Source organism: Bradyrhizobium sediminis (assembly GCF_018736085.1).
GTDB lineage: Bacteria > Pseudomonadota > Alphaproteobacteria > Rhizobiales > Xanthobacteraceae > Bradyrhizobium > Bradyrhizobium sediminis.
The window spans coordinates 5,174,557-5,400,779 of sequence record NZ_CP076134.1; the positions used below are offsets into that span (position 1 = coordinate 5,174,557).

The window sequence follows — 226,223 nt, forward strand, 5'->3', positions numbered from 1 at the left end:
CGCGGCTTCAATTGTTCGAGGCGCTCGGCGTGGCGGTCGAACATGGCGAGATAAATCGCGGTCTTGTAGCCGAACGTCACCGGCAGCGCCTGCTGCAGATGGGTGCGGCCCGCCATCGGCGTATCGCGGTAGCGCTTCGACAGGTCGGCGAGGATGCCGCGTAGTGCCGCGATATCCGCTTCGATGATCTTCAGCGCCTCGCGCAGTTGCAGCACCACGGCGGTGTCCATGATGTCCTGCGTGGTAGCACCCCAATGCACGTAGCGGCCGGCCTCGCCGCATTGTTTTGTCATTTGGTGGACCAGCGGCAAAATGGGGTAGCCGACGATATCGGTTTCCTTCCGCAAGGCATCGAAATCGAACGCCGCAACGTCGGTACGCTTTGCAATCTCCTCCGCCGCCTCGGCCGGGATCACGCCGCAGCGCGCTTCAGCTCTGGCGAGCGCAATCTCGACCTCGGCATAGCGGGAGATCAGGCTGAAGTCCGAAAACACCTCGCGCATGGCAGGGGTGCCGAAGGCGTCGCGGAACAGGATGGAATCGAGAACGGTGGTGGAAGTCGGGAAGGCGGGCATTTGTATCCTCGTCAAATCGCGGGTCAGCGGGCGACGCCGTGGCCCGGCGCTGCGCACAGGCGCGGATCGCGGACTCGATTGGCACCTGTTTCCTTCCGGCCGCGCTCAAGATCCCGTCCGCTCGAGCGCCGCGACCAGCTGGGCGAGGTCGGCTTCGGTGACATGAAGATGAGGCGCAAAGCGGATCGATTGCCCGCGCCGGCTCACGAAGACGTCCCGTTCGCGCAAGCTCGCGGCAAAGTCACCATCATCCCTGCCCGGCAGCGTCGCGCCGAACATGTGCGGCGCGCGCCGCATTGCCGGCAGCACGCCAAAACCTCGCGCTTCCAGCTCCGGCGCGATCCGGTCGGCAATTGCCCCGAGGCTCTCGGCGACCCGCGCAATGCCCCAGGCCCGCAGTTGTTCGAGCGCGGCGATCGCCGCGGGCAGGATTGTAGCGGTGCAGGTCTCGCCGACATCGAACCGCCGGGCTCCGGGACGATAGACATCGCTGTAATTCACGAGGTTCGCAAAATCCTCGGCGCCGGTGCGCGCCAGCCAGGTCTCTTCCAGCGGCCTGGCGTCGCGCCAGCGCGGCGCGACATACATCAAGCCGAAGCCGTAGGGGCACAGCAGCCATTTGTAACCTGCCGCCACCATGAAATCCGGATCGACCGTCGCGAGATCCAGCGGCAGGGCACCGAGCGACTGGGTGACGTCGAGCACCAGAACCGCGCCGATCCGCCGACAGGCGGCGCTGATTTGCGTGAGGTCGAGCAACGCACCGTTGGTCCAGTGACAGTGAGCCAGCGCGACGACACGGATGCCCGGGCGAATCTCCTCGAGGATCGCGGCCGTCCAATCCCCGTCCGCAGGCGTTGCCACCGTCGTCAGGACCGCGCCGGCCTGCGCGGCCGCCCGGCGCCACGGCAGGACATTGGAGGGAAACTCGTCGGCCATCACCAGGATGCGGTCTCCCGGTTCGAGAGTCGGTTCGATGGCGCGTGCGGCAGCGCTCAATCCGTAACTGGCCGCGGGAATGACCGCCCATGCGTCGGAATCAGCGCCGAAAAGATCCGCTGCAAGACTGCGGATACTTTCCGCTTCGGCAAAGAAATCGGATGGCTGACGTTCCCAGGGGCGGCTTTTTGCGCCGGCGGCTTCGAGCAGGCGAGCACGCGAGGCATTCAGCTGCGGGGCGTTGGAGGCGGTGTTGAAATAGGCCACACCCTCGGGAATGTCGAAGAGTGTCCGTTGCGAACCTAAAGGATACATGCGGCTATCTCATCGCGGCTGAAGATCAATCGGATAGCTTCGATCCCGGCAAGCGCGCCGAGGCGGATGCGGTATAGCATCCACGCCGACCATCGCGAACAGCGATTGGAATCATATCTCCGTAGCCCGTTCCCCGGGGTCGGTCAGCCCCTGGAGCGCCGACGAGGACGCTGTCGTTTGGGCGGTTGTTCGAGCGCCCGAAGGCGGGCAACGAGGCGCCGCCCCCGGCTGCGCATGGCGGGGCTGCCGGTACGCGCGAGGGTGCCGAGCAACGGGAGGACTTTCCCGCGCAAGACGGGGTCGCGCGCCGCGAAGTCGGCGAGCGCCTGCATGGCAAATGTCTTCACGATCTTGCTGTCGTCATTCAGGTACACGAACATCCGCTTGATCGCGCGGCGCGTCTCCGCCGGCTCGAGCGTCAGCCGCGGCAGCATCTGGGCCAGATGCCAACGCAACTCCTGCTCGGCCGTTATTGCGGCGAGCACGAGCAGCATGGCCTTGTGTGGCTGAAGCCACTCCGGATGCCGTCGCGTCACTTTCTCCGCTGCATCCGCACAGCGCATCCGGACCAGGACATCGGCGTGGCTGAGCCCGCCGATTACCGTCGCAAGCAGCGACGGCCTTGCCAGAACGTCGCGCACGACGCGGTCCGACTGCCCGATCGACCTGCGATCTCCACCGGCGAGATGGCGAAGCAGATCGCGCATGGCCTACCCTGCCGGCTCGCACGGACCTGCGGGGGCGGAGGTCGGAAAAGCGGGCATCGATTTCCTCGTCAGATCGCGGGTGAGCGGATGATGCTCTGGTTCTTCAAGTGTAGCGCAGCGCCTGCGATTCGTCCGCCGTCCGGCAGGGGGCCTTCCGGCCAGGCTTGTCTTTCTTGTCTCTCTCCTGGACCTTCGGCCTCCAGGACTAGGGCCTGCCGCTCTTCTCGGCGGCTCGGCGCAGGGCTTCGGCCAGCGCGCCGCCGGACGGCTCCTGCGGCTTGCGCGGCGCGGACGACGTCATCGACTTCCTGGAATTGTCGCGCGGCATGCCCTGCGAGGAGCGCTCGCTCTTGCCGCCGGTCTCGTCATCGAGCCGCAGCGTCAGCGCGATGCGCTTGCGGGCGACCTCGACCTCCAGCACCTTGACCTTGACGATGTCGCCCGATTTCACCACCTCGCGCGGATCCTTGATAAAGGTCTTCGACATCGCCGAGATGTGCACCAGTCCGTCCTGATGCACGCCGATATCGACGAAGGCGCCGAACGCCGCCACGTTGGTGACCGTGCCTTCGAGGATCATGCCGCGCTTGAGATCCTTCAAGGTCTCGACGCCCTCCTTGAACACCGCGGCCTTGAAGGCCGGGCGCGGGTCGCGGCCGGGCTTTTCCAATTCGCGCAGGATGTCGGTCACCGTCGGCAGACCGAAGGTGTCGTCGACGAAAGCCTGCGGCTTGACCTGGCGCAGGATCTCCGCGTTGCCGATCACCGCCTTGATGTCGCTCTTGGTCGCGGCAAGAATCTTGCGCACCACCGGATAGGCTTCCGGATGCACGCCGGAGGCGTCGAGCGGATCGTCGCCACCCTGGATGCGCAGGAAGCCGGCGCATTGTTCGAACGCCTTGGGCCCGAGCCGCGGCACCTCCTTCAGCGCCTTGCGCGATTTGAACGGGCCATTGGCGTCGCGATGCTGCACGATGCTCTGCGCCAGTCCGGAGCCGATGCCGGACACCCGCGCCAACAGCGGCGCCGAGGCGGTGTTGGCGTCGACGCCGACGGCGTTGACGCAGTCTTCCACCACCGCATCGAGCGAGCGCGCCAGCTTGCTCTCGCCGAGGTCATGCTGATACTGCCCGACCCCGATCGCCTTGGGATCGATCTTGACCAGCTCGGCCAATGGATCCTGCAGCCGCCGCGCGATCGAGACCGCGCCGCGCAGGGTGACGTCGAGCTCGGGCAATTCCTCGGAGGCAAAGGCCGAGGCCGAATAGACCGAAGCACCGGCTTCCGAGACCACGATCTTCGACATCTTCAGGTCCGGCAGCAGCTTGACCAGATCCATGGCGAGCTTGTCGGTTTCGCGCGACGCGGTGCCGTTGCCGATCGCGATCAGATCGACGCGATGCGCGACCGCGAGCTTGCCCAATGTCGCCAGCGCCTCGTCCCAGCGCCGCGCCGGTTCATGCGGATAGATGGTGGAGGTGGCCACCACCTTGCCGGTGGCATCGACGACCGCGACCTTGACGCCGGAACGGAAGCCGGGATCGAGGCCCATGGTGACCCGCGCGCCGGCCGGCGCCGCCAGCAGGAGGTCGCGCAAATTGGACGCGAACACGCGCACCGCTTCGGTTTCGGCCGCGTTCCACAGCCGCATCCGCAGATCGATATTGAGATGGACCTGGATCTTGGTGCGCCAGGCCCAGCGCACCGTCTCCGTCAGCCACTTGTCGCCGGGGCGGCCCTGGTCGGAAATCGCAAACCGCTGCATGATCTTCAGCTCATAGGAACTGACCGCGGCCGGCGCAGCCGAAACCGGCTCGGGCAGCATCTGCAGATCCAGAATCTCCTCCTTTTCGCCGCGGAACATCGCGAGGATGCGGTGCGACGGCAGCCTGGTGAGCGGCTCGCTGAAATCGAAATAGTCCTTGAACTTCTCGCCCTCGGTCTTCTTGCCGCTGCGAACAGTGGAGGTCATCAGGCCATTCGACCACATCTGTTCGCGCAGCGCGCCGAGCAGGTCGGCATCTTCGGCAAAGCGTTCGACCAGGATGGCGCGGGCGCCGTCGAGCGCGGCGGCGGCATCGGCCACCTGCTTGTCGGCATCGATGAAGGGTACGGCCGCGGCTTGCGGATCGTTCCCCGGCTGTGTCAGCAGCAGATCGGCGAGCGGCTCGAGCCCGGCCTCCCTGGCGATCTCGGCCTTGGTGCGGCGCTTCGGCTTGAATGGCAGATAGATGTCTTCCAGGCGGCCCTTGCTGTCGGCGGCGAGGATCGCGGCCTCCAGCGCGGCGTCGAGCTTGCCCTGTTCGCGGACCGAATTGAGGATCGCGGTACGGCGCTCTTCGAGCTCACGCAGATAGTTCAGGCGTTCTTCCAGCGTGCGCAATTGCGCGTCGTCGAGCGCGCCGGTGATTTCCTTGCGGTAACGCGCCACGAACGGGACCGTGGCGCCGCCGTCGAGCAGCGCCACCGTCGCCTCGACCTGTTGTTCGCGAACGCCGAGTTCTTCCGCAATCTGCCGGTAGATGTTTGCCACGCGCAATCTTTCTCAAAGCCGTCGCGGCCGGTGAATCATCCGCCGCGGGAGGACGCTTATGAACCATCGCCGATCGCTTCTTCAACCCGCCGCACGAAACAAATAGATCTGTGGATGGACGATGTTGATATCCGGGCGATGCAGTCTCCTTGCGAGATGGTGGCATGAATCATGAGACCAGATAAAGGTGGATCGGCGGCGCTCGACTGTGTAAACGGACGCTCCCTCCTGGAGCCCCCATGTCGATCTGCGGACTTGATTTCGGAACCTCGAACACGACGCTCGGCACCATCGTCGGCGATGCGCCGGTTCTGACGGCGCTGGAGGCCGGCCACACCACGATCCCGAGCGCGATTTTCTATCAAGCCGACGGCGGGGTGCTGATCGGACGCAAGGCGATCGAGACCTATGTCGAGGGCGCGCCCGGCCGGCTGATGCGCAGCCTCAAATCGGTGCTCGGCACCGCGCTGATCGAGGAGACCACGCGGCTGGGGCGCGAGCGGACCAGCTTTCGCGACGTGATCGCCTATTACCTCGGCGCGGTCAAACGGCGTGCCGAACAGGCCACCGGCCGCGAGCTGCGCGACGTGGTGCACGGCCGGCCGGTGCACTTCGTCGACAATGCCGACGACGCCGACCGCAAGGCGGAGCAGACCCTGCGGGAGATCGCGCGCGAAATCGGCTTCGGCGAGGTCACATTCCAGTTCGAGCCGATTGCAGCGGCGCTGGACTATGAGCGCCAGATCGGGAGCGAGGAAATCGCCCTGATCGCCGATATCGGCGGCGGCACTTCGGATTTCTCGATCGTGCGGCTGGGGCCGCAGCGCCACGGCAGAAGCGACCGCGCCTCCGACATTCTTGCCAATGACGGCGTGCGCATCGGCGGCACCGATTTCGATCGCCAACTCAGTCTCGGCGTCATCATGCCGCTGTTCGGCTTCGGCAGCGCCATGAAGCGGCCCGGCCTCGATGTGCCCTCGAGTTATTTCCACGACCTCGCCACCTGGTCGAACATCAACCGCATGTACGAGCCGCGGGTGCTCGCGGGCATCCGCCAGGTCCGGCAGGAGGCAAGCGAGCCCGATCTGCTCGATCGGCTGGTGCGGGTGGTCGACGAACAGCGCGGCCATACGCTGGCGATGGAGGTCGAGGAAGCCAAGATTGCGCTGTCCGACAGCCGCCGGGCCAACATCCCGCTGGAATGGGTCGCGCCGGGCCTCGGCGCCGCCATCGGCCGCCCCGACCTCGTCAGCCATACCAGGCAACTGGCCGGGCGCATCGCGGCGCGTATCAAGATCTGCCTGACGCAGGCGCAATTGTCCGCAGGCGATATCGACGCGGTGTTCCTGACCGGTGGCTCGGTGCGGCTCGCGCATGTGCGCAAGGCGATCACCAAGGCGCTGCCGTCGGCCCGGATCGTCGAAGGCGACACGTTTGGTGCGGTCGGCAAGGGCCTCACCCTCGAGGCGCTCCGGCGTTATGGGCCGGGGCATTGAGACCGGCCCGGCATGCCGCCGGACGGCTATTTGCAATGCCCTCCCGGCAATTGCATAGTTGATCCAACGAAATGTCGTGATGGCAGTTGGGGAAAGAGAAAAATGGCGGACGCCGATCTGGATGTCGTAATCCGGCAGCTTGCGAAGCAACAATATAAAGGCTTGATGGCCGCCGCAAAAAAGCGGCGCGATCGCTACATCGGCCTTGCCGCCAAGGCGAAGAATGGCGAGGCCAGGGCCCGCTTCAAGCAGATCGCGAAAGATACCATGTTGCAGGCCACTGCTGCGGCGCGAAGGCTGCAGATTTCAGCCGATAACGCCGCGGACAGCTACGCACGATCGATGCGAAACGCGGCGGAGGCCGCACCGCAGCTCAAGAAGGTGGTCAAAAAGGCGGCCAAGAAGGCGGTGAAGAAGGCGGCCAAAAAGACCAAGGCCTGAGCAGATGACCTCAAGGTAGCTGATGGATCTCAAACAACTGCGCACCTTCCGGGCGGTGGCGGAGCTCGGAAGCCTGAGCAAGGCGGCGGACCGGCTGCGGGCCGCCCAGCCCGCGCTCAGCCGGCACATCAAGCTGCTCGAGCACGAGCTTCGGGTTGAGCTTTTCATCCGCAACGGACGCGGCATGCTCTTGACCAGCGCCGGCCAGATCCTGCTCGACCGCACCACCGGGCTGGTGCGGCAGATCGAACAGGTTCGCGACGACATCCAATCGGCGAGCGGTAAGCCGTCCGGACGGGTGATCCTCGGCCTGGTGCCGACGGTAAGCGCCGTGTTGTCGGGGCGCCTGGCGCGCCGGATCATCACGGATCTTCCCGATATTTCGCTGCGCATCGTGGAAAGCTATGGCGGCCATCTGGTCGAATGGTTGCACCGGGGCGAGATGGATCTCGCCATCACCTACGGTCCCGCCGACGACCTGCATCTTTCCGTCCACTCGATCGGACACGAGGACCTCGCCGTCGTCGGTCCGCCGGGCTCGGGCCTGGCCAGGAAAAAGCAGGTCGAGCTGGAGTGGCTGGTCAAGCAGAGGCTGATCCTTCCCAGCGTTTCGCATGGCCTGCGGGCGCTGCTCGAGAAAGCCGTGGCCCGCAAGAAATTGACGCTCAACGCCATGATCGAGGCCGATTCATACCGCGCCCAGATCGCCCTCATGGAAGAGGGGCTGGGCTACACGCTGTTGCCGGCATCCGCGATCCGCGCCGAGCTGGCGGCCAAGCGGCTGGAAATGGCGGCCCTCGTAAATCCGCCGGTCAGTCGCGAAATCATTCTGGCATCGCCGATCGCGCGCCCCTCATCCATCGCCACCAGCACGATCTCGTCGCTGATCGTTGCCGAGATCGAACAGCTTGCCAAAGAAGGCCTTTGGAAAATCCGGATGGCGGGCTGAAGCGCCGCTTCAGAGTCCTGCAAGACTGATCGGTGTTGCTTCTCAATTGTAGAGCGCTTCGTCTCCGAGAACGGATTGCCGGAAGCGTGCCGTCAGGATGACGCCATCGGCCGGCGGCAACACGAAGACCAGCGCCTCGGGATTGATCTTGACCTGCGCGAACACCGGTCCCTTGCCCTGATAGGCGAGATCGCGGATCTCCGTCACCTGTTCCATGGTCCTGACGACGCGCGATGTCCGGATACCCGCGGCAAGCGCCATGGCGGCGAGGTCGACGCCTGAGGCGGTATGGGTCCTCTGCATGCCGGTCTCGCCGAACCGCTCATTGTCGAGCACGGCGATCGTCAGGTTCGGCGGTCTCTCGACGGCGATGGTGGCGAGCGAGCCGAGGTTCATCAGCATCTCGCCGTCGCCGGTGACGACCAGCACCTTCCGCTTCGGCTGCGCCAGCGCAAGGCCCAGTCCCATCATCGAGGCCGCGCCCATGGCGCCCCACAGCGGGAAATTGTTGGGGTTGTCGCCGGCGGCCGAGACGTCCCAGTTCGGCGCGCCGAGTCCGGCGATGACGAGCAGGTCGCCGCGGTCACGCAGCAGTTCGCCCACGACGTCGCGGCGATGAAGCAGAGCATTCGGGTTGGTCATTTGCGCGCCAGCTCCTTGAAGTTCTTGGCCCCTAACACCCGCTGCCCGATCAGGACCGCGGCTGGCCGCCAGGTGTTGAAGGCCAGATTCGCAGCCCCCCAGACCGTCTGCGCGACGAGATGCGGCTCGTCCGCGCGCGTGACGATGACGCCCATGGCCTCGAGCGCCGCGTGCGTTCCCTGCCCCATCGGGATCTGCCACGGGTTGAACTCACCCCAGTCGCCGCGCATCGTCACCAGCATCAGCAGCGGCATGTGGCAGATCGCTGGCAGCGACAGCATGTTGATGCAGTTGCCGACACCGCTCGACTGCATCAGGAGTACGCCGCGCTGTCCGCCGAGCCAGGCGCCGGCGAGCATGGCCACGCCTTCCTCTTCCGTCGTCAAGGTGACGACGCGTGTCTCCGGATCGGCCTCGAAGGCGCGGATGAGACGGCTGTGGCCGGCATCCGGCACCATCCCGACCTGCTTGACATCAGCTTCCTTGAGGATGCGGTAGACGTCGTCCGGCCACGTCGGCGGCGGTGACGCCTGGTTCGGTCTGGCGGCCAAATCTGCCATCGAGCGGCGCTCCTCACTTCGTTCTTCGGGTTTGATTTCCGCCCAGATTAGACGGCGTTGGCGGAGCTGCAAAAGCTCAATGTGGTTATGGCTTCTATCGCAAAATTGAAACTCCCGGCGTGTTGAGAGTCAAATCACAGAGAATCCATGAGTGCCGTCGCGCCGAAGCTGTTCGACGAGGCCGTATTCCCAATCGAGGTAGGCCTGCATCGCGCCGGCATCGACATCGGTGCCCTCATAGGGTCGGCGGTAGCGGTGCGCCGGGTCGGGCTTCGGCAAGACCTGCGGCGGCCCCATTTCCAGCGCGCGATCATAGCCGCCTTCGAGCACGTAGACTTCCCAGCCCATCTGCGCGAGCCAGGACGCGGTCATGTCGGCGCGCACGCCCCTGTCGTCGGTGAGAAGAATGCGCGCGCCGCGCACCGGCGCGGCCATGTCGATCTCCTGCACCAGTTGCCCGCCGGGATAGTGGCGACAACCTGCGATGTGGCCGGCGGCATACTCTTCGGCGTCGCGGACGTCGAAGCGATAGAGCGTGCGATGACTTTGAGCCTGCAGCGCCATCGCTTCGTCCGGGCCGACATGCTTCACGCCGGCGCGATAGGCGACTTCGCGGGCCCTGGCCTGCGCGCCCTCGGACGGGCCGATGCCGCCGCGCCGGTCCGCGCCGTGCTCGAGCTCTTGCTTCGCCAGCGTCCAGCCGATCGTGCCGTTGCGCAGCGCCACCACCCTGTTGGCGACGCCGGCGTTGATCAGCGACTGGGCGCCGATGATCGACCGGGTGCGGCCGGCGCAATTGACGATGATGATGGTCTCGGGATCCGGCGCGATACCGCCCGCACGCAGCACCAGTTCGGCGCCAGGCACGCTGACGGAGCCAGGGATGTTCATGGTGGCATATTCGTCGAACCGCCGGACGTCGAGAATGGCGACATTGGCCTTGTCCGCAATCAGGGCGGCGACTTCCTCCGCCGGCAGCGAGGGCGTGTGCCGGCGGGACTCGACGAGTTCGCCGAACGCCTTGGCGTAGGAATTGACGTCCTGAAACAGTTCATAGCCCGCCGTCCGCCAGGCATCGAGCCCGCCTTCGAGTTGGCGAACGTCGGTGTATCCCAGATCCTTGAAGCGATCCGCGGCCTGCGCAACGAGGCCCTCGCCGGCGTCGTAAAGAACGATCGGCACATCATGGCGCGGCAATCTCGTCCCAGCCTCGAGCGCGATCCGGCCGGCCGCCATGTTGGCGGCAAACAGCGGATGGCCTGACGCAAAGACGGCCTCGTGGCGCAGATCGAGCAGCGCGATTTCATCGCGCGAGAGCAGCATGCAGCGGACTTGCGAGGGGGTGATGGCGGGTATGGTCATGGATGGCGGGCCTGGATGGGAATGACGGCTAGCCTTGCACTGTTGCGCCGGCCTGTTCAACTCCGGGCCGTTGCGCGCGCCCGCGCCAACGCCCGCTCAACTTAGCCATCGCTGATGGACAGAGGCATATGTCCGCATTCCCGCGGCGCATTTCGCCCGGGTTTTGCCGGGAACTTGCCACCCTCTCCAACCAGCGGGCGCGTGGAATGCAAGAAGCACGTACAGCCCTGCCGCGTCAGTGCATGTGTGCCGCACCTCACACAGAGCGGAGGCACTCCTCCGATTGGCTGACGTGCAGCCGGTGCTCCATCCCATAGCTTGCAAGCGGGCTGACATCGGGACGGCGATCCGCGCACGAGATGCGCGGAGATCTTCCATCCCTCCAAAACGAGGATTTTCAAAATGGCCAAAGCGATCCGTGCTTTTGAGCAGACCGATTTTGATAGCGAAATGGCGATCGGCATCCCCGCCGGACCGATCTTCATCACGGGAACGTGGGGCAATGACACCCTCTACGGCAGTGGCTGGGACGACGTGATCGATGGCCTTGGCGGCAATGACACGATCTATGGCTTCGGCGGCAACGACACGATTATCAGCGGCAGCGTCTATGGCGGCAGCTATCTGGACGGAGGCGACGGCAATGACTCCCTTCTGGCGTACGAAGGCAATGACGCGCTGGTTGGCGGCGCAGGCGACGACTACCTCTTTGCCGGCAACGGCTCCAACGTCCTGGATGGCGGGGCCGGCGCCGATATGCTTGTCGGCGGCCTCGACGCCGACATCATGTTTGGCGGCGACGGCGATGACGTTCTCTTCGGCAACGGCGGCGGTGACATTCTGATTGGCGGTGCCGGCAACGACTGGCTGAGTGCCGGGGCCGGCCCAGCCGTGCTGTTCGGCGGCGATGGATTCGATACCGTCAGCTATGGTTCCTCGTGGGCCGCCGTCTCCGTGAACCTGCTCGACATGCGATTGAACACCGGCGACGCCGCCGGCCAGATCTACATCGGCATCGAAGAATTTTCGCTATCGAACTTCGACGATACGTTCATCGGCTCGAATCTGGCGGATATCGCCAATGGCGCCTTTGGCAACGACACGCTGTACGGCAACGATGGCGCCGATATCCTGGACGGCGGCGCCGGCAACGACTGGCTTGATGGCGGGGACGGCGATGACGTCCTTCACGGCGGCGCAGCGTTTCCTTACGTTCCCCCCGGCGACGATGTTCTGTTCGGCGGCAACGGCGCCGACATACTCGATGGCGGCGATGGAACCGACATTCTCGACGGCGGCACCGGTGCCGACATTCTCAACGGCGGGACCGGCGCCGACATTCTGTCGGGAGGCGACGGTTTCGACATCGCGGCCTACTTCGACGCTACCGCCGGCGTCAGCATCGATCTCGCTCGCTCGTCGCTGACCTGGACGGGCGAAGCACAGGGCGACATCCTTTCGTCGATCGAGGAGGTCGATCTCACGGAGTTCGCGGATATCTTCAGGGGTAATGCGAATGACAATTTCGTTTTTGGCGGATCCGGAGATGATCAGATCAGCGGTCTTGCCGGCAACGACACGCTCAATGGCGGATACGGCAATGACAGCCTGTTCGGCGGCGACGGCAACGATGTCGTCTATGGCGACAGCGGCTGGCGGCATGGCGGCAACGACTATCTGCAAGGCAATGCGGGCGATGACATTCTGTTCGGCGGCGCCGGCAACGATCGTATGGTGGGCGGCACCGGCAATGATATCCTGATTGGCGGCGGTGGCAGCGATTACCTTGTCGGCAACGAGGGCGCCGATATCTTTCGGTTCGCCTCGGTCACGGAATCCCAGCACCGGCTGTCGTGGGATCCCCAGCAGGCAGATCAGATCGTCGATTTCACGCAAGGGCAAGACAGGATCGATCTGTCTCTGATCGATGCAAATGCCTCGCTGGAGGGCGACCAGTCCTTCACTTTCCTCGCCGACCCCGCCCACTATACCGGTGACTGGTCGGGCCTGGTCTGGCAAACGACGGACAGTCGGACCGGCATTGCCACGCTCAACGTCTCGATCGATGCGGACCCCGGCGCCGACATGCAGATCTACATGTCACACCCTTACACGTTCACCGCCAACGACTTCATCCTTTGAGCAATCGAAGGACCGTCGGCAAAGCGGTCCAATCATTTCGGGATACGGCGCGGTCGCGCCGTATCCCGAACCGTCGGGCAAATCATCGACGCGGCCGCAAGACGCTTGGCGCATCGCGACCGCAAATCAGCCAGCGGATTTCCTGCCACGCGTAACGCAGGATGCCCTGGCCGGCGAATGGCTCGGCAAGACGACCTGGGGCAAGTGTTTCTGCGCGATACGCACCCCGATGCATTCGCGACGACGGCCGGGCGCGCCGTTCTGCATCGGTTCCGGACAGATTCCGTCTTCCGCCGGTGGACGGGGCCTGATGTCGGCTCTAATACTCGGCTCTCCGCCGGATACCGTCTGTCGCACCCGCCGTGGAGACTGAGTTTGCAATTGCACAAGGCCATCGACATCAGATGAAGATCATGCAGGCGTTCCGATTTGAAGCGGCGCACTGGCTGCCGAAAGTACCGGTTGAGCACCGCTGCCACCGGATGCACGGTCATTCGTACCGCGTCGAAGTCATACTCGAGGGGCAGGTCGACGAAACCACCGGCTTTGTGGTGGACTTCTTCGACATCGAGGCTGCGTTCGCGCCGTTGTTGAAACGGCTCGACCACCACTGCCTGAACGAAATCGGGGGGCTGGAGAATCCGACCGCGGAAAATATCGCCGCCTGGATCTGGCGCCATATCAAGCCCTCGCTCGCCAGCCTTTCTGCCGTGCGCGTTTTCGAGACTCCGGATTGCTGGGCCGAATACGATGGATGAAGATCTCTCTCCCCGGGAGAGGGAGCATCATCCTGCGCGCGATGAGCGCATTTATTTTCCCATCGGGTGAAACAGCGGTTCGGACATTACGCGCCGGATGAGGTCCGCTTGGCGCTGCTCGCCTGTCTTGAGAAACAGGCTACGCAGGTGCGTTTTCACCGTCGTAATCCGGATCGACCTGCGCGCGGCATAGTCGGAAAGTCGCTCTCCCTCTACGAGCGCCATCAACAGCCGAGTTTCGGCCGGGGTCAAGCCGAACGCCCGCGCCACGCAACTTTGGTCTAGCGAGGCGGGTGCAACCGAAAACAGCAGCAGAACGAGGCGGGGGTCGCCGCCAACAGCGGACGCTATGCTCACTCCCGCTGGGCAAACGGTAACCGGTAGGGGGCCGCGGCCGCCTGGGCGCGGCAGAGAGACGGTTTCAGCCAACCCTGCGGCGCTCGCCGAGCGGATTGCCCGATGGAGGACGCGGGTTGCATCCGTTGAGCCCGCGCCGACATGTCCGCGGGAAAGCGCAAGTACGCCCTTGCGAAGTTGAGCCTCGGCGACCGCGTTGGCGAAGCGAAGACGACCTTGCCCATTGACGACGAGCACGGCCATTGCGGCACGTTCGAGTGCTTCGATAGACGCGGCGGACTCCAGGCGCGCAGCCCTCATCCGCTCCTGGATTGCCAGGCTGCGCGCGATGTGCGGCGACAGCTGCTGAACGACGTACAGGCTCGTCTCGTCGTACGGCCCAGCCCGCAGTTCGCGCGCTGCCACCAGAGATACGAACTCGTCGCCATGGCGGTAGGGCGAAGCGTAAAGCACAGCGCCACATCCCATGGGGTGAACGAAGTCATTGACGAACTCAGACCACGCCGGGTCCGGTCCCGCAAGCTCGACATCGGTCAGCACGACCCCCGGACGTGAGCGAGCGAGCCGTTGAATGCCGAGATCCAGGCGCCAATAATGGTTCGTATAGTCTGCCATGGCCGCAGGGTCGCCGGTCACCGCATAGATGCCGATTGGCTGCTCGGCGTGCCTGCAAATCGCGACCTGGCCGCGCAGCACCTGCGCCAGATCGAGGGCCAACGCCTGCCACGCCTCGGGCGCCAACGCGGCATCGTAGATCTTTTCCGTCAACGACGCGATGACACCATCCGTCAGACGCACCGGGAATTGCCTCTATGAGGAAAGAAGCCAGCCGGATGCAGGAAAAGCGAGCAGCGAAGAGATGTCGGACAGGAACGGCGCATGGGTCGACTAATAAGAAACTGATCATAGGCAAGCAAGCATATCCTGAGATCGGCCGCTGAGAAGCGGGCGGCAGGTAAGCCGCACGTCAAGGGCTGTGTCTGTCTCGCAACAGCCAGAAGGAGCGCGATTCCCCGTGCCGTGAGCGCATAGCTGCTGCCGTCAGGTCCAACCGGAGCCCCCGAGTCGCGGCATCAGTGTCGACCTTGAAACACGGCACGAGGCTCGAATGCATCAGGGCACCCGCTCACTTCTTCTATCGGTCAGCATGCTTGCGCTGTCGGCGAGCCTCGCTCAAGCAGCAGCTGGGGCGAAGTGCCGACCGACGGCGAGGCGATCAGCATCTCCGGCCACACCGGCCGCAGCGTGAAGTCCTGATGCGACTGGCGCTCCCTGCGAGCTCCGGAATCCGAGGGATTGCGTTGCTCGCTCCCACCAGTGTCGTGAATGTCCATCTGCGGTCGGGACGCCGGCTCGGTCAATTTGCTCATCCTCGCGCGCCTACTCCATTTGGACGAGGCGACTCCTCGGGGCGACCGCTATAGGGAGCCGCGGTTGCGGGCAGCGGAAGCCAGCCGACCCGGAGCCGAAGCATGGAGGTTTCACTGGATGCGGAAATTGGGCGTTATCATCTGTCTGAGTTTGGTCGTGGCTCCGTGCTTGACGGCGGAAGCGCGAGACGTCGTGGGCGCGTCATCACTGGCAGGCCCTCCCGACGCCACCCGCCAGATCTTCACCACGCCAGGCCTCTGGGAAATCACCGCCACCGTGGACGGCCAGGCGGTGCCTGGGACGAGCCGGGCTTGTATCGACCTCGAGCTACAGAAGAAGCACGACATCTTCGCGCAGGTTGCGCCTGCGAACGCCGGGTGTGATAAGCCGCGCCGCACCCCGGTAGCTGGCGGATTCAACTACCAGGCGGTCTGCAAGATGGAGGGCGCGACATCGACGGTGGCCGGCGAGTTGCGCGGAGACGCGCGCCACGTCGTGATTCGAGCAAAGGTGAACGTCGCCGTCGCAGGAGCGTCAACTCCGCCCGTGAGCTACGTTCTGGAAAGCCGGTGGGTGGGGGAATGCCCCAGCGGCATGAAGCCGGGCGACGTCGATGAAGATGGCCAGCGCCGAAACATGCTGCAAGACTGAGAGGTCAGCAATGCGAGTCTTTCTCTCTGCGGGCGCAGTGCTCGCGATTCTCGGAATTGCCGGCGTGCCTGGAGTGAACGCTCAATCACTCCCCGCGCCGGTCGAGGCACTGAGCGGCAGCCAGAAGGCCGCGCAACGCTCCGTGCAGCCCGGCACGGAATCGGCCAAAGTCGACCTGCTGAGCTACGTTCCGGCGCCGATTAATGGCTGGAAGTCAGACGGGCTGTTCGATGACATGGACACATTTGACCGCTCGCGCCTGGTCATGCAGGAATACTCTCGTCAGAGGGGCGAGGACGGCGGCGTGAGCGTCGCTCTGAACCTGCTTGACGGCGCGGCCAAGTTGCTCAGCAACGCTAAGCGCAGGCTAGGGCCCGATCAGGAGGTCGCTGGACGCGTGACCTCGGAGGTCGATATCGGCGGCTTCAAGGGTTACCTGACCTTCGAGGAAAAGAATCGGACCGGCCGGCTTGAGATCATGTTGGGTCGCTGCGGAGCCATCCTGGAGGGCCATGATGTGTCCTCGGCAGAGCTGGTTGCGTTCGCCCGCAACCTCGACGTGGCGCGGATATCCAAAATCTGAGCCCTTCACGACAGGGCTTCCGCGGTCTGGGCTCTGGGGTTTTATCCGGCCCGGTAGTCCTCGTCGGCGGGCTCGTTGAGCTGATCGCCGTGCATCGCCATTTGCACGGCATCGCCAGCATCTCCGCCTTTCATGCATACCGAGTGCCCCCTGTGTCTGCCAAAGTCTCCACCGCTGCTATTGGTAGTCGTTGGTAGTCGTGATCTCTTCGATGCTTGGCGCGAAATAGTCGTTCGTGCGATAGCGAACTCGCCGCTGGATGAAACTTTGGGGGCAGGTCACTGTTCGATGCCCGCCGGCATTTCGAAATAAATCGGCTCACCTGCTTTCGGGCGGTGGCTCTGATCTGCCTGCGCAAAGATCAGAATCGGCGCTTGGTTCCTCCAGTCAGAGGGGATCGCCGGCGCTTATCGGGCAAATGTTGGGCGCGAAGCCCCGTTCGTCGAAATTATTACTTGCAACTATTTGATTTTATTGGCGCGCCCGAAGAGATTCGAACTCCTGACCCCTAGATTCGTAGTCTAGTGCTCTATCCAGCTGAGCTACGGGCGCGTTTTTCGCGGGGCATGTTGGGCTTGGGAGCCCGACTGCATCCGATAGACGGTTCGGAAGGTCGCGAAAGAGCGCTTTAGCTACCCGCTCCGGCCCGAATTGGCAAGGTCCGGAACGCGGGATCTGGCGGCCAATCCAGGACGGTAACTCCTCGTCATTCCGGGGCGCGCGGAGCGCGAACCCGGAATCTCGCCCGATTATCTCTGGATTCCGGGTTCATCGCTGCGCGATGCCCCGGAATGACGGACGCTGGGCTCTACGCCCTTGCCCGCTCGGCGCGGACGCTCTGCAGTTCCACCGGCCGGTCTGGGATCGTGATCCGGAAGGTGGCGCCAATGGTGCCTTCCACCAGATGGATCTCGCCGCCATGGGCCCGGACCAGTTCGGCGGCAATGGCGAGGCCGAGCCCGCTGCCGCCGGGTCGCCCAGAGGTCTGGAACGCCTCGAACAGGTGTTCGCGGGCCTTTGGCGGGACGCCGGGGCCGGTGTCGGAAACTTCCATGATGGCAACCGAACCCTCGCGGCGGCCGGTGATGCGAATCTGCATGGCCGCGGCGTCGCTTTTCGGGCGGCTTTCGAGCGCCTGCGCGGCGTTGCGCACGAGGTTGAGCAGCACCCGGAACAGCTGGTCGGGGTCGGCGTCGACCGAGAGTCCGCGCTCGATCGCGCTGATCCAGCCGATCGACGCCTCGGTGGCGAGCCCTGCGGATTCCCGCACCTCGGCCACCACAGGCTCGATCAGCGTCATGCGGCGGTCGGGCGAGGCCTCCTGGGCGCGGCCATAGGACAAGGTCGACTGGCAGAACGCGATGGCGCGCTCCAGCGAGCGCATCAGTTTCGGCGCAAAGCGCTGCACCCGGGGATCGGGCACGCTGGCGAGCTGGTCCGACAACAGCTGCGAGGACGCCAGAAGATTGCGCAGATCGTGGTTGATCTTGGATACCGCGAGGCCAAGCGCGGCGAGCCGGCTCTTCTGATGCAGCATCGACACCAGATCGCGCTGCATGTCGGACAATTCGCGCTCGGCGACGCCGATCTCGTCGCCGCGCTGGCTGGGCACGATGATGTGGGCCGAACTCTCGGGATTTTCATGGAATCCGACCAGGCTCGCGGTCAGCCGCCGCATCGGCCGCACGAACAGGTAATGCAAGGCAAGGTAGACGAGGCCTGCGGTCAATCCCGCGATCAGCAGCGATACCACCAGCACGTTGCCGGAAAAGCGGTACATCGCCTGGCGCAGCGGCGCTTCGTCGATCACCACCTCGATGAACTGGGCGCCGCCCGGCGCCGGCCCGACCACGCGGATCGTTTGATTGCCGGTTTCCAGCATGATCTCGAACGCATCGACGATGGCCGACCACACCGTGATCTCGCGCATGTCGACGTCGTGGTCGATCGCGGGCGGCAAATCGGCGCTGGCGAGCAGCCGGCGCTGCTGCCCCATCTTGATAGCGACCGCGCGGGCGCCGATGCTTTTCAGGATTTGCCGCGACAGTGACTCCGGAACCATGCCCAACGGGGCGGCATCCAGCACCAGCGCGGCGGTATTGGCCGCGGCGAGCCGGTCGTTCAGCCGGTTCATCCTGAAATTGGCGATCGCCGGCACGTAGATCATGAGCCCTGCGATCATCACCAGCGGAATGGTCAGCAGCAGCAGCTTGCCGGACAGACCAAGCCGGCGCGACGGCCCGGGCCGCGGCGTTTCGGTGGCTGGCTGTGGGTCGGTCACTGACACGAATCTGCCTCGATAGCGCGGATTCGAGGATGCGTTTGGCCCTCGTACCGGTCAAATTACGGATCGCTAATGTCCGCCTGTTCCGGATCTAATGGGCAGGCGGGCGGGTCGCCATCCTCACCCTCAAAAACACCACGAAAATCGATATATTCGCGCCAATTGCGCCGTTTCGAAGGGCTTCAATTGCGGCATCCCGCAACATTGACGAAAACAGGACGCTCCCGTATAAGCCGCGCCAACTGTCCGCGATGACCCGGTCCGACCGGGGCGGCTCGTTTTTGGGCCGGAAACGGCCCGTTCGGGGCCGAACAGCATCACCGGACTTACCTCATTAATCAGGCAAATTGCCCGGTCAGCGGAGAACGACCCGTGAAGCGGACTTATCAACCCAGCAAACTGGTGCGCAAGCGCCGTCACGGCTTCCGCGCCCGTCTGGCGACCGCCGGCGGCCGCAAGGTCCTCGCCGCGCGCCGCGCCCGGGGCCGCAAGCGTCTGAGCGCCTGAGCCCGGGCTTCCCGGAGATTCCATCATGGATCGGCTAAGGCAGCGGGCGGACTTCCTCGCCGTTGCCAATGGCGCGCGGGCCAACAGCGCTGCCTTCGTGCTGCAGGGCCGCCGCCGCGACGATGACGGTCCGATCCGGATCGGCTTTACGGTCACCAAAAAGAACGGCACCGCCACCGAGCGCAATCGCATCCGGCGCAGGCTTCGCGAGTTGGTGAAGCGGCTGGACGTCATATCCATGCGACCGCACAGTGATTATGTGCTAGTCGGCCGTCGGGCCGCGCTTACCTGCGACTTTGCGACCATGCTCGACGATCTCCGCTCGGCGCTGCATCGCCTCGAGCGGCAGCCATCCAGGACGGCAAGCCGCCATCCGAATTGAATGACGAGACCTTGAACGATGACCGATAATCGCAACACCATCCTCGCCGTCATTCTGTCCGGCCTCGTGCTGATCGGCTGGCAATATTTCTACAATGTCCCGCAGATGGAGAAGCAGCGCGCGCAGCAGGCCCAGAGCGAACTGGCCAAGCCCGCGCCGCAGGCCGGCACTCCGGCCACCCCCTCGACCACGCCGCAGGCCGGCACGCCGTCAGCCAATGCGCCCGCGCCGAGCCAGCCGGCATCGGCGCCGCTGGTGGTCACCCGCGAGGTCGCCATCAACGCCAACCCGCGCATCAAGATCGAGACCCCGCGGGTCTCCGGCAGCATTTCCCTGAAGGGCGCGCGAATCGACGATCTGGCGCTGGTGCAGTTCCGCAACACCGTCGATCCCAAATCGCCCGCGATCGTGCTGTTCTCGCCTTCCGGCACGGCGACGCCCTATTACGCGGAATTCGGCTGGGTCGCCGCCGCCGGCTCGACGGTGCGGATACCCGACCAGAACACGTTATGGCAGCAGGAAGGCTCGGGCAGCCTTGCGCCGAACAGCCCGGTGACGCTGAAATACGACAATGGCGACGGCCTCACCTTCCGCCGCACCATTTCGATCGACGAGCGCTACCTCTTCACCATCAAGGACGACGTCACCAATATCGGCAATGCGCCGGTCACACTCTATCCGTTCGCGCTGATCTCGCGGCACGGCACCCCGCATGTCGAGGGCTATTACATCCTGCATGAAGGCCTGATCGGCTATCTCGGCGAGCAGGGCCTGCAGGAATACGGCTACAAGAAAATCGACGACGACAAGGTGAAGACCTTCAACGTCACCAACGGCTGGCTCGGCATCACCGACAAGTACTGGGCCTCGGCGCTGCTCCCGGACACCACAGCGAAGCTGCAGGCGCGGTTCTCGTCCAACCTGGTCGGCGCCACGCGCACCTATCAGACCGACTATCTGCAGGATCCGCAGACCATCGCGATCGGCGGCACCGGCTCTTCCAATGCGCGGCTGTTCGCCGGCGCCAAGGAAGCCAGCGTCGTCGGCATCAATTTTCCGTTCGCCGGCCTCGGCGGCTACAACAAGCAGCTTGCGCTGAACCACTTCGATCTCCTGATCGACTGGGGCTGGTTCTATTTCATCACCAAGCCGATGTTCCTGGCGCTGGACTTCTTCTTCCACCTGGTCGGCAATTTCGGCGTCTCCATCCTGCTGGTGACCGTGCTGGTGAAGCTGCTGTTCTTCCCGCTGGCCAACAAGTCCTACGCGTCGATGGCGAAGATGAAGTCGGTGCAGCCGCAGCTGGCCGCGCTGAAGGAGCGCTTTCCCGACGACAAGGTGAAGCAGCAGCAGGAGATGATGGAGATCTACAAGAAGGAGAAGATCAACCCGGTCGCCGGTTGTCTTCCCGTCCTATTGCAGATTCCGGTGTTCTTCTCGCTCTACAAGGTGCTGTTCGTCACCATCGAAATGCGCCACGCGCCGTTCTACGGCTGGATCAAGGACCTGTCGGCACCCGATCCAACCACGATCTTCAACCTGTTCGGACTTCTTCCGTTCGATCCGATGACGCTCGGACCGGCGATTGGCCCGTATCTGATGCTCGGCGTCTGGCCGATCATCATGGGGCTCACGATGTGGTTCCAGATGAAGCTCAATCCGACGCCGCCGGATCCGACCCAGAAGATGATCTTCGACTGGATGCCGCTGATCTTCACCTTCATGCTCGCCTCGTTCCCGGCCGGCCTCGTGATCTACTGGGCGTGGAACAACCTGCTTTCGGTGCTGCAGCAGAGCTACATCATGCGCCGCAACGGCGTGAAGGTGGAATTGTTCGACAACCTCAAGGCCACGTTCGCCAAGAAGGCCGTCGAGAAGACGTGACAACGACCCTCATCCCGAGGAGTGTGCTCTGGCGCGCGTCTCGAGGGATGGGCCACGGGCCTCATGGTTCGAGACGGCGCTGAAAAAGCGCCTCCTCACCATGAAGGGCACAGAAAGCCTGCGCATGACCGCCGAACCCGATGCTGACCTGATCGAGCAGGGCAGAAAACTGTTCGCCGGCGACTGGCAGTTCATCTGGGCCTCGCCCTCGATCGAAACGCTGCCGCCGATGGCGGGCGTGGAGGTCGCGTTCGCCGGCCGTTCCAATGTCGGCAAATCCAGCCTGATCAACGCGCTGACCGGCCGCAACGCGCTGGCGCGGACCTCGCATACGCCGGGCCGCACCCAGGAACTGATCTTCTTCGAAGCCCCAGACAAAATGGGCTTCCGGCTGGTCGACATGCCCGGCTACGGCTACGCCTCCGCGCCAAAGGCGAAAGTCGCGTCATGGACCGCGTTGATCCACAAATTCCTGCAGGGCCGCGCCAGCCTGGCGCGGGTCTATGTGCTGATCGATGCCCGGCACGGCCTCAAGGAGGTCGATCTCGACGTGCTGAAGACGCTCGATAAATCCGCCGTCAGCTATCAGGTCGTGCTCACCAAGGCCGATCAGGTGAAGCCGGCCGAACTGGAGCAGCGCGTCGTCGACATCAAGGCGGCGCTGGCCAAACATCCAGCCGCCTTTCCGGACATCCTGGTCACCTCCTCGCGCACCGGTGCCGGCATGCCGGAATTGCGCGCCGCCATGGTGCGACTGCTCGCCGAGCGGAGTTGACGATGGAAGCGCGGCTGTCCCGCATCCTGATCGTGCTGGCCGGCGTCATGGGCGCCGACGGCGTGATCCTGGCGGCGGCCTCCGCGCATCAGGCCGATGCCGCGCGGCTGGCGTCGGCGTCATCGATGCTGCTGTTTCACGCCCTGGCCGTGCTCGGCACCGCGGCGCTGGCCGAGCGCGGCATCATTCATGCCCGGATCGGAATCCTGGCCGCATGGGGCTTTGTCCTCGCCACTGCCCTGTTCGCCGGCGACCTGACGCTGCGGCAATATGCCGGCCACGGGCTGTTCCCCTTTGCCGCCCCGACCGGCGGCACGCTTTTGATCGCGAGCTGGCTGGCGCTGGCCGTGGCCGCCGCATGGCCGCGGCGGAATTGACGCCGTTCTTCCTTCTCCCCCTGTGGGAGAAGGTGGCGCGCTTTGGAGCGCATTTGCGCTCTTGAGCGCGTCGGATGAGGGGTCCGCATCCGCGGAGAGAACCCCTCACCCGCCTTCGCTTCGCGAAGCCACCCTCTCCCACAAGGGGAGAGGGTGAAAACCTCCACTTTGCGCCTCGTCGACCAATCAGATAGAAACCGCCCCACCCCAGAGACCAAGAGACCCGCTTCATGACCGACGCGCCGCAAATCAGTCCACTCGATCAGGCCCGCATCCTGTCCGAGGCGCTGCCGCACATGCAGCAGTATGACGAGGAAACCATCGTCATCAAATATGGCGGCCATGCCATGGGGGCGGAAGAAACCGCCAAGGCGTTCGCCCGCGACATCGTTCTTCTGGAACAGACCGCGATCAATCCTGTCGTTGTGCATGGCGGCGGGCCGCAGATCGCGACCATGCTGAAGCGGCTCGGCATCCAGTCCGAATTCGCCGCCGGCCTGCGCATCACCGACGCCGCCACCATCGAGATCGTCGAGATGGTGCTGGCCGGTTCGATCAACAAGCAGCTGGTCGGCTACATCAACGAGGCCGGCGGCAAGGCGGTCGGCCTGTGCGGCAAGGACGGCAACATGGTGATGGCGTCGAAGGCGACGCGCTCGATGGTCGATCCGGATTCGAACATCGAGAAGGTGGTCGATCTCGGCTTCGTCGGCGAACCCGAGAAGGTCGATCTCACGCTGTTGAACCAGCTGATCGGCCATGAACTGATCCCGGTGCTGGCACCGCTGGCGACATCGCAAAGCGGGCAGACCTTCAACGTCAACGCCGACACCTTTGCCGGCGCGGTTGCCGGCGCGCTCAAGGCCAAGCGGCTGCTGCTCCTGACCGACGTTCCCGGCGTGCTCGACAAGTCGAAGAAGCTGATTCCCGAACTGTCGGTGAAGGAGGCGCGCAAGCTGATCGCCGACGGCACCATTTCCGGCGGCATGATTCCCAAGGTCGAGACCTGCATCTACGCGCTCGAGCAGGGCGTGCAGGGCGTCGTCATCATCGACGGCAAGACGCCGCACGCCGTGCTGCTCGAACTGTTCACCAACCAGGGCACCGGCACGCTGATCCACAAGTGAAGAACCGAGCGGCCAAGCGAATGAAAGCCGTCATGGCCGGATTTATTCCGGCCATCCACGTCTTGCTTTCTGGCCGCAAGGAAGACGTGGATACCCGGGACATCTGCGCGAAGACGCGCTTCGCGCTTTGGCCCGGGCATGACGACCTTAGGGCCACGCGGACCTCTTCGTCGGTCCTGCGTTCTGTGCTGAGCTCGTTGCCCGCGGCAGTGATCTCCTACCTCTTCTCAGCCGTACCCGCCTACGCCGACCTGAAACTCTGCAACCGCATGAGCTATGTGGTCGAGGCCGCCATCGGCATCGACGACAAGGCCGCCACCGCGACCCGCGGCTGGTTCCGCATCGATCCGGCGGCGTGCCGCATCGTCGCACAGGGCACGCTGACCGCCGACCGCATCCTGCTCAATGCCCGCGCGCTCGGCGTTTACGGCTCCTCGCCGGTGCCGCAGAGCGGCAACGACACGCTGTGCATCGCACCCGACAATTTCGTCATTGCAGCGGCGCGCCAGTGCCGCCACGGACAGACGCCGGCGCCGTTTACCCAGATCCATCCGACGCAGACCGACGACGGCAATCTGGTCGCCTATCTCGCCGAAGACAGCGAATATGACGACGAGCAGGCGAGGCTCGCCGGCATCCAGCGGCTCCTGGTGATCGCGGGCTACGATGCGGCGCCGATCGACGGCGTCGACGGCCCGAAGACGCAAGCAGCGCTGGCGGCGTTCCTGAAGAACCGCGGGCTGACGGCCGATGTCGTGCAATCGCCGAAATTCTTTGCGACCATGATCGAGGCGGTGCAGTCGCCGTCTTCCACCGGGCTGACCTGGTGCAACGACACCCCGCACAAGATCATGGCTGCGGTCGGCACCGACGACGGCAAGACCTTGACCAGCCGCGGCTGGTACCGCATCGACCCCGGCAAGTGCCTGCATCCCGACGTGACGGGCCAGCCGAAGCAGGTCTTCAGTTTCGCCGAGGCCGTCGACGGCGAGAACCGCGCGCTCAGGATCAAGGACCGGCCGCTGAACTGGGGCGGCGCCACCCAGCTTTGCACGCGCGAGAGCAAGTTCGAGATCAGCGATCAAAGCGAGTGCGGCAACCGCGGGCTCACCGTGACCGGCTTTGCCGCCGTCGACATGAGCGGCGGCGGCAAGACCCTGCGCTTTGCGATGCCGAAATAAGTTGTCCAGTATATTTTCTCGTCGTCCCCGCGAACGCGGGGACCCATAGCCACCGGCCCCAATTGGAATCGCAAATGCCAGCAACAATCGCGCGTAACTCGCACCGCCCTCACGATAACCGGCACGGCGTATGGGTCCCGGCGTTCGCCGGGACGACAAGGTGAGAGAGCGATGAGAACGCCCCGCCCCTTCACCCATATCGACACCTGGGTGTTCGATCTCGACAACACGCTGTATCCGCATCACGTCAATCTGTGGCAGCAGGTCGATGCGCGGATCGGCGAGTTCGTCAGCGCCTGGCTGAAGATATCCGCCGAAGAAGCCCGCGTGGTCCAGAAGGATTATTACCGCCGCTACGGCACCACCATGCGCGGCATGATGACCGAACACGGCGTGCACGCCGACGACTACCTCGCCTATGTGCATCGAATAGACCATTCGCCGCTGGAGCCAAATCCGGCGATGGGCGCTGCGATCGCCAGACTCCCCGGGCGCAAGCTGATCCTGACCAACGGCTCGACCGACCATGCCGATGCGGTGCTGCAGCGGCTCGGCATCGGTGAACATTTCGAGGCGGTGTTCGACATCATCGCCGCCGAGCTGGAGCCGAAGCCGGCGCCGCAGACCTATCGGAAATTCCTCAGGGATCACGGGGTCACCCCCGAAACCTCGGCGATGTTCGAGGATCTGGCGCGCAACCTCGCGGTGCCGCACCAGCTCGGCATGACCACGGTGCTGGTGGTGCCCGACGGCAGCCAGGACGTGGTGCGCGAGGACTGGGAACTCGAAGGCCGCGATGCCGCCCATGTCGATCACGTCACGGATGATCTGACGGGGTTCTTGGAGAAGGTGGGCGCGACGCGGTAAGCCATCACTCTATCGACTCGTCGTCCCGGCGAACGCCGGGACCCATAATCCCGGTCATCTGTTTTTGAAAGAAGCCGTTTGAACATTGTGCCTAACAATACCGCCGCGGAGTATGGGTCCCGGCGTTCGCCGGGACGACAGCAGGGCGAGTCTTGACTCTCCGCCGACAAATCCCGACAAAAGCCCTCCCAAATCGCCGCCCTGATTGCCCCGCGCGCTCCCCAAGGAAATCTCGATGTCTCTCGCCTCCCTCGAATCCACCGTCAACTCCGCCTTCGAAGCCCGCGACGGCGTTTCGACGTCGACCAAGGGCGAAGTCCGCGAGGCCGTGGACCATGCGCTCGAACTGCTCGACAAGGGCGAGGCGCGCGTCGCCGAGCGCGAGGCCAGCGGCAAGTGGAAGGTCAATCAGTGGCTGAAAAAGGCGGTGCTGCTGTCGTTCCGCCTCAACGATATGAGCGCGATTCCCGGCGGCCCCGGCAAGGCGTCGTGGTGGGACAAGGTGCCGTCGAAATTCGAGGGCTGGGGCGAGAACCGGTTTCGCGACGCCGGCTTTCGCGCGGTGCCGGGCGCCATCGTGCGCCGTTCGGCCTTCATCGCCCGCAACGTGGTGCTGATGCCGTCCTTCGTCAATCTCGGCGCCTATGTCGATGAATCGACCATGATCGACACCTGGTCCACGGTCGGCTCTTGCGCCCAGATCGGCAAGCGCGTGCATATTTCCGGCGGCGTCGGCATCGGCGGCGTGCTGGAGCCGCTGCAGGCCGAGCCCGTGATCGTCGAGGACGACTGCTTCATCGGCGCGCGCTCGGAGGTCGCCGAAGGCGTGATCGTGCGCAGGGGCGCGGTGCTGGCGATGGGCGTGTTCCTCGGCGCCTCCACCAAGATCGTCGATCGCGACACCGGCGAGACCTTCATCGGCGAGGTGCCGGAATATGCCGTGGTGGTGCCCGGCACCCTGCCGGCCCGGCCGCTGAAGAACGGCCAGCCCGGCCCCTCCACCGCCTGCGCCGTGATCGTCAAGCGCGTCGATGAGCGCACCCGCGCCAAGACCAGCATCAATGAGCTGCTGCGGGACTAGGGCATGACCGATGCTCTCTCCATCGCCCGCGACCTCGTCCGCTGCCCCTCGGTAACCCCCGCCGATGCCGGCGCGCTCGGCGTTCTCGAAAACATCCTGAAAGCCGCCGGCTTTACGGTGCATCGCGTCACCTTCGGCGAGCCCGGCACCGCCGATATCGACAATCTCTATGCCCGGATCGGCGACTCCGCGCCGCACATCACCTTCGCCGGGCATACCGACGTGGTGCCGCCGGGCGACGAGAGCGCCTGGAGCCATGGCGCGTTCTCGGGCGAGGTCAAGGACGGCCTGCTATACGGCCGCGGCGCGGTCGACATGAAGGGCGGCATCGCCTGCAGCGTCGCGGCGGTGCTGCAATATCTCGCCGACAATGGCGGCAAGCCGCAAAAAAATGGCGGTGGTTCGATCTCGTTTTTGATCACCGGCGACGAGGAAGACATTTCCGTCAACGGCACCATCAAGCTCTTGCAATGGGTGGCGGCGCGCGGCGAGAAATTCGACCATTGCGTGCTCGGCGAACCCTCCAACGTCGAGGTGCTGGGGGACTGCATCAAGATCGGCCGCCGCGGCTCATTGCATGGCATGCTTTACGTCGATGGCATCCAGGGCCACGTCGCCTATCCGCATCGCGCGTCCAACCCGGTGCCGGATATTTCGCGATTGATCGTGGCGCTGAGCGACGAGCCGCTCGATCACGGCAGCGCGCAATTCCAGGCCTCGAACCTCGAATTCACCTCCGTCGACGTCGGCAACAAGGCCGGCAACGTGATCCCCGGCCAGGCACGGGCGAAGTTCAACATCCGCTTCAACGATCTCCACACCCAGGAAACGCTGCGGCAGCTGGTCGAGGAGCGCCTGACCAAGGCCTGCGGCAACCGCATCCGCGCCCGGATCGTTTGGGAGCCCTCCAATTCCAACGTGTTCGTGACCAAGCCCGGCCCCTTCACCGATCTCGCGGTCGCCGCGATCGAGGAAGTCACCGGCCGCAAGCCGGAATTGAGCACGAGCGGCGGCACCTCGGACGCGCGCTTCATCGCCAGCTATTGCCCGGTCATCGAGTTCGGCCTGGTCGGCCAGACCATGCACCAGATCGACGAGCGCACGCCGGTGTCCGACCTGGAGAAGCTGACGAAGATTTATCGCGGCGTGCTGGATAGGTATTTCGGGTGAGCTGTTCTTGCTCCATCGTCATGGCAGGGCTTGTCCCGGCCATCCACGTTCTCGGCAGCAACAAGCAAGAAAGACGTGGATGGCCGGGACAAGCCCGGCCATGACGGTCAGGCTCTTCTAATACTCCACCCGCACCAGATAGAGCCCATCGGGCGGCGCGACCGGGCCGCAGGCGGCGCGGCTGCGGGCGTCGAGCGCCTTCTGCAGATCGTCGGCATTCCAGCGGCCCTCGCCGACCCAGACCAGCGATCCCACCATCGAGCGCACCTGGCTGTGCAGGAACGAGCGCGCCGAGGTGACGATGTTGACGGCGTCGCCGTCCCTGATGACGTCGAGCTGGTCGAGCGTTTTCTCCGGCGACCTGGCCTGGCATTCGGTGTCGCGAAACGTGGTGAAGTCGAACTTGCCGACCAGCCGCTGCGCGGCCTCATGCATCGCGTCCGCATCGAGCGGCCGCGGCAGCCGCCAGACCTTGCCGATGTCGAGCGCGAGATTGGCGCGGCGATTCGAAATCCGGTAGAGGTAATGGCGCTTCTTCGCCGAGAACCGCGCCTCGAACGTGTCGGGCACGACCTCCGCACTGAGCACGCCGATCGGATGCGGCCGCAAATGCGCATTCAGCCCGTCGCGAAAACGGCCCGGCACGAAGTGTTTCGCGATGTCGCAATGCGCGACCTGTCCCAGCGCATGCACCCCGGCATCGGTGCGTCCGGCGCCGTGCACGCGGACCTGCTCGCCACAGATCGCTTTCACCGCGTCTTCCAGCGCGCCCTGCACGGAAGCGCCGTTTTCCTGCAGCTGCCAGCCGCAGAACGGGCTGCCGTCATATTCGATGATGAGTTTGTAGCGGGGCATCAGGCAAGCCGCATCGGCGGCTTCAGCGGGGTGCCGCGCAGGAAGACGTCCGCCTTCATCGGCGCCTTGCCGGCGCGCTGCAATTCGAGAATCCGGATTGCGCCATCCCGGCAAGCTATCGCGAGGCGATCGTCGAGCAGATCGCCCGGCTCGCCGGAACCATCAGCCGGTTCGCAACGCAGGATCTTCACGCGCACCTGCTCGCCGTCGAGCGCCATCTCGCACCACGCGCCGGGAAACGGCGACAGCCCATGAATGTGCCGCAGCACTTCGCGTGCCGGCCTGTTCCAGTCGATCCGCGCCTCGGCCTTTTCGACCTTGGCGGCGTAGGTGACGCCGTCGGCGCTTTGCTTTGTGAGCTGCAGCTTGCCGCGTTCCAGCGCGCCCATCGCGCGCACCATCAAATCAGCGCCGAGCTGCGCCAGCGCGTCGTGCAGGTCGGCCGCCGTCATCGCATCCGTGATCGCCAGCCGCTCGGCCATCGCGACATCGCCGGTATCGAGGCCGACATCCATCTTCATCACCATCACGCCAGTCTCGGCATCGCCGGCCATGATGGCGCGGTTGATCGGCGCCGCGCCGCGCCAGCGCGGCAGCAGCGAGGCATGCAGGTTGAAGCAGCCAAGCGGTGGGGCGTCGAGAATGGCCTGCGGCAGGATCATGCCATAGGCGACGACCACGGCCGCGTCGGCGTTGTGCGCGCGAAATTCCTCCAGCGCCTCCGGTGTCTTCAAGGTCGCAGGCGTCAACACGGGAATGCCGAGCCGCCGCGCTTCCTGCTCGACCGGGGTCGGCTGCAGCTTCATGCCGCGCCCGGCAGGCTTTGCCGCGCGGGTGTAGACGGCCGCGATCTCGTGGCCATGGGCCACCAGTTCCAGCAGCGTCGGCACCGCGAAATCGGGCGTGCCCATGAAGATCAAGCGGAGAGGCATGCGAGGCGTCCAAACGCAGAAAGGTGTTTTGATTCGTCATGCCCGGCCGCCGGGCATCTACGCCCTTTTTCCGAGACCAAGACGTGGATGGCCGGGTCACGCCCGGCCATGACGAGGATAAATTGAATGCTACTCCGCCGCCCTCTTCGCGGCCTTGGTAAACTTCTTGAGCACGCGGTCGCGTTTCAGCTTCGACAGATAGTCCACGAACAGCACGCCGTTGAGATGATCGATCTCGTGCTGGATGCAGGTGGCGAACAGGCCCTCGGCGTCTTCCTCATGCACCTTGCCGTCGAGATCGGTGAAGCGGATGCGCACCTGCGCCGGCCGCTCGACCTCCTCGTAATATTCAGGGATCGACAGGCAGCCTTCCTCGTAGACCGACATCTCTTCCGACGACGACAGTATCTCCGGATTGATGAATACGCGCGGCAGCGGCTTGGTCTCGCCCTCCTCGCTCTTCTTGGCGAGGTCCATGGTGATCAGCCGCAGCGGCTGGGCGACCTGGATCGCCGCGAGCCCGATGCCGGGCGCGTCATACATGGTCTCGAACATGTCGTCGGCGAGCTTGCGGATTTCCGTCGTCACCTTCTCGACGGGCCTGGAGACGAGCCGCAACTGCTTGTCCGGCAGGATGATGATTTCTCTGAGTGCCATGATTTCTCTAAGTGCCCTGGCGGGCGATTTAAGCTGCTGATTTGCCGGGGTCAATGCGCCGGCAGAACCGGTTTACCGGCGGTTAACCACGAATATTAGCCAAATATTAGCCACGAAAATTAACCCGGAATTCACCATAAATGTTCCCTCTTCGTTCGCGTTCAAGGGCGAATCGGCTACAAGTTCTGCCATGAACGAGATTCTTTTGATCATTGGCGACGTCCCGGTCCGCACCGGCGACGCGCTGATCGGGTTCGGCGCGCTGGCGCTGCTGCTGCTCCTCACCATCGCCATCGTGATCGCGCGGTCGGGCAGGCGCGGCGCGGAACTGGCGATGGCGCAGGCCATCCGCGCCGACGAGCTGGAAGAGCGCTTGAGTGAAATGATGCGCGCCCAGAGCGAGGCCACCGGCCGCGTCGACGCCATGGGCCAGGCGCTGGCCGGCCGCCAGGCCGAGATGGCGCGCGCGGTCAGCGAACGGCTCGATTCGGTCACCCATCGCGTCGGCCAATCGATGGAACAGACCACGCGCAACACCATGGACTCCCTGCGTGTGCTGCATGAGCGGCTCGGCATCATCGACAATGCGCATAAAAATCTCACCGACCTGACCTCGCAGGTGACGACGCTGCGCGACGTGCTCGCCAACAAGCAGTCGCGCGGCGCGTTCGGCCAGGCGCGGATGGAAGCCATCGTCCAAGACGGCATGCCGAAGGGTGCTTACGAATTCCAGTACACGCTGTCCTCCGGCAAGCGGCCGGATTGCGTGGTGTTCCTGCCGGATCAGCGGCCGCTCTGCATCGACGCCAAGTTCCCGCTGGAAGCGATGACCGCGCTGCACGACGCGCGCAGCGACGAGGAACGGAAATTCGCCACGCAGAGATTGCGCGCCGACGTGATGAAGCATGTCAGCGACATCGCCGAGAAATACCTGATCGCGGGCGAGACCCAGGATACCGCGCTGATGTTCGTGCCGTCGGAATCGGTTTATGCCGAAATCCACGACGGTTTCGACGACGTGATTCAGAAGGCCTATCGCGCCCGCGTCGTGCTGGTGTCGCCGTCGCTGTTGATGCTGGCGATCCAGGTGATGCAGCAGATCCTCAAAGACGCGCGGATGCGCGATGCCGCCGACCAGATCCGCACCGAGGTACTCAACCTCGGCGACGATCTCAATCGCCTCCGCGACCGCGTGCTGAAGCTGCAAAAGCATTTCGGCGACGTCAACGAGGACGTCCGCCAGATCCTGATCTCCGCCGACAAGATCGAAAAGCGCGCAGGCCGGATCGAGGAACTCGATTTCAGCAAGACCGAAGCGCCCATCGAGCCCGCAGGCATCGTCAAGCCGGGCGCGCCCGAGCTGTTTCCCTTAGCCCGCAAGCTGCAGGCGGGGGAATAACACCAACTGTCATTACCCGGCTCTTCCTTCCCTTCTCCCCTTGTGGGAGAAGGTGGTCCTCGCGAAGCGAGGACCGGATGAGGGGTCTCCATCCGCGGAGACAGACCCCTCACCCGCCCGCGATGCTTTGCCATAGCCGATGCAAAGCATCGGCGTCTTGTCTAAGAACGGCGGTCGAAGACCGCCTATGCCCCCTCTCCCACAAGGGGAGAGGGGAAGAAGCGCGAATCTGCTAGCACTGCGGCATGACATCCACACCCGAAGCTGCCAAACCGCCATCCGCCCCCGCCGCGCCCCGCGCCTCCTGGCGCGAAGGGTGGGAGGTCTATCTACAGCGGCGGGTCTTGATCGTGCTGCTGCTCGGCTTTTCCTCCGGCCTGCCGCTGGCGCTGTCGGGATCGACGCTGCTGGTGTGGATGCGCGAGGCCGGCGTCGATCTCGGCACCATCGGGCTGTTCGCGCTGGTCGGCACGCCCTACACGCTGAAGTTCTTGTGGGCGCCGCTGGTCGACGCGCTGCATGTGCCGGTCTTCACCCGCGCCTTCGGACGTCGCCGCGGCTGGCTGGTGTTCTCGCAGGTGCTGCTGATCGGCGCGATCTTGCTGCTGGCGCTGACCGATCCGGCGCGCTCGCCGCTGTTCGTGGCGCTCGGCGCGCTGCTGGTCGCCACAATGTCGTCGACCCAGGACATCGTGGTCGATGCGTTCCGCGTCGAAAGCCTGCCCGAGAGCGAACAGGCCGCCGGCATGGCTTCCTACGTCGCGGCTTATCGCATCGGCATGCTGGTCTCGACCGCAGGCGTGCTGTTCCTGGTGAGCGCGTTCGAATCAACCGGCATCGGCCGCTCTTCGGCGTGGATGTGGGGCTATGTCGTCATGGCAGCGATGGTGCTGATCGGCACCGTCACAGCCCTTGCCGCCACCGAGCCCGGGCAATCGGCGCGCGCGGAGGCCGCGACCCGCGGCGAGGCCGCGTTGTCGCGCGTCATGCATGCGGCCGCCGGGGCGTTCTCCGAATTTCTGGTCCGCAAATATGCCTGGGCGGCGCTGGCCTTCGTGGTGCTGTTCAAATTTACCGACGCCTTTTCCGGCACCATGACCGCGCCGTTCGTGATCGACCTCGGCTTCACCCGCAACGACTACGCCGCCATCGTCAAGGGCGTTGGGCTGGCCGCGACCCTGATCGGCGGCTTTGCCGGCGGCTATGTGGCGCGGCGCTATCCGCTGGCCGCCAGCCTGTGGATCGGCGGCGTGCTGCAGGCGGTCGCCAACCTGTCGTTCTCCTGGCTCGCCTATGTCGGCGTCAATCAATGGGCGCTGGCGTTCGCGATCTCGGCGGAGAATTTCACCAGCGCGATCGGCACCGTGATCTTCGTCGCCTACCTGTCGGCGCTGTGCAAGAACCCGCTGCACACCGCGACGCAGTATGCGCTGCTCACTGCGCTGGCCGCGGTGGGCCGCACCTATCTGTCGTCAGGCGCGGGCTATGTGGCGAAGGCGACCGGCTGGCCGCTGTTCTTTGCGATCTGCGTCGTGGTCGCGGTGCCGAGCCTGATCCTGCTGGCCTGGCTGCAGCGGCGCGGGCATTTCGATGAGCTGGGTCCGGTGAAGGTCTAAGCGGCGAGTTGGCAACGCGGCGTCAGCATCCTCAGTTGTCGTCCCCGCGAAGGCGACCCAGTATTCCAGAGCAGCTGCGATAGAACCGAGAGAGCACGGCGTACTGGGTCGCCCGGTCAAGCCGGGCGATGACAGCGGTATTTGTGGGCGATGACTTTGTGCGGATGGCCCTGTCTCAATGCTTCGTCACCACGCTCCACTTCGTCACCACGGCTTCGCTCATCTGCCCGGCGTCCTGCGCGCAGGCGACTTCGTCGACCTTGATCGAGATTTCCTTGCCGATGAAGCCCTTCAGCTGCGCGGCCTGGGCATCGCTGGAGGTGACCAGCTGGAAGGTCTCCGGGCCGGTCTCGAGGTTGCAAAGCCCGTTCGGCGGCGGCAGCCGGCGCGGCTCGCTGGTGAGCTGGTAGGTGGCGACGCGCTTACCCTTCTTGGCCCCGCGGACCTTCATGGCATTGAGCTCTCCCGACAGCACGTCGCCGGCCTTGATCGGCTTGCCCGGCTTCGGCACCGGTTGCGCCTGCTGTGCCCAGCCGGATGGAGCGGCGAGAGCCACCATCATTGCCGCAAAAGCCAGGCGTCCGGCGAATCGTCGTTTCGTCATGTCGATCAGTTCCGTCTCTTGATTGCTAGAACAACGTACGCTGCCGCATGGCTGCGGACAGCGTGCCTTCGTCGAGGTAATCGAGTTCGCCACCCACCGGCACGCCGTGGGCCAACCTCGTCACCTTGACGTTCGCCTCCTGCAGGAGGTCGGTGATGTAATGCGCGGTGGTCTGGCCGTCCACTGTCGCATTCAATGCCAGAATGATTTCCGTCACCCGCGGGTCGTGGGCGCGCGCCACCAGCGCGTCGATGGTGAGGTCCTGCGGGCCGACGCCGTCCAGCGGCGACAGCGTCGCGCCCAGCACGTGATAGAAACCATTAGTGGCATGCGCGCGTTCCAGCGCCCAGAGATCGGCGACGTCGGCGACCACGACGATGATCGAGGGATCGCGCCGCGGATCGGTGCACACCGTGCAGGGATTTTGCGTATCGATATTGCCGCAGGTCTTGCAGACCTGGATCTTTTCGATCGCCACCTGCAGCGCGCCCGCAAGCGGCGTCATCAGCGCCTCGCGCTTCTTTATCAGATGCAGCGCCGCGCGCCGCGCCGAACGCGGGCCGAGCCCCGGCAGCCGCGCCAGCAGCTGGATCAGGCGTTCGATTTCGGGACCGGCAACCGCGGAAGACATGCTGGCTAGCCGAGACCCAATCCGGGCGGCAGCCCGAGCCCGCCGGTCAGCGCCTGCATCTTCTCCTGCATCGCGGCTTCCGCCTTGCGCTGCGCGTCGTTGTGTGCGGTCACCAGCAGGTCTTCGAGGATTTCGCGCTCGTCCGCCTTCATCAGCGAGGGATCGATCTTGACCGCCTTCACCTGCATCTTCGCGGTCATGCGCACGGTTACCAGCCCGCCGCCGGAAATGCCCTCGACCTCGACATTGCCGAGTTCTTCCTGCATCGCCTGCATCTTCGATTGCAGCTGGGCTGCCTGTTTCATCATGCCGAGGAAATCAGCCATGAATGCTTCCTTTTGAGATTCCAGAACCGCGATTTCAATCGTATCAGAATCCAGGCTCTATTCTCTTGTTTCGACGCGTTTCCTGACGTGAACCGGTATCCGCTTCGCTCGAAAACGCTCTAGAAATCGTCGCTGTCGGGACGCTCGGCGGGATCGTCTCCGCTAGCATCGGATTCCGGCGGCTCGGGGGCAAGCCTGCGCACCTCAACCACCTTGGCGCCGGGAAATCGCGCCAGCACCTCCTGTACCCTGGGATCGGCTTCCGCGGCGCGCTCGCGCTGGCTTTTTTGCAATTCGTTCTGCGAACGCAGCGTCGGCTGTCCAGCCTCGTTGGACACGATCACGGTCCAGCGCCGCCCGGTCCATTGCTCCAGCTTGCGCGAGAGATCGTTGATCAGGGTCCGCGCCGCGCTACGCTCCAGCGCCAGTTCGAGCCGGCCGTCCTCGATACGGACCAGGCGGACATCGGCTTCCAGCGCGGCCTTTGTCAAGAGATCGCGTTTCTCGCCGGCCAGCGCCACCAGTTCGGGAAAGCTTGCGATCTTGAGCGCTGCGGGTGCGGACTGCGTCTCCGCCATCGGCGCCATCATCTGCGGGCGCGCCGAAGGTTCGGCGCTGGCGCGCGGCGCGGCAGACGCGCGCGGGGCCGAAGGCTGCATCGAAGACATCGCCGGCGCGGGCGTCGTCCGCGCCGGCGCAGCGCTTGCTGCGGCAACCGGCGAGGCGCCGCCGTTCTGTTCGATCATCCGGATCGCCTCGTCCGGCGTCGGCAAATCCGCGACATAGGCGATGCGCACCAGCACCATTTCCGCGGCCGCCGCCGGCCGGGTCGCGGCCTGCACCTCGGTGATGCCCTTGAGCAGCATCTGCCACATCCGCGACAGCACCCGCATCGACAGCTTGGACGCGAAATCGCGGGCGCGCACGCGCTCGGTCTCGCCGAAGGCGACGTTGTCGGCGGTCGCCGGCACGATCTTGACGCGGGTGACGAAGTTGACGAATTCGGCGAGATCGGACAGCACCACGATCGGATCGGCGCCGGTGTCGTATTGCTCGCGGAATTCCCTGAAAGCGCTGGCGATGTCGCCGCGCGCCAGCTGTTCGAACAGATCGATCACCCGGGTGCGGTCGGCGAGGCCGAGCATCTGTCGCACCGCATCGGCGCGCACCGGGCCCGCCGCATGCGCTATCGCCTGGTCGAACAGCGACAGCGAATCGCGCACCGAGCCTTCCGCCGCGCGCGCCAGGATGCCGAGCGCCTCCGGCTCGACCTCGACGTTCTCCTTCGCCGCGATATTGGCAAGATGCCCCATCAGCACGTCGGCATCGACCCGGCGCATGTCGAACCGCTGGCAGCGCGACAGCACCGTGACCGGCACTTTGCGGATTTCGGTGGTGGCGAACACGAATTTGGCGTGCTCGGGCGGCTCTTCCAGCGTCTTCAGGAAGGCGTTGAAGGCCGCGGTCGACAGCATGTGGACTTCGTCGATGATGTAGACCTTGTAGCGGGCGCTGGCCGGCGCATAGCGCACGCTGTCGTTGATCTGGCGCACGTCGTCGACGCCGGTATGGGACGCGGCGTCCATTTCCAGCACGTCCATGTGCCGGCTTTCCATGATCGCCTGGCAATGCACGCCCAGAACGGGCATGTGGATGGTCGGCCCCTTCACCGAACCGTCCGGCAGCTCGTAATTCAGCGCGCGGGCGAGAATCCGCGCCGTGGTGGTTTTGCCGACGCCGCGCACGCCGGTCAGGATCCAGGCCTGCGGGATCCGCCCGGTTTCGAATGCGTTGGAAACGGTACGGACCACGGCATCCTGGCCGATCAGGTCGTCGAAGCTGGACGGGCGGTATTTCCGCGCCAGCACGCGGTAATGCTTGCCGGCCTCCGGCGGGCCGCCGAGATCGAAGCCGCCCTGATGGGCGCTTTCGGCATCGTTGGGGGGCGTTACGGGGATGCCAGCGTCGGTCATCGATCGATCCGCAATTGATTGTCTCTCGAAGCCGGCTTGCGGAAAGGGAGCCAAATCAAGCGCAGCACGGGATAGCCCATCTTGCGCGATTCGCTCGAAAAAACAGGTAGGAGACTGACGAGCGACCCGATCCGGACCTCGTTAGGGCTGCTTCCTTCCGGACCTGACCCGGTTGGCGAGTGGCTCGTCCACCGCCAATCTCCCGGCCCTTATTTGGGGCCAAAAGCCCCGGAAAGCAAGCGGGGACGGGAGGGGTTTGCGGGACTTGCTCAAAAAGGCGGAAAGGCATTAGTTGCCGTCATGGCCGGGCTTGTCCCGGCCATCCACGTCTTTCTTTGCTGCCAAACAAGACGTGGATGCCCGGCACAAGGCCGGGCATGACGAGGGAACATGTATGCCTTCTGACGCCCCCGCCTGGTCGCTGCATTCACAGCTTAAAAAGGACACCATCGACATCGGCGACCTGCCGCTGTGCCGGGTGCTCGTGATCAAGGACGCCCATTACCCCTGGCTGCTGCTGGTGCCGCGCCGGCCCGACGCCGTCGAGATCATCGACCTCAGCGAGATCGAGCAGGCGCAGTTGATGACCGAGATCAACCGCGTCGCCCGGGCCCTGAAGGAAGTCACCAAGTGCGACAAGCTGAATATCGCGGCGCTGGGCAATCTGGTGCCGCAACTGCACGTCCATATCATCGCGCGGCGCTCCAGCGACGCCGCCTGGCCGCGTCCGGTCTGGGGGGTGATGCCGCCGCTGGCGCACGACGCCGAAGAAGTCCAGAATTTCATCAGCGCGCTGCGCCGCAAGATTTGGCTTGGTTGAACCCATGACAGCATTCGACAAGTTTCCACTGGGGCGGCCCGCCTTCGTCACCAATATTCTGGATCGCGCCGCGCATCTGCGCTCCAACGACGAGAAACTGCTCGCGCTGGAAGGGCATCGCGACGCCCGCGCCTATGTGGTGCATCGCGATTCGCTGGTGGTGAAGCAGGAAGCCGGCGGTCCCCGCGCGCTCTTGACCCTCGACGAGGCGCTGAAATTCGGCGCCAATCCGGGCACGATCTTCCTGGGCCTGCGCGACGGTGCACCGGTGTTCGGCATGGGCATCTCGGCCGCATCGGTCGAGAAGCTCCTGACCCGCGACGACGTCGCCGTCACCGAGTTGCGCGGCATGGCGATGCAGGGCGTGATCCCGCCCGAGCAGCTCTCGGCGATCGCGATGGCGAAATCGATGGTGAGCTGGCATCAGCGCCACGGCTATTGCGCCAATTGCGGAACCCGCACCGCGATGAAGGAAGGCGGCTGGAAGCGCGACTGCCCGAATTGCAAGGCCGAGCATTTTCCGCGCACCGATCCCGTCGTGATCATGCTGGTGACATCAGGCGACAAATGCCTGATGGGCCGGCAGAAGCAGTTTCCGCCGGGCATGTGGTCGTGCCTTGCGGGTTTCGTCGAGGCCGCCGAGACCATCGAGGACGCGGTCCGGCGCGAAATTTTCGAGGAATCCGGGATCCACTGCACCGACGTGAACTACTACATGACGCAGCCTTGGCCCTATCCGTCATCCCTGATGATCGGATGCACCGCGCGCGCCACCAGCGAGGACATCATCGTCGATCACGCCGAACTGGAGGATGCCCGCTGGTTCGACCGCGCCGAGGCCACGCTGATGATCAAGCGGCAGCATCCCGACGGCCTCGCCGGACCGCATCCGTTCGCGATTGCCCATCATTTGCTCGGACGCTGGCTGCATGAGGGCCCGGACGCGCGCGCATAGCGGGGAACGCCCTATGGCTCGATCGATTAACTCCGGACCAGGGTTCCGGGACAACGCGGAACCGGCATGACGGATTCCCGCATGAACTTTCAAGCCGCCGCGCCGAAGATCCCGCCGCGCATTCTCTGCATCGGCATGCCGGTGCGCGACCTGACGTTCCGCGTCAGCGGCGTTCCCGCGCGCGGCTCCAAGGAGAACGCCAGCCATTTCGACGAAATCTGCGGCGGCAACGCGCTCAACGCCGCGATCGGAATCGTCCGGCTCGGCGGCCGCGCCTCGATCTGCGGCCCGACGGGCGACGTCCGAGAAACATCGAGCCGTTTTATCTTCGAAAAACTCGCCCACGAAGGCATCGAGACCAGGCACATCGTGCACATGCCGGGACTGGTGACGCCGATCTCGTCCGTCATGGTCGATCCGAGCGGCGAGCGCACCATCGTCACCTTCCGCGATCCGGAGTTGTGGAAGGTCCGCCTGCCCGGCACCGAAACGCTGCTGGAAGATTGTGCCGCCATCCTCACCGAGAGCCGCTGCGCGGAATTCTGCACCGATCTGTGCGCCGAGGCGCGCCGCCGCGGCATCCCCGTGATTGTGGACGTCGACCGCGCGATGTCGCTGCGGGAAGGCCTGCTCACCGCTTCTTCCCATTTGGTATTCTCGAGCGAGCCGCTGCAGGAGACCGCCGATGTCACCGATGACGGCCAGGCGCTGAAAAAGATTGCGAAGCTGACGCCGTCGTTCTTGGCGGGGACGCGCGGGCCGAAAGGCACGATCTGGCTCGACGAGCAGGGCCATCTGCAGGAGACGCCGGCTTTCCCGGTGCACACCGTGGATACGCTCGGCGCCGGCGACGTGTTCCATGGCGCGTTCGCGCTCGCGATTACCGAACAGCAGGAATTGCGGCAGGCGCTCCGCTTCGCTTCGGCCGCGGCGGCCCTGAAATGCACCCGCTTCGGTGGCGCCTTTGCCGCCCCGCAACGCGCTGAAGTGGAACAGCTTTTGGGCCAGGGCCAGACCGCCAATCCGGCTCAGGACGGCCAATGACGGGCTTGTCTTAGAAGATTTTTCTCTATATGAGGGATACAAACCTCAAATATGGAAAAAAGTTCTTCCCATGACCGATCTCGCCACCCAGGTTCTCGAGCCCAACCGCCGCCTCGACGCCATCGACCGCAAGATTCTGACCGTGCTGCAGGAGGACGCCTCGCTCTCGGTCGCCGAGATCGGCGACCGCGTCGGCCTGTCCTCGACGCCGTGCTGGAAGCGGATCCAGCGGCTCGAGGCCGACGGGGTGATCCTGCGCCGGGTCGCATTGGTCGACCAGAACAAGATCGGGCTCGGCATTACCGTGTTCGTCTCGGTCGAGAGCGCCGATCATTCCGAGGCCTGGCTCAGGACCTTTGCCAGCGCCGTCAGCGCGATGCCGGAGGTGATGGAGTTCTACCGGATGGCCGGCGACGTCGACTACATGCTGCGCGTCGTGGTCGCGAACATGCAGAGCTATGACGTGTTCTACAAGAAACTGATCGGCGCGGTGCCGCTGAAGAACGTGACGTCGCGCTTTGCGATGGAAAAGATCAAGTCGGTCACCGCATACCCGGTGCCGGCAGCGTAACCGCGGATCCTGGCACGCGACGTCTTTTCGATTTCCATCACAAGCGCTCTGGCGCGCGCCTGAATCGTTCCTCGCGGACAATAACAACCGCTGCTCGCCAATGACGGCCCGGATGCGGGCATCTCCCCCGTAGTTCTACAGCCGGGTCTTCACCCGAAGTTAGCTTTGTCGCTGTATTCGATCCCAATGGGCCGGGTCCAGAACATCACGTCGTCTCGCTGGCCGGCCTGGCTCGGCGCCGCAGCTTTATTGCTGGCGAGCGTGACCGCGGTCGCGACGCTCTCATTCCAGGTTCGTCCCGGCACTGAGGTTGTGGCCGTGGCCTTTCCGCCGTGGTGGACCGCCCAGCAAATCTTCGCCGCCACCGCCTCGGCTGACGCCGCGGTCGTCAGAACGACCGCCGTTGCGACCCTGCTCGTGGTCAGACCCAACGATCATGAAGGCCTGAGCCGCCTGCGTCAGGCCGGCGCCTGGCTGACGATCGATCCCCAGGCCGTTGCCGCCTGCTTCAACACGACAGACAAGGAAATCTGAGCATGGACATCCGCAGCAAGGATCTCGACACTTTGCGCGAAACCGCCAGCAAGGCGCTGATCGCGCTGCTCTGGCTGCATGTTCCGATCGCCATGGCCATCGGCATGGCGCGCGGCGCCAGCTGGCTGATCCCAACCCTCCTGATGGTGGCGTTTGCGGCGGCGGCGACCTTGTCGTGGCGCGCAGCCGGCAACGGCGTTTCCACCAGTCTGGTGGTGGCCGTCGCCCTGATGGGCGGGGTTTCGATCTTCACGTTCCAGCTGTCCGGACATCCCTGGCAGATCGACATCCACATGTACTTCTTTGCGGCGCTGGCCTGCCTCGTCGCCTATTGCGACATCCGGCCGATCCTTGCCGGAACCGTCGCCGTCGCCCTGCATCACCTGGTGCTGAATTTCATCATTCCGGCGGCGATCTTCCCGGGCGGAGCCGATTTCGGACGCGTGGTGGTTCACGCCGGCATCCTCATCGTCGAAGCCGCCGTGCTGGTCTGGGTCGCTCATCAGCTCGCGACCCTGTTCATGACGACGGCGCAGAAGACGGCCGAAGCCGAAGCGGCGACCGTCGCCGAGGCCCGCGCCAATGCGCAGCGCGGCGAGGCCGAGCAGCGCTCCCGGCTGGAACGCGACACGGCGATGCGCGGGCTCGCTACCGAGTTCGAGAGCAAGATCGGCCATATCGTCGAAGCCGTCGCCGTGGCCGCCCGCGAAATGCAGGGCATGTCCTCGTCGATGAGCAATAGCAGCGGGGAAGCCGCGCGGCAGACGGCCGCGGCCGCCGCCGCGTCTTCCCAGGCTTCGCTCAATGTCGGAACCGTGGCCTCGGCGACGGAGGAGCTGACCGCCTCGATCAGCGAAATCGCGCAACAGGCGACGCGCTCCGCCACCGTCACCGGAAAGGCGGCCGAAGAGGCCCGCCGCACCAACGCCGTCGTCGAGGGCCTCGCAACAGGGACCCAGAAGATCGGCGAAGTCGTGACCCTGATCCAGAGCATCGCCAGCCAGACCAATCTGCTGGCGCTGAATGCCACGATCGAAGCGGCCCGCGCCGGCGAGCACGGCCGCGGATTTGCGGTGGTGGCCAGCGAAGTCAAGGCGCTGGCCAATCAGACCGCGAAGGCGACGGAAGAAATTTCGACGCAGATCCAGAGCATTCAGGCCGCGACCGGCGACGCCGTCAGTGCGATCCAGGCGATCGGCGGCACCATCGCCGAAATCAACGAAATCTCCAACGCCATCGCTGCCGCCGTCGAACAACAGGGATCGGCGACACGCGAGATCTCCGGCAACGTACAGCAGGCGGCGGACGGCACCCGCGAGGTCAATGATAACATCGTCGGTGTGGCCGAGGCCTCGGACCAGCTCGGCACCTCGGCCTCGAAGCTCCTGGACGCCGCCACCGGACTGTCATCGCAATCCGACCGGCTGAAATTCGAGGTCGGCAGCTTCCTGGACTCGGTGCGCGCGGCGTAGGCAGGAAAGCTCCCTCGCCCCGCTCTTGCGGGGGCGAGACGAGCGAAGCTCGCTCTTAGAGGGTTGGGGTGAGGGGCCGCTTCCGCATATTCGGACGACGGGGTGCGCGCGGTGAGTCCCCCTCACCCGGATCGCTCCGGACGATGCTTCGCATCGCCGAGGCGATCCGACCTCTCCCCGCAAGCGGGGCGAGGTAAAGGAAGGTCAAATCGTCTGATTGTATTCGCCGACCTCGGGATGGGTGCGCAGCACCACATTCATCGCCTCGAACAAATCGTGCATGCGCTGCTCGGAAACCGGGCTCTCGACCACCACCACCAGTTCCGGCTTGTTGGATGACGCCCGCACCAGGCCCCAGCTGCCGTCCTCGACGGTGACGCGCACGCCGTTGACAGTGACGAGATCGCGGATCTTCTGCCCCGCCACCTTCGCGCCCTGCTTCTGCATCGCCTCGAAATGCTTCACCACGGCGTCGACCACGCCGTATTTGGTCTCGTCGGCGCAATGCGGCGACATCGTCGGCGACGACCAGGTCTTCGGCAGCGCGTCCTTCAGATCCGCCATCGACTTGCCGGGCGCGCGATCGAGCATCTCGCAGACCGCGATCGCCGAGAGCAGGCCGTCGTCATAACCGCGGCCGAACGGCTTGTTGAAGAAGAAGTGGCCGGATTTCTCGAAGCCCGCCAGCGCGCCGAGTTCGTTGGTGCGGCGCTTCATGTAGGAGTGGCCGGTCTTCCAGTAGGTGGTGTTGGCCCCTTGCGCCTGCAGCACCGGGTCGGTCACGAACAGCCCGGTCGATTTCACGTCGACCACGAATTGCGCGTTGTTGTGGATCGCCGACATGTCGCGGGCCAGCATCACGCCGACCTTGTCGGCGAATATCTCTTCGCCGGTATTGTCGACCACGCCGCAGCGGTCGCCGTCGCCGTCGAAGCCGAGGCCGACATCGGCCTTGTGCTCAAGCACCGCGTCGCGGATGGCGTGCAGCATTTCCATGTCTTCGGGGTTGGGATTGTATTTCGGAAAGGTGTGATCGAGCTCGGTGTCGAGCGGCACCACCTCGCAGCCGATCGCCTGCATCACCTGCGGCGCGAACGCGCCTGCGGTGCCGTTGCCGCAGGCGACCACGACTTTCAGCTTGCGCTTCAGCTTCGGGTGCTTGGTCAGATCGGCGATGTAGCGCGCCGGGAAATTCTCGTGAAACTGATAGGAGCCGCCGGCCTTGTTCCTGAAGTCGGCGTTGAGCACGATCTCCTTCAGCCGGGTCATCTCGTCCGGCCCGAAGGTCAGCGGCCGGTTGGCGCCCATCTTGACCCCGGTCCAGCCATTGTCGTTATGCGACGCCGTCACCATCGCGACGCAGGGCACGTCGAGTTCGAACTGCGCGAAATACGCCATCGGCGTCATGCACAGGCCGATGTCGTGAACCCTGCAGCCCGCGGCCTGCAGCCCCGAAATCAGCGCGTATTTGATCGAGGCCGAATAGCCGCGGAAATCATGCCCGGTGACGACCTCCTGCTTGACGCCGAGCTCCGCGATCAGCGCCCCCAGCCCCATGCCCAGCGCCTGGATGCCCATCAGGTTGATTTCCTTGCCGAACAGCCAGCGCGCGTCATATTCGCGAAAGCCGGTCGCCTTCACCATCGGCTCGGATTCATAGGCATAGGTATTCGGAACCAGCGCGGATTTCGGCTTCGGAAACATTCAGGCCTCGTGGTGAAATGCAGAAGGAACGCACCGCAGCCATAGCGAATGCGCGGGCGCGGCGAAAGGCGGGATAATGGCTTGTGGCGATTAATTGCGGCGGATTGGCAGCGAAGCCTGCCTATTGCTCAAGCACCAGCCTGCCGTTCGCGTACTCAAACCGCTTCAGCTTCGACAGGAACGACAGGCCGAGCAGGTTCTCCGACAGCGCCTCATCGGGCAGCACCATGGCGTCGACGTCGCGCACCACGAGGCCGCCGAGTTCGACCATGGCCAGCCGCGTGCGCGCCGCCTTGATGGTGCCGTTGGCGGTGGAGACGGTGGCGTTGTAGTCGCTGCGCTGCGGGCGGAAACCGAACCGCGCCGCGGACTTCTCGTTCAGCGCCACGACAGACGCGCCGGTGTCGACCATGAAGCCGATGCGCTGGCCGTCGATCCGGCCCTCGGTCTGGAAATGGCCGCGGGCGTCGCGCGGAATGCTGAGGCTGCGGCCACCCGTCTGCGCCGGCATTTCGACCGCGGCGGCTTTCCGGGATGCATTGCTGGCGAGCGCGGGAGAGGCCGTCATCTTGTCGGCCATCTGCGCCATGATGGTGCCGAGGCCGACCATGAACGCGGCAATAATCATAATGTTACGCATCACGCCACACTCGCTGAGAAGACCCGTGATTTCACCACATCCGCCGCACACCTGCGACCGAAGGCGGCGGCGGAGGCTGCCATTTTGGCGAAAAGGATGAGCGAAGTGTTAACGGGGGGCAAAGCGGTCATGCCTGGACTTGATCCGGCATCCATCTCCTTCGCAAAAAGCGCTTCATGAGATGAAGGATTGCCGGGTCAAGCCCGGCAATGACAACCTGAGTCAAGTCCCCCGCGGCTTGACCCGCCGCGTCGGTACAGCGCTGGCGGGATCTTCGGGCCAGGGATGCCGCGGATAGCGCCCGCGCAGGTCGGAACGCACCGCGGCATAGCTGCCGCGCCAGAAACCCGGTAGGTCGCGCGTCACCTGCACCGGCCGGTGCGCCGGCGACAGCAATTCAAGCACCAGCGGCACCGCGCCCTTCGCAATCGACGGATGGGTGTTGAGCCCGAACAATTCCTGCAAGCGGACCGCAATCGTCGGCCCCTGCTCGGCCTCGTAGTCGATCGCAAGCTGGGTGCCGGTCGGCGCTTCGAAATGCGTCGGCGCTTCCCTCTCCAGTCGCGCGCGCAATTCCCAGGGCAACAGGCTCATCAGCGCATCGGACAGCTCGCCGGCCGAAAGATCCTTCAGCGCCGCCTTGTCGTAGAGAACAGGCGCCAGCCATGTTTCGCGCTGCGCGGCCAGCGCATCGTCGGACAAATCGGGCCAGGAATGCTGTGACGTGTCGCCTTCGGCCTTGCGCAGGAACATCACGCGGTCGCGCCATTGTTTCAGTGCTTTCGACCATGGCAGTTTGTCGATACCGGCGGCGATCAGCCCGTCGGCCAGCACAGGCGCGGTATCGGCCGACGGCTGCAGCGCCAATGGGGCCTCCGACAGCGTGATCGCATGCAGCGTCTTCTTGCGCCGCGCCCGCAACGCCATCGCGCCGCGATCGAAGGAAACCTCGTCCGCGGTCTCGATCTGGTCGGCAAAGCGCAGCTCGATCTCGGCCTGCGCGATCGGCGCGGCCAAGAGGATGCGGCCCTGCGCCGCGGTGCCGGTCAATTCCGCGACCGCGATATAGGGTGCACGCGCCAGCGCGGAGGTCTGGTCCACGGCGGCGCCGCGGCCATTGGCCAGCACAAAACTGCCATTGCCGCGGTTCTTCGCGACCCGGTCGGGAAAGGCAAAGGCGAGCATCACGCCGGTTGAAGGCGAAGTATCCTCGCTGGGCCGCCCCTCCGTGGCCGCCACCTGTGACGCCCAGCGCCGGGCGAGGCTGCGTGCGCTGGAAGCGCGTTGCGAGCGGTCGCGGCGGAACTGGTCGAGCCTGAAATCGAGATCGACGCTATCGCCGCCGAGGCCGCGCTCGGTCAGGATGGCCGCGATGTCGGCGGCTTCCTCGCCGGCGCCCAGCCGATGCGAATCCACGATCATGCGCGCCAGCCGCGGCGGCAGCGCCAGCGCGCGCAGGCTCTTTCCTTCCGCCGTGATCCGGCCGTCGGCGTCGAGCGCGCCGAGTTCATGCAGCAGGCTCTTCGCTTCCTTCAGCGCCGGCACAGGCGGCGGGTCGAGAAACGCCAGCGTCGCGGGGTCGCTGACGCCCCATTGCGCGAGGTCGAGCACCAGCGACGACAGATCGGCAGAAAGGATTTCGGGCTGGGTGTAAGCGGCGAGCGAGGCGGTCTGCGGCTCGTCCCACAGCCGGTAGCAGACGCCGGGCTCGGTGCGCCCGGCGCGGCCGCGGCGCTGATCGACTGCGGCGCGCGAGGCGCGCACGGTTTCCAGACGCGTCAGGCCGATATCGGGCTCGTAGCGCGGCACCCGCGCCACGCCGGAATCGACCACGATGCGCACGCCCTCGATCGTCAGCGAGGTCTCCGCGATCGAGGTCGCCAGCACCACCTTGCGATGGCCTTTTGGAGCAGGCGCAATGGCGCGGTCCTGCACGCCGGCATCGAGCGCGCCGAACAGCGGCACGATTTCGGTCGAAGCGTCGTGGACGCGTTCGCCGAGGAAATTCTGGGTACGGCGGATTTCGGCGGCACCAGGCAGGAACGCCAGCACCGAGCCGGGATCGGCGCGCAGCGCCATCGCGATCGCGTCCGCCATCTGCCGCTCCAGCGGCGCATCGGCCTTGCGGCCGAGATAGCGGGTCTCGACCGGATAGGCACGGCCCTCGCTGGCGATAACGGGCGCGTCGCCGAGCAGCTTTGCCACCCGCGCGCCGTCGAGCGTCGCCGACATCACCAGAATCCGCAGATCCTCGCGCAGACCCGTTTGCGCGTCGCGCGCCAGCGCGAGGCCCAGATCGGCATCGAGCGAGCGCTCGTGAAATTCGTCGAACAGCACGGCGGCGACGCCAGACAGTTCCGGATCGTCGAGAATCTGCCGCGAGAAGATGCCCTCGGTCACGACCTCGATCCGGGTGGCGCGCGACACTTTCGAGCCGAAGCGGACGCGGTAGCCGACGGTGTCGCCGACGCGCTCGCCGAGCGTCTTCGCCATGCGCTCGGCGCTGGCACGGGCCGCGATCCGCCGCGGCTCCAGCACGATGATTTTCCTGTCGGCTATCCACGGCTCATCGAGCAGCGCCAGCGGCACCCGCGTGGTCTTGCCGGCTCCGGGAGGAGCCACCAGCACCGCGGCGTTGTTGCCCGCGAGCGTGCGGGACAGCTGGTCCAGCACGGCGTCGATCGGGAGGGGCGTGTCGAAACTGCGGGACAAGGTCTCACCAACTCGTCATGCCCGGCCTTGTGCCGGGCATCCACGTCTTCCTTGCGCGAGAAGACAAGACGTGGATGGCCGTGACAAGCACGGCCATGACGGAAGTCGTCATTGTGCGCGAGCGCAAAGAGATCTCACCCCCGCGGCTCGTTCGAGCGCCCGACGCTTTCATAAACGAAGCCGAGCGCCGCCATTTCCTCGGGGCGATAGATGTTGCGGAGATCGACCACCACCGGCTGCGCCAGCTCGCTTTTCAGCCGCTCCAGATCGAGCGTGCGGTACTGCACCCACTCGGTCACCACCACCATGGCGTCGGCGCCGCGCACGCAGGCGTAGGGATCGGCGCAATATTCGATGTCGGGCAGTTCGCGGCGCGCCTGCGCCATGCCGACCGGGTCGTGCGCGCGCACCTTGGCGCCGAGATCGAGCAAACCGGTCACCAGCGGGATCGAGGGCGCCTCGCGCATGTCGTCGGTGTCGGGCTTGAAGGTGAGGCCGAGCACGGCCACCGTCTTGCCGCGCAGGCTGCCGCCGGCCGCACTCGCGACCTTGCGCGCCATCGCGCGCTTGCGGTTGTCGTTGACCCCGAGCACCGCCTCGACGATCCGCAGCTGCACGTCATGATCGAGTGCGATCTTGACCAGCGCGCGGGTGTCCTTGGGAAAGCACGAGCCGCCGAAGCCGGGACCGGCATGCAGGAATTTCGAGCCGATGCGGTTGTCGAGCCCGATGCCGCGCGCGACTTCCTGCACATCGGCGCCGACCTTTTCGGCGAGATCGGCGATCTCGTTGATGAAGGTGATCTTGGTGGCGAGGAAGGCGTTGGCGGCGTATTTGATCAGTTCCGCGGTGCGCCGCGCCGTGAACATCAGCGGCGCCTGGTTGAGCGACAGCGGCCGGTAGATGTCGCCGAGCACCTTGCGCGCGCGGGCGTCCGAGGTGCCGACCACGATGCGGTCGGGAAACTTGAAGTCGCGGATCGCCGCGCCCTCGCGCAGGAACTCCGGATTGGACGCCACCACGACATCGGCGGACGGATTGGATTCGTGGATCAGCCGCTCGACCTCGTCACCGGTGCCGACCGGCACGGTCGATTTGGTGACGACCACGGTGAAACCATCCAGCGCCGCGGCGATCTCGCGCGCGGCGGTATAGACGTAGCTCAGGTCGGCATGGCCGTCGCCGCGCCGCGACGGCGTGCCGACGGCGATGAACACCGCATCGGCCTCGGCGACCGGTGCTGCCAGATCGGTGGCGAAATCCAGCCGCCCGGCCTTGACGTTGGACGCCACCAGCATATCGAGCCCCGGCTCGAAAATCGGGATTTCGCCGCGGCGCAGGCTGGCGATCTTGTCGGCATCCTTGTCCACGCAGGTGACGTGATGGCCGAAATCGGCAAAACAGGCGCCGGAAACCAGCCCCACATAGCCCGTGCCGATCATGGCAATACGCATCTCAAAACCCGTCGATAATGGTTAATTCAAAGCCCGATTTCGATGCGGTCTTTAAAGCATTTCCGGCCCGAGGGGAAACGGGAAGGTTCCGGAAAACCGGCATATCCTTTGAATGAATAAAGGAGAACGAAACCGATTCCGCCGATGATGCGGCGAAAAGGGACACCCATGACCACAAACGGCACATCCGCAGGCGCAACGCGTCCCATCCAGTCAATGCCCGGCCGCATCGACTGGGTCGACTACGCCAAGGGCATCTGCATCGTCATGGTGGTCATGATGCATTCGGTGCTGGGCGTCGAGGCGGCGGCCGGCCAGACCGGCTTCATGCACATCCTGGTCGCCTTCGCCAAGCCGTTCCGGATGCCGGATTTTTTCCTGATCTCGGGCCTGTTCCTGTCGGTCGTGATCGACCGCGACTGGCGCACCTATCTCGACCGCAAGGTGGTGCACTTCGCCTATTTCTACGTGCTGTGGGTGACGATCCAGTTCGGCTTCAAGGCACCCTCCTTCGCCGCCGAGGCGGGCTGGGCCCATGTCGGCTACCTGTATCTGGAATCCTTCGTCGAACCGTTCGGGACGCTGTGGTTCATCTATTTGCTGCCGGTGTTCTTCGTCGTCACCAAGGCGAGCCGCAAACTGCCGCCGGCGCTGATCTGGGGCGTGGCGGCGCTGCTGGAGATGGCGCACATCTCGACCGGCTGGACCGTGATCGACGAGTTCTGCGCACGCTTCGTCTATTTCTATTCCGGCTACCTGTTGGCTGGCCTGGTGTTCGCATGGTCGGACCGCGCGCGGGCGCGTCCTGCATGGGCGCTCGCGGGCCTCGCGCTCTGGGCGCTGGTCAACGGCAGCCTGGTCGAATTGGGCTTCAGCGAATGGCCGCTGGTCTCGCTGGCGCTGGGGCTTGCGGGCGCTCTCGCCATCGTCACCGCGGGCACGCTGCTGGCGCGCGCGCACTGGCTGAATTTCCTGCGCTATTGCGGCGAACATTCCATCGTCATCTATCTGGCGTTCTTCCTGCCGATGGCGGCGACGCGGACGCTGCTGCTGAAGACCGGTTTGATCCACGATATCGGGATGATCTCGCTGATCGTTACCGTGGTCGGCATCGCCGGCGCGCTGGCGATCTGGCGGATCGCGCTTCTTGCCGGCGCCAACTTCCTGTTCGAGCGCCCGGCCACGTTCTGGATCGCGCCGAAAAAGGTGGGGCCAGCATTGCAGGCGGCGGAGTAGTTTGGATTCGTCATTGCCGGGCTTGACCCGGCAATCCATTCGCTTTCACGAGACTCTTTCGAAGATTGATGGATGCCCGGATCAAGTCCGGGCATGACAAGAGAATATGTGGCGCTGGCCCGCGCTCACGCCCCCTCGATCTTCACGCCGTCCTTCATCTGCGTCAGCTTCGCGCGAAACGCCTCGGCGTCGCCGAAATCGGCAAAGCCCTGGTAATATGGATGCGGGCCGAGCACCCGGCGGGCATGCTTGATCGGGCACCAGTAGATTTCGGTGCGCGCCGCCACCTCGCGCATGAAGGCGAATGCGCCGTTGACGTAGGAGCAATAGGCGCAATTGATTTTTTCGATGGCGTTGAGATAGGCGAGGTGGTGGCGGTCGAACACCAGATAATCGCGGCGGCGCACCTTTGGGATTTTGTAAACCGGAAAGCAGATCACCTGAAAGGCCATGACGCAGAGATCTACCAATACGATCGGGAAAACCAGCAAATAGATCACCGGCGCGCTCAGGATCATCAGCGGATTGGCGTCGAGCAGATAGCGCGTCACCCGTGTCTTGAGCTCGCGGTGGATCCGCAGCACCTCCCGCTCGAACACGATCCGGCGGTTTTCGAGGTGGAAACGCAGCTCCTCCCGCCGTTTCGCCAGTTCGATCTCGATATCAGCCTGAACCTGGCGCAGCTTCTCCATGAGTTCGTCGAGTTGTGTGGCCATATCCGTTCCTTCGGTCCAACTGTCTCCGCAGGGGGACACGGAACGACGCCCAATGCAACTGCCGCCGGAGACGGCGGCCGGCACAAAAATCGCGGCACAACCGCCGCCAAAGGCTGTCAATTCGCGCAAAAATCCCTAAGTTTCGGCCATGCCGAAAACATCCCCCAAAGCCGCCATCAAACCCGCTGCCGTCAAGGCGCCCGCCAAGGGCGACCATGTCTTTCTGGTCGACGGCTCCTCCTATATTTTCCGTGCCTATCACGCGCTGCCGCCGCTGAACCGCAAATCCGACGGCCTGCAGGTCAATGCCGTGCTCGGCTTCTGCAACATGCTGTGGAAGCTGTTGCGCGACATGCCGCCGGACAACCGGCCGACGCATCTCGCCATCGTGTTCGACAAGTCGGAAATCACCTTCCGCAACAAGCTCTATCCCGACTACAAGGCGCACCGGCCGCCGGCGCCGGACGATCTGATCCCGCAATTCGCGCTGATCCGCGAGGCGGTGCGCGCCTTCGACCTGCCCTGCCTCGAACAGGGCGGCTTCGAGGCCGACGATCTGATCGCGACCTATGCGCGCGAGGCCGGCGAGCGCGGCGCCACCACGACCATCGTTTCCTCCGACAAGGACCTGATGCAGCTCGTCACCGACAAGGTGACCATGTACGACACCATGAAGGACCGCCGCATCGGCATTCCCGAAGTGATCGAGAAATTCGGTGTGCCGCCGGAGAAGGTGGTCGAGGTCCAGGCGCTGATTGGAGATTCCACGGATAACGTTCCAGGCGTTCCCGGCGTGGGGCCAAAAGCTGCAGGCACCTTGATAAGTGTATTGGGCTCTCTTGATCGAATTCTTTCTGCGGAGAAGAATCCTGAGATAATCGAGAATGAATTGAAGACTAAGTTGGCCGAGCTTGATGAGCAGATTGCAAGTATCGCTGGCAAGCCAATAAAGCCAGGCTCAGCGGCAGAAGTCGGAAAAGTCCTCTCAGAGAAATTTGGAGAGAAAGATCTAGCCAAGGATAAGAAGGGAAACCCTACGGCGGATACTGAGACAATTGGACGACTCGCAGATTCAGGAAACAAATTCTGCAAGTTAATTTTGGAAGCCCGCGATTTGTCGCGCGTGATCGGCGGCACTGTCTCAAAAATAATTGCAAATAAGGATCTGGCGGAGACCTCGCGGCAGCTGGTGCTGCTCGACGACAAGGTCAAGCTCGACGTGCCGCTCGCCGACCTCGCGGTGCACGAGCCCGACGCGCGCAAGCTGATCGCGTTCCTGAAGGCGATGGAGTTTTCCACCCTCACCCGCCGCGTCGCCGAATATTCACAGATCGATCCGTCGGACGTGGAAGCCGACGCGAAGAACGCCAGCGGCGCCAGCGGCAAGTCGGCCGGCTCTTCGCCGCCTCCCCCGCGCGCGGCGGAAGGCGATCTTTTCGGCGATCAAGCCCCGCCTGCTTCCGCCAACGGCAAGGGCCGCGCCTCCGCCGTCGGAAAAGAGGGCAAGCCGGATAGATCGAACGTCATCCTGACGCCCCATGCGCTCGCCGCCGCCCGCGCCGAAGCCGCGCGCAAAACGCCGGTCGATCGCAACAAGTACCAGACCATCCGCAGTCTCGATCAGCTCAATGCCTGGATCGCGCGGGTGCATGACGTCGGCTATTTCGCCATCGAGGCCAAGGCGAACTCGATCGACCCGATGCAGGCGGAGATGTCGGGCATTGCGCTGGCGCTGGCGCCGAACGACGCCTGCTATGTCCCGCTTGCCCACAAGGCCTCGGGCGACGGCGACGGTCTGTTCGCCGCCGGCCTTGCGCCCGACCAGATCGAGGCGGCCGACGCGCTGGAGTCGCTGCGGCCGCTGCTGGAATCCCAGGGCATCCTGAAGATCGGCTTCAACATCAAGTTCAACGCGGTGATGTTCGCGCAACACGGCATCACCCTGCAGAATCACGACGACGCGCAACTGATGTCCTATGCGCTTGATGCCGGGCGCAATTCGCATGCGCTCGATGCGCTGTCCGAACGCTGGCTCGGCCACGCCATCATCAGCCACGGCGAACTCACGGGCAGCGGCAAGGGCAAGCTCGCCTTCGATCAGGTCGCGATCGACAGGGCAACCGCTTATTCGGCCGAGGATGCCGACGTGATCTTACGGCTATGGCAGGTACTGAAGCCGCGCCTGGTCGCCGAGCGCATGGCCACCGTCTACGAGACGCTGGAACGGCCGCTGATCTCGGTGCTGGCGCGGATGGAGCGGCGCGGCATCTCGATCGACCGCCAGGTACTCTCGAGGCTGTCGGCCGATTTCGCCCAGACCGCGGCGCGGGTCGAGGCCGAAATCCAGGAAATCGCCGGCGAGCCGGTCAATGTCGGCAGCCCCAAACAGATCGGCGACATCCTGTTCGGCAAGATGGGCCTTCCCGGCGGCACCAAGACCAAGACCGGGGCGTGGTCGACGACGGCGCAGGTGCTCGACGATCTCGCCGAGCAGGGCCACGATTTGCCGAAGAAGATTCTCGAGTGGCGGCAGGTCTCGAAACTGAAATCGACCTATACCGACGCGCTGCCGACTTACGTGCACCCGCAGACCCATCGCGTCCACACCACTTACGCGCTGGCGGCGACCACGACGGGGCGGCTGTCGTCGAACGAGCCGAACCTGCAGAACATTCCGGTGCGTACCGAGGACGGCCGCAAGATCCGCCGCGCCTTCATTGCTTCCCCCGGCCACAAGCTGGTGTCTGCGGATTATTCGCAGATCGAGCTGCGGCTGCTCGCCGAGATCGCCGATATCCCGGTGCTGAAACAGGCATTCAAGGACGGGCTCGACATTCACGCCATGACCGCCTCGGAAATGTTCGGCGTGCCGATCAAGGACATGCCGGGCGAGGTGCGCCGCCGGGCCAAGGCGATCAATTTCGGCATCATCTACGGCATCTCGGCGTTCGGGCTCGCCAACCAGCTCGGCATCGCCCGCGAGGAAGCCTCCGCCTACATCAAGAAATATTTCGAGCGCTTTCCGGGCATCCGCGCCTACATGGACGCGACGCGGGATTTCTGCCGCAGCCACGGCTATGTCGAAACGCTGTTCGGCCGGAAGTGCCATTACCCCGACATCAAGGCTTCCAACGCCTCGATCCGCTCGTTCAACGAACGCGCCGCGATCAACGCGCGGCTGCAGGGCACCGCCGCCGACATCATCCGCCGCGCCATGACGCGGATGGAGGATGCGCTGGCCGAGAAGAAGCTCTCGGCGCAGATGCTGCTGCAGGTCCACGACGAGTTGATCTTCGAGGTGCCCGACAACGAGGTCGCCGCGACCTTGCCGGTGGTGCAGCACGTCATGCAGGACGCGCCATTCCCCGCGGTGGTGCTGTCGGTGCCGCTGCATGTCGATGCGCGGGCGGCGAACAATTGGGACGAGGCGCATTGAGCGTTTTCACCGCGCCGAAAGCCCCAACCAGCCCGCAACCCCACCATGCACCACCGATGAAAATCATTGCGATTTCCGGCAGCCTTCGCGCTGTCTCCTTGAACACCGCGGTACTTCACGCCGCCGGCCGCCTCGCTCCTGCCGGCGTGGAAATTGAGGTTTATGAAGGAATCGGGCAGCTTCCCTTCTTCAATCCCGACCTCGATGGCGAACGCCTGCCCCGGCAGATCGCCGATTTTCGCAACATTATCGGAACAGCCGACGGACTCCTGATCTCCAGCCCCGAATACGCCCGTGGCGTTGCCGGGGTGACAAAGAATGCGCTCGATTGGCTGGTGGGCAGCTTTGAATTTCCGAACAAGCCGGTGGCGCTGATCAATACTTCGCCGCGAGCGACCCACGCGCTGGCAGCTCTGACGATCACGCTCGAGACGATGTCGGCGCGACTCGTCAAGGATGCGTCGATTACGCTGCCGTTGCTCGGCACGGTGAACGACGCGGATAGCATCGCGACGAATCCCAGGTTTGCCGACCCGCTGCGGAGCGCGATCGAGATCTATGTTCGTGCGCTCAGGGCCATCGCGGAAGAAGAATTGCACTCGGAGCAATTTACGAAATGACATCGCGACATCGCGCGCGGTAGAAACCGCGCGAATTCACTTCGCGAGTCCCCCATGCCCGATCCCGCCTCCCTGCTCGGCTTTGCCCTGGTTGCGCTGACCATGGTGCTGACGCCGGGGCCGAACATGATCTACCTGATCTCGCGTTCGATCACGCAGGGGCCGATGGCCGGCATCATTTCGCTCGGCGGCGTCGCACTCGGTTTCGTGTTCTACATGCTGTGCGCAGCGCTCGGCATCACCGCGCTATTGTTCGCGGTGCCGTTCGCCTATGACGCGCTGCGGCTCGCCGGCGCGGCCTATCTCATGTGGCTGGCGTGGCAGGCGCTGAAGCCGAACGGGCGCTCGCCGTTCCAGGTACGCGAACTCGCGGTCGATCCCCCGCGCAAACTATTCGCGATGGGCCTGTTCACCAACCTGCTCAATCCCAAGGCCGCGATGCTCTATCTGGCGCTGCTGCCGCAGTTCATCGATCCGGCTCACGGCAGCGTGCTGACGCAGTCGCTGGCGCTCGGCTTCACCCAGATCGCGATCAGCGTCAGCGTCAACGCGCTGATCGCACTGGCCGCTGGCTCGATCGCGCTGTTCCTCGGCACCAGGCCGAGCTGGCTTCTGGTGCAGCGCTGGCTGATGGGCACCGTGCTCGCCGGGCTGGCGGTCCAGATGGCGCTGGAGACGAAGCGGGCGTGAGCGCGCTCGTCATGCGCGGGCTTGACCCGCGCATCCATCGTCTGCGGCAGCAGACATGAAATTTGGTCGAAGAGGATGGATTGCCGGGTCAAGCCCGGCAATGACACTGAATAAACCTCAATCCAGCTTCGCCTCCATGCCGCGCTTGACCGCCGGCCGCGCCATCAGGGCGTTGTACCAGCGCTCGACATTCGGAAAATCCTTCAGCTCCACCTTGTGGCGCGGGTGGCGCCAAGCCCAGCCGAGAATGGCGAAGTCGGCGACCGACAAGGGTCCGGCGACGAATTCGTTGGTTGCCAGGCGGCGGTCCAGCACGCCGTAAAGCCTTCGCGTCTCCGCCATGAAGCGCTTCAGGCCATAGGCGCGGTCCGTCTCGTTCTCCAGCGCGATGAAGTGATGCACCTGGCCCGGCATCGGCCCGAAGCCGCCCATCTGCCACATCAGCCATTCATAGACGGGGATGCGGTCGATCAGGGGGACGGGCAGGAACTTGCCGGTCTTCTCGCCGAGATAGAGCAGGATGGCGCCGGATTCGAACACGCTGACCCGCTTGCCGCCGGGGCCGTCGGGATCGACGATCGCGGGAATCTTGTTGTTGGGACTGATGGCGAGGAATTCCGGCGCCATCTGCTCGCCCTTGCTGATGTTCACCGGGAACACCTTGTATGGCAGGCCCATCTCCTCCAGCGCGACCGAGATCTTGCGGCCGTTCGGCGTGTTCCAGGTGTAGAGTTCGATGGTCATTTTCGTCGTTTCCCCCGCCAAGCGGGGTATTCAGTAGCCCGGAACCTGCTGGGGTTACAACCGCTGCTGCCGCCGGTGCCGATAGGGAAACTATGCGTTGTTGACGGAACGAGATCGGCGCTGGAATGTGCCCGCGGTCGCCGATAGATTGCGCCCGCCCTCAGCCCCGAGAACAACGCCTTGTCCAAATCAGCCTCCCGCGCCCGCCTCGCCGAGATCATCCGCAAGCGCTCGTTCGGGCGCGGCGAAATCACGCTGGCCTCGGGCCGCAAGAGCGATTTCTATTTCAACCTGAAGCCGACCATGCTCGATCCCGAAGGCGCGACGCTGCTGGCGGAACTGACCTTTGAGGCGCTGAAGGACGATAACCTGGATTATGTCGGTGGCCTCGAAATGGGCGCGGTGCCGCTCGCCGGCGCGATCGCGCAACTGTCCTGGATCAAGGGCCATCCGATCGCGGCGTTCTTCGTGCGCAAGAAGCCGAAGGAGCACGGCGCCCGGCTCGCGGTCGAGGGATTGGCAAAAGGCGAGAGCCTGCAAGGCAAGCGTATCGTCATCGTCGAGGACGTCACCACCACAGGCGGCTCGGCGTTGAAGGCGGTGGAAGCGGTGCGCGACGCCGGCGGCGAGATCGCGCTGGTCTTCACCATGGTCGACCGCGAGGAAGGCGCCAGCGAAACCTTCGCGCAAGCCGGCCTGAACTTCCGCTCGCTCTACAAGGCCAGTGAATTTTTGAAGGGGTGACAACCCCAATTGTTTTTCTTCTTACCTCTCCCGCTTGCGGGGGAGGTCGACGCGCTCGCAGAGCGCGGCGGGTGGGGGCTCTCACCGTTCACACCGCATTCTCGTCGGGCACCCCCACCCCAGCCCTCCCCCGCAAGCGGGAGAGGGAGCACATGCATTTCTTTTCGGCAATCTCTTGCCCGGTCACCGCTCGTTTACCATCCCGCACTAATGTGAATCCGTGCCGAGGCGCGTATCGCTGCGGCCGGTCTTGTTGCGTCGGGTGGAGTCTGCGTTGCGTAAAGAGTTGAGTGTTCAGCGCATGCGGCGCCGCATGATGCTTGTTGCCGCCGCCGCGCTCGCAGGCTCGCTTGCCCTGGCGCCGCGCGTCGCGTCCGCCGAAGGCCTGTTCGATTTCTTTTTCGGCGGCGCCCAGAGGCCACAGCGCCAGGCCCCGCCGCAAGCCAATTTCTTTGCCGATCCGTTCGGCCAGAACCAGCAGCCCGCGCCGGCGCCACGTGTGGCGTCAGGCTCCGGGCCCGCCTTTTGCGTGCGCAGCTGCGACGGCAAGTATTTTCCGCTGATGCGCGGCAATACCTCGCCGGTCCAGATGTGCCAGGCGTTCTGCCCGGCAAGTCCGACCAAAGTCTTCTTCGGCAGCAGCATTGACGGCGCATCCTCGGCGACCGGCGAGCGCTATGCCGACAGCGAAAACGCCTTCGCCTATCGCAAGGCGCTGCGCGCCGACTGCACCTGCAACGGCCGCAATCCTGCAGGGTTGGCCCCGGTCGATCTCACGCTCGACAATTCGCTGCGGTCGGGCGACGTGATCGCCACCACCAGCGGGCTGGTGGCCTATTCCGGGGTACGGCTCGGCGCCGACCAGACCGCTGAATTCATACCGGTTGCTTCCTATCCCGGCCTCACCGCCGACGTCCGCGCCCGGCTCGGCGAGATCAAGGTGGCGCCGGTGACGGCGGAAATGATCGCCACATCAGCGCCGGAAGCGAGCCGCGACGTCGCGCTGCCCGCGACCTCGGTGCCGAAGACGGTTTCGACCAGAGACAAACGCGCGGAAGCGAATTAGACGCACCGCAGGCTGACACCGTCATTGCGAGCGCAAGCGAAGCAATCCATTCGCGAGACCAAGACTGGATTGCTTCGTCGCGGAGCCTGTCATCGGGCGCGCATTCGCGCGACCCGTTGGCTCCTCGCAATGACGGAAAGAGCGCCGACGACCTTACCGCCCGACGATGACGCCGATCACGTTCGGCGCCGACAGATATTTCTCCTCGATCTCGGCGCGCGCCGCGGCGCGGTTTTCCGGCGTCAACAGGCCGCGCTTTTCGGCCAGGATCATCCAGCAATAGCCCCACCAGTCCGTCAGCATGCCCTCGTCGTCGACAAGGTCGTAGCCCTGTTCGGCCGCAAAGATCCGTGCATGGGCCTCGTCGAGCGAATCGAGGAAGACGTGATCCTGGTCGGAGAACAGATCGTCGCTGAAATCGTCCGTGGTGTAGCCCCATACCGACATGCAGACGGCGTTGAACTCGCGGTCGATCGCGTCGTCATCGACGATCCTGCGGCGGGAAGCCTTATGCAGCCGCGACAGCGAACGGGCGAAGTCGGCGATGCGGGTGAGCGCGAATTGATCGAAGGCGATGGTGGACATGTAGTCCTCGCAAGCTTGGACAGACCATAGATATTGTGTCGGCACAGCGCCGAATCACTATGATATATCAAAGACTTGCTAAAGTGTTCTTAATTTGTTCCAATAAATATTGCGGTCGTCCCGGCGCAGGCCGGGACGACAAGAGAAAGGTGTGATTGCCGCTCAGCCCTCACATCGCCGACAGCAGCCTATCCCCGCAATAATTGGCGTAGAATTTTCCGCCGCACTGCCGCTTGATCGCGGCGCAGCGGGTGGCGGGGGAAGCATTTTTCGCGACGCTGAAGGAGCAGCTCAGGCCGTCGGCGCTTTTACCGGCCTTGCCGGCGGCGAAGGCAGCACTCGTCGCGCCGACGCAGAATACCAGCAACGCCGCGGCGGCGATTTCGATCGTCAGTCTCATGGCGCGGCTCTCCCCTAAGCTATCGCGATATCTCGTCCTTCCAAGCCGATGATAGCACCAAAGCCTGCTGGCGCGGAGGCGGTCAAATCGGCCCGGTCCTTGCATAAAATCATGCCGCGCAGTGCACAACAATGCCTCCGGCGGTTTCGACGCCTGCGCAAGGCGCGTATCATTTTGCCGGGACTCGCAGAAGGATTTGAGATTTGCCAGGTCAATCTCTCCCAGGAAATTTTCCGGCACCGGGCCAGCCCGTCGACGAACTCGCGCTGGCCGAGATCAAGAGCGCGATCCTCGTCAAGCTCACGCTGGCGGTAGGCAAGGACGCCGGCATCGCGACCACGCGCGACTGGTACAAGGCGGCGGCGCTGGCGCTGCGCGACCGCATCGTGCACCGCTGGCTGATCACGGACAAGCAGAGCTACGACGAAGGCCGCAAGCGGGTCTACTATCTCAGCCTGGAATTCCTGATCGGGCGGCTGTTCACCGACGCCCTGAACAATATGGGCCTGCTGCCGGTGTTCGAGACGGCGCTCGGCGATCTCGGCGTCGGACTGTCCGATTTGCGCAAATGCGAGCCGGATGCGGCGCTCGGCAATGGCGGTCTCGGACGGCTGGCGGCGTGCTTCATGGAGAGCATGGCGACGCTGGCGATCCCCGCCATCGGCTACGGCATCCGCTACGATTTCGGCCTGTTCCGCCAGATCATCGCCAACGGCTGGCAGCAGGAATATCCCGACGAATGGCTCTCTTTCGGCAATCCCTGGGAATTCCAGCGGCCAGAGGTGGTCTATCACGTGCATTTCGGCGGCGGCGTCGAACATGTCGAAGTCAAGGGCCGCGACCGCGCCATCTGGCATCCGGCGGAAACCGTCAAAGCCGTCGCCTACGATACTCCGATCGTCGGCTGGCGCGGCCAGCACGTCAACGCGCTGCGGCTGTGGTCGGCGCGCTCGGCCGATCCGCTCAATCTCGACGTCTTCAACACCGGCGACTATCTCGGCGCCAGCGCCGAGGAGGCGCGCGCCGAAGCGATCTGCAAATTCCTCTATCCGAATGACGAGAGCCCGGCGGGCCGCGAGCTGCGGCTGCGCCAGGAATATTTCTTCGTCTCCGCCTCGCTGCAGGACCTGGTCAAGCGCCATCTTTCGTCCGACGGGCAGTTGCGCGGGCTGGCGACGAAGGCCGCGGTGCAGCTCAACGACACCCATCCGAGCCTCGCCGTCGCCGAGCTGATGCGGATCCTGGTCGACCTGCACAATTTCCGCTGGGACGAGGCATGGAAGATCACGGTGGCAACGCTGTCCTACACCAACCACACGCTGCTGCCGGAGGCGCTGGAGACCTGGCCGGTCGAACTGTTCGAGCGGATGCTGCCACGCCATCTGGAAATCATCTACCGCATCAACGTCACCCATCTGGCGCTCGCCGACGAGCGCTGCCCCGGCGACGACGATTTCAAGGCCTCGGTGTCCCTGATCGACGAGAAGTCCGGCCGCAGGGTTAGGATGGGGCAACTGGCGTTCGTCGGATCGCATCGCATCAACGGCGTCTCGGCGATGCATTCGGACCTGATGAAGGAGACCGTGTTCCACGATCTCAATCATCTCTATCAGGGGCGCATCACCAACAAGACCAACGGCATCACCTTCCGCCGCTGGCTGATGCTGGCCAATCCGAAGCTGACCGAACTGTTGCGCGAGGCCTGCGGCGAGGCCGTGCTCGACGATCCCTCCCGGCTCGGACTGTTGGAGGCCCGCGCCAGCGACAACGCGTTCCAGCAGCAGTTCCGCGCCGTCAAGCATCACAACAAGGCCGCGCTGGCGCGGCTGATCGGCGAACGCCTCAATGTCAAGATCGACCCGTCGGCGCTGTTCGATATCCAGATCAAGCGCATCCACGAATACAAGCGGCAGTTGCTCAACATCCTCGAGGCCGTGGCGTTCTATCACGCAATCAAGGACGACCCGCAGCGCGACTGGGTGCCTCGGGTGAAGATTTTCGCCGGCAAGGCGGCGGCGAGCTATCGCTACGCCAAGCTGATCATCAAGCTGATCAACGACGTCGCCGAAATCGTCAACAACGACCCTGCGATCGGCGAAAAGCTCAAGATCGTGTTCCTCGCCGACTACAATGTCAGCCTCGCCAAGGTGATCATTCCCGCCGCCGACCTCTCCGAGCAGATTTCGACCGCAGGCATGGAAGCCTCCGGCACCGGCAACATGAAGCTCGCGCTGAACGGCGCGCTGACCATCGGAACGCTGGACGGCGCCAACATCGAAATCCGTGATCACGTAGGAGCGGAAAACATCGCGATCTTCGGCATGGAGGCGATGGACGTGGTGGTGCGGCGCAAGCAGGGGCTGGATGCGACCGACGCCATCCGGCGCTCGCCGCAGCTTTCGCGCGCCATCAACGCGATCGGGTGCGGCAAATTCTCGCCCAGCGACCCCGACCGGTTCGAATCGATCGCGCACGCGCTGCGCCATCACGACCACTACATGGTCAGCGCAGATTTCGACTCCTATTACGAATGTCAGCGCAGCATCGACGCGCGCTGGCAGGTGGCGCCGGCATGGACGCGGGCTTCCATCCTCAACGTGGCACGAATGCCGTGGTTCTCGTCCGACCGCACCATCCGCGAATATGCCGAGGAGATCTGGAACGTGCCGGTGCGCGGTGCCCCGCCGCGGACCCTGCAGGAACCGGGCGCGCAGCGCGGGGCCGGCTAGGATCATCGGAAAACCATTACCTTGCGCGTCATTGAATTGACGCGCGATTGGCCCGATAATGGTCCTGAAAATAATACTGTCATTGCGAGCGAAGCGAAGCAATCCACAGCCAAAACAAGAAAGAAGCTGGATTGCTTCGCTTCGCTCGCAATGACGGGTAAAGCAGAAACTGCACTCCTGGGACTCCAATGCTCACCAAGACCCCGCACCTTTTCGACGAGGCCACGCGCGTGACTGCCGGCGACAGCCGCTGGCAGGGGCAGACCAGCGAGAACTACTGGGCCTTTGTCGGCCCGTTCGGCGGCGCCACCGCCGCCACCATCCTGCGGGCGCTGATGGAGCATCCGGAGCGGGCCGGCACACCGCTCGCCATGACCGTGAATTATTGCGCGCCGATCGAACAAGGCGACTTCGATCTCGACATTCGCCTGGTCAAGGCCAACCGCTCGTCGCAGCACTGGTGCGTCGAGCTGACGCAAGGCGGCGGCGAGGTGGCGACGCTGGCCACCGCGGTGTTCGCCGAACGCCGTCCGTCATGGACGCACCAGCCCGCGCCATTTCCGCACGGCAAGTCGTTCGAACAGCTCCGGCCCTTTCCCAAGATGGCGGCGACCTGGGCCAATCAGTATGATTTTCGCTTCATGGAGGGCAATCCGGATTTCAGCGGGACGGCGCCGCCGGCCGAGCCTGCGAGCGCCTATTCCAAACTATGGATCGGCGACCGCGTGCCCCGGAAGATCGACATGCTGTCGCTGATGTCGATGTCGGACGCGTTCTTCGGCCGGGTCTTTCATGCCACGCGCGCCATGGTGCCGTTCGGCACGGTGTCGCTGACGACCTATTTTCACGCCGACGCGGACGATCTCGCGGCCGAGGATACCACCCGCGTGCTCGCGGTCGCCGACGCCAAGATCTTCCACAAGAGCTATGGCGATCAGAACGGCGAATTGTGGTCGCCGAACGGACGCCTGCTGGCGACCACGACCCAGATCGCGTATTTCAAGGCCTAGAATGTCCGAACCCAACAAGCCGCGCATTGCCCTGCTCGGCGTTCCCATCGAGATCGGCGCGTCGCGGCGCGGCACCCTGATGGGACCTGATGCGCTGCGGACGGCCGGCATCGGCCGGGTGCTCGATCAGCTGGGATTTGCCGTCGAGGATCACGGTGACCTCAAGATGGCAGCGGTCGCACCCTGCGACGGCCCGGCACCGGCCAACGCCAAGTTCTATGACGACATCAAGACCTGGATTCGCGCGCTCAGCGAGCGCGCCTTCCTGCTCGCGCGTTCCGGCGCGGTTCCGATCTTCATGGGCGGCGATCACAGCCTGTCGATGGGATCGGTGAACGGCGTCGCGCGTTACTGGCAGGAATTGAACCGGCCGCTGTTCGTGCTGTGGCTCGACGCCCATGCCGACTACAACACGCCCGACACGACCGAGACCGGCAACATGCACGGCATGTCGGCGGCATTCCTGTGCGGCGAGCCCGGCCTCGATCGCCTGCTCGGCGACCAGCCGCGGGTCTCGATCGGTCGCGACCGGCTCGATCTGTTCGGAATCCGCTCGATCGATCCGCTGGAGAAGAAGCTCGTCGGCGAGCGTCCCATCGCGGTCGCCGACATGCGCGCGATCGACGAGTTCGGCGTCGGGGTCCTGATCCGGCGGGTGATCGAAAAGGTGAAGGCGCATGACGGCGTCCTGCATGTGTCTTTCGACGTCGACTTTCTGGATCCGGCGGTCGCGCCGGGCGTCGGCACCACGGTGCCGGGCGGCGCCACCTATCGCGAGGCGCATCTGGTCATGGAGCTGCTGCACGATTGCGGATTGGTGCGCTCGGTCGACATCGTCGAACTCAATCCGTTTCTCGACGAGCGCGGCCGCACCGCACGCGTCGCGGTCGAACTGGTCGGCAGCCTGTTCGGCATGCAGATCACCGACCGCCGGACGCCGAGCAATGCGGTGCTGCCGGATAATAGCTGAGGGACTGGTACCGAATAAAAAAGGGCGGCCTCGCGGCCGCCCTTTTGATTCACGGAAACGATCCTCCGAAACTCACTCCGCCGCGAGCTTGAGGTCGGGTGCGGCGGCGCGGACGTCGGCGTCGACCTGGGCTTCGAACTTGGCGAAATTCTTCTGGAACATGCCGACCAGCGCGCGCGCCGTCTTGTCGAACTCGGCCTTGTCCTTCCAGGTGTTGACGGGATCGAGGATCTCGCTCGGCACCCCCGGCAACGCGGTCGGCACCGCAAAGCCGAAAAACTTGTCGGTGCGGAATTCGACATTGCGCAAGCTACCGTCGAGGGCCGCGGTCAACAGCGCGCGGGTCACCTTGATCGGCATCCGGGAGCCGGTACCGAACTTGCCGCCGGTCCAGCCGGTGTTGACCAGCCAGCAATCGACATTGTGCCTGGCGATCAGCTCGCGCAGCATGTTGCCGTAGACCGAAGGATCGAGCGGAAGGAACGGCGAGCCGAAGCAGGTGGAGAATTCCGGCTGCGGCTCATTGCCGAGGCCGCGCTCTGTGCCGGCGACCTTGGCGGTATAGCCGGACAGGAAGTGATACATCGCCTGCGCCGGCGACAGTTTGGCGATCGGCGGCAGGATGCCGAACGCGTCCGCCGCCAGCATCACCACGTTCTTCGGGTGGCCGGCGCGGCCGGTGCGCGAGGCGTTGGGGATGAAGTCGAGCGGGTAGGCCGAGCGGGTATTCTCGGTCTTCGAACCGTCGTCGAAATCCGGCACCCGCGTGTCTTCGTCGAGCACCACGTTCTCGAGCACGGCACCGAAGCGCTTGCTCGCGGCGTGGATCTCGGGCTCGGCTTCCTTCGACAGCTTGATGCATTTGGCGTAGCAGCCGCCCTCGAAGTTGAAGACGCCCTCGCTGCCCCAGCCGTGCTCGTCATCGCCGATCAGCGTGCGCTTCGGATCGGCCGACAGCGTGGTCTTTCCTGTTCCGGAGAGACCGAAGAAGATCGCGCTGTCGCCCTTGGGCCCGACATTGGCCGAGCAGTGCATCGGCATCACGCCCTTGGCGGGCAGATAATAGTTCAGCGTGGTGAACACGCTCTTCTTCATCTCGCCGGCATAATGCGACCCGCCGATCAGGACGATCTTGCGGGCGAAGTCGATCGCGACCACGTTCTCCGAACGCACGCCGTGACGCTTCGGATCGGCGCGGAAGCTCGGCATGTCGATCATGGTCAGCTCGGGCATGAAATGCCTGACTACCGCGGCCTCGGGCCGGATCAACAGCGTGCGGATGAACAGCGAATGCCAGGCGAGTTCGGTGAACACTCTGGTCTTGATCTGGAAGTTCGGATCGGCGCCGCCGTAAAGGTCCTGCGCAAACAGCGTCTTGCCTTCGGCGTGCTTGAGGAAGTCCTGATACAGCGCCTCGAACTGCTCCGATGTGATCGACTGGTTGCCGCCCCACCACATGTTCTCGGTCGAGGCGTCGCGCACCGTGAACTTGTCCTTCGGGCTGCGGCCGGTGAAGTCGCCGGTATCGGCGCACAGCGCGCCGTCGGCGGACAGCACCGCCTCGCCCGCTGACAGCGAGTACTGGTAGAGCTGTGGCGCACCGAGATTCCAGTGCACCTGCCTGAGATTTCTTAAGCCGAATTTGTCGGCGCCGAAGGCACCGTTACGTATTCCCGTCTCTTGCACTGGAAGAATCCTCCTGGAACCCGCGTATCTCCTGCGCGAATGTCGCCAAACGCGCCGCTGTCGCGGTGACCTTCTATATAGCCTTCCGGCTATGTCCGGCGACCTAATACTCATGAACGCCAAGCTTGCCAAGCCGATGCCGCGATATTTGGTTTATTCGAAGGCGGCTCGTCGAGGCCGCGCATTGCCCGCCGCAACGCGAGCCAAATCGGCCGATATTCAAAGGTTTGGACGCACGGTAGCGCGACCATTCTCCGCGATCGTCACCGTATTGCGACGCACAATCCACATTTGTTAATCGCGGCGCCTTCGCCGATCATGATGATGCGTTCTCCCTTCGCTTCATTTGCGTTGAGGCGAGTTCTCGTCAGGCCTTCGCCCGCGCCTCGCCTGCCAGCCTGACCAGCATTTTTCGCAACTCGCCCGGCCCGGTCACCCGCTCCGGAAAATCCAGCCGCAGGGTTTTCGAGCCGGCCTGCAGGTCGAGCCCGCCGGGATCACAGCCGGTGCAGAGCCAATCGAGGGCCTCCGCGCCGAGCAGCCGGGTCGCGTACAGCTTAGTCGCGTCGCGGTGATCTGCGTTCATGTGGTCGATGGCGTTTTGCTCGGCCTCCACGAGCGCGCCGGCGTCGGAGATATCGGTCAGAAACTGATCAGGCCGGAGGTCGACGATCCGCCCGAAACCCGCCACCAGATGCATGCCCGAGGGCCGGATCCGGAAGAAGGAGAAATCCTTGAAATCGACAAAGCCTTCGGCGGACGGATGGACGCTGAGGTAACGGCGGCGCAGGACCGCCCCTTGTTCCGCCCCGGCCTCCTCGGCCCGGCCCAACAGCATGATCCGGACCCCCTCCAGCGGATCGCCCTCGGCCCGCTCGTCCAGCATCAGCGAAACCCTGTCATCGCCGAGAATGTTCCTTGTATGCAGCGCCAGCCGGGAAATCAGCAGGATCGGGGAACCGTCGGGGGCGCTGGCGACGTTGACCAGCGAGCAATACGGGTCGCCGCTGCCGGTCATCAGGGTCGCCAGCGCCCCCTGCCGGCTGCGGCGCAATAGCGACCGGGCCAGCCGGCCGGCATCGAAATCAGTGGTGGGCTGCATTGCTCAGTTCCCCATATCTCATTGCAAAAAGGGCCTTTTCCCGGCAGAAAGGGTATCTATATAGGTTTGGGGCCCTTCGATAGCTCGGGCGTTTTGCGGAATTCGGTCACACTTCAGCCCAGCTTGCATTGCTCGTTGACCGCGTTCGAAGCCCAAATATGCGGCGCATCACTGGATTGCTGCCGTTTCAGCCACACGTGTTTCTGAAAGCAGGCTCATGCCCACAATCGCCCTGGTCGACGACGACCGCAACATTCTCACATCCGTCTCGATCGCGCTCGAAGCCGAGGGCTATCGCATCATGACCTACACGGATGGCGCCTCCGCGCTCGACGGCTTCCGCACCTCACCGCCCGACCTTGCGATCCTCGACATCAAGATGCCGCGCATGGACGGCATGGAGACGCTGCGGCGGCTGCGGCAGAAGTCCGACCTGCCGGTGATTTTCCTCACCTCCAAGGATGAGGAAATCGACGAATTGTTCGGCCTCAAAATGGGCGCCGACGATTTCATCCGCAAGCCGTTCTCGCAGCGCCTCCTGGTCGAGCGCGTCAAGGCCGTGCTGCGCCGCGCCGCGCCGAAGGATCCGACCGCCGCTCCGAAGGAGACCGACGCCAAGGCGCTGGACCGCGGCCTGCTCCGGATGGATCCGGAGCGCCACACCTGCACCTGGAAGAACGAGCCGGTGACCTTGACGGTGACGGAGTTTCTGATCCTGCAGGCGCTGGCGACGCGACCTGGCGTCGTGAAGAGCCGCAACGCCCTGATGGACGCCGCCTACGACGATCAGGTCTATGTCGACGATCGCACCATCGACAGCCACATCAAGCGGCTGCGCAAGAAGTTCAAGGTGGTGGACGACGATTTCGAGATGATCGAAACCCTGTATGGCGTCGGCTACCGCTTCAAGGAAACCTGATTTGAGGGCGTTCGACGGGCGTTTTGTTGACTGACGCCCCCGCGCATCTCGGGTAGGATGCGGTGAGGCGACGCACATCCCGACGACGGAACCCGAAACAACCGGCAGTTTTGGCCATTGCTCGATCGAACGCAGCCTGATCCAAGCCTGAATGCCGAGGGTGCCTTGCCGTCACTCGCCCTGGGCGACGCTGCCGTCGACACCCCGCCGCCGCACAGCGGGCAACGGGTGCTCGGCTTTTTGCGCCGCGCCGGTCAGTTTTTCTTCGCGCTGTCCTTCTCCAGCCTCACCCGCCGCATCGTCTCCCTGAACATCGCCGGCCTCGTCGCGCTGGTGGCGAGCATTCTTTACCTCTCGCAGTTCCGCGCCGGCCTGATCGACGCGAAGGCGCAGAGCCTTCTGGTGCAGGCCGAGATCATCGCCGGTGCGATCGCAGCTTCCGCCACCGTCGAGACCAACACCATCACCATCGATCCCGACCGGCTGCTCGACCTGAAGCCGGGCGAGACCTACGGCGTTCCGGACGAATATTCCGGGCTGGATTTCCCGATCAATCCGGAGCGCGTCGCTCCCGTGCTGCGGCGGCTGATTTCGCCGACCAAGACCCGCGCCCGCATCTATGGCGGCGACGGTGGACTGATCCTCGACAGCCGCAGCCTCTACGGCCGCGGCGACGTGATGCGCTTCGAGCTGCCGCCGCCGTCGTCCGACAAGCCGGGCATGGCCGAGCGCTCGATGATCGCGATCCGCACCTGGCTCAACCGCGGCGACCTGCCGCTCTATCGCGAGCTCGGGCCGGAGAACGGCAAGGGCTATCAGGAAGTCGTACAGGCGCTCGACGGCCTGAAGAGCAGCATGGTGCGCATCAACGACCGCGGCGAGGTGATCGTTTCGGTCGCGGTCCCGGTGCAGCGGTTTCGCGCAGTGCACGGCGCCTTGATGCTGTCGACGCAAGGCGACGACATCGACCAGATGGTGACCGCCGAGCGGCTCGCGATCCTGAAAATCGGCGGCGTCGCCGCCGCCGTGATGATCATGCTGTCGCTGCTGCTGGCGAGCACCATCGCAGGGCCCGTACGCCGGCTCGCCGACAGCGCCGAGCGCGTCCGCCGCCGCATCCGCACCCGCGTCGAGATTCCGGATTTCACCCGCCGCCGCGACGAGATCGGGCATCTCTCCGGCGCGCTGCGCGACATGACGGACGCGCTCTATAACCGCATCGAGGCGATCGAGATGTTCGCCGCCGACGTCGCCCACGAATTGAAGAACCCGCTGACCTCGCTGCGCTCGGCCGTCGAAACGCTGCCCTTGGCGCGCAACGAGAACAGCCGCTCGCGGCTGCTGGCCGTCATCGAGCACGACGTCAAGCGGCTCGACCGCCTGATCTCCGACATCTCGGACGCCAGCCGGCTCGATGCCGAACTGCAGCGCCAGGACATGACCTCGGTCGATCTGCGCCGCCTGCTGACCGCGCTCACCACGGTCTCCAATGAAACAAGGCGCGGCAACAACGTCGCCGTCGAGGTTCGCTTCGAGGGCCGCGGGCCCAACGACACCTTCTCGGTGCCGGGTCATGATTCGCGGCTCGGACAGGTAATCTCCAACCTGCTCTCCAACGCGCAGTCGTTTTCCGAAGCCGGCGGCAAGGTGCGGATCGTCTGTCGCCGCGTGAAGAACGAAATCGAAATCGTGGTCGACGACGACGGGCCGGGGATCGGCGAGGATGCGCTGGAGCGGATCTTCGAGCGCTTCTACACCGACCGGCCGCATCAGGGCTTTGGGCAGAATTCCGGCCTCGGCCTGTCGATCTCCAAGCAGATCATCGAGGCCCATGGCGGGCGCATCTGGGCCGAGAATCGCCCCGGCGCCGCCGGACCCGATGGCGAGCCGACGGTAGCCGGCGCGCGCTTCGTGGTCAGGCTGCCCGCGCCATGACGGCGGCGGCGACAGCGAGCGTGCATGCATCCGCCGTGCTGGTGGGCAAGCGCGCGGTGCTGATTCGGGGGGCCTCGGGCGCCGGCAAATCCCGCCTGGCGTTCGATCTGATCCTTGCCGGGCGCTCGGGACAGATACCGCCGGCCGTGCTGGTCGGCGACGATCGCGTCCATCTCGAGGCGCGTGACGGGGAACTCGTGGTCCACCCGGCGGCCGAACTGGCCGGCCTGATCGAGATTCGCGGGCTCGGGATCCGCGCTTGCGACTTCGCGGCCGAGGCCATCGTCGGCCTGGTGGTCGATCTCGCGGCGCCCGATGCGGACCGCCTGCCGCAGCCGGAAGCGCTGTGGACACGGATCCATGGTATTGAAATACCTAGAATTCCCGTGGGAATTGGTTACGCGGCGGCGCCACTCGTCATCGCTGCACTGACCATGACCGCGAATTCACCTTCATCCCGACCTTCGGCTGATTGCCCGAAGGGAATTGGTAACCATATCAGCCCCACTATCGCGACCGAATAGACCGGCCCCGGCTTCCCTCCCTACCGCTGATTTCCGGGAGAATCGCAAAGATCCCCTCTTGCGCGGGGGCTCTGGATGGTCAAAGTGGCGCGTTCGTGCGGTGCACCAAAAAGCACCCGCGAGGAGTTTCCGATGATTGGTCTAGTACTTGTGACCCATGGGCGCCTTGCCGACGAGTTCAAGGCGGCGCTCGAACATGTCATGGGTCCGCAAAAACAAATCGAAGCCGTCACGATCGGTGCCGAGGACGATTCCGATTTATGTCGAAGTGACATTATCGAGGCGGTCAACCGCGTCGACAGTGGCGACGGCGTTGCTATCCTCACCGACATGTTCGGCGGCACGCCCTCCAACCTCGCGATCTCCTGCATGAGCCGTCCCAAGGTGGAAGTGCTCGCAGGCATCAATCTCCCCATGCTGGTCAAGCTTGCCAAGGTTCGCGAGGAGCGTTCGCTGCCCGACGCCATCGCCATGGCCCAGGAAGCCGGCCGCAAATACGTGACCATCGCCAGCCGGGTTCTCGCCGGCAAATGAGCGAGGATGGCGCGGCACCCCCGAACGATGCCGGGCCGGGTGTCCCGCCGGGCGCGGTGTCGCGGGAACTTCCCATCATCAACAAGCGCGGCCTGCACGCGCGCGCTTCGGCAAAATTCGTCCAGATGGTCGAGCGCTTCAACGCCGAGGTCTGGGTGACCAAGGGCGGCGAAACCGTCGGCGGAACCTCGATCATGGGACTGATGATGCTGTCGGCGGGACCGGGCACATCCATCCTCGTCTCCGCCATCGGCCCCGAGGCGCAGGCCGCCCTCGAGGCGATCACCGAACTGGTCGGCAGCAAGTTCAACGAAGAAGGCGTTTGAGCCCGACGCGTTGTCATTCCGGGATGGTCCGAAGGACCAGACCCGGAATCTCGAGATTCCGGGTTCGATGCTGCGCATCGCCCCGGAATGACAATGAGGTAGGTTTCCTACCTCGCCGGCGGCACGATGAAGACCTTCCAGGTGATCGCCGGTCCCGGCCGTCCCTTGAAGAAGCGCTGCGTGGTGATGGTCAGTTGCTCGGCGTCCTTGCCATTGGCCTTCATCCACGCTTCGCAGATCGGCAGCCGGCCATCGGTGGTATCGCAGACGCCGATGAAGCCGAGCCGTTTGGCTTCATCGAGCGACGTCAGCCCCGACGACCAGACTTCGCCGGGCGTGAACGGCGCCGGATGATCCGGGCTGTAGAACGCCAGCGGCTCGCTCATTTCCGTGGTGCCCGCGACCACCGCCCAGCGTGAATGAAACCGCGCGCGCCAGGCTAACGTCAGTTCGCGGGCGAGTTCGGAGCGCGCGCCGTAGGTCGCCGCCCCGTTCGGATTGATCGCCATCTCCTTTGCCGCGATCCAGGGCGAGGCGGCGAGCACCGCGAGCGTGATCGCCAGCCAGATCGCGGCCAAATGAACCAGCGCCATCTTCTGCATGCGCAGCGCAGGGATCGCGGCCAGCGCCAGCGGCGTCAGGAAGAACAGCGAAATTCCCCAATCGGTCTTCATATAGACCGTGAAGAAAAGGCCGCCGAGCGGCGGCCCGACCGCGACGATCGCCTGGATGATCCAGATATTGCGCGCCTGCGGCAAGTCCACAGCCGTGTTGGCACCGCGCGACCAGTTGCGCGCGAACCATGCCGACGGCCGTCGCGTCAGCGTCGCCCAGGACAGCGGTCGCCAGGCGAGGGCCAGCGCCGCCAGCGCCACCGGAATGGCGAGCAGCGCGAGATTGTGGCCGATGTAACCCAACACGAGCTGGATGCTTTGCGCGCGGTTCGACAGCCCATAGACATCGCCGGCATAGGTCAGCGGCACGAAATCGACTTCGCGCAGCCACCAGAGATGCGGCAGCATCGCCACCGCCAGGATGGCGATCGCGACCCACGGCGCCGGCGAGCGCAGGAACAACAAGCGGTCGGGATGCAGCAGTGCGGCGAGCCCGATGGCGCCGATCATGGTCAGCACCCAGTATTTGGTCATCAGCGCCAGCGCGCCGGCGAGGCCCAGCCACAGACCCGATTTCACGCTGCGTTTTTCAAACGCATTCAGATAGGCCAGCACCACCAGCGGCAGGGTGACGAGCTGCAGCAGGTCCGCATTGTACTTGAAGCCCTTGAAATTGAAGATCGGATAAAGCGCGAGCATCACCACGACGAAGAAGGCGCGGCGGCGATCCACCACGCGCAAGGCGATCAGCCACGAGATCACGAGCCCGCAGCCGAGCGTCGTCATCGCCAGCGCATAGGTCGCCCAGTCGGCGACCGGGAAGACCTTGAACCAGAGACCGGCGACCCAGCCGGACAGCGGCGGATGCTTGCCGTAGCCGAACTGGAACTTCTGGCCCCAGGCGAAGGCTTCGGCGACGTCCATATGGACGTCCTGCGCCGCCTTGAGATTGATCAGGATGAGGGTCCAGAGCACGGCATGGGCGGCGGCAAAGCCGATCACCAGCCAGAGCCCGGCCCTGGGATCGCAGGCATTCGCCGCGAGCCAGGCCGCCAATCGCCTGAGGCCCGGCCTGCGGCGCGCGCGCGAAGCCGCGGGCAAAAATGATGCAGTCGACATGACCCTTTGCGTAGCGCGTTTTCGCCCTCAGTGGAATCAGCTTAGCGTGAAGAAGCCTGCAAAAACAGCGCAATATGGTTGCCGCTGGGGGGCGCGAATGCTATCCCGCGCCCATGACAACCGTCCCCATTTCCAACATCCGCAACTTCGCCATCGTCGCCCATATCGACCATGGCAAATCGACGCTCGCCGACCGCCTGATCCAGATGACCGGGGGCCTGACGGATCGCGAAATGGCGGGCAAGGAACAAGTGCTCGATTCCATGGATATCGAGCGCGAGCGCGGCATCACCATCAAGGCGCAGACCGTCCGGCTCAACTATCATGCCAAGGACGGCAAGGATTACATCTTCAATCTGATGGACACGCCGGGCCATGTCGACTTCGCCTACGAAGTCTCGCGCTCGCTGGCGGCCTGTGAGGGATCGCTGCTGGTGGTCGATGCCAGCCAGGGCGTCGAGGCGCAGACGCTCGCCAACGTCTATCAGGCGCTCGACAACAATCATGAGATCGTGCCGGTCCTCAACAAGGTCGACCTGCCCGCCGCGGAACCCGAGAAGGTCAAGCAGCAGATCGAAGACGTCATCGGCATCGACGCGTCGGAAGCCGTGTTGATCTCGGCCAAGACGGGCTTGGGCGTTCCCGACGTACTGGAAGCGATCGTCACCCGCTTGCCGCCGCCGAAGGGCGACCGCGACGCCACCTTGAAGGCGCTGCTGGTCGACAGCTGGTACGACGTCTATCTCGGCGTCGTGGTGCTGGTGCGGATCGTCGACGGCGTGATGAAGAAGAATAGCCGCATCCGGATGATGGGCACCAACGCCGCCTACGACGTCGAGCGCGTCGGCTTCTTCACGCCGAAGATGACGCAGGTCGACGAACTCGGCCCCGGCGAGATCGGCTTCATCACCGCCGCGATCAAGGAAGTCGCCGACACCCGCGTCGGCGACACCATCACCGACGACAGGAAGCCGGTCACCGAGATGCTGCCCGGCTTCAAGCCGGCGATCCCGGTGGTGTTCTGCGGCCTGTTCCCGGTCGACGCCGACGATTTCGAAACGCTGCGCGCGGCGATGGGCAAGCTGCGTCTCAACGACGCCAGCTTCTCGTTCGAGATGGAAACTTCCGCCGCCCTCGGCTTCGGCTTCCGCTGCGGCTTCCTCGGGCTGCTGCATCTGGAGATCATCCAGGAACGCTTGTCGCGCGAGTTCGATCTCAACCTGATCGCGACCGCGCCGAGCGTGATCTACAAGATGCACCTCACCGACGGCCAGGAGATCGAGATCCACAATCCCGTCGACATGCCCGACGTGGTCAAGATCGCCGAAATCCAGGAACCGTGGATCGAGGCCACCATCCTGACCCCCGACGAATATCTCGGCAGCGTCTTGAAACTCTGCCAAGACCGCCGCGGTTCGCAGAAGGAGCTGACTTACGTCGGCTCGCGCGCGATGGTGAAATACGACCTGCCGCTCAACGAGGTGGTGTTCGATTTCTACGACCGGCTGAAGTCGGTCTCCAAGGGCTATGCCTCGTTCGACTATCACCTCACCGACTACAAGCCGGCCGATCTGGTCAAGATGCAGATCCTGGTCAACAACGAGCCGGTGGACGCGCTGTCGATGCTGGTGCATCGCACCCGTGCCGAAGGCCGCGGCCGCGCCATGGTCGAGCGGATGAAGGAACTGATCCCGCCGCACATGTTCCAGATCCCGATCCAGGCCGCGATCGGCGGCAAGGTAATCGCCCGCGAAACCGTCCGCGCGCTGCGCAAGGACGTCACGGCAAAGTGCTACGGCGGCGACATCACCCGCAAACGCAAACTTCTGGAGAAGCAGAAGGAAGGCAAGAAGAAGATGCGGCAGTTCGGCAAGGTCGACATCCCGCAGGAAGCGTTCATTGCGGCGCTGAAGGTGGATAGCTGAGGCGAATGCTCAACCGCCTCAAGCGGGACGAGACAGGTCCGGTGCGAGCCTCTCGCGACCGGACAACAAAAATATCGAAAACAACCCCATGCAAAGTAGCCGACGACTGCCGGCGTGATGCCTGACGTCTTGCAAAACCATTTGACACGTCGAGGCTGAGCAAGAACTCGGCATTTTGAGGAGTTGATGTACGATTCGGTTCATGACGAATCGCACATTCAAGACCGGCGCGAGCCGGGATCAGACCAGCCTGCTTCCTCCACGGATTGAGGATTATGTCGGGCCGAACAACCCGGTGCGGGCGATCGAGAGCTTTGTGTGTGCCCTCGACCTTGCAAAGCTCGGTTTCCTCCATGCGGCGCGCGGGGCGGACGAGATGGGGCAGCCACCGTACGATCCGGCCGATCTGTTGAAGCTGTATCTGTACGGCTACATCAACCAAGTCAGATCATCGCGCCGGCTGGAACGGGAAGCAGGTCGCAATCTGGAGCTGATCTGGCTGTTGAAGAACCTGAGGCCGGGCTATCGGACGATCGCCAACTTCCGCAAGGAGAACTGGGCAGCGCTGAAGGCCGCGAACCGCAGTTTCGTGCTGCTGCTTCGCGAACTCGATCTGATCGGAGGGAGCCTTGTTGCGCTCGACGGCGCCTTGTTCCACGGCAACGCCAGCAAGGGAAGCATCTTCACGCAAAGGAGGCTGACCAAACAGATCGCCGCCTTGGACAAGGAGATCGAGGCCTATGGCAAGGCTCTCGAAGCCAATGATGCGGAAGAGGCCAAGCAGCGAAGCGACGGTTCGCGGGGCGACGGCAAGGGTGGTAGTGGCGACGTCGGCGAGAAGGTGAAGGAGCTGATGGCCCGGCGCGAACGCGCGCAAGCCGACCTCAAGGACTTGGAGACAAGCAACAAGGGGCAACTCTCGAAGACCGATCCCGACGCGAGGCTTCTGAGCAAGGGCGATCAGACCATTGCGGGCTACAACGTGCAGAGCGTTGTCGACGACAAGCACATGCTCATTGTTACCAGCGAGGTCGTCAATCGCAGCGATGCAGGCCACCTTCATGAGATGGCAAACGCGGCAAAAGAGGTTCTCGATGTGGAGACCCTGCGGGTGGCGGCCGATACCGGCTATTACAATAGCGAGGACCTGAAGGCCTGCGAGGATGACGGCATCAAAGCCTATGTGCCGATGCATGAGGGCAATGGCAAGCTCGAGGAGGGTCGCTTTAGCCGCAAGGATTTCCGCTACGATGCGAGCGCCGACGTCTACCGTTGCCCGACCGGAGAACTGCTGCGTCCAACGGAAGGGCGCTGGAAGAATGCGAGCGGCCGCGTCGAGATCCGCTACCTGGGGCGCAAGGCGGCCTGCGCAGCCTGTCCTCTGAGAGCGCAGTGTCTCGCCCCGAAGGCACCTTACCGGAGCATCGCTCGCTGGGAACACGAGGATGTTCTCGAACGTCACCGCGCGAGGATGGAAAGTGAGGAGGCCAAAAAATTGATGCGCCGCCGTTCCGCCATCGTCGAGCATCCCTTTGGAACGCTCAAATGCCGCGCCGGGTATCAGCACTTTCTCGTGCGCGGCTTCGACAAGGTCCGTGGCGAATGGAGCCTGATGGCCCTCTGCTACAATTTCACTCGCGTGCTCAACATTCTCGGCTTCGACCGCTTCGTCGCGTACCTTGAAAAGGCGCCATTGCCCGCGAAAACCTTCCTATAAGCACTCTGCGCGCCCTTCAGCTTGCTTTGCGGCCCTTCCGGACTAGAATCCTGCTGTGGCTCGCAGTCAGTCCTTTCCGCGCCACCCCAGCCTCATAATCAGCATTCTTGCCCAGCCTCGTCGGGCAAATCAGCGGCACGACGCCATCATCGCAGCACGTGCGACCGTTGGGGCCCTCGCCAAACCCATCGAAACCGGCGCGATCCAACCTCACCCGCAAGCGCAACCTTCTGGGGAAGCAGAAGGAAGGCAAGAAGATGCGGCAGTTCGGCAAGGCCGACATCCCGCAGGAGGCGTTTATTGCGGCGCTGAAGGTGGATAGTTGAGCAATTAGCTCCGTCATTCCGGGATGCGCGAAGCGCAGACCTCAGATGCGCAATTGCGCATCGGGGAATCTCGAGATTCCGGGTTCGCTCGTTTCACTCGCGCCCCGGAATGACGGGGTGCTATAAGCGCTCTGTTCAATCAGAGCGTGAGGCGAAAGCCATGACCGACATAACCTACGATACCGAGACCGACGCGGTGTATATCACCGTCGGACGCGGCAAGGTTGACCGGACCGAAAAAACCGGACCCTTCATGTACGATGTCGATGCTGAAGGCCACATCGTTGGCATCGAAATCCTGTCGGCGAGCAAGGTTCTGGCGCCCGGAGACTGGAAAAAAGCTGGCTCGCGGGCCGCCGCCGGGTAGAAGACTGGCGCGGCTTCGACGAGAGCTTCGCGACCCGCGTGTACGGGACGAAATCCGCCGCGAGGCAGCGCTACTGTCCAGGCATCCGGAAGACGAGGTCATCAACGACTGGATCGAGGCGGCTTACGATTGGGACAGCTGGAAGTGAAGCGCGGCGATGTCTGGTCATTCCGGGATGCCCGAAGCGCAGACCTCAGATGTGCAGTTGCACATCGGGGAATCTCGAGATTCCGGGTTCGCGCTGACGCGCGCCCCGGAATGACGGAAGTGCCTACCAGCCCTCTGCTCCCTCGCCGCCGCGGCATCCGCCGCTACCAGCCGCTCCCGCGCGATCTTCGAGGCGCGCTGGAACATGGTGTAGCCGGCAATATCGGCAATGAGCAGAAAGCCGTTTTGCGCCAAGGCCCGTACTCCCAAGTACTCCCAAGGGATCACGCAAGGGATCACGACGCGAAATACGGACATCCCAGCAGGAAGTTGCGGCGTTTTGAAACGCGCAGCCCCGAATCCGGACTCCCCCCATGCTCCAGCCCCATCTTGATCGGCGGCGGCGGATGGACCACCATTGCGGCTTCGCCAGCCAAAAAACCCAAAAAGGGCGAGGAAACGCATGAATAAACTTCCCGGCTTCGGACTGATCGAGCGCGCGCGGGCGCTGGCGCCGCTGATCGCGCAGGAGGCCGACGAGATCGAGCGGACGCGGCGGCTGACCCAGCCGGTGGTTTCCGCCCTGATCGAGAACGGGCTCTATCGGGCGCTGCTGCCGCAAAGCCTCGGCGGCGCCGAGGCTCCGCCCGAAATCTTCATGCAGATGCTGGAGGAAGTGGCGAAGGCCGATGCCTCCACCGCATGGTGCCTCGGCCAGTGCTCGGTCTGCGCCATGACCGCGGCCTATCTCGACAAGGACGCAGCTGATCAGATTTTCAACACACCGCCCGGGATTCTCGCCTGGGGTGCGATCGCCCACGAGGTCCAGGCCGTGCCCGGCGGCTACCGCGCCACCGCGCGCTGGGATTTCGCCAGCGGCTCGCGCCAGGCGAGCTGGCTCGGCGCCCATGTCAGGATCATCGAGGCCGACGGCATGCCGCGGCGCAAGCCGGACGGCTCGCCCGAGGTGCGCACCATCCTGTTTCCGGCGACGGAAGCCACGATGTACGACGTCTGGGACGTGATCGGGCTCAACGGCACCGGCACCGACTCCTATTCGGTCGACAATCTGTTCATCCCGGAGAAGTACGCTGCATTGCGCGACGAGCCCTCGGCGTTGCGCGAAAACGGGCCGCTCTACCGACTCGCCACCAACTCGGTATACGGGCTCGGCTTTGCCGCAGTCTCGGTCGGCGTCGCGCGCGCCACGCTGGATGCCGCCATCGAGCTCGCGCGCAGCAAAACCCCGGCCGGCATCAAGGCGATGCGCGAGAACAATGCCGTGCAGGGGCAGATCGGGCGCATCGAAGGCGATTTGCGCGCGGCGCGGGCCTATCTCTATGCCACCGCCCGCGAGGTCTGGGCCGACCTCACGCGCGACGGCACCGTCACCGAACAGCACCGGGTGGCGCTTCGGCTGGCCACGACCTGGACCATCCATCAGGCGACCACGGTGGTCGATGCCGCCTATCACATGGCGGGCGCCACCGCCGTGTTCCGCGCCAACAAGTTCGAGCGCCGCTTCCGCGACATGCACGCCATCGCCCAGCAGATCCAGGCCCGCGACGCCCATTATGAAGACGTCGGCAAGACGATCCTTTCCGCCCCTCCCGGCGTCTGAGGCGGCACCTCCTTGGACGATGATATTTCCGAGCAGGCGCTGCGCCACTGCGTGGCGCTGGCGCTGACCTATCATCGGAGCAAGTGCAAGGCGGGGCGCGAGAAATAGCTCGCAATCACTCCGGCGCATGAGCCCGAGGTCGTCATTGCGAGGAGCAAAGCGACGAAGCAATCCAGCTTGCCTTGCTGCTCTATGGATTGCTTCGCGGAGCCTGTCATCGGGCGCGCGTTCGCGCGACCCGTTGGCTCGCAATGACGGACTAGCGTTCTCAAGCCACCAGCGCGGCTTCCTCGTCGACATCCACCGGCGCGACGGGTTCCGCGCCGCGCTGCGCCTGCAGCAAGCTGACGATCTCGGCGTTCGGCCGCGCGCGGCTGAACAGAAAGCCCTGCCCCTCGTGGCAGCCTTCGGCGCGCAGGCAGCTCAGTTCGGCTTCGGTCTCGACGCCTTCGGCGGTGATGGTGACCCCGAGGCCCTTGCCGAGGCTGATGATCGAACGCACGATCGCCTGGGCATCGCGATTGGAGCCGAGGCCGCGCACGAACGACTGATCGATCTTGATCTTGTCGAACGGAAAGCTCCTGAGATAGCTCAGGCTGGAATAGCCGGTGCCGAAATCGTCCATCGAGATGCGGACGCCGAGCGCGCGCAGCGCGTGCAGCGTGGCCAGCACCTGGCTGCTCTTTTCCAGAAGCAGCGTTTCGGTGATTTCCAGCTCCAGCTGCTTGGCCGGCAGGCCGGATTGCTTCAGCGCATCCATCACCAGCGACAGCAGGTTGCCGACACGAAACTGCAGCGGCGACAGGTTGACCGCGACACGGACGTCGTCGGGCCAGAGCGCGGCGTCCGTACAGGCGCGGCGCAACATCAATCCGCCCAGCGCATTGATCAGGCCGGTCTCTTCGGCGACCGGAATGAATTCGGCCGGCGATATCATGCCGCGCTCGGGGTCCGGCCAGCGCACCAGCGCCTCGAAGCCGGTGATGCGACCGGTCGCCAGATCGATCAGCGGCTGATAATGCGGCCGCAACACGTCGTTCTGGATCGCGTCGCGCAGATCGATTTCGATCCTGCGGCGGCTTTGAGCACGGGCGTCCATGCCGGGTTCGAAGAAGCTGAAGGTGCCGCGCTGCTCGTTCTTGGCGCGCGACAGCGCCATGTCGGCGCTCTTGAGAAGCTTCTCGGAATCGTCGCCGTCACCCGGCGCCATGGCGATGCCGATGCTGGCGCCGATGACCACCGAATGGCCGTCCAGCAGAAAGGTCTCTCCGATCGCCGCAAGCAACCGCTTCGACAGCAGCACCGCATCCTCGGGGCGCGTCAATCCGCTCTGGATGATCGCGAACTCGTCGGAGTTGAGGCGGGCCAGCGCGTCTTCCTCGCGCAAGCTCGACCGCAGGCGCTTGGCGACGCCGCGCAGCAGCTTGTCGCCAATGCCGTGGCCGAGCGTATCGTTGACCGCCTTGAAATTGTCGAGGCCGAGCACCAGCACCGCGACCTTTTCGGCGCTGCGCCGCGTATGCAGCAGGACGTCGTCCATCTGCTGACGCAGCAGATTGCGGTTCGGCAGCCCGGTCAGGCTGTCGTGCTGGGCCATGAAGGCGAGCCGCGCCTCGGCACGCTTGCGCTCGGTGATATCCATCAGCGCCAGCAGTACCGCGGGCTGGTCGTTGTAGACCAGCTGGCGCGAATAGATCGCCAGATCGATCAGCGCGCCGTCGGCCCGGACGTGCTTCCAGGTCCGCGCGGTCTGCTCGTCGCTGGAGCGGTCCCCGCCCCAGGGCAATTCGGTTTCGAAGGCCTGCACGCTACGGATGGTCAGCTTCTCGAATTCGGCGCGGCTGTAGCCGTAATGCTCGATGGCGGCGGCGTTGACGCCGAGGATACGCTCGTCGTCCAATGCACAGACGATCATCGGAACCGGGTTGCTGTCGAACAGCAGCCGGAACGAAGCCTCGCGCTGCTTCAGCTCGGTGATGTCGACGCGCAGGCCGACGATACCGCCGTCCTCGGTCAGCTGCTCCTCGATCAGGATACAGCGGCCGTCGCTGAGGGTCTGCTCGTGGCGTTCGCCGGGCTGATAAAGTCTTGTCAGCCGCTCCTTGATCCATTCCTCTTCGCGGCCGATCGCTTCCGGATAGTCGCCGCGCTCGACGCCGATGCGGATCGTATCCTGCAGCCTCGCGCCCGGCCTGAACAGGTCCGAGCTGCGATTGTAGATCTCGGCATATTTCTTGTTCCAGAGAATATAGCGCCCTTCGGCGTCGAGGAACACGATGCCCTGCGGCAGGATGTCGATCGCCTCGCGCAGCCGCTCGTGGGATTTTCGCGCATCGGCGATCGCGGCTTCCGCCTCGGCGCGCTTGCGCACGATCTCGCCGATCTCGGCTGCCACGCGCCGGCTCGAAGGGGAGAGTTTCGGACTGGGTTTTGCCGGCCGGCCGGGAAGGCGGGCAATCGCCGCGTGCTTCGATTTTTTCTTGGCTGGCTTCCGCCGCTGACTTTGCATTCGCTTACGCCCACTCGCATTCTGCGCCGCTGTTCTCCGATAAGTGTCTGAAAAAATGGTAACACTTGCCGGCGGGACGTCGTGCCCGCGAGGATCGGCGCCGGTAGACTAAGGTTTCAGCTGCCCGTTTAAGTGGCGAGATCCTGGACATCCGCGCAACGAAAGTTGTCCCACGGTGCAAGATCGGCGGTATCGGCGAATGCGCGCGGCAGAATCGCCGGCGGATAGTTGATCTAGATCAAGACTGCACAATGACCGCGCGAATTTCCGCGGCGTCGCACGAATTTTCGTCAATACTCGACAGGGTTATCGGACGGTTAAGGAACGCGCCGCCAGTTTCTTGTTTTGACGCGTGTTCTTCACGCGACCGGCTTCCGCTTCGCTCGAAAACGCTCCAGTTCGAAATCTCGATCAGCGTGTTGCGCGGGCCACTGCGCTCGACCCATGCGAACAACGCCGCCGCATGCGACGGATGCAGCCGGACGCAGCCATGCGACGCCGGGCCGCCGAGCCGCGCCAGCTCGGTGGTGCCGTGAATGGCGAAGCCATGATAGAAGAAGATCGAATGCGGCATCGGCGAGTTGTAATACCGCCGCGAGTACCAGCGCCGCGCCATCATCTGCTAGGTTTTGCGCGATAGAGTGATCCGATGAGCCCCCGCCCGATTCTCACTTTGCTCTTTCTGCTGTCCGTCGTCGTCAGTGCCAGCATGGCGCTGGCGCAGGACAAGGGCAGCGTCAATCCGAAGCCGCTGCCGCCGCTGGCCAACCCCAACGATCCCAAGCTCGGCGCCAAGGAGCTGTTCGGCCGCAAGGTACTGCCGACGGCGATGCCGACGCGCGTGGTCGGGTTCTATGCCAAGGGCTGCATCGCGGGTTCGGATGCGCTGCCGATCAACGGCCCGACCTGGCAGGTGATGCGGCTGTCGCGCAACCGCAACTGGGGGCATCCCGACCTGGTGAAGCTGGTGGAGCGGCTGGCGGCCAAAGCGCACAAGGACGCCGGCTGGCCGGGCATACTGGTCGGCGACATGTCGCAGCCGCGCGGCGGCCCGATGCTGACCGGGCACGCCAGCCATCAAATCGGGCTGGATGCCGATATCTGGCTGACGCCGATGCCGAACCGGCAATTGTCGCGCAACGAGCGCGAGGAATTGTCCGCAATCATGATGGTGCGCTCCGACCGGCTCGACATCGAGCCCAGCACCTGGACGCCGACCCATCTCAATGTGATCCGCGCCGCGGCCCAGGAGCCGACGGTGCAGCGCATCTTCGTCAACGCCGCGATCAAGAAGGCGTTGTGCCGCGAAGCCAAGGGCGACCGCAGCTGGCTGCACAAGGTGCGGCCGATGTACGGCCACGACTATCACTTCCATGTCCGCATCAAGTGCCCGCCGGGCAGCGATGAATGCGAGAGCCAGCCGGAGCCGACGGCAAGCGAGGGCTGCAGCCCCGGCGATCTTGCCTACTGGTTCAAGGATGCCATCATCCACCCGAAGCCGCCGAAGGAGCCGCCGAAACCGCGGCCGCCGATGACGCTGGCGCAATTGCCGCCTGCCTGCAAAGCGGTGTTGAACGCGCCGGACGCCAGGCAATAGCCGCCGACCGCGCGAACCCTTTGCGCCGTCCCGGCAATGCTGTAAGCTTCCACCCAGCGATGTCCGGACGGATCGTAAATCCCCCGGACCAGCGGAACGGCGCTTCCGCCTGTCGCATTCCAATTCTCACCAACGCCTGATTTGCGCGCGCGTAGCGCCGCAGACACGTATGGAGCGCCGCAATGAACCGTCTCGCCAGATTATTCACTGTTTTCACGATCCTGTTCGGATTGACCGCGTTGCCCGCGCTGGCGCAGGACAAGAGCCTGACGGTGTTCGCCGCAGCCTCGATGAAGAACGCGCTCGACGAGGTCGACGCCGCCTATACCGCGAAGACCGGAATCAGGATCGTCGCCAGCTACGCTGCGAGTTCGGCACTGGCCAAACAGATCGAACAGGGCGCGCCGGCCGATGTTTTCGTATCCGCCGACATCGACTGGATGGACCATGCGATCACCAAAAACACCATCAACGAGTTGACGCGGGTCAATCTGCTCGGCAACAGCATCGTGCTGATCGCGCCGAAGGATTCCAAACTCGACAAGGTGACGATCGGACCGGGCTTCGATCTTTCGAAACTCGCCGGCGACGGCCGAATCGCGACCGGCGATGTGAGAGCGGTGCCGGTGGGCAAATACGCCAGGGCCGCGCTGGAAAAACTCGGCGCCTGGCAGGCGGCAGAACCGAAATTCGCGATGGCCGAAAGCGTGCGCGCCGCACTGGCGCTGGTGGCGCGCGGCGAAGCGCCGCTCGGCATCGTCTACGCGACCGACGCCAAAGTCGAACCCGGCGTCAGGATCGTCGGCGCCTTTCCGGCGGACTCCCACCCCGCCATCGTCTATCCCGTGGCCGCGACGGGGACGGCGAAAACCGAAGCTGTCAATTATCTGGCCTTCCTGCGCTCGCCGGCGGCCAAAGCCATCTTCGAGAAATACGGCTTCTCGTTCCTGATCCGACCGACTTCCTGATGTTCGACCTCTCGCCCACCGAATGGACGGCGATCCAGCTTTCGCTGCGGGTCGCCGCGGTTGCGACGCTGGTGGCGACGCCGCTCGGTATCGCGCTGGCGTGGCTGCTGGCGCGGCGCGATTTCTGGGGCAAGTCGCTGGTCGACGCGGCCATCCATCTGCCGCTGGTGCTGCCGCCGGTCGTGACCGGCTACCTCCTGCTGCTGACCTTCGGCCGGCGCGGCCTGGTCGGCGCGTGGCTCGCCGACCATCTCGGCATCGTGTTCGCGTTTCGCTGGACCGGGGCAGCATTGGCCTGCGGCATTATGGCGTTTCCGCTATTGGTGCGGCCGATCCGGTTGTCGATCGAGGCGGTCGATCGCCGGCTGGAGCAGGCCGCGGGCACGCTGGGCGCAGCACCCTGGCGCGTGTTCCTGACCATCACGCTGCCGCTGGCGTTGCCGGGCGTGCTGGCCGGCATGGTGCTGGGCTTTGCCAAGGCGCTCGGCGAGTTCGGCGCGACCATCACCTTCGTGTCGAATATTCCCGGTGAAACCCAGACCATCTCGTCGGCGATCTATTCGCTGATCCAGACACCGGACGGCGACGCCGCGGCGCTGCGGCTGGTGGCGGTATCCATCGTCATCGCGCTGGCCGCGCTGGTTGCCTCCGAATGGTTCGCGCGGCGCGCCACAAAACGCCTGCACGGGAATTGACCATGCTGCGCGTAGACGTCGCAAAACAACTTGGCGAATTCTCGATCGAAGCTTCGTTCGCCAGCGAAGGCCGGGTCACCGGATTGTTCGGCGCCTCCGGCGCCGGCAAGACCTCGCTGATCAACATCATCGCCGGATTGCTGCGGCCCGATCGCGGCGTCATCGCCGTCGATGGCGAGACGCTCGACGACACCGCCAACCGCGTGCACGTCCCGGCGCATCGCCGCCGCATCGGCTACGTGTTCCAGGATGCGCGGCTGTTTCCGCATCTCGATATCAGGCAAAATCTCGACTACGGCCGGCGGATGAACCGGCTGGCCGACGATGCCGCGCAGCGCACGCGCGTCACCGACCTGCTCGATATCGGCGGCCTGCTCGATCGTCGTCCAGGCCAGCTTTCCGGCGGCGAGCGCCAGCGCGTCGCCCTGGGGCGGGCGCTATTGGCGCAGCCGAGATTGCTGCTGCTCGATGAGCCCTTGGGCTCGCTCGACGAAGAACGCAAGGTGGAGATCCTGCCCTATCTCGTCCGCCTGCGCGACGAGGCCAATGTGCCGATGGTCTATGTCAGCCACGACGCCGGCGAAATGCGCCAGCTGGCGACGCAGGTGGTGATGCTGCGGCGCGGCCGGGTGGTCGCGTTCGGCGGAACCGAGGTGTTGCCATCAGCCGCCTCAAGCCCGGCTGGCTAGAGCCTTTTCCGTTCCGATTGAATCGGAACGGGGCTCTATCTTTTTGTTTTGACGCGTTTTCTTCACGCGAACCGGTATCCACTTCGCTTGAAAACGCTCTAGTCAGGCAGGGTCTCGCCGGAGCCGCCGAGTTCGGCGGGGAGATCTTTGAACTTCGGCAGCCCGTCCTTCACGGAGACCATCTTGCTCCCGTAATTGGCGTGCAGCGTCGGTTGATGCGTAAAGCCCTGCAATAGATTGGCATAGACATCGATCAGCCGCATGCGGGGGTGCTCCGTCATGACATGCCCGCCGCAGACCTTGCAGTATTTGCGATAGGAATTTTCGGTCTTGTGGAAGGTACCGATATCGGCCTCGCCTTTGACGATCCGCACGCTGCTCGAAGGCCACAGGCTGAAGGCGTTGATCGGCGCGGCAGACCAGGCCTGGCAGTCGCGGCAATGGCAATAGCCCGCGAAGGCCGGCTTGCCCGCGACCTCGATCTCGACCGCGCCGCAAAAGCAACCGGCCTTGTGGATGGCGGCAACCGGCTTCTCTTTCGCGCCGGGAGCCAGGAGATCGCTGTATTCGGGATGCTTGTCGATGTAGGAGCGGATGAAATCGCATTCGACGGTGAGTTTACGCCCCTGCGCCCGTACCGCGTCGAGGGTCGCGCGTCCGAGCTTCGAGCCAATTCCCCGCCCGCCCAGTTCCGGCGGCACCTCGGTATGGACCAGCGTGATGGCGCCGGGCGATTTGCGATAGGTGACAAAGGCGATATGGCCCGCGACGTCGAACTCGAAGCGCTGGCGACCCTCATTGTCGTGAAAATTCTCGGCCATGCGTCCTCCCAGCCCCGGCATTCGCCGTATTGAAGCCAATGGCTGTTATAGCAACGGGAGAGGCACGGTTGCATCGAATTGTGAAAAATTGCAGAAATCACGCACCTGCTTTGGGCAGGCCCCAGCATCGCTGCCAGCCTTCCGAAAGTCACCCAGGAAATGCCGGTTCAGATCACCTACCGCATGGCCCGCCCCGACGACAGCGGCGAGCTCGCGCGCTACATGTGCCTCGCCGGCGGCGGCCTCTATGAATTCCTGTTCGACGATCTGATCCCGTTCGTGACGGCAGTGGATATGTTGTCGGCCGGCATCGGCAGCGAACGCTATCCCGTCTCGTACCGCAATTGCTGCGTTGCATCCCTCGGCGACGACGGCGCGATCGTCGCCGCCGCCAATGTCTTTCCTGCCGATTTGCTGAAGGAAGACAATTATGTGCTGCTTGGCTCCGAGCGCCATGACCACGTCCGGCCGATGCTGGAACTGCAGGACTGGGGCAGCATGTTCCTGAACAGCCTGGCCGTCAGCGACGCACATCGCGGTTCAGGCATCGGGGCAAGATTGCTCGATTGGGCCGAAACACGCACGACGGAAGCCGGTTATGACCGCCTGAGCCTGCACGTATGGGCCGACAATTTGACCGCATTGAAATTCTACAAGGTGAGAGGCTTCGTCGAGGTCGGCGTCGCCGAGATTCCGCCGCACCCGAGACTCCCGCACAATGGCGGCAGCATCCTGATGAACAAAGCGATGCGAGCGACGTGATCGCTGCCTGTTCTTGTCGATAGCTGCCGGAGCTATGCCGCGCGGCCCGATCGCAGCAGCAGCAGCACGCCGAATGCCGAAACCGAGGCGAGCGCGCTGATCCAGAGCGCGCCGGTGCCGATATGCTCCACCATCAGGCCGACCGCGAGCGGCGCAAGCGCGCCGGTCGCGCGCGCCGGCAGCGAAAGCACCCCGACCCGGCGGCCGAAACCTTGCGGCCCGAACAGCGCCAGCGGCAGGGTGCCGCGCGCGATCGTGAGGATGCCATTGCCCGCGCCATAGAACGCCGCAAAGACGGGCGCCAGCAGCGGTCCGCCGAGGGCAAGCGCGATGACGCCGACCGGGGTCATCAGCGTGGCGAGCCTGGCCGAAACCAGCGGGTGGTAGCGCGCGAGCCAGCCTGCCTCGACCATGCGCGCGGCGACCTGCGCCGGCCCGACCAGCGTACCTGCGAACAATGCCGCTGCCGGCGTCGCCCCGAACTGCACCAGCATGGTCGGCAGCACCGCCGAGAGCCCCGAACTGACGAAACCGGTCGCTGCGAACACATAAGCCAGCGCGGTCATCGTGAAGGCCTCGCTGCGCTTGGTCACCGCAGGAGCTTCTGCCTCGGCCTTGACCGGCTGCAGGGGATTGACCCGCGGCAGAACGAAATTGAGCGGCAGCGCAAGAATGAGATGAATGAGCGCCCACACCTGACAGGTGGCGCGCCAGCCAAGCTCGACGTCGAGCCATGTCGTCAGCGGCCAGCCGACGGTGCTGGCAAAGCCCGCGATCAGCGTGATGCCCGTGATCGGCCGGCGCGCGGCGGTCCCGTAGATCCGGGTCAGGCTCGCAAACGCCGCCTCATAAAGCCCCATGCCCATGCCGACGCCAATGACGACCCAGGCCGCGATCAGTCCGAAGGCGCCGTTGGCAAGGGACAGCAGCAACAGTCCGGCCGCGAGGATGCCGTTCGAGATGGCGAGCAGGCCGCGCCCGCCGAAGGTATCGATGGCGTGGCCGACGCGCGGCCCCAATAGTCCCGCGATCACCAGCGCGCCCGACAGCGCGCCGAACACGAAGGTCGGCACCAGGCCGAGATCGCGCGCGATTGGTGCTGCGAGTATCGCCGGAAGATAATAGCTCGACGCCCATGCTATGGTTTGCGTCGTGCCCAGCGCGAGGATGACGGGCAGCGAACCGGACGTTCCGGCATAGCCGGTGCTGGCATCCTTCATGAACGACCACGGCCGACAGCGCCCGCTTGGCTGGCGGCTTCATCGGCAACACGGCAAGCCGAAACGTCGGCGGTCCCGGAATCATCGCAGCAGCAGCCCCTGTGTCGAGGGCGTGCGACAGCGTCATCGATTTTCATGGCCGGCAAAATAGGTGCGATTCCGTGCAGCGTCAACGATATTTCCAGAATGATAGAAATAGCGTTGATTGACCTGTTGCTCTTGAGTGCGGCAACGCTTCAAATCCCGGCCACCGACGACCACATTTCCGACAGCCTGCGCTTCAGGGACGCCATCCGCGTCAGGGCCGCGGGCTCTTCCTCCTCTTCGGGCAAGCGAAGGCCTACGACGCTGACCCTGCCGCCCGAGATGCTGCGCGCCACCAGGACGATGGAGTCGAGCTCGAGCGTCGCCCCTTCCTTCGGCGCATGGTCGAGATGAATGTCAAAATAATCGGCCAGCGTCAGTTTCGCCTGCTCGTCACCCACCGCCACGCCGTAGATCTCGGCAAGCTCGCCGAGCGTGTGTTCCCCCGAAACCATGAAGTCGCCGAGCAGATGCGGATCGGGTTCCGAACTCGGCTGCATATCGACGAAGAATCGGTCGAGCGCTTCGGCCTTTTGCGGCGGCGCCAGCAGATAGATGTAGTCGCCCGGCGCGACCGGATCGGCTTCCGCGGGCGACAGGATGCGCTGGTCGCGGATCACCAGCGTCGGCTTCGACCAGGATGGAATGAGGCCGCGCCGGAAATACAGGCTCTTGGAGCGGACGGAATAACCAACCAGTTGCTGCTCCAACTGCCCGGGCAGATCGAGCTCGACCCGCCGCGGCCCGCGATCGGAACGCGGCAGCGCCACATGCAGCCGACGCGCGGCGGGCGCCAGCGTCCAGCCTTGCAGCAGCAGCGAGATGATGACGACGACGAAAGCGACGTCGAAATAGAGATAGGCCTTCGACAGTCCGACCAGCATCGGGATCGAGGCCAGGAAGATCGCGACCGCGCCGCGCAGGCCGGTCCAGGCGATGAAGAGCTTTTCCCGCCAGTTGAAGCGGAACGGCGCCAGACACAGAAACACCGCGATCGGCCGCGCCAGAAGCATCAGCGCGAACGCCACGATCACGGCCGGAGCGATGCTGTCCACCAGTCGCTGCGGCGAGACCAGCAGGCCGAGCAGCACGAACATCACGATCTGCGCCAGCCAGGTCGCGGCGTCGAGGAAGGTCACCACCGAATTATGCGCCCGGGTCGGCCGGTTGCCGACGATGATGCCGGCGAGGTAGACCGCGAGAAACCCGGAAGCGTGCGCGATCTGGGCCGCCCCGAAGACCACCAGCGCGGCGGTGGCGACGAACGGCGCATGCAGGCCCTGCGGCAGCGCGACGCGATTGAGCGCCAGCACCACGAGCCGGCCGCCGACCACGCCGACGATGGTGCCGAGCACGAGTTCGCGGGCGAATTCCAGCGCCACATGCAAGGCCGAGCTTTCGCCGATCGAAATCAGTTCGACCACCATCAAGGTCAGAAACACCGCGAACGGATCGTTGGTGCCGGATTCGGCCTCCAGCGTCGCGCCGACGCGGGGCCGCAGGCGCAAGCCCTGCGCATGCACCAGCAGGAACACCGCCGCGGCATCGGTCGAGGCCACCACGGCGCCGACCAGGAGCGCCTCGGTCCAGTTCAGATCGAGCACATATTTGGCGATCGGCGCGGTAATCAGCGCCGTCAGCAGCACGCCGATGGTCGCCAGCACCATCGACGGCACCAGCACCGCGCGGATGCTTTGAAACCGGGTTCGCAGGCCGCCATCGAACAGGATCAGGGCCAGCGCCACCGATCCCACCAGATAGGTGGAGCGCACGTCGTCGAACCGCACTTGGCCGGGGCCGGAATCGCCGGCCAGCATGCCGATGAACAGAAATACCAGCAGCAAGGGCGCGCCGAAGCGCAGCGCGAGCAGGCTCGACAGGATGCCGGCCATCACCAGAACCGCGCCAAGCAGAATGGCTATGCTGACCTGGTCGAGAGAAGCCATGAACCTCCGGAAATGCGCGCAAATACTTGCACTTGCATCCTTATCGTCGCCACAGTTGGACGCCAACCCATTTCTGTCGGGAGGCGCGATGTACCCGATTTTCCGGCCTTAATTGACTTCACCGGGGTGTCGTATCGATGGCGCCGGCGCCGCCATTATGGGAATCTGCCGGTTATTCGAATCAAGTTTGCTCCCGATCTGCCTGCGATGAGATTTTGACGATGGACCTGAACGAGATCACCGAATTCCTGCAATCCGCGGCGCGTTCGGTCGGCGCGGAGGTCACCTCGCCGTGGTTCTATCTGCAGCTGGGGCTGATTCTGGCCGCCGCGGGGATCGCCTACGCCGCCGGCGCGGCCGTCCGTTCCAGGGTCGACGTCACCTCGGTTGCCATGGGCTGGCCGGCACCGTTCCGGCTGTTCATGCGCGTGCTGGTCGGCAGCGCGCCGACGGCGGTATTCGCGGCGCTGATGACGCTGGCGCGCATCGTCATGCTGGCGTCGACCTGGCCGAGCCGCAGCTATCTGCTGGCGGTCGCCGCCAAGCTCGCGCTCGCCTGGCTGATCATCCGGCTGATTACCTCGGTGATCCGCAACGCCTTCATCGTCCGGCTGGTATCGCTGTCGGCATGGGCGATCGCAGCGCTCAGCATCATCGGCCAGCTCGGACCGGCGATCGACGCGCTGGACTCGGTTTCGATCGTGCTCGGCGACCTCAGGCTGACGCCGCTAGTGCTGATCAAGCTCGGTGCGCTGCTGATCCTGGCGCTGTGGCTGACCAACATCGCCAGCAATTTCGTCGAAAGCCGGATCAACCGCTCGGCCGACCTGACCCCGTCGATCCAGGTGCTGCTGGTCAAGATGATCCGGATGGGGCTGATGGTGGTCGCGATCGCGATCGCACTCAGCGCGGTCGGCATCAACCTCTCGGCGCTGGCGGTGTTCTCCGGCGCGGTCGGCGTCGGTATCGGTATCGGCCTGCAGAAGATCGTCGCCAACTTCATCTCGGGCATCATCCTTTTGGCGGACAAGTCGGTGAAGCCGGGCGATCTCGTCACCATCGGCGACAGTTCGGGACGCATCAGCGCGATGAAGACGCGCTATATTTCAGTCGCCGCCGGCGACGGCCGCGAATTCCTGATTCCGAACGAGGACCTGGTGACGCAGAAAGTCGTCAACTGGACCTATACCGACAAGAACACGCTGGTGAAGGTCAGTTTCGGCACCAACTACGACGCCGATCCCCGGCTGGTCTGCAAGCTCGCGATCGATATCGCCGCGGCTGCCCCGCGCGCCATCAAGAGCAAGCCGCCGAACTGCATTCTGACCGAATTCGCCGAGCACGGGATGAAGTTCTCCCTGACCTTCTGGATCGCCGACCCCGAGGGCATGGACAATGTGAAGAGCGAGGTGATGCTGGCGCTGTGGGACGCCTTCAAGCGCGAGGGCATCCGCGTGCCCTACCCGGTGCGCGAAATCCGCGTCCGCGGCGGCGCGCTGCCGGTCGAGACCACGGTCGAGGTTCCGACCCGTTGAGGCCCAACCTGCGCTTGCGACCGGTCGCCCCGATCACTAGATTAGAGCCTCAAATCACCTCCCGCCAAGACGATCCGCCCCATGAGCTACATCGAAGCGACAGATACCTCCTTGCGCAAAACCGGACAGATCAAGCTGCATGGGCAGAGCGGGTTCGCAGGCATGCGCAAGGCAGGCGCACTGGTCGCCAAGTGCCTCGACGAACTGACCGACATCGTCAAGCCGGGAATTCCGACCTCCGTCATCGACGAATTCGTCCGCGACTTCGCCTTCCGCCATGGCGCCTTTCCCGCCACTTTGATGTATCGCGGCTACCGCTATTCGACCTGCACCTCGATCAACCATGTGGTCTGCCACGGCATGCCCGGCGACCGGGTGCTGAAGGAAGGCGACATCATCAACATCGACGTGACCTTCATCGTCGAGGGCTGGTACGGCGATTCCAGCCGGATGTATGCGATCGGCCCGATCTCCCGCAAGGCCGAGCGGCTGATCGAGGTGACCTATGAGGCGATGATGCGCGGCATCGCCGCGGTGAAGCCGGGCGCCACCACCGGCGACATCGGCCATGCCATCCAGAGCTTCGTCGAGCCGCAGGGCATGAGCGTGGTGCGCGACTTCTGCGGCCACGGCCTCGGGCGCATGTTCCACGACGAGCCGAACATCATTCATGTCGGCCGGCCCGGCGAAGGCGTACCGCTGAAGCCCGGCATGTTCTTCACCATCGAGCCGATGATCAATCTCGGCAAGCCGCATGTGAAGATCCTGTCCGACGGCTGGACCGCGGTGACCCGCGACCGCTCGCTGTCGGCGCAGTTCGAGCATTCGGTCGGCGTGACGGCCACCGGCGTCGAGATCTTCACGCTGTCGGAACGCCACGCCGAAAAGCCGCCGGTCGCGGCGTAGATTTCCGGCGGGTCCGACCGCCCCGCAACACTTCTTGGTTGCAAAACCTGACCGGCACGGCATGTTTGCGCCGATGGCCGCAAAACCCAGCGACGAGCAAGATCAGCCCGGACCCGCCGAGACGCCGCATTACCACGGCCACCGGACCCGGCTGCGCGAGCGCTTTCACAGCGCCGGACCCGATGCGCTGAGCGACTATGAATTGCTCGAACTGGCGCTGTTCGCTGCCTTGCCCCGGCGCGATACCAAGCCACTCGCCAAATCGCTGCTCAGGAAATTCGGCTCGTTCGCCGAAGTCATCCATGCGCCGGCGACACGGTTGCGGGAAGTCGACGGCATCGGCGATGCCTCGATCAATCAACTCAAGCTGATCGCGGCGGCGGCACACCGCGTCGCCAGGGGCGAGCTGAAGCAGCGCACCGCGCTGTCGTCATGGAACGACGTGATCGACTATTGCCGCACCGCCATGGCGTTCGCCGACAAGGAGCAGTTCCGCATCCTGTTCCTCGACAAGCGCAACCAGCTGATCGCGGACGAGGTGCAGCAGACCGGCACCGTCGACCACACCCCGGTCTATCCGCGCGAGGTGATCAAGCGCGCGCTGGAATTGTCCGCCACCGCCATCATCCTGGTGCACAACCACCCCTCCGGCGATCCGACGCCGTCGCAGGCCGACATCCAGATGACGAAAGCGATCGTCGACATCGCCGCGCCGCTCGGGATCTCCGTCCATGACCACATCATCGTCGGCAAGAACGGACATGCGAGTTTGAAGGGGATGCGGCTGATTTGAGAGGTGACGACGAAAAAATTGGCGGGCTTGCGTCGCCCATCGGGCCTCCCCTGATCTTTTGCGCTCGAAATCCTCTGCGCATTCGTTTGTTGATGGCGAGTCAACCGAAGGCAGCGATCACTGTCTCGATAGGAAGAAACAGTGTGCGGCTGTCGGCTGGATACTCGATAAATTCTGCGCAGGCCATATAGAAGCTCTTCGCCGCATCGTCCTTGGCATGTACGAGCACGGCGCCGATGCCGATACTCTGGGAAGCGACCGCGATGCGGCGAAGCGCATCCGATAACAAATCGGCCCCAAGCCCGCGGCCCGCGTAATCACGGCTGACCGCCAGACGCCCGATTACGGAAATCGGAATCGTATCAGGTGCATTGCGCCGCACCTTGCCCGGAGCGGACGCCCGCTCAACAGCCCCGGCGGAAATGCAGAAATAGGCCACGCCCCGGTTGCCATCGCAAACGACATAGGTGCGGGAGAACCGGCTCTCATTCTTGAGAGCGCGCTGCTTTAGCCAGTCATTCAAAGCAGGCTCACCGCAGTCGAAATCGGAAAGATCGTGGTCCGCCGTCAAAGGAACGGGCGCCGAAAGCTTCGTTTGTCGGCTCTGCGGAGTGGGAGTTATTTTCCCCATGCCGGGGCTCGACGCAACAGAGATCGCAACTTAGGCCCCGGCGCCGGGGGATTATCGAGCGCATGGACAAAAGCGTCGTATCGCTCCGGATCGAGCACGAACAAGCGCTGATCGAGAAGTACATCGATCGCGACCTTCCGGGCACTGTCGATCATGAACTCGGTGCGCGTCTTGCCCAGGACGGCAGCCGCGTCGTCGATAAGCTGGCGGGTATGGGTCTCGATGCGCAAATTGATGCTTCCCTTCGTATCCGCAGCCGAAGGACGCTCCGCAACCGTTACGGTTCCGGCGTCCAGTCTGTCCGACGATGTGGAGCGATCCTTTGCCATGAGCCAAATATTGGCGATCGTATCCACATTGTCAATACAACGCGGATTTCCGTGCACGACCACACAGGAACGGGCATGTGAGATTGAAGGGCCTCAAGCTGATTTGATCGCGCCGATCCGTGGCGATCACTTCAATGGCGGGGAGAACTTGCGTCCCCGCGTCAGGTCTGCTCGACGGCACGCTCGAGCTTTCTGCTCACTATCCAGGAGACGCCGAGGAACGCGACCAGCATCGCGAAGCCGAGGCCCGAAGAGGCGTCGCTCATAACCTTCTCCGAGACCTGGCCGAAGGCATAGCCAACCGAGACGATCGCGCACGACCACAGGCCCGCCGCGGCGAAATTGAGCGCCAGGAAGGTCGACCAGGGCAGCTGCGATATCCCATAGGCAATGCCCGCGACGCCGCGAATGCCGTGCGGGTAGCGATGGAACAGGATCATCCAGACGTAGTGACGGTCAGCCAGCCGGGCCGTCGTCTGGACGGCGCGCTCGAGCCTGGGGAAGGACCCAAGCCAGCGGGTGCCGAAACGCCGCCCGATCCAGAACCGGATGACGTCGCCGGCAAAACTGCCGACCCAGCAGACCATGATGAGAGTGCCGAAACTCAGCGCGCCTGCGTGCGCAGCGTAGCCCGCGAACACCGTGAGCAACAGGCTGTGCGAAGCTGCCCACGCGAACATCAGGCTATAGGCCGCATCGCCGTGTTGGCGGATGAGTTCGAGGAACGAGGTGAGGTCGGTCGGAAACAGCAAGCGGACTCCAGTTCGACGGCTTGTCATCGCGCTTTCCGATGACCGGATCGACATGGAGACTATCATGCGGCCGGGAACCTATGGAAGCAAAAGGAAGTTTGCGATTATGAGTATCAAAACGGGACCATCTCGTGCGCTTGCGCGCAACGCCCGCAGCGCATGCCATTCAATCCGCCAGCCGTTCGATCACGAGGCCCAGCAGCGCGCGCAACCGCGCCAGCCGCTTGAGGTCTCGGTGATAGCCGACATAGGTGTCGCGGCCCGGCGGCTCTTCGCCGAGATCGATCCGCTCCACGCCGGCGAGCGCATCGCCGAGCGGCCGCGGCAGGACCGCGAGGCCTGTACCTGCGGCGCATAGCCTTGCCTGTACATCGCGATTGTTGCTGCGAGATACGACATGCGCGTTCGGCAGGATCCGTTTCAGCCAGACCGCGTCCGCCATGCCGCCGAACGCGGTGTCCATCGTGATCAGCGGCGTTCCCTTGCCGTCGCCCTGGCGCGGGCGAAAGGCGCTGCCGGACCTGACGTAGACGCCATAGTCGATGTGCATCAGCCGCCGTGAAATCACCTCGGCTTCATCGAACGGCCGGATCCGGAACACCATGTCGTCGATGCCGGCGGCCGCCATGGCCGCCGGCTGGATTTGTCGGCCCCTCGCATCAGGCGTGGGCGGCTACGTCGACCTGGGCCTGGCACCCTGTCTCGTCCGGCCCGGCCATCGCGCGGACCTCGCAGGTCCCTTCCCAACCCGGCATGTGCTGCTTGTGCAGCTGCATGAACTCCACCGCCGAGGCCAGCGCCTCCTCCTTGTTGCGGAATTCGAAGATCGCGTAGCCGCCGATCACTTCCTTGGCCTCGACGAAAGGTCCGTCGACCACGCTGAGCTCGCCGTCCCTGATCCGCACCTGCGCGCCTGCGGCGAGCGGCATCAGCCCGCCCATGTCGATCATACGGCCGGCCTTGATCTCGCGATCGGCAAGCTTGCCCATCGCCTCCATCAGTTCCGGCGTCGGCATCCCGGTGTGGGCGGAGGTGACGAGAGACATGAAACGCATGTTGAGAACTCCTTCTGAGGCGAGCCGCGGGCCCCAAGCCCGCAAAACTGTCTCGCTATGGAGTGGACGATCCGGCCCGGGCCAGATCGACATGGCTTGCGGAAAAATTTGACCGTAACGGGGCCCCGCCGGGCCCGGCGCCCGGTATCCCATTCCGACGACCGGATGCTCAATCTGTGCTTGTTCAGCCAGACGCGCGACGCGCCAAAGCCATCGCTCTCAATTTGAGCTTTGAGAGCCTTGCAGCAAAGGCCGGTCGATCCGTTCCGCCACGGCCTGTCCCGGCACTTCCATAGCCGTTCTACGCGGCCCTCACCGTCACGAGGAACTTGTCTACTTCCGCGCGCAGCTGTTCGGATTGACAGGAAAGTTCCGATGCGGCCGTCAGGACCTGGGAGGCAGCGGCACCCGTTTCTCCCGACGACTGGGTGATTCTGGAGATGTTGACCGAAACCTCACCGGTGCTCTTTGCGGCGAGTTGAACGCTGCGGGAAATCTCGTTCGTCGCAGACCCCTGCTGCTCGACGGCAGCAGCAATCGCGGTCGAAATGTCGTTCATGGTCTTGATGACGCCCGTAATCGTTCCGATGGCATCCACCGATTCCGCCGTCGCACCCTGTATGTCCCCCACCTGTCCGGCGATTTCCGCGGTTGCCTTTGCGGTTTGCTCGGCGAGCGACTTCACTTCCGCGGCCACCACGGCAAAGCCGCGCCCGGCTTCGCCGGCGCGCGCCGCTTCGATCGTCGCATTGAGGGCCAGCAGATTTGTCTGCCCTGCAATGTTGTTGATCAGGTCGATCACGGTGCCAATTCTCTGTGCGCCTTCCGAGAGGCGACGCATTTTTTCGGCGGTCTGATCCGCATCGCGCGCTGCTTCGCTCGAGGTGCGCGCGGATTCATTGACCTGCCGGGATATCTCCCGAATCGACCCGGTCAATTGTTCTGTCGCCGCGGCCACCGACTGAACGTTGGACGAGGCGTCCTTCGACGCCGCATCGACCGCCACGGACTGTGTGGCGGCCTCATTCGCCGAAGAGGTCAGGGTCTGTGCCGCCGTCTGCAATTCGGTGGCCGCCGATGCCACGATGTTGACGACGCCGCCGATCGTCTTTTCGAAATCGGAGGCCAAACGCTCCAGGATCGAACGCCGGTCGCGGCGGCCAGCCTCGGTGTAAACGGCGATCGCAATATCCATATCGAGCATGGCCGCCTTGATGACAGCCGTCTGCAGGTTCGCCTTCTTCCTGGCCCCTTTGCGATCGAACCTCTGGACAGGCATATGGTCCGCTATCGCGTTGACCAGCCCCGACACCAGCGCGTTGTAGCCGCCGATATACCAGCGCGGCTCGAGGCCGAGCTTGTTGTGGGCTTCGCCTATCTCGGTGACCGAGGATTCATACGCTTCGTCAAAGCGGGCATCCATGATGATCGCCCAATGCTGCATCTGCATTTTCTTGGCGTGCATCATATGGTCGCGGTTCCTGAAGAATTTGGCGGTCTCGGCGAATTTTCCGACGTGATCGTAAAACGCATCCAGGATCAGAGGCAGCTCGGAAAGAATGAATGGCTTCGCCTCGCGCAATATGGCGATCGTCGCCTGGTCTATCATGTTGAAACGGAGCCGCTCCTGGATCGTGCTTCCGCCGCTCATTTGTGGGCCCCTCGGGAAACTCGAAAAAACATCCGCATGTAATTCTCCGCCTTTGACTGAGCGCGGCGACAGGTTTGCAACTTACTTGCAAGTGCAACTGGTCTCCGACAGCCCGCTTTCTTTGATTCGAACTGGATTCAATTGAACTCTGAACACGTTACGCGTGCGTCAATGAAGAATTAACCGCGTGATTGGTTGATCGATGAAAATTTCAGCGATAACCAATGTTAAGATGACCGGTTGCATCGGAATTAGCTGTTTTATGGTTGGGACGGCAAAGACAGCCATTAAATTTTTGCGCCGAGCTGCGATCCAGTTGTCAGGCATCAGGCGGTCAAGCCCCAGTCGATGCTATCGGGTGATCCCCCGATATCCGCGGCATCTGGCCGCAACCGGCAAACCCATCAGGATTCGATCCACTCGAGCCGACAATAGACAGGAATCAGGAGCGTTAGCGAAATCGCGCAGCCGGTCCTGGACATCAAATGCTAATATTATTCGACGGAGATCTTGGCGAACGGGAAACGCTTCGTTTCATCGAGGAAAAACTTCATGCCGGCATCTGGAGCTGGGATCTCGCGACCGGCGACATGGAATGGTCTCACGGCTTCTTTTCCTTGCTCGGCATTGAACCGGATTCGATCAAGCCGTCCTCTAGCGTTCTCTCGCAAATGGTCCATCCGGATGACCGCCCTCCCTCCGAGGCCGTCAGCCGGACCCTCAACGAAGGCCTGCCGGCCGAGTGGGAGTTCCGCATCATTCGCCCGAACGGGCGCATTCGCTGGATAGCGACACGTTCCGAATTGCTGCTCGATTCCGATGGCCATCCGGTTCGGTCGATCGGCGTCTCCTTCGACGTGACCAAGCGGCACGAATTGCTTCAGTCGCTGGATATCGCAAGCGGCCGCTATGATGCTCTGATCCGGGCCGCCCAGGGGATCGTATGGTTCGGAGACAAGAGCGGCAACATCACCAAGGTATTGAGACCCGATGACACGATTGCGGAACGGCCCATGGGCCGCCAATCCGAGCATTGGACGGACTTTGTTCATCCGGATGAGAAATCCTTGGTCGAGGAGCTGTGGCGTCAGGCGGCCCTTTCGCGGAATCCGTACAGATTTGAGCATCGGATTCGTCAGCGCGACAACTCATATCGATGGGCGCGCACGATTATCGTCCAGATATTCAGCCGCCGCGGGGAGCCGCTGGAATTGATCGGCCTGTCTACCGACATTGAAATCGAGAAGCGGTATTCCCCGAACTCGGCGAGACCGAAGCAATTGACTGGCGCTCAAATACGAGCCGCACGAGGGATGCTTGCACTATCCGTGAAGGACCTCGCCGAGAAGGCTGCCATTTCTCCAACGACGATTCGTCGCTACGAGCAAGTCGATGGACCAATAAATTCAGCCGAGGCGGCTTTGGAGGTCATCGAACGCACTTTGGCCCAGGCAGGCATTGAGTTCATATTCCCCGAACTTGGAAAGCCCGGCATTCGACCACGCTAATTACTGCCGCAGCATGATCAGGGGGTCGGCGCTGTCGGGCACCCGCCGCCATTGCGCATTGTCATCGGCCTCGAACTGCCAGGTATCGCCTTTGGCTGACATCAATATCATCTGGCCGCGATCGAGCCGCCATTGCGTGGGCGCGAAGGCCGCGATCGCGGGATCGCATTTCGGTTTGAGAAATACCTGGAAATTGTCAGGGCTCGCCTCGGTGTTGGTCAGCGTCAGGCCGCAGATCGCCACACCATTGCCGCGAACCATCGACCAGTCGCCGATCATCTGGTCCATCGATTTGGCCAGCGAACGCGCGGCAGCGAGGTTTTGCAGGATGTAGATGCCTTCGCCCTGTCTCAGCCCCTCGAAGATCCCGCTCTCGACTTCGGTGAAGTCGATCACCGGCTGTCCGGCGGCGTCCTGCAGCCGCACGATATCCAGTCCCCTGACGTTCCAGGCGGTGATGTCCCTGGTGAAGGGCAGCGCCGCCGCGCAGCCGGGCTCCAGCTCAAGCTTCAAGCCCTGCGGCGTGGCATCGCCCTTCAGCGTGACGACGCAGGTCTTGCTGCGTTCGGTGGTCGAGAGCTCCCACTGGCCGACCATTTCCTTTTTCAAGGTGGCGGAATCCTGCGACCACGCGGGCGACGCCAAAGAAACCGGCAAAGCAAGCAACGCCACAAGCGCCGGCAACCCGATGCCAGGGCGACCTGCGGACATCAGCGGCCCTTCACCGGCGTTTCCGCGACCGGCGTCAGCGGCGGCTTGCCAGCGAACCAGGCCTTGAGATTGTCGACTACCAGCTGATCCATCGCGTTTCGCGTTACCACCGAAGCCGAGCCGATGTGTGGCAACAACACGACATTTTGCATGGCGCGCAGCTCGTCCGGCACCGCCGGTTCCTTGGCGAACACATCCAACCCCGCGGCCAGGATGGTCCCCGACTTCAACGCCGATATCAAAGCCGGCTCGTCGACGACGGAGCCCCGCGCCACGTTGATGACGACGCCGCGCGGCCCCAGCGCCTTCAGCACATCGGCATTGATCAGGTTGGCGGTCGCAGCCCCTCCCGGGACGATCACTACAAGCGTATCCACCGTCTTCGCCATCTCGATCAGGTCGGGATAGTGCTTGTACGACACGCCCTCGGCGGGCTTGCGCGAATGATAGACGACGGGAACGCGCGAGGCGTCGAGACGGCGACCGATCGCCTGGCCGATCCGGCCCATGCCGACGATACCGACCTTGCGGTCGCGCAGCGAGCCGACGCTCAAGGGATAATTCTGGGTGGTCCAGAGGCCGGAGCGCAGATAGCGGTCGGCCTTGACGAACTCGCGCAGCGTCGCGATCAGAAGTCCCATCGCGACGTCGGCGACCTCCTCGGTCAGCACATCGGGCGTGTTGGTGACGACGATGTTGTGCTCGCGGGCGTAAGCGGAATCGACATGATCATAACCGACGCCGAAGGAAGCTATGATCTCGAGCTTCGGAAACAGCGCCAGCGCGCTTCGGTCGGCGTGCACGGTGTGGTAGGTCACGGCGATGCCGCGGATCTTCTCCGCCATGCCCGCCAGCCGCTCGAGGTCGTGCTTGGTCTCGGCCGAATGCAGGACGAACTGATCGGAAAAGCCGTTCTGGATGATGGGCCTGCCCGGCCCATAGACCAGCAGATCGATCTTCTCCGACGAAATATTACCCGCAGCCATCAGTTTTCCTTTCCAAGCGCACTCTCGTGCCAGCGCCGCAGCACCAGATGCGACGTTAGCGCCAGCAGCCCATAAATGACAATCCCGGCGGCAGAGAGCAACAGAAGTGCGGCAAACATCCGGGGAATGTTGAGGCGATAGCCGGATTCCGCGATTCGGTAGGCGAGGCCGGAGCCGGCGCCGGCGGAACCCGCCGCGATTTCGGCGACCACCGCGCCGATCAGCGACAGCCCACCCGCGATCCGCAATCCGCCGAGGATGAACGGCAATGCGGCCGGCAATTTGAGATAGCGCAGCGTCTGCAACCGCGATGCGCCGTAAAGTTGAAACAGGCCGGCCAGATTGCGATCCACCGAGTTCAGCCCGAGCGTGGTGTTGGACAGCACCGGAAAGAATCCGACGATCCAGGCGCAGGCGACCACCGCAGTCTGCTGCGGCAGATAGATCAAAAGCAGCGGCGCGATCGCGATCACCGGCGTCACCTGCAGGATCACCGCATAGGGAAACAGCGAATATTCCAGCCACTTCGACTGATTGAACAGCAGCGCCAGCGCGATGCCGCCGACGGCTGCGGCAATGAAGCCCTCGAGCGTGGTCAGAAGCGTGGTCAGAAGCGATTGCGACAGCACCGCCCAGTCCTTGACCAGGGTCTGGAACACCGCCGTTGGCGCCGGCAGCACATAGGGCGGAATATCGTTGAGCCACACCACGAACTCCCAGATCGCGATGCCGGCCGCCAGCACGACCACGGGAAGCAGGATGCGCGCGAGATAGAGGGCGCGGCGCTCCGCCGTGCCCTGCCCCGCGGCCAGCGGCGGTGTTTGCGGGATGCTCATCAGCCGGACTGCCCCGAATAGGACGGCGCCAGCGCGTTGGAAACCTTGCGGCAATAGCCGGCATAACCGGCGGAGGTGCGAAAATCCTCATCCCGCGGCTCCGGCGCGTCGATGCGAAACTCCGCGCCGATCCGTCCGGGGCGCGCCGTCATCACGATCACCCGTTGCGACAGGTAGACCGACTCGAACACCGAATGGGTGACGAAGATGACGGTCTTGCGCAGATTGCGCCACAGCGCGAGCAGGTCGTTGTTGAGCCGGAACCGGGTGATCTCGTCGAGCGCGGCGAACGGTTCATCCATCAGCAGGATATCCGGATCGGTGACCAAAGCGCGCGCCAGCGAAACCCGCATCTTCATGCCGCCGGACAATTCGCGCGGGTAGGCGCCCGCAAACTCGGTCAACCCCACCTGGGTCAGCGCCTCGCCGATTCGCGTATTCGCTTCCGCCGGCTGTGCGTGGGACAATTTCAGCGGCAGCCGCACATTCTCCCGCACCGTCGCCCACGGCATCAGCGTCGGCTCCTGGAACACGAAGCCGATGGAATGCCCGGCGCCGGTCCCGCTTGCGGATGGCGCGACGCCGACAGTGCCGGAGGTTGGCGCCCCGAGGCCCGCGATCAGCCGCAGCGCCGTCGATTTTCCGCAGCCGGACGGACCGAGCAGCGACACGAACTCGCCCTTGCGCACGTCGAGGTCGAGCGGCCCGAGCGCGGCGACGCCGCTGTCATAGACCTTGGTGACACCGCGCAGGCTCACCGCGAGGCCGGCGCGCAGGGTTTCGAATCCGGGCAAGGCGGCGGGCTCGGCCATCGCGCGCTAGTTCTTCGGCCGCAGATTGAGGCCGACGCCTTTGTTGGTAAAGCGCAGCGTATAGGCCTTGCGGAAGTCGATGTCGCGGCGCACCACGCCGGCCCGCACCATCTTGTCGAAGAAGCTGCCGATGCGCGCATCGCTCATGGCGCCGATGCCGTCCTTCAGCGCGTCGCCGGAATCGACGATGCCGTGTTCCTTCATCTTCGCGACGGAGTAGGCCAGCAGCTCGTCTGTCATTTCCGGATTGAGCTTCTTGATCATCGCGTTGCCGGGCGCGTTGTCGCCGTACAGATAATTGTACCAACCGATAATGGAGGCATCGACGAAGCGCTGCACCATATCCGGCTTCTTGTCGATGAGATCGGCCCGCGTCTCGATCAGGGTCGAGTAGGTGTTGAAGCCATAATCCGCCAGCAGGATCACGCCCGGCTTGAATTTGGCGGCCTTTTCCACCGCGAAGGGCTCGGAGGTGACATAGCCCTGCATCGCGCTCAGCCGGTTGGCGATGAACGGCTGCGAGTTGAAGGTGTAGGGCCTGACTTTGTCCTCGCTGAACCCGTATTCGGTCTTCAGCCACTGGAAATAGCTCGAGATCCCCTCCTTGGAGACGAACAGCGTCAGCGGCTTGAGGTCCTCGAGTTTCGTCACCTTCGAATCGGGATGGGTGAGGAAGACCTGCGGGTCCTTCTGGAAGATGGCGGCGACCGTCACGACCGGCACATGGTTGGCGACCGCGTCGAACGACATCAGCGTGTTGGCGGCCATGAAGAAATCGAGCTTGCCCGAGATCAGCAGCATGCGGTTGTTGTCGTTGGGTCCGCCCGGCACGATGGTGACGTCGAGGCCGTATTTCCTGTAGGTGCCATCGGCGAGCGCCTGGAAGAACCCGCCATGCTCGGCCTCGGCCACCCAGTTGGTTCCGAACGAGACCTTGTCCAGGCTGGGCTGGGCAGACGCCGGTGCGGTCGCCGCAAACAGGGCCGTGAGGGCTGCGGTTAACGCTCGCGGCAAAAAGGCCGGCTTCATGGTTGGACTCCGTCGATCGTTCTGGCCCATGATGGGATGGATGGACGCGATGGCGTCCCCGGGATGGATACCAAACTCCCTGGCAAACTACCTCGCAAATCGGCTCAAAGAAACGCTTGGCTCGATGACTTCCCTGCTTCCTCCCCGCGACTGGGCCGAGATCCGCTGGCCCGAGATTTCCCCGGCCGAGGCGGCGCGGTGGATCGCGGTGCTGCCGCTGGCGGCGACCGAGCAGCACGGCCCGCATCTGCCCGTCGAGACCGACGTCATGATCGGCGAGGCCTATCTGGCGCGGGTGCGCGAACTGCTGCCGGACACTATTCCGGCGACGTTCTTGCCCATTCAGCCGGTCGGGATTTCCACCGAACATATCCACTATCCGGGCACGCTGACGCTGCCGACCGAGGTTGCGCTCAGGAGCTGGATGGCGCTCGGCGAGAGCGTGGCGCGCGCGGGCTTGAGAAAGCTGGTGATGGTCACGAGCCATGGCGGCAACAGCGCCGCGATGAGTCTGGTCGCGCAGGATCTGCGCGCGCATCACGGGCTTCTCGCGGTGACCACGAGTTGGTCGCGCTTCGGCACGCCGGAGGGATTGTTCTCGGCGGAAGAGTTGCGCCACGGCATCCATGGCGGCGCGGTCGAGACCTCGATCATGCTGGCGCGTTATCCGCAGCATGTGCGCAAAGACGCGATCGCCGATTTCCGGCCCGCCAGCATCGCAATGGAAAGAGAATACCGCTGGCTTTCGGCGCACCGGCCGGTGCCGTTCGCGTGGCAGGCCCAGGACCTGCACCCCAGCGGCGCCGCTGGCGATGCGACCTTGGCCACCGCGGCGAAGGGCGAACGCCTGCTCGATCACGGCGCGCGCGCCTTCTGCGAGTTGCTCGGCGATGTCGACAAGTTCGATCCGGCGACGCTCGGGACCGGCCCGAAGCCCTGATCTCCGGACTAACCTGTTGTAATCACGAACCATTGAACATTACCTGGAGTTAATGGAGCCGGTTCGAACCAGATTCGGGGAGCCTCCGTCCAACTGGCCATGCGGACCAAAACGGTGCCGCGTTCAACCGGATGGAGTTTCTCATGTCGATCAAGACCAGAATCGCCGCCCTCGCCCTCGCTACCCTTGCCGTTACCGGCACCGTTGCGTCCACCGCCTCCCCGGCCCAGGCCAAGCCGCTCGGCTGGGGCATCGGAGCCGGCCTGCTCGGCGCCGCGGTCGTTGGCAGCGCCATCGCCGCTTCCAGCAATGGCTACTACTACGACGGCTATCGCCGCTGCGGCTGGGTGCGCCAGTTCGACGTCTACGGCAACTACATGGGCCGCGTTCGCACCTGCAACTTCTGATGTTCGACTTGAGTGGATTGTCGCGGTTTCCCGAACCGCTTCGCCCGAAAACGCCCTGATTGTGGATTCTGCGTCCGGCATGGGCGCCTCATCCACCCCATGCCGCACTCCGACCCGCCCGGTTGTCCCCCCGGGCGGGTCAACTTTTTGAAGCTGGAATTCCTTGAAACTGGAACGGTTTCATTGTGTTGCAGGCACGTCACTATGCGATGTGATATTTGGAACCGGATTCCGTTGCTTCTTGCGATTGCGAATTACTTGCAATAAAGCTCTCAGCAGTGGACGACGGCTGGGACGATCTGGTTTTTTGACCCCACAGGGCGGCAAATCCGGACGGCTGCAGCGAGAACTTGGATTTGCTGGGGGCAGCGCGACGCATGACATTAGTGACGAAGAGTTCCGCAACCATGTGCGCGCCGGAAGCCACGCGATGATCCGCATCGTCCGATTCCGGAAGCGCGCATTCGCCGGCATCACGCTGAGCCTGCTTGCGTTCGATGGCGCAGCCGTCGCTGCCGACGCCAGCTTGCCGCGCAAGGCGCCGACCGTTCAGTCGGCGTTCGACTGGACCGGGCTTTATATCGGCGCGCATGCCGGCTACGGCCGCGCCCCGGCCAGCGCGGTCCTCACCGATCCCTTGCTCAACGCCACCGCAACCAACAGCGCCAGCGCCGGCATGATCGGCGGCGTTCAGGCCGGCTACAATGTTCGGCTGCCGTCCGGACTCTTGTTCGGCGTCGAAGCCGATCTCACCTCTCCGAATTACCTCATCTCGGATTCGATCGTCGCCGTGCTGGCGACGCCGCAGTCCGAAATCGTCGAGCATCTGGACTATGTCGGAACAGTGCGCGGCCGCCTCGGTTACGCTTCCGGCCACTGGCTGCTCTATGCCACCGGCGGCTTGGCCTATGCCGGCGAGAGCTTCAGCAACACGCCTCCGATCGGCGACAGGGAAAAGCACCTGAACCTCCGGCTCGGCTGGGCCGCCGGCGCCGGAGTCGAATATGCCTTCGCGCCGCACTGGAGCCTGAAGCTCGAATATCTCTATAATCGGTTCGAGGATGCCAACATCCGGTTTCCGTCAGGCACGCAATATTCCTCGACCCTGGATTTCCAGTCGATCCGCGTCGGCCTCAACCGCAAGATCGACTGGCCGGGATCGCCCCATTTCTCGCCGAAGACGTCGCTGAGCGATCCGGAATCCGATCGGTGGGAAATCCACGGTCAGACGACTTATCTGCCGCAAGGCTATCCGCGCTTTCGCGCGCCCTATACCGGAACCAACAGTTTTACGCCGGCGCCTCAGGCGCAGGCGACCTGGAGCAATGGTCTGTATCTGAACGCCCGGCTGTGGGAAGGCGGCGAGGTCTATTACAACCCCGAACTGCTGCAGGGCTTCGGCTTGAACAACACCGTCGGCGCCGCGGGCTTTCCCAACGGCGAAGCGCAAAAATCCAATTTCCCCTACCCGCATTACAACACCTCGCGGCTGTTCCTGCGCCAGACGTTTGGCTTTGGCGGCGAGCAGGAGGAACTGGCGAGCGCACCCGGCCAGCTCGCCGGCAAGGTCGATGTTTCGCGGCTGACGCTGCAGGCCGGCAAGTTCGCGGTCCTGGATGTCTTCGACGGCAACTCCTACGCCAAGGATACCCGCAAGGACTTCATGAACTGGTCGATGTGGGCGCCCGGCGCGTTCGATTATTCGGCCGACAAGGTCGGGCTGACCTACGGCGCCACCGCGGAGTTGAATCAGAAGCAATGGGCGCTGCGCGCAGGCTATTTCCTGATGCAGTCGGTATCCAACGCCAACAGCTTCGACACCAAAGTGTTCGAGCGCGGAACCTATGCGATCGAACTGGAGACGCGCTATTCGCTGTTTTCGCAGCCAGGAAAACTGCGCACCATCGCCTGGTTCAACAGCGCCAATTCCGGCAGCTACCGCGAGACCTTGAACAATCCGGCGTTCGATCTCGACATCGCGCAGACCCGCAGGGGCCGCATCAAATACGGCTACGTCGTCAGCATGGAACAGGCCTTGAACGACCAGGTCGGATTGTTCGGGCGCTGGAGTTGGAACGACGGCAAGACCGAGATCATGGCGTTCACCGATATCGATGCCTCGCTGTCGCTCGGCCTTTCGATCAAGGGCGCCAAATGGGGCCGGCCCGATGACGTGATCGGGATCGGCGGCGCCATCAACGCGCTGTCCCGGGATCACCGCGATTTCATCGCCGCCGGCGGGCTCGGCGTGCTGATCGGCGACGGCGCGCTCAACTACCGGCGCGAGCGTATCCTCGAAACCTACTACGCCTACGCGCTCAACAAACAGCTCACGCTGACCGCCGACTACCAGCTCATCACCAACCCCGCCTATAATGCCGACCGCGGGCCGGTCCACATCTTCTCGGGTCGCTTCCACGGCGAGTTCTGAGGCCAGTTTACTCGTCATTCCGGGGCGCTTGCGAAGCAATCGAACCCGGAATCCAGAAGTTGTCAGCACGAGATTCCGGGTTCGCGCCGACGCGCGCCCCGGAATGACGGCGCTCAGCGCCGCCTCTACCCCGCCGGCGCAAAGGATTCCGCCCGCGCCACGGCCCAGGCGTTGCGGAAGCGCGGATCGCTGGTGCCGTCGATCAACTCGCCCGGGCGAAGCGACGGATAAAGTTGCGCGAATGACAGTACCTCGGTGGCGGACGATCGCTTCGAGAAATGGATCGGCCGCAAATCCCTTGGATGTTCGAGACCCGCGGCGGCAAGCAGCTCCGCCAGCGCATGCAGCGTCGCATGATGATAATTGTACACCCGCTCGATCTTGTGCGGCACCACCAGCGCGCGGTTGCGCGTGGGATCCTGGGTGGCAACGCCGGTCGGACAGCGGTCGGTATGACAGCTCAGCGACTGGATGCAGCCCAGCGAGAACATGAAGCCGCGCGCCGAATTGCACCAGTCGGCGCCGATCGCCATGGCGCGCGCCATGTCGAAGGCGGTGGCGATCTTGCCGGAGGCGCCGATCCTGATGCGGTCGCGCGCGTTGATGCCGATCAGCGCGTTATGGACGAAGTTGACGCCCTCGCGCATCGGCGTACCCAGATGATCCATGAATTCCAGCGGTGCTGCGCCGGTGCCGCCTTCATTGCCGTCAACCACGATGAAGTCGGGATAAATTCCGGACTGCAGCATCGCCTTGCAGATCGCGAGGAATTCCCAGGGATGGCCGATGCACAACTTGAATCCGGCCGGCTTGCCGCCGGACAGCCGGCGCATCTCGGCGATGAACGCCATCATCTGAAGCGGCGTCGAAAACGCACGGTGCGACGCCGGCGAGACGCAATCCTCGTCCATCGCCACGCCCCGGATCTTGGAAATCTCCTCCGAGACCTTGGCCGCCGGCAGCACGCCGCCATGCCCGGGCTTGGCGCCCTGGCTGATCTTGAGTTCGACCATCTTGATCTGGTCTTCGCCCGCGACGCTGGCGAATAATTCGGGGTTGAAACTGCCGTCGCGGTTGCGGCAACCGAAATAGCCTGAGCCGATCTCCCAGATGATGTCGCCGCCATTTTCGCGGTGATAGGGACTGACGCCGCCCTCGCCGGTATCGTGGGCGAAGCCGCCCTTCTTGGCCCCGGCATTCAGCGCGCGCACTGCGTTCGGGCTGAGCGCGCCGAAGCTCATCGCGGAAATATTGAAGACGGAAGCCGAATAGGGCTTGGCGCAATCGGGGCCGCCGATGGTGACACGGAATTTCTCGCTGGCATGGGTCTTGGGCGACATCGAATGATGCATCCATTCGTAGCCCTCGCGATAGACATCCTCCTGGGTGCCGAACGGCCGCTTGTCGAGCTCCATTTTGGCGCGCTGATAGACCACCGCGCGGGTGTCGCGGCTGAAGGGCATGCCGTCCTTCTCGCTCTCGAAGAAATACTGCCGCATCTCCGGCCTGATCTCTTCGAGCAGGAAGCGGATATGCGCCGAGATCGGATAATTGCGCAAAACCGCATGGTTCTTCTGCGTGAGATCGCGTAGGCCGAGCAAAGTGAGGGCGCCGAAAATCAGGATCGGCACCATGATCAGTTCCCACACCTTGGTATTGGCATCCACGATCCCGATCGTGAGCAGCAAGGCCGTGACGACGGCGCAGATCGTCAGGACGATGAAGCGCGGCGAGAACGGAAGCATCAGCGTTTCCATGGGACCCCTCGGGCAGATTGTGCCGATATCATTCTTGCCGGCCTTGAGCCTGATCCAACTCTCGAAATAATCCTGTACACGATATCCGGCGTTACAGGTTACGGATTTGACGGCAGATCGTTTCGCGGAAGGCTACCGAATCATCCGGCGGAGAAGCAATGCGACCCGATGCCGGCCGCGGCGCGCTCTTTCGCACTGCAACGTAACTGCAGGTTCGCATGGTGAAGGGACGAGCGGAGCTGCGTGGCCCAGGGCGAAGCGCGATCCGGGACACGCCGGCAGATCGCGAAGAAGATCCCCGGATTTCGCTTCGCTTCATGCGCCGGGCGCCGACCCCAGCCTTGGCAGCAATGCATGCATCGGTGGTTGGGTCCCCAATCGCGGTCGCGGGCTCGCTTGCCCGGGACGACGGGGGTCAGCGCTCGACGAACGCCTTCTCGATGACGAAATGGCCGGGCTCGCTGTGGCTGCCTTCGAGAAAGCCGCGTGTCTCGAACATCGTCCGCAGCTCTTCCAGCATGGCGGGGCTGCCGCACATCATGATGCGGTCGGTTTCGATGTCGAGCGGCGGCTGACCGATGTCGTTGAACAGCTGCTCCGAGGTGATCAGGTCGGTGATGCGGCCGCGGTTGCGGAACGGCTCGCGCGTCACGGTCGGATAATACTGCAGCTTCTCGGTCAAGAGCGGTCCGAACAGTTCGTCGTCGCGCAGCTTCGCCACCAGCTCTTCGCCATAGGCGAGTTCGGAGACCTGCCGGCAACCGTGCACCAGCACGATGCTCTCGAACCGGTCGTAGACGTCGGGATCCTTGATCAGGCTCGCGAACGGCGCCAGACCCGTTCCGGTCGACAGCAGCAGCAGCCGCTGGCCCGGGATCAGGTTGTCGGCGACCAGCGTGCCGGTCGCCTTGCGTCCGACCAGGATGGTGTCGCCTTCCCTGATCTTCTGGAGCTTGGAAGTCAGCGGCCCGTCGGCGACCTTGATCGAGAAGAATTCCAGCGATTCCTCGTGATTGGCGCTCGCCATGCTGTAGGCGCGCAGCAGCGGACGGCCATCAACCTCCAGGCCGATCATGGCGAATTGCCCGTTCTGGAATCGGAAGCCGGAATTGCGGGTGGCGGTGAAGCTGAAAAGCGTATCGGTCCAGTGCCGGACGGAAAGAACTTTCTCTCGATGGAATGCGCTCATGTGTTTTCGTTTTTCCTGACGGCCTGACGTGGAACGAACGGGTTGTTCGGCCTCGAGAGAGGCCAAAAACCCCTGCAATGTCTGGTGATTTGGCGTTTCACCTACGCCAAAACGGGAGATAGTCAACCAGCCTTGAAGCGCAATTGCGCGCTCGGAATGGCAGTCGATTCATCTTGAAAACCGGTTCAGAAAAATCTTCATCGCCTGAGCGGCGCATACGCAATTAACTTGCTGAAATACGTGCCGTTGCGGCAGGAAATTGCCCCGCGACCTCCGAAATTTCGTTAAAGATAAAGCACCAAAAATGGAATGCCAGATCGCCGGATATTGCATGCGCGACTTGAGGGATTTTCGAGCGGGAAAGCCGGGCTTCTATCCGGACCAGACGCTCTATGCCGCCTATGCCTGCGCCGAATTCGGCCTCGCGTTTGCGGATCTCGACGGCGGAACGGGGCTGGTGTTCAGCGTCAGTTCGTCGACCGGCCGCGTTCATTTCGGCGCCGGGCGCTGCTCATACTATCCGCAGAACAACGCCACCGCATCGACACTGGCGTCGGACAAATACTTCACCAGCCGGATTCTCGAACAGGCCGGCGTCGCGACGCTGGGCGGCGAATATTTCTTCCTTTGGGACCGCCACCGCGCCCATCGCCCCGCGGGGCATGAGCGCGAGGATGCGCTGGCGCATTTCCGGAAACTGGGTGGGTCGGCTTTCGTCAAACCCCTGACCGGTTCGCGCGGCGATTTCGCGCAGGCGGTGCATGACGAGGCCTCGCTGGTGCGATATCTCGGCGAGGTCGCGCCCTATTACGACGCGATCCTGATGCAGCCGGTCGTCGCAGGAACTGAATACAGGGTGTTCCTGCTCGACGACGAGGTGCTGTTTGCGGCGCGCAAATATCCGCCCTCGCTGCTGGGCGACGGCGTCAGCCGCATCCGCGATCTCCTGACCGCGCACAATGACGGCTTGCGATCGCGCGGCCTTTCGCCGGTTGCCCTGACCAGCGATCGCGGCACCGCGCTCGATGCCGTGCTGGCGAAGGACGAGCGCTGGGACATTCCCGGACGCATGAACCTGAGCGCGGGCGGCACGATGCGGATCGAACCGTTGCCTTCCGGACCCGCGCTGACGCTGGCGAAGAAGGCCGTGAGCGCGCTCGGACTGCGCGTCGCCGCCGTCGACCTGTTCACCGATATCGGCGGCGACCCGGGGGCGATGCGGGTGATCGAGGTCAACTCCAACCCGTCGATCCGGCTCTTGGAGCAATCGGAGCGCGGCGACCTGATCCTGAAAATCTGGCATCACACCTTTTCCGCGATGGGACTACTCGGTGTTTGATCTCCCGAAATATGGCGATGGCGTCTGCCTGGCGCGGATGGCCGAGCTGCTCGAGGCACTGGCGATCGACCGCGAGCGGCTCGCACGCGTCTGCGTCGTCGTCACCGGGTCCAACGGCAAGGGCTCCACCGCGGCGCTTTGCGCCGGCATCGGCCGCGCCTATGGCCTGCGCACGGGCTTGTTCACCTCGCCGCACCTCTATCGTTTCAACGAGCGGGTTCAGGTCGATGGCGCTCCGATCGGCGACGGCGATCTGGCGCGGCTGAAACGGCGGATCGAGGCCGCGATCGCCGAGGTCTCACGCCGACGCGGCGAGCAATTCGGCGCCTTCGAAGCGATGTTTGCGCTGGCCTGCCTGCATTTTCAGGAGTGCGAATGCGAGTTTGCCGCCTTCGAGGCCGGCATCGGCGGGCGCTACGATCCGGTGCGTCTGATCGGCGCGCTCGTCGCCTGCGTCACCTCGGTCGATTACGAGCACGTCGAACTGCTCGGCCATTCCCTTGAATTGATCGCCTCCGACAAGAGCGATGCCTGCGCCGCCGGCGGCACCATCGTTTACGGCGAGAATTGCCGGATGCTGCGGCCGCACCTGATCGAATACAACCGCAATCGCAACATTGCTTCGCTGTTCGTCCGCGAGCAGATCGGCATCGACAGCGAAGTCGCATCGGCGTCAGGGCAACGGTTCGATTATCAGTTCGGATATTTCGATTTTCGCCTCGTCGAAATCGGCTTGCTCGGCGCGTTTCAGATCGGTAACGCAGCCATCGCGACCACCCTGTTCCTGCTCTGGCTGCAACGCGCGCACCCCCGCAAGGCTCCCGACCGGATTGAAGCCGCCGTGCGATCCGGCCTTGGCGCGGTGCGCTGGCCCGGCCGCCTCGAAACGATCAAGCAACACCCGCTCACGGTGATCGACGTCGGCCATACCCCAGACGGCGTCAGGCAAGCGCTCGCCGGCCTCAAGGCGATCCACGGCGCGGACGGCTGGATTCTGGTCACCGGCGTTTCCCGCGACAAGAAGGCCGAGGAGATCGCGGGCGCGCTGGCGCCATCCTTCGACACCATCGTCTGCACAGCAGCCCACCACAAGGGCGCGGACGCGGACCACATCGCAAGCGCGGTGCGCGCGGCCAATCCGCAGGCCGCCGTTCACATCGCCGCCACCATCGAGGACGCGGTCGGCATCGGCGAAAAACTCGCCGCCGCGCAAAATCGGCAGATCTACGTCGCCGGCGGGCTGTTCCTAGCGATCGAATACACGGTCGTCGCGCGAGGCGGCCGCGCGGAGGAACTGAAGTTCTTCTGAACAGGGCATCAGCCTCGTCATTGCGAGGAGCGCAGCGACGAAGCAATCCAGCTTCCTTAGCGCAAGGAAAAATGGATTGCTTCGCTGCGCTCGCAATGACGGTGAGTTTGGTCTAGCGTCCGGCACAACGCATCATGTGGGCAACCGCAGGTCAGGAAGGAAACGCCATGAACGACACCGTCAACCGCCAGATCCTGCTGGTCGAAAAACCCACCGGAAAACTCGGCCCCGAGCATTTCAAGCTGTCGAAGGCCGCCATTCCCGAGCCGAGGGATGGCGAAGCGCTGCTGAAGGTGCGCTACATTTCGCTCGATGCCGCCAACCGGGCCTGGATGCATGGCGCGACCTATCGCGCGGCGGTCGAGGCCAACACCGTGATGGCCGGCGGCAGCATCGCCGAAGTGGTGTCGTCGAAGGCGCCGGGGCTTGCGGCCGGCGACATCGTGTTCGGCGATACCGGCTGGCAGGACTACGCCGCGGTGCCGGCAAAGCATCTGTCGAAGATGCCGAAGATGGAGCCGATGACGCACCTGCTCAGCGTCTACGGCATCGCCGGGCTGACCGCCTATTTCGGGCTGCTCGACATCGGCAAGCCGAAGGCCGGCGAGACGGTGGTGGTTTCGGCGGCGGCGGGCTCGGTCGGCTCGATCGTCGGCCAGATTGCGAAGATCAAGGGCTGCCGCGTCGTCGGCATCGCCGGCGGCAAGGACAAATGCGACTGGCTGGTCAACGACCTCGGCTTCGATGCCGCGGTCGACTACAAGGACGGCGCAGTGTTCAAGGCGTTGCGGGCGGCCGCACCAAAGGGCATCGATGTCTATTTCGACAATGTCGGCGGCGACATTCTCGAAGCCTGCATCGCGCTGATGAACAATCGCGGCCGCATCGCCTGCTGCGGCGCCATCTCGCAATATGACGGCGTACCGTCGGCGCACGGCCCGCGCGGCGTGCCCGGCCTGATCGTGGTAAAGCGGCTCATCATGCAGGGCTTTATTGTGATGGACTATATGGAGCAGCGGGATCAGGCGCTGAAGGACCTGCAGTCCTGGGTCGCGTCAGGCAAGCTGAAGGTCCGGGAGGACGTCATCAACGGTCTCGAGAATACGCCGAAGGCGCTGATCGGACTATTGGCCGGCGAGAACCGCGGCAAGCGTATGGTGAAGGTGTAGGCCGGACTCTATCAGTTGTCGTCCCGGCGCACGCCGGGACCCATACTCCGCGGCGGATGTGATGTGGAAAGCCGGCTGACATTCTGCGCAAAGGAGAGGACACGGCGTATGGGTCCCGGATCAGCGCTCGCTATGCTCGCTTGTCCGGGACGACGGAGATCTTGAATGCCCGGGCATGACGAGCAAGCCTAATGCGTCCCGCGCGGCGTCGGCGCAACCGGCTGCGGCGCCGGCGCCTCGCTCTTCCGTCCCGCCAGCCAGTTCTCGAACCGCTGCACCACGACGAAGAAGGTCGGGACGAACAGCACGGCGAGGCAGGTCGAGGCGATCATGCCCGAGAACACGGTGATGCCGATCGACTTGCGGGCGCTGGCGCCTGCGCCGGTCGCCAGCACCAGCGGCACCACGCCGAGGATGAAGGCGAACGAGGTCATCAGGATCGGGCGGAACCGGGCCCGCGCCGCCTCGATCGCGGATTCCATCAGCGGCTTGCGGTCGCGCACGTGCAGCTCCAGCGCCACTTCCACGATCAGGATGGCGTTTTTCGCCGACAGCGCGATCAGCAGGATGATTCCGATCTGGGTGTAGAGGTTGTTCTCGATCCGTAACGCCGTGAGCACCGACATCGGGCCGAGCAGCGACAGCGGCACGGCGAGGATCACCGAGATCGGCGCGTACCAGCTTTCATATTGCCCGGCCAGCACCAGGTAAACGAGCAGCAGGGCGAGGCCGAACGCGAAGTAGATCTGGCCGCCGACGACCTTCTCCTGATACGACATCGCCGTCCATTCATAGCCGGTCCCCGCCGGCAGGGTCTTGGCGGCGATCTCTTCCATCAGCGCCATCGACTGGCCGGAGCTGTAGCCGGTGGCCGGCAGGCCAATCACCGTCGCGGACGGATAGAGATTGTACAGGCTGATCAGCGAAGGGCCGACCGCCGGCGTGATCTTCGCCACCGTGCCGAGCGGAATCATGTCGCCCTGGCTGTTGCGCACCATCAGCTTCTCGATATCCCGCGGCGTCAGGCGGAATTGCGCATCCGCCTGGGCGTAGACCTGGAAGGTGCGCCCGAACTTGTTGAACTGGTTGACGTAGGTCGAACCCATATAGGAGGACAGGGTCGAGAAGATCTGGTCGGTGGTGACATGCAGGGTCTGCGTCTTGATCCGGTCCACCTCGACGTCGAACTGCGGCACCATCGAACGGAACGACGAACTGACGCGCTGCAGCGCGCTTTGCGTCTGCGCGTTGGAGACGATCGCGCCGGCGATCGCCTGCAGCTTGCCGAAATCGGCATTGCCGTCACGCAGCTGGACCTGCATGGCGAAGCCCGCGGCGTTGCCGATGCCCTGTATCGGCGGCGGCGGGATCACCAGAATCCGCGCCTCCTGGATCACGGACAGCTTCTCGTTCAAGCCGACGAACAGCGACCGCAGATCCTCGCCCGGGCCGCGCGCGCTCCATTCCTTCAGGACCAGGTAGGCGACGCCGGCATTGGCGAGGCTCGAGGAATTGTCGAGCGCCGATATGCCGGCGATGCCGATCACCTGTTCGACGCCCGGCGACTTGCCGGCCAGCTCGCTGACCTGATGGAGCACGCGCTGGGTACGGTCGAGGGCGGCGCCATCGGGCAACTGCACCGCGACGAGCAGGTAGCCCTGATCCTCGGTCGGAATGAAACCCGTCGGCACCCGCGACAGGCCGTAACCGGCGATGCCGATCAGGATCAGCGCCGATATGACCGACAGATTGCTGTGCGCGACCAGGCGGCCGATCAGCCCGGCGTACCCCCTCTCAAGGCGGTCGTAGACGGCGTTGAAGCCGCGATAGAAGAAGTTGCGCTGTTCCGGCGGCACCGGCCGGCGCAACCACAGCGCACATTGCGTTGGCTTCAACGTTGCGGCGTTGACGGCACTGAGCAGCGCGGTCGCGGCGATCACCAGCGCGAATTGCGCGTACATCCGTCCCGTCAGCCCCGGCAGGAACGCCGCCGGCAGGAACACCGAGATCAGCACCAGCGTGATGCCGACGATCGGCGCGAACAGCGCATCCATCGCCTTGATCGCCGCGTCATGGCCCGACATGCCCTGCTCGATATTGTGCGCGGCGCCCTCGACCACGACGATGGCGTCGTCCACCACGATGCCGATCGCGAGCACGATCGCAAACAGGGTCGAGATGTTGACGGTGAAGCCGAGCGCCGCCATCGCGGCGAAGGCGCCGATGATCGTCACCGGCACGGTGGTGGCAGGGACCAGCATCGCCCGCCAGTCCTGCAGAAAGATCAGGATCACGATCAGGACCAGGAAGCCGGCCTCGATCAGGGTCTTGTAGACTTCCTTGATCGATTCCGAGACGAATTTGGTGGTGTCGAACGGCGTGTCGTATTTGATGTCCTGCGGAAACCCCTTCGCCAGCGCCGCCATCTTGGCCTCGACCGCCTTCTCGACCTCGAGCGCATTGGCCCCCGGCGACTGGAATACGCCGATGCCGGTGGAGGGCTTGTTGTTGAGCGAGAATATCTGGCTGTAGGTCTGCGCGCCCAGTTCGACCCAGCCGACGTCGCGCACGCGGGTGACGTCGCCACTGCTGCCGGTCTTGACGATGATGTTCTCGAACTGGCTCTTGTCGTCGAGGCGTCCGTTGACGTTGAGCGTGTACTGGAACGCCTGCCCGGCCGGCGTCGGCGGCGCGCCGACCTGGCCCGCGGTCACCTGCTGGCTCTGCTGCTGGATCGAGGAAATGACGTCCTGCGGCATCAGCCCGCGGACCTGCAGCTTGTTCGGGTCGAGCCAGACCCGCATCGAATACTGGCCGGCGCCGAACACCGTGACGTTGCCCACGCCCGGCAGTCGCGACAGTTCGTCCCGGATGTTGATGGTGGCGTAATTGGAGAGGAAAAGGCTGTCATAGGTCGCGTTCGGCGAAGTCAGCGTCACGAACAGCAGGATCGCCGTCGACCTCTTCTGCACGGTGACGCCCTGGTTCTGGACCGACTGCGGCAGTTGCGACAGCGCGCTCGACACCCGGTTCTGTACCAGCACCTGCGCAAAATTGAGATCGGTGCCGATCTTGAACGTCACCGTCAGCGAGTAGGTGCCGTCGGCGCCGCTGTAGGACTGCATGTAAAGCATGTCCTCGACGCCGTTGACCTGCTGCTCGATCGGCAGCGCCACGGTGTCGATCACGGTCTTGGCGCTGGCGCCGGGATAGCGGGTGGTGACCTGCACCGTCGGCGGCACCACGTCGGGATATTGCGCGACCGCGAGGCTGAACAGCGCCACCCCGCCGATCAGGATCATCAGGATCGCGATGACGTTGGAAAGAACCGGCCGCTCGATGAAAAATTTCGAAATCATGGGCCCGGTCCTATTTGGCCGACGCCGGCGACGCTTCGATCTTCTGCAGCTGCGGGTCGACCTTCTGGCCGGGGATCGCGCGCAACAGCCCTGCGATGACGACGCGATCATCGGGCTTCAGGCCGTTTTCGATCACGCGCAGCTCACCATCCAGCGGTCCGGCCTGCACCTTGCGCTGCTCGACGACATTATCCTTGTTCACCACCAGCACGTAGCGTCCGGCCTGATCGCTGCCGAGCGCCGCGTCGGGCACCAGCAATGCGTTCTGCTGCTGATCGAGAGGCACGCGAATCCGGACGAAAGAGCCGGGCAGCAATGCCCGGTCGGAATTCGGCAGCACGCCGCGCACCGCCAGCGTACCGGTCGACTGGTTGATGGTCGGCGCGGCGTAATCGAGCTTGCCCTTGTGCGGATAGCCGTCTTCGGTCTGCAGCCCGACCTCGATCGGCAATTGCCGGAGATCGTTCACCGTCATGCCCCGCCGGCGCGCTTCCTCGCGAATCCGCAGCACGTCCTGTTCGTTGACGCTGAAATTCACGTAGATCGGATCGAGCGCGACGATAGTCGCCAATTGCGTCGGCGACGACGCGCCGACGAGTTCGCCGACCGAGATGAGATGCGCGCTGACGACGCCGTCGAACGGCGCCGTAACGGTGGTGTAGCCGTAATTGACCTGCGCGATCCTGGTGTTGACCTGGGCCTGCGCGAGGTTGGCCTGCGCGTTGTCGCGGGACGACGTCGAGGTGTCGAGCGTGGCCTGCGAGACGACTTGCCGCGAGACCAGTTCGGACTGGCGCTTGAAATCGGATTCCGCTTGTTTCAGCGACGCCTGCGCGCCGGCCTCGGCCGCCTGCGCCTGTTCGAGCTTGAGCTTGTAGGTCTCGGGCTCGATCGTGAACAGCGTGGTGCCCTGCTTGACGAAGTTGCCGTCCTGGTAATCGATCGATTGCAGAAATCCCTGCACCCGCGCGACCAGATCGACGCTCTTGATCGGAGCGGTGTTGCCGGTGGCTTCGAGAAAACGCGTGATGCTTCGCAGCGCCGGCACGCCGACATCCACCTTCGGCGGCGGCGGCGGCACGAAACTATTTTGTTCGCAGGCACTTAATGTAACGAGCGCGAACAGCGCGAAAGCAGCACGGCAAGCGCCGGTGACTCTTTGCCGAACACTGCCGTTCGGACCGCTGCAGGCTGGCGAACGCGCAGGCATCATTCGCGGACCCCAATTTGTTCTTATTCCGAAAAGGTTTTGGTTCGGAAGCAGGCCATCCATGAATAGCAACAATCCTCTTGCGGTAAAACCTGAAACCGAAAATGATAATGCTGCGTTCGAAATTTTCTCTGTCACCCTTTTGTCACCCCTCTACTGGATTTCGCTTCGATTGCAGCGGCGGCTCGAGCGACACGATAAGGATTTCTTCAAATGATCAACACGTTAAAACATTGGGCAGTGATGGCAACCGCCATGTTCATGGTGGTGACGACGGCGTTTTCGCAAGCACCGACTGATGCACAACGCAGCGCCATCCGGTCCGAATGCCGCGCCGATTATCAGGCGCATTGCGCCAGCGTGCCGCCGGGCGGCGAAGCGTCGCTGCAATGTCTGCAGAAGAACATGTCGAGCCTTTCGTCGGGCTGCGCGGGCGCGGTGCGCGCGGTGGGACCTGCCGCAGCGCCGAAGGCCGAATCCGCGCCGGCCGCGGCACCCAAGGCCGAGCCCGCTCCGGCTGCTGCACCGGCGAAGCCCGCTGCAGCGACCGCGGCGCCAGCGGCGGCGCCGGCCGCTGCTCCCAAGGCGGCGACGGGCGCACCGGCGAAACAGCCTGATGATGCGCAGGTTTCCGCGATCCGCAACGCGTGCCGCTCCGATTATCAAAAGGTTTGCGCCGGGGTACCGACCGGCGGTTCTGCGGCGCTGCAATGCCTGGAGAAGAACAAGGCGAAGACGTCGGGCGGCTGCCAGCAGGCCCTCAACGCCGTCAGCGGCGGCACGGCCGCGCCTGCCGCAGGCGTCGCTACCGCAACTGCCAGTCCGGGAGCGGCGCCCGCCGCGGCTGCGCCCGCGCCGGCCTTGAGGCTGCGGCCGATGCTGCCGCGCGAGGAGTTGTTCGTGTTGAGGTCGGCTTGCAGCGGCGACGTTCGCGGGCTCTGCGGCGGCGTAGCGCCCGGCGGCGGCCGCATCATGCAATGCCTGGCGAACCAGGCCGCCACGATTTCGCCTGCCTGCAAACAGGTGCTGGTGCAGTTCGCCGCGCAATAAGTCGGCGCAGGCAAGCCCGGCGGCCTCGCAGGCCGCCGGTCATTCCCCGCGAAACGCGAGGATGAGCTGGATCAACCGCACCGACTACGAAAAGTACATAACGTACGCTGAATTTCTCCATCGGCCGATAACGCCGACGTCAGCAGGACCGCCCGGTTCAGCGTGATGCTGCGGAACCCGGCGAGTTCTGGCTCGTCGTCCAGCGACCGCCGATCTTTTCCGTCAAAGTGCGGCAGACCTGCATCAGCCTTTCGACCACGGCCTGGTCATGCCGGCGGTCGAAGGCGGACGTCGCGATCACGGTGACGACGAGCGCGGCACGTGCCTGGATATCGAGAATCGGCACCGCGGTGGCCCGCAATCCCGGGATCAGCATCTCGTCGACGGATGCCGACATGGCGCCCCGCACCTTGCTGCGGATGGCGTTCACATCGACGGCGCGCTTGTCGACCGGTTTCTCATCTTCGATCGCGTTGGCCGCTTCTTCGTCATTCATGAAGCTGAGGAAGACGTGTCCGGTGGCCGATCCGAGCAGCGGCAGCACCGATCCAACCGTCAGCGACGTCGTCACCGGCGGGCGGCCGGCGTGCCAGCGCACGATGGTTGGGCCGAGCGGGCCGCGGGCTGCGACCAGCGTGGTGCGTCCGGTCTCGCGCGTGAAGGCTGCGATGGCTGGATCGGCGTCCGCGAAGACGTCGGTGCGCGCGAGAGCCGCAAGGCCGATCTGGATCGCCTGCGGGCCGAGGTCGTAGCGGCCCGATGAGGCGTCCTGATGCGCCATGCCGGAGGCGATCAGGCTCGCGAGATAGCGATGGGTCTGGGAAGCGGACAGGCCCGAGCGCTTCGCCACGACGCCGAGCGTGGCCGATTCCGGCTCGGCCGCCAGCGCGGCCAGCACGCGGAAACCGATATTGACCGACTGAATGCCGCGCCGGGGGGACGGCGTCGCATCGGACTCTCCGTCGATGCGCAGGCCCTTCAGCGCTTTGCTGGTCGTTACCGGGCGAGGCTTCTTGGTGCGCATGGCGGGTCACGATCGAAGTTCAGGGACGGGAACCTACGCAGTGGCGGCCGGATTTGACCATCGGTCCCGTCGATACGGACTATTGCATATTTGGCAATGAATTGTACAATGTAAAAAAAACGATGGAGGAGCATGTGCGTATCGCCGTGATCGGCGGGGGCCCCGGAGGTCTCTATTTCTCGTACCTCTGGAAGAAGCGCCACCCGGACGCCCAGATCGATCTGTTCGAGCAGAATCCGGCCGGCGCCACCTGGGGCTTCGGCGTGGTGTTCTCCGAGCAGGCGCTCGAATTCCTGCGCGCCGACGATCCCGACACTGTCGACGCGATCGCGCCGCGGATGGAGAGCTGGAAGAACATCACCCTGAATTTGCGCAGCGAAAGCGTCGAGATCGACGGCGTCGGATTCTCCTCGATCGGCCGGCTCGAGCTTTTGACCATCCTGCAGCAGCGCGCCCATGCCGTCGGCGTTACGCCGCAATATGAAACGCTGCTGCAGTCGCTGGATCAATTGACCGGCTACGACCTGATCGTCGCGGCCGACGGCCTGAACTCGCTGGTGCGCCGCGGCTTCGAAGGCGACTTCGGCACTTCATTGTCCTATTCCACCAACAAGTTCGCCTGGTACGGCACGACCAAGCGCTTCGAGACGCTGTCGCAGACCTTCGTGAAGACCGACCTCGGCACCTTCAACGCCCATCACTACCGCTACTCGCCTGACATGAGCACGTTCCTGGTCGAGTGCGATGCCGCGACCTGGCAGCGCTATGGTTTCGCCGACAAGACGATCGAACAATCGCAGGCGATCTGCGAGCAGGTCTTCGCCGCCACGCTCGGCGGACACAGGCTGGTGTCGAACAAATCGGTGTGGCGCAACTTCCCATGGATCTGGAACGAACGCTGGTCGTTCAGAAACATGGTGTTGATCGGCGATGCCCTGCATACGGCGCATTTCTCGATCGGATCTGGCACCCGGCTCGCGATCGAGGATGCGATTGCGCTGGTCAAGGCGCTGGAGGCCGAGCACGATGTGTCCGCGGCGCTCAACCGCTACCAGGCCGACCGCAAGCCGATCGTGCATAAGCTGGTGAAGGCGGCGCGGACCAGCGCCGACTGGTACGAAAACTTTCCCGAACATATGAAGCTCGATCTGATGGATTTTGGTTACAGCTACATCACCCGCTCCGGCCGCATCGACGATATCCGGCTGCGCGCGATGTCGCCGGCCTTCATGGCGCGCTACGAGGCGTCGAAGCGGCCGTTGCAGCAGGGCGGGAGCCGGACATGACGCGGCCGGATCGCACGCTGGAGATCGCCGACGGCGTGCCGTCCGACAGCCCCGGTGCGCGCGAAATCGGCTTTGCGATTCCGCAAATCTACAATGCGAGCCGCATCCTGTTCGACAATCTCGGCAAGGGCCGCGGCGACCGGCCGGCGCTGATCGGCCCGGGCGGATCGCGCAGCTATGCCGAGCTCTGCGCTGAAGCCTGCCGCTGGGGCCACGGCTTCATCTCGCTCGGACTGAAGCGCGGCGACCGCGTCCTGATGTTCCTCGACGATACGCCGGCCTATCCGGCGGCGTTCTTCGGCGCGGTGCGCGCCGGTTTCGTGCCGCTGCTGATCAACACGCTGACGCCGCCGGACCTGCTGCAATTCTATCTCGCCGATTCCGGCGCCGCGGTTGCCGTCACCGACGCCGAATTTGTTGCGCGCTTCGACGCGCAGGCCTGCAAGGATACACAGCTGCGCACGCTGATCGTGGTCAATGGCGCGGCCGGCGATCATGCAGTACCGGACACGATCATCACCGGGCCGTGGCTGCAGGGATTTTCCACCGAGCTCGCGGAAGCCGGCACCGACCGCAACGAAATGGCGTTCTGGATGTATTCGTCGGGTTCGACCGGACGGCCCAAGGGTATCGTCCACCTGCAGCACGACATGGCCTATAGCGAGGCCGCGTTCGCACGCAATGTGCTAAAGCTTGAAGCCAACGACATCTGTTTCTCGGTGCCGAAGATGTTCTTCGCCTACGGCTTCGGCAACTCCATCACCTTTCCGTTCGCGGCCGGCGCGGCGACGCTGCTGCTGCCGGGCCAGCCGAAGCCGGCGGCGATCTTCGCGGCGATCGAACGGTTCAAGCCTTCCGTCTTCTTCGGCTTGCCGACGCTCTACACTTCCCTGACCAAGGCCGACGGTGCAACCAACACGGATTTCTCCTCGCTGCGGATGGCGCTATCAGCCGCGGAAGTGCTTTCGGCCGAGGTCTTCAATGGCTGGAAGCGGCTGACCGGCCTCGAGATCGTCGAAGGGCTGGGATCGACGGAAGTGCTGCACATCTATCTCAGCAATCGTCCGGAGAAGAAAAAGCTCGGCGCCGCCGGGTTGCGCGTGCCCGGCTATGAGGTCGCGCTCAGGGACAAGGATGGCCGCGAGGTCGGCGACAACGAGGAAGGCATCTTGTGGGTGCGCGGCGATTCCAACACGCCGCTGTACTGGAACCGGCCGGACAAATCGGCCGAAACCATCCGCGACGGCGGGTGGATCTACACCGGCGACCGCTTCGTGCGCGATGCCGACGGCTTCCATTTCTTCCGCGGCCGCGCCGACGACCTCGTCAAGATCTCCGGCCAGTGGGTCTATCCGCTCGAGGTCGAGCTTTGCCTCGCCGAACATCCCGCCGTTCGCGAATGCGCGGTGTTCGCCGCCGAACTGCCCGATCGGCGCATGACCCTGAAGGCGGTGGTGGTGATGAACGACCGCGGCTTCGATGCCGGCAATGTGACGAAGATGCTGCAGGATTTCGTCAAGGCAAAGCTGCTGCCCTACAAATACCCGCGCGAGATCAGCTTCATCGAGGAATTGCCGAAGACCGGCACCGGGAAAATCGACCGGCAGGCGTTGTTGAAGGTGTAATACCAACGGCCTCAAGGAATGACCGTCGCCCAGGTTCTGGATGTGATTGAGGCAACGCGCTCGGGGTCGTCGGCGAAGAAGCGCCAAGCAGCGCAGGATTTGTCGACAATGTCGTCGTAGCTTTCGAACACGGTGATGGCGAGTTTGTTGCCGCGCAGATATTCCCAGACATTCTCGACCGGGTTCAGCTCTGGAGCGTAGGGCGGCAGGCGGACGAGCGTGATGTTGCTTGGAACGGAGAGACGCGCCGCGACGTGATAGCCTGCGCCATCAATGACGAGCGCAGCATGTGCTCCCGGCGCAACACGGCGGCCGATTTCGGCCAGATGCATGGACATGGCATCGGTATCGGCGGCGGGCAGGACGAGCGCCGCCGTAGCTCGGCGTTGCGGACAGACGGCGCCAAAAATGTAAGCCCACTCGTAGCGTTGGTCGCGTGGCGCACGAGGCCGTGTTCCTCGCTTGGCCCAGACGCGGGTCAGCGTCCCTTGCTGGCCGATGCGGGCTTCGTCCTGGAACCAGATTTCGATGGGTTTGTCTTTCGCGCGGTCGGGGAGTTGCGCCGCGACCGTTGCGGCAAAGTTTTTTTAAAGGCCTCCTGGGCTTCTTCGTCGGCCTGCGGATGGCGCGGACGCACCGAGAGCCGGCGGTAGCCGAGCTTCGCCAGCACCTTGCCGACCGAGCGTTCATGCAATGCGACGCCAAAGCGCCGTTGCAACTCGTCGCGCAAATCCACGCGCCGCCAGCGCACTACCCCATGGCGAGCCGGATCGGGCCCGGCCTCAACCAGCTTGGCCAGTTCGGCTTGCTGCTCCGCTGTGAGTTTTGGCGTGGGACCTGGCGTCTTCAAATCGTGCAGGCCGTCCAAGCCCTCAGCGTTGTAGCGATGCACCCAATCCCGCAGGGTCTGGCGATCCATGCCGCAGCTCTCCGCCGCCGACTTGCGATCCATCCCATCGAGCACCATCGCAAGAGCCAACATCCGCCGTGCTGCTGAACCATCCTTCTCCCGGCCCGCCGCCGCACGAAGGTCCTTTGCCGTCAAATCAAGCCGTAGGATCCTAACCGCTCCACCCATCGATGCTGCTCCTCTCAAAAGCAAACATCGAGTCAGAGTTTCTCTGATTTGGGAATCCCAAAATGAGTCAAAAGCCGCGGCCGTTGGTATAAGACTCATACGCTTCAACAAACTCGATGTCGTCCCGGCGAACGCCGGGACCCATACGCCGCGGCTTCTCGTCTTGGAAACAGCTGCCCAACGACTTTCGCACAACATCAACAGTTGTGGCTATGGGTCCCGGCTCTGCGCTTCGCTTGGCCGGGACGACGGATAGTTTTTGTCTATCCACCCAGCCCTGTCCCGCCATAGAGCCACTGGAGATGCCCGTAATAATCCTCCGACGTCTTGGCGCCCATGATGGCGTTGCGGATGCGGGCGTGTTCGCCGGCGGGATGATAGATGTGTTCGCCGATGGCGCGGGATTGCAGCTGGATCCGCGCGGTGCGCGCGAAGCGCTGCGACAGGTAGTGCTTGAGCGCGGCAGCGTGATCGTCCGGATAGGCGTCGAGCATGTGCGACAGGCACACCGCGTCCTCCAGCGCCATGCAGGCGCCTTGGGCGAAATATTGCAGCGTCGGGTGCGCGGCGTCGCCGAGCAGCACGACGCGGCCGTCGATCCAGCGTTCCATCGGATCGCGGTCGCACAGCACCCAGAGCTTCCAGTTCCTGCCGTGACGGATGATGTTTTGCGCCCGCCGATGCACATGCGCAAAGCCCCGCATCACTTCGTCGTGGGATACCGCTTGGCCTGCGACCGGCGCCGGCGCGTGGTTGTGATAGGTGACGACGAGATTGAACACCTTCCAGCCCGACAGCGGGTAATGCACGATGTGGCACTTCGGCCCGGCCCACAGCGTCGCCGCATTCCAGCGCAGGTCTTCCGGCATCTCTTCGGTCGGAATCACCGAGCGGTAGGTGGAATGACCGGATACCCGCGGCAGTCCGTCGGCGGCGACCTGCTTGCGGATGTTGGACCACAGCCCGTCGGCGCCGATCAGCAACGATCCCGTGATGCGTTCGCCGGAGGCGAGATGCGCCGTCACCGAGGAGCCGTCCTGGTCGTAACCCATCACTTCGCTGGAGACGCGCAGCTCGATCAGCGGGTGGTCCTGGCACGCTTTCAGGAACACGCCGTGCAGGTCGCCGCGATGCACGACGCCGTAGGGGTTGCCGAACCGGGTGCGGAAGGCTTCGCCGAGGTCGATATGGGTGATCTCCTCGGCGTTCAGCGCATCCATCAGCCGCAGCTTGTCGATATAAACCGCCATGCCGCGCGCGGCCTCGCCGACGCCGAGATAATCGAAGGCGTGGAAGGCGTTGGGCCCGAGCTGGATGCCGGCGCCGATCTCGCCGAGCGCCGAGGCCTTTTCCATGAGGATCGACGCAATGCCCTTTTGCGCCAGCCCAAGCGCGGCGGCGAGGCCGCCGATGCCGCCGCCCGCGATCAGGACGGGCCGTTTGCTTACCGTCATCAGCCTGCCTTCCCGAGATGTTCGAGCGCGTCTTCGGCGCGCAACGGCACGCGCGAGGCCTCGTTGCTGAGGTCGACCAGTTGGGTCAACAGCGCCAGCAGGGTCTTGCGATCGGCCGGTTTGAGCGGCTGCAGCATCCGCGCCTGCGCCCGATCGACCGACGGCATGATATCGCGCAGCAAGGCCGCGCCTTCCCTGGTCAGGTAAAGCAGCTTTATTCGCTTGTCGCCGGGCGAGGGCTTGCGCTCGATATGGCCCTTGCTCTCCAGCCGCTCGATCACATTGCCGAGCGTGGAGCGGTCGAACGCGATCACGGCGGACAACCGGGTGGCGTCGATGCCGGGATGGGTGTGGATCGCGACCAACGCGGCAAATTGCACCGGCGTCAGGTCGTAGGCCCGGCACTCCTCGACGAAGATCGACACCGCGATCTGCTGCATCCGGCGGAACAGATAGCCGGGCGCATCGTAGACCGCGTCCATCGTCACTGGCGTTGGCTTACTCGGCATCGGGCTGCCTGTCCGGTGCGGCGTCGGTGAACGCCTTCATGGCCTGCGCCGCCGCCTCGGCCCTGAGCAGCCGCGGATAGGCCGAGACGTCGACGCCGAAGCGCCGCGCGTTGAACAGCTGCGGCACCAGGCAGAGATCGGCGATGGTCGGCGTGTCGCCAAAACAGAATGGACCGGGCTCGCTCGCGATCAGCGCTTCGCAAGCGGCAAGGCCCTCGCGGTTGGCCCAGGCCGCCCAGCCCGTCACCTGCTCCTCGGGCAGGCCGAGTTCGCGCAATCGCGCCAGCACTTTCAGATTCTGCACCGGGTGGATATCGCAGGCCACGGCCTGCGCGAAGGCGCGAACCTTGGCGCGGCGCAGCGGATCTTTCGGCAGCAGCGGCGGCTCGGGGTGGGTTTCGTCCAGCCATTCGATGATGGCGAGCGACTGGGTCAGCACCGCGCCCTTGTCGTCCTGTAGCGCCGGGACCAGCCCTTGCGGGTTGAGGGCGAGAAAGGCGGGGTCGCGCTGTTCGCCCTTGCGCAGGTGGTGGGAGAGCTGATCGGCGCGCAGGCCCTTCAGATTCAACGCGATTCTGACCCGGTAGGACGCGCTGCTGCGGAAATAGCCGTGCAGCTTCATTACGAACCTCCCCCTCAAATCTCTTGTTGGTCGTCGTTACGGTTGACGATAGCCACATTGTAAGTATACTGTCAATCTATTGAAGCCAACGATAACCTCAGGGAGGCTGGTCATGGAGCCCGTGCTGAAGACGCCGGAACGCGAGGCGTTCTACAAGAAGATCGACGGCGAAAATCTCTCGGCGCTGTGGAACGTGATGGGCGATCTGATCACGCCGGAGCCAAAGAGCGCCTGCCGGCCGCATCTGTGGAAGTTCGACGCCATCCGCGACTACATGACCGAAGCCGGCAAGCTGATCACCGCCAAGGAAGCCACAAGGCGGGTGCTGGTGCTGGAAAATCCGGGGCTGCGCGGGCAGTCGAAAGTCACGACCTCGCTGTTTGCCGGCGTGCAGATGGTGATCCCCGGCGACATCGCGCCGTCGCACCGGCACAGCCAGTCGGCGCTGCGTTTCGTGCTCGAAGGCCACGGCGCCTATACGTCGGTCGACGGCGAGCGCACCGCGATGGAGCCCGGCGATTTCGTCATCACCCCGTCGATGACCTGGCACGACCATTCCAACGAGACCAGCGATCCGATGTTCTGGCTCGACGGGCTCGACATCCCGATGGTGCAGTTCTTCGACGCGTCCTTTGCGGAAGACTCCAAGGAGGACCAGCAGAAGATCACCCGTCCCCCGAACGACAGCTTCGGCCGCTACGGCCACAACCTGCTGCCGGTCGACGAGAAGCGCAAATCCAAGACTTCGCCGATCTTCAACTATCCCTACGCCCATACGCGCGAGGCGCTGGAACAGGCCAAGGCGCGCAACGAGTGGGACCCCTGCCACGGGCTGAAGCTGAGATTCTCCAATCCCGAGACCGGCGATTTCGCGATGCCGACCATCGGCACCTTCATCCAGCTGTTGCCGAAGGGCTTCAAGACCGCGCGCTATCGCTCGACCGACGCCACCGTGTTCGCGGCGATCGAGGGCAAGGGCCGCTCCCGGATCGGCGAGCAGACCTTCGAATGGGGCCCGCGCGATTTGTTCGTGGTGCCGAGCTGGCAGTGGGTCACCCACGAAGCCGACGTCGATTCCGTGCTGTTCAGCTTCTCGGATCGTCCGGTGCAGCAGAAGCTGGATTTGTTCCGGGAGGACCGCGGCAACGCGTGAGGGAGTGGACCTCGATCTTTCGTCGTCCCGGCGAACGCCAGGACGACGGTAGACTGGATTGCTTCATCGCGGGGCCTGTCATCGGGCGCGCATCTCGCCATCTTCCTGCGCATATCGGCCGCATTTTAGGTCGCAACTGCCGGCGCGGAGCCATGGCATGCCGCTGCCGTGGATAAGGTTGGGCACCGGAATTATGGGGCAATCCGGGGGCGAATTATTCAGCACACGTCATGGTAAGTAGCGTACCGACGACGGCAGGCTGGCGACGATTCTTGATGACGTAGCCGTTGCGGTGACCAACGGGTTGTAAGGAAGGTTCATTCGGCGTCCGCGGGGGACGTCAAGACCTGATTGAGGGCAGTCCTTTGCAAGCATCCCCCGGCATTTCGAGCCGCCATTATTTCGCAATCTTTATATTGGCCTCCGCCACCCTGTCCTACCAGATACTGGTAACTCGTTTTTTCAGCGTCATGCTGTATTATCATTTTGCATTTGCTGCCATTTCACTTGCCATGCTCGGACTTACGCGCGGAGCGATGGAGGTCTACAACAAACCTGCCCGCTATGCTCTCGAACGGGTGGGAGTGGAATTCGCGCGCCACGCATCATGGTTTGCGATTACCGGCGTCGGCGCAATGATTGCCTTCCTGTGCGTGCCGCTCGTGATCCCCGGGGGATACGTACCTGCAGCCCTCGCGGTCGCGACGTTCGCCTTCGTGATGCCTTTTACCGAAAGCGGTGTCTGCATAACGCTTTTGTTGACTCGCCTGCCATACGGCGGCGGATGGCTCTATGCGGCCGACCTTTCAGGGGCGGCGCTCGGATGCCTCGGGGTTATCTTCGTATTACTCATCGTCGATCCTGTGAGCGCCACACTATGGATCGGAGCCTTTGCCGCTGGCGCGGGCTGGATAGTGGTGCGGGACAGCGGCGACATCCGCAGCCTGCGCCTGAGCGGCGCCGTCGCACTTACGCTGGCTGCCGCCGCCACTGTGCACACCGGTCTGGCCGTTTCCGGCAAAGACCATCTGGGCGTCTTCTGGGCGAAGGGCTCTCAGCAGATGGGAACGCTGTTCGAGCGCTGGAATACCTACTCACGCGTGAGGGTGACGGCGCTTGGCGAGAGCACTCCGTTCGGCTGGGGCCTCGCCCACACGCCGGAGACGAAGATAGACCAGTACCACCTCGATATCGACGCCGATGCGGCCACGGTCATCACCCGGCACGACGGCGATCTCGGCAAGCTATCCTACTTGAAGGATGACGTCGTCAATGCCGCCTACCTGGTGCAGTCGCCTGACGACGTCGCTGTGGTGGGCGTGGGCGGCGGTCGTGACATTCTTTCCGGGCTCTTCTTCGGCGCCAAGCACATACGTGGAATTGAGATCAACCCCGCGATCTTCGAAGTCCTCACTGACAAATTTGCCGATTTCTCTGGCCATCTCGATCGCCAGCCCGGCGTATCGTTGGTCAATGCCGAAGCCCGCAGCTACATCAACCATTCGCCCGATCGATACGACCTTGTCCAGATTTCGCTGATCGACACCTGGGCTGCAACGGCTGCTGGCGGGCTGACACTCACGGAAAACCGTCTCTATACGGTGGAGGCATGGGCTGACTTCTACCGGGCGCTGAAGCCTGGCGGGCTATTGTCAGTATCGCGCTGGTACGAGCCGGACCATCACCGCGGTGAGTTTTATCGCCTCGTGGCGATCGCGGCGAGTGCGCTCCAGCGTCAGGGTGTGCCCGCAGCCGCACTGGCAAACCATGTTATCGCACTGAACGTCGACAACATCGTAACGGTGATTACCCGTCCTGACGCCTTCACCAAGGCCCAGTGGCAAGCTGCGCGCACAAGGCTTCTGGCCCAGGACTTCAAGATACTCCTGGGGCCGGATGTCAATTTCGACACCGTCACATCGACGCTGCTGTCCGGCAAGGCCGACGCGGCATTCTTCGCGTCACTGCCGGAAAACATCATTCCTTCAACGGACGACAATCCGTTCTTCTTCTATACGACGAGCTTCGGAAATCTTGCCGACGTGCTCTCATCGGCTCGCACCAACAACAGCGCGGCGATCAGCATGACCCTGCTGCTGCTCCTGGTCGCGCTTTGCGCCTGCGGGTACTACATCGCCATTCCGTTTGTCCGCCTCGCAAAGCGGATGCCGCTGTCGACGCTGACGCCACCCGTGGCGTATTTCTGCGCGATCGGCATGGGCTTCATGCTGATTGAGATATCGCAGATGCAGCGGCTGATGGTCTTCCTTGGACATCCCGTCTACGGACTGGGCGTGGTACTGTTCACGATCCTTCTCTTCAGCGGGATCGGCAGCGCCACGGTCGGCGCCCATGCCCTTCGATCGAGCGCGGTCGTCACCAGGGTTGTCGCGCTCGTGACAACGCTCGTGCTGGCGGGGCTATTGACTCCCTTGTTCACCACATGGGCGCGATCGGAAGCTACCGACATGCGCATTCTGTTGTCCGTAGTACTGCTCGCGCCACCGGCGTTCTGCATGGGGATGATGTTTCCGCTCGGGCTAAGCATCTGGCGCCGTCACGCGGAGCTTCTTCCGTTCTTCTGGAGCGCCAACGGAATTACCTCGATGTTTGCGTCGGTGCTGGGCATGGCCTTATCGATAGAATTCGGCATCGCGATGACATATGCGCTAGGCACCTGTTTCTATGTCGTCTGCGCATTCATGATCGCCCGGAGCAGCCGGAGCGAACCGCATGGGCGTGTCCGCGGCGAGGCCGCTCAAGGGACTGGAATTGGTGCGCCAGCTAGCGCCAGTGCAACAGCCGCGTCTCCAGCAGATTGATCAGCTTGCCCACGGCGAGCCCGAACAGCGACAGGATGACGACGCCGGCGAGCAGCTGATCGGTCTGCATCAGGTTGCCGGCCTGCAGCACGAAGGCGCCGATGCCGAACTGGGCGCCGATCATTTCGGCGCTGACCACCAGCAATAGCGCCACCGAAGCCGAGATGCGGAAGCCGGCGAGGATCGACGGCAGCGCGCCGGGCCAGATCACCCGGCGCACGATGGAAGCGAACGGCACGTTGAAACTCTGCGCCATCCGGATCAGGTTGCGCGGCACCGCATCGACGCCGCTATAGACCGAGATCGCGGTGGAGAAGAATACCCCGAGCGCAATGGTCGCGATCTTCGGCTCTTCGCCGATGCCGAGCCACAGGATCAGCAGCGGCAATAGCGCGATCTTCGGAATCGGAAACAGCGCCGAGATGAAGGTGATGCCGACGCCGCGCGCGACGCTGGAAAGCCCGATCGCGAACCCGACCAGGACACCGGCGGCGGTGCCGAGGATCCAGCCGGAGCCGATCCGCATCACCGAGACCGACACGTGCTGCCAAAGCGCGCCCGAGATCGCGAGCTTCCAGATCGCCAGCGCGATCGCCGACGGCGGCGGCAGGAACAGCGGATTGACGAGAGCCGCGCTGCCGGCGAGTTGCCAGAGCGCCAGCACCAGTAGGAGCGCGATCCAGCCGGAATAGCGGCCTGCCTTCGGCGCGAAGCCGGCGCCGCGAAACGCGACCGGCCGCGACACGGCCGCGACATCGGTTTGCGGCGGATCCTTTGGCGGCGCGCGCTCAAGCATGCTGGACCTCGCGCTCGGCGTCGATCGCCTGTTCGCGGATCTTCGACCACAACTCGTTCTGCAGCGCCAGCAGGCGTTCGCGGGCGTGGATGTCGCCGCGCTCGCTGCGCGTCATCGGAATGCTGACGACCTCGCGGATGCGGCCGGGCCGCCGCGACAGCACCACGATACGGTCCGCGATCCGCACCGCCTCCTCGAGATTATGCGTGACGTAGACCGCGCCCATCGCGCCGTCGGCGAGCAGTCTGACAAAATCCTCCATCAGCAGTTCGCGGGTCTGCGAATCCAGCGCCGACAGCGGCTCGTCCATCAACAGGATCGCAGGTCTCACCGCCAGCGCGCGGGCAATGCCGACGCGCTGGCGCATGCCGCCGGACAATTGCTTCGGATAGGCGCCGCGAAAGTCCGACAGGCCGGTGCGGCGCAGGGCGTCGTCGACAACAGCGCGGCGCTCGCCCTGGGCCAGGCCGGTGTGCAGCAACGGGAACTCGACATTCTCCTCCACCGTGCACCAGGGCAGCAGCGCGAAATCCTGGAACACGAAGGTCAGCGGATTGCGGCTGTCCGGCGGCGGCGCGCCGCGCCATTCCGCCGCGCCCGCGCTCGGCTGCAGCAGCCCGCCCAAGATCGACAACAGCGTGCTCTTGCCGCAACCGGACGGACCGACGATCGCCACCACCTCGCCCGAGCGCACCGTGAACGACACGTCGTCGAGCACTTCGAGCGCGCCGAAGCGGTGGCTGATATGGTCGGCGATCAGGTGCATCTGGTGTTTCGTTTCCGGCCCACGCTCTCGCAACTCGTCATTGCGAGGAGCCAAGCGACGAAGCAATCCAACTTCTTCTTTGCGGCGCCATGGATTGCTTCGCTGCGCTCGCAATGACGGATGCGCTAATCCGCCTTCACAAATTCCCTGGCGACGATCGCGTCGACGCCAAATCCCTTGTCGACGAAACCCTGTGCCTGTAGCCATTCGATCTGGTTGGCGACATTCCTGACGTCGAGCTTGCCGTCGGGATCGATATAGGCGCAGTTGCCGACCACCTGCTCGACCGGCAGGTTGGTGTATTTGGCGATGATCTCCAGCAGCGGTCTGGTCTTGTCGTTGATCGAAGCCTTGCCGTCCTTGATCGAGGCCAGGATCACGTCGTGATATTCGCGGTCGGCGCGAGCCAGCGCGCCCAGCAGTTTGGTAACCAGCGGCTTGTTGGCCGCGGTCTTGGTCGACGCAAACACGGCGCCGAGCTGCCACGGCGTCTCGTCGCCGACCCAGCCCAGCAGTTTCGCGCCGCCGTCGTCGATCAGCTTGCGCGCGGTCGAGACCGGCAGCAGTGCTGCGTCGACGGTCTCGCCTTTCAGGGCGGCGGCGGCATTCGACAGCGACTGCAGCGGCAGCACCTTCACCTCGGCAAGCTTGAAGCCGTATTTGTCGGCAAGCAGGCCGAGCGAGTAGTGAAAGCTCGATCCGGTCTGGGTCACGGCGATGCGCTTGCCGGCAAGATCCTTCGGCGTCTTCAGGCCGCTCACATAGGCGTTGTTGCTGGCGAAATAGCCGATCAGGGGATAGCCGGCCTTCTCGCGGCTCATGCCGCCGATCACTTTCAGCGTGCCCTTGCCGGCGAGATTGTAGAGCCCGGCGGTGAATGCCGTGATGCCGAAATCGACATCGCCCGAAGTGGTCGCGACCGCGATCGGCTGCGCGGCGTCGAAGAACTTCAGCTCGATATCGAGTCCGGCCTCTTTGAAGTAGCCCTTGTCCTGCGCGATGAACACCGGCGCCGAGGACGACAGCCGCAGCACGCCGATCTTCGCCTTCAAGGGTTCGTCCGCCCGCGCGATTCCACTCGCCGCCAAAGCCATCAGGCCCGCAAATGCGAGCCGCGCCAACATCTTCATCCGGTTTCCTCCGTCTTTATTACAGCCCTTCGGGCACGCGCTGGTCCCGCCCGATAAAGGCGCCCTGTTGCTTCAATTGTTGTTGCAACTTTTCGACCGCAATGTCGCGCGGAATCGTGTTGCCTGACAGCGCCAGCGCCGCGGCCGACCCCGCGGCCTCGCCCATCGCAAAGCAGGCGCCGGAGACCCGCGCCGCCGACTGGCCGTCATGGGTCATCGAGGCGCAGCGCCCGGCGATCAAGAGATTGTCGATGCCGGCGGGAACCAGCATGCGATAGGGCAATTCGTTGAAGCCGCGCGACTCCGGGATCGGCGGAAACTTGAAGACCACGTCGCCGACGACATGGGATTCCATCGGCCAGCCGTTGACGCCGATACTGTCGTCGAACGAGGCGCAGCCGAGCACGTCTTCGCCCGACAGCATATAGCCGCCGACCACGCGGCGGGTTTCGCGGATACCGAGCTGCGGCGGCAGGTCGACGATGTAGGATTTCTCGAAGCCCGGCACCGTGCGCAGGAACTCGAACGCCTGGATGGCCTGCCGGCGGCCGTCGATCTCGCCGCGGGTAAGATCGTCGGGCTCGAGCCCGCTGATCGCGCTGCCGTCGTCGCGCGAAAGCTGGGTGAAATTCACCCGCCATTCGATTTGCGACCGCTGCGGCCGCACGATCGCGGCCTTGCGCGGAAAATGATGCGTGCCGGCGGCCTCGGCCGCTTCCATCAGCGCCGGAATCGTCCGCCAGGCGTCGCCGGCTTTTTCGGGGTCGATGCCGTTGAGGCGGAACATCATCGAGGGATAGAGCATGCTGCCGGCGTTGTCGCCGACCTCGAACGCGGCACCGGCCCAGGTGGCGAGATCGCCGTCGCCGGAGCAGTCGATGAAGATATCCGCACGCACCGCCTGACGCCCGGCTTTCGTTTCCACCATCAGCGCATTGACGCGCTTGTCGTCCTGCATCGCCACGCCGGCGCCGAGCGCGTGAAAGAGAATGTCGACCTTGTGGGCGGCCAAGAGATCGTCGGCCGCGATCTTGTAGGCCGCGGTGTCATAGGCCTGCGCCAAAATCTTGCCGAGGACCAGATGCGGCGCATTGAGCCCGCCGAGCCGGTCGATTCGCGTCAGCAGCTCGGAGGCGACGCCCTGCACCACCCGGTGCATCTCGCCGAAAACATTGGCATGCAGCCCGCAGAAATTGGTGACGCCCGCCGCCGTCCCCATGCCGCCGAGAAAGCCGTAGCGCTCGATCAACAGCGTGCGCCGCCCCGCCCGCGCCGCAGCCACGGCGGCCGCGATGCCGGCGGGGCCACCGCCGAGAACTGCGACTTCATATTCGCCGTACAGCGGAATTTGACGGGCGGGTTCAGTGATGGATTTGGAGGGCAAGGCGGATTCCCGGATGGTCAGTGAGTATCATGCTCCGGGTGCGGAATTTTAGCCATCTCGTCAAGGCCCGCATCACCGGTTGCACTGCGGAGCCGGCTTGTGGAAACTGGCCGAAGTGTCGACCCCTCCAGCAGGAACCTCCTCCCCCATGCGTATCTGCATTTTCGGCGCGGGCGCCGTCGGCAGCCATTTTGCGGTGCGGCTGGCGCTGGCCGGGCACGACGTATCTTGCGTGATGCGCGGGCCGCATCTGGAAGCTGTGAAAGCGAACGGCCTGACGTTGCGGGTCGGCGACGCCGAATTCAAAGCAAGAGTGAACGCCTCCGACGATCCCGCCGCGCTGGGACCGCAGGATGTCGTGATCTCGACGCTGAAGGCGACGGGCGTCGCTGCGCTCGCGACCGGCCTCAAGCCGCTGCTGCGCGACGACACCGCCGTGGTGTTTGCCCAGAACGGGATTCCCTGGTGGTACGATATCGGACTATCGGCCGATCATCCGCCGCCGCCCGATCTCGGCTTTCTCGATCCCGGGAGCAAGCTGCGATCGGCGGTCGCAAAAGACCGCATCATCGGCGGGGTGATCTTTTCGTCGAACGAGGTGATCGCGCCCGGCGTGGTGGCCAATCTCTCGCCCGAGCGCAACATGCTCTTGATCGGCGAATGCGACGACCGCAGCAGCGAGCGCATCGCCCGGCTGCGCGCCGCGCTCGAAGGCGCTTTGATTACCTCGACGCCGGTGGCGCGGATCCGGGAGACGATCTGGACCAAGCTCCTGACCAACATGTCGATGTCGGTGCTGTGCCTCTTGACCGGACTGACCGCGCGGGGCGTGCGGGACGACCCGGCGCTGCAGGAGGTCATTCCGCGCCTGCTCGAAGAAGCCAACGCCGTCGCGCAAAGCTGCTTTCCCGGCGTCAAGCGGCTCACGCGAAGCGGGCCCGCACCCGACCACAAGCCGTCGATCCTGCAGGATTACGAACTCGGCCGCGCCATGGAGATCGACGTGCTGGTGCGCGCGCCGGCGGCGTTCGCCCGCGCCGCTGATTTGCCGACGCCGATGCTCGACCTGATGGCGGCGCTCGCGATCCGCCAGGCGCGCGACAAGGGGCTTTATCAGGGCTGAGCGTCACATTCGGAAGCTGCTGCCAACAGGCTTCTTGACGCGTTTTCTTTACGCGAACCGGTACCCACTTCGCTCGAAAACGCTATAGCCGGTCAAAAACCGTACCTGCGGGAATGCCGCCGCCTGGTGTCGGCCTGATCCGCCGTGCGCCGCGGGCCGATCGCCTCGAATTGCGCCTTCTGCTCGTCGCTCAGCGTTCCGTAGAAATCGTCAAGCGCCGACCGCACCTGCTTGATCGCCTGCAGCATGGTGTCGAGCCGTTTGCCGGCAGCCGCAAGGCGGGCCGGCGGTGTGACCGTGTCCCCGGCCGGGCACGCGGTCCTGAGCATCTCCGCCGCTTTGGCGCCGGCGTCCTGCAGCGCGACGAGGCGCGGGCGCTGCGCGTCGGTCGGACGCAGCCTCGCATCGATCTCCTCGGTCGGCCATTGCAGCGCGGCAGGCTGCGCGGCGTCGCAGCTCCAGACCAGCGACCGGTTGCTCCTTCTCGCGGTGGCTTGCCGCTGCTGGTCCTCGGCCAGCGCGTTGAGCCGCGCCTTCTGCTCGTCGTTGAGCAGGCCATAGAATTTATCCAGCACCGGCCGCACCATGGCCACCGCCGCGATCATCGCCTCGATCCGCTGCTGCATCGATGCCAGCCGGCTTGGCGCGGTCAGCGCTATCTTGTCCGGGCAGGCTGCCTTGATGTTCCGCGCGGCCGTGACCGAAACGCTGGCGAGATCGTCGAGCGCGGCACGTTGCGTCTCGGTCGGCTCGATCGCCTGCTGGATCAGATCGATCGGCAGGCCGGCAATATCGCGGCTGTCGTCGCCGCACATCTGGGCCAGCCGGTCCATCGCGGCGTCGCGACCGCCGGGCGAGGCGCGTGGCGGCAGATAGAATGCGAGGTCGTCATAGTCGTAGGGCGCAAACAAGCCGGCATAGATGTCGCCGTAACCGTAGCCCCAGAACGGTGCGCCAACGCCGTTACCCCAGATCGCATAGTCATAGATGTCGAAATAGGCGAACGGCCAGAACAGCGGTCCGACCCATCCGTATCCGCCGTTACCGTGTCGCCACCACCCGCTGCCGCTGCGGCCGTAGTGCCATCCCGCCAGCGCCGCGCTGGCGGCGATCCGGGTGCGCATGCCGGGGCTGTGCAGCGCAGCCGTACGGCGCATCGAGCGGGCAAGCGCACGGGAACTCGGCGCGCCGGATCTGAAGTTTTGCGCCGCGACGGCGCGATGGCCACTGATGTGGCGTCCGCCGCGGAAATGCGCGCGGCCATGATGCCCGCCGCCATGGCCGCCACTACGGAAATGCGCGCCGCCGTGACCATGACCGCCACCATGGCCATGACCGCCGCCGTGACCGCCACCGCCTTTCGCAGCGGCATATCCTGCAGCCGACAGCACGGTCACGAGAACGATGGCGGCAAGCCTGATGTTGAATCTCGACATGGCACTGTCCCCGCGCGCCGCGAATTTGCGGGCTATCCGAAAACGCAGGCTCGACGATATGGTTCCCACGGCGGCTGTGAAATTCGGGCCATCGGCAGGCCGCATGACGGGCGAGGTTGCCCGCCGGCCCGAACGAAGCGAAGATATCGCCGCATCGTCAAGACAAACCGGAAAGCGCCCGCATGCACGTCAAGGGAAAAGTCTGTGTCGTCACCGGAGGCGCCAGCGGCATCGGCGAGGCGGTGGCCCGAGCCTGGGCCGCGGCCAGTGCGCGCGGCGTGGTGGTCGCCGATCTCAAGAGCTCGCGCGAGCGGCTCGCCAAAGTCGCGGGCGAGATCGACGGCCTCGCCGTGACCTGCGATGTCGGCCAGGAGGAAGACATCAGGGCGCTGATCGCCGCGGCCGAGGACAAGTATGGCCCGGTCGACGTGTTCTTTTCCAATGCCGGCCTGTCGCGCAAGGGGCAGGAGAGCGCCGACGACGCCGACTGGGACGTCAGCTGGCGGGTGCATGTCATGAGCCACGTATTCGCGGCGCGCGCGCTGGTGCCGGGCATGCTCGCGCGCGGCTCCGGCTATCTGCTCAATACCGCTTCCGCAGCGGGGCTGCTGGCGTCGCTGAACTCCATGCCCTATGGCGTGACCAAACATGCCGCGGTGGCGCTGGCCGAGCATCTCGCCATTCAATATGGCGACCGCGGCATCCGGGTTTCGGTGCTGTGCCCGCAATCGGTGCAGACCGGCATGACGACGCCGGGGCCGAGCGCGGCGCGGGTCGACGGCGTGCTGCAGCCGGCCGAGGTGGCGCGCATGGTAATCGAGGCGATGGAGGCCGAACGTTTCTTGATTTTGTCGCATCCGCAGGTACACGAATACATGCAGCGCAAGGCCGCCAACACCGAGCGCTGGCTGACCGGGATGCGGCGGCTGCGCGACAGGATCTATGGCGCCCCAGCAGGCTGATAGCTGATATCTGCTCCTGGATCGAGAAACCGGCGGGAAGGACCGACAGCCTTGAACCTGATTCTATCCGTCATGCTCGGCCTGATCCTCGGCGCTGCTCCCGCCCTGGCGGCGGTGGAGCAATGCCGGTTCATCCAGGCGAAGCCCGAACGTGAGGCCTGCTATCAACGCCAGGAAAAGGAGCTCGCGGCGAAGCGTAAGCCCGCGCCCGCCGCCAACACCAGGGCGACGGAAACGCTGGAGCAGATGCGGCGGGAAGACGATGCCGTTTACAAGAGCCTGCGCGGCATCTGCCGGGGATGCTGAGCGGCCGGTTCGCGCGGTTTATTTCTTGAGGCCCGCCCAGTTGCCCGCGCGCTTTTCGGCGAACGAGGCAAGGCCTTCGGATGCCTCCGCGGTCCGGCGCCGCGCCGAATGCATCCGCACCAGCCGCGCATAGGCCTCATCATCCACGGCCATGCCGCCGAACGAGCTTTCCAGCGCAAGCCGCTTGGTCTCGGCCATGGCCTCGGGGCCGTTGGCCAGCAACTGGTCGACGACTTTCGCGCCCGCGGCTTCCAGATCGTTGAGCGGCACCACTTCGTGCACGAGACCGATGCGGCGCGCGTCCTCGGCGCCGAAGCGCTCGCCGGTCAGCGCATAGCGGCGGACCTGGCGGACGCCGATGGCGTCGCACAGTTGCGGGATGATGATGGCGGCCGTCAGCCCCCAGCGCACTTCGGTGATCGAGAACAGCGCATTGTCGGCGGCGATCACCACGTCGCAGGCGGAGATCACGCCGGTGCCGCCGCCGAAGCAGCCGCCCTGCACCAGCGCCACGGTCGGGATCGGCAACAGGTTCAGCCGCTGCACGGCCTCGAACGTGGCTTGCGACACCGCTTCGTTTTCGGCAGGCGATTTCGGCCGCACGCCGTTGATCCATTTCAGGTCGGCGCCGGCCTGGAAGTGCTTGCCGTTGCCCTTCAGCACCACGACGCGCAGCGAAGGCTGCTTGCCGAGATCGGCCATCGCCGCGAGCACGCCGTTGATCAGGCCGGCGTCATAGGCGTTGTTGACCTCCGGGCGGTTCAGCGTCACCGTGGCGAGGTCCCACAGGACCGGGTTGGCAGGCATGGACGCTTCCCCTGGTTGGATGTTGGCGACTGTTACGAGGGCAATACGCCGGGATCGCCGGCAGTGCCAGATCACTTCGCCTTGGTGCCGGCGATGCGGCCGGGCGAGCCCGCGAAGAATTCGTGCACGCCGCTCATTTCTCCACCAGGCCCTTGCGCGCCCGCCATCCCGCCATGCCGGCCGGATAATGCTGCGCGTCCTGCCGCCCGGCAGCGATCATTCGCTTCATGGCGGCTGCAGATCGCCCCCCGGCCTGACAGATCAGCACGACGCGCTCGCCGCGCGGCACGCGAGCAGGATCGAATTGGGAGAGTGGATGATTGACCGCGCCGGGAATGTGCCCACCGGCATATTCGTGCGCCTCACGCACATCCACGACCGTGCACGCTCCGCTTCGATGCGCTTGCAGGAGTTCCTCATGCGTAATGGCCGGAGTGCTGGAGGTAGCCATAAACTTGCGCAAGAATTGAGACAGCATCGAACGAGCCTTTCCCTTGTCACGAGACCTGACCGCTCCTGGCGGCTTCGAACTGCGTCAGCGACGCGATCGCGTGATATATTCGAATTCTCTAATATATGTCAGTAACGAAGGCGGATCAATGGCCCGGCCGCAATTCGCAATCGGGAGCCCGCGGCTGCGAACGTTGACCCCGCCTTTTCCGGTCGCCAAAGGTCGATGCCGTGGATCGCTGCGACTGTTTTCGCCAACGATCTCTTCTTGATGGCGTGAAAATCTTCACAGTCAGGGTACCCTTCGATCGCGAATTCAGGATACCGCTTCTCCAGCCCCGATCGCAGCGATCCAGCGCGCGAACGCATCGAGAATTTCGTTCAGGACTTCGCGGTCGTTGCGGCCCGAACGCACCGGCACGTGGAAGGAATGATCGGCCGCTTCGACGAGATGCAGCGTGGCCGTTGGCCCGAGTTTCCCGACGACCGGCTCGATCAGCTTCGTCTCCGCGAGCTTGTCGCTCGTGCCCTGCAGGAACAGCATCGGAATCTCGATGTCGGCGAGGTGTCTGGCGCGATCGTCGGACGGCTTGCCCGCCGGATGCAGCGGAAAGCCGAAAAACGCCAGTCCGTCGACGCCCGGAAGCGGCGCAATCGCCTGCGCCTGCGAGGTCATGCGGCCGCCGAAGGATTTGCCGCCCGCGATCAGGCGCAGTCCGGAGCAGCATCGCGCGGCTTCCGCCACCGCGGCACGCACGGCGGCGTGCGCGAGCGCTGGCGGGTCGGGCCGCTTGCTGCCCTTCTCCATATAAGGAAACTGATAGCGCAGGCTCGCGACGCCACGTTCGGCGAGACCACGGGCTGCCGCCTCCATGAAGGAATGCGTCATCCCCGCTCCCGCCCCATGAGCGAAGACAAAACACACGCGCGCGTTGGCGGGACGGATCAGCAGCGCGGAAACCGAACCCGCGTTCCCGACCGCGATCTCTAGCTGCTGCGGGCCGGCGACGCTCATCCGGTGAGAAACCCGATCAGCATTTGGCAAAGATTTGGCGATCCCGGCATGACTCGAACATGCGACCTACGGTTTAGGAAACCGTCGCTCTATCCGGCTGAGCTACGGGACCGAAGCCCCGCAAATGGGCGCGGGGACTTGGGAGCTAATTACCAGAGGCAACGCGGCATCGCCAGCCCTCCGGTACGCTGGAGGGCTGGCGACGGCAGCGCCTGCGGCCAGCGCCCCCCGCCGCCGTCCGGAACTTTACGCCTTGATATTGTTCTCGCGCACCACCTGGCCCCAGATGCTGACCTGTTTGGCGAAGAATGTGCCGAAGTCCTTGGCGTCGGCCAGCACCAGGGTCATCTGCTGCGTCTCGCGCAGCTGCGCCGCCACGGCCGGCTCGCTCAAAATCTCCCGGACCGATTTCGCCATGCTGGCGATGACATCCGGCGGCGTGCCTTTGGGAGCGAAAATGCCCCACCAGGCCAGCGTCTCGAAATCGGGGAAGCCTGCCTCGATCGCCGTCTGGGTGTCCTTGAGCACCGGCAGCCGCTCGCGCCCCAACTGCAGGATGGGACGAAGGTTGGGCCCGAGCTGGGCCGTCACCAGCGCCGCCGATCCCGCGATCAGATCGACATGTCCGCCGAGCACATCATTCATGGCCGGACCACCGCCGCGGTACGGCACATGCGTGATCTCCACGCCGGCCTTCTTGGCGAGCAGCGTCATGGCCAGATGGCCGAGGGTACCGATGCCGACCGAGGCGTATTGGACCGAGCCCGGCTTTGCTTTCGAAGCCGCAATGACGTCGGCAAACGTCTTGAACGGCCGGCTGGCGTTCGCCGCAATCACATAAGGGGCCGTGCCGACCAGAAACACCGGCACCAGATCCTGCTCGACGTCGACCTGCGGCTTTTCGAGAATGGCGGGAATGACCGCGTGCGAGTCGAAGGTCACGAGAAACGACGAGCCGTCCGGCGGGCTCTTGGCGACCTGGGCGGCGCCGAGCGAACCGGCCGCGCCGGACTTGTTCTCCACCAGCACGGTGCGGCCGAGCTTCGTCTGCAGATGGGACTGCAGCAGCCGGGCCAGGGCGTCGGTGGAACCTCCCGGCGGGAATGGCACCACCAGCGTCATTATCTTCGAAGACTGCGCCAGCGCCGGCGCGACCGCGAACGCGGCCGACGTCGCCAGCATGGTACGTCTGGTGATCCTCTTCATTGCTCTCCCCCCCGATTGTTGCTGCGCTTTTGCGCTTGTTCACAGTCTATTGCAGGTTCATTGATTCCCGAAGCCCGATCCGGGCTTCTTATATTCCGGTCGCGGCGGACTGAAGATATCGAGCACGCGCGCGCCCTCCGGCCCGGCGCGCATGGTATGCGGCACGTTGCCCGGTGTGCGCCAGAAATCGCCCTTCTTCACCGCAATCTCCTCATCCCCTTGCACCCGGATGGCCGAGCCGTCCAGCAACACGCCCCATTGCTCTTCGGGGTGATGATGCAGGGTCCCTTGAGAGTGCGGCGCCAGCGTTACCACCGACAGCATGGCCTGTTCGCCGGCGAAAATGCGCGTGGTGAGGCCCGGCGCGAGATCGCGAAACAGGCCGTCATGCGGATTATCCAGATTGTGAAACTCGTCCTTCTGACTCATCGTTCCTTCCTTCAATGCCGGTTGCGTGTCGATCAGGATTTTGCGTAAGAGCCCTGGTAACGGCCCTCGCGGATCGAGACGATGGTTTCCTCTTCGCGCTTGATCTGGACGTGGACCGCCTCGAGCAAGGTCGATGCGATCGAGGCGGGAAAGGACACCACGCCGTCCTCGTCGCCGACCACGATGTCGCCGGGCGATATCACCGAGCCGCCGATCGAGACCGGCACGTTGATTTCGCCCGGACCGCTCTTGTAGGGGCCGCGGTGAATGACCGCGCGGGCAAAGCATGGAAAGTCGGACGCGGCGAAGGCGGCGACGTCGCGGATGGCGCCGTCGATCACATAGCCCGCAGCGCCGCGATACTCGGCGATGTTCTTCATGATCTCGCCGACCAGCGCCCTGGTCTCGTCGCCGCCGCCATCGACAACGATCACGTCGCCCGGCCCGACCAGTTCGAGCGCCCGGTGGATGGCAAGATTGTCTCCCGGCCGCGTGCGCACGGTGAACGCAACTCCCACCAACCTGCCGCTGCGATGGAACGGCCGCAGCCCCACGGCGCCGGGCAGCCGGGCAAGGTTATCGCTGATGATCGATGTCGGCGCGCTCCTGAACGCCTCGATCAACGCCGGCGCAGGCTTCGGCACGTTCATCATGGCCGTGGTGACGCTCATGCAGACTGCTCCCCCTGTACAGTTCCGGCGCGTGCAAGCGCGCGCTGATCCGCGGGCGCGGCCGAAGCATTGTCTGCTTTTGCATGCCGCCCCCCGGGCGCAACATCTGCAGCCTGTACCGTGGAGAGGTCAAGTTACGCTCTGAACCTGTTTTTCAATACCTGATATTCAGGAAACCGTCGCCCGATCCGGCCGGGCCACGGGACCGAAGCTCCGCATGCAGGCGCGGGGCTTGGCAGCAACAGTGGCGTCGATCCGCGCGTCTCCAATTTTGCGGGCAATCAGACGTCGGTCAATTTCCTCGCGCTGCCCGGGCTCGCAAAATCGGGATCGACCAGTAAGGGCAGGACGATGCAAGCTATTCGCTTCCGCTGCGATCAATGCAGCGACCCGATTCGCTCCAGCTCGGCGGGATTGCGGACTTGCAGAGTACCGTCTGACACCTCGACGACGCCGCGATCACGAAACAGGCTGAGCACCCGACTCACATGAACCGGCGTGAGTCCGACGGCATCGGCGATATGTTGCTGGCGCAATGGAAACGGGTAGCGCTGATCACGGATCACGCTTCGGGCCGCGATCCGCCGCATGAGGTGCAAGAGCAAATAGGCAATGCGTTCCTCCGCCGAGCACTGGCCGAGCGCAGTCTGCATCTCATCCGCTGCTTCGGTTTCAGCGACGCAGGAGGTTGCCAGCGCCGTCAGAATTTCGGGATTGGCAGCCAGCCTTGATTGGACTTCCTCGCGCCGCATCGCGCTTATTTGCGCCTCAGTCAATGCTTTGATTGAAAAGCGGAACCTCTGCTCAAATACTGAGGTAACGGAGAACAGATCGCCCGGCAGCAGGAAATTCAATATTTGCCTGCGGCCGTCGGGCAATTGAAGGAACCGGAATCCCCAGCCGCCGCACAACACAAAGACATCTTCGGATACCTGGTTTCGAGCGCCGATTTGCTTGCCTGCAGGAACTGTTTGGTGATGTTGCCAATTCCCGCCTTGGTCCGAAAGCGATTGTTCGAATCGTTTATCGAACAGCGTGCCGCAGAAGCCGAGATCACGGTGTGGACACATTACACAGGGTGACACGGCTTGCATTTGAGTACAATCCGAGGGCGGGGAAGACGTGGCATTATGTATCTAGCAAGAGCGGCACGATTCGCTCACCCAATAGCGCATGGCAGATATGCGACTTAGCTGAAATTGATATAGATCAATGACAAGGATTGAATTGCTGTGTCGCGGCGGAAGCATGAACGTCAGCAGAAAGCTGAATTCGCACAATATTGACGGCGAATGAGCACAAGACAGTCACCATCCATCCGACGGCACTCCTCTCAAGTTGATGCAGATTAACAATCTACATCAACTCGAGAGGATCAATTTTGACTCAAGATCAATCATCTTGTCCCGACCGGGCAGCAGTCGTCGGCGTATCACCTGCCGATTCCCTCCTTCCCTAATACAAATCGAAGACAGGACATGAGCGCGATGACGTCCCATGCGACAAACTCCGGCGCCACCGGCGCCCCCCAGGATCGGGAGACCCGGATGCGCTTCATGCGCATCGATGCCCGGACCGGCGAACTGCTGCGCGAGTTCTGGAAGGTCGTCGAGCCGGTGCTGCCAGAGGTGCTCGAAGGCTTCTATCAGCACATCACCAGGGAGCCGCAGCTCGCGCGCATGATCGGGAGCGATATCCCCCGCCTCAAGACGGCGCAGGGATCGCATTGGGCGCGTCTGTTCAATGGCCGCTTCGACCATGAGTATATGCAGGGCGTGCGCACGATCGGCCTCATCCACAACAAGATCGGGCTGGAGCCGCGCTGGTATATCGGCGGCTACAATTTTGTACTGAGCCAGCTCGCTACTCTCGCCGTTCGTCAATATCGCTGGAAACCAAACCATCTCTCGGCGGTGCTCACTGCCCTGAACTGCGCGGTGCTGCTGGACATGGACATCGCGATTTCCGTCTATCAGGAAGCGATGCTGGCGGAGCGTCAGAAGCAGCAGGACAAAATTACGGCCGCGATTCAGGATTTCGACGGTCAGATGAAAATCGTTCTGAAAACAGTCGGTGGCTCGGCGACCAATCTGCAAAATGCCGCCAACGTGCTTGCCTCCAGTGCTGAAGATTCGACCCAGCGATCGACCGCCGTCGCTGCGGCCTCGGAACAGGCGTCCACCAATGTGCAGGCCGTGGCAGCTTCGACCGAGGAGCTGACATCGTCGGTCAGAGAAATCGGCCGTCAGGTCACCGAGTCCACCAGGATGACCGGCATGGCCGTGGAGCAAGCTAGCCGATCCGGCGCCACGATGCAGGGCCTCGCCAACGCGGCGCAAAAGATCGGCGACGTCGTCGAGCTGATCAACACCATCGCAGGCCAAACCAACCTGCTGGCTCTGAATGCCACCATCGAGGCGGCGCGCGCCGGCGAAGCCGGCAGGGGCTTTGCCGTGGTGGCCTCCGAGGTGAAGGCGCTGGCGGAGCAAACCGCGCGAGCGACCGGCGAAATCGGTCAACAGATTCTGGCTATCCAGCAAGCGACCAAGGAATCCGTCGGATCGATCCAGGAAATCGGGGCAACGATCGCTTCAGTCAATGAGATCGCCACCGCCATTGCTGCGGCCGTTGAACAACAAGGCATGGCAACCGCCGAGATCGCACGCAATGTCCAGGAGGCTGCCCGCGGCACCCAGGAGGTTTCGAGCAACATCGGCGGCGTCAGTCAGACCGCGAGCGGGACCGGGCAAACGGCGGCGCAACTACTGTCCTCGGCCAATGACCTCTCGCAGCAGTCGGAAACGCTGCGCACCCAGGTAGAAGGGTTCTTCGCTGCAATCCGATCAGCATAGCATCTCAACCTCAAGATTTGCTTCGCCGATATTGAGATCACTTAGCCAGGCCACCGGCAGAACCGATCCAAGTCAATACTGGCCCCCTCGCAACCGTAAAAACCATTGCCGCATCGAAAGTCATGCGACCAAGGGCAATGCCACCACGCTGGTGGCTCACCTGCTTCGAGTTCTGGGATGACCACCGGGCCAGGGAGAGTCCGCGGCGTGACACGGTCACGCCGCTGGATCAAAATAGGATTCGCATCACGGGCGCTTCCTATATTCGCTGCTCGGATAGCTGCGCGTCAGCGCCTGTCGTTTTCGGATAACCCAACAATTTCAGCGCGATACTGATTCGTTCCGGCTGCCACGGCAGCAGTGGACTGTTACAGCTTTCCGGACACTGGCCGGTCACGCCATCTTAACCGCAAATACATTCTCAGGCTGTATTTTTACGGTGAACCATCGTTCGCTCGGGCGCTGATCGGATGCAGCTTGCCCGGCGGATTTTGCTGCGGCGCTTCCAACGAGGCAGACACTCATGCGGGCAGAGCAGCCCAAGGCAAACCAGGCGGCTGGCGCAGGCGCGGCCCCGGACGATTCATTTCAGCTGTTGTTCGATGCCAACCCGGTTCCGATGTGGATCTGGGACCACGAAACCTATCGTTTTCTCGCCGTCAACGACACCGCCGTCGCGCATTACGGCTACAGCCGCGAGCAGTTCCTGAGCATGCGGTTGTTCGAACTGAAACCGCCCGAGGATCACAGCGAGATCCGGGAAATCGCACAGGGCGGCAATGGCTATCGGGTAGGCCGGGTTACCCGGCACATCAGGGCGGATGGCGGCCTGATCGATGTGGCGATCTATGGCCGATCGCTCGACTACAGAGGCCGGCCAGCATCGCTGGTGGCCGTTGTCGATGTTACCGCACGCAAGCGCGCCGAGGACGAAGTGCGCAGCACGCGTGAGTTCCTGAGCGTCGTGATCGAGAATGTCCCGGTGTCCATCTCCGTGAAGAACGCGGCCGATCTTCGCTATGTGCTCGTCAATCGCGCCGCGGAGGAATATCTCGGCCTTTCGCGCGGGGAGATCGTCGGCAAGACCGCTCATGACCTCTTTCCGGGCTCGACCGCGGATGGTGTGGTCGCGCGCGACCGCGATCAGCTCAAGACCGAAGGCTGCGGCAGCCTGGAAGAACATGAGATCGAAACTCCGCGCAACGGCATTCGGGCCGCCAACAGCAAGCGGCTGACGATCCGGGGCGTCGACGGGCAAGCCCAGTACCTGCTGGTCATGACCGAAGACGTCACCGAAAAACACAAGGCGGAAGCCCGGATCAAGCATCTGGCTCACCACGATCCCCTGACCAACCTTCCCAACCGGGCGAGTTTCAACGCGCACCTTGCCGAGGCCATCGATCGCGCCGACGCCTCCGGCGCAAGCTTTGCCGCCCTGTGCATCGATCTCGACCGGTTCAAGGAGATCAACGACGTCTTCGGCCATTCCGTCGGCGATGCGCTGCTGTGCCAGGTCGCCGCCCGGATGAGAGAAGTCGCCGGCAGCGCGTTCATCGCCCGCCTCGGCGGCGATGAATTCACGATCATTCTCCAGGGCAGCGACCAGCCGGAAGCCGCCGCCATTTTGGCCGATCGCCTGCGCGAAGCCATGTCGCCCGAATTCGAAATCGAAGGGCAGCGGCTGCGCGCCGGCCTCAGCATCGGAATTGCCGTCTATCCGAGCGACGGGACCACCGCCGCGACCCTGCTTTGCAATGCAGATGCCGCGCTTTATCGATCGAAGGAAGACGGCCGGGGCACCATCCGCTTCTTCGAGCCTGAGATGGACAAGCGGCTGCGGGAACGCCACGCCATTCAGCAGGACCTGCAATCGGCGATCGCACGCGGCGAACTCGAATTATATTATCAGCCGCAAGCAACGATCGGGGGAGGCATCATCGGCTTCGAAGCGTTGCTGCGCTGGCATCATCCCAGCCGCGGCTTGATTCCGCCGATGACTTTCATTCCGATTGCCGAGGAGAGCGGGCTGATCGTCCGGATCGGCGAATGGGTGCTGCGGGAGGCATGCCGTGAAGCGGCGACGTGGCCGATTCCTCTTCAGGTCGCAGTAAATCTCTCGCCGGTGCAGTTCCGGCATGGCGATCTGCAGACCCTCGTGCACACCGTGCTTTTGGAGACCGGGCTCGCGGCCAGCCGGCTCGAACTCGAGATCACCGAAGGCGTCTTGATCGCGGATTTCGGGCGCGCGGTTTCCGTGCTTCGCCGGCTCAAGGCGCTTGGCGTGAGGATCGCGATGGACGACTTCGGAACCGGCTATTCCTCGTTGTCCTATTTGCAGGCCTTCCCATTCGACAAGATCAAGATCGACCAGTCCTTCATTTCCAACCTGGAGCATAATCATCAGTCCGCGGCCATCGTGCGCGCCGTGGTGAGCCTTGCGCACGGCCTCGGTCTCCCGGTCATCGCGGAAGGCGTCGAAAGCTCCGCTCAGCTGGAATTCCTGACGCGCGAAACGGTCGACGAAGTCCAGGGTTACCTGCTGGGCCGCCCCTATCCCATCAAGCATTATGCCGGACTGATCGGCCATCAGCCCGATGCGGAAAAAATGGCGGGCCGCACCGGCTGAGGCACAGCGCCCGGCCGTTGAATATCCTCGATAATTCCAGCGAGGCGCGGGGCGCGCGTATCCCTTCGGTCACAGGCCCGGCGAAGCTTGCGCGCGCCGCCGGAAAAATGCCCGGTTCCGGGGTGACAAGACGGCCGATAATGGCGACAATTGGTGTAAGTTGTGTCGAGCGAATCTTCTCTTGAAAATGGTGCGTTGGGAAAATCGTCCGTGATGCCGTCACGTACATCCGTGCTGCTGATCACAGCAGCCGCTGCCTGCGTCGTACTGGCGCCGTCGCACGCGCACGCGCAGTGGTGGAGCCGTGCGCCGGCCGATTTCGAGGACTGCGCCGACAGGGCCGAGAAGGCGCCGAGCAAGGAAGAGAAGGCCGCCAAGCTCGCCGAGTGCCATTCCAAATTCGCCGGCCGGCGCAAACCCGGCGGCGGCTACAGCTATTTCGATTTCATGCAGAACCGGCACTTCGACATCGCAGGACCCAACCCGACGCCGGAAGAACAGAAGAAGATCGACGAGCAGTATATCGTCTATCTCGATCAGGAGCGGCGCAGCACCATCGCCGCCGCCTTCACCGCCAAGCAGCAGCAACAGTTGCAGCAGGCCTCGCTGAGGACCGAAACCGCAAAGGTTCCGGTGCCGCGCCAGAGTCCCGCCAAGCAACAGGCCACGGCCGCTGAGGCAAAGTCCGGTGAGCTGAGGTCTGGCGAGCTGAGGTCACGGACGAGAGCCACCAATTGCGCGAAAGGCTCGTTCTCCTGCGAGTGGCCGCGGCTCTCCGGGGGCCTCAACGATATCAAGAAGCTGTTCAGCTCGTCGCCGAACAAGGCCAAGCGCAGCTGATTTGAGGGTATCGTCATTCCGGGGCGCGCGAAGCGCGAACCCGGAATCTCGAGATTCCCCGATGTGCAATTGCACATCTGAGGTCTGCGCCTGGCGGCGCATCCCGGAATGACGCCGTTGGCGTCAATCCGTAATCACCATCGCCCAGAATTTCCGGTACGGCGATTTCGGGTTGGCGACCGAGGCGACGCCGACGCGGCGCGCGCCGGGCATCAGCAGGTTCTCGCGATGGCCACGCGAAGCCTTCCACTCCTTCAGCATTTCGGAAAACGCCAAAAATCCGGCGCCGATATTTTCCGCGGCCCGCGATTTGCGCAAGGGAGCCACGCGCGAAGAAAACTGGCCGCCGACACTGTGGGTAATGGTGCCGCTCGCGGCCATCGCCTGCGCCTGCTTCAGGGCGACTGCAGCCAGCCGGCCGTCCGCCTTGACCACGGACAATCCGTTGGCCCGACGGTAGGCGCTGATCTCGCTGGCATAGTCGCCCGCGGCCGCCGTAGCGGCGAAGCCCAGGCTGAAGCCGAGCACGAGCAGCAGCCTCATTCGCAAACGCACCGGCATGCCGTCAATGCGCGTGGATCCGCTTCGCCCGGCGCGGCGGCGCCGGCTTGGGATCGGGCACGACCACGACAGGCGCATTCACCGTCCGCGCGGCGCGGCTCGCCTGCAGTCGCGCGTCGTATCCCGGCGACGGCGTTGCGGTCGGCGGCACGGCGATGGCTGGCGCTGCAGAAGCCAGGCCGCCGAGCACCACCAGCGCGGCGACGGCAGAATTTGTGCAAAATTGTTTCATATCGTTGCTCCCGACTCGAGCGAGTCTCGCGCCGGATCGTCGCCATTTCAAGGCAGAACCATCTCGCGGCCAGATCGCGATCAATCTTCAAAGCACCACCCCGCACGGCAACCTCGGCGCCTCCTCGCCTTGTAACCGTCATGGCGCGCCGTTATGTTTGACGCCGGGCAGGCACGCGGCAGGAGAGAGCCATGGGTTTACTCGATGTACTCAACGGCATGCAGAACGGCCCGCGCGGCCCAAGCAATCCCAATGCACAAGACAAGGGCGGGATGTCGCCGATCACGATGGCGATCCTGGCTCTGCTCGCCTACAAGGCCGTCAAGCATCTCGGCGGCGGCAAGCCCAGTGCGGCACCTGCGCCGGCGCCCGCCCCCTCACCCAATACGATCAATGCCGGCCTGCCGGGCGGAGGTAGTATGGGTGGAGGTCTTGGCGATCTGTTGAAGGGCGGACTGGGCGGCCTGCTCGGCGGCGCCGCCGCCGGAAGCGTGATCTCAGGCGGACTCGGCGACCTGCTCAAGCAATTCCAGCAGAACGGCCAGGGCGAAGTCGCCGATTCATGGGTTGGCAGGGGTGAGAACAAGCCGATCGCGCCGGGCGATCTCGGCAAGGCCCTGGGCGTCGATCAGATCAATACGCTGGCATCGCAGACCGGCTTGTCGCGCGACGAGCTGCTGAGCGGCCTCAGCCAGTATCTGCCCGACGTGATCGACCAACTGACGCCGGACGGACGGCTGCCGACGGAGAACGAATTGTCGGAACGGATCTGACGCCGGCGTTTTGCCCTTCTGCTTTTTCGAGAAAAGGACGACCGCAATGAGCGGCATTCTCTGGATCATCATCGTCGGCTTTGTCGCAGGGCTTATCGCGCGCTGGCTGTCGCCGGGCCCGAACACTCCGAGCGGCTTCATCCTGACCACGGTGCTCGGCATCGCCGGCGCGTTTCTGGCGACCTTCGTCGGCCAGGCCATCGGCCATTACAGCCTCGACCAGGGCGCCGGCTTCATCACCGCGACGATCGGCGCGGTGGTGGTGCTGTTCATCTGGAACCGGCTGGTGGCGAGCGGCGTGATGTCCGATCCGGGGAATCGGTAACGGCCTGGCCGTCATTGCGAGCGAAGCGAAGCAATCCAGCTTTATCGCGGCAAAGCTGGATTGCTTCGTCGCTTCGCTCCTCGCAATGACGATTTTGAGACCTCACGTAATCAGATGCAGCCCCGCATCCATCCGCACCAGTTCGCCGGTCATGTTGCTCGATGCCGGCGTCGCCAGGAAGCATACCAGCGCCGCGATATCCTCGGCCGTTGACGCGACCTTGAGCGGCACCTTGGCGACCACGGAATCGCGCACCTGCCTGGCGCCCTCCTCACCGCGGCCCTTGGTGAACCAGGGCGTATCGATATAGCCGGGACATACCGTGTTGACGCGGATCAGCGGCGCCAGCGCGCGCGCCAGCGAAAAAGTAATGGTGTTGAGCGCGCCCTTGCTCGCGGCATAGGCGATCGACGAGCCGACGCCGCTGATGCCGGCGACCGACGACACGTTGACCACCGCGGACGCCTGGCCCGAGGCCCTGGCGCCGTCCTCCAGCAGGCTGCGCGCCGCCCGCACCATCTGGAACGGGCCGATGGTGTTGACGCCGAACAGCCGCTGAAAATCCTCCGCCGACAGTCCGTCGAGATTGCCGTGCGGCATGTGCTTGGTGGTGCCGGCATTGTTGATCAGCGCGTCGAGACGGCCCCAGGGCGCGGCGGCGGCGACGATCTTCCTGCAGTCCTCGTCGCGCGAGACGTCGCCCTGCACCACCACGACTTCGCCGCCGGCGCTGCGGCAGAGATCGGCGGTCGCTTCGGCTTCCTTCTGGCTGGAGGAATAGTTGACCACGATGCGCGCGCCGCCCTTGGCCAGAATGGCCGCGGTCGCCGCCCCGAGGCCGGACGCCGAACCGGTGACAATCACGCACAAACCATCCATCGACATCCCTGATTTCCTCTTTATTGATTATGCAAGCCAGGCCGTTGCGCCGCCATCTACCATATCGCGCAGGGAGATGCCTGCAAATCCGCGAAACTCCACTGGACGGAATTCATTGGTTCGACCGCCGTCGCTGCATGCCGACCGTGCAGGCCGCCCTGCGGAGCCAGGCGCTTGTGTTGGCGGTAGCTTTTCCTCATCATCCGGTGCAAGAAAAGACCGCATTCGATCCCCCGGCGGAGCCGCCGGGTGCGATCCAGGCCAATCAAAACGAGGAACGCTGTGGCGGAGAGTGAGAACATTGTTGCCGAGACCGCGGAGAAGATCTTTGCGGATCTCGCCGACGCCCAAACCATCAACAGCGACAAGAACGGCAGCTGGAAGGCGCCGCTGTGGCAGGCGCTGAGCGACGCCGGCCTGCCGCTAGCCTGGGTGCCGGAGGATTGCAACGGCTCCGGCGCCAGCCTCGCCGAAGGTTTTTCCGTGCTGAGTGCGGCCGGCCGCTTTGCGGTCGCGGTGCCGCTGGCCGAGACCATGCTGGCCGGATGGCTATTGGCGCAGGCCAGGATTGCTTCCCCCGACGGCGAGATGACGGTGGCGCCGGCGAGCCCGAAGGACCGCATCGCCCTCAACGCCGACGGCACCCTGTCGGGCCGCGCCCGCGGCGTGCCCTTCGCCAAGGCGGCAAAGCACATCGCCGTGCTCGCCAGCGGTTCAAACGGGTTTTCGATCGCGCTGGTCGAAGCCGGCGCCTGCCGGATCGAAGCGGGCCTCGGCCTCGGCGGCGACAACAGCGATACGGTGACGCTCGCCAACGTCAAGCCGGTGGCGATCAAGCCGGCGCCGAAAGGCTTCGACCAGACCTCGCTGATGCTGATGGGCGGCGTGGCGCGCTCCCTGCAGATCGCGGGCGCGCTGGAATCGATGCTCGAGATCAGCGTGCGCTATTCCAACGAGCGCGTCGCGTTCGAGAAGAAGATCTCGAAATTCCAGGCGGTGCAGCACAATCTGGCAAAACTCGCCGGCGAGTCGGCGGCGGCACTGGCGGCGGCGACCTCGGCCGCGGATGCGGTCGCCAACAGCACATCGTTCGACGATGCGTTCTTTCTCGAAGCCGCCGCCGCAAAGATCCGCTGTTCGGAAGCCGCCGAGAAGGGCGGCGCGATCGCCCATCAGGTGCACGGCGCGATCGGTTTCACCATCGAGCACATCCTGCATCGCTACTCCTTGCGCGCACTGGCATGGCGCGACGATTTCGGCTCCGAGAGCTACTGGGCGGTCGAGCTCGGCAAACTGGTCGCCGACCGCGGCGCCGACGAGCTGTGGCCGCTGGTGGCCTCGCGCTGATCAACTGAATTCGAAAGTCGAGACTCCAAAATGACCGCAGCCCTCCGTTTCGATCCGATCCGCCTGCCGCCCGAATGCGAGAAACTGCGCAAGGAAGTGCGCGCCTTCCTCGCCGACGAAATCGCGGCCGGCACCTTCGATCCGCACAAGCCCAATCGCGAAGACACCGACGCACCGGAGTTTTCCCGCCGGGTCGGCGAGCGCGGCTGGCTCGGCATGACCTGGCCGAAGAAATATGGTGGCCACGAGCGCTCTTTCCTCGAGCGCTATGTGGTGACCGAGGAAATGCGCGTCGCCAACGCGCCGACGCGGCGCTTCTTCGTCGCCGACCGCCAGAGCGGCCCGGTGCTTCTGAAATACGCGCCCGAGCACATCAAGATGGATATCCTGCCGCGGATCTGCCGCGGCGAGGTCTGTTTCGCGATCGGCATGAGCGAGCCGAATTCCGGCTCGGACCTGTTCGCCGCAAAGACCAAGGCGACCAAAACCGACGGCGGCTATCTGATCAACGGCACCAAGATCTGGACCTCGTCGGCGCATATCGCCGACTACATGATCGCGATCTTCCGCACCTCGCCGCCCACCAAGGAAAACCGCCGCCACGGCCTGACGCAATTCCTGGTCAAGATGAAGCAGCCGGGCATCCAGGTGAACCCGATCGGCCAGATCACCGGCCAGTACGAATTCAACGAGGTGGTGTTCACCGACTATTTCGTTCCCGACGATCACGTGCTCGGCGAAATCGACGGCGCCTGGAAGCAGGCGACCAGCGAGCTCGCCTATGAGCGCTCCGGTCCGGAACGTTTTCTCGAAACCTATTACGTGCTGACCGAGCTGGTGCGCGCGGTCGGCAAGAACCCGGACACCCGCAGCGCCGAGGGCATCGGCCGGCTGGTGGCGCAACTGCACACCATGCGGCGGATGTCGGTGTCGGTCGCGGGCATGCTCCAGGCCGGCAAGGAACCGGTGGTGGAAGCCTCGATCGTCAAGGACATCGGCACGGTCTGGGAGCAGCAATTGCCGCACCGGGTGCGCGACCTCGCCGCCTTCGTCGAGGAGAACGCCACCAACCGCGAGACGCTGGAAAACCAGCTGTCGTTCGCGATCAAGACCGCGCCGAAACTGACTATCCAGGGCGGCACCACCGAAGTGCTGCGCGGCATCATCGCGCGCGGGCTCGGACTGCGCTGACGCGCGGTCCGGCTCCCGCGCCAACCCCATTCAACGAGGAAACCCCATGAGCAAGTTTACGGACATCGGCGTCGCCACGGTCGGACACGTCGGCACCATCGAAATCCAGCGGCCGCCGCTGAACTTCTTCGACATCTCGCTGATCAACCAGATCGCGGACGCGCTGGACGAGTTCGACAAGGATATCGAAATCCGCTCGTCGGTCCTGATGGCACAAGGCAAGGCGTTCTGCGCCGGCGCCAATTTCAGCGATCCGGCGCGGCAGGCGCAGGAGGCGGCCGAGGCCAAGGGCGATCCCGCCGACAGCCTCGGCTCGATCAACAGTCTCTACATGCACGCCGTACGCATCTTCCGCGCCAAGAAGCCGATCGTGGCGGCGGTACACGGCGCCGCCATCGGCGGCGGTTTGGGTCTCGCGGTGTCGGCCGATTTTCGCGTCACCTGCCCTGAAGCGCGCTTCTCCGCCAATTTTACAAAACTCGGCTTCCATCCCGGCTTCGGCCTGACCACGACGCTTCCCGAACTGGTCGGCAAGAACAATGCGGAACTGATCTTCTACACCAGCCGCCGCGTCACCGGCGAGGAAGCCACGCGAATGGGCCTCGCCAACGTCTGCGTGCCGCAGGATCAGGTGCGCGCGGAAGCAATGAAGCTCGCCCAGGAGATCGCCGAGTGCTCGCCGCTCGGCCTGCTCTCGACCCGCGCCACCATGCGCGCCGGCCTCGCCGACCGCGTGCTCGCCGCCACCAACCACGAACTCGCCGAGCAGAGCCGGCTGCGCAAGACCGAAGACTTCAAGGAAGGCGTCAAGGCTACCGCCGAGCGCCGGGTCGCGAACTTCAAGGGGCGGTAGGTCTCTTCCCTTCTCCCCTTGTGGGAGAAGGTGATCCTCGCGCAGCGAGGATCGGATGAGGGGTCTCTATCCGCGGAGACAGACCCCTCACCCGTCGCGACGCTCACTGCGTTCGCATCGCGCCACCATCTCCCACAAGGGGAGAGGGGAAAACAGCGGGGACGACTCGCTGAGGGATTCAACTACTTCTTCCTCACCACCAGCGCATCGACGATGGTCACGCCCTGCCCTTCGGCGTGCACCAGCACCGGATTGAGCTCGATCTCGGAAATCTCCCCGGCGTGTTGCGCGGCCAGCACCGAGACCTGCGCGATCAATTGCGACAGCGCCGGAACGTCCGCCTTCGCCGCGCCCCTGAACCCATTGAGCAGCGGCGCTGCCTTCAATTCGGCCAGCATCGCGAACGCTTCCACAGCGCTCACCGGCGCGGGGCGATAGACCACGTCGCGGAACAGTTCCGTGGTGACGCCGCCGAGCCCGACCATGATCATCGGCCCGAAGGTGGCATCCAGCATGGTGCCGACGATGATCTCGACGCCCGTTTTCGCCATCGGCCCGACCAGCACTCCCTGGATCGCGGCATCGGGCCGATGTCGACCCGCGGCCACCAGCAACGCCTGATAGGCCAGAAACACTTCGCCCTTGGTGGCGATGTTGACGCGCACGCCGCCGACCTCGCTCTTGTGCGGGATGTCACGCGACTGGATCTTCATGACCAGCGGAAAACCCGCACGGGCAATCGCGCCGTCCAGCGCGCTCTTCTCCGTCACCAGCACTTCGTCGGGCAGCGCCATGCCGGCCTCGCGCAGCAGCGCCTTGCTGTCGAATTCGGACAACGTTGTCGATTTCAGATGCGCCGAAATATCGCGCAACGGAGCCGCTGCGGCGTCGACCGCGGGCGCGAGGCTAAACCGCGCGCGCTCGACCATCCGCCGCAGCGCGACGCCGGCATGAGTCAGTCCCGACAGCACCACGGCGCCGCAGGCCCCAAGCTCGCGGCGCGCGAAGGCCGACGGCAGTGTGTAGGAATAGAACACGACCGGCTTGTGCTGCGCATCGAGGACAGGCCTGAGCTCGGCCTGCTTGAACGGCATCCGCGTGTCGCTCGACAGCGACAGCACCACCAGGATGGCGTCGACCTCGTCGGAGACGGCGAGCAGGTCGATGCTCCTCTGCAATCCGCCGCTATGCACGCCCTGTGCGGTGACATCGATCGGATTGCCGGCCGCACCATAGGACGGCAGCAGCTTCTTGATCTCCGCCTGGATCGCTTGCGACAGTTCCGGCACCCGCAACCCCTGCATCGCGACCGTGTCGGCGCCCCAGATGCCGGCGCCGCCAGACACCGTGAGCACGGCGACGCGGTCGCCCTTCGGCAACGGGTTGGTGGTCAGCAGCGCCGCGATCGTCACGGCCTCGTCGAGATCGTTGGAAACGATAAATCCGTATTTGGCGAACACCGCGTCATAGGCGGCGGACCAGCCGGCCATGCTGGCGGTATGCGAGGCGGCGGCGCGCTCGCCGGCGCCGGAGCGGCCGACTTTGGTGACGATGACGGGTTTTCCCATCTCCGCCGCGCGCCGGGCGGCGGCCAGGAACTTGTCGACGTCGCGGATACCCTCGATGAACAACAGGATCACGTCGGTGGAGGCATCCTGTACCATGAATTCGAAAAACTCGCCGGCGCCGAGATCGCTTTCATTACCGGTGCTGACGACGTAGCTGAGCGCGATGCCCAGCGCCCTGGCGCGGTGATAGATCGCAAAGCCGATGCCGCCGCTTTGCGCGACGATGCCGATCCGGCGCTGGCTGGCGACCGGGAGCTGCTCGTTGGGCTTGCCGTCGACGGTCGGGCTGAAGGTGGCGGCGACGCGCTGGACCTGGCTGTAGAACCCTTCGGCGTTCGGCCCGGAAATCCGCATCCCCGTCCGCGTCGCCAGCGCCACGATGGCGTCCTGCATGGCGGCGCTGTCGCCGCCTTCCTCCGCAAAGCCGGAGGAGATGATGACCGCGTTCTTCACACCGGCGGCGGCGCATTGCTCGAGCGCAGCCAGCACCGCCATGGCCGGAATGATGACGATGGCGAGATCGATCGGCTGCCCGACATCGGCAATCGACTTGTAGCATTGCAGCCCGTCGATATCGCCGTAATTGGGATTGACTGGATAGATCCTGCCGGGAAATTGGTTCTTGCGCAGCATCGACAACAGCCGCCCCGGAATCTTCTCCAGGTCGCGCGACGCCCCGATCAGCGCGATGCTGTCGGGCGCAAAGAATGAGTCAAGCGGATGCGGCATGGGTGACCCCGTTTCAAGAGCAACCTTTTAGCCGTCATTGCGAGCGAAGCGAAGCAATCCATCGTGCCAAAAAAGAAAGTATGGATTGCTTCGCTTCGCTCGCAATGACGGCGAGAGTCGCCCCGGCGTTACGCCACCAGCCGAAACGTCACACCGCCGAGCACGAACGAATCGCCCGATACCGCATGGCCCCTGGCCTTGGCGGCATCGCGCACCCTTGCGATGTCGCTGACCTTGAACGTCAGCCCACTCATCAGGTCGCTTGCGCCCGTGACGAAGCGGAAGCCGGCATTGGGCAGTCTCAGCTCGGGATCGCCCGACCTGCCCGTGCTCACCGGGATCCCAATGATCCTGCCCCAGTGCGCGGCCAGCACCTCGGGTTCCGGGCTTTCCATCTCCACCTCGACCAGCGCCTGCGTCACATCCCTGGCGATCGATTTCTGCCAATCCGGCCCGGCCGGCGGATACGGACCCAGGATATCGTCGCTGCCGGCGGTGTGATTGAACTCGATGAAGGCCGCACGGCAGTCGCGCGGATGCATTTGCACGCCGTGATAGGGCGCATGGTCGATGACGTTGGCGGTACGGACGCCCAATTTATTCGCCTGCGCCCCCCGCGCGTCGGGATCGTCGCAGCAGAAGATCGCCATGTAGCCGCCGCGGCCGCCGGTTTTCTCGATGAAGCGCCCGGCCGCGGTGCCGGGCTGGAACGGCGCCACCACTTCCAGCAAGATGGTGTCAACCGGCAGCAGCGCGTTCTCGAGGCCGTATTTGGCGACGTTACCGTCGCGGTAACAGATGTTCAGCCCCATGATCCCGGCGATATCGCCGACCACGGGCTCGATGGCCGGCGCCGCCAGGCAGATCTGCCGCAGCCTGATATAGCTAGTGCCCCGTTTCCGAAGTTCGTTATCCATCGCTGCGACCTCTAAAACGAACTTCGGAAACATCAGGGGCACTAGAAAATTTCATCATTCTAGTGCCGCTTATCGATGTGAAGTTCCTGGCACCGACTCGCGGCACCCACTGCAGGAACTTCACATCGGCGGCACTAGCCATCTCAATGCCCCCGGTCATTTCAATGACCCACGAAGACGGGCTTGCGCTTTTCGACGAATGCCTTGGCGGCTTCCTTGTGGTCGTCGGTCTCGCCGGAGCGCGAGTGATGCATGGCCTCGGCGTCGAAGCAGGCTTCCAGCGACAAATGCTCGGCGTTGTTGATGTTGCGCTTGATGTAGCCCAGCGTCACCGACGGGCCCTGCGCCAGCGACATCGCCAGCTCGTGCGCCGCCGCCTCGACTTCGGCGTCGGGAACGACCTTGGTCACGATGCCGAGCGCGAGCGCTTCCTGCGCCGACAGCACCGGCGACATCAGATAGAGTTCGCGCGCCCTGGCGCTGCCCAGCATCTGCGTGAGGAAGTAGGTGCCGCCGTAATCGCCCGACAGACCGACCTTGGCGAAGGCCGTGGTGATCTTGGCCGAAGCCGAGGCGACGCGGAGGTCGCAGGCCAGCGCGATCGAGAGACCTGCGCCGGCGGCGGCGCCATCGACCTGCGCCACCACGGGCTTCTGCATCTCGTGCAGGATGCGCGAGACTTCCATGCCGCGCCGAAGATTGGTCTTCTTGGCTTCGAACGGCAGCGGCGCCCGCCCCTCCGCCATCGATTTGACGTCGCCGCCGACGCAGAACGTGCCGCCCGCGCCCTTGAGCAGCACGGCGCGCACCTCGTGATCCTCCGCCGCCCGCCGTGCCGCCGCCACCAGCCCCAGCGTCATGTCCGGGTTGAGCGCGTTGCGTCGGTCCGGCCGGTTCATGGTGATGGTGAGCAGGCCGGACTCAAGCTTCTGCAGGACGATTTCATTGTTCATGAGGTGGCGCCTTTGTTGTTACTGATTTTCAGTCGTCCCTGCGAACGCAGGGACCCATAACCCCGGACGTCAGTTGTTGCCAAGCTGTCTGCCTCTGTCCGGAACGATGGGCCGCAGCGTATGGGTCCCCGCGTTCGCGGGGACGACGAGGGTCCGTCACTTCTTCACCAGCGGGCAGCGCGACAATTCCAACGACTGGAACGCCTCGTTGCCGGGAATTGTCGCCAAGAGCTTGTAGTCGTCCCAGCGGCCCTTGGATTCCGACGGCTTCTTGACTTCGAACAGATACATGTCGTGCACCATGCGGCCGTCCGCACGGATCTTGCCGTTTTTGGCGAACATGTCGTTGATCGGGGTGTCCTTCATGACCTTGATGACGGCGGCCGAGTCGGTGGTGCCTGCGGCCTTCACCGCCTTGAGATAATGCCCGACCGACGAGTAGATACCGGCCTGCGCCGCCGTCGGCATCCGCTTGACGCGCGCCATGAAGCGTTTCGAAAACGCCCGGGTGTCGTCGTCGAGGTCCCAGTAGAAGGCTTCGGCGAGCAGCAGGCCCTGCGCGGTCTCAAGCCCAATGCTGTCGATATCGGTAATGAAGGCGAGCAGCGGCGACAGCTTCTGGCCGCCGCTCTTCATCAGCCCGAATTCGGCCGCCTGCTTGATCGCGTTGATGGTGTCGCCGCCGGCATTGGCGAGCCCGACGACCTTGGCCTTCGATGCCTGCGCCTGCAGCAGGAACGAGGAGAAGTCGGAGGTATTGAGCGGATGCTTGACGCCGCCCAGCACCTTGCCGCCGGACTTCACCACCACGTTGGTGGTGTCCTTTTCCAGGTCCTGGCCGAACGCATAGTCGGCGGTCAGGAAGAACCAGGTCTCGAACCCTGATTTGACGGTCGCAAGCCCGGTGACGTTGGCCTGGGCGAAGGTGTCATAGGCATAATGCACGGTATAGGGACCGCACGCCTCGTTCGAGAGCCGGATCGAGGCGGGACCGTTGAAGATCACGATCTTGTTGCGCGCTTTGGCGATCTCGCCGGCGGCGAGCGCGGTGGCGGATGCGGCGACATCGATGAGGGCTTCGACGCCCTGGTTGTCGAGCATATCGCGCGCGATGCTCGCGGAGAGGTCGGCCTTGTTGAGATGATCGGCCGCGATGATCTCGATCTTGCGCCCCAGCACCTCGCCGCCGAAATCCTCCACCGCCATCTTCGCGGCGGTCTCGCTGCCCGGTCCGGTGATGTCGGCATAGAGCCCGGACATGTCGAGAATGGCGCCGAGTTTTAGCGGCGGCTTGCTCTGCGCGAATGCCGCGGTGGCGGCCAGCGCCAGCACCGATGCGAGAACAGACGAAAATACGCGCTTCATGAAAACCTCCCTGCGGGCAGGCCGCATTGCCTGCGGCCTCCATTTCTGTTGTCGCGATCATGCCGGAAGGTGCCGGCAGCGGCAAGCAGCGCGCCAGCGCGGCAGTCATGCTGTTGCTTCACGCTTCACTCAGTTTTTTCCGCAAAGCGGAATGGTCAGCGAATGCTTGTCGTCGCGATGGAGAAATCTATCAACGAGTCGTCCCGGCGAACGCCGGGACCCATACGCCGTGCATTATCGTTCGGGCACGGAGGCAGAGACCTTCTGCAGCAATCAACGCCGGTGGCTATGGGTCCCGGCTCAGCGCTCGCTATGCTCGCTTGGCCGGGACGACGATGGTGGGTCGATGCGGGCTGAATTGGGTGCGCACGAAGCGGAAATGAGCGTCACCCCAATAGCCCCTTCCCCGGCACATGGTTGAGCTCGAGCCTGATGCCATCCGGATCCTCGAACAGCAGCGAGTAATAGCCCGGCGCCCACTGATCCTCGCGCGGCGCGCGGATGATCCTGGTGCCGAGCGAGACCAGAAAAGTGTGTAGCTCGTCGATGTCGGCGCGCTCGCGGGCGCGGAAGCAGAGGTGGTGCAGGCCGACGCGCTTCTGCTCGAAGGCAGCACCGGCATGCTCGGGCGACGGCGCGCTGATCCCGACCGCGGTGCGGCCGCCGACGCAGTAATAGGTGGTCTCGGTATCGATGACGGGCTTCAGCCCGAGAAACGGCAGGAGCTTGCGATAGAATTCGCGGGAGCGCTCGAAATTCGATGCGGTCAGGAAAATGTGCGCGATGCCGTTGACTTCCATCGTCTTCCCCTTCGTCGACAATGCGATTTCGGATAAATTCGGATAATGTTATCCGCCGATCGCCGCAAGCATACAGGAATGGATCCGATCCAGAGCAGCGTCATGCAGCAGGTGCCCGCTACGCGGGCGCGTTGCGCCGCATTTGCCGCGGCGGCGCTGACATGCGTGGCTCTTGCCGCCGCTGCGCCGGCGCACGCGGCGGGATGTTCGTTCGCGCCGCTGGGTGAGGGCCGCGTCGCCGCGGTGATCGATGCGCGAACGTTTCGCCTGCAGGACGGCCGCGAGATCCGCCTCGCCGGCATCGAAACGGCTGCGTCGGGGAAAGCCGGCCGGGCGTCGGCGCTGGCGGCGATCATTGCCGGCCGCGACGTCAGCTTGCACGGCGAGGACGACACCCCGGACCGCTACGGCCGCCAGCCCGCTTTCGTCTATCTCGCCGGCGCCGACATCCCGGTGCAAGGCGTGCTGCTGGCGCAGGGCGAGGCGCTGGTATCGGCCGACGTCACCGGGAAGGAATGCGCGGCAAGCCTGTTCGCCGCGGAGGCCGAGGCGCGGGGCGCCAAACGAGGAACCTGGGCCGATCCGGCGGCCATAAAAAACGCGGAAAGTCCGGGCGATATTTTGGCCGGGATCGGGCGCTTTACCGTGGTCGAGGGCAAGGTTTTGTCGGTCAGGCAGGCCGGGGCAACGACTTACCTGAATTTCGGGCGGAACTGGACACGGGACTTTGCCGTGACTATTTCAAGGCGGGTGTTACCGGCGATCGAGGCCGGAGGGATCGGCCTTAAGTCGCTCGAAAATCGACGGATTCGCGTCCGCGGCTGGGTCGAGGCGCGGCAAGGACCGCGGATCGAAGTGCTGCGGGTGGGACAGATTGAAATGCTGGGCGGGAACTAGCCCGCCGGCCAACAACGAGTAGCTGAAGTGGCGGTTTGTGCGGGACGGCGCCAGGGAATGACGAGCCGCGGCCTTTGGGCTGCGGGTTCCCTGCTCTGCGCGCTCGCGCTGGCCGGCTGCGGCGATTTCAGCCGGTTCCAGACCGCCGCGCCCTCGGCCGCCAGTCCGGTCAAACCGAACCGGATGGTCGCACAGACGCCCGCCGCCGAGCGCGAACATGAGCGCATCCTCTCCTCCTATGGCGGCGCCTATGACGACCCGAAGCTGGGAGCCCTGATCGGCAAGACGGTCGACCGGTTGGTGGCGGCTTCCGATCGTCCCGACCAGGCCTACAGGGTGACCATCCTCAATTCCGGCGCGGTCAATGCGTTTGCGCTGCCGACCGGCCAGCTCTACGTGACCCGCGGCCTGATTGCGCTCGCCAGCGACACCTCGGAACTGTCGTCGGTGCTGAGCCACGAGATGGCGCATGTGCTGGCCAAGCACGCTTCGATCCGCGAAGACCAGGCGCGCCAGGCCGCCGTCGTCACCCGCGTCGTCACCGACATGGGCAACGATCCCGATTTGACTGCGCTGGCGCTCGCCAAGACAAAACTGACGATGGCGAGCTTCTCGCGCGCCCAGGAATTCGAGGCCGACGGCATCGGCGTCGGCATTTCGGCGCGCGCCCGTTTCGACCCCTACGGCGCCGCGCGCTTCCTGGCCTCGATGGAGCGCAACGCTGCGCTGAAGGCGGGCAAGGCCTCGCTCGATCCGCGCGCGCAGGACTTTCTGTCGTCGCACCCGGCGACGCCTGAACGCGTGCAGAACGCACAGAACTCGGCCCGCCAGTTCACCTCGCCGCAGGGCGGCGAGCGCGACCGCGAAACCTATCTCGCCGCTATCGACAACATCGTCTATGGCGAAGACCCCAGCGAAGGTTTCGTGCGCGGCCGGCGCTTCCTGCACCCGAAACTCGGCTTCACCTTCGCCGCCCCCGACACCTTCACGCTGGACAATACCGCGCAGGCCGTGATCGGCGTGCGCGAAGGCGGCACGCAGGCGATGCGCTTCGACGTGGTGCGGGTGCCGGCGGAGCAGACGCTGGTCGACTATCTCAATTCCGGCTGGATGGAGAACGTCGACAAGGGTTCGGCCGAAGAGCTGACCATCAACGGCTTCCCGGGGGCGTCCGCGACCGCGCATGGCGACCAGTGGCAGTTCAAGGTCTACGCGCTGCGCTTCGGCAGCGACGTCTACCGCTTCATCTTCGCCTCCCGGCAGAAGACCACCGAGAGCGAGCGCAACGCGCGGGAAACCGTCAACTCGTTCCGCCGCCTGACGCTGGCGGAAACCCAGGCCGCGCGGCCGCTGCGCATCAAGGTGATCACCGTGCAGCCCGGCGACACCGTGGAATCGCTGTCACACCGCATGGCCGGCGTCGATCGCCCGGCCGAGCGCTTCCGCATCCTGAACGGGCTCGATGCACACGCCCAGGTGAAAGCCCGCGACCGCGTCAAGATCGTGGTGGATTGAGTGGGCTGGTCGGGTTCGACGCTCGATTCGGCGATGCAGACGGAAGCGAACGCCCAGCCGAACGCCGCGGCTGCTTCGAGCGTCTGGCAATATGGCCGCCGCGGCGACACGATTGAGCAGGCCATCTGGAGCGGCGATTTCAGCCTTCCGCTATCGTGGCATTTCCACCAGCAAATTCAGATCACGGCGGTTCTGATCGGGCGGCGGCATTTTCTCGCGGCGAACCGGCCTGTCACCGTCAACGCCGGCGAAATCCTCATCTTGCCGGCCGGATTGCCGCACAAGGCGCTCGGCATCGAAAACGATCGCACGCTGAGCCTCAATCTCTATCTTCCGCATTCAGCCGACGCCCTGCGGAAGGATGCGATCATCGTGCCGACCCCGCGCTGGTTTGCGGGCAGGATGACCGGCGGTCTGGTGAGTGACTGGGCCATGACCACGCTGATGCGTTCGGGGCAATGCGGCTTCGAACGCGTTGCCGAGGCCGTGGCGACCATGCCGCCGGACGAGCATCTGAACATCAGCGATGTCGCGTCGACGCGGGGCATGAGCCGGGAAGGCTTCATCCGCTGGTTTCGCCGCAACGCCGGAGTGACGCCTCACGCCTACCGCGTTGCGCGTCGGCTGAACCGCGCCCGCATGCTTTTGGCGACCGACGCCGCGCCCGCGGAAGCGGCTGCCGAGGCCGGGTTCGCCGACCAGAGCCATTTGGGGCGCCATTTCCGACTCGCCTTCGGCGTCACGCCCGGCGCCTATCGCCGCGCCGTTCGCCGCTGACCGCGGTCACTTTCGTTCCAGACGACGCGTGCGCCGCCGGTCAGACTGCTCCCCGACCGGGAGGAACATGATGGATATCGGGACGGCAGCTTTGTTGTCGGGAGCGGGCCTCGTCGGCGGGGTCGTCAATGCCGTAGCGGGCGGGGCCACGCTGATCACCTTCCCGGCCATGCTGGCGGCGGGATTGCCGCCGCTGATTGCGAACGTATCCAACGCGGTCGCCATGACGCCCGGTCATTTGGTTGCCGCACTGACGGATCGTCGGCAACTCCCCGCGCTGGACCGCCGGCTGGCCGCCACGGCTGGCATCGCGATTACGGGCGGCGCGATCGGCGCGTGGCTTCTTCTCGTCACGCCGGAGCGCCTGTTCACGGCGCTCGTCCCGGCCCTGATCGGCCTGGCCACACTGATCTTCGCGTGTGGCGTTCGCATCCAGTCGGCGCTTTCGCGGAAGTATCGCGATCGCGGCGACCTTGCGAGAGATGCGCTGCTGCTGCCGACCGCGGCCTATGGCGGCTACTTCGGCGCCGGCCTCGGCGTCATGCTGCTCGCCTTGCTCACGCTCACGGGTCGGGAAGAGATTCGCGCCGTCAATGCACTCAAGAACCTTCTTGCAACGGCCGTCAGCCTCGCCTCGGTGACCGTCTTCGCGATCCAGGGCGTCGTCCACTGGTTTGAGACGATCGTGATGTTCGCGGGCGCCTCCTGTGGAGGGGTGCTCGGCGGCAAGCTCATCGCGGTGCTGCCGCCGCCGATCGTGCGCGCGCTCGTTGCCGCGATCGGGGCCTTGATGACGAGCATCTATGCCTGGCGGTACTGGTGCTGATCGCCGCTCCGCGACCACGATGGCGGCAGCCACCGACCCAGCAAAAAAGCCCGGTCTCGCGACCGGGCTTCTTATTACTGAACCACTGAAGCTGGCTTACGCCGCCTCGTCCGCGACGGCGTCATCGCCTTCGGCGTCCGCATCTGCGTCGCCCTCGGCGCCGGCTTCGGCTTCGGCCTTGGCGCCGCGGCGCGGGCTCTTGGCGAGCTGGCCTTCGATTTCCTTGACCGCTTCGGTCTCGGTCGAGTGCTGCACCACGGCGATTTCTCGCGACAGCCGGTCGAGCGCCGCCTCGTAGAGCTGGCGCTCGCTGTAGGACTGTTCGGGCTGCGATTCCGAGCGATAGAGATCGCGCACCACTTCGGCGATCGCGACGATGTCACCGGAATTGATCTTGGCTTCGTATTCCTGGGCCCGGCGCGACCACATCGTGCGCTTGACGCGCGCGCGGCCTTTCAGGGTTTCCAGGGCCTTCTTGACCAGCGCCGGCTCCGACAGCTTGCGCATGCCGACATTGGCGACCTTCGCGGTCGGCACCCGGAGCGTCATCTTGTCCTTCATGAAATTGATCACGAACAGCTCGAGCCTGGCGCCGGCGATCTCCTGCTCCTCGATGGCCAGGATCTGGCCAACGCCGTGCGCGGGATACACCACGAATTCATTGGTCTTGAAGCCCTGGCGCTGGGTCAGAACCTTCTTCGGCTCTTCCACCCGGGGAGCGGCAGCTACGGGCTTGGCGGCGGCAACCGGCTTCACCGCGGCCTTCACGACAGGAGCCTTGGCCACGGGAGCCTTCACGGCAGGCGCCTTCACGGCGGCCTTCGGGGCCGTCTTGGGGGCGACCTTCGAGGCAGTGGCCTTCGCACCGGTCGCTTTCGCGGCAGTTTTTGCAGTCTTGTTTGGCATTGCGCTTCTTTTGTTTTTCGAGGATTTTGCAGCCGAGGCCTTGGTGGCGGTCCGGGTATCCCTGAGGGACGTCCGGGCACGGCTCTTGGTTGCGCTACGGCTCACCGCGGCGGCTTTTTTCGTCGTCGTCGTCTTGGAAGCACTCTTTTTACGCGTTTTCTGTGACACAGCCTGCGCGCGGAACTGCCACGCCCCTGTTCGATGTTTTTCACGGGAACCCATAGGGGCCATACGGGGCTGACGGGTTCGGCTTATAATGTATGCAATATAGCACATTTTCCGCAAAAATCAATGATTTACGCCCCGTCAGGGGGCTTTGCAGGCGGTTTCGGCCGTTTCAGCGGGATTAGGGTTAAGTCGACGGCAATTTGGGGCCGAACCGGCCCCAATTCAATCGAGCCAAAGGTGGCTTCGAATCAGTCGCCGGTGCCGGGCTTCGGAGAAAAATATTTCTCGAACTTGCCTTCCATCCCCTCGAAATCCTTGGCGTCGTCAGGGGAGTCCTTCTTCTGGGTGATGTTCGGCCAGCTCTTGGCATATTCGGTATTCACCTCCAGCCACTTCTCCAGGCCGGGCTCGGTGTCGGGCTTGATCGCGTCGGCGGGACATTCCGGTTCGCACACGCCGCAGTCGATACATTCGTCGGGATGGATGACCAGCATGTTCTCGCCCTCGTAGAAACAGTCTACCGGGCAGACCTCAACGCAATCGGTGTATTTGCATTTAATGCAGGCTTCAGTGACGACGTAAGTCATCCAGGGCTCCGAAACGGGTCAGTTTTGCGTGGTTTGCGTAGCGCATGAACTGCGCAGCCGCAAGTGAAGCAACGCGCCAAAAAGGCGCGCTTTCAGCATTCCTGCGCCAGCCTGAACGCGCATGAAAGCAAATAGTTACTATTGGCGGTCGCGCAAATCCTCGTAAAGCACGCGGGCGGCGGTGGCGTCGCCCCGGCGCTCCGCGAACGCCACCACCTTCAGAACGCGCACCGAGTTGTCGAGCCCGACGGTGACGACGTCGCCTATCTTGACGGCATGGCCGGGCGCCTTCTCGCGCACGCCGTTGACGCGGACGTGGCCGGCTTCCACCAGCGCGGCGGAACTGGAGCGGGCCTTCACCACCCGCGCATGCCACAGCCATTTATCGAGACGCTGACGATCCAAGCGACACCACTTCGAGAAGGATCAGCACTTAATGCCCGGCTAGTCCTTGCGGCCGGCGGTGAGTTGTTCCTTCAGCGCCGCGAGCTTGGCGAAGGGCGAATTGGGATCGGCGGGGCGGTCGCGTTCGCGCGGGGCGGCGCTGGTGGCCCACTGCCGGTGTGACGGCCCGAAGTCGCGGCCGCCTTTATCGCGGTCGCGGCCACCCTTGTCGCGCGGGCCTTTATCTCGGCCACCGCCGAACTTGCCCTTGTCACGGCCCTGGTCGCGATCCCGGCCCTTGTCTCGGCCCTTGTCCCTGTCCTTGCCTTCAAAGCGCTCGCGCGGCGGACGGCCGCCGCGGTCGTCACGCGGCGCGGGCACGCCTTCGGCGGATGTCGCCGCCACGGCTTCGGCCGGCGCGTCGGTGCGAGGTTTTCTGAAATCCTGGTGGCGGTCGCGCCGTCCGCGGCGATGCCGCTCGCCCTTTGCCGCCTCGCCGCCGGCTTCGCCGGTAGCGGCCGCAGGTTCCGCGCCCTGCTGCGGGCGATCCTGATGGCGATGACGGTGGCGATCATGGCGCGGCCGGCGTTCGTCCGAACGGCCGCCGGGCCGCCAGACTTCCACCAGTTCCGGCGCTGCGGGAACTTCGGGCGCGGCAGCGGCGGTCTCGACCGGCGCAGCGTCGCCGGCGGCAACGGTTTCAGTCGCGGCTTCAGCGGCAGACTGTTCCGGCGGCGGTTCCGCCGCGGGCGTTTCCACCACAGCCGATGGTTCCGGCTGCGCGGCCTCGACGGTAACGGGCTCGGCCGGTTCGGGCGCCGGCGCGAATGCGACATCGGGCAGCAGCGTCGTCGACGGCGCCGCAACTTCCGAAGCCTGCGCAACATCGGTACTGGGTTCAGCAACGACCGCGCTCTCGGCGGCAACCGTATCGGCAGCGACAGCCGTATTCTCGACCGCTGCCTCGGCAGAGGTTTCCGACGCCGCCTCTGCCGGAGTTGCCTCCGCCGCAACTGCTTCCGCGGCCGGCGCTTCGACCACCACCGGCTTCGGCGGCAATGGCGGCTTGCGGTCCATGCGATAGCCGAGCGCGCGCAGGATCGAGGCGAAGTCTTCGCCGGCCGAACCGGTCAAGGACGTCATCGCCTGCGTCACCACGAAACCGCGGCCGTCGAACGCGCCGGCGGGCTTTTCGCCCGGCGAGGTTTCGCGCCATGCCAAAGCGGGACGGATGATATCGGCGAGCCGTTCCAGGATATCGACCCGCACCGCGCGTTCGCCGCATTGCTTGTAGCCGAGCACGCGATAGGCGTCGCGATCGAGCGCCTTGTCGACCGGGAACGAGGTGCGGCCCGACCCTGCGAGATGCTGCGCGCCCGACAGCGCCGACATGTCGACATTGCTTTGCTTTTCGGCCCACAGCAGCGAGGCCAGCGCGCGCGCCGCGGGCTTCAGCAGCGCCGGCACGTAGATGTGATAGGCGCCGAAGCGCACGCCGTATTTGCGTAAAGTAGCGCGCGACGGCTGATCGAGATCCTTCATCTCGGCGGCGATCTTTTGCCGCTCCAGCACGCCCAGCGCCTCGATCAATTGAAACGCGATGCCGCGCGCGATTCCCGTGATGTCCTCGGCCTTGTTGAGGTCGAACAACGGCCCCAGCAGCTTTTCGACATGCGTCTTCAGCCACAAATCGAGCCGCGCCTGTACAGCTTCGCGCGCCGCGCCGGTCAGCCGCTCGTCGGCGATGATGCGCAGGCGCGGATGCAGCGCGTCCTCGGCCGCGACCAGCCGCGCCACGGCATCGCCGGTCCAGCGGATGGTGCCGTCCGAGGTCAGCACGAATTGCTCGTCGGGCGCCGCTGCCAGTTTCTCGGCGCGCGCGTCGATCTCGCCGGCCAGCGCCTTCAGCGCGGTGGCCTGCAACGCTTTGGCATCGGAGCCGGCCTCCGCCGCATCTGGCGCGAATGTAAATCCGTCGAGGCGGCCGATCACATGGCCTTCCACGATCACTTCGCCGGTCTTGCCGATTTCGGTATTCAAAACAGTGTTCTCCCGCAGGCGGCGCATCAATACACTGGTACGGCGGTCAACGAAACGCTCCGTGAGCCGTTCATGCAGGGCATCGGACAATTTATTTTCGATTTCGCGCGTCATCCCCTGCCAATGTTCGGGGTCGGACAGCCAATCCGGGCGATTAGCCACGAAAGTCCAGGTCCGGATCTGCGCGATCCGGCCCGATAGCGTGTCGATATCGCCGTCGACGCGGTCGGTCTGGTCGACCTGGGCGGCGAACCAGGCGTCCGGGATCCGGCCCCGCTTCATCAGGAACCCGAACAGGGTCGTCACGAGTTCGGCATGGGCGGCCGGCGCAATCTTGCGGTAATCCGGAATCTGGCAGGCGTCCCACAGCCGTTCGATCGCGGCTGCGCCATGGGCCATGTCGCGCACATCGGCGTCGCGCGCGGCGTGATCGAGCACGCGCAGGTCTTCGGCGATCGGCGCCCGCGTCAGCGCGTCGTGCGTGGGCGACAGCGCCAGCGACACCTGCAGGCTCCCGAGCGAGGAAAAATCCAGCCTGGAATTGCGCCACTGCAATACCTTCACGCTCTCGAAGGAGTGGTTCTGCAGCGCGTTCACCAGTTCCGGCTCGAACGGCGCGCAGCGGCCCGTGGTGCCGAAGGTGCCGTCGCGGGTGGCGCGGCCGGCGCGGCCGGCAATCTGCGCGAATTCGGACGGATTCAAGCGGCGGAACTGATAGCCGTCATATTTGCGGTCGGAGGCGAACGCGACGTGATCGACGTCGAGATTGAGCCCCATGCCGACGGCGTCGGTGGCAACGAGATAATCGACGTCGCCGTTCTGGAACATCGCCACTTGTGCATTTCTTGTGCGGGGCGAGAGCGAGCCCAGCACCACGGCCGCGCCGCCATGCTGGCGCTTGATCAGTTCGGCGATGGCGTAGACCTCGTCGGCCGAGAACGCGACGATCGCGGTGCGCCGCGGCTGCCTTGTGAGCTTGCGGTCGCCTGAGAATTCGAGCTGCGACAGCCGCGGCCGGGTGACGATGGACGCGCCGGGCAGCAGCCGCTCGATGATCGGGCGCATGGTGGCGGCGCCCAATAGCAGCGTTTCGTCGCGGCCGCGCCGGTTGAGGATGCGATCGGTGAAGACGTGGCCGCGCTCGAGATCGGCGGCGATCTGGATTTCGTCAACGGCGAGAAACGAGACGTCGAGATCCCGCGGCATCGCCTCCACGGTCGAGACCCAGTAGCGCGCCTTCGGCGGCTTGATCTTCTCCTCGCCGGTGACCAGCGCGACCGCGTCCGGGCCGACCCGGCCGACGATCTTGTTGTAGACCTCGCGCGCCAGGAGCCGCAGCGGCAGGCCGATGACGCCGGAGGAATGCGCGACCATCCGCTCGATCGCCAGATGCGTCTTGCCGGTATTGGTCGGCCCCAGCACGGCAGTAACGCCGGCGCCGGGAGCGCGTTCATGGGAAAACGGGGACGAAGATGACGAAAAGGCCATTTTTATTGGGTTTCTGCGCCGATGATATTTGAGGGGTGTGTCACAATGCGACGCATCTGTCGTCGCGGTTTAAGCTTCGGAACGAGTCCGGAACGAATCGCGCCCGAATCGGTGACTCCGTCCAACTCCCGTTACGTTCACCGCAACATCTCGGCCCGACGGCGCATCGCGGCACTAGATCAAGTTTGCGGGGCGGCGACAAGCGGCGGAAACCGGACGAAATTCCTTAAGAGTTCAGGGGCGCGGAGTCGAATCAGAAGCGAGGAAGAGTCAAGCGATGAGTCGTTGCCCTGAACTCGTCATGCGCGGGCTTGACCCGCGCATCCATCCTCTTCGCAAAACGTCTTTCCGGATGATGGATTGCCGGGTCAGGCCCGGCAATGACGGCTGAGAAGCCGGATCGCGCTCCCTTCAATCGATGGTGTCACTGCGTCTTTGCCACCCGCGGCGGGGTGGCCTGGGTGATGAACTGGGTGGCCTCCAGCATGGCGGGACCGAGCGGGGTCGGGATCTTCATCCAGAACGGCACCAGGATGCGGGTTCCCGCGACAGGCGCGAATGCGATCTCGATATTGCGCTGGGCGGCGAGGTATTTGATCACCGGACGGTCCGGGATGTAGCCCGCGACCGGCGTGAAATACACCGCGCACACCACCACCGGGCCCCGGTAGCCCTTTTCGGCCTTGACGGTTTCCATGCGCTTGAAGTCGAGCTTGAGGTCGTAGCGCATGCGGCCGTCGAAGATGCCGGCGCCGACGCGGCAGGCTTCCGGCGTCAGCGGATCGCCATTGCCCGGCACGCGCAGCATCGATCCGGTCATGGGATCGTAGACCCCGCGGCGATGCGCCTCGGTGACCGGCAGCCGGTCGGCATCGACGGGCGGTTCCGGCTCGATCGCGAATTCCTTGATGTTGCCACCCGCCAGCACCATGCGGATGGCTTCGGTCTTTTTCGACGTAGTGGTGGAGGCGGAATAATGGCTCGCCACCAGCGCGCCGCCGACCACCCGGCCCTGCGCCGCACCGGTGCCGGAGCCGCCGGAGAACGCCTTCAAAAGCCCCGAGGTGCCGCCGGAGGCGGAGGCGGAAAACACGTCGTCTGATATTTCGATGTTCCAGGCGCCCTTGCCGATCGGAATCCCGGCCAGCGTCGCCTCATAGCGGGCATCGAGCCGGCCTTGCGCGAAAGCCGCCGGCTGGGAGCCGAGCAGCATGGCCAGGCCGATGCCCAGGCCACCCAGCGCCCGCCGGGCCGATGCGGCCAGCCGGGGCGAAATCATGCGGGAATGGGTCACTGAGAGGCGGTCCTCACGTCGGCGCGGGTAATGTATCATTTAGGGCAAAATATCCGGCGGACAATGCGCCGGCGCCTGTAAGCTCTGATGTCGGCGGCGAATACGCCGTTTATATGATGCTGAAACGGGCCGAACCGCCTTTCGGAACAGGGCTTTCCGGCCCATCTGCCGGCCCATTTGGGCCGATCTTTCGGGCCGCAAAACCTTGACGCCCCGCTGCTCACCCCCTATACGTCCGCGGTTCCTGAAATGGACGTGAATTTGAACCCCCGCGCCGGGCCCTCGAAGGGCTTTCGGATGGGTCGGGGATGGAAGAGGATTTTCGCTATGTCGCGGCGCTGTGAACTGACGGCCAAGGGCCCGCTGGTGGGCCACAAGGTGAGCCACTCCAACATCAAGACCAAGCGCCGGTTCCTGCCGAACCTGTGCAACGTCACCTTCATGTCGGACGCGCTCGGCCGCAACGTGCGCTTGAGGGTCTCGACCAACGCGCTGAAATCAGTCGATCACCGCGGCGGCCTCGACGCCTTCCTGATCAAGGCCAAGGCCGACGAGCTGTCGCCGAAGGCGCTGCTCCTGAAGCGCGCGATCGAAAAGAAGATCGCCGCCGCGCCGGTGGCGAAGGCGAGCTGAGCTTTCGGCGAAGCTGATTTAGCGGTTGAGAGTTTTGAATGGCCGGGTCGAAAGACCCGGCTGTTTTTGTTTTGACCGCCCTCACAGCCTGACCGAAAGCGGAAAGTTTGAGACCGTCATCACGAGCCAACGGATCGCGCGAATGCGCGCCCGATGACAGGCTCCGCAACCCAGCTTTGCCGAAGCAGATCGGATTGCTCGACGCACAGACAGCCATCTGTCCCGGGACCGGCATAGGCCCCTTTGACGGTGCGGGTAGGGCCTGGACAAAAAAATGCAAAAACAACCCCATGCAAAGTAGCGTCCCGCCTCTTCAAGCGGCCTCGGCGCCTTCCTGATCAAGGCCAAGGCCGACGAGCTGTCGCCGAAGGCGCTGCTCTTGAAGCGCGCGATCGAAAAGAAAATCGCGGCCGCGCCGGTGGCGAAGGCGAGCGGAGCGGGCGCAGGCGAAAGCCTGATCTAGGGTTTTGAGAGTCTTCGCGGCGGCCGTTAATGACCGTGGTAATAGCTGATGAGCGGTGGATGTTGAGGGTCACTCTTGGTCAGTAGACGCTGTGCATGATCTGCGAAATCCTCCGGCGGCTCAAAATAGGTTTGGTCAATGACAATGCACTGCCACGCCTTAAGATCGCTTTGCAATAGACGGTAGAGCTCCCGATAAAAGTGTTGGAATATCTCCGGATTAATATCCGGCGTTATGTTTTTCATCGGCGAGTCGACCACAAGTATCCGAGGAATCGGCAAGTCTCGTTGCGCTGCGGTCAGATGTAGCGCGAGCGCAAAACAAATCTTGAACAGCACCATCTTTCCGCCGCTGCCCGCGTCGCTAAAGGTCCAAGCCAGCGCTTCATTTCCCTTGGGATGAATATACGGGAACCAAGTCCGCTGATTAAGAAACACCTTGTCGTCTTCCTTAATTTCCGGGAAGTGGATAGCTCTGAGCAATAGATGGAAATTCCGTTCTAACGCGCGGACATTCGACCGCCCTTCTTCAAATCGGCTTTGTTCGGTTTGAATATCGCGCTCGAGTTCAGCAATCTTCGCTGAGAGCTGATCTGCCTCTAGCAGCTTCGCTTCGACCTCGCCTGGCATCCCCCTGATGCGCATGAGCAGGCTTCTGCGCTCTTTAATCGCACCGCGCCGCGCTTCGAGCTTCCGCGCGCGCCTCATGTACTCAGACTCGACCTGCTTGCGGGCGGAATCCACTCGTGTCTGCGCCTCAGTCCTGGCCTTCGTGAGCTCCCCTAGCTCCGTGCGCCGCTTTTCGTGTGACCGCTTGAGCCTTTGAACAGACCGCTTGAGATCGTCGATTCGATCAGACAAATCCCTTTCCATCACAGCACTACCACCCTCAAATCCACCGGGCGCCGTATCGAGGTCGGATCTGCACAGAACGCAATGCACCCCATCAGACTTTGGTGCGACCTCTGTGCCACAGGCAGGGCACGCTTGAAATTCGGCGCCCTTGAGAAGCTCAGACGCGGTCGACGAGCGGACAAGCTTGAACTTCATAGCAATAAATTCCGCTATGAGTGATTCCTGTTCGTTTAGGCGTTGGCCAATCTCTGACACTGCGTCAGTCTTCGAAGCGATTGCCACTGTTAGGCCATTGACCAGGAGCTGGTCTTCTTCGGCGACCGTCGAAGCTGGGAGGCCAACTTTGCCCTGATCCTCAATCTCGACTTCCAGCGCTTCCTCCTCGTCATTTAACCGATCAATCTCAAACCCAATTTGGTCTTTAGAGTTGAATCCGTATCTCTGAAGAAATTCGTCTAACTGCTTTGCGGTTTCCCGCATTGTGCGCTGCGTTTGCCTCACTTCCGAGAGATCGTTTTGCAGCTCATTTAGACGATCGCTGTGAAAACCGAGAACATAGCGAAGTACGTCCTTCGATTTTTCCATACGGATCGGCTGCTCGAGTAGAAAGAAACTTGAGTCAAGATCTGGTTGGTCGAGGTAGCAGAATTTGTAGAAGTCACGAAAGCTGAGCCGCTGCAGCGCTGAGTCCGGATCGCCTTTGCGCTTTCTAACCTTGAGTAATGGAGACCCCAGATGGCGCAGCAGGAAATCGCTGTAGTTGTAGATGTCATCGCCGACGGCCGGCCGTTCGCCCGCCGCGATGGGGAGGTTTTCGCGACCGACTTCGCCATCTCCTTCCCACGTAAGCTCGACCGACGAACTCGTACTAGGATTTCTTTCGATCAATAGACTGACGTCGCCCGTGACAGCTTGAAGCTGTACACCCACAAGTTCGCTTTGGACCGCCGGCGTCTTCTGCAAGCCACCACCAAGGCAGTAATCAAGCAACTCCGCGATGGTGGACTTTCCGGTAGACATCTCACCGTGGAAAAATGAGAGGCGAGGAGAGAACTGGATCCGTTCTTCGCTCTGCCTGCAAAGCAAAACCAATGTGTCTAGTAAGAGCCTCATTGCGTTGCTCCAGTGAACTCTATCCCTTCGTTGAATTCTAGGGATGTCAGTTCTGGGAATTGCTCATAAATAAACTCCATCAATGTGCGCGCCTTCAGATCCAAATGTTTTCTAAGGAGAATAGCGCGCTGGAAAACGCGAGCGAATCCTTCTGATGTCGCAAGTTTGTCGGCTAGAGCACTACCAGGTCCCGTAAGCTCGATCTGAATAGTTCGACCGTCGGTTCGTACTGTTATCAGTCGGCGGGCAACGAGAATGTTTAGGAAGCGCCGATAGCGATGATCCCATGGTCCATACCGATATCGTATCATTCTTGCTTCGATGGTCAGGCGCTCGAAGTCATCGACAGGAATGCTCTTGATCGGGACACCACGTGCCGCCAGCGCCTTCTCAAGGCAGGAGGGGTATCTCAAGAGGAAGTCGAGCTTTGCCAATTTCGTTATCCCCTCGATCGCAGGGGCGTCTGCACGAGAGAACGCTCTCATCAGGACCAAAATACGCGCGAGGTGGACATGTTCGTCTCGGTCGAGCGAGGTGACGATTTCTACGAGGTCCAAGCTCATTTGGCCTCCTCTGAAACGTCAAATTTAGATGACCACCATGTTTTGCATTGTTGCGTCAGTAGGCCGGCCGCTCCGAGAAGATGTTCGGGTCGACATCTGTACAGTTGCTCGGCATCTTGCTTCAATCTTGCATGCAATCGATCGACGAGATCGGCATACATTGTGGAGCCGTAAGGCTCCCCAGCTTTCGCGGCGAACACCTGTGCTTCCGTCGTTTCGAATTGAACTACGCCGAGGACATTATTGTAGCGCCTTGTAGCTTCCTCTACACCGTACTTTCTGGACCACTGAAGAAACAGGGCTTCGAAAGACCGCACGAGATCTTCGATGTTGGTCACACGCGCTGTTTCGACGCCGCCTCTCGCTAGCTTTCGGACTGCTCGAACAAGATCGGATGGCACATCAGACGGTGTAATAAGGTTTGTAAGGTCGAGATCTTGGTAGGACGTGCTGTTTTTCTTGAATTGGTTGATTACGGCAAGGACCTCGGCCTTTGAAATTCGTTTTCCTGAAAGTTGCTGATCGTCGATTGCCTTCGCAAGATCGGTTCCAGGCGCATAGAGATCGGCTATGGGTCCCTTGAGCGTTTTCATCGACGCATCCCTTGTCAGGGCAATTATCGTGTCTGCAATTTGGACTACGATAAAATAGGGAAGGTCGTTTACGCCAGGACACTCGGATAGTGCGTCCCGTACATGTCCGCGGATGCTAGCGATGTCGGACTCATGGCCCCGCAAAGAAGTCTTTTGCAAGGTTGCCGCAACTTCGCTTGACTTGAGACCGGCGTCCGTAGCGATTTTTTCAACGAACTGGCGGACAGGATTGGTGTTGCGAAGCCCTTTGATCCCACCTCTCTCCCGTACTTCATCGAGTATCCACTGCAGGTTATTGGAGGAGTCCGCCTCCTTCCAGAAGCCATGATTGGTCGTGAAGTCGAATGCATCGAATGAACCAGGAAACCGCGCGTCCAAAACACAGAACTTGGTGAGGGCAGAGCTGATTTGCGCGTCGCTCGATTTAAAGGGCGGCAACTTGAGCGCACGAGTCTTTATTTGTGATCCAATAAACTTACCGATAGGGCGCTTGACGAGAATGTCTTCGTGATTCTCACATATTACTTCTGCGATATTCAATTCGTCGGTTACTAGGCGGATCGCATTTATTGCGGCATAGCAATGTTGATAGTTGAATCGCAGCGCGACATCGTCGCCTGGGTCGTCCTTGTCCAGTACGGTATCTGGAGAGTTCATAGGGCCAATTGCTTGAGACTGTTTCTGGGTCTACGCCGTTATACCTAAGGTAGTAGGTACGCCTGTGGAAGCTTTTGCAAGCATCTGAACCTTCGGAAAACTACAGAAATTGCGGTCTTAATTGGTAAAGTAGATGATGAAGATCGATTCGACAGCGCACAATAGGCCAAATCCCCCAATTTCCGCCATACCCGCTGAGGTAGCATAGGGGCGCATCCATGAAGAACATCGTCATCTGCTGCGACGGCACCGGCAACGAGATCTCCGAGAACATTTCCAATGTGCTCAAGCTGTACCGGACCCTGCGCAAGACCGAAAAGACCACGCCGCGGCAGATGGTGTTCTACGATCCCGGCGTCGGCACGCTGGCGCGGCCCAATCCGTGGAAGAAGTGGCGGCAGGACGTATCGGCGGTGTTCGGGCTCGCCACCGGCTACGGGCTCGACGACAACGTGCTCAATTCCTACGAATTCATCGTCGACAATTACGAGGAAGGCGACGCGATCTATCTGTTCGGCTTTTCCCGCGGCGCCTACACCGTGCGGGTGCTGGCGGGGCTGATCCACAAAATCGGGCTGATCTCGAAGCCGCAAACCAATCTCGCCGGAAGCGGGCTGACCGCCTACAAGCAGTTCTCCAGCGATAGGCCGGACGGCGGGCTCGATCCCAGGCAGTTCACCGACGGCGCCGCCGCCGGCCCCGGCCCCGCCTCCAGGTACGACCAGGCGGCGCAATATGCGCGCATCCTCAGCGTGCGATGGCCGACCGTCAAATTCGTCGGGGTCTGGGACACCGTGGCGAGCGTGATCGTGCCGCGGCCGGACCGGCTCTATTGGCCGAGCCTGCAGGTGCTGGCCTTCGTGCATCGCAATCCGAGCATCGAGATCTTCCGCCAGGCGATGTCGATCGACGAGAAGCGCCGGCTGTTCCGGCTGCAGCCGTGGCAAAACACCATCTTCATGCCAAACCGCTTCTCGAAGACCAACAACGAAAGTCCGCAGGACTCTTTGCAGGTCTGGTTCGCCGGCGTGCACGCCGATATCGGCGGCGGCTATCCGGAAATCCAGAGCGGGCTGTCGAAATACCCGCTGCTGTGGATGATCGAGGAGGCGGTGAAAAGCGGCCTCCGGGTCGACCGGCGCACCGTCAACCAGCTCGGCTGGGGCCGGCAGCGCAAGGGCAGCCCGTTCAGCTATGTCAAACCCGACTTCATGGCCGACCCGCACAATTCGATGACCGCGGCCTGGCGCAGCATCGAGTACTTCCCGAAGAAGGACAAGTACAAGGAATGGCCGGAGCGCAAGTCGGAGTTCGGCTACTACATCCCGGACTGCGAGCCGCGCCTGATCCCGGAAGACGCCTTCCTGCACCAGTCCGCGGTGGAGAAGATTGCGAGCGATCCGCGCTACAGACCGGTGAATATCCCCGCGAAGTATCAGACATTCCCGATGCCGCCGGAGCCGCCCGCCGGGCCGGCGGATGACGCGGAGGATGAGGGCGGGTGACGGATTGAAGGCGTAGATGGGGTAACGGCGTTCTTACCTCTCCCGCTTGCGGGGCGAGGTGAAAGCGACACCGCACGGTCTGCCCTCCCTGCGCCTTCTGAATGGAGGGCAAGGAAATCAGAGCAAAGCTCGGGCGAAATCCGCCGCGAGATCGCGACGGTGTGTTTTCCGTCATTGCGAGGAGCAAAGTGACGAAGATTCCATGGGGAGTGGATAGCGGCCGGGTCTGGAGCCAGACTGAGGTTGCTGAAACCACTCAACCTGGAGACGACGATGTTGCTCGATCATCCTTCCGACGAACCGACCGCTATCCGCACGCATATTGGCGCAATTTTTGTGTCGTTGGAACTGAGCCGTTCGAATTGGCTGGTGACGTCGCTGTCGCCGGGCAAAGGCGAAAAGATGTCCAAGCGCAGCGTCGCAGCTGGCCATGTGGCCGAGCTTTTGGCGCTGTTTGCGGAGCTCAAGCGCAAGGCGGAGGTCCGGACCGGCCAAAGCTATCCGATCATCACGATCCAGGAGGCCGGGCTGGATGGGTTCTGGCTCCACCGCGTTCTGCAACAGGAGGGGATCGAGAGCCACGTGGTCGATCCCGCTTCGATCGCGACGCCGCGGCGGCGCAGGCGGGCCAAGACGGACAGGCTCGACGGCGAGACGCTGCTGCGGGCGCTTCTGGCCTACAAGCGCGGCGAGCCGCGGGTCTGCGCGATGGTGGTTGCGCCCTCGCCCGAGGAGGAGGATCGCCGGAGGCTCTGCCGCGAACGGCGGACATTGATCGAGGAGCGCGTCACGCATGTGAACCGGATCAAGGGGCTTCTGTTCGCGCAGGGGATATCCGACTACGGACCGCTGCGGCGCGACCGGCGGGCGCGGCTTGAAGCGTTGCGCACCGGAGATGGACGGGAGCTGCCGTCGCATCTGAAGGCTCAGATCGGCCGCGAGCTCGATCGGATCGAGCTGCTTCTGGACCAGATCAAGTCGGTCGAGGCCGCGCAGGAAGCCCTGCTGGCGGCGGCGAGAATGCCTGCAAGCGAGAAGGCCGCGCCGGACCCGGTCACGATGCTGCTCGCCTTGAAGGGAGTGGGCGCCAACTTCGCCGCCGTGCTCTGGTCGGAGGCGTTCTATCGGCAGTTCGCCAACCGCCGCCAGGTCGCCGCCTATGCGGGCCTTGCGGCAACGCCCTGGCAAAGCGGACGCATCCGACACGAGCAAGGCGTGTCGAAGGCCGGCAATCCCAGGCTGCGGACCACGATGATCCAGCTCGCCTGGCTGTGGGTACGTCACCAGCCGCAGTCGGCCCTGACGCGCTGGTTCAAGGAGCGAAGCCCGCAAGGCCGCAAGCGCGCGATCGTGGCGCTGGCGCGCAAGCTTCTCGTGGCGTTGTGGAAGTATGTCACCCAGGGCGTCATCCTCGAGGAGGCCGTGATGAAGCCCGCCGCCTGATCCAGAACCGAGCCCAACAGCAAGCCCCGGACGCAACGAAACAACCATAACCCATCTGCCGAGGCCCGATCAGCCTCGGAAGATCCGGGTGGACGAACCGATGGATTGCATGGCTTCAAACGCCGCAACGAAGAATGGTCTCGTCCTCTCGAGCCTGCCCGCCGCAAGCGGAATCCTGGTGCAGTCGCATCAAGCGACGACCGAATGTGAGTTTGATCTGGCAAGCAACCCAGATCGCCGAACCGGCTCGAACCCTGGATCGTAACTGCGAGGATTGCAGATGCCCTGACGGAACCGCCAACACCAGGAGCTCCTGTCGTGCCCGACGCACCAAGCATGATGACGTGCTCGCTCAACTCAAGGCCAAGCCGCTGCGCGGCGGCCCTAACGGGCCGGCCTTGACTTGATCTGCGCGCGTCATCCTGCACAGCCCACGGTCGGGACGGAAAGGTGGCCGCAGTCGAACAAAAAGGTGACTGCTCATCCTTGACACACACATTCCCCATGTGAGCAATCCAGCTTTCTTTCTTGCCGCAAGCTGGATTGCTTCGCTTCGCTCGCAATGACGATGCCGCGGGGGATGACGACTGGTTGTTTGGCGCATTGTGCCCGCCAAACACTCCGCGTCGCCCCAACGTTCGCAGGGACGACGTTGAGGGACATCGCCGGCAACCTCTGGGAACAGCGAACGCAGCCTTGCTCGCGGTGATGGCTCTGCAAGCCTCCGCGCACCCCGCCAAATTCCGCGCGGCGGGCTTTCATTAAGCCAATCGTAAAGGAAATGCTTAAAAATGCGCTTTTGCGATCAAAGTCGTACTTTGGAGAGCCCGATGGCGTTTGGACTCAAGGCAGGCAGTTTCGCTTTTCTACGCATGAACCTCGGGCCGAAGGCCGTGCTCAGCGCGGCGCTGCTGATCGCGGTGAATACCGCGCTGGTGGCGGGCGCCGGCTACTGGTCGCTGAGCCGCGACTTCGACAACCGCGCCCTGAACGACATCGACGTCAACCTGCGCACCCTCAGTCTCGCCTTCGGCGAAAGCTTCGCCAATGCGAAGATTGCGCTGAAGCAAGGCATCGTCGATCGCGTCGACATTCCGAAGATGCCGGAATTTTCCGACCACAAGATCGTCGACCGCTCGGTTTCCTATGTCGGCGGCGTCGCCACCCTGTTCGTCTACGACGATGCCTCGAAGCAGTTCATTCGCCGCACCACCAATCTGAAGAAGGAAAACGGCGACCGCGCCGTCGGCACCCAGCTTGCGGCCGATCATCCGGCGCAGCCGGTGGTCCGCCGCGGCGAGGCCTATAAGGGCCCAGCGATCCTGTTCGGCCGGCGTTTCTTCACGGCCTACCAGCCGGTGTTCGGCGACGCCGGCAAGGTGATCGGCCTGGTCTTCGTCGGCATTCCCACCGCCCAGCTCGACGGCATGCTGTCGCAGGCGCTGTGGGCGATGGGCATCGCCGGCGCGTTCGCCGCCCTGCTGGTACTCGCCCTGACGATGATGATGATCCGCGGCGTCACCCGGCCGCTGCGGGCGGTGACGGAATCGCTGACTGCGCTCGCCCAGGGACGCACCGACGTCGAAGTGCATCACGCCGACCGCCACGACGAGATCGGCGCGATCGCCCGCACCATCGGCGTGTTCAAGAACAACCGGATGGAGCGCCACCAGCTTGAGCGCGAGCGCGTCGAGGCCGAAAAGCAGGCGACGGAGCAGCGCAAGGCCGACATGAACCGGTTCGTCGACGACTTCCGCAGCAACATCGGCGGCATCATCGAGCGGGTGCTGAATTCCTCGGGGCAATTCGAAAAGGACGCCAAACTGCTGTCGATGACGGCGCATTCGACCGCGGAGATGTCGGGCCGGTCCGCCGAAGCCTCGCGGGCCGCCTCCGAGCACGTCCGCTCCGCCGCGGCCGCCTCCAGCGAGCTGTCGCAGTCGATCGTCGAGATCAGCCGAAGGGTGCAGGAATCGAACGGGGTCGCCACCGACGCGGTCAAGCAGGCCAATGCCACCGACGAGCGGATGGCGGAACTGTCGGCGGCGGGCGACCGCATCGGCGACGTGGTCAAGCTGATCACCTCGATCGCCGAACAGACCAACCTCCTGGCGCTCAACGCCACCATCGAGGCCGCGCGCGCCGGCGACGCCGGGCGCGGATTCGCCGTGGTGGCGCAGGAGGTCAAGACGCTGGCCGGCCAGACCGCGAAGGCGACCGACGAGATCTCGTCGCACATCGTCAACATGCAGCGCGCCACCGAAGAGTCGGTCAATGCGATCAAGGCGATCGGGCAGACCATCGAGCGCATCAGCGGGATCTCGACCTCGATCTCGTCGGCGGTCGAGCAGCAGGGCACCGCGACGCAGAGCATCGCGCAGGGCGTCGAGGCCGCCGCCGGCGGCACCCTCGATGTCGCCGACAACATCGAGCGGGTCGCCAGGGGCGCGATCGAAACCGAAACCACCTCGGGCCAGATGCTTAAATCGGCGCAGGAACTCGCCGAAGTCTCCACCCACCTCAAATCCGAAGTCGAGAAATTCCTCGACAGCGTGCGGGCGGCGTGAGGGCGGGGGGGCGGGATTAGGCACCATTCGCCGTCATTCCGGGATGGTGCGTTAGCACCAGACCCGGAATCTCGAGATTCCAGGTTCGACGCTTCGCGTCGCCCCGGAATGACGGTCTCATGGTGAGGAGCGCGGCAACGCCGCGCGTCTCGAACCATGAAGCCCATGGTCTCACAAAGGACACCCCATGAAACGACTGATGATCCTGAACGGTCCCAACCTCAATCTGCTGGGGGTGCGGGAGCCGCATATCTACGGCACCACCACGCTGGCGCAGATCAGGGAGAACTGCGAGCAGCACGCGGCGCGGCTGGGGCTTGCGCTGTCGTTTCACCAGTCCAACCATGAAGGCGTGCTGGTCGACCTGATCCAGTCGGCGCGGCAGGACGCCGACGCCATCATCATCAATCCGGCCGCCTATTCCTTCACCTCGATCGCCATCATCGACGCCATCAAGGCGTTCGAGGGGCCGGTGCTGGAGGTGCACATCTCCAACATCCACGCCCGCGACGAACTGCACCGCCATTCCAAAATCTCGTCGGCCGCGACCGCGGTGATCTGCGGCCTTGGGCCTTACGGCTACATCGCGGCGATCCACGCGATCGCGGAGATGGCGAAGAAGAGTTGAGCGCCCCGTCTCAATGGCTGTCGCGAATACAGCAGAATTGGGCAGTCCTTCTCGTCATTGCGAGGAGCGAAGCGACGAAGCAATCCATTCTTTCTTTACGCGGCGAGATGGATTGCTTCGCGGAGCCTGTCATCGGGCGCGCGTTCGCGCGACCCGTTGGCTCGCAATGACAGGTTACCGCGTGCCGAAGGTGGTGGCGCCGAACAGCGCTTTTTGCGTCGAGGGCTGCGAGCGCCAGTATTGCGGGGGTGCTGCGACCTCGGCGCCGAGTTCGGCGGCGGCGTGCCAGCCCCAGCGCGGGTCGTAGAGCATGCCGCGGGCGAGCGCGACCATGTCGGCCTTGCCGGAGGCGACGATGTCCTCGGCCTGCCTGGCTTCGGTGATCAGCCCGACCGCGATGGTGGTGAGGGAGGTTGCTTCCTTCACCGCCTGCGCCAGCGGCACCTGGTAACCGGGGCCGAGCGGGATCTTCTGCAACGGCGACACGCCGCCGGAGGAGACGTCGATCCAGTCGAGGCCGCGCTTTTTCAGCTCAAGCGCAAATTCGATGGTCTGCGGCAGGTCCCAGCCGCCCTCGACCCAGTCGGTCGCCGAGACCCGCAGGCCGACCGGCTTGGTCGCCGGAAATGCCGCGCGCACCGCCTCGAACACTTCGAGCGGAAAGCGCATCCGGTTTTGCAGGGAGCCGCCATATTCGTCGCTGCGCTGGTTGGCGATCGGCGACAGGAACTGGTGCAGGAGATAGCCGTGGGCGCAATGCACTTCCAGCGCGTCGATGCCGAGCCGCTCGGCGCGCTTCGCCGAAGCGACGAAAGCCTCGCGCACGCGCTTCAGCCCCGCCGCATCGAACGCCCGCGGCGGCGTCTCGGTTTCCTTGTGCGGCACCGCGGAGGGACCCTCGGCCTGCCAGCCGCCCTCGGAAACGGGGATCAGCTGGCCGCCGTCCCACGGCGTGTGGCTCGACGCCTTGCGGCCGGCATGGGCGAGCTGCATCGCGACCGCGGTCTTCGAATGTTTGCGCACCGAGGCCAGGATCGGCCTCAGCGCCGCCTCGGTGGCGTCGTTCCACAGGCCGAGGCAGCCCGGGGTGATGCGGCCGATCGCCTCCACCGCGGTCGCCTCGATGCAGAACATCGCCGCCCCCGACAGCGCCAGACTGTTGATGTGGGTGAAGTGCCAGTCATTGGCCTCGCCGTTCACAGCCGAATACTGGCACATCGGCGCCACCATGATGCGGTTGGGAAGCGCAAGGCCGCGCAGGGTGATCGGGGAAAACAGGGCGCTCATGCTGATTATCCGGAGGATGGGAGGGATCGGCTGTTGGAATACTCTAAGGGCCGCGGCGGCGATTACCAACTCCCGGGATCGCCGAACTTTCCGCGGGCTGCTGCTCAAACGTCGTCCCGGCGACCTCAATCCATCAGGGTGAACTGCAGCATCAGGTTGCGCTGGATCATCGAAAAATTGTCGTCGGACACCAGCGTCAGCACGGTGTCGCCCTCCGGCGTGACGTGGGCGTCGATGGCTTCCATGTTGTCGACCTCGTGGCCCAGATCCACATCGAAGATCAGGGGGCCGTCGACCACCGCGCCCGGAGCCACCGATTTCAGCGGCACGCGCCGAATCCGGATGGCGACGCCGGCGAGCCAGGAAAACTTCCGCTCCAGCACCAGGAGGTCGCCCGAAGCCAGCAGCACCGCGTCGCTGACGTCGAAATTCTGGCTGCGGCGAATGCCGAACTGCCCCGGTGTCTTGCCGCCGATCAGGAAGGCGACGATATTGCCTTCCGAATCGAGCCCACGCTCGGAGATCGCGATCAGCGTGCCTGCCAGGGCCAGGCCCCTCGGCACCATGACAAGTGCTTCCAGCCCCCTGTTGTAGGGCAGCTTGCGCGCCGCCGGCGGCAACGGCACCTCCTCGCCGCGCGAACGCGTAAAGCCCTTGCTGAAATCATAACGCAGGATCCGGTTGACGCGTTCGAGGCCGACATAGACCTGGGAGCCGTCGAGTGCGAGCGCCTCGGTATCGAACCAGCCGCGCGCGGTGATCGGCCTGCCGTCAGGCCCCAGCAAGGGGGCTGCCTCGACGTCGTCGAGCCCGGTCATCTCGCGGCCCTGATAGACGATGCGGCCGGTGAACCAGCTGCCCTTGTCGCTGACGGCAATGAAGCGCTCGCCCCTCGGATCGAGACGAAATCCCGACAGCCCGCCGAAGCCGCGAAACCGCGAGGTGAGAATCAGTCCGCTGCGATATTCCAGCGACCCGAAGCGAGCGCGCGCGCGGTCGCGGGTGTCGAAGGACGGGATCGGCCGGGCATTGACCTCGATCGAGACCGGGGCGGCGACCGTGAACTCGTCCGGCGCCACCGGCTCTCGCGCGTAAGCGCGGGCGGGGATCGCGGAGGCCGAAAGCCCCGCCGCCGTCAACTTCAGGAAGCGGCGGCGGCTGGGATGCCCGAACATGCCGTTACGAATGCAGTCGGCGCCGTGAGCCAGACGTGGAAGGCGCAGCGCCATGGGTCTCGCTGAACAGCTCGGCGAGCTTTTCGGTGATGGCGCCGCCAAGTTCCTCGGCGTCGACGATGGTGACCGCGCGGCGATAATAGCGGGTGACGTCGTGGCCGATGCCGATCGCGATCAGTTCGACCGGCGAGCGGGTCTCGATTTCCTCGATGATGTGGCGCAGATGGCGCTCCAGGTAGTTGCCGGGATTGACCGACAGCGTGGAGTCGTCAACCGGCGCGCCGTCGGAAATCATCATCAGGATCTTGCGCTGCTCGGAGCGGCCCAATAACCGCTTGTGCGCCCAGTCCAGCGCCTCGCCGTCAATGTTTTCCTTCAGGAGACCCTCGCGCATCATCAGCCCGAGATTTTTCCGCGCGCGGCGCCACGGCGCGTCGGCGGATTTGTAGATGATGTGGCGCAGGTCGTTCAGCCGACCGGGATTGGCCGGCTTGCCGGCGGCAAGCCAGGCCTCGCGCGACTGCCCGCCCTTCCAGGCCCGTGTGGTGAAGCCCAGGATTTCCACCTTGACGCCGCAGCGCTCCAGCGTGCGCGCCAGAATATCGGCACAGGTCGCCGCCACCGTGATCGGGCGGCCGCGCATCGAGCCGGAATTGTCCAGGAGCAGCGTCACCACGGTGTCGCGGAAGGTCGCTTCCTTCTCATGCATGAACGACAGCGGGTGATAGGGATCGGTCACCACGCGCGACAGCCGTGCGGGATCGAGAATACCCTCTTCAAGATCGAACTCCCAGGCACGGTTCTGCTGCGCCATCAGCCGGCGCTGCAGCCGGTTGGCGAGCCGCGCCACGATGCCTTGCAGATGCGCAAGCTGCTTGTCGAGATAGCTGCGCAGCCGCTCCAGCTCGTCATGATCGCAGAGGTCTTCGGCGGCGATCACCTCGTCGAATTTCGGCGCGAAAGCGTGATATTCCGGCCCGCGCGGTTCGTTGGCGCCTTTCGAATTCGGCCGCGTCGCCTCGCCCGGCGTCTCGTCGTCGCCGAGTTCGCCGTCGTCGAAGGTGTCTGACGTGGAAGCCTGGGCGCTTTCCATCGCGCTTTCCGACATCTCGTCGGTGGAGGCCTGCGCCTGGTCGGCGCTCATTTCCTGCGCCGCGTCAGAGTCGGGCGAACCTTCCGCGCCGGACTGGTCGTTCTCGCCGTCGCGGTTTTCGTCCTGGTTCTCGTCCTCGTCGGCATCGGCGTTACGGTCGTCGCCGAGGTCGAGCGCAGACAACAGGTCATGCACGACGTCGCCGAACCTGGCCTGGTCTTCCGTGACGCGGTTCAGCTGATCGAGCCGCGCGCCGATCTTGTCTTCCAGCACCGGCCGCCACAGGTCGACCATCTTCTTTGCTGCCGCGGGCGGCGCCAACCCGGTCAGGCGTTCGCGCACCAGCATCGCCAGCGCGTCCGACAGCGGCGCGTCGGCGCGGTCGGTGATCTCGTCGAACTTGCCGCGATGGAAATGGTCGTCGAGCATCGCGGTGAGATTCCTGGCGACCCCCGCCATCCGCCGCGCGCCGATCGCCTCGACCCGCGCCTGCTCGACCGCCTCGAACACGCCGCGCGCCTGCGGATTTCCCGGCATCAGCTTGCGATGCACCTTGGGATCGTGACAGGCGAGTTTCAGCGCGATCGAATCGGCGTGGCCGCGGACGATGGCGGCGTCGCGTTTGGTCATCTTGCGTGCCGGCTCGGGCAGCCGGGCCTTGCCGGGCGCGAGGCCCGGGCGCTCGGCGGCGAACGTCACTTCCAGCTCCGGCGCCTTCGCGATCGCGCGCAGGCAGGACGTCACCGCGCGCTTGAACGGCTCGGTCGGCGCTTCCTTCGATCCGGTTCGGAACTTCTGGTTGGACGTTGTCATTCTTGTCCCGTCGCCTGCCGTCCCTGCGAAAGCAGGGCCCCATAACCACCGGCGGTAATTGTTCGCCCGATATCCAGCACCGTCACTCTACCGAGACTACACGGAGTATGGGTCCCGGCGTTCGCCGGGACGACAACTACGAAAGCGCCACGTTCACCGCGGATTCCGCCAGCTCCGCGTTGAAGCAGCGCTGATAGAATTCGGCGACCAGCGGCCGCTCCAGTTCGTCGCACTTGTTGAGGAAGGTGACGCGGAACGCAAAGCCGATATCGCCGAAAATCTCGGCGTTCTCCGCCCAGGTGATCACCGTGCGCGGGCTCATCACCGTCGACAGATCGCCGTTGGCGAAGGCGTTGCGGGTGAGGTCGGCAAGCCGCACCATCTTGTTGACGATGTCGCGGCCTTCCGGGTTGCGGTAGTGATGCGCCTTGGCGAGCACGATCTCGACTTCCTCGTCATGCGCCAGATAGTTCAGCGTGGTGACGATCGACCAGCGGTCCATCTGACCCTGGTTGATCTGCTGAGTGCCGTGATAGAGGCCGGAGGTATCGCCGAGGCCGACTGTGTTGGCCGTCGAGAACAGCCGGAACGCCGGATGCGGCTTGATCACCTTGTTCTGGTCGAGCAGCGTCAGGCGGCCGGAAACTTCCAGCACGCGCTGGATCACGAACATCACGTCGGGGCGGCCGGCGTCGTATTCGTCGAACACCAGCGCGATATTGTGCTGCAGCGCCCAGGGCAGAATGCCGTCGCGGAATTCGGTGACCTGCTTGCCGTCGCGCACGACGATGGAATCCTTGCCGACCAGATCGATACGGCTGATGTGGCTGTCGAGATTGACGCGCACGCACGGCCAATTCAGCCGTGCCGCGACCTGCTCGATATGGGTCGACTTGCCGGTGCCGTGATAGCCGGTGACCATGACGCGGCGGTTCTTGGCGAAGCCGGCGAGAATGGCGAGCGTGGTGGCGCGGTCGAAGCGGTAATCCGAATCGACGTCCGGCACGTGCGGATCGACCTCGGAATAAGCAGGCACCTCAAGGTCGCTGTCGATACCGAAAACCTGCCGGACCGACACCTTCATGTCGGGCATACCGGCGGGCTCGTGCACTTTGGTCATAGCGGCGGTCGTCATCAATCCTCCGAGGTCTCGGACGCTCCCGAAACCAGATTTGCTTTATGGCTGCAGATGGGGGCTCCGCGGAACCTATCAGAGAGCAACGGCCGGCAGAAGCCCGCGGCTCGATCAAAGTTCCATTGTGTTATCATCAAGATAGGTACTGACCCCGGTTTTTGAAAGGCTGCCCTGCGAATCACGCCGTACTTTCTGCCGCTGATTGGCCGGCCGGCCGAAAACCGCGAGATTTGACGGCACTTTCCAGCGCTCCCGTGAGTTATGCTGGGGCTGCGGCCGACCCGGACTGCGCGGAATTCCGCACCATACCGGGGTCGGCAAGCATTACTGGATGCTGACGGTCGTCGGCGGCACCCTCGTCGTCGCGCTGGCCGCGTGGATCGTCCGCCGCAGAGAGGCCCGGACCATCATCGAGCCGACCGCAGAAAAAATTCGAAGCGATTTTCGGTAAGTTTTCAGCCGGCCGCATCCTTCACGACCTGGTGGAGGCCGGACTGCGGCCCGGCGCCGGACCGATGTAACGCGCGCGCGGGCGGATCAGCCCGCCATGCTGCAATTGTTCGCTCGCATGCGCAATCCAGCCGACGGTGCGCGCCATCGCAAACAGCACCAGTTCGTTGCCGGGCGGCAGGCCCAGCGTATGCACCAGCACCGCGAGCGCGTAGTCGATATTGACGAATTCGCCGGTGGCTTCGGCGATGCGGTCCGGAATTTCCCGGGTGAGCTTTTCCGCCGCGCCCGCGCGGTGCAGGGCCTCCAGCAAAGCATGCGCGCGCGGATCGCCGAGTTTGTAGACCCCATGACCGAAGCCGGCAAAGCGCTCGCCGAGCGCGACGCGCTCGCGGATAATGGGCGCGACATCGCGATCGACCAGCATCTTCAGAAATTGCGCCGCCCGAACTCCCGCACCACCATGTTTCGGGCCCTTCAACGCCACCAGGCCGGCGATGACGGCATCGTAAAGGTTCAGGCCGGTGGATGCCGCGCAGCGCACGGTAAAGGCCGAGGCATTCAGCTCATGTTCTGCAAGCAGCACCAGCGCACGGCGGACCAGATCGGCGGCGTGCTTGTGATCCGGCGCCCACGCCTTGGCGATCTGGAGATGAAGCGGCTTTGCCGAAGATGCCCCGTTCAACATGGTCGCGATCACCAGCCGCAGAATGCGGCCGCCAACCATGGCGCGCCCGTCGGCGGCGCGGGTAAAAGCCCTGGGGTCGGCGCTTGCCGCCAGCGCCAGCACGGCGACCGTCCGATCGATCGGCGCGGCGTGCCGCGCGGCATCGGCAATGGCGCGCATTTCGGCCGATACATGCGGACAATTGTCCGAAGCGAAGGGATCGACGCCGGTCACGTCCCACAGCAGCGTTGCGGCATGCTCGAGCGTGTCCTTTTCCGCAAGATCGATGCAGTTCACCCCGCGGTAGATCGGGCCGTCCTCGGTAATGGTCGCAATCGACGAATCCATCACCGGCAGATCGGCGTCGAAATTCCTGAGGCCGCGCGGCTCCGGCGACGGTGTCCGGCGCTCCTTGAGCCCGCGAATATCCTCCGCCCGGTAGCGATGGCTGCGCGAATCCGATGAAGGCTCGGAGCGGACCAGGCCGCGGCTGACATAGGCGTAGAGCGTGGCCGGCGAGATCGCGAGTTCAGCCGCCGCCTCGCGGGCCGAGAGGTAAAGCGCCGTCGATTTTTTCATATTGATTTACATAATCAAGATTGATCAATCTGTCGAGAGGGCCGACCTTTGAAACCTCAGACCAAGGAGATCGGCCCATGAATATCCAGCTTTCCAAGACCCCGATCGGGCTGGACGGCATTCCCGCCGCCGAAACCGTGCTCAGCCATGTCGATGGCCAGCGTGGCGAATTGATCATTGCCGGCGAACACGTTGGCGACCTCGTGCGCAAGACCGGGTTCGAGGGCGTGACCGCACGGTTGTGGAGCGGTGGAACCGGCCAGCCGGTCAGCGAGGCGACGGTGCGCGCCGCTTTGGGCGCGGCCCGCCAACGCGCCTTTGCCAGGCTTCCGGACTTGCTCGGGATCACGCGCGGCCTGTCGATCGTCGATGGTTTCCGCGCCGCCATCGCCGGATTGCGCGCCGAAAACGGATTGCCGCATGAGGCGACGATCGTTGGCGCGTTTCCGGTGATCGCCAGCGCGCTGGTGCAGCGAGCGAAGGGTTGCGACCCTGTCGCGCCCGATCCGGACGCCAGCCATGCCGCCGACACGCTGTCGATGATGCTCAACCGCAAACCCGACGCGCGCGAGGCGGCGGCGCTCGACGCCTATTTCGTGACGGTGTGCGATCACGGCATGAATGCCTCGACCTTCACGACACGCGTCGTGGCCTCGACGCAGGCCGACTTGTTCGCGGCCGTGACGGCGGGATATTGCGCGCTGACGGGCCCGCTCCACGGCGGCGCACCGGAGCCGGTGCTGGAAATGCTGGATGCCATCGGCAGCAGCGAGCGCATCAAGCCGTGGGTCGACGACGCGCTCACACGCGGCGAACGGCTGATGGGGTTCGGTCACCGCATCTATCGCGTGCGCGATCCGCGCGCAGACGTGCTGAAGGGCGCGATCGAGCGGCTCGCCGGCAGCGGCGCCGACCTGCCGTTTGCGGGGGAAGTCGAGGCCTATATCCGCGCGGCGTTGCGCCGGAAAAATCCGGACCGGCCGCTCGACACCAATGTGGAGTTCTTCACCGCGATCCTGCTCGACGCGCTGTCGATTCCCCGGCAGGCCTTTACGCCGGTCTTTGCGGTAGCGCGCGCCGCGGGATGGACGGCGCATGCACGAGAGCAGCAGAGGGTGGGTCGGCTGATACGGCCGAGTTCGGCCTATATCGGCCCGATGCCGGATTGATGCAGCTTTGACGACGTCGCTCCTCCTCGGACGATGCTTCGCATCGCCGGGAGAACCACGAGGCTCGCGGCCGATCCTTCGAGACGCGGCCTTACGGCCGCCTCTGGATGAGGAATTGCGGCGTCAGCTCGCGGCGCGCACCACCGTCTTGAGATAATTATACGCCTTGATGATTTCGATCAGGCGATCCTCGGTGGAGCGGTCGCCGCCGTTGGCGTCGGGATGGTGCTGTTTCACCAGCGCCTTGTACTTCGCCTTGACGGTCTCCAGCGTCGCATCGGCGCCGAGCCCCATCACCTGCAGCGCCTTGCGCTCGGCGTTGAATATCTTCCGGGTCTCGACTTTGGTCTCGCCGGCGGCGCCGCCCGGGCCCGGCCGCCAGCGGCCGCGGCCGTTGAGCTCGCTGAACATGCTGAACGGATCGGACGCGCCTTCGAGGTCGGCCTCGGCGCCGCCCTTGCCCTTCTTGGCGCTGGTGTTGGCGCCCATCTTCCAGGTCGGACGATGGCCGGTCAGCGCATCCTTCTGGTAGCGCGCGACCGCATCCGGATTCATGCCCTGGAAGAAGTTGTAGGACTGGTTGTATTCGCGGACGTGGTTGAGACAGAAGTGCCAGTACTCCTTGTCGTTGGCCCGGCCCTTGGGCGCGCGGTGCGGCCCCTTGTTCTTGCACTCCGGCCATTCGCACATCGCGGAAGCCTCGCGCGCAGCCGCCTGCTGCTTCGCGCTCAGCTTGTTGGGCTTGATGCGAATGGAGTCGAAGAATTTTGATGAATCAATCGCCATGGCCGACTATGACAACGCAATGCAAAAAGCTTCAAGTCTTGACATTGCGAAACCCTCGCTCTCGATCCGCCATTGACGACCGGCGGGTTAGGTGCGTATTGCCGCCGCCATGAGCACCAAAGACGCTATCACAAAGAAGTTGCGTGAAGCTTTCGCGCCGGAAAGCCTCGACGTCGCGGACGAATCACATCTGCATGAGGGCCACGCCGGCCACGGGCCGGGCGGCGAGACGCATTTCAGGGTCTATATTGTGTCTCCGGCCTTCGAAGGGAAGAGCCGGATCGAACGCCACCGCATGATTAATGCGGCGCTGGCCGTGGAACTCGCGGGCTCCGTACACGCGCTGGCGATCAGGGCAGAGGCGCCGGGGGAAGCCGGCTGACGGCTAAAACGACGTCCCCGCCCGTTTCGGCTTCTTCTCCTCGACTTCGGCCTCGCGCGGCACCGGCACGATCCGAAGTGCCGTGATGCGGTTGCGCTCACGGCGCAGCACGCGGAAACGGAACCCGTGGAACGTGAAGCTCTGGCCGCGTTCCGGGATCGAGCGCGCCTCGTGGATGACGAGACCCGCGATCGTGGTCGCCTCTTCATCAGGCAGGTGCCAGTTCATGGCGCGGTTGAGATCGCGGATCGGCACCGAGCCGTCTACCACCACCGAGCCGTCGGGCTGGGCGCGGACGCCGGTCACCACCACGTCATGCTCATCGGAAATGTCGCCGACGATCTCTTCAAGGATGTCCTCCAGCGTCACCATGCCTTCGACTTCGCCGTACTCGTCGACCACCAGCGCGAAGTGGGTCTTGCGGCGGCGAAAGGCCTTGAGCTGATCGGAAACCGGGCGCATCTCCGGCACGAACCACGGCGGCAGCGCGATGGCCGCGACATCGATCTTGGATGTATCGCCGTCGGCGGAGCGAATCGCCCGCAGCAGATCCTTGGCGTGCAGCACGCCGATGATGTTTTCCGGCTTGTCGCGCCACAGCGGTATCCTCGTGTATTCCGTGGCCAGCACCTCGCGCACCAGTTCATCGGCCGGAAGATCGGCGTTGAGCATCACCATCTCGGTGCGATGAACCATCACGTCGGAAACCTGCAACTCGCCAAAGCGGAAAACGTTCTGGATATACTCCGCCTCGCCCTCTTCCATCTCACCATGCTCGGCCGACATCTCCACCAGCCCCCTGATCTCGACATCGGTCAGGATTTCCTGCCGCGAGTCCTCCCTGACGCCCAGCAGCCGAAGGATGGAGCGGGACACTGAATTGAGCATCCAGTTCAACGGGTAAAACAGCAGGAAGGAGACATAGAGAGGATATGCGATCCATTGCGAGACCGGCACCGGTTCCCGAATTGCCAGGGTCTTCGGCACTTGTTCGCCGATGACAATGTGCAGGGAGGAGAACACGAGGAAGCCGACCATGAACGACGTGAAATGAAGGGCCGAGTCGGACATCCCGGCCCGGGTCAGAACCGGCTCCAGCAGCGCCGAAACCGTCGGTTCGCCCACCCAGCCGAGGCCGAGCGAGGCCATGGTGATGCCGAGCTGGCAACAGGCGAGATAGGCTTCGATGTTCCCGAGCATCTGCTGCAGCAGGCGCGCGCCGAAGCGATTCTGCTCCGCCATCGCGTTGATGCGAAAGCCCCTGCTCTTGACCAGCGCGAACTCCGCGGCAACGTAGAATGCGTTGGCCGCGAGGAGGAATACGGCAATCAGCAGATTGAAGATCGTCTCGGTCATTGCTGTCCCACGATAGCCGGACTCTGGGTTCGGTCGCGCTGAATCCCGGGCCAGATGCCAATTACCATGCTGGAGCTTCGCGCTGCGCGGAACGCCTCTGGCGAGCCGGTACGTGACGTGATGGTCAGTTCATCCATGGTGGAGCATGATCTTCCGGAAAAGGCGATTTCCATTTTGCGGATCATGCTCCGGATCTTGATTTAGGTCTTGATTCAGGTCTTGCGCGACAGCTTCGCCTTCAGAAATTCGCGAACCAGCGCAGGCTCGACGTCGTTGGCAATCACGGCGCGACCGACCGCCTCGAGCAGGATGAAGGTGAGCCGGCCGCGCTTGACCTTCTTGTCCTGCGCCATCAGCGCCATCAGCGCGTCGGCGTCGGCGAGCCCCTCCTGGGCAAATCCGGCAATGTCCTGCAGACGGGTCGGCAGGCCGACCTCGGCAAGGTGGCGCTCGACCCGCGCCGACGCGGTTTCCGGGATCATCCCGAGCTGCGCGGAAAATTCCGCCGCCAGCACCATGCCGACGGCGACGCCCTCGCCATGGAACAGCCGGTCGGAAAAGCCGGTGGCGGCTTCCAGCGCATGGCCGAAAGTATGACCGAGATTGAGCAGCGCCCGCTCGCCGGTTTCACGTTCGTCGCGCGCCACGATGGCGGCCTTGGCACGGCAGGAAGTGGCGATCGCGTGCTCGCGCGCTGCGCCGCCCGAGAAAATATCGGCGTGGTTGGCCTCGAGCCAGGAAAAGAACGCTTCGTCGCCGAGCACGCCGTATTTGGCGACTTCGGCATAGCCGGCGCGGAACTGGCGCGGCGACAATGTGTCGAGCACCGCGGTGTCGGCGACCACCAGCACCGGCTGGTGAAACGCGCCGAGCAGATTTTTTCCCTGCGGCGAATTGATCCCGGTCTTGCCGCCGACGGACGAATCGACCTGCGCCAGAAGCGAGGTCGGCACCTGCACGAAATCGACGCCGCGGCGCAGGATCGCGGCTGCGAAGCCTGCGAGATCGCCGACCACACCGCCGCCGAGCGCGACCACGAGATCGTTGCGCTCGATCTTCGCCGCGATCAGCGCTTCGCTCACCTTCTCGAGACCGGCATAGGTCTTCGAACCTTCGCCTTCCTCGACAATGACGTGCGAAGTGGCAATGCCGGCCTGCGCCAGCGACGCCGCAGTCCTGTCGAGCCAATGTTTTGCGACATTGCGGTCGGTGACGATGGCGGTACGCGCACCGGGCCGCAGCGCGGCGACGCGGGCACCCAGCGATTGCAGCACGTCGCGTCCGATGACGATGTCATAGGTGCGCTCGCCGAGCGCGACGTCGACGGTGACGGAATCGGAATGTTTCAAAGGCGCGGTCATGGTGTGGCGCTCAAGGCGTTCGGTGCTTGCCGGGTGCCGTCGCCGCACAGCCTGACGTGCAGGGCATCGAGACACTCGTCGACGATTTTTTCGTGCGGCACGTCGCGCGACCAGATCGTCAGATCGGCATGCCGATAGACCGGCTCGCGCTCCTCGATCAGTCGTCCGACGGTCGCCGCCGGATCCGCGGTTTGCAGCAGCGGGCGGTCGGCGCGGCGCTTCACCCGCTTCATGATGATGTCGGCATCGGCCTTGAGCCAGATCGAAACGGCCTTGTCGCGGATCCGGTTGCGGGTCTCCTCGCGCATGAATGCGCCGCCGCCGGTGGCGATCACGGCCGGACCGCTGTCGAGCAGCCGCGCGATCACCCGCGCCTCGCCGTCCCGGAAATGCGGCTCGCCGTGGGTTTCGAAAATGTCCGGTATCGACATCCCGGCCGCCGCCTCGATCTCGGTATCGGCGTCGAGGAACGGCAGATGAAGCCGCGCCGACAGCCGCCGCCCGATGGTGGATTTGCCGGCTCCCATCATGCCAACCAGCACGATCGACCGCGTTCCCAGCGCCGACATGATATCGGCCTCCTGGGAGGTGCCGGCGCCGGAAGGTGTGGCTGTCTCGGGCATCGAATGGCTCTTTCGCCGCAGGATAAGGCGGCGCTTCCGCGCCACCTATACTACCCCCGCCGATACCGTTGCCAGAGAGACTTGCAACGAAGGGGCGAACATGTTGGTAGTCTGGCCCCCGATGATTTCAATGGTTAATTCGCCGCCTGAGGCTTGCTGATGCCCAGCCTGTTCCGCTTCCTGACGGTCGTCGCCATCATCGGCGGGATTGTCTATGGCGCGCTCTTCGCGCTGGCGAATTTCGTCAACCCGAAGCCACGGGAAATGACCGTTACCATCCCCGCGGACAGGTTCCTCAAGAAATAGGCGCCAAGGCCTTTTCGATTCTGATTGAATCGGAACCGGGCACCAGTCTTTTATCTTGCCGCGTTTTCTTTATGCCAACCGGTGCTCACTTCGCTCGAAATCGCTATAGAGTTGGCGGATGCGTTCCAGCAAGACCTCCGATGCCAAACTCATCAGCCTGTTCCTCGATATGCTGGCCGCGGAACAGGGCGCCGGCGACAACACGCTCGACGCTTATCGCCGCGATCTGACGGATTTCTCGGGATTCCTGGTCGGCAGCGGAAAGGGGTTTGCGTCGGTCGAAACCCAAATGCTGCGGGACTATCTTGCCGACCTTGACGCCCGCGGCTTCAAGTCGTCGAGCGTGGCTCGGCGGCTGTCGGCACTGCGGCATCTGTTCCGCTTCCTGCTCAACGAGCGGGTTCGCAGCGACGATCCCGCTGCCATTCTGGCCGGCCCGAAGCGCGGCCGCGGCCTGCCGAAGGTGCTGTCGATATCCGACGTCGACCGTCTGCTGGTGCAGGCCAAATCGCTGACGGAGGCCCCGGAAGCCTCTGCGCTGCAGCGGCTTCGCGCAATGCGACTGTATTGCCTGCTGGAGGTGCTCTACGCCACCGGCTTGCGGGTATCGGAACTGGTGTCACTGCCGCTGTCGGCGTCGCGCCGCGACGCCCGCATGATCGTGGTACGCGGCAAGGGCGACAAGGAACGGCTGGTCCCGCTGAACGAGGCCTCGCGGCAGGCGATGGCCGATTACCTCAGGGCGATGGAAGCGCTGAAGGGCGAGAAAAAGAAAAACGCGGCCGCCTCGAAATGGCTGTTTCCCTCGTTCGGCGAGAGCGGACATCTGACGCGGCAGCATTTCGCCCGCGACCTGAAGGAGCTTGCGGCGTCGGCCGGGCTGGCGCCGCGGCTGGTCAGCCCGCATGTGCTGCGTCACGCCTTCGCGAGTCATCTGCTGCACAACGGCGCCGACCTGCGCATCGTGCAGACGCTGCTCGGCCATACCGACATCTCGACCACGCAGATCTACACCCATGTGGTCGAGGAACGGCTGAAGAGCCTGGTGCGCGATCTGCATCCGCTGGCGGAGAAGTGAGGTCGCACTTTGCCGCCTTGACTTCGTCGCCTTCTCCCCCGAAACAGCGCTTTCAAGCCCGCGACACCTCGGCGCGCAATCGGCAGAACAGGCCTGATCCCATCTCGGGTTGCACGCTAAACAATTGAATATGCACGCGTTATTCGCGCGAACCGGAACCGCTTCGCTCTCTGGCGCGTTCGCCCCTATATTGATTTGATGCCGGATCACATGCGCTCGTACCTCGATTTCGAAAAGCCCGTCGCCGAACTCGAAGCCAAGGTCGATGAACTGCGCGCATTGGCGGCGACCGGCAGCGACATCGGCGATGAGATTGCGCGAATCGAGGACAAGGCCGCCGAGGCGCTGAGCGACCTCTACGCCAACCTGACGCCGTGGCAGAAGACCTTGGTGGCGCGGCATCCGCAGCGGCCGCATTTCACCGATTTCGTCAGTGCGCTGATTACCGAATTCACCCCGCTCGCCGGCGACCGCAAGTTCGGCGAGGACGAGGCGCTGATGGGCGGGTTCGGCCGCTTCCGCGGCGAAAGCATCTGCGTGATCGGCCAGGAAAAGGGCGCCACCACCGAATCCCGCATCAAGCATAATTTCGGCATGGCGCGGCCCGAGGGCTATCGCAAGGCCGTCCGGCTGATGGAGATGGCGGATCGATTCGGCATTCCCGTGCTGTCGATCGTCGATTCCGCCGGCGCCTATCCCGGTATCGGCGCCGAGGAACGCGGTCAGGCCGAGGCGATTGCGCGCTCCACCGACGCCTGCCTGTCGTTGGGGGTGCCCAATGTGGCGATCATCACCGGCGAAGGCATGTCGGGCGGCGCCATCGCCATCACGACGGCGAGCCGGGTGCTGATGTTCGAACACGCGATCTACAGCGTGATCTCGCCGGAGGCCGCGTCCTCGATCCTGTGGCGCGACGGCACCAAGGCGCAGGAAGCCGCCACCAGCATGAAGATCACGGCGCAGGACATGCTGCGCTTCGGCGTGATCGACCAGATCCTGAAGGAGCCTGCCGGCGGCGCGCATCGCGACTCCCAGGCCATGATCGCGACCACCGGCGATGCCATCGAGCAAGCCCTGAACGACCTGCGCAATCTCGACCCCGACATGATCCGCAAGCAGCGGCGCCAGAAATTCCTCGATATCGGCCGAAAACTGGTTTGAAAGCTTCATTTTGCAGGCAAAATGCCTGCCAATGCGGCGGCGCATTCGTCAACGCCCCGGCTTTTTCAAAATTCAGCCATTTTGGCCCCAATTAGGCCCAGACACCGATATTTAACCTCTGTTGACCATGCCTGACGGGGGACCCTCGGTTGGGCCGCCATCGGCTTGCGACCAGGGGGGCCAAAGGGTAGAATTTTACTTAATGGCTTCAGGGCATGGACGCTATGATTGGGGTGCGAAAATTGCCTGTTGGGTGTGGAGCTTTGCATTGATTTACCGCTCGCTGGTTCGCGCGCTCATCACATCAGCCGCGCTCGCGGCCGGCGTGCTGCTGGCCGGCTGCAACGGCGACCAAATCTCGCTGGCGAATAACGCCAAGGCCAATCAGCCGGTCCCGCCCAAACTGGTCGCCGACATGACTGCGAAGGACATGGACCTGCAGTCGCCGATGCTGGTCCGGATATTCAAGCAGGAAGCCGAGCTCGAGGTCTGGAAGCAGGATCGTTCCGGCCGCTTTGCGCTCCTGAAAACCTATCCGATCTGCCGCTGGTCGGGCGATCTCGGACCCAAGGTCCGCGAAGGCGACCGCCAGGCGCCGGAAGGCTTCTATTCGATCACGCCGGCGCAGATGAACCCGCAATCGTCCTTCTATCTGTCGTTCAATACCGGCTACCCCAACGCCTTCGACAAGGCGCTGGGCCGCACCGGCTCGCAGCTGATGGTGCATGGCGACTGCTCGTCGCGCGGCTGCTACGCCATGACCGACGAGCAGATCGCGGAAATCTATTCGCTGGGGCGGGAATCCTTCTTCGGCGGCCAGCGCGCATTCCAGCTGCAGGCCTATCCGTTCAAGATGACGCCGATCAACATGGCGAAACATCGCAACAACCCGAACATGCCGTTCTGGAAGATGATCAAGCAAGGCTATGATCATTTCGAGGTGACGCGGCAGGAGCCGAAGGTCGAGTTCTGCGAGAAGAAGTACGTGTTCGACGCCACCAAGGCGCCGGATGCCAAGCGCGATCCGGTATTCGAGGCGTCGGCCAAATGCCCGGCCTATGCCATTCCGGAAGAAGTCGCCGACGCGGTCCGCGAAAAGCAGCAGCAGGATCAGGTCGAGATCGCCAAGCTGATTTCGCGGGGAACACCGGTCGCCCGGGCCAACCCCGGCATCGACGGCGGCATGCACCGGGTATTCGCCGCCAAGCTGCCCGATGGCTCGACCGGCCTGTCGGAAGGCGGTGATGGCCAGGGCCTGTCGCTGGCAGCCCTTTCCCGCGCGCCCGGCACCATTCCCGCCCACGTCAATCCGCCGCGCGGGCCGGTTACCGCGCCACAAGAGCCGCTAACGGCCTCGCTGGCGCCGGCTCCAGCAGCTGCGCCGGCCGCCACGACCCGGGTAGCGTCCGCGGCGCCGAACGACAAATCCGAGGGGTTCTTCTCCAGCCTGGCCCGCAAGGTCGGCTTGGGCGGTGACACCACCGCGACGGCGCAGCCGGTTCCGGCCAAGCCAAAGGTCATCGAGGCCAAGCGGCACGAGGCCTCGGCGCCGAAGACCGCCCCCGCGGCGAAGCCGGCCGATACCAAGCAGGCCGCCGCCAAGCCGCCGCTGAAACCCTCGCTCTCGGATGCAGTCGCTGCCGCGCCGGCGCCCGCCGCAAAGGACGCCCAGGTCGCCGGCTCGCAGCCGATCGTGCCGGCGAATTCGTTCGACAGCCGCTTCTCGGCGGTGAAGTAAGCCTCGTCGTTCCGGCGAACGCCGGAACCCATAACCACCGATATCGGCGGTGGTTCAGATCGTTTCCCCAGCCTACTGCAACATTGACATCGGTGGTTGGGTCCCGGCTCAAGGCCGGGACGACGGACGAGCTAATTCCGCTCACGCATACTTGCCGTGGCAATGCTTGTACTTCTTGCCGCTTCCGCAGGGACAATCCTCGTTGCGGCCGATCTTGCCCCAGGTCGCCGGGTTTTTGGGATCGCGGTCGGCGGTGGCCGCCGGCACCAGCGAGGCGTTGGCGAACGCCATTTCGTCCTCGCCGGTATTCGGATTGACATGGTGCGCTTCCATCGGCGGCAGCGCCGGCTGCTGCTCTTCCGGCGGCACGATCTCGACGCGCATCAGTTGCGCCGTCACCGCCTCGCGCAAGTGAGCGATCATCGCCTCGAACAGGCTGAACGCTTCCGACTTGTACTCCTGCAACGGATCGCGCTGGCCGTAGCCGCGCAGGCCGATCACCTGGCGCAGATGGTCGAGCATCACCAGATGCTCGCGCCAGAGATGATCCAGCGTCTGCAACAGGATGGTCTTCTCGACGTAACGCATCACGTCGGGACCCCATTGCGCCACCTTGGCCGCCATGTGCTCGTCGACACGCTGCTCGATACGCGACAGTAATTCCTCGTCGGCGATACCCTCTTCCTTGGCCCATTCGTCGACCGGAAGATCGATGTCGAGCACGCGCTTCAGTTCTTCCTTCAGCTCGGCAACGTGCCACTGCTCGGCATAGGCATGCTCGGGCACGTGCTTGGTGACGACGTCCTCGACGAAGGCGCGGCGCATGTCGGCCACCGTCTCGGCGACGCTGTCGTCCTTCATCAGGTCGATGCGCTGGTCGAAGATCACCTTGCGCTGATCGTTCTGGACGTTGTCGAACTTCAAGAGGTTCTTGCGGATGTCGAAGTTACGGGCCTCGACCTTCTGCTGCGCCTTCTCCAGCGCCTTGTTGATCCAGGGATGGATGATGGCCTCGCCCTCTTTCAGGCCGAGCCGCGTCAGCATGCTGTCGAGCCGGTCGGACCCGAAGATCCGCATCAGATCGTCTTCCAGCGACAGGAAGAACTTCGAGCGTCCGGGGTCGCCCTGGCGGCCGGAGCGGCCGCGCAGCTGGTTGTCGATGCGCCGCGATTCGTGGCGCTCGGAGCCGATGATGTAGAGCCCGCCCGGCTTGGTGACGGTCTTGGCCGGCTTGGAGCCTTTCGCGGGCTCGACCTCGACCACGTCTTCGGACTTCAGCACGATGTCGCGGAAGCGTTCGACGTCGGCCTTGATCTGCTCGATCTTCCTGGCCTTCTCGGCCTCATCGGTAATCCCTGCGGTCTCGTGCATGATCCGCATCTCGAGCGAACCGCCGAGCTTGATGTCGGTGCCGCGGCCGGCCATGTTGGTCGCGATCGTGATCGCGCCGGGGACGCCGGCCTCGGCGACGATATAGGCTTCCTGCTCGTGGAAGCGCGCATTCAAGACCGCGAACAGCTTCGCCGGCTTGCCCGCCTGCGCCGCGGCGTAGAGCTTCTCCATCGCGTTTTCGTTGCCGAAATCGATCTGCTTGTAGCCGTGGCTCTTCAGATAGTCGGCCAGCACCTCGGATTTTTCGATCGAGGCGGTGCCGACCAGCACCGGCTGCAGCCTCGCGTTGGCGCGCTCCACCTCGGCCAGGATCGCGGCGTATTTCTCGGTCTGGGTGCGATAGACCTCGTCGTCCTCGTCGAGACGCGCCACCTGGACGTTGGTCGGGATTTCCACGACTTCGAGCTTGTAGATATCGAACAGTTCGTCGGCCTCGGTCAGCGCCGTGCCGGTCATGCCCGAGAGCTTTTCATACATCCGGAAGTAGTTCTGGAACGTGATCGAGGCCAGCGTCTGGTTTTCCGGCTGGACCTGAACGTGCTCCTTGGCTTCCAGCGCCTGATGCAGGCCTTCGGAATAGCGCCGGCCCTGCATCATGCGGCCGGTGAACTCGTCGATGATGATGACCTCATCGTCGCGGACGATATAGTCCTTGTCGCGCGTGAACAGCGAATGCGCGCGCAGCGCCTGGTTGATGTGGTGCACGACCGAGACGTTTTCGACGTCGTAGAGCGACTCGCCCTTGAGCTGGCCGGCGTCGCGCAGCAGGACCTCGATCTTCTCCATGCCGGCTTCGGTCAAGGTCACGGTGCGCTGCTTCTCGTCGACCTCGAAGTCGGTGGCCTTGTCGAGCTTCGGCAAGAAAGTGTCGATGGTATTGTAGAATTCCGAGCGGTCGTCGAGCGGGCCGGAAATAATCAGCGGCGTGCGCGCCTCGTCGATCAGGATCGAATCGACTTCGTCGACGATGGCGTAGGAGTGACCGCGCTGGACCATGTCCTCCAGACGGTACTTCATGTTGTCGCGCAGGTAATCGAAACCGTATTCGTTGTTGGTGCCGTAGGTGATGTCGCAGGCGTAGGAATTCTTGCGTTCGCCGTCATCGAGGCCGTGGACGATCACGCCGACGGTGAGCCCGAGGAAGTTGTAGATCTGCCCCATCCATTCGGAGTCGCGGCGGGCGAGGTAGTCATTGACGGTGACGACGTGGACGCCCTTGCCGGCCAGCGCGTTGAGATAGACCGCCAGCGTCGCCACCAGCGTCTTGCCTTCGCCGGTCTTCATCTCGGCGATGTCGCCTTCGTGCAGCACCATGCCGCCGATCAGCTGGACGTCGAAATGCCGCTGGCCGAGCGTGCGCTTGGCGGCCTCACGCACGGTAGCGAATGCCGGAACCAGGATGTCGTCGAGCGTCTTGCCGCCTGCGAGCTGGTCGCGGAATTCGGCGGTGCGGGCCTTCAGCGCCTCGTCGGACAGCGCCGCTACTTCGGGCTCCAGCGCGTTGATGGCGTTGACGCGGGACTGATATCCCTTAACCCGCCGGTCGTTGGCGGAGCCGAAAAACTTGCGGGCGAGCGCGCCGATCATGCCAAATTCCTGTTCTTGCCGTTCTGCGTTGCAGCCGTAACGTGGGTCCACCAGGTTGCCTATCAACTCACCGTGACGCGCTGCGGCAAAGTCCCCGATCCGGGGATCATCCGCCCAATGAGTGGGAATTAAGCAAGCCAAGGTTCAACGGCCAAAAACGCAGCAAAATAAGCGCTATCGCCATTGACACGATTGGGCAGAGATATGGCTGGGCCAGGGCCTTGTCAACGTGGCCCATATGTCAAGGAATTCATCATTTTGACAGACTTTTCGCGTTGCCAAGGCCCCATGATTGGGCGAGTGTCCCGCCGCCCAAGGCCCCCATCTTGATAAGGATTTTGCATGACCTTCCCGTTCCCGGAAACCAAAACCGGCCTGCGCCTCGGCTTTGCCTCGGCCGCCATGACCGGCTGTCTCGCCGTGGTGCTGCTCGCCGGTTTCCCGGTACGGGCGCAGGACGCCAACCCGGTGCTCGCCAAGGTCAACGGCGTCGAGATCCGCCAGAGCGACGTTGCTCTCGCCGAGGAGGAACTGGGACCCAGCCTCGCGCAGATGGACCCCGCGACCAAGAAGGACAACGTGCTGGCCTTCCTGATCGACATGAAGATCGTCGCCAAGGCCGCCGAGGACAAGAAGGTCGAAAACAACGAGGATTTCAAGAAGCGGCTGGCGTTTACCCGCAACCGGCTCCTGATGGACGCCCTGCTGGCGACCGAAGGCAAGGCCGCGACCACCGACGAGGCCATGAAGAAGGTCTATGAGGACGCCGCCAAACAGATTACCGCCGAGCAGGAAGTTCGCGCCCGGCATATTCTGGTCGAGAGCGAGGACGATGCCAAGGCGATCGCCGCGGAGCTGAAGAAGGGTGCCGACTTCGCCGAGCTCGCCAAGAAGAAATCCAAGGATCCCGGCGCGTCGGACGGCGGCGATCTCGGCTTCTTCACCAAGGATCAGATGGTGCCGGAATTCTCCGCGGTCGCCTTCACGCTGGAGCCCGGCAAGATCTCCGATCCCGTCAAGTCGCAGTTCGGCTGGCACATCATCAAGGTCGAGGAAAAGCGCAACCGCCAGGCCCCGGCGTTCGAGCAGGTCAAGCCCCAGATCGAGACCTATGTGACGCGCAAGGCGCAGGCGGAATACGTGGCGAAGCTGCGCGAAGCCGCCAAGATCGAGCGCATGGACAAGCCCGCCGACGCGGCGGCGAAGACCGAGGCCAAGCCGGACGCGGCCAAGCCCGCCGACTCCAAGATGGCGCCCCCGGCGAAGAAGTAAATCGACTTCGCAATCGGACTTCAGTAGTTTGACGTCATGCCCGGGCCAAAGCGCGAAGCGCGTCTTCGCGCGAGATGTCCCGGGCATCCACGTCTTAAGACTTCATCGACAGGCCCGAAAGACGTGGATGGCCGGAATAAATCCGGCCATGACGGCTCTCATTCTTTGTCGAGACAAGGCGCCCCATGTCCACTGCTGTTTCCCCCCTCGCCCCGACCAGCGTCCCCGACATGCCCGTGATCGCGGGCGTGAAGCTCGCGACCGCAGCCGCGGGAATCCGCTACAAGGGCCGCACCGACGTGCTGCTGGCCGTGATGGACAAGGGCACCACGGTGGCCGGCGTCTTCACCCAATCGAAATGCCCGTCGGCGCCGGTGGAATGGTGCCGGGCGAAACTGGGGCGAGGCGGGGCCCGCGCGCTGGTGGTGAATTCCGGCAATGCCAATGCCTTCACCGGCAAGACCGGACGGCAGGCCACCACGCTGACGGCCTCGATTGCCGCCAAGGCGGTGGCATGCAGCCCCAATGAAGTGTTTCTCGCCTCGACCGGCGTGATCGGCGAACCGCTGGATGCCACGAAATTCGACGGCGTGCTCGGCACGCTGGCCGGGCAAGCCGTGCCGGGCGAATGGATGGGTGCGGCCAGAGCGATCATGACCACCGACACCTTCCCGAAGGTCGCGACCGCGACGGTGAAGCTCGGGAAGGCCAAGGTCACCATCAACGGCATGGCCAAAGGCGCCGGCATGATCGCGCCCGACATGGCGACCATGCTGGCGTTCGTGTTCACCGACGCGCCGCTTTCAGCGAGCGCGCTGCAATCGCTGCTGAAGAGCGGCGTCGAAGACACTTTCAATGCCGTCACCATCGACGGCGACACCTCGACATCGGACACGCTGCTGGCGTTCGCCACCGGCGCTGCGTCGGCCAGCGGTGCGCCCAAAATCAGCCGAGCCAGCGACCCGCGCCTGAAAGCCTTCACCAGGGCTTTCCGCGGCGTGCTTGCCGATCTCGCCGAACAGGTGGCCCGCGACGGCGAAGGCGCACGCAAGCTGGTCGAGATCGTCGTCGAAGGGGCGACCACGAAGGCCTCGGCGCGGAAAATCGCAATGTCGGTAGCGAATTCGCCGCTGGTGAAGACCGCGATCGCCGGCGAGGACGCCAACTGGGGCCGCGTGGTGATGGCGGTCGGCAAGGCCGGCGAACCGGCCAATCGCGACAAGCTCTCGATCTCGTTCAACGGCATCCGCGTCGCCAGAAGCGGCGCCCGCGATCCGTCCTATGACGAGGCGGAGGTCTCGGCGGCGATGAAGAATCCGAAGATCCAGATCAGGATCGCGCTCGGCCTCGGCAAGGGCCGCGACCGCGTTCTGACCTGCGACCTCACCAAGGAATATGTCGCGATCAACGGCGATTACCGGTCGTAATTCTCACGTCGTCATTCCGGGGCGATGCGCAAGCATCGAACTAGGGTGCGCACCTTGCGCACCCGAGAATCTCGAGATTCCGGGTCTGGTGCTAGCGCACCATCCCGGAATGACGGAATCCGTCAGCTGCTGATGCGCGCCTCGGCGACGGCCTTTTGGAACAGCGCGTTCATCGCCTCCGCGATACCCTGGGTCGGGCTGACCTCGAAGAACAGGCCGGGCGAGGCGCAACTCGCCATGTTGTTCGCGATCTCGCTGTTCGGCGAGGGGCCGTAGGGCCCGACATTGAACGGCGCAATCCATTTATTGTACCAAGAGTTGGTCGGCAGCGCGAGATAGGTGGTGTACAGCACCGCGATCTTGATGCCGCGGTTCTTGATGGTGGTGCAGAGCGCCGGATTGAGCGGCGATTGGCAGCGCCCGCCGGTGGTCGGCTTGAGACAGCTCGTGTTGTATTCGTCGGCGACGCCGTCGGAGACGAAGAACAGGTATTTCAGCGGCGCGGAGGACGTGCCGGTTCCCGGCGCGCTGACCGCGCTGTTGACCTGGGGAAAAATGCTGGTGAAATTGGTATCCTGATCGTTGTTCTCGTTCTGGCCCTTGACGGTCATCAGGTCGATGTTGCCGGCAGCCGCTTTGGCGCTCGACAAACTCGACGACAGATTAAACAGGGCTCTCAATCCGGCCGTACTGGCCGAGGCGCCGAAATCATAGATCGCCATCCGGAACTGGCTCTTATAGGTCTGCGTCGCCGCCGCAGTGTCCATCAACTGCTGGGTCGCCGTGCGCAGCACGTCGATCCGGGTGGTGACGCCGAGCTTCTTTGCGAGCTTGTAATAGTTCTTGTTGTCGTTGAGATCACGACACGCGAAGGCACACTTGTCCGACGTATTGTTGACCATCGTCGCCACATCGGTCGGGGTGGCCCCCACGCCCATCGACGGCGAATTATCGAGCAACAGATAGAAATCGATATAGAGCGGCATCTTGGCGGTAGCGGTCGAACTGCCGGTGACCGTCATCGTGCTCTTGCCCATGACGCCGAGAAACATGGTCGGCACATTGGCGGAGAACTGCACCGTCGAGGTGACCACGCTGCCGGTCTTGGTCACGACCGGCGTCATGCTGTTGAGCGTGTAACCGGTCACCCCCGACATATTGCCGTTGAAGATGTTGTTCGCATCGGTCACGCCTGCCGCGATCGGTCCGTCCGACGTCATGGTGCCGGCGGCAATGAAGGCCGGCGATTGTTTTGCGATCGATCCGACGCTGGCGGCGTCGACCGCGGCCTGCAATTTGGCGCGAAGTTGCGTGGCCCTGGAGTAGTCGACCGCGCAACCGACGGCCGACAGGATCGGCATCAGCGCGAGCGTAAAGATCACCGCGATATTGCCGGATTTGTCGCGGCGAAAGCGGCCGATTTCACCAAGAAGCGCGCGCATGGGAGATGTCCTGACTGTCTCAAATTCTCTTAAAATCCTAGCGGCGGCGGATTAAGTATTGGCTTATTGCGACCGCGAAATGAGGCGCCGAACAAACAGGTTGGCGGTACGCCGTTTGGTGGTTAATAAAATGCTTCCGAATGGCTGGTTGGAATACCGAAGGCGTCCGCGGCGCATGGCTGACATCAAGCTAACCCTCGTGGTCGCCTGCGCGCTGGTGGATACCGACAAGCGCGTGCTGATCGCCCAGCGTCCGGAAGGCAAGGCGCTTGCGGGCCTGTGGGAGTTTCCCGGCGGCAAGCTCGAGCCCGGCGAGCGTCCGGAAGAGACGTTGATCCGCGAACTGCACGAGGAAATCGGCATCACCGTGAAGGAAGCCTGCCTCGCGCCGCTCTCCTTCGCCAGCCACGCCTATGACAGCTTCCATCTGTTGATGCCGCTCTACATCTGCCGGCGCTGGGAAGGCGACGTGATCGCGCGCGAGGGCCAGAAACTCGCCTGGGTTCGCGCCAACAAACTGCGCGACTACCCGATGCCGCCGGCAGACATTCCGCTGATCCCGCATCTGATCGATCTGTTGATGTGAGGGGACGACGTTCCCTGGACGCTGCGCAGCGCGCCATCCTCCCGTCATTGCGAGCGCAGCGAAGCAATCCATGTGGCCGCTCGGGGATAGGATGGATTGCTTCGTCGCTTTGCTCCTCGCAATGACGAACTGCGATCACTCCCGCGTCACCTTCTTCACCGCCTCCGCCAGACTGGCTTTCGCCGATCCCGGCTTCAGCGGTTGCTGCTGGCTCGCATGCGGCGCCCAGCCCGACAGCCAGACGATATCGAAGGTGGCGCGGATGCGGCCGTCGGCATCGGCGAAGCGTTCGCCGTAGATCTGCGCCATCCGCAACAGCGTGGCGCGACGGGTCGGCGTCCGCCGCCGCTCGACCAGGATGTTGGTCGCACCCATGCGCCGCAGATCTGCCATCAGCGCGAACGCGCTGTCGTAGCGCACCACGACGCGGTCGACGTCGGTCACCGGCAAGGCAAAACCCGCACGCTGCAGCAGGCTGCCAATGTCGCGCAAATCGGCGAACGGCGCCACGCGCGGCGACACCCCGCCTTCGCATTCGGCTTCCGCCGCGGCGAAAGACTGCCGCAGCTCGGTCAGCGTATCGCCGCCGATCATCGCCGCCAGCAACAGCCCGTCGGGCTTCAATGCGCGGCGGATCTGCGCCAGCACGCCCGGCAGGTCGTTGACGAATTGAAGCGCGAGCCCGGATACGGCAAGGTCGAGCGATTCCGGCGACAGCGGCAGCGGCTCGGTTTCAAGGTCCGGCAGCGCGACGCGCGTGAGCTGGTCCACGCGCCCGGCCAAAGCGTTGCGGAGCTGATCACCCTCGGTACCGATGTCGGCCGCCGTCTTGAATTCCCGCAGCACCGCATGCAGCCGCTCCGCCGCATCCTCGGCGACGCGGTCGAGCAGAAACGTCGCGGGCGCGTCACGCAGCGCCCGCCTGCGCCGGGCGTGCAGCAAGGCGCGATCGAACAGGATGGGTGCGGCGGCCGGGTTCGAGGTCATGCAGGGGTTGGTACGCCGGTCCCCCCACGTCTGGCAATCCAGCATACTTGCCGGCACGCTTGAGCGCCGCGCTCGGCGGCGCTAGCCTTCCCGGCCATGGAGGCTGAGGCACCCCGATCGCGGTCGATCTCCACCCATCTGCGCGGGGCGCTGAACGCGTGCCGCGGCGCCCTGGCGCTGACCTCGCGGCTCGCGCTCGATATCGCCCTGCCGACGCTCTGCGTCGCCTGCCGCGAACCGGTCGACGGCGAAGGCGTCTGCGCACAGTGCTGGGCCAAATTGTCGTTCATCGCGCCGCCTTTTTGCCCGCGGCTCGGGATTCCCTTCGTCTACGATCCCGGACCGGATCTCCTGTCGATGGAGGCGATCGCCAATCCGCCGGCCTATGCGCGCGCCCGCGCCGCGGTGCGCTATGACGACGTCGCGCGCACGCTGGTGCATGCGTTGAAATACCAGGACCGCACCGATCTCGCCCCCGCCATGGGCCGCTGGATGGCGCGGGCCGGCCACGAACTGCTCGGCGAGGCCGATGTGCTGATTCCGGTGCCGCTGCATTGGCGGCGGGGCTGGAGCCGCCGCTACAACCAGTCCGGCGCACTGGCGCGGGTCATCGAACGGCAAACCGGCGTCAAGGTGGTTGCCGAGGCGCTCCGGCGGGTTCGGCCGACCCAGCAGCAGATCGGCCTGTCCCGGTCGCAGCGCGCCAGCAACGTCCAGGGCGCCTTCAAGGTCGCCGCCGACCGCAGCACCGACATTCAGGGCCGCCGCGTGATCCTGATCGACGATGTCCTGACCACCGGGGCGACAGCCGATGCCTGCGCGCGGGCGTTGTTGCGCGCCAAAGCGGCATCGGTCGATGTGCTGGTGTTCGCCCGGGTTGTCGACAGCCACAAAGCTCCCATATAATCAGACACTTCTAATCAGATACCTGCAAGAACAAGGCACGACATGGCCGCTGCGATCGAAATCTTCACCCGCCCGGGCTGCGGCTATTGCACCGCCGCCAAATCGCTGCTGACGCGCAAAAAAGCCGCGTTCACTGAGCACGATGTCGCCGTCGATCCGGCGCTTCGCCAGCAAATGTGGGATCGCGCCGGCATGGGCGCGACGTTTCCGCAGATTTTCATCGGCGATACCCATGTCGGCGGTTGCGACGAGCTTTACGCCCTCGACCGCGCGGGCAGGCTCGATTCGTTGCTCGCGGGCGAAAAGGCCAATTGATGAGCGCCGATCAAACCTTCACTGCCGCCATGGTGCAAATGCGCACCGGGCTGTTGCCGGGGCCAAGCCTCGAACAGGCCACCAAGCTGATTCGCGAGGCCGCAGCAGAGGGCGCGGACTATGTGCAGACCCCCGAGGTCAGCAACATGATGCAACTGAACCGTAAGGCGCTGTTCGAGCATCTCGCCGCCGAGGAAGACGACCTGTCGCTGAAGGCCTATCGCGCGCTCGCGCAGGAGCTGAAAATTCATCTCCATGTCGGCTCGCTGGCGCTGCGCTTCTCGCCTGAAAAGGCCGTCAACCGCTCGTTCCTGATCGGGCCGGACGGCACGGTGCTGGCGAGCTACGACAAGATCCACATGTTCGACATCGATCTGCCCGGCGGCGAGAGCTATCGCGAATCCGCCAATTATCAGCCGGGCGAGACCGCCGTGATCTCGGACCTGCCCTGGGGCCGCATCGGGCTGACGATCTGTTACGACCTGCGCTTCCCGGCATTGTATCGCGCGCTGGCCGAAAGCGGCGCCTCGTTCCTCACCGTGCCGTCCGCCTTCACCAGGAAGACCGGCGAGGCGCATTGGCACACGCTGTTGCGCGCCCGCGCCATCGAGACCGGCTGCTTCGTATTCGCAGCAGCCCAGGCCGGAATGCACGAGAACAAGCGCGAAACCTACGGCCACTCGCTGATCATCGACCCCTGGGGCGAGATCCTCGCCGAAGGCGGTGTCGAGCCCGGCGTGTTCCTCGCGAAGATCGACCCCGCCAGGGTCGAGACCGCGCGGAAGGCCGTGCCGTCGCTGCAGCATGGCCGGCGCTTCGGCATCGCCGATCCCAAGGCCGGACCCGAACATCTGCATTTGGTACGGGGATCCGCATGATCCGGTACAACCTGCGCTGCGATAAGGGCCATGCGTTCGAGAGCTGGTTCCAGAGCTCGTCGGCCTATGAGAGCCAGGAGAAACGCAAGCTGGTGAATTGTCCGGCCTGCGGCTCGGCCAAGGTCGAACGGGCAATCATGGCCCCGCAGATCGTCAGCAAGAAGGGCCGGGAAAGCCAAAGCAGCAACGATGTTCCGGCGCCGGCGCAGCCCGCCGAGGTTACCGCGCCGGGATCCACTCCCCTTTTGATGGCGCAGGAGCGCGAGCTGCGCGCCAAGCTCAAGGAATTGCGCGACCATATCGTCAAGAACGCCGACAATGTCGGCGAGCGTTTTCCCAACGAGGCGCGCAAGATGCACTACGGCGATATCGAACACCGCCCGATCTACGGCGAGGCCTCGCCGGAGGAAGCCCGCTCCCTGATCGAGGAAGGCGTCGAGGTGTCGCCGCTGCCGGTGCTGCCCGACGACCGGAACTGACGCGTAGCGTCATCCCGGGGCGATGCGAAGCATCGAACCCGGGATCTCGAGATTCCGGGTTCGATGCTGTCGCATCGCCCCGGAACGACGGGTGATTACACCGCCACCAATAGCGCGACCCCGATCACGATCAGCACGATGCCGGAAAGCTCGCGCGCCGACAGCGGCTGCTTGAACGAATAATACGACACGCCTTGCGCGAACAGCACCTCGACCAGCGCCAGCGTGCGCACATTGGCGGCAACCGTCAGCGCAAGCGCCAGGAACCAGAACTGCGAGGCGAACGCGCCCATGAAGCCCGCCAGCATCGAAGGCTTCCACAGGCCGAAGATTTTTTTGAGCACGTCGGGCGCCCGCGCCAGCAGATAGATGGTCAGCACCAGGGTCTGCACGAACAGCCCCGATACCAGCGTGTAGGACGCGGCGGTCACGAACGAGACATCGGGCACCGTGATGATGGCGCCGCGAAACCCGATCGCCGACAGCGCGAAGGCGGCTGCGGCCACGAGGCCGGTGATGGTCGGCTTGACTTCGGCAAAGCTCTTTTCGCCGCCCGGCCGCAGCGCGGTGATGACCACGCCCACGGTGGCGATCAGGATCGCTATCACCTTCAGCACGGTCAGATGATCGCCGAGAAAGACAAATCCGAAGATCGCGGTCTGGATCGCCTCGGTCTTCAGATACGCCGTCGTCACCACGAAGGAGCGGTCGTTCATCGCGAGCAGCATCAGTCCGGTAGCGACGATCTGGCTGAGCGCGCCGAGCAACAGCCACGGCCAGAACGCCGCCGGCGGCCACGGCACGGCGTCGCCGGTCACTGCGATCACCACCGCGAAGAACACGATCGAGAACGGAAAGCCGAACAGGAAGCGGATATTGGTGGCGCCCCAGGTGCCGAGCGGCCCCGTCAGCGACCGCTGCATCGCGTTGCGCGCGACCTGCCCCAGCGCGGCCGTGACGGTGAAGGGAATCCAGAGCGTGGCGATGGAGAACATGGAGGGCCTGCTTCACCCTCCCCTGGAGGGGGAGGGTAAGAATCAAAATCGTGTTAGATTATTCACAACCCCTCCGCCACCACCATGTAGTTGACGTCCATGTCGGACGACAGGCTCCATTTGTCGGCGAACGGGCTGTAGACCACGCCGGCCTGTTCGGTGATGGCGAGCTTGTTGTTGTGAAGGTGGTGTGCGAGTTCGTCGGGGGTGACGAACTTGTCCCATTGATGGGTGCCGCGCGGCAGCCAGCGCAGGACGTATTCCGCGCCGACGATGGCGAGCGCAAAGCTCTTCCAGTTGCGGTTCAGGGTCGAGAGCACCATCATGCCGCCGGGCTTGAGCATCGCCGCACAGCGGTTCAGGAACATGCCGACATCGCTGACGTGCTCGACCACTTCCATCGCCAGCACGATGTCGAAGCGTTCCCGCGCGTCCATCTCCTCGACGGTGGTGCAGCGGTAATCGATCGACAGATGCCCCTTGTCGGCATGCAGCTTCGCCGCCGCGATGTTGCTGGCGGACGGATCGACGCCGATCACCTGGGCGCCGAGCCGGGTGAACGGCTCGCACAACAGGCCGGCGCCGCAGCCGATATCGAGGATACGCAGCCCCGACAGGCAGTTCAGGCTCTTGACGTTGCGCTCGAACTTGCGGCAGGCGGCGTCGCGGATATAGGTCAGCCGCAGCGGATTGATCTTGTGCAACGGCGCCATCTTGCCGTTGGGGTCCCACCATTCGTTGGACAGTTTCGAGAATTTCGCGATCTCGGCGGGGTCGACGGTGGACCCAGGCGCCGGGGCTGCGGAAGGATTGGCAGGATTCTGTTGCATGGCCATGGACTGCGCGTCGCTCCTATCGCGCGGTGATGCTGTTACGGAATTTGAGCGGCGAAGCAATGGCGGAGATGGTCTCCTCGCCCTCGCCGACGCCATGAACGGTGACGTCGCCATAATTGAGGATGCGGCCGAGGATGCTCTGGTCGACATCGACACTCTCGACCTTGTCCAAACTCATTTCGAATGTCTTTCGGGTGATGAACCCGGTCTTGTGGACAATCCGCAGATTGGTGACATCGGTCTCGGTGGTCCAGCGGTGGAACCAGGCCTTGGCGGTCCAGTACAGCGCCACGAGCGCCACCACGGCCGAGGCCGAAAGGCACAGCAGCACGATGCCTTCGGTGGTGGTCGTACGCGACAGGAAGAACAGGATGATGGCCGCGACCCAAGCCGCCATCGCCGGCAAATAGAACATCCAGTGCGCGTTGGTCGAATACAGCACCTTCTCGCCGGGCTGCAGGATTTCGTCGATATAACGCCCCATACGCTGGCCTCAATCACCCCTAAAACGCTGCATTCGTGCCAATCCGGGGATCCCCGGAACCCGGTTGCTTGCCCGCAACCGCGCCGCTATGTATACGCGCCTTTTGGCGGGCGCGCTCCGGTTTTGCGTGCCGGCCACCATACTCAACCACTCAGGGAATGCACCAGTCGTCATGGGCCGCCTCGTGATGAAATTCGGCGGCACATCCGTCGCCAATATCGACCGTATCCGCAACGTCGCCCGCCATGTGAAGCGCGAGGTCGACGCCGGCCATGACGTCGCCGTGGTGGTTTCCGCGATGGCCGGCAAGACCAACGAGCTGGTGGACTGGTGCCGCGAGGCGTCTCCCATGCACGACGCGCGCGAATACGATGCCGTGGTGGCCTCGGGCGAACAGGTCACCGCCGGGCTATTGGCGATCGCGCTGCAGGCGCTCGGCATCCAGGCGCGCTCCTGGCAGGGCTGGCAGATCCCGATTCGGACCAGCGACGCCCACGCCTCGGCCCGGATTCTGGAGATCGACGGCTCCGAGATCATCGGCCGCTTCAAGGATCGCAAGGAGGTCGCCGTGGTGGCGGGCTTCCAGGGCATCAACCCGCAGACCAACCGGATCACCACGCTCGGCCGCGGCGGCTCCGATACCTCGGCGGTGGCGATCGCGGCCGCGATCCACGCCGACCGCTGCGATATCTATACCGACGTCGACGGCGTCTACACCACCGACCCGCGCGTGGTTCCAAAGGCGCGCAGGCTCGACAAGATCGCGTTCGAGGACATGCTGGAACTGGCCTCGCAGGGCGCCAAGGTGCTGCAGGTCCGTTCGGTGGAACTCGGCATGGTGCACAACATACCGGTGTTCGTCCGTTCCAGCTTCGACAAGCCCGAGGATATCGACCCGCACGCCAATCAGCCGCCGGGCACGCTGATCTGCAGCGAGGAGGAAATCATGGAAAGCCACGTCGTCACCGGAATCGCCTTTTCCAAGGACGAAGCCCAGATCTCCGTCCGCCAGATCGAGGACAAGCCGGGCGTCGCCGCCGCGATCTTCGGGCCGCTGGCGGATGCCAATATCAACGTCGACATGATCGTGCAGAACGTCTCCGAGGACGGCAAGACCACCGACCTCACCTTCACGGTGCCGGCCTCGGACTACAACCGCGCCAAGGACACCATCACCGCGGCCAAGTGCAAGATCGGCTACGCGCGGCTCGACAGCGCCACCGACGTCGCCAAGGTCTCGGTGATCGGCAGCGGCATGCGCAGCCATGCCGGCGTCGCGGCGATGGCGTTCAAGGCGCTGTCCGAGCGCAACATCAACATCCGCGCCATCACCACCTCCGAAATCAAGTTCTCGGTGCTGATCGACGCCGCCTACACCGAACTGGCGGTACGCACGCTGCACACGCTCTACGGGCTCGACCAGGTTTGAGGGTGCCGGCTTCGATGTAGCGTCCCGCTTGCGGGGGAGGGCCGGGGTGGGGGTGCCCCTGCAAACACCGGCGGGAGACCACCGGGACCGACAATTGCTGCGGTGGCGATCTGAAGGTCGGCTTGCTGGCGGGGCTGCCGGCATCGGCTTTCGACCCAGAGCGGACCTCTATCAGCCGCTCGATGCGGCGGTGAAAACCGCCAATTGAGCGGCGAAAGCACGCTTGTAGGCGGGCCGCGCTTCGGCGCGGGCGATATAGGCAGAGAGGTTCGGATATTCATCCAAAATGCCCGATCCGCTCAACCTGAGCAGCACCGACACCATCAGCAGGTCACCGGCGCTGAACTCACCGTCGAGCCAGTCGGCGTCGCCAAGGCGATTGGAAAGTTCGCCCAGTCGGGCGCGGATGCGATCCTCGACAACGGGAAGTCGCTGCTCGTGCCAGGTCTTGTCGCGCTCCAGGAGCGTGGCGACTGCGCGATCCACGATCGGCGGCTCCATCGTGCTGAGTGCGGCGAACATCCATGAGATCGCGCGCGCCCGGGCATTCGCATCGTCCGGCAGCAGGCCCGCATGGCGCTCCGCAATATGGAGCACGATGGCGCCCGACTCGAACAGCACGAGATCGCCTTCTTCATAAGTCGGAATCTGCCCGAAAGGATGAAGCGCTCGATGCGCGGCTTCTTTCATCTCACCGAACGAAAGAAGACGAACGTCGTAAGTCTGGCCAACTTCTTCAAACGCCCAGCGAACGCGCATATCACGCGCCAGTCCCCTGCCGCGATCGGGCGACGTATTGAAGGCGGTAATGGTGGGGCTCATAGGGAGGCTCCGGGCGACGGCATGACGCCGTCCAGCGTGACATGGGTCATGGGATCTTCTTTCGCATTGCCCCTCTCCGGGTTCTTCGCATCCCGAGGACGAACGGCCGGCGGGCCTCACGACACGCGCTCAAATTTTTTCTCGCGGACCGCCCTTGGGCGCCTCGGCACGCGAAGCGTCGGTGAAGCGGAAGGTTCCCGAAGTCCGCTTGCCGGAATCCACGAGGGACTTCGCTCGCCCTCCGTCCTATGGATGCTCGATCAGCCCTCGCCCCGCCGCGCGGCCTCGATCCTGGCCACGTCGATCTTCCTCATCGCCATCATCGCCTCGAACACCCGCTTGGCGACCGCCTTGTCCGGATCGGCGATCCCCTCAGTCAGCTGACGGGGTGTGATCTGCCATGAGTAGCCCCAACGGTCCTTGCACCAGCCGCACGCGCTCTCCGCGCCGCCGTTGCCGACAATGGCGTCCCAGTACCGGTCGGTCTCGGCCTGGTCCTGCGTCTCGACCACGAACGAAACGGACTCGTTCGGCTTAAAGCCGGGGCCGCCGTTGAGCCCCATGAAAGGCGTCCCAAGCACGGTGAACTCCACTGTCAGCTCGACCCCTTCTGCGCCGTCGGGGAAGTCGCTGGGCGCCGCCATCGCCGCGCCTACATGGCTATCAGGGAAGACGCTTGCATAAAATTCCGCGGCCTTCCGCGCCTCGCCATGGTCGAACCACAGGCAGTTGGTCATCTTGCCGGCCATTATCCTTCTCCCTTGCTTGGTCCGTCTCGAAACCTGTTCCTGTTCCCCCCCCGGCGCTCCGCGCGTCGACCTCCCCCGCAAGCGCGGGAGAGGTAAGAATGCTCGCCGAACGATGGAATTCGAACGCTGCAATCATTCATTTTAGAATGATTTTCCCTTAGCGGGCGCAGCATTGGGCTGACAGAGACGTTATCGCCTCTGGCAGGCGTTTTGCTTGGCAAAACAAGCCTCAATTCGCTATACGGCCAGACAGGTGGGTTGCCGCAAACTGTGCCACAGTTTTAGCGACGCTGATTCGGCCGGTTTCGGACCTTGCGGCGCCGCCGAATGAATAAAATTGTTGTTTTTCTTGGATTTAGCGCCAGCTCCCGGCCACCCCGGATGTTGGCTTCTTGGGGGGAGGTATCGGCACATGCGGAGCGCGTCGGGAGGCCCCCGCGTCTTGCTGAGACGGCTCCGCGAAACCATGGCGGAGCAGGTCTCGGCCCAGGAACGCCTGGACAAGATCGTGGTGCTGATCGCCGCCAACATGGTGGCCGAGGTCTGCTCGACCTATGTGCTGCGCGTCGACAACACGCTGGAGCTCTACGCCACCGAAGGCCTCAACCGCGACGCCGTCCACAGGACCGTGCTGAGCGCCCATGAGGGCCTCGTCGGCCTCGTCGCCAGCGAGGCGACGCCGCTCAACCTGAGCGACGCGCAAAACCACCCGGCATTCTCGTTCCGCCCGGAAACCGGCGAAGAAATCTACCATTCCTTCCTCGGCGTTCCGATCCTGCGCGCCGGCAACACGCTCGGCGTGCTGGTGGTGCAGAACCGCGCCAAGCGCACCTATGTCGAGGAAGAGGTCGAGGCGCTGCAGACCACCGCCATGGTGCTGGCGGAGATGATCGCGTCCGGCGAATTGGCCGCCCTCGCACAGCCCGGCGCCGAGCCCGCCGCGCGGCATTCCTTGCACAAGACCGGGGCAATCCTGTCCGACGGCATCGCGCTCGGCCACGTGGTGCTGCACGAGCCGCGCGTCGTCATCACCAATTACATCGCCGAGGACCTGCCGAAGGAAATCAAGCGGCTCGACACCGCGCTGGCCAAACTGCGCGCCGACCTCGACCGCATGCTGGAGCGCGGCGACGTCGCCGAAGGCGGCGAGCACCGCGACGTGCTGGAAGCCTACCGGATGTTCGCCAACGATCACGGCTGGTCGCACAAGCTGCATGAAGCGGTCGCCACCGGCCTGACCGCGGAGGCCGCCGTCGAGCGCGTGCAGTCCGATACCCGCGCCCGCATGCTGCGCTCCACCGATCCGTATTTGCGCGACCGCCTGCACGATCTGGAGGATCTCGGCCATCGCCTGATGCGGCAGCTGGTGGGGCAGGATCACGCGCCGTCCCGGGAACAGTTGCCCGACAACGCCATCCTGATCGCGCGCGCGATGGGCCCCGCGGCCCTGCTCGACTACGACCGCAAGCGCCTGCGCGGACTGGTGCTGGAGGAAGGCACCGCCAATTCCCACGTCTCGATCGTGGCGCGCGCGCTCGGCATCCCCGCGGTCGGCGAGATCGCCAACGCGCCCGGCATCGCCGATCCCGGCGACGCCATCATCGTCGACGGCACCTCGGGCTCGATCTATGTCCGCCCGTCGGCCGAAATCGAATCGGCCTATGCGGAACGGGTGCGGTTTCGCGCCAGAAGGCAGGCGCAATATTCGGCGCTGCGCGACAAGCCCTGCGTGACCAGGGACGGCCAGAAGATCGAACTCATGATCAATGCCGGCCTGATCATCGATCTGCCGCACATCGACGACACCGGCAGCGCCGGCATCGGGCTGTTCCGCACCGAATTGCAGTTCATGGTCGGCCAGAGCCTGCCGCGCTCCAGCGACCAGCTAGCGCTGTACCGCGCGGTGCTGGACGCCGCAGGTCCGAAGCCGGTGACATTCCGCACCCTCGACATTGGCGGCGACAAGGCGCTGCCCTATATGGAGACCGTGATCGAGGAAAATCCCGCGCTCGGCTGGCGCGCGATCCGGCTCGGCCTGGATCGCCCTGGCCTGCTGCGCGGCCAGATCCGCGCGCTGCTGCGGGCCGGCGGTGGCCGCGCGCTGCGCATCATGTTCCCGATGGTTTCCGAAGTCGCCGAATTCGATGCCGCCAAGAGCATCGTCGAGCGCGAACTGACCTATCTGCGCCAGCACGGCCACGCGCTGCCGGAACGCATCGACGTCGGCACGATGGTGGAAGTGCCGGCGCTGCTCTACCAGCTCGACGAACTCCTGAAAAAGGTCGATTTCGTCTCGGTCGGATCCAACGACCTGTTCCAGTTCCTGTTCGCGGTCGACCGCGGCAATGCCAAGGTGTCCGAACGGTTCGACCCCTTGTCCGCGCCGATCCTGCGGGCGTTGCGCGAGATCGCGCAGAAGGCCAATGCGGCGAAGAAATCCGCATCGCTGTGCGGCGAGATGGCGTCCAAGCCGCTCGGTGCGCTGGCACTGATCGCCCTGGGCTACCGCTCGCTGTCGCTGTCGGCCACCGCGCACGGCCCGGTCAAGGCGCTGATCCTCGACCTCGACGCCAAGAAGGCCGAAGCCGTGATGACGCCACTGCTCGACGCGCCGTCCGGCAGTGTGTCGATCCGCCAGAAGCTGACGGAATTTGCCGAGGCCGAGGGGCTGTCGTTGTAGCGAGGCCCTGCCCGCACAACGCTCCCCAAGTTCCTAGTTGACGCGCATTCCTTGCGCAAAACCGGTATCCACTCTTGCTGAATGCACGTGTATTCGAGACCTGACCATGTCGATGCTCCCCGAAGCCAAACTTGATATTCTGCTGGCGCACCACGCATCCCTCGAGGCGCAGTTGCTCGGCCAGGTGAACTCGGAAGCCTACGTCAAGATCACGCGCGAACTCGCCGAGCTCAACCCGCTGATCGACGCCGTCAAAGCCTACCGCGCCGCCGACAGGGAAATCGCCGATATCGAGGCGCTGATATCGGATCCCGCGACCGAGCCGGAGATGCGCGTCATGGCGGAGGCCGAGCGTGAAACGCTTGCCGCACGCGTGCTCGAACTGGCGCAGCAGATCCGCGTGGCGCTGTTGCCCAAGGACGCCATGGACGACCGCAACGTAGTGCTGGAAATCCGCGCCGGCACCGGCGGCGACGAGGCCGCATTGTTCGCGGGCGACCTGTTCCGGATGTATGAGCGGTTCGCGGCCCTGCAGGGCTGGAAGGTCGAGGTGATCTCCGCCAGCGAAGGCACCATGGGCGGCTACAAGGAAATCATCGCCGAGGTGAAGGGTCGCGGCGCTTTCGCCAAACTAAAATTCGAATCCGGCGTGCACCGGGTGCAGCGGGTGCCCGATACCGAGACGCAGGGGCGCATCCACACTTCGGCGGCGACGGTAGCGGTGCTGCCGGAGGTCGAGGAGGTCGACGTCGACATCAAGAGCGACGATTTGAAGATCGACACCATGCGTGCGCAAGGCGCCGGCGGCCAGCACGTCAACAAGACCGAATCCGCGATCCGCATCACCCATATTCCGACCGGCATCGTGGTGATGATGCAGGACAGCCGCTCGCAGCACAAGAATCGGGCGTCGGCGATGAACATCCTGCGCTCCCGCATCTACGACGCCGAGCAGCAGCGCATCAATGCGACCCGCGCGGCGGACCGCCGCGAGAAGGTCGGGTCCGGCGACCGCTCCGAGCGCATCCGCACCTATAACTTCCCGCAAGGCCGCGTCACCGATCACCGCATCAATCTCACGCTCTACAAACTCCCGCAGGTGATCGCGGGCGAAGCCCTCGGCGAGCTGGTCGATGCACTGACGACGGAGCATCAGGCGGCGCAGCTCGCCGCCCAGGGCGCGGCGGCGTGAGCACCTTGTCGTCCCGGCCAAGCGAAGCGCGAGCCGGGACCCATAACCACAGACGCTCGTTGTCACGGGAGGTATCAACCTCCACCACCCATATCGTGAGGCCGCGGCGTATGGGTCCCCGCTTTCGCGGGGACGACGCATGGATAGTGTTGGGCGAGGACGCGGCATGACCGATTCCTTCGCCGGTCAAACCGTCGAGATCGCGCGGCGCTCGTTGACTACCCGGCTCAAGGCCGGCGGCGTCGACTCCGCCGAACTCGACGCGCGGATGCTGGTCGGTGCTGTGCTCGGTCTCGATCTTACCGGCCTGATCACGGCCGCCGGCCGGCTTGTCACGCCGGTCGAATCGATTCGTCTCGAGGATTTTGCGCGCCGCCGCATCAATGGCGAGCCGGTCGCGCGCATGCTCGGAACCAGGGAGTTCTGGGGACTGCCGCTCACCCTCTCGGCCGCGACGCTGGTGCCGAGGCCTGACACAGAAACCGTGGTCGAATTGGCGCTGGAAGTGCTGCGCGGGACGCCGCGTCCGGATGGCCGGATGCGCATCGCCGACATCGGCACCGGTTCGGGCGCGATTTTGCTGGCGCTGCTATCCGAACTGCCCGGCGCGTACGGGATAGGCACGGACATCAGCGTGACGGCGCTGCAGACGGCGCGCGCCAACGCCGTCGATCTCGGGCTTGCCGGCCGTGCCGGCTTCGTGGCCTGCGATTATGCGGCGGCATTGTCAGGCCCGTTCGATCTGATCGTTTCGAATCCGCCCTACATCCGCTCGGCCGATATCGCCGGTCTCGCGGCCGAGGTCCGGGATCACGATCCGCTTCGCGCGCTCGACGGCGGCCCGGACGGGCTTGATGCCTATCGCGCACTCATCCCGCAGGCGGCACGGCTGCTGGCGCCAAAGGGCGCACTCGTCGTGGAAGTGGGACAGGGCCAGGACGGCGATGTCGGGGGTCTGATGACGGTGGCTGGGTTAACGCAGCAGGAGCCTGCCAGGGTCGATCTGGCCGGTATCCGCCGGGCGGTCGCCGGCCGGAAAAAGCCGTCATAAAGCCCGATTGGAAGGCAAAAAAACCACTTGGAATATCGCCCGGGAGCGACTACGTTCTGGTCACAACATCGGTCCAGGGTTGCTGGCCCCGTAGATGCCCCCCGAAGGGATATTGCGGGTGGAAGCCAGAGTTCTCAAAGCGAGAGCCCGCCCCGAGTGAAAGGTTCCAAAACGCAGGTCCAGTTGAGCGCGATGGCTGAAAGAGCTGCGCTGCTTCCGACCGCAAAGCGAACGAAAGCCTAATATTGCGCTTGAAAACTCACGCAAGAAACCTGTGCTTGTTTTGGCAGGCGGACTGATTTGATACAGCCAGCGGCGTAGGCTGGGTGTTGGGGAGCGCGTCTTTGCGCGACGTACGGCAGAATCTGTGTGGAACTGCACTGCGGTCGCAGTGACGCATGCCGGACGTAACGATGACAACGGCAATCCAAAGCTCACTACTTCAAGGCTCACAACTTCAAGGCTGGTAACTTAAGGGCTGGAATAAAGGCGAGACATGAGAAACGGTCAGAATCAAAATAAGCGGATGCGCAATCGGAGCAATCAGAACCGAGGTGACGGCGGCCGGCGCGGCCAGAACCCGATGACCCGGGTTTTCGAGTCCAATGGACCCGACATCAAGATCCGCGGCACCGCATCCCATGTCGCGGAAAAATACGTGCAGCTGGCGCGCGACGCGCGCTCTTCCGGCGACCCGGTAGCCGCTGAAAATTACTACCAGCACGCCGAGCATTATTTCCGCCTGATTGCCGCAGCGCAGGAACAGTTCCGGCAGAGCCAGCCGCAGCCGCGCACCGAGAACGAAATGCCCACCGCCGACGGCGATGACGACGAGGGCGAGAGTTTCTCGCATTTCGGGCAGGAACCCGGCTTCGTTCCGGCGCAGCCGCAGCCCTTCGTGCCCCGCGAGCACGCCCAGCGCGGCGACCACCAGCGCGATGGGCAAACCTATCAGTCGCGCGACCAGCATCAGCCGCGCGAACACCGCGAGCATCGCGAACATCGTCCGCAACCGCAGTTTCAGCCGCAACCGCAACCGCAGCCGGTGATTGCCGACAGCGGTGGCGTCGACCGCCTGCCGTCGTTCATCACCGGACCGCAGCCGCAGATCAGCGGCGGCCCGGGCGGCTTCGAAGGCGGCGAGCGCGAGCGCTTCCCGCGCCGGCGCCGCCGGCCGCACGGCCCACGCCCCGAAGGGGTCGCCGCCGCGCCTGCTGCGCCCAGCGAGGATTTCAATCCGGGGAACGAGTAAGCAGGCGACGTGGCGTTCGTCGTGAGCGCTTCTCTTCACCCTCCCCCTCCAGGGGAGGGCAAGAAAATCGAAGGCCGCAATATAAAGTTTTGATTTTACCGCCGCAGCGGCGGCGAATCGTCCCGCTGCAGTGACGACGGCACCAACACCGGCTCAAGCGCCGGAATCAGCCGCGTGCGCTCGCGGTGCGCGGGGATCGCGCGGTAGACCTGCTTGGTGGCTTCCACGATATGCACGCCGGCAAACGGCAGCGACAGCGCCGCGCCGACCCGCTCCCATGCCATCGCCGAGCGCAGGAACCAGCCGCCGGCAACCGGCGGCATGAACAGCGCCTCGCCCCAGGACGCCGGCGTGAACCAGGTCTGCCGCAGCAATTGCGTGATCTGCGAGCGCGAATAGGGCCGGCCGTGACCGAACGGCGTGTTGTCGGTGCGCGTCCACACCCCGCGCCGGTTCGGAATGACGGCCATCATCCGCCCCGAGGGCGCCAGCACCCGCCACACCTCGCGCAACAGGCCTTCGGGATCGTCGGACATTTCCAGCGCATGAATCAGCAGGATGCGGTCGACGGCGGCGTCCGGCAGCGGCAGCGAAAGTTCATCGACCAGCGTTGCCAGCGTCGGCCGCGCGGTCGGCCATTTCAGCACGCCCTGGGCCGCCGGCATGAAGGCGATGCAGCGCTCTGAATCCTCGCGGAACAGACCGAGATAGGGCGTCGGATAGCCGAGACCGAGCACGCGCTGACCCTGCGCGTTGGGCCAGCGCGCGTGAATGCCGCGGTTGATCAGCCGCCGCGCCACGATGCCGAGGCGCTGCGAATAGAAATTGCGGAGGTCGATGACATCGATGGTCATGACCGCAATCTAACACGCCGCAGGGCTGAACGGCGCGCCGAATATGGCATTGCCTGTGAAGCGTTAACGCCATATTTCATGCCCATATGCGGCGGTACCAGCGTGGCCGCACCGCTGGATGACGCCTCACCCGGACCACGGAGATATCATGGCCGCCGAAATTCGCCTGTTCACCTGCCTCAACGATAATTTCGGCTATCTGATCCACGACCCCGCGACCAGGGCCACCGCCTCGATCGACGCGCCGGAAGCCGCACCCATCATCAAGGCGCTGGAGCGCGAGGGCTGGACGCTGACGGATATCCTGATCACCCATCATCATGGCGACCATGTCGGCGGCGTCGCCGAACTGAAGCAAAAATACGGATGCCGCGTGGTTGGGCCGCACGACAAGTCCACCAAGATCGCCAATGTCGACCTGCGCGCCGGCCAGGGCGATGTCGTCAAGATAGGAAACCTGCTGGCGCGGGTGCTGGAAACGCCGGGCCACACGCTCGACCACATCAGCTATGTGTTCGACAGCGAGAAGGCGCTGTTCGCCGCCGACACGCTGTTCTCGATCGGCTGCGGCCGGGTGTTCGAAGGCAACTATCCGATGATGTGGGAATCGCTGTTGAAGCTGCGCGCGTTGCCCGACGACTTCAAACTCTATTGCGGCCATGAATATACCGCCGCCAACGTCAAATTCGCGCTCACCGTCGAGCCCGACAATGCCGCGCTGAAGGCGCGCGCCGAGGAAGTGACGCGGCTGCGCGCCGCCAACAAGCCGACCGTCCCGACGCTGCTCGGCGACGAGAAGAAAGCCAATGTATTCCTGCGCGCCGACGAACCGTCGGTCGCCGCCGGCGTGCGGATGAAGGGCAGGAGCGCCGCCGAAGTGTTCGGCGAATTGCGCGAACGCAAGAACAAATCCTGATGGCAAGATCCTGATGGTTGAGCTGCCGACCGCCGCCGAGATCATCGCACGGCTCGAGT

General features: G+C 64.1%; 205 protein-coding genes, 2 tRNA genes, 1 other RNA gene and 2 pseudogenes (2 of these 210 only partly in view). 107 read left to right on the forward strand and 103 right to left on the reverse strand.

Annotation, left to right across the window (positions count from 1 at the left end):
* The 4 genes from pcaB to KMZ29_RS24825 all read right to left on the reverse strand — a co-directional run.
* Window positions 1-575, reverse strand: partial view of a 3-carboxy-cis,cis-muconate cycloisomerase gene (gene pcaB / locus KMZ29_RS24810; RefSeq protein ID WP_215621640.1) — the 5' portion only. Its footprint begins 790 nt before the window's first position; 575 of the gene's 1,365 nt are visible here — the first part of the coding sequence; it begins with the start codon at window positions 573-575; its stop codon lies beyond the left edge, outside the window.
* Window positions 576-680: 105 nt separating this feature from the next.
* The gene (locus KMZ29_RS24815) at window positions 681-1,781 is read right to left on the reverse strand and encodes an aminotransferase class V-fold PLP-dependent enzyme (RefSeq protein ID WP_215621641.1); all 1,101 of its coding nucleotides are present in this window, start codon (window positions 1,779-1,781) and stop codon (window positions 681-683) included.
* Between the two features lie 191 nt (window positions 1,782-1,972).
* Window positions 1,973-2,536 (reverse strand): hypothetical protein, encoded by a 564-nt coding sequence (locus tag KMZ29_RS24820; RefSeq protein ID WP_215621642.1) that lies wholly within the window; start codon window positions 2,534-2,536, stop codon window positions 1,973-1,975.
* Between the two features lie 205 nt (window positions 2,537-2,741).
* Entirely contained in the window at window positions 2,742-5,069 is a 2,328-nt protein-coding gene (locus KMZ29_RS24825) for a Tex family protein (protein ID WP_215621643.1), read from the reverse strand.
* A gap of 239 nt (window positions 5,070-5,308) precedes the next feature.
* On the opposite strand from KMZ29_RS24825, the gene KMZ29_RS24830 reads away from it, so the two are divergent.
* From KMZ29_RS24830 to KMZ29_RS24840, 3 genes are all read left to right on the forward strand, one after another.
* On the forward strand, window positions 5,309-6,565 hold the full coding sequence (locus KMZ29_RS24830; RefSeq protein ID WP_215621644.1) for an Hsp70 family protein: 1,257 nt from the start codon (window positions 5,309-5,311) through the stop codon (window positions 6,563-6,565).
* A gap of 102 nt (window positions 6,566-6,667) precedes the next feature.
* A complete protein-coding gene (locus tag KMZ29_RS24835) occupies window positions 6,668-7,006 on the forward strand; it encodes a hypothetical protein (protein WP_215624404.1) in 339 nt (112 codons plus the stop codon).
* A gap of 22 nt (window positions 7,007-7,028) precedes the next feature.
* A complete protein-coding gene (locus KMZ29_RS24840; RefSeq protein ID WP_215621645.1) occupies window positions 7,029-7,955 on the forward strand; it encodes a LysR family transcriptional regulator in 927 nt (308 codons plus the stop codon).
* Between the two features lie 42 nt (window positions 7,956-7,997).
* Here the strand turns inward: KMZ29_RS24840 and KMZ29_RS24845 are convergent, their stop codons facing one another.
* The 3 genes from KMZ29_RS24845 to KMZ29_RS24855 form a co-directional block, all read right to left on the reverse strand.
* Window positions 7,998-8,597 carry a thiamine pyrophosphate-dependent enzyme gene (locus KMZ29_RS24845; protein WP_215621646.1) on the reverse strand — a complete coding sequence of 200 codons (600 nt, stop codon included), beginning with the start codon at window positions 8,595-8,597 and terminating at the stop codon, window positions 7,998-8,000.
* Window positions 8,594-9,157, reverse strand: coding sequence for a thiamine pyrophosphate-binding protein (locus KMZ29_RS24850; RefSeq protein ID WP_215621647.1), 564 nt, complete (start codon window positions 9,155-9,157; stop codon window positions 8,594-8,596). Before KMZ29_RS24850 ends, KMZ29_RS24845 begins: the two co-directional genes overlap by 4 nt.
* Before the next feature lie 129 nt (window positions 9,158-9,286).
* A complete protein-coding gene (locus tag KMZ29_RS24855) occupies window positions 9,287-10,519 on the reverse strand; it encodes a rhodanese-like domain-containing protein (protein ID WP_215621648.1) in 1,233 nt (410 codons plus the stop codon).
* 402 nt (window positions 10,520-10,921) lie between these two features.
* Here KMZ29_RS24855 and KMZ29_RS24860 point away from each other — a divergent pair, with 402 nt between their 5' ends.
* Window positions 10,922-12,661 carry a calcium-binding protein gene (locus KMZ29_RS24860; protein ID WP_215621649.1) on the forward strand — a complete coding sequence of 580 codons (1,740 nt, stop codon included), beginning with the start codon at window positions 10,922-10,924 and terminating at the stop codon, window positions 12,659-12,661.
* 404 nt (window positions 12,662-13,065) lie between these two features.
* Window positions 13,066-13,419, forward strand: coding sequence for a 6-carboxytetrahydropterin synthase QueD (queD, locus tag KMZ29_RS24865; RefSeq protein WP_215621650.1), 354 nt, complete (start codon window positions 13,066-13,068; stop codon window positions 13,417-13,419).
* A 51-nt stretch (window positions 13,420-13,470) separates the two neighbouring features.
* Here queD and KMZ29_RS24870 read toward each other — a convergent pair whose 3' ends face one another.
* Entirely contained in the window at window positions 13,471-14,574 is a 1,104-nt protein-coding gene (locus KMZ29_RS24870) for a helix-turn-helix transcriptional regulator (RefSeq protein ID WP_215621651.1), read from the reverse strand.
* A gap of 344 nt (window positions 14,575-14,918) precedes the next feature.
* A complete protein-coding gene (locus KMZ29_RS24875; protein ID WP_215621652.1) occupies window positions 14,919-15,146 on the reverse strand; it encodes a hypothetical protein in 228 nt (75 codons plus the stop codon).
* Window positions 15,147-15,273: 127 nt separating this feature from the next.
* Between KMZ29_RS24875 and KMZ29_RS24880 the strand changes: the two genes are divergently transcribed.
* Window positions 15,274-15,798: a DUF3617 domain-containing protein gene (locus KMZ29_RS24880; protein ID WP_215621653.1), complete on the forward strand. Its 525-nt coding sequence runs from the start codon at window positions 15,274-15,276 to the stop codon at window positions 15,796-15,798.
* Window positions 15,799-15,808: 10 nt separating this feature from the next.
* Entirely contained in the window at window positions 15,809-16,381 is a 573-nt protein-coding gene (locus KMZ29_RS24885) for a hypothetical protein (RefSeq protein WP_215621654.1), read from the forward strand.
* A 475-nt stretch (window positions 16,382-16,856) separates the two neighbouring features.
* Here KMZ29_RS24885 and KMZ29_RS24890 read toward each other — a convergent pair.
* Both KMZ29_RS24890 and KMZ29_RS24895 read right to left on the reverse strand, forming a co-directional pair.
* Window positions 16,857-16,933 (reverse strand) — tRNA-Arg (locus tag KMZ29_RS24890).
* Window positions 16,934-17,189: 256 nt separating this feature from the next.
* Window positions 17,190-18,668, reverse strand: a complete 1,479-nt coding sequence (locus KMZ29_RS24895; protein ID WP_215621655.1) for an ATP-binding protein — start codon at window positions 18,666-18,668, stop codon at window positions 17,190-17,192.
* A 369-nt stretch (window positions 18,669-19,037) separates the two neighbouring features.
* On the opposite strand from KMZ29_RS24895, the gene rpmH reads away from it, so the two are divergent.
* From rpmH to dapE, 10 genes are all read left to right on the forward strand, one after another.
* Window positions 19,038-19,172 carry a 50S ribosomal protein L34 gene (gene rpmH, locus KMZ29_RS24900; RefSeq protein ID WP_008542748.1) on the forward strand — a complete coding sequence of 45 codons (135 nt, stop codon included), beginning with the start codon at window positions 19,038-19,040 and terminating at the stop codon, window positions 19,170-19,172.
* Window positions 19,173-19,197: 25 nt separating this feature from the next.
* Window positions 19,198-19,554: a ribonuclease P protein component gene (gene rnpA / locus KMZ29_RS24905; RefSeq protein ID WP_215621656.1), complete on the forward strand. Its 357-nt coding sequence runs from the start codon at window positions 19,198-19,200 to the stop codon at window positions 19,552-19,554.
* Window positions 19,555-19,572: 18 nt separating this feature from the next.
* Window positions 19,573-21,438: a membrane protein insertase YidC gene (yidC, locus tag KMZ29_RS24910; protein WP_215621657.1), complete on the forward strand. Its 1,866-nt coding sequence runs from the start codon at window positions 19,573-19,575 to the stop codon at window positions 21,436-21,438.
* A gap of 124 nt (window positions 21,439-21,562) precedes the next feature.
* Entirely contained in the window at window positions 21,563-22,213 is a 651-nt protein-coding gene (yihA, locus tag KMZ29_RS24915) for a ribosome biogenesis GTP-binding protein YihA/YsxC (RefSeq protein WP_215621658.1), read from the forward strand.
* 2 nt (window positions 22,214-22,215) lie between these two features.
* Window positions 22,216-22,590, forward strand: coding sequence for a DUF423 domain-containing protein (locus KMZ29_RS24920; protein ID WP_215621659.1), 375 nt, complete (start codon window positions 22,216-22,218; stop codon window positions 22,588-22,590).
* A gap of 230 nt (window positions 22,591-22,820) precedes the next feature.
* The gene (argB, locus tag KMZ29_RS24925) at window positions 22,821-23,717 is read left to right on the forward strand and encodes an acetylglutamate kinase (RefSeq protein WP_215621660.1); all 897 of its coding nucleotides are present in this window, start codon (window positions 22,821-22,823) and stop codon (window positions 23,715-23,717) included.
* Between the two features lie 32 nt (window positions 23,718-23,749).
* Window positions 23,750-24,898, forward strand: a complete 1,149-nt coding sequence (locus tag KMZ29_RS24930) for a DUF1036 domain-containing protein (RefSeq protein WP_215621661.1) — start codon at window positions 23,750-23,752, stop codon at window positions 24,896-24,898.
* 171 nt (window positions 24,899-25,069) lie between these two features.
* On the forward strand, window positions 25,070-25,765 hold the full coding sequence (locus KMZ29_RS24935) for a pyrimidine 5'-nucleotidase (RefSeq protein ID WP_215621662.1): 696 nt from the start codon (window positions 25,070-25,072) through the stop codon (window positions 25,763-25,765).
* A gap of 235 nt (window positions 25,766-26,000) precedes the next feature.
* On the forward strand, window positions 26,001-26,846 hold the full coding sequence (dapD, locus tag KMZ29_RS24940) for a 2,3,4,5-tetrahydropyridine-2,6-dicarboxylate N-succinyltransferase (protein ID WP_215621663.1): 846 nt from the start codon (window positions 26,001-26,003) through the stop codon (window positions 26,844-26,846).
* A 3-nt stretch (window positions 26,847-26,849) separates the two neighbouring features.
* Window positions 26,850-28,016 (forward strand): succinyl-diaminopimelate desuccinylase, encoded by a 1,167-nt coding sequence (dapE, locus tag KMZ29_RS24945; protein WP_215621664.1) that lies wholly within the window; start codon window positions 26,850-26,852, stop codon window positions 28,014-28,016.
* Window positions 28,017-28,133: 117 nt separating this feature from the next.
* Here the strand turns inward: dapE and truA are convergent, their stop codons facing one another.
* The 3 genes from truA to def all read right to left on the reverse strand — a co-directional run bounded on the left by truA (window position 28,134) and on the right by def (window position 30,460).
* Window positions 28,134-28,871 (reverse strand): tRNA pseudouridine(38-40) synthase TruA, encoded by a 738-nt coding sequence (gene truA / locus KMZ29_RS24950; protein WP_215621665.1) that lies wholly within the window; start codon window positions 28,869-28,871, stop codon window positions 28,134-28,136.
* Window positions 28,871-29,803, reverse strand: a complete 933-nt coding sequence (gene fmt, locus KMZ29_RS24955) for a methionyl-tRNA formyltransferase (protein WP_215621666.1) — start codon at window positions 29,801-29,803, stop codon at window positions 28,871-28,873. Before fmt ends, truA begins: the two co-directional genes overlap by 1 nt.
* Window positions 29,804-29,932: 129 nt before the next feature.
* Window positions 29,933-30,460 (reverse strand): peptide deformylase, encoded by a 528-nt coding sequence (gene def, locus KMZ29_RS24960; protein WP_215621667.1) that lies wholly within the window; start codon window positions 30,458-30,460, stop codon window positions 29,933-29,935.
* 190 nt (window positions 30,461-30,650) lie between these two features.
* Here def and KMZ29_RS24965 point away from each other — a divergent pair, with 190 nt between their 5' ends.
* Both KMZ29_RS24965 and KMZ29_RS24970 read left to right on the forward strand, forming a co-directional pair.
* Complete coding sequence (locus tag KMZ29_RS24965; protein WP_215621668.1) at window positions 30,651-31,859, forward strand: DNA recombination protein RmuC; 1,209 nt, start codon at window positions 30,651-30,653, stop codon at window positions 31,857-31,859.
* A 245-nt stretch (window positions 31,860-32,104) separates the two neighbouring features.
* Window positions 32,105-33,475 (forward strand): AmpG family muropeptide MFS transporter, encoded by a 1,371-nt coding sequence (locus tag KMZ29_RS24970; RefSeq protein ID WP_215621669.1) that lies wholly within the window; start codon window positions 32,105-32,107, stop codon window positions 33,473-33,475.
* Window positions 33,476-33,650: 175 nt separating this feature from the next.
* Here KMZ29_RS24970 and KMZ29_RS24975 read toward each other — a convergent pair whose 3' ends face one another.
* From KMZ29_RS24975 to ffs, 5 genes are all read right to left on the reverse strand, one after another.
* Window positions 33,651-34,079, reverse strand: coding sequence for a hypothetical protein (locus tag KMZ29_RS24975; RefSeq protein ID WP_215603868.1), 429 nt, complete (start codon window positions 34,077-34,079; stop codon window positions 33,651-33,653).
* Window positions 34,080-34,104: 25 nt separating this feature from the next.
* Entirely contained in the window at window positions 34,105-34,710 is a 606-nt protein-coding gene (recR, locus tag KMZ29_RS24980; protein ID WP_215621670.1) for a recombination mediator RecR, read from the reverse strand.
* 5 nt (window positions 34,711-34,715) lie between these two features.
* A complete protein-coding gene (locus tag KMZ29_RS24985) occupies window positions 34,716-35,036 on the reverse strand; it encodes a YbaB/EbfC family nucleoid-associated protein (protein WP_215621671.1) in 321 nt (106 codons plus the stop codon).
* Window positions 35,037-35,155: 119 nt separating this feature from the next.
* Window positions 35,156-37,009 (reverse strand): DNA polymerase III subunit gamma/tau, encoded by a 1,854-nt coding sequence (locus KMZ29_RS24990; protein ID WP_215621672.1) that lies wholly within the window; start codon window positions 37,007-37,009, stop codon window positions 35,156-35,158.
* 106 nt (window positions 37,010-37,115) lie between these two features.
* Window positions 37,116-37,212: signal recognition particle sRNA small type (gene ffs, locus KMZ29_RS24995), an RNA gene on the reverse strand.
* Between the two features lie 191 nt (window positions 37,213-37,403).
* On the opposite strand from ffs, the gene KMZ29_RS25000 reads away from it, so the two are divergent.
* The 6 genes from KMZ29_RS25000 (at window position 37,404) to KMZ29_RS25025 (ending at window position 42,405) form a co-directional block, all read left to right on the forward strand.
* Entirely contained in the window at window positions 37,404-37,829 is a 426-nt protein-coding gene (locus KMZ29_RS25000) for an HIT domain-containing protein (protein ID WP_215613659.1), read from the forward strand.
* A gap of 4 nt (window positions 37,830-37,833) precedes the next feature.
* Window positions 37,834-38,784, forward strand: coding sequence for an NAD(+) diphosphatase (nudC, locus tag KMZ29_RS25005; protein ID WP_215621673.1), 951 nt, complete (start codon window positions 37,834-37,836; stop codon window positions 38,782-38,784).
* Between the two features lie 81 nt (window positions 38,785-38,865).
* Complete coding sequence (locus tag KMZ29_RS25010) at window positions 38,866-39,828, forward strand: sugar kinase (RefSeq protein ID WP_215621674.1); 963 nt, start codon at window positions 38,866-38,868, stop codon at window positions 39,826-39,828.
* 70 nt (window positions 39,829-39,898) lie between these two features.
* Window positions 39,899-40,399, forward strand: coding sequence for an Lrp/AsnC family transcriptional regulator (locus KMZ29_RS25015; RefSeq protein WP_215621675.1), 501 nt, complete (start codon window positions 39,899-39,901; stop codon window positions 40,397-40,399).
* A gap of 186 nt (window positions 40,400-40,585) precedes the next feature.
* A complete protein-coding gene (locus KMZ29_RS25020) occupies window positions 40,586-40,933 on the forward strand; it encodes a hypothetical protein (protein ID WP_215621676.1) in 348 nt (115 codons plus the stop codon).
* Window positions 40,934-40,935: 2 nt separating this feature from the next.
* Window positions 40,936-42,405, forward strand: coding sequence for a methyl-accepting chemotaxis protein (locus tag KMZ29_RS25025; RefSeq protein ID WP_215621677.1), 1,470 nt, complete (start codon window positions 40,936-40,938; stop codon window positions 42,403-42,405).
* Window positions 42,406-42,609: 204 nt separating this feature from the next.
* Here the strand turns inward: KMZ29_RS25025 and KMZ29_RS25030 are convergent, their stop codons facing one another.
* The 4 genes from KMZ29_RS25030 to KMZ29_RS25045 all read right to left on the reverse strand — a co-directional run bounded on the left by KMZ29_RS25030 (window position 42,610) and on the right by KMZ29_RS25045 (window position 48,915).
* Window positions 42,610-44,109: a phosphomannomutase/phosphoglucomutase gene (locus KMZ29_RS25030; RefSeq protein ID WP_215621678.1), complete on the reverse strand. Its 1,500-nt coding sequence runs from the start codon at window positions 44,107-44,109 to the stop codon at window positions 42,610-42,612.
* Window positions 44,110-44,230: 121 nt separating this feature from the next.
* Window positions 44,231-44,749 (reverse strand): TIGR02281 family clan AA aspartic protease, encoded by a 519-nt coding sequence (locus KMZ29_RS25035; protein WP_215621679.1) that lies wholly within the window; start codon window positions 44,747-44,749, stop codon window positions 44,231-44,233.
* 222 nt (window positions 44,750-44,971) lie between these two features.
* On the reverse strand, window positions 44,972-47,461 hold the full coding sequence (gene hrpB, locus KMZ29_RS25040) for an ATP-dependent helicase HrpB (RefSeq protein WP_215621680.1): 2,490 nt from the start codon (window positions 47,459-47,461) through the stop codon (window positions 44,972-44,974).
* 134 nt (window positions 47,462-47,595) lie between these two features.
* A complete protein-coding gene (locus KMZ29_RS25045) occupies window positions 47,596-48,915 on the reverse strand; it encodes a UDP-glucose dehydrogenase family protein (protein ID WP_215621681.1) in 1,320 nt (439 codons plus the stop codon).
* Between the two features lie 168 nt (window positions 48,916-49,083).
* Here KMZ29_RS25045 and KMZ29_RS25050 point away from each other — a divergent pair, with 168 nt between their 5' ends.
* Entirely contained in the window at window positions 49,084-50,151 is a 1,068-nt protein-coding gene (locus KMZ29_RS25050; RefSeq protein ID WP_215621682.1) for an acyltransferase family protein, read from the forward strand.
* Between the two features lie 125 nt (window positions 50,152-50,276).
* Here the strand turns inward: KMZ29_RS25050 and KMZ29_RS25055 are convergent, their stop codons facing one another.
* The gene (locus KMZ29_RS25055) at window positions 50,277-50,867 is read right to left on the reverse strand and encodes a hypothetical protein (protein WP_215621683.1); all 591 of its coding nucleotides are present in this window, start codon (window positions 50,865-50,867) and stop codon (window positions 50,277-50,279) included.
* Between the two features lie 148 nt (window positions 50,868-51,015).
* On the opposite strand from KMZ29_RS25055, the gene polA reads away from it, so the two are divergent.
* Genes polA through KMZ29_RS25070 form a run of 3 tightly spaced genes read left to right on the forward strand, consistent with a single transcriptional unit; the run spans window position 51,016 to window position 55,613 of the window.
* Window positions 51,016-54,303 carry a DNA polymerase I gene (polA, locus tag KMZ29_RS25060; protein ID WP_215621684.1) on the forward strand — a complete coding sequence of 1,096 codons (3,288 nt, stop codon included), beginning with the start codon at window positions 51,016-51,018 and terminating at the stop codon, window positions 54,301-54,303.
* The gene (locus KMZ29_RS25065) at window positions 54,300-54,923 is read left to right on the forward strand and encodes an NADPH-dependent FMN reductase (RefSeq protein WP_249779785.1); all 624 of its coding nucleotides are present in this window, start codon (window positions 54,300-54,302) and stop codon (window positions 54,921-54,923) included. The genes polA and KMZ29_RS25065 overlap by 4 nt, the downstream gene beginning before the upstream one ends.
* A 54-nt stretch (window positions 54,924-54,977) precedes the next feature.
* Window positions 54,978-55,613: a LysE family translocator gene (locus tag KMZ29_RS25070; RefSeq protein WP_215621685.1), complete on the forward strand. Its 636-nt coding sequence runs from the start codon at window positions 54,978-54,980 to the stop codon at window positions 55,611-55,613.
* A gap of 117 nt (window positions 55,614-55,730) precedes the next feature.
* Here the strand turns inward: KMZ29_RS25070 and KMZ29_RS25075 are convergent, their stop codons facing one another.
* A complete protein-coding gene (locus KMZ29_RS25075; protein WP_215621686.1) occupies window positions 55,731-56,357 on the reverse strand; it encodes a glutathione S-transferase family protein in 627 nt (208 codons plus the stop codon).
* A gap of 180 nt (window positions 56,358-56,537) precedes the next feature.
* Between KMZ29_RS25075 and pyrE the strand changes: the two genes are divergently transcribed.
* Window positions 56,538-57,101 (forward strand): orotate phosphoribosyltransferase, encoded by a 564-nt coding sequence (gene pyrE / locus KMZ29_RS25080; protein WP_215613670.1) that lies wholly within the window; start codon window positions 56,538-56,540, stop codon window positions 57,099-57,101.
* A gap of 313 nt (window positions 57,102-57,414) precedes the next feature.
* The gene (locus KMZ29_RS25085) at window positions 57,415-58,167 is read left to right on the forward strand and encodes a DUF2865 domain-containing protein (protein WP_249779786.1); all 753 of its coding nucleotides are present in this window, start codon (window positions 57,415-57,417) and stop codon (window positions 58,165-58,167) included.
* Window positions 58,168-58,320: 153 nt separating this feature from the next.
* On the opposite strand, the gene KMZ29_RS25090 is transcribed toward KMZ29_RS25085, so the two are convergent.
* Together KMZ29_RS25090 and KMZ29_RS25095 are read right to left on the reverse strand one after the other, a co-directional pair.
* Window positions 58,321-58,752, reverse strand: coding sequence for a hypothetical protein (locus tag KMZ29_RS25090; RefSeq protein WP_215603887.1), 432 nt, complete (start codon window positions 58,750-58,752; stop codon window positions 58,321-58,323).
* Between the two features lie 169 nt (window positions 58,753-58,921).
* Entirely contained in the window at window positions 58,922-59,152 is a 231-nt protein-coding gene (locus KMZ29_RS25095; RefSeq protein WP_215621688.1) for a hypothetical protein, read from the reverse strand.
* 203 nt (window positions 59,153-59,355) lie between these two features.
* Between KMZ29_RS25095 and KMZ29_RS25100 the strand changes: the two genes are divergently transcribed.
* The 3 genes from KMZ29_RS25100 (at window position 59,356) to rocF (ending at window position 63,861) form a co-directional block, all read left to right on the forward strand.
* Window positions 59,356-61,881 (forward strand): glycogen/starch/alpha-glucan phosphorylase, encoded by a 2,526-nt coding sequence (locus tag KMZ29_RS25100; RefSeq protein ID WP_215621689.1) that lies wholly within the window; start codon window positions 59,356-59,358, stop codon window positions 61,879-61,881.
* 188 nt (window positions 61,882-62,069) lie between these two features.
* Window positions 62,070-62,891 carry an acyl-CoA thioesterase gene (locus KMZ29_RS25105; protein WP_215621690.1) on the forward strand — a complete coding sequence of 274 codons (822 nt, stop codon included), beginning with the start codon at window positions 62,070-62,072 and terminating at the stop codon, window positions 62,889-62,891.
* 1 nt (window position 62,892) lies between these two features.
* On the forward strand, window positions 62,893-63,861 hold the full coding sequence (gene rocF / locus KMZ29_RS25110; protein ID WP_215621691.1) for an arginase: 969 nt from the start codon (window positions 62,893-62,895) through the stop codon (window positions 63,859-63,861).
* 72 nt (window positions 63,862-63,933) lie between these two features.
* Here the strand turns inward: rocF and KMZ29_RS25115 are convergent, their stop codons facing one another.
* A complete protein-coding gene (locus KMZ29_RS25115; RefSeq protein WP_215621692.1) occupies window positions 63,934-65,547 on the reverse strand; it encodes a phosphoenolpyruvate carboxykinase in 1,614 nt (537 codons plus the stop codon).
* A gap of 367 nt (window positions 65,548-65,914) precedes the next feature.
* On the reverse strand, window positions 65,915-66,649 hold the full coding sequence (locus tag KMZ29_RS25120; RefSeq protein ID WP_215621693.1) for a HugZ family pyridoxamine 5'-phosphate oxidase: 735 nt from the start codon (window positions 66,647-66,649) through the stop codon (window positions 65,915-65,917).
* Window positions 66,650-66,866: 217 nt separating this feature from the next.
* Here KMZ29_RS25120 and KMZ29_RS25125 point away from each other — a divergent pair, with 217 nt between their 5' ends.
* From KMZ29_RS25125 to KMZ29_RS25145, 5 genes are all read left to right on the forward strand, one after another.
* Entirely contained in the window at window positions 66,867-67,568 is a 702-nt protein-coding gene (locus KMZ29_RS25125) for a response regulator transcription factor (RefSeq protein ID WP_044412750.1), read from the forward strand.
* A gap of 117 nt (window positions 67,569-67,685) precedes the next feature.
* Window positions 67,686-69,503 carry a sensor histidine kinase gene (locus tag KMZ29_RS25130; protein ID WP_215621694.1) on the forward strand — a complete coding sequence of 606 codons (1,818 nt, stop codon included), beginning with the start codon at window positions 67,686-67,688 and terminating at the stop codon, window positions 69,501-69,503.
* Window positions 69,500-70,027, forward strand: a complete 528-nt coding sequence (locus KMZ29_RS25135) for an HPr kinase/phosphorylase (RefSeq protein WP_215621695.1) — start codon at window positions 69,500-69,502, stop codon at window positions 70,025-70,027. Before KMZ29_RS25130 ends, KMZ29_RS25135 begins: the two co-directional genes overlap by 4 nt.
* Before the next feature lie 132 nt (window positions 70,028-70,159).
* The gene (locus KMZ29_RS25140) at window positions 70,160-70,561 is read left to right on the forward strand and encodes a PTS sugar transporter subunit IIA (RefSeq protein ID WP_024509305.1); all 402 of its coding nucleotides are present in this window, start codon (window positions 70,160-70,162) and stop codon (window positions 70,559-70,561) included.
* Entirely contained in the window at window positions 70,558-70,887 is a 330-nt protein-coding gene (locus tag KMZ29_RS25145) for an HPr family phosphocarrier protein (protein ID WP_215621696.1), read from the forward strand. The genes KMZ29_RS25140 and KMZ29_RS25145 overlap by 4 nt, the downstream gene beginning before the upstream one ends.
* A 107-nt stretch (window positions 70,888-70,994) precedes the next feature.
* Here the strand turns inward: KMZ29_RS25145 and KMZ29_RS25150 are convergent, their stop codons facing one another.
* A complete protein-coding gene (locus KMZ29_RS25150) occupies window positions 70,995-72,620 on the reverse strand; it encodes a glycosyltransferase family 39 protein (protein WP_215621697.1) in 1,626 nt (541 codons plus the stop codon).
* A 113-nt stretch (window positions 72,621-72,733) separates the two neighbouring features.
* Here KMZ29_RS25150 and lepA point away from each other — a divergent pair, with 113 nt between their 5' ends.
* The 5 genes and pseudogenes from lepA to KMZ29_RS25175 all read left to right on the forward strand — a co-directional run bounded on the left by lepA (window position 72,734) and on the right by KMZ29_RS25175 (window position 77,103).
* Complete coding sequence (lepA, locus tag KMZ29_RS25155; RefSeq protein WP_215621698.1) at window positions 72,734-74,545, forward strand: translation elongation factor 4; 1,812 nt, start codon at window positions 72,734-72,736, stop codon at window positions 74,543-74,545.
* A 202-nt stretch (window positions 74,546-74,747) separates the two neighbouring features.
* Window positions 74,748-76,262 (forward strand): IS1182 family transposase, encoded by a 1,515-nt coding sequence (locus tag KMZ29_RS25160; protein WP_215620168.1) that lies wholly within the window; start codon window positions 74,748-74,750, stop codon window positions 76,260-76,262.
* Window positions 76,263-76,468: 206 nt separating this feature from the next.
* Window positions 76,469-76,588: pseudogene (locus KMZ29_RS25165) on the forward strand (hypothetical protein); the annotation flags it as partial.
* Window positions 76,589-76,748: 160 nt separating this feature from the next.
* Window positions 76,749-76,955 carry a DUF2283 domain-containing protein gene (locus tag KMZ29_RS25170; protein ID WP_215621699.1) on the forward strand — a complete coding sequence of 69 codons (207 nt, stop codon included), beginning with the start codon at window positions 76,749-76,751 and terminating at the stop codon, window positions 76,953-76,955.
* Window positions 76,855-77,103 (forward strand): antitoxin MazE-like protein, encoded by a 249-nt coding sequence (locus tag KMZ29_RS25175; protein WP_215624406.1) that lies wholly within the window; start codon window positions 76,855-76,857, stop codon window positions 77,101-77,103. Before KMZ29_RS25170 ends, KMZ29_RS25175 begins: the two co-directional genes overlap by 101 nt.
* Before the next feature lie 17 nt (window positions 77,104-77,120).
* Here the strand turns inward: KMZ29_RS25175 and KMZ29_RS25180 are convergent, their stop codons facing one another.
* Entirely contained in the window at window positions 77,121-77,567 is a 447-nt protein-coding gene (locus tag KMZ29_RS25180) for a hypothetical protein (RefSeq protein WP_215621700.1), read from the reverse strand.
* Between KMZ29_RS25180 and KMZ29_RS25185 the strand changes: the two genes are divergently transcribed.
* Entirely contained in the window at window positions 77,566-78,723 is a 1,158-nt protein-coding gene (locus KMZ29_RS25185; protein WP_215621701.1) for an acyl-CoA dehydrogenase family protein, read from the forward strand. The two genes, KMZ29_RS25180 and KMZ29_RS25185, sit on opposite strands and share 2 nt — an antisense overlap.
* A 268-nt stretch (window positions 78,724-78,991) precedes the next feature.
* Here KMZ29_RS25185 and KMZ29_RS25190 read toward each other — a convergent pair whose 3' ends face one another.
* Window positions 78,992-81,232, reverse strand: coding sequence for a putative bifunctional diguanylate cyclase/phosphodiesterase (locus KMZ29_RS25190; protein ID WP_215621702.1), 2,241 nt, complete (start codon window positions 81,230-81,232; stop codon window positions 78,992-78,994).
* Between the two features lie 238 nt (window positions 81,233-81,470).
* A complete protein-coding gene (locus KMZ29_RS25195) occupies window positions 81,471-81,851 on the reverse strand; it encodes a L,D-transpeptidase (RefSeq protein ID WP_215621703.1) in 381 nt (126 codons plus the stop codon).
* Window positions 81,852-81,881: 30 nt separating this feature from the next.
* Between KMZ29_RS25195 and mepA the strand changes: the two genes are divergently transcribed.
* The 4 genes from mepA to modC all read left to right on the forward strand — a co-directional run bounded on the left by mepA (window position 81,882) and on the right by modC (window position 85,181).
* Window positions 81,882-82,829 carry a penicillin-insensitive murein endopeptidase gene (gene mepA, locus KMZ29_RS25200; RefSeq protein ID WP_215621704.1) on the forward strand — a complete coding sequence of 316 codons (948 nt, stop codon included), beginning with the start codon at window positions 81,882-81,884 and terminating at the stop codon, window positions 82,827-82,829.
* A 182-nt stretch (window positions 82,830-83,011) separates the two neighbouring features.
* Window positions 83,012-83,797 (forward strand): molybdate ABC transporter substrate-binding protein, encoded by a 786-nt coding sequence (modA, locus tag KMZ29_RS25205; RefSeq protein WP_215621705.1) that lies wholly within the window; start codon window positions 83,012-83,014, stop codon window positions 83,795-83,797.
* Entirely contained in the window at window positions 83,797-84,492 is a 696-nt protein-coding gene (modB, locus tag KMZ29_RS25210; protein WP_215621706.1) for a molybdate ABC transporter permease subunit, read from the forward strand. Before modA ends, modB begins: the two co-directional genes overlap by 1 nt.
* A 2-nt stretch (window positions 84,493-84,494) precedes the next feature.
* Window positions 84,495-85,181, forward strand: coding sequence for a molybdenum ABC transporter ATP-binding protein (gene modC / locus KMZ29_RS25215; RefSeq protein ID WP_215621707.1), 687 nt, complete (start codon window positions 84,495-84,497; stop codon window positions 85,179-85,181).
* 98 nt (window positions 85,182-85,279) lie between these two features.
* Here modC and KMZ29_RS27045 read toward each other — a convergent pair whose 3' ends face one another.
* The gene (locus KMZ29_RS27045; protein ID WP_369810048.1) at window positions 85,280-86,002 is read right to left on the reverse strand and encodes an N-acetyltransferase; all 723 of its coding nucleotides are present in this window, start codon (window positions 86,000-86,002) and stop codon (window positions 85,280-85,282) included.
* Window positions 86,003-86,161: 159 nt separating this feature from the next.
* Here KMZ29_RS27045 and KMZ29_RS25230 point away from each other — a divergent pair, with 159 nt between their 5' ends.
* A complete protein-coding gene (locus tag KMZ29_RS25230) occupies window positions 86,162-86,764 on the forward strand; it encodes a GNAT family N-acetyltransferase (protein ID WP_215621708.1) in 603 nt (200 codons plus the stop codon).
* Between the two features lie 32 nt (window positions 86,765-86,796).
* Here the strand turns inward: KMZ29_RS25230 and KMZ29_RS25235 are convergent, their stop codons facing one another.
* Complete coding sequence (locus KMZ29_RS25235) at window positions 86,797-87,984, reverse strand: MFS transporter (RefSeq protein ID WP_215621709.1); 1,188 nt, start codon at window positions 87,982-87,984, stop codon at window positions 86,797-86,799.
* A 236-nt stretch (window positions 87,985-88,220) separates the two neighbouring features.
* Window positions 88,221-90,014: a potassium/proton antiporter gene (locus tag KMZ29_RS25240; protein WP_215621710.1), complete on the reverse strand. Its 1,794-nt coding sequence runs from the start codon at window positions 90,012-90,014 to the stop codon at window positions 88,221-88,223.
* A gap of 221 nt (window positions 90,015-90,235) precedes the next feature.
* Between KMZ29_RS25240 and KMZ29_RS25245 the strand changes: the two genes are divergently transcribed.
* The 3 genes from KMZ29_RS25245 to radC all read left to right on the forward strand — a co-directional run bounded on the left by KMZ29_RS25245 (window position 90,236) and on the right by radC (window position 93,248).
* Window positions 90,236-91,549 (forward strand): mechanosensitive ion channel family protein, encoded by a 1,314-nt coding sequence (locus KMZ29_RS25245; RefSeq protein ID WP_369810049.1) that lies wholly within the window; start codon window positions 90,236-90,238, stop codon window positions 91,547-91,549.
* An 81-nt stretch (window positions 91,550-91,630) separates the two neighbouring features.
* Complete coding sequence (gene map / locus KMZ29_RS25250; RefSeq protein WP_215621712.1) at window positions 91,631-92,455, forward strand: type I methionyl aminopeptidase; 825 nt, start codon at window positions 91,631-91,633, stop codon at window positions 92,453-92,455.
* Between the two features lie 73 nt (window positions 92,456-92,528).
* Window positions 92,529-93,248 carry a RadC family protein gene (gene radC / locus KMZ29_RS25255; RefSeq protein WP_215624408.1) on the forward strand — a complete coding sequence of 240 codons (720 nt, stop codon included), beginning with the start codon at window positions 92,529-92,531 and terminating at the stop codon, window positions 93,246-93,248.
* 100 nt (window positions 93,249-93,348) lie between these two features.
* On the opposite strand, the gene KMZ29_RS25260 is transcribed toward radC, so the two are convergent.
* The 6 genes and pseudogenes from KMZ29_RS25260 to KMZ29_RS25285 all read right to left on the reverse strand — a co-directional run bounded on the left by KMZ29_RS25260 (window position 93,349) and on the right by KMZ29_RS25285 (window position 97,597).
* A complete protein-coding gene (locus KMZ29_RS25260; protein ID WP_215621713.1) occupies window positions 93,349-93,879 on the reverse strand; it encodes a GNAT family N-acetyltransferase in 531 nt (176 codons plus the stop codon).
* The gene (locus KMZ29_RS25265; RefSeq protein ID WP_215624409.1) at window positions 93,867-94,208 is read right to left on the reverse strand and encodes a type II toxin-antitoxin system TacA family antitoxin; all 342 of its coding nucleotides are present in this window, start codon (window positions 94,206-94,208) and stop codon (window positions 93,867-93,869) included. Before KMZ29_RS25265 ends, KMZ29_RS25260 begins: the two co-directional genes overlap by 13 nt.
* Before the next feature lie 161 nt (window positions 94,209-94,369).
* Window positions 94,370-94,960, reverse strand: coding sequence for a DedA family protein (locus KMZ29_RS25270; RefSeq protein WP_215621714.1), 591 nt, complete (start codon window positions 94,958-94,960; stop codon window positions 94,370-94,372).
* Between the two features lie 166 nt (window positions 94,961-95,126).
* A pseudogene (locus tag KMZ29_RS25275) lies at window positions 95,127-95,567 on the reverse strand (LysR substrate-binding domain-containing protein); the annotation flags it as partial.
* 52 nt (window positions 95,568-95,619) lie between these two features.
* Window positions 95,620-96,015: a YciI family protein gene (locus KMZ29_RS25280; RefSeq protein WP_215621716.1), complete on the reverse strand. Its 396-nt coding sequence runs from the start codon at window positions 96,013-96,015 to the stop codon at window positions 95,620-95,622.
* Window positions 96,016-96,316: 301 nt separating this feature from the next.
* Window positions 96,317-97,597: a protoglobin domain-containing protein gene (locus tag KMZ29_RS25285; protein ID WP_369810050.1), complete on the reverse strand. Its 1,281-nt coding sequence runs from the start codon at window positions 97,595-97,597 to the stop codon at window positions 96,317-96,319.
* Window positions 97,598-98,151: 554 nt separating this feature from the next.
* On the opposite strand from KMZ29_RS25285, the gene KMZ29_RS25290 reads away from it, so the two are divergent.
* A complete protein-coding gene (locus KMZ29_RS25290; RefSeq protein ID WP_215621718.1) occupies window positions 98,152-99,174 on the forward strand; it encodes a PAS domain-containing protein in 1,023 nt (340 codons plus the stop codon).
* Here the strand turns inward: KMZ29_RS25290 and KMZ29_RS25295 are convergent, their stop codons facing one another.
* The 5 genes from KMZ29_RS25295 to KMZ29_RS25315 are packed head-to-tail and all read right to left on the reverse strand — an operon-like array spanning window position 99,175 to window position 103,548.
* Complete coding sequence (locus KMZ29_RS25295; RefSeq protein ID WP_215621719.1) at window positions 99,175-99,885, reverse strand: AprI/Inh family metalloprotease inhibitor; 711 nt, start codon at window positions 99,883-99,885, stop codon at window positions 99,175-99,177. It lies immediately after the preceding gene.
* Window positions 99,885-100,871, reverse strand: a complete 987-nt coding sequence (locus tag KMZ29_RS25300; RefSeq protein ID WP_215621720.1) for a 2-hydroxyacid dehydrogenase — start codon at window positions 100,869-100,871, stop codon at window positions 99,885-99,887. The genes KMZ29_RS25295 and KMZ29_RS25300 overlap by 1 nt, the downstream gene beginning before the upstream one ends.
* Window positions 100,871-101,707: an ABC transporter permease gene (locus tag KMZ29_RS25305; RefSeq protein WP_215621721.1), complete on the reverse strand. Its 837-nt coding sequence runs from the start codon at window positions 101,705-101,707 to the stop codon at window positions 100,871-100,873. Before KMZ29_RS25305 ends, KMZ29_RS25300 begins: the two co-directional genes overlap by 1 nt.
* Entirely contained in the window at window positions 101,707-102,519 is an 813-nt protein-coding gene (locus KMZ29_RS25310; RefSeq protein WP_215621722.1) for an ABC transporter ATP-binding protein, read from the reverse strand. The genes KMZ29_RS25305 and KMZ29_RS25310 overlap by 1 nt, the downstream gene beginning before the upstream one ends.
* A gap of 6 nt (window positions 102,520-102,525) precedes the next feature.
* Window positions 102,526-103,548: an ABC transporter substrate-binding protein gene (locus KMZ29_RS25315; RefSeq protein WP_215621723.1), complete on the reverse strand. Its 1,023-nt coding sequence runs from the start codon at window positions 103,546-103,548 to the stop codon at window positions 102,526-102,528.
* 124 nt (window positions 103,549-103,672) lie between these two features.
* Here KMZ29_RS25315 and KMZ29_RS25320 point away from each other — a divergent pair, with 124 nt between their 5' ends.
* The 3 genes from KMZ29_RS25320 (at window position 103,673) to KMZ29_RS25330 (ending at window position 107,326) form a co-directional block, all read left to right on the forward strand.
* On the forward strand, window positions 103,673-104,488 hold the full coding sequence (locus tag KMZ29_RS25320) for a creatininase family protein (RefSeq protein WP_215621724.1): 816 nt from the start codon (window positions 103,673-103,675) through the stop codon (window positions 104,486-104,488).
* 143 nt (window positions 104,489-104,631) lie between these two features.
* Window positions 104,632-104,895: a hypothetical protein gene (locus KMZ29_RS25325; RefSeq protein WP_215621725.1), complete on the forward strand. Its 264-nt coding sequence runs from the start codon at window positions 104,632-104,634 to the stop codon at window positions 104,893-104,895.
* 430 nt (window positions 104,896-105,325) lie between these two features.
* Window positions 105,326-107,326 (forward strand): carbohydrate porin, encoded by a 2,001-nt coding sequence (locus tag KMZ29_RS25330; protein WP_215621726.1) that lies wholly within the window; start codon window positions 105,326-105,328, stop codon window positions 107,324-107,326.
* A 125-nt stretch (window positions 107,327-107,451) separates the two neighbouring features.
* Here the strand turns inward: KMZ29_RS25330 and KMZ29_RS25335 are convergent, their stop codons facing one another.
* Together KMZ29_RS25335 and KMZ29_RS25340 are read right to left on the reverse strand one after the other, a co-directional pair.
* A complete protein-coding gene (locus KMZ29_RS25335; RefSeq protein ID WP_215621727.1) occupies window positions 107,452-109,083 on the reverse strand; it encodes an FMN-binding glutamate synthase family protein in 1,632 nt (543 codons plus the stop codon).
* A gap of 415 nt (window positions 109,084-109,498) precedes the next feature.
* Complete coding sequence (locus KMZ29_RS25340; protein ID WP_215621728.1) at window positions 109,499-110,272, reverse strand: ferredoxin--NADP reductase; 774 nt, start codon at window positions 110,270-110,272, stop codon at window positions 109,499-109,501.
* A 331-nt stretch (window positions 110,273-110,603) separates the two neighbouring features.
* On the opposite strand from KMZ29_RS25340, the gene KMZ29_RS25345 reads away from it, so the two are divergent.
* The 3 genes from KMZ29_RS25345 (at window position 110,604) to KMZ29_RS25355 (ending at window position 114,089) form a co-directional block, all read left to right on the forward strand.
* Window positions 110,604-111,611, forward strand: coding sequence for a hypothetical protein (locus KMZ29_RS25345; protein ID WP_215621729.1), 1,008 nt, complete (start codon window positions 110,604-110,606; stop codon window positions 111,609-111,611).
* Window positions 111,604-112,920 carry a bifunctional folylpolyglutamate synthase/dihydrofolate synthase gene (locus tag KMZ29_RS25350; RefSeq protein ID WP_215621730.1) on the forward strand — a complete coding sequence of 439 codons (1,317 nt, stop codon included), beginning with the start codon at window positions 111,604-111,606 and terminating at the stop codon, window positions 112,918-112,920. Before KMZ29_RS25345 ends, KMZ29_RS25350 begins: the two co-directional genes overlap by 8 nt.
* A gap of 167 nt (window positions 112,921-113,087) precedes the next feature.
* Window positions 113,088-114,089 carry an NADP-dependent oxidoreductase gene (locus KMZ29_RS25355; protein ID WP_215621731.1) on the forward strand — a complete coding sequence of 334 codons (1,002 nt, stop codon included), beginning with the start codon at window positions 113,088-113,090 and terminating at the stop codon, window positions 114,087-114,089.
* A 188-nt stretch (window positions 114,090-114,277) separates the two neighbouring features.
* Here the strand turns inward: KMZ29_RS25355 and KMZ29_RS25360 are convergent, their stop codons facing one another.
* Together KMZ29_RS25360 and KMZ29_RS25365 are read right to left on the reverse strand one after the other, a co-directional pair.
* Entirely contained in the window at window positions 114,278-117,448 is a 3,171-nt protein-coding gene (locus KMZ29_RS25360; protein ID WP_215621732.1) for an efflux RND transporter permease subunit, read from the reverse strand.
* Between the two features lie 10 nt (window positions 117,449-117,458).
* Window positions 117,459-118,574: an efflux RND transporter periplasmic adaptor subunit gene (locus KMZ29_RS25365; protein ID WP_249779979.1), complete on the reverse strand. Its 1,116-nt coding sequence runs from the start codon at window positions 118,572-118,574 to the stop codon at window positions 117,459-117,461.
* Here KMZ29_RS25365 and KMZ29_RS26830 point away from each other — a divergent pair.
* Both KMZ29_RS26830 and KMZ29_RS25370 read left to right on the forward strand, forming a co-directional pair.
* A complete protein-coding gene (locus tag KMZ29_RS26830) occupies window positions 118,477-118,875 on the forward strand; it encodes a hypothetical protein (protein WP_249779991.1) in 399 nt (132 codons plus the stop codon). The genes KMZ29_RS25365 and KMZ29_RS26830 overlap by 98 nt on opposite strands.
* Entirely contained in the window at window positions 118,872-119,708 is an 837-nt protein-coding gene (locus KMZ29_RS25370) for a cysteine rich repeat-containing protein (RefSeq protein WP_215621733.1), read from the forward strand. The genes KMZ29_RS26830 and KMZ29_RS25370 overlap by 4 nt, the downstream gene beginning before the upstream one ends.
* Window positions 119,709-119,865: 157 nt before the next feature.
* Here KMZ29_RS25370 and KMZ29_RS25375 read toward each other — a convergent pair whose 3' ends face one another.
* Window positions 119,866-120,732 carry an IclR family transcriptional regulator gene (locus KMZ29_RS25375; RefSeq protein ID WP_215621734.1) on the reverse strand — a complete coding sequence of 289 codons (867 nt, stop codon included), beginning with the start codon at window positions 120,730-120,732 and terminating at the stop codon, window positions 119,866-119,868.
* A 134-nt stretch (window positions 120,733-120,866) separates the two neighbouring features.
* On the opposite strand from KMZ29_RS25375, the gene KMZ29_RS25380 reads away from it, so the two are divergent.
* Both KMZ29_RS25380 and KMZ29_RS25385 read left to right on the forward strand, forming a co-directional pair.
* Window positions 120,867-122,018, forward strand: a complete 1,152-nt coding sequence (locus KMZ29_RS25380; RefSeq protein WP_215621735.1) for an FAD-dependent monooxygenase — start codon at window positions 120,867-120,869, stop codon at window positions 122,016-122,018.
* Window positions 122,015-123,643, forward strand: a complete 1,629-nt coding sequence (locus KMZ29_RS25385; protein ID WP_215621736.1) for a benzoate-CoA ligase family protein — start codon at window positions 122,015-122,017, stop codon at window positions 123,641-123,643. The genes KMZ29_RS25380 and KMZ29_RS25385 overlap by 4 nt, the downstream gene beginning before the upstream one ends.
* A gap of 11 nt (window positions 123,644-123,654) precedes the next feature.
* Here KMZ29_RS25385 and KMZ29_RS25390 read toward each other — a convergent pair.
* From KMZ29_RS25390 to maiA, 4 genes are all read right to left on the reverse strand, one after another.
* Window positions 123,655-124,721 (reverse strand): IS630 family transposase gene (locus KMZ29_RS25390; RefSeq protein ID WP_215620268.1). Its coding sequence is split into 2 segments (ribosomal slippage): window positions 123,655-124,232 and window positions 124,232-124,721, totalling 1,068 coding nucleotides; the frame shifts between segments, so codons are not numbered across the junction.
* 263 nt (window positions 124,722-124,984) lie between these two features.
* Complete coding sequence (locus KMZ29_RS25395) at window positions 124,985-126,175, reverse strand: 3-hydroxybenzoate 6-monooxygenase (protein WP_215621737.1); 1,191 nt, start codon at window positions 126,173-126,175, stop codon at window positions 124,985-124,987.
* Window positions 126,175-126,684, reverse strand: a complete 510-nt coding sequence (locus KMZ29_RS25400; protein WP_215603944.1) for a MarR family winged helix-turn-helix transcriptional regulator — start codon at window positions 126,682-126,684, stop codon at window positions 126,175-126,177. Before KMZ29_RS25400 ends, KMZ29_RS25395 begins: the two co-directional genes overlap by 1 nt.
* A complete protein-coding gene (maiA, locus tag KMZ29_RS25405; protein ID WP_215621738.1) occupies window positions 126,674-127,306 on the reverse strand; it encodes a maleylacetoacetate isomerase in 633 nt (210 codons plus the stop codon). The genes KMZ29_RS25400 and maiA overlap by 11 nt, the downstream gene beginning before the upstream one ends.
* Window positions 127,307-127,418: 112 nt before the next feature.
* Between maiA and gtdA the strand changes: the two genes are divergently transcribed.
* Window positions 127,419-128,459 carry a gentisate 1,2-dioxygenase gene (gene gtdA / locus KMZ29_RS25410; protein WP_215621739.1) on the forward strand — a complete coding sequence of 347 codons (1,041 nt, stop codon included), beginning with the start codon at window positions 127,419-127,421 and terminating at the stop codon, window positions 128,457-128,459.
* 365 nt (window positions 128,460-128,824) lie between these two features.
* A complete protein-coding gene (locus KMZ29_RS25415) occupies window positions 128,825-131,281 on the forward strand; it encodes a spermidine synthase family protein (protein WP_215621740.1) in 2,457 nt (818 codons plus the stop codon).
* On the opposite strand, the gene KMZ29_RS25420 is transcribed toward KMZ29_RS25415, so the two are convergent.
* The 4 genes from KMZ29_RS25420 to KMZ29_RS25435 form a co-directional block, all read right to left on the reverse strand.
* Window positions 131,244-132,077, reverse strand: a complete 834-nt coding sequence (locus KMZ29_RS25420; protein WP_215621741.1) for an ABC transporter permease — start codon at window positions 132,075-132,077, stop codon at window positions 131,244-131,246. The two genes, KMZ29_RS25415 and KMZ29_RS25420, sit on opposite strands and share 38 nt — an antisense overlap.
* A complete protein-coding gene (locus KMZ29_RS25425; RefSeq protein ID WP_215621742.1) occupies window positions 132,070-132,843 on the reverse strand; it encodes an ABC transporter ATP-binding protein in 774 nt (257 codons plus the stop codon). Before KMZ29_RS25425 ends, KMZ29_RS25420 begins: the two co-directional genes overlap by 8 nt.
* Before the next feature lie 125 nt (window positions 132,844-132,968).
* Window positions 132,969-133,973 carry an ABC transporter substrate-binding protein gene (locus KMZ29_RS25430; RefSeq protein WP_215621743.1) on the reverse strand — a complete coding sequence of 335 codons (1,005 nt, stop codon included), beginning with the start codon at window positions 133,971-133,973 and terminating at the stop codon, window positions 132,969-132,971.
* A 19-nt stretch (window positions 133,974-133,992) separates the two neighbouring features.
* Entirely contained in the window at window positions 133,993-135,357 is a 1,365-nt protein-coding gene (locus KMZ29_RS25435; protein ID WP_215621744.1) for an FAD-dependent oxidoreductase, read from the reverse strand.
* Between the two features lie 148 nt (window positions 135,358-135,505).
* On the opposite strand from KMZ29_RS25435, the gene KMZ29_RS25440 reads away from it, so the two are divergent.
* On the forward strand, window positions 135,506-136,480 hold the full coding sequence (locus KMZ29_RS25440; protein WP_215621745.1) for a 2-dehydropantoate 2-reductase: 975 nt from the start codon (window positions 135,506-135,508) through the stop codon (window positions 136,478-136,480).
* Between the two features lie 92 nt (window positions 136,481-136,572).
* Here KMZ29_RS25440 and KMZ29_RS25445 read toward each other — a convergent pair whose 3' ends face one another.
* The gene (locus KMZ29_RS25445; RefSeq protein WP_215621746.1) at window positions 136,573-137,916 is read right to left on the reverse strand and encodes a Spy/CpxP family protein refolding chaperone; all 1,344 of its coding nucleotides are present in this window, start codon (window positions 137,914-137,916) and stop codon (window positions 136,573-136,575) included.
* Window positions 137,917-138,098: 182 nt separating this feature from the next.
* Between KMZ29_RS25445 and KMZ29_RS25450 the strand changes: the two genes are divergently transcribed.
* A complete protein-coding gene (locus KMZ29_RS25450) occupies window positions 138,099-138,878 on the forward strand; it encodes an SDR family oxidoreductase (protein ID WP_215621747.1) in 780 nt (259 codons plus the stop codon).
* Between the two features lie 72 nt (window positions 138,879-138,950).
* Entirely contained in the window at window positions 138,951-139,184 is a 234-nt protein-coding gene (locus KMZ29_RS25455) for a hypothetical protein (protein ID WP_215621748.1), read from the forward strand.
* Between the two features lie 18 nt (window positions 139,185-139,202).
* Here KMZ29_RS25455 and KMZ29_RS25460 read toward each other — a convergent pair whose 3' ends face one another.
* The 8 genes from KMZ29_RS25460 to KMZ29_RS25495 form a co-directional block, all read right to left on the reverse strand.
* Window positions 139,203-139,991 carry an enoyl-CoA hydratase-related protein gene (locus KMZ29_RS25460; RefSeq protein WP_215621749.1) on the reverse strand — a complete coding sequence of 263 codons (789 nt, stop codon included), beginning with the start codon at window positions 139,989-139,991 and terminating at the stop codon, window positions 139,203-139,205.
* Window positions 139,992-140,124: 133 nt separating this feature from the next.
* Complete coding sequence (locus tag KMZ29_RS25465; RefSeq protein WP_215621750.1) at window positions 140,125-140,469, reverse strand: rhodanese-like domain-containing protein; 345 nt, start codon at window positions 140,467-140,469, stop codon at window positions 140,125-140,127.
* A 288-nt stretch (window positions 140,470-140,757) separates the two neighbouring features.
* Window positions 140,758-141,456, reverse strand: coding sequence for an alpha/beta hydrolase family protein (locus KMZ29_RS25470; protein WP_215621751.1), 699 nt, complete (start codon window positions 141,454-141,456; stop codon window positions 140,758-140,760).
* A 35-nt stretch (window positions 141,457-141,491) separates the two neighbouring features.
* A tRNA-Arg gene (locus KMZ29_RS25475) sits at window positions 141,492-141,568 on the reverse strand.
* 134 nt (window positions 141,569-141,702) lie between these two features.
* Window positions 141,703-142,662, reverse strand: a complete 960-nt coding sequence (locus KMZ29_RS25480; protein ID WP_215621752.1) for a tripartite tricarboxylate transporter substrate binding protein — start codon at window positions 142,660-142,662, stop codon at window positions 141,703-141,705.
* A 57-nt stretch (window positions 142,663-142,719) separates the two neighbouring features.
* Window positions 142,720-143,091: a cupin domain-containing protein gene (locus KMZ29_RS25485; protein WP_215621753.1), complete on the reverse strand. Its 372-nt coding sequence runs from the start codon at window positions 143,089-143,091 to the stop codon at window positions 142,720-142,722.
* 32 nt (window positions 143,092-143,123) lie between these two features.
* Window positions 143,124-143,762, reverse strand: coding sequence for an RraA family protein (locus tag KMZ29_RS25490; protein WP_215621754.1), 639 nt, complete (start codon window positions 143,760-143,762; stop codon window positions 143,124-143,126).
* Between the two features lie 377 nt (window positions 143,763-144,139).
* Complete coding sequence (locus tag KMZ29_RS25495; RefSeq protein WP_249779787.1) at window positions 144,140-144,856, reverse strand: Crp/Fnr family transcriptional regulator; 717 nt, start codon at window positions 144,854-144,856, stop codon at window positions 144,140-144,142.
* A 453-nt stretch (window positions 144,857-145,309) separates the two neighbouring features.
* Between KMZ29_RS25495 and KMZ29_RS25500 the strand changes: the two genes are divergently transcribed.
* The 3 genes from KMZ29_RS25500 to KMZ29_RS25510 all read left to right on the forward strand — a co-directional run bounded on the left by KMZ29_RS25500 (window position 145,310) and on the right by KMZ29_RS25510 (window position 150,080).
* Window positions 145,310-146,614, forward strand: a complete 1,305-nt coding sequence (locus KMZ29_RS25500) for a globin-coupled sensor protein (protein WP_249779788.1) — start codon at window positions 145,310-145,312, stop codon at window positions 146,612-146,614.
* A 523-nt stretch (window positions 146,615-147,137) separates the two neighbouring features.
* A complete protein-coding gene (locus KMZ29_RS25505; protein ID WP_215621755.1) occupies window positions 147,138-149,240 on the forward strand; it encodes a putative bifunctional diguanylate cyclase/phosphodiesterase in 2,103 nt (700 codons plus the stop codon).
* Between the two features lie 213 nt (window positions 149,241-149,453).
* A complete protein-coding gene (locus KMZ29_RS25510; protein ID WP_215621756.1) occupies window positions 149,454-150,080 on the forward strand; it encodes a hypothetical protein in 627 nt (208 codons plus the stop codon).
* Between the two features lie 123 nt (window positions 150,081-150,203).
* Here KMZ29_RS25510 and KMZ29_RS25515 read toward each other — a convergent pair whose 3' ends face one another.
* Together KMZ29_RS25515 and KMZ29_RS25520 are read right to left on the reverse strand one after the other, a co-directional pair.
* Window positions 150,204-150,623: a CAP domain-containing protein gene (locus tag KMZ29_RS25515; RefSeq protein ID WP_215621757.1), complete on the reverse strand. Its 420-nt coding sequence runs from the start codon at window positions 150,621-150,623 to the stop codon at window positions 150,204-150,206.
* Between the two features lie 22 nt (window positions 150,624-150,645).
* Complete coding sequence (locus KMZ29_RS25520; protein ID WP_215624433.1) at window positions 150,646-150,873, reverse strand: hypothetical protein; 228 nt, start codon at window positions 150,871-150,873, stop codon at window positions 150,646-150,648.
* 191 nt (window positions 150,874-151,064) lie between these two features.
* Here KMZ29_RS25520 and KMZ29_RS25525 point away from each other — a divergent pair, with 191 nt between their 5' ends.
* Window positions 151,065-151,646, forward strand: a complete 582-nt coding sequence (locus tag KMZ29_RS25525; RefSeq protein WP_215621758.1) for a YidB family protein — start codon at window positions 151,065-151,067, stop codon at window positions 151,644-151,646.
* A 46-nt stretch (window positions 151,647-151,692) separates the two neighbouring features.
* A complete protein-coding gene (locus KMZ29_RS25530) occupies window positions 151,693-151,971 on the forward strand; it encodes a GlsB/YeaQ/YmgE family stress response membrane protein (protein WP_215621759.1) in 279 nt (92 codons plus the stop codon).
* Window positions 151,972-152,073: 102 nt separating this feature from the next.
* Here the strand turns inward: KMZ29_RS25530 and KMZ29_RS25535 are convergent, their stop codons facing one another.
* Complete coding sequence (locus tag KMZ29_RS25535; RefSeq protein WP_215621760.1) at window positions 152,074-152,856, reverse strand: SDR family NAD(P)-dependent oxidoreductase; 783 nt, start codon at window positions 152,854-152,856, stop codon at window positions 152,074-152,076.
* Between the two features lie 276 nt (window positions 152,857-153,132).
* Between KMZ29_RS25535 and KMZ29_RS25540 the strand changes: the two genes are divergently transcribed.
* The 3 genes from KMZ29_RS25540 to KMZ29_RS25550 are packed head-to-tail and all read left to right on the forward strand — an operon-like array spanning window position 153,133 to window position 156,241.
* A complete protein-coding gene (locus KMZ29_RS25540) occupies window positions 153,133-154,197 on the forward strand; it encodes an acyl-CoA dehydrogenase family protein (protein ID WP_215621761.1) in 1,065 nt (354 codons plus the stop codon).
* A 30-nt stretch (window positions 154,198-154,227) separates the two neighbouring features.
* A complete protein-coding gene (locus KMZ29_RS25545) occupies window positions 154,228-155,388 on the forward strand; it encodes an acyl-CoA dehydrogenase family protein (RefSeq protein ID WP_215603968.1) in 1,161 nt (386 codons plus the stop codon).
* A gap of 46 nt (window positions 155,389-155,434) precedes the next feature.
* Window positions 155,435-156,241: an enoyl-CoA hydratase/isomerase family protein gene (locus KMZ29_RS25550; RefSeq protein WP_215621762.1), complete on the forward strand. Its 807-nt coding sequence runs from the start codon at window positions 155,435-155,437 to the stop codon at window positions 156,239-156,241.
* A gap of 182 nt (window positions 156,242-156,423) precedes the next feature.
* On the opposite strand, the gene KMZ29_RS25555 is transcribed toward KMZ29_RS25550, so the two are convergent.
* The 5 genes from KMZ29_RS25555 to KMZ29_RS25575 all read right to left on the reverse strand — a co-directional run bounded on the left by KMZ29_RS25555 (window position 156,424) and on the right by KMZ29_RS25575 (window position 162,573).
* Complete coding sequence (locus tag KMZ29_RS25555; protein WP_215621763.1) at window positions 156,424-158,538, reverse strand: acetate--CoA ligase family protein; 2,115 nt, start codon at window positions 158,536-158,538, stop codon at window positions 156,424-156,426.
* A gap of 128 nt (window positions 158,539-158,666) precedes the next feature.
* Window positions 158,667-159,455, reverse strand: coding sequence for a VOC family protein (locus KMZ29_RS25560; RefSeq protein WP_215621764.1), 789 nt, complete (start codon window positions 159,453-159,455; stop codon window positions 158,667-158,669).
* 161 nt (window positions 159,456-159,616) lie between these two features.
* Window positions 159,617-160,408, reverse strand: a complete 792-nt coding sequence (locus tag KMZ29_RS25565; RefSeq protein WP_215621765.1) for an enoyl-CoA hydratase — start codon at window positions 160,406-160,408, stop codon at window positions 159,617-159,619.
* Window positions 160,409-160,564: 156 nt separating this feature from the next.
* A complete protein-coding gene (locus tag KMZ29_RS25570) occupies window positions 160,565-161,773 on the reverse strand; it encodes an ABC transporter substrate-binding protein (protein ID WP_215621766.1) in 1,209 nt (402 codons plus the stop codon).
* Between the two features lie 386 nt (window positions 161,774-162,159).
* The gene (locus KMZ29_RS25575; RefSeq protein WP_215621767.1) at window positions 162,160-162,573 is read right to left on the reverse strand and encodes a VOC family protein; all 414 of its coding nucleotides are present in this window, start codon (window positions 162,571-162,573) and stop codon (window positions 162,160-162,162) included.
* 102 nt (window positions 162,574-162,675) lie between these two features.
* Here KMZ29_RS25575 and KMZ29_RS25580 point away from each other — a divergent pair, with 102 nt between their 5' ends.
* The 4 genes from KMZ29_RS25580 (at window position 162,676) to KMZ29_RS25595 (ending at window position 166,588) form a co-directional block, all read left to right on the forward strand.
* Window positions 162,676-163,470 (forward strand): thermonuclease family protein, encoded by a 795-nt coding sequence (locus tag KMZ29_RS25580; protein ID WP_369810152.1) that lies wholly within the window; start codon window positions 162,676-162,678, stop codon window positions 163,468-163,470.
* 57 nt (window positions 163,471-163,527) lie between these two features.
* Entirely contained in the window at window positions 163,528-164,985 is a 1,458-nt protein-coding gene (locus KMZ29_RS25585; protein ID WP_215621769.1) for a M48 family metalloprotease, read from the forward strand.
* A gap of 33 nt (window positions 164,986-165,018) precedes the next feature.
* On the forward strand, window positions 165,019-165,762 hold the full coding sequence (locus tag KMZ29_RS25590; RefSeq protein WP_215621770.1) for a helix-turn-helix domain-containing protein: 744 nt from the start codon (window positions 165,019-165,021) through the stop codon (window positions 165,760-165,762).
* Between the two features lie 67 nt (window positions 165,763-165,829).
* Window positions 165,830-166,588 carry a sulfite exporter TauE/SafE family protein gene (locus tag KMZ29_RS25595; RefSeq protein WP_249779789.1) on the forward strand — a complete coding sequence of 253 codons (759 nt, stop codon included), beginning with the start codon at window positions 165,830-165,832 and terminating at the stop codon, window positions 166,586-166,588.
* Window positions 166,589-166,684: 96 nt separating this feature from the next.
* Here KMZ29_RS25595 and KMZ29_RS25600 read toward each other — a convergent pair whose 3' ends face one another.
* The 5 genes from KMZ29_RS25600 to KMZ29_RS25620 form a co-directional block, all read right to left on the reverse strand.
* A complete protein-coding gene (locus tag KMZ29_RS25600) occupies window positions 166,685-167,494 on the reverse strand; it encodes a CarD family transcriptional regulator (RefSeq protein WP_369810051.1) in 810 nt (269 codons plus the stop codon).
* Between the two features lie 416 nt (window positions 167,495-167,910).
* Window positions 167,911-168,249 carry a ferredoxin FdxA gene (gene fdxA / locus KMZ29_RS25605; RefSeq protein ID WP_215603977.1) on the reverse strand — a complete coding sequence of 113 codons (339 nt, stop codon included), beginning with the start codon at window positions 168,247-168,249 and terminating at the stop codon, window positions 167,911-167,913.
* 138 nt (window positions 168,250-168,387) lie between these two features.
* Window positions 168,388-168,654 (reverse strand): RNA-binding S4 domain-containing protein, encoded by a 267-nt coding sequence (locus KMZ29_RS25610; RefSeq protein ID WP_215621772.1) that lies wholly within the window; start codon window positions 168,652-168,654, stop codon window positions 168,388-168,390.
* A 39-nt stretch (window positions 168,655-168,693) separates the two neighbouring features.
* The gene (locus KMZ29_RS25615; RefSeq protein ID WP_215621773.1) at window positions 168,694-172,161 is read right to left on the reverse strand and encodes a helicase-related protein; all 3,468 of its coding nucleotides are present in this window, start codon (window positions 172,159-172,161) and stop codon (window positions 168,694-168,696) included.
* Between the two features lie 424 nt (window positions 172,162-172,585).
* Window positions 172,586-173,374 carry a DUF3108 domain-containing protein gene (locus tag KMZ29_RS25620; protein WP_249779980.1) on the reverse strand — a complete coding sequence of 263 codons (789 nt, stop codon included), beginning with the start codon at window positions 173,372-173,374 and terminating at the stop codon, window positions 172,586-172,588.
* A 408-nt stretch (window positions 173,375-173,782) separates the two neighbouring features.
* On the opposite strand from KMZ29_RS25620, the gene rpmB reads away from it, so the two are divergent.
* On the forward strand, window positions 173,783-174,088 hold the full coding sequence (gene rpmB / locus KMZ29_RS25625; protein WP_215621774.1) for a 50S ribosomal protein L28: 306 nt from the start codon (window positions 173,783-173,785) through the stop codon (window positions 174,086-174,088).
* A gap of 489 nt (window positions 174,089-174,577) precedes the next feature.
* Here the strand turns inward: rpmB and KMZ29_RS25630 are convergent, their stop codons facing one another.
* The 3 genes from KMZ29_RS25630 to KMZ29_RS25640 are packed head-to-tail and all read right to left on the reverse strand — an operon-like array spanning window position 174,578 to window position 178,331.
* A complete protein-coding gene (locus KMZ29_RS25630; protein WP_215621775.1) occupies window positions 174,578-176,518 on the reverse strand; it encodes an ATP-binding protein in 1,941 nt (646 codons plus the stop codon).
* Complete coding sequence (locus tag KMZ29_RS25635) at window positions 176,515-177,081, reverse strand: hypothetical protein (RefSeq protein ID WP_215621776.1); 567 nt, start codon at window positions 177,079-177,081, stop codon at window positions 176,515-176,517. The genes KMZ29_RS25630 and KMZ29_RS25635 overlap by 4 nt, the downstream gene beginning before the upstream one ends.
* A complete protein-coding gene (locus tag KMZ29_RS25640) occupies window positions 177,078-178,331 on the reverse strand; it encodes a dsDNA nuclease domain-containing protein (RefSeq protein WP_215621777.1) in 1,254 nt (417 codons plus the stop codon). Before KMZ29_RS25640 ends, KMZ29_RS25635 begins: the two co-directional genes overlap by 4 nt.
* Window positions 178,332-178,549: 218 nt before the next feature.
* Here KMZ29_RS25640 and KMZ29_RS25645 point away from each other — a divergent pair, with 218 nt between their 5' ends.
* The 4 genes from KMZ29_RS25645 (at window position 178,550) to aroQ (ending at window position 184,474) form a co-directional block, all read left to right on the forward strand.
* Entirely contained in the window at window positions 178,550-179,836 is a 1,287-nt protein-coding gene (locus KMZ29_RS25645) for a T6SS phospholipase effector Tle1-like catalytic domain-containing protein (RefSeq protein ID WP_215621778.1), read from the forward strand.
* Window positions 179,837-180,109: 273 nt separating this feature from the next.
* Complete coding sequence (locus KMZ29_RS25650) at window positions 180,110-181,279, forward strand: IS110 family RNA-guided transposase (RefSeq protein ID WP_215620307.1); 1,170 nt, start codon at window positions 180,110-180,112, stop codon at window positions 181,277-181,279.
* Window positions 181,280-182,109: 830 nt separating this feature from the next.
* Window positions 182,110-183,846, forward strand: coding sequence for a methyl-accepting chemotaxis protein (locus tag KMZ29_RS25655; RefSeq protein WP_215621779.1), 1,737 nt, complete (start codon window positions 182,110-182,112; stop codon window positions 183,844-183,846).
* Between the two features lie 187 nt (window positions 183,847-184,033).
* Window positions 184,034-184,474, forward strand: a complete 441-nt coding sequence (aroQ, locus tag KMZ29_RS25660) for a type II 3-dehydroquinate dehydratase (RefSeq protein WP_215621780.1) — start codon at window positions 184,034-184,036, stop codon at window positions 184,472-184,474.
* A gap of 174 nt (window positions 184,475-184,648) precedes the next feature.
* On the opposite strand, the gene KMZ29_RS25665 is transcribed toward aroQ, so the two are convergent.
* The 5 genes from KMZ29_RS25665 to KMZ29_RS25685 all read right to left on the reverse strand — a co-directional run bounded on the left by KMZ29_RS25665 (window position 184,649) and on the right by KMZ29_RS25685 (window position 191,673).
* Window positions 184,649-185,761 (reverse strand): NADH:flavin oxidoreductase/NADH oxidase, encoded by a 1,113-nt coding sequence (locus KMZ29_RS25665; RefSeq protein ID WP_215621781.1) that lies wholly within the window; start codon window positions 185,759-185,761, stop codon window positions 184,649-184,651.
* Window positions 185,762-185,886: 125 nt separating this feature from the next.
* On the reverse strand, window positions 185,887-186,936 hold the full coding sequence (locus KMZ29_RS25670; RefSeq protein ID WP_215624415.1) for an esterase-like activity of phytase family protein: 1,050 nt from the start codon (window positions 186,934-186,936) through the stop codon (window positions 185,887-185,889).
* A gap of 4 nt (window positions 186,937-186,940) precedes the next feature.
* A complete protein-coding gene (gene cobT, locus KMZ29_RS25675) occupies window positions 186,941-188,842 on the reverse strand; it encodes a cobaltochelatase subunit CobT (protein WP_215621782.1) in 1,902 nt (633 codons plus the stop codon).
* Window positions 188,843-188,978: 136 nt separating this feature from the next.
* Window positions 188,979-189,977: a cobaltochelatase subunit CobS gene (gene cobS, locus KMZ29_RS25680; RefSeq protein ID WP_369810052.1), complete on the reverse strand. Its 999-nt coding sequence runs from the start codon at window positions 189,975-189,977 to the stop codon at window positions 188,979-188,981.
* A 472-nt stretch (window positions 189,978-190,449) separates the two neighbouring features.
* Entirely contained in the window at window positions 190,450-191,673 is a 1,224-nt protein-coding gene (locus KMZ29_RS25685; RefSeq protein WP_215621783.1) for a citrate synthase family protein, read from the reverse strand.
* A 77-nt stretch (window positions 191,674-191,750) separates the two neighbouring features.
* On the opposite strand from KMZ29_RS25685, the gene KMZ29_RS25690 reads away from it, so the two are divergent.
* Window positions 191,751-192,842 (forward strand): citrate synthase/methylcitrate synthase, encoded by a 1,092-nt coding sequence (locus tag KMZ29_RS25690; protein ID WP_215621784.1) that lies wholly within the window; start codon window positions 191,751-191,753, stop codon window positions 192,840-192,842.
* 123 nt (window positions 192,843-192,965) lie between these two features.
* Here KMZ29_RS25690 and KMZ29_RS25695 read toward each other — a convergent pair whose 3' ends face one another.
* Window positions 192,966-193,628 (reverse strand): J domain-containing protein, encoded by a 663-nt coding sequence (locus tag KMZ29_RS25695; RefSeq protein ID WP_215621785.1) that lies wholly within the window; start codon window positions 193,626-193,628, stop codon window positions 192,966-192,968.
* A 109-nt stretch (window positions 193,629-193,737) separates the two neighbouring features.
* Between KMZ29_RS25695 and KMZ29_RS25700 the strand changes: the two genes are divergently transcribed.
* A complete protein-coding gene (locus tag KMZ29_RS25700) occupies window positions 193,738-194,010 on the forward strand; it encodes a BolA family protein (protein WP_215624416.1) in 273 nt (90 codons plus the stop codon).
* A gap of 3 nt (window positions 194,011-194,013) precedes the next feature.
* Here KMZ29_RS25700 and KMZ29_RS25705 read toward each other — a convergent pair whose 3' ends face one another.
* Window positions 194,014-195,366, reverse strand: coding sequence for a hemolysin family protein (locus KMZ29_RS25705; protein WP_215621786.1), 1,353 nt, complete (start codon window positions 195,364-195,366; stop codon window positions 194,014-194,016).
* Between the two features lie 66 nt (window positions 195,367-195,432).
* On the opposite strand from KMZ29_RS25705, the gene KMZ29_RS25710 reads away from it, so the two are divergent.
* Window positions 195,433-195,570, forward strand: a complete 138-nt coding sequence (locus KMZ29_RS25710; RefSeq protein ID WP_215621787.1) for a hypothetical protein — start codon at window positions 195,433-195,435, stop codon at window positions 195,568-195,570.
* An 8-nt stretch (window positions 195,571-195,578) separates the two neighbouring features.
* Here the strand turns inward: KMZ29_RS25710 and aroB are convergent, their stop codons facing one another.
* Together aroB and KMZ29_RS25720 are read right to left on the reverse strand one after the other, a co-directional pair.
* A complete protein-coding gene (gene aroB, locus KMZ29_RS25715; RefSeq protein WP_215621788.1) occupies window positions 195,579-196,727 on the reverse strand; it encodes a 3-dehydroquinate synthase in 1,149 nt (382 codons plus the stop codon).
* Window positions 196,724-197,350, reverse strand: a complete 627-nt coding sequence (locus tag KMZ29_RS25720) for a shikimate kinase (RefSeq protein WP_215621789.1) — start codon at window positions 197,348-197,350, stop codon at window positions 196,724-196,726. Before KMZ29_RS25720 ends, aroB begins: the two co-directional genes overlap by 4 nt.
* 159 nt (window positions 197,351-197,509) lie before the next feature.
* On the opposite strand from KMZ29_RS25720, the gene KMZ29_RS25725 reads away from it, so the two are divergent.
* The 4 genes from KMZ29_RS25725 (at window position 197,510) to KMZ29_RS25740 (ending at window position 201,633) form a co-directional block, all read left to right on the forward strand.
* Window positions 197,510-197,656, forward strand: a complete 147-nt coding sequence (locus KMZ29_RS25725; protein WP_215603997.1) for a histidine kinase — start codon at window positions 197,510-197,512, stop codon at window positions 197,654-197,656.
* Window positions 197,657-197,774: 118 nt separating this feature from the next.
* Complete coding sequence (xerD, locus tag KMZ29_RS25730) at window positions 197,775-198,734, forward strand: site-specific tyrosine recombinase XerD (protein ID WP_215621790.1); 960 nt, start codon at window positions 197,775-197,777, stop codon at window positions 198,732-198,734.
* 198 nt (window positions 198,735-198,932) lie between these two features.
* A complete protein-coding gene (locus KMZ29_RS25735; RefSeq protein WP_215621791.1) occupies window positions 198,933-199,895 on the forward strand; it encodes an acetyl-CoA carboxylase carboxyltransferase subunit alpha in 963 nt (320 codons plus the stop codon).
* 268 nt (window positions 199,896-200,163) lie between these two features.
* Window positions 200,164-201,633 carry a L,D-transpeptidase family protein gene (locus KMZ29_RS25740; protein ID WP_215621792.1) on the forward strand — a complete coding sequence of 490 codons (1,470 nt, stop codon included), beginning with the start codon at window positions 200,164-200,166 and terminating at the stop codon, window positions 201,631-201,633.
* Window positions 201,634-201,774: 141 nt separating this feature from the next.
* Here KMZ29_RS25740 and secA read toward each other — a convergent pair whose 3' ends face one another.
* Window positions 201,775-204,612 carry a preprotein translocase subunit SecA gene (gene secA, locus KMZ29_RS25745; protein WP_215621793.1) on the reverse strand — a complete coding sequence of 946 codons (2,838 nt, stop codon included), beginning with the start codon at window positions 204,610-204,612 and terminating at the stop codon, window positions 201,775-201,777.
* Window positions 204,613-204,954: 342 nt separating this feature from the next.
* Between secA and KMZ29_RS25750 the strand changes: the two genes are divergently transcribed.
* A complete protein-coding gene (locus KMZ29_RS25750; RefSeq protein WP_215621794.1) occupies window positions 204,955-205,884 on the forward strand; it encodes a peptidylprolyl isomerase in 930 nt (309 codons plus the stop codon).
* 185 nt (window positions 205,885-206,069) lie between these two features.
* Window positions 206,070-207,311, forward strand: coding sequence for a bifunctional glutamate N-acetyltransferase/amino-acid acetyltransferase ArgJ (gene argJ, locus KMZ29_RS25755; RefSeq protein ID WP_215621795.1), 1,242 nt, complete (start codon window positions 206,070-206,072; stop codon window positions 207,309-207,311).
* Between the two features lie 122 nt (window positions 207,312-207,433).
* Here the strand turns inward: argJ and KMZ29_RS25760 are convergent, their stop codons facing one another.
* Window positions 207,434-208,753, reverse strand: a complete 1,320-nt coding sequence (locus KMZ29_RS25760; RefSeq protein ID WP_215621796.1) for a TadE/TadG family type IV pilus assembly protein — start codon at window positions 208,751-208,753, stop codon at window positions 207,434-207,436.
* Between the two features lie 175 nt (window positions 208,754-208,928).
* On the opposite strand from KMZ29_RS25760, the gene mutT reads away from it, so the two are divergent.
* Complete coding sequence (gene mutT, locus KMZ29_RS25765) at window positions 208,929-209,339, forward strand: 8-oxo-dGTP diphosphatase MutT (RefSeq protein WP_215621797.1); 411 nt, start codon at window positions 208,929-208,931, stop codon at window positions 209,337-209,339.
* 135 nt (window positions 209,340-209,474) lie between these two features.
* On the opposite strand, the gene KMZ29_RS25770 is transcribed toward mutT, so the two are convergent.
* Window positions 209,475-210,326 carry a methyltransferase domain-containing protein gene (locus KMZ29_RS25770; RefSeq protein WP_215621798.1) on the reverse strand — a complete coding sequence of 284 codons (852 nt, stop codon included), beginning with the start codon at window positions 210,324-210,326 and terminating at the stop codon, window positions 209,475-209,477.
* A gap of 96 nt (window positions 210,327-210,422) precedes the next feature.
* Between KMZ29_RS25770 and KMZ29_RS25775 the strand changes: the two genes are divergently transcribed.
* Genes KMZ29_RS25775 through KMZ29_RS25790 form a run of 4 tightly spaced genes read left to right on the forward strand, consistent with a single transcriptional unit; the run spans window position 210,423 to window position 212,904 of the window.
* Complete coding sequence (locus tag KMZ29_RS25775) at window positions 210,423-211,232, forward strand: ComF family protein (RefSeq protein WP_215621799.1); 810 nt, start codon at window positions 210,423-210,425, stop codon at window positions 211,230-211,232.
* A 42-nt stretch (window positions 211,233-211,274) separates the two neighbouring features.
* Entirely contained in the window at window positions 211,275-211,547 is a 273-nt protein-coding gene (gene grxC, locus KMZ29_RS25780) for a glutaredoxin 3 (protein WP_215621800.1), read from the forward strand.
* Window positions 211,547-212,425 (forward strand): carbon-nitrogen hydrolase family protein, encoded by an 879-nt coding sequence (locus KMZ29_RS25785; RefSeq protein WP_215621801.1) that lies wholly within the window; start codon window positions 211,547-211,549, stop codon window positions 212,423-212,425. The genes grxC and KMZ29_RS25785 overlap by 1 nt, the downstream gene beginning before the upstream one ends.
* A complete protein-coding gene (locus KMZ29_RS25790; protein ID WP_215621802.1) occupies window positions 212,422-212,904 on the forward strand; it encodes a DUF1178 family protein in 483 nt (160 codons plus the stop codon). Before KMZ29_RS25785 ends, KMZ29_RS25790 begins: the two co-directional genes overlap by 4 nt.
* A 95-nt stretch (window positions 212,905-212,999) precedes the next feature.
* Here KMZ29_RS25790 and KMZ29_RS25795 read toward each other — a convergent pair whose 3' ends face one another.
* From KMZ29_RS25795 to KMZ29_RS25805, 3 genes are all read right to left on the reverse strand, one after another.
* Window positions 213,000-213,899 (reverse strand): EamA family transporter, encoded by a 900-nt coding sequence (locus tag KMZ29_RS25795; protein ID WP_215621803.1) that lies wholly within the window; start codon window positions 213,897-213,899, stop codon window positions 213,000-213,002.
* Window positions 213,900-213,961: 62 nt separating this feature from the next.
* Window positions 213,962-214,735, reverse strand: coding sequence for a bifunctional 2-polyprenyl-6-hydroxyphenol methylase/3-demethylubiquinol 3-O-methyltransferase UbiG (gene ubiG / locus KMZ29_RS25800; RefSeq protein ID WP_215621804.1), 774 nt, complete (start codon window positions 214,733-214,735; stop codon window positions 213,962-213,964).
* A gap of 16 nt (window positions 214,736-214,751) precedes the next feature.
* Window positions 214,752-215,219 carry a PH domain-containing protein gene (locus KMZ29_RS25805; RefSeq protein WP_215621805.1) on the reverse strand — a complete coding sequence of 156 codons (468 nt, stop codon included), beginning with the start codon at window positions 215,217-215,219 and terminating at the stop codon, window positions 214,752-214,754.
* 172 nt (window positions 215,220-215,391) lie between these two features.
* Between KMZ29_RS25805 and KMZ29_RS25810 the strand changes: the two genes are divergently transcribed.
* Window positions 215,392-216,648, forward strand: a complete 1,257-nt coding sequence (locus tag KMZ29_RS25810; protein ID WP_215621806.1) for an aspartate kinase — start codon at window positions 215,392-215,394, stop codon at window positions 216,646-216,648.
* 171 nt (window positions 216,649-216,819) lie between these two features.
* On the opposite strand, the gene KMZ29_RS25815 is transcribed toward KMZ29_RS25810, so the two are convergent.
* Together KMZ29_RS25815 and KMZ29_RS25820 are read right to left on the reverse strand one after the other, a co-directional pair.
* Entirely contained in the window at window positions 216,820-217,470 is a 651-nt protein-coding gene (locus tag KMZ29_RS25815; RefSeq protein WP_215621807.1) for a glutathione S-transferase family protein, read from the reverse strand.
* 260 nt (window positions 217,471-217,730) lie between these two features.
* Window positions 217,731-218,219, reverse strand: a complete 489-nt coding sequence (locus tag KMZ29_RS25820) for a VOC family protein (protein ID WP_369810053.1) — start codon at window positions 218,217-218,219, stop codon at window positions 217,731-217,733.
* A 412-nt stretch (window positions 218,220-218,631) separates the two neighbouring features.
* On the opposite strand from KMZ29_RS25820, the gene ptsP reads away from it, so the two are divergent.
* The 4 genes from ptsP (at window position 218,632) to KMZ29_RS25840 (ending at window position 224,394) form a co-directional block, all read left to right on the forward strand.
* Entirely contained in the window at window positions 218,632-220,899 is a 2,268-nt protein-coding gene (gene ptsP / locus KMZ29_RS25825; RefSeq protein WP_215621808.1) for a phosphoenolpyruvate--protein phosphotransferase, read from the forward strand.
* 106 nt (window positions 220,900-221,005) lie between these two features.
* Entirely contained in the window at window positions 221,006-222,091 is a 1,086-nt protein-coding gene (prfA, locus tag KMZ29_RS25830; RefSeq protein WP_215621809.1) for a peptide chain release factor 1, read from the forward strand.
* A 166-nt stretch (window positions 222,092-222,257) separates the two neighbouring features.
* Complete coding sequence (prmC, locus tag KMZ29_RS25835) at window positions 222,258-223,142, forward strand: peptide chain release factor N(5)-glutamine methyltransferase (protein WP_215621810.1); 885 nt, start codon at window positions 222,258-222,260, stop codon at window positions 223,140-223,142.
* 496 nt (window positions 223,143-223,638) lie between these two features.
* Window positions 223,639-224,394: a DUF4167 domain-containing protein gene (locus tag KMZ29_RS25840; RefSeq protein WP_215621811.1), complete on the forward strand. Its 756-nt coding sequence runs from the start codon at window positions 223,639-223,641 to the stop codon at window positions 224,392-224,394.
* A 95-nt stretch (window positions 224,395-224,489) separates the two neighbouring features.
* On the opposite strand, the gene KMZ29_RS25845 is transcribed toward KMZ29_RS25840, so the two are convergent.
* A complete protein-coding gene (locus KMZ29_RS25845) occupies window positions 224,490-225,248 on the reverse strand; it encodes a class I SAM-dependent methyltransferase (protein ID WP_215621812.1) in 759 nt (252 codons plus the stop codon).
* Window positions 225,249-225,396: 148 nt separating this feature from the next.
* Here KMZ29_RS25845 and gloB point away from each other — a divergent pair, with 148 nt between their 5' ends.
* Entirely contained in the window at window positions 225,397-226,164 is a 768-nt protein-coding gene (gene gloB / locus KMZ29_RS25850) for a hydroxyacylglutathione hydrolase (RefSeq protein WP_215621813.1), read from the forward strand.
* A 22-nt stretch (window positions 226,165-226,186) separates the two neighbouring features.
* Window positions 226,187-226,223, forward strand: the 5' end (the start) of a protein-coding gene (locus KMZ29_RS25855; RefSeq protein ID WP_215624418.1) for a cupin domain-containing protein. It continues 389 nt past the right edge of the window; only the first 37 of its 426 coding nucleotides appear in the window; its start codon is at window positions 226,187-226,189; its stop codon lies off the right edge, out of view.

What these genes read in the sequence shown, in the direction of transcription:
- KMZ29_RS24820 (WP_215621642.1), bottom strand. Translation starts at nt 2,536, where the DNA reads ATGCGCGATCTGCTTCGCCATCTCGCCGGTGGAGATCGCAGGTCGATC.
- KMZ29_RS24830 (WP_215621644.1), top strand. Translation starts at nt 5,309, where the DNA reads ATGTCGATCTGCGGACTTGATTTCGGAACCTCGAACACGACGCTCGGC.
- KMZ29_RS24835 (WP_215624404.1), top strand. Translation starts at nt 6,668, where the DNA reads ATGGCGGACGCCGATCTGGATGTCGTAATCCGGCAGCTTGCGAAGCAA.
- KMZ29_RS24840 (WP_215621645.1), top strand. Translation starts at nt 7,029, where the DNA reads ATGGATCTCAAACAACTGCGCACCTTCCGGGCGGTGGCGGAGCTCGGA.
- KMZ29_RS24845 (WP_215621646.1), bottom strand. Translation starts at nt 8,597, where the DNA reads ATGACCAACCCGAATGCTCTGCTTCATCGCCGCGACGTCGTGGGCGAA.
- KMZ29_RS24850 (WP_215621647.1), bottom strand. Translation starts at nt 9,157, where the DNA reads ATGGCAGATTTGGCCGCCAGACCGAACCAGGCGTCACCGCCGCCGACG.
- KMZ29_RS24855 (WP_215621648.1), bottom strand. Translation starts at nt 10,519, where the DNA reads ATGACCATACCCGCCATCACCCCCTCGCAAGTCCGCTGCATGCTGCTC.
- KMZ29_RS24860 (WP_215621649.1), top strand. Translation starts at nt 10,922, where the DNA reads ATGGCCAAAGCGATCCGTGCTTTTGAGCAGACCGATTTTGATAGCGAA.
- queD (WP_215621650.1), top strand. Translation starts at nt 13,066, where the DNA reads ATGAAGATCATGCAGGCGTTCCGATTTGAAGCGGCGCACTGGCTGCCG.
- KMZ29_RS24875 (WP_215621652.1), bottom strand. Translation starts at nt 15,146, where the DNA reads ATGAGCAAATTGACCGAGCCGGCGTCCCGACCGCAGATGGACATTCAC.
- KMZ29_RS24885 (WP_215621654.1), top strand. Translation starts at nt 15,809, where the DNA reads ATGCGAGTCTTTCTCTCTGCGGGCGCAGTGCTCGCGATTCTCGGAATT.
- rnpA (WP_215621656.1), top strand. Translation starts at nt 19,198, where the DNA reads ATGGATCGGCTAAGGCAGCGGGCGGACTTCCTCGCCGTTGCCAATGGC.
- yidC (WP_215621657.1), top strand. Translation starts at nt 19,573, where the DNA reads ATGACCGATAATCGCAACACCATCCTCGCCGTCATTCTGTCCGGCCTC.
- yihA (WP_215621658.1), top strand. Translation starts at nt 21,563, where the DNA reads ATGACCGCCGAACCCGATGCTGACCTGATCGAGCAGGGCAGAAAACTG.
- KMZ29_RS24920 (WP_215621659.1), top strand. Translation starts at nt 22,216, where the DNA reads ATGGAAGCGCGGCTGTCCCGCATCCTGATCGTGCTGGCCGGCGTCATG.
- argB (WP_215621660.1), top strand. Translation starts at nt 22,821, where the DNA reads ATGACCGACGCGCCGCAAATCAGTCCACTCGATCAGGCCCGCATCCTG.
- KMZ29_RS24930 (WP_215621661.1), top strand. Translation starts at nt 23,750, where the DNA reads ATGGCCGGATTTATTCCGGCCATCCACGTCTTGCTTTCTGGCCGCAAG.
- KMZ29_RS24935 (WP_215621662.1), top strand. Translation starts at nt 25,070, where the DNA reads ATGAGAACGCCCCGCCCCTTCACCCATATCGACACCTGGGTGTTCGAT.
- dapD (WP_215621663.1), top strand. Translation starts at nt 26,001, where the DNA reads ATGTCTCTCGCCTCCCTCGAATCCACCGTCAACTCCGCCTTCGAAGCC.
- dapE (WP_215621664.1), top strand. Translation starts at nt 26,850, where the DNA reads ATGACCGATGCTCTCTCCATCGCCCGCGACCTCGTCCGCTGCCCCTCG.
- truA (WP_215621665.1), bottom strand. Translation starts at nt 28,871, where the DNA reads ATGCCCCGCTACAAACTCATCATCGAATATGACGGCAGCCCGTTCTGC.
- fmt (WP_215621666.1), bottom strand. Translation starts at nt 29,803, where the DNA reads ATGCCTCTCCGCTTGATCTTCATGGGCACGCCCGATTTCGCGGTGCCG.
- def (WP_215621667.1), bottom strand. Translation starts at nt 30,460, where the DNA reads ATGGCACTCAGAGAAATCATCATCCTGCCGGACAAGCAGTTGCGGCTC.
- KMZ29_RS24965 (WP_215621668.1), top strand. Translation starts at nt 30,651, where the DNA reads ATGAACGAGATTCTTTTGATCATTGGCGACGTCCCGGTCCGCACCGGC.
- KMZ29_RS24970 (WP_215621669.1), top strand. Translation starts at nt 32,105, where the DNA reads ATGACATCCACACCCGAAGCTGCCAAACCGCCATCCGCCCCCGCCGCG.
- KMZ29_RS24975 (WP_215603868.1), bottom strand. Translation starts at nt 34,079, where the DNA reads ATGACGAAACGACGATTCGCCGGACGCCTGGCTTTTGCGGCAATGATG.
- recR (WP_215621670.1), bottom strand. Translation starts at nt 34,710, where the DNA reads ATGTCTTCCGCGGTTGCCGGTCCCGAAATCGAACGCCTGATCCAGCTG.
- KMZ29_RS24985 (WP_215621671.1), bottom strand. Translation starts at nt 35,036, where the DNA reads ATGGCTGATTTCCTCGGCATGATGAAACAGGCAGCCCAGCTGCAATCG.
- KMZ29_RS24990 (WP_215621672.1), bottom strand. Translation starts at nt 37,009, where the DNA reads ATGACCGACGCTGGCATCCCCGTAACGCCCCCCAACGATGCCGAAAGC.
- KMZ29_RS25000 (WP_215613659.1), top strand. Translation starts at nt 37,404, where the DNA reads ATGCCTTCTGACGCCCCCGCCTGGTCGCTGCATTCACAGCTTAAAAAG.
- nudC (WP_215621673.1), top strand. Translation starts at nt 37,834, where the DNA reads ATGACAGCATTCGACAAGTTTCCACTGGGGCGGCCCGCCTTCGTCACC.
- KMZ29_RS25010 (WP_215621674.1), top strand. Translation starts at nt 38,866, where the DNA reads ATGAACTTTCAAGCCGCCGCGCCGAAGATCCCGCCGCGCATTCTCTGC.
- KMZ29_RS25015 (WP_215621675.1), top strand. Translation starts at nt 39,899, where the DNA reads ATGACCGATCTCGCCACCCAGGTTCTCGAGCCCAACCGCCGCCTCGAC.
- KMZ29_RS25020 (WP_215621676.1), top strand. Translation starts at nt 40,586, where the DNA reads ATGGGCCGGGTCCAGAACATCACGTCGTCTCGCTGGCCGGCCTGGCTC.
- KMZ29_RS25025 (WP_215621677.1), top strand. Translation starts at nt 40,936, where the DNA reads ATGGACATCCGCAGCAAGGATCTCGACACTTTGCGCGAAACCGCCAGC.
- KMZ29_RS25030 (WP_215621678.1), bottom strand. Translation starts at nt 44,109, where the DNA reads ATGTTTCCGAAGCCGAAATCCGCGCTGGTTCCGAATACCTATGCCTAT.
- KMZ29_RS25035 (WP_215621679.1), bottom strand. Translation starts at nt 44,749, where the DNA reads ATGCGTAACATTATGATTATTGCCGCGTTCATGGTCGGCCTCGGCACC.
- KMZ29_RS25045 (WP_215621681.1), bottom strand. Translation starts at nt 48,915, where the DNA reads ATGCGTATTGCCATGATCGGCACGGGCTATGTGGGGCTGGTTTCCGGC.
- KMZ29_RS25050 (WP_215621682.1), top strand. Translation starts at nt 49,084, where the DNA reads ATGACCACAAACGGCACATCCGCAGGCGCAACGCGTCCCATCCAGTCA.
- KMZ29_RS25055 (WP_215621683.1), bottom strand. Translation starts at nt 50,867, where the DNA reads ATGGCCACACAACTCGACGAACTCATGGAGAAGCTGCGCCAGGTTCAG.
- polA (WP_215621684.1), top strand. Translation starts at nt 51,016, where the DNA reads ATGCCGAAAACATCCCCCAAAGCCGCCATCAAACCCGCTGCCGTCAAG.
- KMZ29_RS25070 (WP_215621685.1), top strand. Translation starts at nt 54,978, where the DNA reads ATGCCCGATCCCGCCTCCCTGCTCGGCTTTGCCCTGGTTGCGCTGACC.
- KMZ29_RS25075 (WP_215621686.1), bottom strand. Translation starts at nt 56,357, where the DNA reads ATGACCATCGAACTCTACACCTGGAACACGCCGAACGGCCGCAAGATC.
- KMZ29_RS25085 (WP_249779786.1), top strand. Translation starts at nt 57,415, where the DNA reads ATGATGCTTGTTGCCGCCGCCGCGCTCGCAGGCTCGCTTGCCCTGGCG.
- KMZ29_RS25090 (WP_215603887.1), bottom strand. Translation starts at nt 58,752, where the DNA reads ATGTCCACCATCGCCTTCGATCAATTCGCGCTCACCCGCATCGCCGAC.
- KMZ29_RS25095 (WP_215621688.1), bottom strand. Translation starts at nt 59,152, where the DNA reads ATGAGACTGACGATCGAAATCGCCGCCGCGGCGTTGCTGGTATTCTGC.
- KMZ29_RS25105 (WP_215621690.1), top strand. Translation starts at nt 62,070, where the DNA reads ATGCTCACCAAGACCCCGCACCTTTTCGACGAGGCCACGCGCGTGACT.
- rocF (WP_215621691.1), top strand. Translation starts at nt 62,893, where the DNA reads ATGTCCGAACCCAACAAGCCGCGCATTGCCCTGCTCGGCGTTCCCATC.
- KMZ29_RS25120 (WP_215621693.1), bottom strand. Translation starts at nt 66,649, where the DNA reads ATGCAGCCCACCACTGATTTCGATGCCGGCCGGCTGGCCCGGTCGCTA.
- KMZ29_RS25125 (WP_044412750.1), top strand. Translation starts at nt 66,867, where the DNA reads ATGCCCACAATCGCCCTGGTCGACGACGACCGCAACATTCTCACATCC.
- KMZ29_RS25135 (WP_215621695.1), top strand. Translation starts at nt 69,500, where the DNA reads ATGACGGCGGCGGCGACAGCGAGCGTGCATGCATCCGCCGTGCTGGTG.
- KMZ29_RS25140 (WP_024509305.1), top strand. Translation starts at nt 70,160, where the DNA reads ATGATTGGTCTAGTACTTGTGACCCATGGGCGCCTTGCCGACGAGTTC.
- KMZ29_RS25145 (WP_215621696.1), top strand. Translation starts at nt 70,558, where the DNA reads ATGAGCGAGGATGGCGCGGCACCCCCGAACGATGCCGGGCCGGGTGTC.
- KMZ29_RS25150 (WP_215621697.1), bottom strand. Translation starts at nt 72,620, where the DNA reads ATGTCGACTGCATCATTTTTGCCCGCGGCTTCGCGCGCGCGCCGCAGG.
- lepA (WP_215621698.1), top strand. Translation starts at nt 72,734, where the DNA reads ATGACAACCGTCCCCATTTCCAACATCCGCAACTTCGCCATCGTCGCC.
- KMZ29_RS25160 (WP_215620168.1), top strand. Translation starts at nt 74,748, where the DNA reads ATGACGAATCGCACATTCAAGACCGGCGCGAGCCGGGATCAGACCAGC.
- KMZ29_RS25170 (WP_215621699.1), top strand. Translation starts at nt 76,749, where the DNA reads ATGACCGACATAACCTACGATACCGAGACCGACGCGGTGTATATCACC.
- KMZ29_RS25175 (WP_215624406.1), top strand. Translation starts at nt 76,855, where the DNA reads ATGCTGAAGGCCACATCGTTGGCATCGAAATCCTGTCGGCGAGCAAGG.
- KMZ29_RS25185 (WP_215621701.1), top strand. Translation starts at nt 77,566, where the DNA reads ATGAATAAACTTCCCGGCTTCGGACTGATCGAGCGCGCGCGGGCGCTG.
- KMZ29_RS25180 (WP_215621700.1), bottom strand. Translation starts at nt 77,567, where the DNA reads ATGCGTTTCCTCGCCCTTTTTGGGTTTTTTGGCTGGCGAAGCCGCAAT.
- KMZ29_RS25190 (WP_215621702.1), bottom strand. Translation starts at nt 81,232, where the DNA reads ATGCAAAGTCAGCGGCGGAAGCCAGCCAAGAAAAAATCGAAGCACGCG.
- KMZ29_RS25195 (WP_215621703.1), bottom strand. Translation starts at nt 81,851, where the DNA reads ATGATGGCGCGGCGCTGGTACTCGCGGCGGTATTACAACTCGCCGATG.
- mepA (WP_215621704.1), top strand. Translation starts at nt 81,882, where the DNA reads ATGAGCCCCCGCCCGATTCTCACTTTGCTCTTTCTGCTGTCCGTCGTC.
- modA (WP_215621705.1), top strand. Translation starts at nt 83,012, where the DNA reads ATGAACCGTCTCGCCAGATTATTCACTGTTTTCACGATCCTGTTCGGA.
- modB (WP_215621706.1), top strand. Translation starts at nt 83,797, where the DNA reads ATGTTCGACCTCTCGCCCACCGAATGGACGGCGATCCAGCTTTCGCTG.
- modC (WP_215621707.1), top strand. Translation starts at nt 84,495, where the DNA reads ATGCTGCGCGTAGACGTCGCAAAACAACTTGGCGAATTCTCGATCGAA.
- KMZ29_RS27045 (WP_369810048.1), bottom strand. Translation starts at nt 86,002, where the DNA reads ATGGCCGAGAATTTTCACGACAATGAGGGTCGCCAGCGCTTCGAGTTC.
- KMZ29_RS25230 (WP_215621708.1), top strand. Translation starts at nt 86,162, where the DNA reads ATGCCGGTTCAGATCACCTACCGCATGGCCCGCCCCGACGACAGCGGC.
- KMZ29_RS25235 (WP_215621709.1), bottom strand. Translation starts at nt 87,984, where the DNA reads ATGAAGGATGCCAGCACCGGCTATGCCGGAACGTCCGGTTCGCTGCCC.
- KMZ29_RS25240 (WP_215621710.1), bottom strand. Translation starts at nt 90,014, where the DNA reads ATGGCTTCTCTCGACCAGGTCAGCATAGCCATTCTGCTTGGCGCGGTT.
- KMZ29_RS25245 (WP_369810049.1), top strand. Translation starts at nt 90,236, where the DNA reads ATGGACCTGAACGAGATCACCGAATTCCTGCAATCCGCGGCGCGTTCG.
- map (WP_215621712.1), top strand. Translation starts at nt 91,631, where the DNA reads ATGAGCTACATCGAAGCGACAGATACCTCCTTGCGCAAAACCGGACAG.
- radC (WP_215624408.1), top strand. Translation starts at nt 92,529, where the DNA reads ATGGCCGCAAAACCCAGCGACGAGCAAGATCAGCCCGGACCCGCCGAG.
- KMZ29_RS25260 (WP_215621713.1), bottom strand. Translation starts at nt 93,879, where the DNA reads ATGGGGAAAATAACTCCCACTCCGCAGAGCCGACAAACGAAGCTTTCG.
- KMZ29_RS25265 (WP_215624409.1), bottom strand. Translation starts at nt 94,208, where the DNA reads ATGGCAAAGGATCGCTCCACATCGTCGGACAGACTGGACGCCGGAACC.
- KMZ29_RS25280 (WP_215621716.1), bottom strand. Translation starts at nt 96,015, where the DNA reads ATGCGTTTCATGTCTCTCGTCACCTCCGCCCACACCGGGATGCCGACG.
- KMZ29_RS25290 (WP_215621718.1), top strand. Translation starts at nt 98,152, where the DNA reads ATGCTAATATTATTCGACGGAGATCTTGGCGAACGGGAAACGCTTCGT.
- KMZ29_RS25295 (WP_215621719.1), bottom strand. Translation starts at nt 99,885, where the DNA reads ATGTCCGCAGGTCGCCCTGGCATCGGGTTGCCGGCGCTTGTGGCGTTG.
- KMZ29_RS25300 (WP_215621720.1), bottom strand. Translation starts at nt 100,871, where the DNA reads ATGGCTGCGGGTAATATTTCGTCGGAGAAGATCGATCTGCTGGTCTAT.
- KMZ29_RS25305 (WP_215621721.1), bottom strand. Translation starts at nt 101,707, where the DNA reads ATGAGCATCCCGCAAACACCGCCGCTGGCCGCGGGGCAGGGCACGGCG.
- KMZ29_RS25310 (WP_215621722.1), bottom strand. Translation starts at nt 102,519, where the DNA reads ATGGCCGAGCCCGCCGCCTTGCCCGGATTCGAAACCCTGCGCGCCGGC.
- KMZ29_RS25315 (WP_215621723.1), bottom strand. Translation starts at nt 103,548, where the DNA reads ATGAAGCCGGCCTTTTTGCCGCGAGCGTTAACCGCAGCCCTCACGGCC.
- KMZ29_RS25320 (WP_215621724.1), top strand. Translation starts at nt 103,673, where the DNA reads ATGACTTCCCTGCTTCCTCCCCGCGACTGGGCCGAGATCCGCTGGCCC.
- KMZ29_RS25325 (WP_215621725.1), top strand. Translation starts at nt 104,632, where the DNA reads ATGTCGATCAAGACCAGAATCGCCGCCCTCGCCCTCGCTACCCTTGCC.
- KMZ29_RS25330 (WP_215621726.1), top strand. Translation starts at nt 105,326, where the DNA reads ATGATCCGCATCGTCCGATTCCGGAAGCGCGCATTCGCCGGCATCACG.
- KMZ29_RS25335 (WP_215621727.1), bottom strand. Translation starts at nt 109,083, where the DNA reads ATGGAAACGCTGATGCTTCCGTTCTCGCCGCGCTTCATCGTCCTGACG.
- KMZ29_RS25340 (WP_215621728.1), bottom strand. Translation starts at nt 110,272, where the DNA reads ATGAGCGCATTCCATCGAGAGAAAGTTCTTTCCGTCCGGCACTGGACC.
- KMZ29_RS25345 (WP_215621729.1), top strand. Translation starts at nt 110,604, where the DNA reads ATGCGCGACTTGAGGGATTTTCGAGCGGGAAAGCCGGGCTTCTATCCG.
- KMZ29_RS25355 (WP_215621731.1), top strand. Translation starts at nt 113,088, where the DNA reads ATGAACGACACCGTCAACCGCCAGATCCTGCTGGTCGAAAAACCCACC.
- KMZ29_RS25360 (WP_215621732.1), bottom strand. Translation starts at nt 117,448, where the DNA reads ATGATTTCGAAATTTTTCATCGAGCGGCCGGTTCTTTCCAACGTCATC.
- KMZ29_RS26830 (WP_249779991.1), top strand. Translation starts at nt 118,477, where the DNA reads ATGCTTCGCAGCGCCGGCACGCCGACATCCACCTTCGGCGGCGGCGGC.
- KMZ29_RS25370 (WP_215621733.1), top strand. Translation starts at nt 118,872, where the DNA reads ATGATCAACACGTTAAAACATTGGGCAGTGATGGCAACCGCCATGTTC.
- KMZ29_RS25375 (WP_215621734.1), bottom strand. Translation starts at nt 120,732, where the DNA reads ATGCGCACCAAGAAGCCTCGCCCGGTAACGACCAGCAAAGCGCTGAAG.
- KMZ29_RS25385 (WP_215621736.1), top strand. Translation starts at nt 122,015, where the DNA reads ATGACGCGGCCGGATCGCACGCTGGAGATCGCCGACGGCGTGCCGTCC.
- KMZ29_RS25395 (WP_215621737.1), bottom strand. Translation starts at nt 126,175, where the DNA reads ATGACGGTAAGCAAACGGCCCGTCCTGATCGCGGGCGGCGGCATCGGC.
- KMZ29_RS25400 (WP_215603944.1), bottom strand. Translation starts at nt 126,684, where the DNA reads ATGCCGAGTAAGCCAACGCCAGTGACGATGGACGCGGTCTACGATGCG.
- maiA (WP_215621738.1), bottom strand. Translation starts at nt 127,306, where the DNA reads ATGAAGCTGCACGGCTATTTCCGCAGCAGCGCGTCCTACCGGGTCAGA.
- gtdA (WP_215621739.1), top strand. Translation starts at nt 127,419, where the DNA reads ATGGAGCCCGTGCTGAAGACGCCGGAACGCGAGGCGTTCTACAAGAAG.
- KMZ29_RS25420 (WP_215621741.1), bottom strand. Translation starts at nt 132,077, where the DNA reads ATGCTTGAGCGCGCGCCGCCAAAGGATCCGCCGCAAACCGATGTCGCG.
- KMZ29_RS25425 (WP_215621742.1), bottom strand. Translation starts at nt 132,843, where the DNA reads ATGCACCTGATCGCCGACCATATCAGCCACCGCTTCGGCGCGCTCGAA.
- KMZ29_RS25430 (WP_215621743.1), bottom strand. Translation starts at nt 133,973, where the DNA reads ATGAAGATGTTGGCGCGGCTCGCATTTGCGGGCCTGATGGCTTTGGCG.
- KMZ29_RS25440 (WP_215621745.1), top strand. Translation starts at nt 135,506, where the DNA reads ATGCGTATCTGCATTTTCGGCGCGGGCGCCGTCGGCAGCCATTTTGCG.
- KMZ29_RS25445 (WP_215621746.1), bottom strand. Translation starts at nt 137,916, where the DNA reads ATGTCGAGATTCAACATCAGGCTTGCCGCCATCGTTCTCGTGACCGTG.
- KMZ29_RS25450 (WP_215621747.1), top strand. Translation starts at nt 138,099, where the DNA reads ATGCACGTCAAGGGAAAAGTCTGTGTCGTCACCGGAGGCGCCAGCGGC.
- KMZ29_RS25455 (WP_215621748.1), top strand. Translation starts at nt 138,951, where the DNA reads ATGCTCGGCCTGATCCTCGGCGCTGCTCCCGCCCTGGCGGCGGTGGAG.
- KMZ29_RS25460 (WP_215621749.1), bottom strand. Translation starts at nt 139,991, where the DNA reads ATGCCTGCCAACCCGGTCCTGTGGGACCTCGCCACGGTGACGCTGAAC.
- KMZ29_RS25465 (WP_215621750.1), bottom strand. Translation starts at nt 140,469, where the DNA reads ATGCTGTCTCAATTCTTGCGCAAGTTTATGGCTACCTCCAGCACTCCG.
- KMZ29_RS25470 (WP_215621751.1), bottom strand. Translation starts at nt 141,456, where the DNA reads ATGAGCGTCGCCGGCCCGCAGCAGCTAGAGATCGCGGTCGGGAACGCG.
- KMZ29_RS25480 (WP_215621752.1), bottom strand. Translation starts at nt 142,662, where the DNA reads ATGAAGAGGATCACCAGACGTACCATGCTGGCGACGTCGGCCGCGTTC.
- KMZ29_RS25485 (WP_215621753.1), bottom strand. Translation starts at nt 143,091, where the DNA reads ATGAGTCAGAAGGACGAGTTTCACAATCTGGATAATCCGCATGACGGC.
- KMZ29_RS25490 (WP_215621754.1), bottom strand. Translation starts at nt 143,762, where the DNA reads ATGAGCGTCACCACGGCCATGATGAACGTGCCGAAGCCTGCGCCGGCG.
- KMZ29_RS25495 (WP_249779787.1), bottom strand. Translation starts at nt 144,856, where the DNA reads ATGCAAGCCGTGTCACCCTGTGTAATGTGTCCACACCGTGATCTCGGC.
- KMZ29_RS25500 (WP_249779788.1), top strand. Translation starts at nt 145,310, where the DNA reads ATGCGCTTCATGCGCATCGATGCCCGGACCGGCGAACTGCTGCGCGAG.
- KMZ29_RS25505 (WP_215621755.1), top strand. Translation starts at nt 147,138, where the DNA reads ATGCGGGCAGAGCAGCCCAAGGCAAACCAGGCGGCTGGCGCAGGCGCG.
- KMZ29_RS25510 (WP_215621756.1), top strand. Translation starts at nt 149,454, where the DNA reads ATGCCGTCACGTACATCCGTGCTGCTGATCACAGCAGCCGCTGCCTGC.
- KMZ29_RS25515 (WP_215621757.1), bottom strand. Translation starts at nt 150,623, where the DNA reads ATGAGGCTGCTGCTCGTGCTCGGCTTCAGCCTGGGCTTCGCCGCTACG.
- KMZ29_RS25520 (WP_215624433.1), bottom strand. Translation starts at nt 150,873, where the DNA reads ATGAAACAATTTTGCACAAATTCTGCCGTCGCCGCGCTGGTGGTGCTC.
- KMZ29_RS25525 (WP_215621758.1), top strand. Translation starts at nt 151,065, where the DNA reads ATGGGTTTACTCGATGTACTCAACGGCATGCAGAACGGCCCGCGCGGC.
- KMZ29_RS25530 (WP_215621759.1), top strand. Translation starts at nt 151,693, where the DNA reads ATGAGCGGCATTCTCTGGATCATCATCGTCGGCTTTGTCGCAGGGCTT.
- KMZ29_RS25535 (WP_215621760.1), bottom strand. Translation starts at nt 152,856, where the DNA reads ATGTCGATGGATGGTTTGTGCGTGATTGTCACCGGTTCGGCGTCCGGC.
- KMZ29_RS25545 (WP_215603968.1), top strand. Translation starts at nt 154,228, where the DNA reads ATGACCGCAGCCCTCCGTTTCGATCCGATCCGCCTGCCGCCCGAATGC.
- KMZ29_RS25550 (WP_215621762.1), top strand. Translation starts at nt 155,435, where the DNA reads ATGAGCAAGTTTACGGACATCGGCGTCGCCACGGTCGGACACGTCGGC.
- KMZ29_RS25555 (WP_215621763.1), bottom strand. Translation starts at nt 158,538, where the DNA reads ATGCCGCATCCGCTTGACTCATTCTTTGCGCCCGACAGCATCGCGCTG.
- KMZ29_RS25560 (WP_215621764.1), bottom strand. Translation starts at nt 159,455, where the DNA reads ATGGATAACGAACTTCGGAAACGGGGCACTAGCTATATCAGGCTGCGG.
- KMZ29_RS25565 (WP_215621765.1), bottom strand. Translation starts at nt 160,408, where the DNA reads ATGAACAATGAAATCGTCCTGCAGAAGCTTGAGTCCGGCCTGCTCACC.
- KMZ29_RS25570 (WP_215621766.1), bottom strand. Translation starts at nt 161,773, where the DNA reads ATGAAGCGCGTATTTTCGTCTGTTCTCGCATCGGTGCTGGCGCTGGCC.
- KMZ29_RS25575 (WP_215621767.1), bottom strand. Translation starts at nt 162,573, where the DNA reads ATGGAAGTCAACGGCATCGCGCACATTTTCCTGACCGCATCGAATTTC.
- KMZ29_RS25580 (WP_369810152.1), top strand. Translation starts at nt 162,676, where the DNA reads ATGCAGCAGGTGCCCGCTACGCGGGCGCGTTGCGCCGCATTTGCCGCG.
- KMZ29_RS25585 (WP_215621769.1), top strand. Translation starts at nt 163,528, where the DNA reads ATGACGAGCCGCGGCCTTTGGGCTGCGGGTTCCCTGCTCTGCGCGCTC.
- KMZ29_RS25590 (WP_215621770.1), top strand. Translation starts at nt 165,019, where the DNA reads ATGCAGACGGAAGCGAACGCCCAGCCGAACGCCGCGGCTGCTTCGAGC.
- KMZ29_RS25595 (WP_249779789.1), top strand. Translation starts at nt 165,830, where the DNA reads ATGATGGATATCGGGACGGCAGCTTTGTTGTCGGGAGCGGGCCTCGTC.
- KMZ29_RS25600 (WP_369810051.1), bottom strand. Translation starts at nt 167,494, where the DNA reads ATGCCAAACAAGACTGCAAAAACTGCCGCGAAAGCGACCGGTGCGAAG.
- fdxA (WP_215603977.1), bottom strand. Translation starts at nt 168,249, where the DNA reads ATGACTTACGTCGTCACTGAAGCCTGCATTAAATGCAAATACACCGAT.
- KMZ29_RS25615 (WP_215621773.1), bottom strand. Translation starts at nt 172,161, where the DNA reads ATGGCCTTTTCGTCATCTTCGTCCCCGTTTTCCCATGAACGCGCTCCC.
- KMZ29_RS25620 (WP_249779980.1), bottom strand. Translation starts at nt 173,374, where the DNA reads ATGCTGCTCGGCTCCCAGCCGGCGGCTTTCGCGCAAGGCCGGCTCGAT.
- rpmB (WP_215621774.1), top strand. Translation starts at nt 173,783, where the DNA reads ATGTCGCGGCGCTGTGAACTGACGGCCAAGGGCCCGCTGGTGGGCCAC.
- KMZ29_RS25630 (WP_215621775.1), bottom strand. Translation starts at nt 176,518, where the DNA reads ATGAGGCTCTTACTAGACACATTGGTTTTGCTTTGCAGGCAGAGCGAA.
- KMZ29_RS25635 (WP_215621776.1), bottom strand. Translation starts at nt 177,081, where the DNA reads ATGAGCTTGGACCTCGTAGAAATCGTCACCTCGCTCGACCGAGACGAA.
- KMZ29_RS25640 (WP_215621777.1), bottom strand. Translation starts at nt 178,331, where the DNA reads ATGAACTCTCCAGATACCGTACTGGACAAGGACGACCCAGGCGACGAT.
- KMZ29_RS25645 (WP_215621778.1), top strand. Translation starts at nt 178,550, where the DNA reads ATGAAGAACATCGTCATCTGCTGCGACGGCACCGGCAACGAGATCTCC.
- KMZ29_RS25650 (WP_215620307.1), top strand. Translation starts at nt 180,110, where the DNA reads ATGTTGCTCGATCATCCTTCCGACGAACCGACCGCTATCCGCACGCAT.
- KMZ29_RS25655 (WP_215621779.1), top strand. Translation starts at nt 182,110, where the DNA reads ATGGCGTTTGGACTCAAGGCAGGCAGTTTCGCTTTTCTACGCATGAAC.
- aroQ (WP_215621780.1), top strand. Translation starts at nt 184,034, where the DNA reads ATGAAACGACTGATGATCCTGAACGGTCCCAACCTCAATCTGCTGGGG.
- KMZ29_RS25665 (WP_215621781.1), bottom strand. Translation starts at nt 185,761, where the DNA reads ATGAGCGCCCTGTTTTCCCCGATCACCCTGCGCGGCCTTGCGCTTCCC.
- KMZ29_RS25670 (WP_215624415.1), bottom strand. Translation starts at nt 186,936, where the DNA reads ATGTTCGGGCATCCCAGCCGCCGCCGCTTCCTGAAGTTGACGGCGGCG.
- cobT (WP_215621782.1), bottom strand. Translation starts at nt 188,842, where the DNA reads ATGACAACGTCCAACCAGAAGTTCCGAACCGGATCGAAGGAAGCGCCG.
- cobS (WP_369810052.1), bottom strand. Translation starts at nt 189,977, where the DNA reads ATGACGACCGCCGCTATGACCAAAGTGCACGAGCCCGCCGGTATGCCC.
- KMZ29_RS25685 (WP_215621783.1), bottom strand. Translation starts at nt 191,673, where the DNA reads ATGAAAAAATCGACGGCGCTTTACCTCTCGGCCCGCGAGGCGGCGGCT.
- KMZ29_RS25690 (WP_215621784.1), top strand. Translation starts at nt 191,751, where the DNA reads ATGAATATCCAGCTTTCCAAGACCCCGATCGGGCTGGACGGCATTCCC.
- KMZ29_RS25695 (WP_215621785.1), bottom strand. Translation starts at nt 193,628, where the DNA reads ATGGCGATTGATTCATCAAAATTCTTCGACTCCATTCGCATCAAGCCC.
- KMZ29_RS25700 (WP_215624416.1), top strand. Translation starts at nt 193,738, where the DNA reads ATGAGCACCAAAGACGCTATCACAAAGAAGTTGCGTGAAGCTTTCGCG.
- KMZ29_RS25705 (WP_215621786.1), bottom strand. Translation starts at nt 195,366, where the DNA reads ATGACCGAGACGATCTTCAATCTGCTGATTGCCGTATTCCTCCTCGCG.
- KMZ29_RS25710 (WP_215621787.1), top strand. Translation starts at nt 195,433, where the DNA reads ATGCTGGAGCTTCGCGCTGCGCGGAACGCCTCTGGCGAGCCGGTACGT.
- aroB (WP_215621788.1), bottom strand. Translation starts at nt 196,727, where the DNA reads ATGACCGCGCCTTTGAAACATTCCGATTCCGTCACCGTCGACGTCGCG.
- KMZ29_RS25720 (WP_215621789.1), bottom strand. Translation starts at nt 197,350, where the DNA reads ATGCCCGAGACAGCCACACCTTCCGGCGCCGGCACCTCCCAGGAGGCC.
- KMZ29_RS25725 (WP_215603997.1), top strand. Translation starts at nt 197,510, where the DNA reads ATGCCCAGCCTGTTCCGCTTCCTGACGGTCGTCGCCATCATCGGCGGG.
- xerD (WP_215621790.1), top strand. Translation starts at nt 197,775, where the DNA reads ATGCGTTCCAGCAAGACCTCCGATGCCAAACTCATCAGCCTGTTCCTC.
- KMZ29_RS25735 (WP_215621791.1), top strand. Translation starts at nt 198,933, where the DNA reads ATGCCGGATCACATGCGCTCGTACCTCGATTTCGAAAAGCCCGTCGCC.
- secA (WP_215621793.1), bottom strand. Translation starts at nt 204,612, where the DNA reads ATGATCGGCGCGCTCGCCCGCAAGTTTTTCGGCTCCGCCAACGACCGG.
- KMZ29_RS25750 (WP_215621794.1), top strand. Translation starts at nt 204,955, where the DNA reads ATGACCTTCCCGTTCCCGGAAACCAAAACCGGCCTGCGCCTCGGCTTT.
- argJ (WP_215621795.1), top strand. Translation starts at nt 206,070, where the DNA reads ATGTCCACTGCTGTTTCCCCCCTCGCCCCGACCAGCGTCCCCGACATG.
- KMZ29_RS25760 (WP_215621796.1), bottom strand. Translation starts at nt 208,753, where the DNA reads ATGCGCGCGCTTCTTGGTGAAATCGGCCGCTTTCGCCGCGACAAATCC.
- mutT (WP_215621797.1), top strand. Translation starts at nt 208,929, where the DNA reads ATGGCTGACATCAAGCTAACCCTCGTGGTCGCCTGCGCGCTGGTGGAT.
- KMZ29_RS25770 (WP_215621798.1), bottom strand. Translation starts at nt 210,326, where the DNA reads ATGACCTCGAACCCGGCCGCCGCACCCATCCTGTTCGATCGCGCCTTG.
- KMZ29_RS25775 (WP_215621799.1), top strand. Translation starts at nt 210,423, where the DNA reads ATGGAGGCTGAGGCACCCCGATCGCGGTCGATCTCCACCCATCTGCGC.
- grxC (WP_215621800.1), top strand. Translation starts at nt 211,275, where the DNA reads ATGGCCGCTGCGATCGAAATCTTCACCCGCCCGGGCTGCGGCTATTGC.
- KMZ29_RS25785 (WP_215621801.1), top strand. Translation starts at nt 211,547, where the DNA reads ATGAGCGCCGATCAAACCTTCACTGCCGCCATGGTGCAAATGCGCACC.
- KMZ29_RS25790 (WP_215621802.1), top strand. Translation starts at nt 212,422, where the DNA reads ATGATCCGGTACAACCTGCGCTGCGATAAGGGCCATGCGTTCGAGAGC.
- KMZ29_RS25795 (WP_215621803.1), bottom strand. Translation starts at nt 213,899, where the DNA reads ATGTTCTCCATCGCCACGCTCTGGATTCCCTTCACCGTCACGGCCGCG.
- ubiG (WP_215621804.1), bottom strand. Translation starts at nt 214,735, where the DNA reads ATGGCCATGCAACAGAATCCTGCCAATCCTTCCGCAGCCCCGGCGCCT.
- KMZ29_RS25805 (WP_215621805.1), bottom strand. Translation starts at nt 215,219, where the DNA reads ATGGGGCGTTATATCGACGAAATCCTGCAGCCCGGCGAGAAGGTGCTG.
- KMZ29_RS25810 (WP_215621806.1), top strand. Translation starts at nt 215,392, where the DNA reads ATGGGCCGCCTCGTGATGAAATTCGGCGGCACATCCGTCGCCAATATC.
- KMZ29_RS25815 (WP_215621807.1), bottom strand. Translation starts at nt 217,470, where the DNA reads ATGAGCCCCACCATTACCGCCTTCAATACGTCGCCCGATCGCGGCAGG.
- KMZ29_RS25820 (WP_369810053.1), bottom strand. Translation starts at nt 218,219, where the DNA reads ATGGCCGGCAAGATGACCAACTGCCTGTGGTTCGACCATGGCGAGGCG.
- ptsP (WP_215621808.1), top strand. Translation starts at nt 218,632, where the DNA reads ATGCGGAGCGCGTCGGGAGGCCCCCGCGTCTTGCTGAGACGGCTCCGC.
- prfA (WP_215621809.1), top strand. Translation starts at nt 221,006, where the DNA reads ATGTCGATGCTCCCCGAAGCCAAACTTGATATTCTGCTGGCGCACCAC.
- prmC (WP_215621810.1), top strand. Translation starts at nt 222,258, where the DNA reads ATGACCGATTCCTTCGCCGGTCAAACCGTCGAGATCGCGCGGCGCTCG.
- KMZ29_RS25840 (WP_215621811.1), top strand. Translation starts at nt 223,639, where the DNA reads ATGAGAAACGGTCAGAATCAAAATAAGCGGATGCGCAATCGGAGCAAT.
- KMZ29_RS25845 (WP_215621812.1), bottom strand. Translation starts at nt 225,248, where the DNA reads ATGACCATCGATGTCATCGACCTCCGCAATTTCTATTCGCAGCGCCTC.
- gloB (WP_215621813.1), top strand. Translation starts at nt 225,397, where the DNA reads ATGGCCGCCGAAATTCGCCTGTTCACCTGCCTCAACGATAATTTCGGC.